Origin of the sequence: Sphingomonas rosea, assembly GCF_039538065.1 — a bacterium.
Taxonomy (GTDB): Bacteria; Pseudomonadota; Alphaproteobacteria; order Sphingomonadales; family Sphingomonadaceae; genus Sphingomicrobium; species Sphingomicrobium rosea.
In genome coordinates this window covers 891,164-1,112,298 of the sequence record NZ_BAABBR010000001.1, presented here as the reverse complement: position 1 = coordinate 1,112,298, position 221,135 = coordinate 891,164, and the positions used below count along the sequence as shown (strand labels likewise).

229 protein-coding genes, 3 tRNA genes, 1 pseudogene and 1 riboswitch (2 of these 234 running past the window's edge) are annotated in these 221,135 nt (G+C 67.9%); of the genes and pseudogenes, 115 read left to right on the top strand and 118 right to left on the bottom strand.

Features of this window, described 5'->3' with window-relative positions; all coding sequences use genetic code 11:
- The 5 genes and pseudogenes from ABD693_RS05520 to ABD693_RS05500 form a co-directional block, all read right to left on the bottom strand.
- Positions 1-723, bottom strand: the 5' portion of a protein-coding gene (locus ABD693_RS05520; protein ID WP_344696020.1) for an alpha/beta hydrolase. The gene continues 9 nt to the left of window position 1, outside the view; the window shows 723 of its 732 coding nt (coding positions 1-723); it begins with the start codon at positions 721-723; the stop codon falls past the left edge of the window.
- A 21-nt stretch (positions 724-744) separates the two neighbouring features.
- Positions 745-1,044, bottom strand: a complete 300-nt coding sequence (locus ABD693_RS05515; RefSeq protein WP_344696019.1) for a UrcA family protein — start codon at positions 1,042-1,044, stop codon at positions 745-747.
- A gap of 105 nt (positions 1,045-1,149) precedes the next feature.
- Positions 1,150-1,398 carry a hypothetical protein gene (locus ABD693_RS05510; RefSeq protein ID WP_344696018.1) on the bottom strand — a complete coding sequence of 83 codons (249 nt, stop codon included), beginning with the start codon at positions 1,396-1,398 and terminating at the stop codon, positions 1,150-1,152.
- 155 nt (positions 1,399-1,553) lie between these two features.
- Positions 1,554-1,985: a hypothetical protein gene (locus ABD693_RS05505; protein ID WP_344696017.1), complete on the bottom strand. Its 432-nt coding sequence runs from the start codon at positions 1,983-1,985 to the stop codon at positions 1,554-1,556.
- A 106-nt stretch (positions 1,986-2,091) separates the two neighbouring features.
- A pseudogene (locus tag ABD693_RS05500) lies at positions 2,092-2,262 on the bottom strand (flagellin); the annotation flags it as partial.
- 54 nt (positions 2,263-2,316) lie between these two features.
- Between ABD693_RS05500 and ABD693_RS05495 the strand changes: the two are divergent.
- Positions 2,317-2,763 (top strand): flagellar hook assembly protein FlgD, encoded by a 447-nt coding sequence (locus ABD693_RS05495; protein WP_344696016.1) that lies wholly within the window; start codon positions 2,317-2,319, stop codon positions 2,761-2,763.
- A 41-nt stretch (positions 2,764-2,804) separates the two neighbouring features.
- Here ABD693_RS05495 and ABD693_RS05490 read toward each other — a convergent pair whose 3' ends face one another.
- The 6 genes from ABD693_RS05490 to ABD693_RS05465 all read right to left on the bottom strand — a co-directional run bounded on the left by ABD693_RS05490 (position 2,805) and on the right by ABD693_RS05465 (position 9,172).
- A complete protein-coding gene (locus tag ABD693_RS05490) occupies positions 2,805-4,631 on the bottom strand; it encodes an autotransporter outer membrane beta-barrel domain-containing protein (protein WP_344696015.1) in 1,827 nt (608 codons plus the stop codon).
- Positions 4,632-4,745: 114 nt separating this feature from the next.
- Positions 4,746-5,024 (bottom strand): GNAT family N-acetyltransferase, encoded by a 279-nt coding sequence (locus ABD693_RS05485; RefSeq protein WP_344696014.1) that lies wholly within the window; start codon positions 5,022-5,024, stop codon positions 4,746-4,748.
- Positions 5,024-6,322, bottom strand: coding sequence for a M20/M25/M40 family metallo-hydrolase (locus tag ABD693_RS05480; protein WP_425567256.1), 1,299 nt, complete (start codon positions 6,320-6,322; stop codon positions 5,024-5,026). The genes ABD693_RS05485 and ABD693_RS05480 overlap by 1 nt, the downstream gene beginning before the upstream one ends.
- Positions 6,319-7,596, bottom strand: a complete 1,278-nt coding sequence (gene fahA, locus ABD693_RS05475) for a fumarylacetoacetase (protein WP_344696013.1) — start codon at positions 7,594-7,596, stop codon at positions 6,319-6,321. Before fahA ends, ABD693_RS05480 begins: the two co-directional genes overlap by 4 nt.
- Positions 7,593-8,885: a homogentisate 1,2-dioxygenase gene (gene hmgA, locus ABD693_RS05470; protein WP_344696012.1), complete on the bottom strand. Its 1,293-nt coding sequence runs from the start codon at positions 8,883-8,885 to the stop codon at positions 7,593-7,595. Before hmgA ends, fahA begins: the two co-directional genes overlap by 4 nt.
- Positions 8,886-8,959: 74 nt before the next feature.
- Complete coding sequence (locus ABD693_RS05465) at positions 8,960-9,172, bottom strand: hypothetical protein (protein ID WP_344696011.1); 213 nt, start codon at positions 9,170-9,172, stop codon at positions 8,960-8,962.
- A 160-nt stretch (positions 9,173-9,332) separates the two neighbouring features.
- Here ABD693_RS05465 and ABD693_RS05460 point away from each other — a divergent pair, with 160 nt between their 5' ends.
- The 3 genes from ABD693_RS05460 (at position 9,333) to ABD693_RS05450 (ending at position 16,095) form a co-directional block, all read left to right on the top strand.
- The gene (locus ABD693_RS05460; protein WP_344696010.1) at positions 9,333-10,526 is read left to right on the top strand and encodes a PAS domain-containing protein; all 1,194 of its coding nucleotides are present in this window, start codon (positions 9,333-9,335) and stop codon (positions 10,524-10,526) included.
- A gap of 75 nt (positions 10,527-10,601) precedes the next feature.
- The gene (locus tag ABD693_RS05455; protein ID WP_344696009.1) at positions 10,602-15,230 is read left to right on the top strand and encodes an NAD-glutamate dehydrogenase; all 4,629 of its coding nucleotides are present in this window, start codon (positions 10,602-10,604) and stop codon (positions 15,228-15,230) included.
- 10 nt (positions 15,231-15,240) lie between these two features.
- A complete protein-coding gene (locus ABD693_RS05450) occupies positions 15,241-16,095 on the top strand; it encodes an ATP-grasp domain-containing protein (protein WP_344696008.1) in 855 nt (284 codons plus the stop codon).
- On the opposite strand, the gene ABD693_RS05445 is transcribed toward ABD693_RS05450, so the two are convergent.
- From ABD693_RS05445 to ABD693_RS05425, 5 genes are read right to left on the bottom strand one after another with little or no spacing between them, the layout of a single operon-like run.
- Positions 16,084-16,323 (bottom strand): ribbon-helix-helix domain-containing protein, encoded by a 240-nt coding sequence (locus ABD693_RS05445; RefSeq protein WP_344696007.1) that lies wholly within the window; start codon positions 16,321-16,323, stop codon positions 16,084-16,086. The genes ABD693_RS05450 and ABD693_RS05445 overlap by 12 nt on opposite strands.
- A 2-nt stretch (positions 16,324-16,325) precedes the next feature.
- Positions 16,326-17,048: an acetoacetyl-CoA reductase gene (gene phbB, locus ABD693_RS05440; protein WP_344696006.1), complete on the bottom strand. Its 723-nt coding sequence runs from the start codon at positions 17,046-17,048 to the stop codon at positions 16,326-16,328.
- A gap of 31 nt (positions 17,049-17,079) precedes the next feature.
- Positions 17,080-18,087, bottom strand: coding sequence for a ferrochelatase (hemH, locus tag ABD693_RS05435; RefSeq protein ID WP_344696005.1), 1,008 nt, complete (start codon positions 18,085-18,087; stop codon positions 17,080-17,082).
- A 3-nt stretch (positions 18,088-18,090) separates the two neighbouring features.
- Positions 18,091-20,208, bottom strand: coding sequence for a molybdopterin cofactor-binding domain-containing protein (locus ABD693_RS05430; RefSeq protein ID WP_344696004.1), 2,118 nt, complete (start codon positions 20,206-20,208; stop codon positions 18,091-18,093).
- Positions 20,205-21,872, bottom strand: a complete 1,668-nt coding sequence (locus ABD693_RS05425; protein ID WP_344696002.1) for a class I adenylate-forming enzyme family protein — start codon at positions 21,870-21,872, stop codon at positions 20,205-20,207. Before ABD693_RS05425 ends, ABD693_RS05430 begins: the two co-directional genes overlap by 4 nt.
- Before the next feature lie 70 nt (positions 21,873-21,942).
- On the opposite strand from ABD693_RS05425, the gene lgt reads away from it, so the two are divergent.
- From lgt to ABD693_RS05390, 7 genes are all read left to right on the top strand, one after another.
- Positions 21,943-22,818, top strand: coding sequence for a prolipoprotein diacylglyceryl transferase (gene lgt / locus ABD693_RS05420; protein ID WP_344696001.1), 876 nt, complete (start codon positions 21,943-21,945; stop codon positions 22,816-22,818).
- Positions 22,819-22,865: 47 nt separating this feature from the next.
- Entirely contained in the window at positions 22,866-23,792 is a 927-nt protein-coding gene (locus ABD693_RS05415; protein ID WP_344696000.1) for a class I SAM-dependent methyltransferase, read from the top strand.
- Positions 23,768-24,289, top strand: coding sequence for a GNAT family N-acetyltransferase (locus ABD693_RS05410; RefSeq protein ID WP_344695999.1), 522 nt, complete (start codon positions 23,768-23,770; stop codon positions 24,287-24,289). Before ABD693_RS05415 ends, ABD693_RS05410 begins: the two co-directional genes overlap by 25 nt.
- On the top strand, positions 24,286-25,047 hold the full coding sequence (gene pgeF, locus ABD693_RS05405; protein WP_344695998.1) for a peptidoglycan editing factor PgeF: 762 nt from the start codon (positions 24,286-24,288) through the stop codon (positions 25,045-25,047). The genes ABD693_RS05410 and pgeF overlap by 4 nt, the downstream gene beginning before the upstream one ends.
- Before the next feature lie 35 nt (positions 25,048-25,082).
- Positions 25,083-25,331: a hypothetical protein gene (locus tag ABD693_RS05400; protein WP_344695997.1), complete on the top strand. Its 249-nt coding sequence runs from the start codon at positions 25,083-25,085 to the stop codon at positions 25,329-25,331.
- A 73-nt stretch (positions 25,332-25,404) separates the two neighbouring features.
- Positions 25,405-25,665, top strand: a complete 261-nt coding sequence (locus ABD693_RS05395; protein WP_344695996.1) for a DUF2171 domain-containing protein — start codon at positions 25,405-25,407, stop codon at positions 25,663-25,665.
- A 176-nt stretch (positions 25,666-25,841) separates the two neighbouring features.
- Complete coding sequence (locus ABD693_RS05390) at positions 25,842-26,036, top strand: hypothetical protein (RefSeq protein ID WP_344695995.1); 195 nt, start codon at positions 25,842-25,844, stop codon at positions 26,034-26,036.
- 15 nt (positions 26,037-26,051) lie between these two features.
- On the opposite strand, the gene ABD693_RS05385 is transcribed toward ABD693_RS05390, so the two are convergent.
- The 5 genes from ABD693_RS05385 to ABD693_RS05365 form a co-directional block, all read right to left on the bottom strand.
- Entirely contained in the window at positions 26,052-26,318 is a 267-nt protein-coding gene (locus ABD693_RS05385) for an excalibur calcium-binding domain-containing protein (RefSeq protein ID WP_344695994.1), read from the bottom strand.
- Between the two features lie 56 nt (positions 26,319-26,374).
- Positions 26,375-26,947, bottom strand: coding sequence for a DUF1993 domain-containing protein (locus ABD693_RS05380; protein WP_344695993.1), 573 nt, complete (start codon positions 26,945-26,947; stop codon positions 26,375-26,377).
- A gap of 280 nt (positions 26,948-27,227) precedes the next feature.
- Complete coding sequence (locus tag ABD693_RS05375; protein WP_344695992.1) at positions 27,228-27,452, bottom strand: hypothetical protein; 225 nt, start codon at positions 27,450-27,452, stop codon at positions 27,228-27,230.
- On the bottom strand, positions 27,449-27,613 hold the full coding sequence (locus tag ABD693_RS05370; RefSeq protein ID WP_344695991.1) for a hypothetical protein: 165 nt from the start codon (positions 27,611-27,613) through the stop codon (positions 27,449-27,451). Before ABD693_RS05370 ends, ABD693_RS05375 begins: the two co-directional genes overlap by 4 nt.
- Positions 27,614-27,734: 121 nt before the next feature.
- Positions 27,735-28,226, bottom strand: a complete 492-nt coding sequence (locus ABD693_RS05365) for a hypothetical protein (RefSeq protein ID WP_344695990.1) — start codon at positions 28,224-28,226, stop codon at positions 27,735-27,737.
- A gap of 163 nt (positions 28,227-28,389) precedes the next feature.
- On the opposite strand from ABD693_RS05365, the gene ABD693_RS05360 reads away from it, so the two are divergent.
- Positions 28,390-28,560 (top strand): hypothetical protein, encoded by a 171-nt coding sequence (locus tag ABD693_RS05360; protein ID WP_344695989.1) that lies wholly within the window; start codon positions 28,390-28,392, stop codon positions 28,558-28,560.
- A 47-nt stretch (positions 28,561-28,607) separates the two neighbouring features.
- On the opposite strand, the gene ABD693_RS05355 is transcribed toward ABD693_RS05360, so the two are convergent.
- The 7 genes from ABD693_RS05355 to ABD693_RS05325 all read right to left on the bottom strand — a co-directional run bounded on the left by ABD693_RS05355 (position 28,608) and on the right by ABD693_RS05325 (position 34,222).
- A complete protein-coding gene (locus tag ABD693_RS05355) occupies positions 28,608-29,930 on the bottom strand; it encodes a hypothetical protein (protein WP_344695988.1) in 1,323 nt (440 codons plus the stop codon).
- The gene (locus ABD693_RS05350) at positions 29,927-30,979 is read right to left on the bottom strand and encodes a ribonucleotide-diphosphate reductase subunit beta (RefSeq protein ID WP_344695987.1); all 1,053 of its coding nucleotides are present in this window, start codon (positions 30,977-30,979) and stop codon (positions 29,927-29,929) included. The genes ABD693_RS05355 and ABD693_RS05350 overlap by 4 nt, the downstream gene beginning before the upstream one ends.
- 4 nt (positions 30,980-30,983) lie before the next feature.
- Positions 30,984-31,118, bottom strand: a complete 135-nt coding sequence (locus ABD693_RS05345) for a hypothetical protein (protein WP_344695986.1) — start codon at positions 31,116-31,118, stop codon at positions 30,984-30,986.
- The gene (locus ABD693_RS05340; protein WP_344695985.1) at positions 31,115-31,495 is read right to left on the bottom strand and encodes a PepSY domain-containing protein; all 381 of its coding nucleotides are present in this window, start codon (positions 31,493-31,495) and stop codon (positions 31,115-31,117) included. The genes ABD693_RS05345 and ABD693_RS05340 overlap by 4 nt, the downstream gene beginning before the upstream one ends.
- A 78-nt stretch (positions 31,496-31,573) precedes the next feature.
- On the bottom strand, positions 31,574-31,924 hold the full coding sequence (locus ABD693_RS05335; protein ID WP_344695984.1) for a hypothetical protein: 351 nt from the start codon (positions 31,922-31,924) through the stop codon (positions 31,574-31,576).
- On the bottom strand, positions 31,921-32,142 hold the full coding sequence (locus tag ABD693_RS05330; RefSeq protein WP_344695983.1) for a hypothetical protein: 222 nt from the start codon (positions 32,140-32,142) through the stop codon (positions 31,921-31,923). The genes ABD693_RS05335 and ABD693_RS05330 overlap by 4 nt, the downstream gene beginning before the upstream one ends.
- 196 nt (positions 32,143-32,338) lie before the next feature.
- Entirely contained in the window at positions 32,339-34,222 is a 1,884-nt protein-coding gene (locus tag ABD693_RS05325) for a ribonucleoside-diphosphate reductase subunit alpha (protein ID WP_344695982.1), read from the bottom strand.
- A 410-nt stretch (positions 34,223-34,632) separates the two neighbouring features.
- Between ABD693_RS05325 and ABD693_RS05320 the strand changes: the two genes are divergently transcribed.
- From ABD693_RS05320 to ABD693_RS05305, 4 genes are all read left to right on the top strand, one after another.
- A complete protein-coding gene (locus ABD693_RS05320; protein WP_344695981.1) occupies positions 34,633-35,415 on the top strand; it encodes a hypothetical protein in 783 nt (260 codons plus the stop codon).
- Positions 35,416-35,758: 343 nt separating this feature from the next.
- Complete coding sequence (locus ABD693_RS05315) at positions 35,759-36,409, top strand: DUF2490 domain-containing protein (RefSeq protein ID WP_344695980.1); 651 nt, start codon at positions 35,759-35,761, stop codon at positions 36,407-36,409.
- Positions 36,410-36,459: 50 nt separating this feature from the next.
- Positions 36,460-37,533: a TerC family protein gene (locus ABD693_RS05310; protein WP_344695979.1), complete on the top strand. Its 1,074-nt coding sequence runs from the start codon at positions 36,460-36,462 to the stop codon at positions 37,531-37,533.
- Between the two features lie 87 nt (positions 37,534-37,620).
- A complete protein-coding gene (locus tag ABD693_RS05305) occupies positions 37,621-38,112 on the top strand; it encodes an SgcJ/EcaC family oxidoreductase (protein WP_344695978.1) in 492 nt (163 codons plus the stop codon).
- A 98-nt stretch (positions 38,113-38,210) separates the two neighbouring features.
- On the opposite strand, the gene ABD693_RS05300 is transcribed toward ABD693_RS05305, so the two are convergent.
- Positions 38,211-38,714, bottom strand: a complete 504-nt coding sequence (locus ABD693_RS05300) for a DUF3617 domain-containing protein (protein ID WP_344695977.1) — start codon at positions 38,712-38,714, stop codon at positions 38,211-38,213.
- Positions 38,715-38,880: 166 nt separating this feature from the next.
- Between ABD693_RS05300 and ABD693_RS05295 the strand changes: the two genes are divergently transcribed.
- The gene (locus ABD693_RS05295; protein WP_344695976.1) at positions 38,881-40,653 is read left to right on the top strand and encodes a histidine kinase famiy protein; all 1,773 of its coding nucleotides are present in this window, start codon (positions 38,881-38,883) and stop codon (positions 40,651-40,653) included.
- On the opposite strand, the gene ABD693_RS05290 is transcribed toward ABD693_RS05295, so the two are convergent.
- Entirely contained in the window at positions 40,650-40,919 is a 270-nt protein-coding gene (locus tag ABD693_RS05290; RefSeq protein ID WP_344695975.1) for an HNH endonuclease, read from the bottom strand. The genes ABD693_RS05295 and ABD693_RS05290 overlap by 4 nt on opposite strands.
- 75 nt (positions 40,920-40,994) lie before the next feature.
- On the opposite strand from ABD693_RS05290, the gene ABD693_RS05285 reads away from it, so the two are divergent.
- The 7 genes from ABD693_RS05285 to ABD693_RS05255 all read left to right on the top strand — a co-directional run bounded on the left by ABD693_RS05285 (position 40,995) and on the right by ABD693_RS05255 (position 48,762).
- Positions 40,995-41,855, top strand: coding sequence for an alpha/beta hydrolase (locus tag ABD693_RS05285; RefSeq protein WP_344695974.1), 861 nt, complete (start codon positions 40,995-40,997; stop codon positions 41,853-41,855).
- A gap of 161 nt (positions 41,856-42,016) precedes the next feature.
- Entirely contained in the window at positions 42,017-42,421 is a 405-nt protein-coding gene (locus tag ABD693_RS05280) for a DUF2147 domain-containing protein (protein ID WP_344695973.1), read from the top strand.
- Positions 42,422-42,444: 23 nt separating this feature from the next.
- A complete protein-coding gene (locus ABD693_RS05275) occupies positions 42,445-43,746 on the top strand; it encodes an OmpP1/FadL family transporter (protein WP_344695972.1) in 1,302 nt (433 codons plus the stop codon).
- A gap of 57 nt (positions 43,747-43,803) precedes the next feature.
- Positions 43,804-46,005, top strand: a complete 2,202-nt coding sequence (gene uvrB / locus ABD693_RS05270; protein ID WP_344695971.1) for an excinuclease ABC subunit UvrB — start codon at positions 43,804-43,806, stop codon at positions 46,003-46,005.
- A 68-nt stretch (positions 46,006-46,073) separates the two neighbouring features.
- Positions 46,074-46,835: a class I SAM-dependent methyltransferase gene (locus ABD693_RS05265; RefSeq protein WP_344695970.1), complete on the top strand. Its 762-nt coding sequence runs from the start codon at positions 46,074-46,076 to the stop codon at positions 46,833-46,835.
- Between the two features lie 45 nt (positions 46,836-46,880).
- Positions 46,881-48,377: a S10 family peptidase gene (locus tag ABD693_RS05260; protein WP_344695969.1), complete on the top strand. Its 1,497-nt coding sequence runs from the start codon at positions 46,881-46,883 to the stop codon at positions 48,375-48,377.
- Between the two features lies 1 nt (position 48,378).
- Positions 48,379-48,762 (top strand): reverse transcriptase-like protein, encoded by a 384-nt coding sequence (locus ABD693_RS05255; RefSeq protein ID WP_344695968.1) that lies wholly within the window; start codon positions 48,379-48,381, stop codon positions 48,760-48,762.
- A gap of 52 nt (positions 48,763-48,814) precedes the next feature.
- On the opposite strand, the gene ABD693_RS05250 is transcribed toward ABD693_RS05255, so the two are convergent.
- Positions 48,815-48,891 (bottom strand) — tRNA-Pro (locus ABD693_RS05250).
- Between the two features lie 150 nt (positions 48,892-49,041).
- Here ABD693_RS05250 and ABD693_RS05245 point away from each other — a divergent pair.
- The gene (locus ABD693_RS05245; RefSeq protein WP_344695967.1) at positions 49,042-49,746 is read left to right on the top strand and encodes a type 1 glutamine amidotransferase domain-containing protein; all 705 of its coding nucleotides are present in this window, start codon (positions 49,042-49,044) and stop codon (positions 49,744-49,746) included.
- Here ABD693_RS05245 and ABD693_RS05240 read toward each other — a convergent pair.
- Complete coding sequence (locus ABD693_RS05240; RefSeq protein WP_344695966.1) at positions 49,743-51,041, bottom strand: FAD-dependent oxidoreductase; 1,299 nt, start codon at positions 51,039-51,041, stop codon at positions 49,743-49,745. The two genes, ABD693_RS05245 and ABD693_RS05240, sit on opposite strands and share 4 nt — an antisense overlap.
- Before the next feature lie 54 nt (positions 51,042-51,095).
- Positions 51,096-51,419: a polyhydroxyalkanoic acid system family protein gene (locus ABD693_RS05235; protein WP_344695965.1), complete on the bottom strand. Its 324-nt coding sequence runs from the start codon at positions 51,417-51,419 to the stop codon at positions 51,096-51,098.
- A gap of 61 nt (positions 51,420-51,480) precedes the next feature.
- Between ABD693_RS05235 and ABD693_RS05230 the strand changes: the two genes are divergently transcribed.
- Both ABD693_RS05230 and clpB read left to right on the top strand, forming a co-directional pair.
- Positions 51,481-52,314, top strand: a complete 834-nt coding sequence (locus ABD693_RS05230) for a hypothetical protein (protein WP_344695964.1) — start codon at positions 51,481-51,483, stop codon at positions 52,312-52,314.
- 70 nt (positions 52,315-52,384) lie between these two features.
- A complete protein-coding gene (clpB, locus tag ABD693_RS05225) occupies positions 52,385-54,988 on the top strand; it encodes an ATP-dependent chaperone ClpB (RefSeq protein WP_344695963.1) in 2,604 nt (867 codons plus the stop codon).
- Positions 54,989-55,098: 110 nt separating this feature from the next.
- On the opposite strand, the gene ABD693_RS05220 is transcribed toward clpB, so the two are convergent.
- Together ABD693_RS05220 and ABD693_RS05215 are read right to left on the bottom strand one after the other, a co-directional pair.
- Positions 55,099-58,455 (bottom strand): TonB-dependent receptor, encoded by a 3,357-nt coding sequence (locus tag ABD693_RS05220; RefSeq protein WP_344695962.1) that lies wholly within the window; start codon positions 58,453-58,455, stop codon positions 55,099-55,101.
- 399 nt (positions 58,456-58,854) lie between these two features.
- The gene (locus tag ABD693_RS05215; protein ID WP_344695961.1) at positions 58,855-61,920 is read right to left on the bottom strand and encodes a TonB-dependent receptor domain-containing protein; all 3,066 of its coding nucleotides are present in this window, start codon (positions 61,918-61,920) and stop codon (positions 58,855-58,857) included.
- A gap of 170 nt (positions 61,921-62,090) precedes the next feature.
- Between ABD693_RS05215 and ABD693_RS05210 the strand changes: the two genes are divergently transcribed.
- Positions 62,091-62,606 (top strand): hypothetical protein, encoded by a 516-nt coding sequence (locus tag ABD693_RS05210; protein ID WP_344695960.1) that lies wholly within the window; start codon positions 62,091-62,093, stop codon positions 62,604-62,606.
- Positions 62,607-62,609: 3 nt separating this feature from the next.
- Here ABD693_RS05210 and ABD693_RS05205 read toward each other — a convergent pair whose 3' ends face one another.
- Together ABD693_RS05205 and xseA are read right to left on the bottom strand one after the other, a co-directional pair.
- Entirely contained in the window at positions 62,610-62,819 is a 210-nt protein-coding gene (locus ABD693_RS05205; RefSeq protein WP_344695959.1) for a DUF2093 domain-containing protein, read from the bottom strand.
- A gap of 30 nt (positions 62,820-62,849) precedes the next feature.
- Positions 62,850-64,220 (bottom strand): exodeoxyribonuclease VII large subunit, encoded by a 1,371-nt coding sequence (xseA, locus tag ABD693_RS05200; protein ID WP_344695958.1) that lies wholly within the window; start codon positions 64,218-64,220, stop codon positions 62,850-62,852.
- Between xseA and purD the strand changes: the two genes are divergently transcribed.
- From purD to ABD693_RS05170, 6 genes are all read left to right on the top strand, one after another.
- Positions 64,219-65,475, top strand: coding sequence for a phosphoribosylamine--glycine ligase (gene purD / locus ABD693_RS05195; RefSeq protein ID WP_344697576.1), 1,257 nt, complete (start codon positions 64,219-64,221; stop codon positions 65,473-65,475). The genes xseA and purD overlap by 2 nt on opposite strands.
- Positions 65,472-65,810 carry a hypothetical protein gene (locus ABD693_RS05190; RefSeq protein ID WP_344695957.1) on the top strand — a complete coding sequence of 113 codons (339 nt, stop codon included), beginning with the start codon at positions 65,472-65,474 and terminating at the stop codon, positions 65,808-65,810. Before purD ends, ABD693_RS05190 begins: the two co-directional genes overlap by 4 nt.
- Complete coding sequence (locus tag ABD693_RS05185; RefSeq protein WP_344695956.1) at positions 65,807-65,941, top strand: hypothetical protein; 135 nt, start codon at positions 65,807-65,809, stop codon at positions 65,939-65,941. Before ABD693_RS05190 ends, ABD693_RS05185 begins: the two co-directional genes overlap by 4 nt.
- Positions 65,938-66,498 carry a hypothetical protein gene (locus ABD693_RS05180; protein WP_344695955.1) on the top strand — a complete coding sequence of 187 codons (561 nt, stop codon included), beginning with the start codon at positions 65,938-65,940 and terminating at the stop codon, positions 66,496-66,498. Before ABD693_RS05185 ends, ABD693_RS05180 begins: the two co-directional genes overlap by 4 nt.
- A gap of 53 nt (positions 66,499-66,551) precedes the next feature.
- A complete protein-coding gene (locus tag ABD693_RS05175; protein ID WP_344695954.1) occupies positions 66,552-67,700 on the top strand; it encodes an aspartyl protease family protein in 1,149 nt (382 codons plus the stop codon).
- A 229-nt stretch (positions 67,701-67,929) separates the two neighbouring features.
- Positions 67,930-69,075, top strand: a complete 1,146-nt coding sequence (locus ABD693_RS05170) for a bifunctional chorismate mutase/prephenate dehydratase (protein WP_344695953.1) — start codon at positions 67,930-67,932, stop codon at positions 69,073-69,075.
- Between the two features lie 70 nt (positions 69,076-69,145).
- On the opposite strand, the gene ABD693_RS05165 is transcribed toward ABD693_RS05170, so the two are convergent.
- From ABD693_RS05165 to ABD693_RS05145, 5 genes are all read right to left on the bottom strand, one after another.
- Positions 69,146-71,281 (bottom strand): sodium-translocating pyrophosphatase, encoded by a 2,136-nt coding sequence (locus ABD693_RS05165; protein WP_344695952.1) that lies wholly within the window; start codon positions 71,279-71,281, stop codon positions 69,146-69,148.
- Positions 71,282-71,408: 127 nt separating this feature from the next.
- Positions 71,409-72,344 carry a thiamine-phosphate kinase gene (thiL, locus tag ABD693_RS05160; protein WP_344697575.1) on the bottom strand — a complete coding sequence of 312 codons (936 nt, stop codon included), beginning with the start codon at positions 72,342-72,344 and terminating at the stop codon, positions 71,409-71,411.
- Entirely contained in the window at positions 72,341-72,793 is a 453-nt protein-coding gene (gene nusB, locus ABD693_RS05155; RefSeq protein ID WP_344695951.1) for a transcription antitermination factor NusB, read from the bottom strand. The genes thiL and nusB overlap by 4 nt, the downstream gene beginning before the upstream one ends.
- A 10-nt stretch (positions 72,794-72,803) precedes the next feature.
- Positions 72,804-73,709 carry an alpha/beta fold hydrolase gene (locus ABD693_RS05150; protein ID WP_344695950.1) on the bottom strand — a complete coding sequence of 302 codons (906 nt, stop codon included), beginning with the start codon at positions 73,707-73,709 and terminating at the stop codon, positions 72,804-72,806.
- A 108-nt stretch (positions 73,710-73,817) separates the two neighbouring features.
- On the bottom strand, positions 73,818-74,672 hold the full coding sequence (locus ABD693_RS05145; RefSeq protein ID WP_344695949.1) for a DUF4349 domain-containing protein: 855 nt from the start codon (positions 74,670-74,672) through the stop codon (positions 73,818-73,820).
- Positions 74,673-74,784: 112 nt separating this feature from the next.
- Between ABD693_RS05145 and ppk2 the strand changes: the two genes are divergently transcribed.
- Both ppk2 and ABD693_RS05135 read left to right on the top strand, forming a co-directional pair.
- Positions 74,785-75,555: a polyphosphate kinase 2 gene (gene ppk2 / locus ABD693_RS05140; RefSeq protein ID WP_344695948.1), complete on the top strand. Its 771-nt coding sequence runs from the start codon at positions 74,785-74,787 to the stop codon at positions 75,553-75,555.
- An 11-nt stretch (positions 75,556-75,566) separates the two neighbouring features.
- Positions 75,567-75,902 carry an excalibur calcium-binding domain-containing protein gene (locus tag ABD693_RS05135; RefSeq protein WP_344695947.1) on the top strand — a complete coding sequence of 112 codons (336 nt, stop codon included), beginning with the start codon at positions 75,567-75,569 and terminating at the stop codon, positions 75,900-75,902.
- Here ABD693_RS05135 and ABD693_RS05130 read toward each other — a convergent pair.
- From ABD693_RS05130 to ABD693_RS05120, 3 genes are read right to left on the bottom strand one after another with little or no spacing between them, the layout of a single operon-like run.
- Positions 75,889-76,791, bottom strand: coding sequence for a pirin family protein (locus tag ABD693_RS05130; RefSeq protein WP_344695946.1), 903 nt, complete (start codon positions 76,789-76,791; stop codon positions 75,889-75,891). The genes ABD693_RS05135 and ABD693_RS05130 overlap by 14 nt on opposite strands.
- Positions 76,788-77,465, bottom strand: coding sequence for a CPBP family intramembrane glutamic endopeptidase (locus ABD693_RS05125; protein WP_344695945.1), 678 nt, complete (start codon positions 77,463-77,465; stop codon positions 76,788-76,790). The genes ABD693_RS05130 and ABD693_RS05125 overlap by 4 nt, the downstream gene beginning before the upstream one ends.
- On the bottom strand, positions 77,462-77,749 hold the full coding sequence (locus tag ABD693_RS05120; RefSeq protein ID WP_344695944.1) for a BolA family protein: 288 nt from the start codon (positions 77,747-77,749) through the stop codon (positions 77,462-77,464). The genes ABD693_RS05125 and ABD693_RS05120 overlap by 4 nt, the downstream gene beginning before the upstream one ends.
- Positions 77,750-77,786: 37 nt before the next feature.
- Here ABD693_RS05120 and ABD693_RS05115 point away from each other — a divergent pair, with 37 nt between their 5' ends.
- A complete protein-coding gene (locus tag ABD693_RS05115; RefSeq protein ID WP_344695943.1) occupies positions 77,787-78,368 on the top strand; it encodes a J domain-containing protein in 582 nt (193 codons plus the stop codon).
- Here ABD693_RS05115 and ABD693_RS05110 read toward each other — a convergent pair.
- From ABD693_RS05110 to ABD693_RS05075, 8 genes are read right to left on the bottom strand one after another with little or no spacing between them, the layout of a single operon-like run.
- Positions 78,365-79,009, bottom strand: a complete 645-nt coding sequence (locus tag ABD693_RS05110; RefSeq protein WP_344695942.1) for a glutathione S-transferase family protein — start codon at positions 79,007-79,009, stop codon at positions 78,365-78,367. The two genes, ABD693_RS05115 and ABD693_RS05110, sit on opposite strands and share 4 nt — an antisense overlap.
- Positions 79,006-79,728 carry a dihydrofolate reductase family protein gene (locus ABD693_RS05105; RefSeq protein ID WP_344695941.1) on the bottom strand — a complete coding sequence of 241 codons (723 nt, stop codon included), beginning with the start codon at positions 79,726-79,728 and terminating at the stop codon, positions 79,006-79,008. The genes ABD693_RS05110 and ABD693_RS05105 overlap by 4 nt, the downstream gene beginning before the upstream one ends.
- Positions 79,721-80,218 carry a VOC family protein gene (locus ABD693_RS05100; protein WP_344695940.1) on the bottom strand — a complete coding sequence of 166 codons (498 nt, stop codon included), beginning with the start codon at positions 80,216-80,218 and terminating at the stop codon, positions 79,721-79,723. Before ABD693_RS05100 ends, ABD693_RS05105 begins: the two co-directional genes overlap by 8 nt.
- Entirely contained in the window at positions 80,215-81,018 is an 804-nt protein-coding gene (locus ABD693_RS05095; protein WP_344695939.1) for a VOC family protein, read from the bottom strand. Before ABD693_RS05095 ends, ABD693_RS05100 begins: the two co-directional genes overlap by 4 nt.
- Positions 81,011-81,373: a DUF1428 domain-containing protein gene (locus tag ABD693_RS05090; RefSeq protein ID WP_344695938.1), complete on the bottom strand. Its 363-nt coding sequence runs from the start codon at positions 81,371-81,373 to the stop codon at positions 81,011-81,013. The genes ABD693_RS05095 and ABD693_RS05090 overlap by 8 nt, the downstream gene beginning before the upstream one ends.
- Positions 81,374-81,376: 3 nt before the next feature.
- On the bottom strand, positions 81,377-81,766 hold the full coding sequence (locus tag ABD693_RS05085) for a DUF1428 domain-containing protein (RefSeq protein ID WP_344695937.1): 390 nt from the start codon (positions 81,764-81,766) through the stop codon (positions 81,377-81,379).
- Entirely contained in the window at positions 81,763-82,437 is a 675-nt protein-coding gene (locus ABD693_RS05080) for a glutathione S-transferase family protein (protein ID WP_344695936.1), read from the bottom strand. The genes ABD693_RS05085 and ABD693_RS05080 overlap by 4 nt, the downstream gene beginning before the upstream one ends.
- A gap of 3 nt (positions 82,438-82,440) precedes the next feature.
- Complete coding sequence (locus ABD693_RS05075) at positions 82,441-82,872, bottom strand: VOC family protein (protein WP_344697574.1); 432 nt, start codon at positions 82,870-82,872, stop codon at positions 82,441-82,443.
- Positions 82,873-82,962: 90 nt separating this feature from the next.
- On the opposite strand from ABD693_RS05075, the gene ABD693_RS05070 reads away from it, so the two are divergent.
- The 4 genes from ABD693_RS05070 (at position 82,963) to ABD693_RS05055 (ending at position 87,607) form a co-directional block, all read left to right on the top strand.
- Positions 82,963-83,634, top strand: coding sequence for a winged helix-turn-helix transcriptional regulator (locus ABD693_RS05070; RefSeq protein WP_344695935.1), 672 nt, complete (start codon positions 82,963-82,965; stop codon positions 83,632-83,634).
- 31 nt (positions 83,635-83,665) lie between these two features.
- A complete protein-coding gene (gene cobS, locus ABD693_RS05065) occupies positions 83,666-84,670 on the top strand; it encodes a cobaltochelatase subunit CobS (protein WP_344695934.1) in 1,005 nt (334 codons plus the stop codon).
- Positions 84,670-86,490 carry a cobaltochelatase subunit CobT gene (gene cobT, locus ABD693_RS05060; protein ID WP_344695933.1) on the top strand — a complete coding sequence of 607 codons (1,821 nt, stop codon included), beginning with the start codon at positions 84,670-84,672 and terminating at the stop codon, positions 86,488-86,490. The genes cobS and cobT overlap by 1 nt, the downstream gene beginning before the upstream one ends.
- 121 nt (positions 86,491-86,611) lie before the next feature.
- Positions 86,612-87,607, top strand: a complete 996-nt coding sequence (locus tag ABD693_RS05055) for an esterase-like activity of phytase family protein (RefSeq protein WP_344695932.1) — start codon at positions 86,612-86,614, stop codon at positions 87,605-87,607.
- Between the two features lie 26 nt (positions 87,608-87,633).
- Here the strand turns inward: ABD693_RS05055 and rpmB are convergent, their stop codons facing one another.
- Positions 87,634-87,924, bottom strand: coding sequence for a 50S ribosomal protein L28 (gene rpmB, locus ABD693_RS05050; RefSeq protein ID WP_344695931.1), 291 nt, complete (start codon positions 87,922-87,924; stop codon positions 87,634-87,636).
- A gap of 148 nt (positions 87,925-88,072) precedes the next feature.
- Between rpmB and ABD693_RS05045 the strand changes: the two genes are divergently transcribed.
- Together ABD693_RS05045 and ABD693_RS05040 are read left to right on the top strand one after the other, a co-directional pair.
- On the top strand, positions 88,073-88,369 hold the full coding sequence (locus ABD693_RS05045) for a hypothetical protein (RefSeq protein ID WP_344695930.1): 297 nt from the start codon (positions 88,073-88,075) through the stop codon (positions 88,367-88,369).
- A gap of 21 nt (positions 88,370-88,390) precedes the next feature.
- Positions 88,391-88,843, top strand: a complete 453-nt coding sequence (locus tag ABD693_RS05040) for a nucleoside deaminase (RefSeq protein ID WP_344695929.1) — start codon at positions 88,391-88,393, stop codon at positions 88,841-88,843.
- 46 nt (positions 88,844-88,889) lie between these two features.
- Here the strand turns inward: ABD693_RS05040 and ABD693_RS05035 are convergent, their stop codons facing one another.
- Positions 88,890-89,558: a YiaD family glycine zipper/OmpA-like lipoprotein gene (locus ABD693_RS05035; protein WP_344695928.1), complete on the bottom strand. Its 669-nt coding sequence runs from the start codon at positions 89,556-89,558 to the stop codon at positions 88,890-88,892.
- Positions 89,559-89,685: 127 nt separating this feature from the next.
- Between ABD693_RS05035 and ABD693_RS05030 the strand changes: the two genes are divergently transcribed.
- The 8 genes from ABD693_RS05030 to ABD693_RS04995 all read left to right on the top strand — a co-directional run bounded on the left by ABD693_RS05030 (position 89,686) and on the right by ABD693_RS04995 (position 94,966).
- A complete protein-coding gene (locus ABD693_RS05030; RefSeq protein ID WP_344695927.1) occupies positions 89,686-91,014 on the top strand; it encodes a hemolysin family protein in 1,329 nt (442 codons plus the stop codon).
- Between the two features lie 73 nt (positions 91,015-91,087).
- Positions 91,088-91,339 carry a translation initiation factor IF-1 gene (gene infA, locus ABD693_RS05025; RefSeq protein WP_114227326.1) on the top strand — a complete coding sequence of 84 codons (252 nt, stop codon included), beginning with the start codon at positions 91,088-91,090 and terminating at the stop codon, positions 91,337-91,339.
- Positions 91,340-91,348: 9 nt separating this feature from the next.
- On the top strand, positions 91,349-91,921 hold the full coding sequence (locus ABD693_RS05020; RefSeq protein WP_344695926.1) for a Maf family protein: 573 nt from the start codon (positions 91,349-91,351) through the stop codon (positions 91,919-91,921).
- Entirely contained in the window at positions 91,914-92,867 is a 954-nt protein-coding gene (locus ABD693_RS05015; RefSeq protein ID WP_344695925.1) for a ribonuclease, read from the top strand. Before ABD693_RS05020 ends, ABD693_RS05015 begins: the two co-directional genes overlap by 8 nt.
- Entirely contained in the window at positions 92,851-93,027 is a 177-nt protein-coding gene (locus tag ABD693_RS05010; RefSeq protein ID WP_344695924.1) for a DNA gyrase inhibitor YacG, read from the top strand. The genes ABD693_RS05015 and ABD693_RS05010 overlap by 17 nt, the downstream gene beginning before the upstream one ends.
- Before the next feature lie 44 nt (positions 93,028-93,071).
- Positions 93,072-93,147, top strand: a tRNA-Phe gene (locus ABD693_RS05005).
- Between the two features lie 71 nt (positions 93,148-93,218).
- Positions 93,219-94,301 carry a sensor histidine kinase gene (locus tag ABD693_RS05000; RefSeq protein WP_344695923.1) on the top strand — a complete coding sequence of 361 codons (1,083 nt, stop codon included), beginning with the start codon at positions 93,219-93,221 and terminating at the stop codon, positions 94,299-94,301.
- Between the two features lie 182 nt (positions 94,302-94,483).
- Positions 94,484-94,966 carry an EF-hand domain-containing protein gene (locus ABD693_RS04995; protein ID WP_344695922.1) on the top strand — a complete coding sequence of 161 codons (483 nt, stop codon included), beginning with the start codon at positions 94,484-94,486 and terminating at the stop codon, positions 94,964-94,966.
- 45 nt (positions 94,967-95,011) lie between these two features.
- On the opposite strand, the gene uvsE is transcribed toward ABD693_RS04995, so the two are convergent.
- Both uvsE and ABD693_RS04985 read right to left on the bottom strand, forming a co-directional pair.
- Complete coding sequence (uvsE, locus tag ABD693_RS04990) at positions 95,012-96,190, bottom strand: UV DNA damage repair endonuclease UvsE (protein ID WP_344695921.1); 1,179 nt, start codon at positions 96,188-96,190, stop codon at positions 95,012-95,014.
- Positions 96,187-97,206, bottom strand: a complete 1,020-nt coding sequence (locus ABD693_RS04985) for a phosphoesterase (protein WP_344695920.1) — start codon at positions 97,204-97,206, stop codon at positions 96,187-96,189. Before ABD693_RS04985 ends, uvsE begins: the two co-directional genes overlap by 4 nt.
- Before the next feature lie 89 nt (positions 97,207-97,295).
- On the opposite strand from ABD693_RS04985, the gene ABD693_RS04980 reads away from it, so the two are divergent.
- Genes ABD693_RS04980 through lysA form a run of 4 tightly spaced genes read left to right on the top strand, consistent with a single transcriptional unit; the run spans position 97,296 to position 101,249 of the window.
- Entirely contained in the window at positions 97,296-97,736 is a 441-nt protein-coding gene (locus ABD693_RS04980; protein ID WP_344695918.1) for an OsmC family protein, read from the top strand.
- A gap of 37 nt (positions 97,737-97,773) precedes the next feature.
- Positions 97,774-98,994, top strand: coding sequence for a Na+/H+ antiporter NhaA (gene nhaA, locus ABD693_RS04975; RefSeq protein WP_344695917.1), 1,221 nt, complete (start codon positions 97,774-97,776; stop codon positions 98,992-98,994).
- Entirely contained in the window at positions 98,995-99,978 is a 984-nt protein-coding gene (locus ABD693_RS04970; protein WP_344695916.1) for an arginase family protein, read from the top strand.
- Between the two features lie 11 nt (positions 99,979-99,989).
- Entirely contained in the window at positions 99,990-101,249 is a 1,260-nt protein-coding gene (lysA, locus tag ABD693_RS04965; protein ID WP_344695915.1) for a diaminopimelate decarboxylase, read from the top strand.
- Here the strand turns inward: lysA and ABD693_RS04960 are convergent.
- The 3 genes from ABD693_RS04960 to sucC all read right to left on the bottom strand — a co-directional run bounded on the left by ABD693_RS04960 (position 101,246) and on the right by sucC (position 104,238).
- The gene (locus tag ABD693_RS04960; RefSeq protein ID WP_344695914.1) at positions 101,246-102,178 is read right to left on the bottom strand and encodes an electron transfer flavoprotein subunit alpha/FixB family protein; all 933 of its coding nucleotides are present in this window, start codon (positions 102,176-102,178) and stop codon (positions 101,246-101,248) included. The genes lysA and ABD693_RS04960 overlap by 4 nt on opposite strands.
- Entirely contained in the window at positions 102,175-102,924 is a 750-nt protein-coding gene (locus tag ABD693_RS04955; protein WP_344697573.1) for an electron transfer flavoprotein subunit beta/FixA family protein, read from the bottom strand. Before ABD693_RS04955 ends, ABD693_RS04960 begins: the two co-directional genes overlap by 4 nt.
- A gap of 114 nt (positions 102,925-103,038) precedes the next feature.
- Positions 103,039-104,238 carry an ADP-forming succinate--CoA ligase subunit beta gene (gene sucC, locus ABD693_RS04950; protein WP_344695913.1) on the bottom strand — a complete coding sequence of 400 codons (1,200 nt, stop codon included), beginning with the start codon at positions 104,236-104,238 and terminating at the stop codon, positions 103,039-103,041.
- A gap of 74 nt (positions 104,239-104,312) precedes the next feature.
- Here sucC and dinB point away from each other — a divergent pair, with 74 nt between their 5' ends.
- The 4 genes from dinB to ABD693_RS04930 all read left to right on the top strand — a co-directional run bounded on the left by dinB (position 104,313) and on the right by ABD693_RS04930 (position 107,727).
- Positions 104,313-105,422 (top strand): DNA polymerase IV, encoded by a 1,110-nt coding sequence (dinB, locus tag ABD693_RS04945; RefSeq protein ID WP_425567250.1) that lies wholly within the window; start codon positions 104,313-104,315, stop codon positions 105,420-105,422.
- A 180-nt stretch (positions 105,423-105,602) separates the two neighbouring features.
- Positions 105,603-106,142 carry a CarD family transcriptional regulator gene (locus ABD693_RS04940; RefSeq protein WP_344695912.1) on the top strand — a complete coding sequence of 180 codons (540 nt, stop codon included), beginning with the start codon at positions 105,603-105,605 and terminating at the stop codon, positions 106,140-106,142.
- A gap of 122 nt (positions 106,143-106,264) precedes the next feature.
- A complete protein-coding gene (locus tag ABD693_RS04935) occupies positions 106,265-106,987 on the top strand; it encodes a head GIN domain-containing protein (protein WP_344695911.1) in 723 nt (240 codons plus the stop codon).
- A gap of 44 nt (positions 106,988-107,031) precedes the next feature.
- On the top strand, positions 107,032-107,727 hold the full coding sequence (locus tag ABD693_RS04930; protein WP_344695910.1) for a GIN domain-containing protein: 696 nt from the start codon (positions 107,032-107,034) through the stop codon (positions 107,725-107,727).
- Here the strand turns inward: ABD693_RS04930 and ABD693_RS04925 are convergent.
- Together ABD693_RS04925 and mgtE are read right to left on the bottom strand one after the other, a co-directional pair.
- Positions 107,724-108,128, bottom strand: coding sequence for a DUF1489 family protein (locus ABD693_RS04925; RefSeq protein WP_344695909.1), 405 nt, complete (start codon positions 108,126-108,128; stop codon positions 107,724-107,726). The two genes, ABD693_RS04930 and ABD693_RS04925, sit on opposite strands and share 4 nt — an antisense overlap.
- Positions 108,129-108,168: 40 nt before the next feature.
- On the bottom strand, positions 108,169-109,593 hold the full coding sequence (gene mgtE / locus ABD693_RS04920) for a magnesium transporter (RefSeq protein ID WP_344695908.1): 1,425 nt from the start codon (positions 109,591-109,593) through the stop codon (positions 108,169-108,171).
- Positions 109,594-109,732: 139 nt separating this feature from the next.
- Between mgtE and ABD693_RS04915 the strand changes: the two genes are divergently transcribed.
- The 3 genes from ABD693_RS04915 (at position 109,733) to ABD693_RS04905 (ending at position 113,361) form a co-directional block, all read left to right on the top strand.
- Positions 109,733-110,191 (top strand): peptidylprolyl isomerase, encoded by a 459-nt coding sequence (locus tag ABD693_RS04915; protein ID WP_344695907.1) that lies wholly within the window; start codon positions 109,733-109,735, stop codon positions 110,189-110,191.
- Positions 110,192-110,214: 23 nt separating this feature from the next.
- On the top strand, positions 110,215-110,976 hold the full coding sequence (locus ABD693_RS04910) for an SDR family NAD(P)-dependent oxidoreductase (RefSeq protein WP_344695906.1): 762 nt from the start codon (positions 110,215-110,217) through the stop codon (positions 110,974-110,976).
- 81 nt (positions 110,977-111,057) lie between these two features.
- A complete protein-coding gene (locus ABD693_RS04905) occupies positions 111,058-113,361 on the top strand; it encodes a CDC48 family AAA ATPase (protein WP_344695905.1) in 2,304 nt (767 codons plus the stop codon).
- Here the strand turns inward: ABD693_RS04905 and ABD693_RS04900 are convergent.
- Positions 113,358-114,653 carry an MFS transporter gene (locus tag ABD693_RS04900; RefSeq protein WP_344695904.1) on the bottom strand — a complete coding sequence of 432 codons (1,296 nt, stop codon included), beginning with the start codon at positions 114,651-114,653 and terminating at the stop codon, positions 113,358-113,360. The genes ABD693_RS04905 and ABD693_RS04900 overlap by 4 nt on opposite strands.
- 104 nt (positions 114,654-114,757) lie before the next feature.
- Between ABD693_RS04900 and ABD693_RS04895 the strand changes: the two genes are divergently transcribed.
- A complete protein-coding gene (locus tag ABD693_RS04895) occupies positions 114,758-115,384 on the top strand; it encodes a class I SAM-dependent methyltransferase (protein WP_344695903.1) in 627 nt (208 codons plus the stop codon).
- Here the strand turns inward: ABD693_RS04895 and ABD693_RS04890 are convergent.
- Entirely contained in the window at positions 115,381-116,556 is a 1,176-nt protein-coding gene (locus ABD693_RS04890; protein ID WP_344695902.1) for a phospholipase D-like domain-containing protein, read from the bottom strand. The genes ABD693_RS04895 and ABD693_RS04890 overlap by 4 nt on opposite strands.
- Before the next feature lie 124 nt (positions 116,557-116,680).
- On the opposite strand from ABD693_RS04890, the gene rpoZ reads away from it, so the two are divergent.
- Positions 116,681-117,022, top strand: a complete 342-nt coding sequence (rpoZ, locus tag ABD693_RS04885) for a DNA-directed RNA polymerase subunit omega (protein ID WP_344695901.1) — start codon at positions 116,681-116,683, stop codon at positions 117,020-117,022.
- A gap of 20 nt (positions 117,023-117,042) precedes the next feature.
- Here rpoZ and ABD693_RS04880 read toward each other — a convergent pair whose 3' ends face one another.
- Entirely contained in the window at positions 117,043-117,483 is a 441-nt protein-coding gene (locus tag ABD693_RS04880; RefSeq protein WP_344695900.1) for a winged helix-turn-helix transcriptional regulator, read from the bottom strand.
- A 224-nt stretch (positions 117,484-117,707) separates the two neighbouring features.
- On the opposite strand from ABD693_RS04880, the gene ABD693_RS04875 reads away from it, so the two are divergent.
- Positions 117,708-119,798, top strand: coding sequence for a RelA/SpoT family protein (locus ABD693_RS04875; RefSeq protein ID WP_344695899.1), 2,091 nt, complete (start codon positions 117,708-117,710; stop codon positions 119,796-119,798).
- On the opposite strand, the gene ABD693_RS04870 is transcribed toward ABD693_RS04875, so the two are convergent.
- Entirely contained in the window at positions 119,795-122,068 is a 2,274-nt protein-coding gene (locus tag ABD693_RS04870) for an NADP-dependent malic enzyme (protein ID WP_344695898.1), read from the bottom strand. The two genes, ABD693_RS04875 and ABD693_RS04870, sit on opposite strands and share 4 nt — an antisense overlap.
- Before the next feature lie 147 nt (positions 122,069-122,215).
- Here ABD693_RS04870 and mutS point away from each other — a divergent pair, with 147 nt between their 5' ends.
- On the top strand, positions 122,216-124,804 hold the full coding sequence (gene mutS / locus ABD693_RS04865) for a DNA mismatch repair protein MutS (RefSeq protein WP_344695897.1): 2,589 nt from the start codon (positions 122,216-122,218) through the stop codon (positions 124,802-124,804).
- Positions 124,801-127,410, top strand: coding sequence for a [protein-PII] uridylyltransferase (locus tag ABD693_RS04860; protein WP_344695896.1), 2,610 nt, complete (start codon positions 124,801-124,803; stop codon positions 127,408-127,410). Before mutS ends, ABD693_RS04860 begins: the two co-directional genes overlap by 4 nt.
- A gap of 64 nt (positions 127,411-127,474) precedes the next feature.
- On the opposite strand, the gene ABD693_RS04855 is transcribed toward ABD693_RS04860, so the two are convergent.
- Both ABD693_RS04855 and infC read right to left on the bottom strand, forming a co-directional pair.
- A complete protein-coding gene (locus ABD693_RS04855; protein WP_344695895.1) occupies positions 127,475-130,456 on the bottom strand; it encodes a TonB-dependent receptor in 2,982 nt (993 codons plus the stop codon).
- Between the two features lie 209 nt (positions 130,457-130,665).
- Positions 130,666-131,199, bottom strand: a complete 534-nt coding sequence (infC, locus tag ABD693_RS04850; protein WP_344695894.1) for a translation initiation factor IF-3 — start codon at positions 131,197-131,199, stop codon at positions 130,666-130,668.
- Between the two features lie 189 nt (positions 131,200-131,388).
- On the opposite strand from infC, the gene ABD693_RS04845 reads away from it, so the two are divergent.
- Complete coding sequence (locus ABD693_RS04845) at positions 131,389-131,907, top strand: hypothetical protein (RefSeq protein ID WP_344695893.1); 519 nt, start codon at positions 131,389-131,391, stop codon at positions 131,905-131,907.
- 10 nt (positions 131,908-131,917) lie between these two features.
- On the opposite strand, the gene thrS is transcribed toward ABD693_RS04845, so the two are convergent.
- The gene (thrS, locus tag ABD693_RS04840; RefSeq protein WP_344695892.1) at positions 131,918-133,930 is read right to left on the bottom strand and encodes a threonine--tRNA ligase; all 2,013 of its coding nucleotides are present in this window, start codon (positions 133,928-133,930) and stop codon (positions 131,918-131,920) included.
- A gap of 133 nt (positions 133,931-134,063) precedes the next feature.
- Between thrS and ABD693_RS04835 the strand changes: the two genes are divergently transcribed.
- From ABD693_RS04835 to ABD693_RS04825, 3 genes are read left to right on the top strand one after another with little or no spacing between them, the layout of a single operon-like run.
- On the top strand, positions 134,064-134,654 hold the full coding sequence (locus ABD693_RS04835; RefSeq protein ID WP_344695891.1) for a hypothetical protein: 591 nt from the start codon (positions 134,064-134,066) through the stop codon (positions 134,652-134,654).
- Positions 134,648-134,848 (top strand): helix-turn-helix transcriptional regulator, encoded by a 201-nt coding sequence (locus tag ABD693_RS04830; RefSeq protein WP_344695890.1) that lies wholly within the window; start codon positions 134,648-134,650, stop codon positions 134,846-134,848. Before ABD693_RS04835 ends, ABD693_RS04830 begins: the two co-directional genes overlap by 7 nt.
- 4 nt (positions 134,849-134,852) lie before the next feature.
- Positions 134,853-135,755, top strand: a complete 903-nt coding sequence (locus ABD693_RS04825) for an alpha/beta fold hydrolase (protein ID WP_344695889.1) — start codon at positions 134,853-134,855, stop codon at positions 135,753-135,755.
- Here ABD693_RS04825 and ABD693_RS04820 read toward each other — a convergent pair.
- The 10 genes from ABD693_RS04820 to ABD693_RS04775 are packed head-to-tail and all read right to left on the bottom strand — an operon-like array spanning position 135,745 to position 143,846.
- Entirely contained in the window at positions 135,745-136,101 is a 357-nt protein-coding gene (locus ABD693_RS04820) for a HesB/IscA family protein (protein WP_344695888.1), read from the bottom strand. The two genes, ABD693_RS04825 and ABD693_RS04820, sit on opposite strands and share 11 nt — an antisense overlap.
- The gene (locus tag ABD693_RS04815; protein WP_344695887.1) at positions 136,101-136,571 is read right to left on the bottom strand and encodes an SUF system Fe-S cluster assembly protein; all 471 of its coding nucleotides are present in this window, start codon (positions 136,569-136,571) and stop codon (positions 136,101-136,103) included. Before ABD693_RS04815 ends, ABD693_RS04820 begins: the two co-directional genes overlap by 1 nt.
- Positions 136,568-137,758: a cysteine desulfurase gene (locus ABD693_RS04810; RefSeq protein WP_344695886.1), complete on the bottom strand. Its 1,191-nt coding sequence runs from the start codon at positions 137,756-137,758 to the stop codon at positions 136,568-136,570. The genes ABD693_RS04815 and ABD693_RS04810 overlap by 4 nt, the downstream gene beginning before the upstream one ends.
- Positions 137,755-138,507, bottom strand: coding sequence for a SufD family Fe-S cluster assembly protein (locus ABD693_RS04805; protein WP_344695885.1), 753 nt, complete (start codon positions 138,505-138,507; stop codon positions 137,755-137,757). The genes ABD693_RS04810 and ABD693_RS04805 overlap by 4 nt, the downstream gene beginning before the upstream one ends.
- On the bottom strand, positions 138,504-139,244 hold the full coding sequence (sufC, locus tag ABD693_RS04800; RefSeq protein ID WP_344695884.1) for a Fe-S cluster assembly ATPase SufC: 741 nt from the start codon (positions 139,242-139,244) through the stop codon (positions 138,504-138,506). Before sufC ends, ABD693_RS04805 begins: the two co-directional genes overlap by 4 nt.
- The gene (locus ABD693_RS04795; RefSeq protein ID WP_344695883.1) at positions 139,244-139,624 is read right to left on the bottom strand and encodes a hypothetical protein; all 381 of its coding nucleotides are present in this window, start codon (positions 139,622-139,624) and stop codon (positions 139,244-139,246) included. The genes sufC and ABD693_RS04795 overlap by 1 nt, the downstream gene beginning before the upstream one ends.
- The gene (locus ABD693_RS04790) at positions 139,621-140,013 is read right to left on the bottom strand and encodes a hypothetical protein (protein ID WP_344695882.1); all 393 of its coding nucleotides are present in this window, start codon (positions 140,011-140,013) and stop codon (positions 139,621-139,623) included. Before ABD693_RS04790 ends, ABD693_RS04795 begins: the two co-directional genes overlap by 4 nt.
- Positions 140,013-141,494 (bottom strand): Fe-S cluster assembly protein SufB, encoded by a 1,482-nt coding sequence (gene sufB, locus ABD693_RS04785; RefSeq protein WP_344695881.1) that lies wholly within the window; start codon positions 141,492-141,494, stop codon positions 140,013-140,015. Before sufB ends, ABD693_RS04790 begins: the two co-directional genes overlap by 1 nt.
- Positions 141,491-141,916, bottom strand: a complete 426-nt coding sequence (locus ABD693_RS04780; RefSeq protein WP_344695880.1) for an SUF system Fe-S cluster assembly regulator — start codon at positions 141,914-141,916, stop codon at positions 141,491-141,493. The genes sufB and ABD693_RS04780 overlap by 4 nt, the downstream gene beginning before the upstream one ends.
- A 58-nt stretch (positions 141,917-141,974) precedes the next feature.
- On the bottom strand, positions 141,975-143,846 hold the full coding sequence (locus ABD693_RS04775; protein ID WP_344695879.1) for a DUF885 domain-containing protein: 1,872 nt from the start codon (positions 143,844-143,846) through the stop codon (positions 141,975-141,977).
- A 92-nt stretch (positions 143,847-143,938) separates the two neighbouring features.
- Between ABD693_RS04775 and ABD693_RS04770 the strand changes: the two genes are divergently transcribed.
- Positions 143,939-144,994, top strand: a complete 1,056-nt coding sequence (locus ABD693_RS04770; RefSeq protein WP_344695878.1) for a quinone-dependent dihydroorotate dehydrogenase — start codon at positions 143,939-143,941, stop codon at positions 144,992-144,994.
- On the opposite strand, the gene ABD693_RS04765 is transcribed toward ABD693_RS04770, so the two are convergent.
- On the bottom strand, positions 144,984-146,720 hold the full coding sequence (locus ABD693_RS04765) for a gamma-glutamyltransferase family protein (RefSeq protein WP_344695877.1): 1,737 nt from the start codon (positions 146,718-146,720) through the stop codon (positions 144,984-144,986). The genes ABD693_RS04770 and ABD693_RS04765 overlap by 11 nt on opposite strands.
- 103 nt (positions 146,721-146,823) lie before the next feature.
- On the opposite strand from ABD693_RS04765, the gene ABD693_RS04760 reads away from it, so the two are divergent.
- The 3 genes from ABD693_RS04760 (at position 146,824) to ABD693_RS04750 (ending at position 150,260) form a co-directional block, all read left to right on the top strand.
- The gene (locus ABD693_RS04760) at positions 146,824-147,735 is read left to right on the top strand and encodes a sulfite exporter TauE/SafE family protein (protein ID WP_344695876.1); all 912 of its coding nucleotides are present in this window, start codon (positions 146,824-146,826) and stop codon (positions 147,733-147,735) included.
- Positions 147,728-148,501, top strand: coding sequence for a TIGR02186 family protein (locus ABD693_RS04755; RefSeq protein WP_344695875.1), 774 nt, complete (start codon positions 147,728-147,730; stop codon positions 148,499-148,501). Before ABD693_RS04760 ends, ABD693_RS04755 begins: the two co-directional genes overlap by 8 nt.
- Positions 148,502-148,574: 73 nt before the next feature.
- Positions 148,575-150,260 carry an ATP-binding protein gene (locus ABD693_RS04750; protein ID WP_344697571.1) on the top strand — a complete coding sequence of 562 codons (1,686 nt, stop codon included), beginning with the start codon at positions 148,575-148,577 and terminating at the stop codon, positions 150,258-150,260.
- 52 nt (positions 150,261-150,312) lie between these two features.
- Here the strand turns inward: ABD693_RS04750 and ABD693_RS04745 are convergent, their stop codons facing one another.
- Together ABD693_RS04745 and ABD693_RS04740 are read right to left on the bottom strand one after the other, a co-directional pair.
- Positions 150,313-150,705, bottom strand: a complete 393-nt coding sequence (locus ABD693_RS04745) for a UrcA family protein (RefSeq protein WP_344695874.1) — start codon at positions 150,703-150,705, stop codon at positions 150,313-150,315.
- A gap of 56 nt (positions 150,706-150,761) precedes the next feature.
- Complete coding sequence (locus ABD693_RS04740; RefSeq protein ID WP_344695873.1) at positions 150,762-151,457, bottom strand: LytTR family transcriptional regulator DNA-binding domain-containing protein; 696 nt, start codon at positions 151,455-151,457, stop codon at positions 150,762-150,764.
- A gap of 106 nt (positions 151,458-151,563) precedes the next feature.
- Between ABD693_RS04740 and ABD693_RS04735 the strand changes: the two genes are divergently transcribed.
- Complete coding sequence (locus tag ABD693_RS04735; protein ID WP_344695872.1) at positions 151,564-152,331, top strand: alpha/beta fold hydrolase; 768 nt, start codon at positions 151,564-151,566, stop codon at positions 152,329-152,331.
- 4 nt (positions 152,332-152,335) lie between these two features.
- On the opposite strand, the gene ABD693_RS04730 is transcribed toward ABD693_RS04735, so the two are convergent.
- Together ABD693_RS04730 and ABD693_RS04725 are read right to left on the bottom strand one after the other, a co-directional pair.
- Positions 152,336-153,373: a rod shape-determining protein gene (locus tag ABD693_RS04730; RefSeq protein WP_344695871.1), complete on the bottom strand. Its 1,038-nt coding sequence runs from the start codon at positions 153,371-153,373 to the stop codon at positions 152,336-152,338.
- 124 nt (positions 153,374-153,497) lie between these two features.
- Complete coding sequence (locus tag ABD693_RS04725) at positions 153,498-154,916, bottom strand: peptidoglycan DD-metalloendopeptidase family protein (protein ID WP_344695870.1); 1,419 nt, start codon at positions 154,914-154,916, stop codon at positions 153,498-153,500.
- Positions 154,917-155,014: 98 nt separating this feature from the next.
- On the opposite strand from ABD693_RS04725, the gene ABD693_RS04720 reads away from it, so the two are divergent.
- Genes ABD693_RS04720 through fdxA form a run of 3 tightly spaced genes read left to right on the top strand, consistent with a single transcriptional unit; the run spans position 155,015 to position 158,171 of the window.
- Complete coding sequence (locus ABD693_RS04720) at positions 155,015-157,522, top strand: helicase-related protein (protein WP_344695869.1); 2,508 nt, start codon at positions 155,015-155,017, stop codon at positions 157,520-157,522.
- A 5-nt stretch (positions 157,523-157,527) separates the two neighbouring features.
- On the top strand, positions 157,528-157,800 hold the full coding sequence (locus ABD693_RS04715; RefSeq protein ID WP_344695868.1) for an RNA-binding S4 domain-containing protein: 273 nt from the start codon (positions 157,528-157,530) through the stop codon (positions 157,798-157,800).
- A 32-nt stretch (positions 157,801-157,832) separates the two neighbouring features.
- Positions 157,833-158,171 (top strand): ferredoxin FdxA, encoded by a 339-nt coding sequence (gene fdxA / locus ABD693_RS04710; protein ID WP_344695867.1) that lies wholly within the window; start codon positions 157,833-157,835, stop codon positions 158,169-158,171.
- A 22-nt stretch (positions 158,172-158,193) separates the two neighbouring features.
- Here fdxA and ABD693_RS04705 read toward each other — a convergent pair whose 3' ends face one another.
- Together ABD693_RS04705 and ABD693_RS04700 are read right to left on the bottom strand one after the other, a co-directional pair.
- Positions 158,194-158,991, bottom strand: coding sequence for a MipA/OmpV family protein (locus tag ABD693_RS04705; RefSeq protein ID WP_344695866.1), 798 nt, complete (start codon positions 158,989-158,991; stop codon positions 158,194-158,196).
- 136 nt (positions 158,992-159,127) lie between these two features.
- A complete protein-coding gene (locus ABD693_RS04700) occupies positions 159,128-159,406 on the bottom strand; it encodes a putative periplasmic lipoprotein (protein WP_344695865.1) in 279 nt (92 codons plus the stop codon).
- Between the two features lie 108 nt (positions 159,407-159,514).
- A riboswitch (TPP riboswitch) is annotated at positions 159,515-159,622 on the top strand.
- A gap of 27 nt (positions 159,623-159,649) precedes the next feature.
- Between ABD693_RS04700 and thiC the strand changes: the two genes are divergently transcribed.
- The 5 genes from thiC to ABD693_RS04675 all read left to right on the top strand — a co-directional run bounded on the left by thiC (position 159,650) and on the right by ABD693_RS04675 (position 164,246).
- Positions 159,650-161,527: a phosphomethylpyrimidine synthase ThiC gene (gene thiC / locus ABD693_RS04695; RefSeq protein ID WP_344695864.1), complete on the top strand. Its 1,878-nt coding sequence runs from the start codon at positions 159,650-159,652 to the stop codon at positions 161,525-161,527.
- A gap of 203 nt (positions 161,528-161,730) precedes the next feature.
- On the top strand, positions 161,731-162,264 hold the full coding sequence (locus ABD693_RS04690; protein ID WP_344695863.1) for a hypothetical protein: 534 nt from the start codon (positions 161,731-161,733) through the stop codon (positions 162,262-162,264).
- Between the two features lie 146 nt (positions 162,265-162,410).
- Positions 162,411-162,923, top strand: coding sequence for a hypothetical protein (locus ABD693_RS04685; protein ID WP_344695862.1), 513 nt, complete (start codon positions 162,411-162,413; stop codon positions 162,921-162,923).
- Between the two features lie 458 nt (positions 162,924-163,381).
- Complete coding sequence (locus tag ABD693_RS04680; protein WP_344695861.1) at positions 163,382-163,720, top strand: hypothetical protein; 339 nt, start codon at positions 163,382-163,384, stop codon at positions 163,718-163,720.
- Positions 163,721-163,838: 118 nt separating this feature from the next.
- The gene (locus ABD693_RS04675; protein WP_344695860.1) at positions 163,839-164,246 is read left to right on the top strand and encodes a hypothetical protein; all 408 of its coding nucleotides are present in this window, start codon (positions 163,839-163,841) and stop codon (positions 164,244-164,246) included.
- 44 nt (positions 164,247-164,290) lie between these two features.
- Here ABD693_RS04675 and ABD693_RS04670 read toward each other — a convergent pair whose 3' ends face one another.
- The 3 genes from ABD693_RS04670 to ABD693_RS04660 form a co-directional block, all read right to left on the bottom strand.
- A complete protein-coding gene (locus tag ABD693_RS04670; protein WP_344695859.1) occupies positions 164,291-164,575 on the bottom strand; it encodes a DUF427 domain-containing protein in 285 nt (94 codons plus the stop codon).
- A 415-nt stretch (positions 164,576-164,990) separates the two neighbouring features.
- Positions 164,991-165,344, bottom strand: coding sequence for a PilZ domain-containing protein (locus tag ABD693_RS04665; RefSeq protein WP_344695858.1), 354 nt, complete (start codon positions 165,342-165,344; stop codon positions 164,991-164,993).
- A 133-nt stretch (positions 165,345-165,477) separates the two neighbouring features.
- Positions 165,478-165,870 carry a hypothetical protein gene (locus tag ABD693_RS04660; protein WP_344695857.1) on the bottom strand — a complete coding sequence of 131 codons (393 nt, stop codon included), beginning with the start codon at positions 165,868-165,870 and terminating at the stop codon, positions 165,478-165,480.
- Positions 165,871-166,097: 227 nt separating this feature from the next.
- On the opposite strand from ABD693_RS04660, the gene ABD693_RS04655 reads away from it, so the two are divergent.
- Positions 166,098-166,988 (top strand): hypothetical protein, encoded by an 891-nt coding sequence (locus ABD693_RS04655; protein ID WP_344695856.1) that lies wholly within the window; start codon positions 166,098-166,100, stop codon positions 166,986-166,988.
- A gap of 3 nt (positions 166,989-166,991) precedes the next feature.
- On the opposite strand, the gene ABD693_RS04650 is transcribed toward ABD693_RS04655, so the two are convergent.
- The 4 genes from ABD693_RS04650 to ABD693_RS04635 all read right to left on the bottom strand — a co-directional run bounded on the left by ABD693_RS04650 (position 166,992) and on the right by ABD693_RS04635 (position 169,200).
- Positions 166,992-167,519: a peroxiredoxin gene (locus ABD693_RS04650; RefSeq protein ID WP_344695855.1), complete on the bottom strand. Its 528-nt coding sequence runs from the start codon at positions 167,517-167,519 to the stop codon at positions 166,992-166,994.
- 38 nt (positions 167,520-167,557) lie between these two features.
- Positions 167,558-168,181 carry a 1-acyl-sn-glycerol-3-phosphate acyltransferase gene (locus ABD693_RS04645; protein WP_344695854.1) on the bottom strand — a complete coding sequence of 208 codons (624 nt, stop codon included), beginning with the start codon at positions 168,179-168,181 and terminating at the stop codon, positions 167,558-167,560.
- 99 nt (positions 168,182-168,280) lie between these two features.
- Entirely contained in the window at positions 168,281-168,580 is a 300-nt protein-coding gene (locus tag ABD693_RS04640; protein WP_344695853.1) for a hypothetical protein, read from the bottom strand.
- Positions 168,581-168,711: 131 nt separating this feature from the next.
- Positions 168,712-169,200 (bottom strand): DUF1810 domain-containing protein, encoded by a 489-nt coding sequence (locus ABD693_RS04635; RefSeq protein WP_344695852.1) that lies wholly within the window; start codon positions 169,198-169,200, stop codon positions 168,712-168,714.
- 219 nt (positions 169,201-169,419) lie between these two features.
- On the opposite strand from ABD693_RS04635, the gene ABD693_RS04630 reads away from it, so the two are divergent.
- The gene (locus ABD693_RS04630) at positions 169,420-170,073 is read left to right on the top strand and encodes an SDR family oxidoreductase (RefSeq protein ID WP_344695851.1); all 654 of its coding nucleotides are present in this window, start codon (positions 169,420-169,422) and stop codon (positions 170,071-170,073) included.
- Positions 170,074-170,098: 25 nt separating this feature from the next.
- On the opposite strand, the gene ABD693_RS04625 is transcribed toward ABD693_RS04630, so the two are convergent.
- Positions 170,099-170,296 (bottom strand): hypothetical protein, encoded by a 198-nt coding sequence (locus ABD693_RS04625; RefSeq protein ID WP_344695850.1) that lies wholly within the window; start codon positions 170,294-170,296, stop codon positions 170,099-170,101.
- 232 nt (positions 170,297-170,528) lie between these two features.
- Here ABD693_RS04625 and rpmI point away from each other — a divergent pair, with 232 nt between their 5' ends.
- From rpmI to ABD693_RS04610, 3 genes are all read left to right on the top strand, one after another.
- On the top strand, positions 170,529-170,732 hold the full coding sequence (gene rpmI, locus ABD693_RS04620; protein ID WP_344695849.1) for a 50S ribosomal protein L35: 204 nt from the start codon (positions 170,529-170,531) through the stop codon (positions 170,730-170,732).
- Positions 170,733-170,745: 13 nt separating this feature from the next.
- Positions 170,746-171,135, top strand: coding sequence for a 50S ribosomal protein L20 (gene rplT, locus ABD693_RS04615; RefSeq protein ID WP_344695847.1), 390 nt, complete (start codon positions 170,746-170,748; stop codon positions 171,133-171,135).
- Positions 171,136-171,222: 87 nt separating this feature from the next.
- The gene (locus ABD693_RS04610) at positions 171,223-171,885 is read left to right on the top strand and encodes a hypothetical protein (RefSeq protein WP_344695846.1); all 663 of its coding nucleotides are present in this window, start codon (positions 171,223-171,225) and stop codon (positions 171,883-171,885) included.
- A gap of 13 nt (positions 171,886-171,898) precedes the next feature.
- On the opposite strand, the gene ABD693_RS04605 is transcribed toward ABD693_RS04610, so the two are convergent.
- The 4 genes from ABD693_RS04605 to ABD693_RS04590 all read right to left on the bottom strand — a co-directional run bounded on the left by ABD693_RS04605 (position 171,899) and on the right by ABD693_RS04590 (position 176,804).
- Entirely contained in the window at positions 171,899-172,804 is a 906-nt protein-coding gene (locus tag ABD693_RS04605) for a DUF5996 family protein (protein ID WP_344695845.1), read from the bottom strand.
- Positions 172,801-174,873, bottom strand: coding sequence for a malate synthase G (locus ABD693_RS04600; RefSeq protein WP_344695844.1), 2,073 nt, complete (start codon positions 174,871-174,873; stop codon positions 172,801-172,803). Before ABD693_RS04600 ends, ABD693_RS04605 begins: the two co-directional genes overlap by 4 nt.
- Before the next feature lie 96 nt (positions 174,874-174,969).
- A complete protein-coding gene (locus ABD693_RS04595) occupies positions 174,970-176,565 on the bottom strand; it encodes an isocitrate lyase (protein ID WP_344695843.1) in 1,596 nt (531 codons plus the stop codon).
- A gap of 35 nt (positions 176,566-176,600) precedes the next feature.
- Positions 176,601-176,804 (bottom strand): DUF4170 domain-containing protein, encoded by a 204-nt coding sequence (locus ABD693_RS04590; RefSeq protein WP_344695842.1) that lies wholly within the window; start codon positions 176,802-176,804, stop codon positions 176,601-176,603.
- Positions 176,805-176,963: 159 nt separating this feature from the next.
- On the opposite strand from ABD693_RS04590, the gene ABD693_RS04585 reads away from it, so the two are divergent.
- Genes ABD693_RS04585 through pheT form a run of 3 tightly spaced genes read left to right on the top strand, consistent with a single transcriptional unit; the run spans position 176,964 to position 181,844 of the window.
- Positions 176,964-178,370: a helix-turn-helix domain-containing protein gene (locus ABD693_RS04585; protein WP_344695841.1), complete on the top strand. Its 1,407-nt coding sequence runs from the start codon at positions 176,964-176,966 to the stop codon at positions 178,368-178,370.
- A gap of 49 nt (positions 178,371-178,419) precedes the next feature.
- The gene (pheS, locus tag ABD693_RS04580; RefSeq protein WP_344695840.1) at positions 178,420-179,484 is read left to right on the top strand and encodes a phenylalanine--tRNA ligase subunit alpha; all 1,065 of its coding nucleotides are present in this window, start codon (positions 178,420-178,422) and stop codon (positions 179,482-179,484) included.
- On the top strand, positions 179,481-181,844 hold the full coding sequence (gene pheT, locus ABD693_RS04575) for a phenylalanine--tRNA ligase subunit beta (protein WP_344695839.1): 2,364 nt from the start codon (positions 179,481-179,483) through the stop codon (positions 181,842-181,844). The genes pheS and pheT overlap by 4 nt, the downstream gene beginning before the upstream one ends.
- On the opposite strand, the gene ABD693_RS04570 is transcribed toward pheT, so the two are convergent.
- Genes ABD693_RS04570 through ftsE form a run of 4 tightly spaced genes read right to left on the bottom strand, consistent with a single transcriptional unit; the run spans position 181,841 to position 184,647 of the window.
- Complete coding sequence (locus tag ABD693_RS04570; RefSeq protein WP_344695838.1) at positions 181,841-182,524, bottom strand: lysophospholipid acyltransferase family protein; 684 nt, start codon at positions 182,522-182,524, stop codon at positions 181,841-181,843. The two genes, pheT and ABD693_RS04570, sit on opposite strands and share 4 nt — an antisense overlap.
- Positions 182,525-182,537: 13 nt before the next feature.
- Positions 182,538-183,068: a YdcF family protein gene (locus ABD693_RS04565; protein WP_344695837.1), complete on the bottom strand. Its 531-nt coding sequence runs from the start codon at positions 183,066-183,068 to the stop codon at positions 182,538-182,540.
- Entirely contained in the window at positions 183,065-183,934 is an 870-nt protein-coding gene (locus ABD693_RS04560) for a cell division FtsX domain-containing protein (protein WP_344695836.1), read from the bottom strand. Before ABD693_RS04560 ends, ABD693_RS04565 begins: the two co-directional genes overlap by 4 nt.
- Positions 183,931-184,647: a cell division ATP-binding protein FtsE gene (gene ftsE, locus ABD693_RS04555; protein ID WP_344697570.1), complete on the bottom strand. Its 717-nt coding sequence runs from the start codon at positions 184,645-184,647 to the stop codon at positions 183,931-183,933. Before ftsE ends, ABD693_RS04560 begins: the two co-directional genes overlap by 4 nt.
- Positions 184,648-184,751: 104 nt before the next feature.
- Between ftsE and ABD693_RS04550 the strand changes: the two genes are divergently transcribed.
- Positions 184,752-185,771 carry a zinc-ribbon domain-containing protein gene (locus ABD693_RS04550; RefSeq protein ID WP_344695835.1) on the top strand — a complete coding sequence of 340 codons (1,020 nt, stop codon included), beginning with the start codon at positions 184,752-184,754 and terminating at the stop codon, positions 185,769-185,771.
- Position 185,772: 1 nt separating this feature from the next.
- On the opposite strand, the gene ABD693_RS04545 is transcribed toward ABD693_RS04550, so the two are convergent.
- Positions 185,773-185,982, bottom strand: a complete 210-nt coding sequence (locus tag ABD693_RS04545) for a hypothetical protein (protein WP_344695833.1) — start codon at positions 185,980-185,982, stop codon at positions 185,773-185,775.
- A gap of 154 nt (positions 185,983-186,136) precedes the next feature.
- On the opposite strand from ABD693_RS04545, the gene ABD693_RS04540 reads away from it, so the two are divergent.
- Positions 186,137-186,223 (top strand) — tRNA-Leu (locus ABD693_RS04540).
- A gap of 38 nt (positions 186,224-186,261) precedes the next feature.
- Here ABD693_RS04540 and ABD693_RS04535 read toward each other — a convergent pair.
- The 3 genes from ABD693_RS04535 to ABD693_RS04525 all read right to left on the bottom strand — a co-directional run bounded on the left by ABD693_RS04535 (position 186,262) and on the right by ABD693_RS04525 (position 190,504).
- The gene (locus tag ABD693_RS04535; RefSeq protein WP_344695832.1) at positions 186,262-188,976 is read right to left on the bottom strand and encodes an MSCRAMM family protein; all 2,715 of its coding nucleotides are present in this window, start codon (positions 188,974-188,976) and stop codon (positions 186,262-186,264) included.
- A 31-nt stretch (positions 188,977-189,007) separates the two neighbouring features.
- On the bottom strand, positions 189,008-189,817 hold the full coding sequence (locus ABD693_RS04530; protein WP_344695831.1) for a fimbrial biogenesis chaperone: 810 nt from the start codon (positions 189,815-189,817) through the stop codon (positions 189,008-189,010).
- Between the two features lie 165 nt (positions 189,818-189,982).
- Complete coding sequence (locus ABD693_RS04525) at positions 189,983-190,504, bottom strand: DUF4402 domain-containing protein (protein ID WP_344695830.1); 522 nt, start codon at positions 190,502-190,504, stop codon at positions 189,983-189,985.
- Between the two features lie 433 nt (positions 190,505-190,937).
- Here ABD693_RS04525 and ABD693_RS04520 point away from each other — a divergent pair, with 433 nt between their 5' ends.
- Both ABD693_RS04520 and ABD693_RS04515 read left to right on the top strand, forming a co-directional pair.
- On the top strand, positions 190,938-191,123 hold the full coding sequence (locus tag ABD693_RS04520; protein WP_344695829.1) for a PspC domain-containing protein: 186 nt from the start codon (positions 190,938-190,940) through the stop codon (positions 191,121-191,123).
- 277 nt (positions 191,124-191,400) lie between these two features.
- Positions 191,401-192,081: a transglutaminase-like cysteine peptidase gene (locus ABD693_RS04515; RefSeq protein WP_344695828.1), complete on the top strand. Its 681-nt coding sequence runs from the start codon at positions 191,401-191,403 to the stop codon at positions 192,079-192,081.
- Here ABD693_RS04515 and ABD693_RS04510 read toward each other — a convergent pair.
- Positions 192,078-193,013 carry a ribose-phosphate pyrophosphokinase gene (locus tag ABD693_RS04510; RefSeq protein ID WP_344695827.1) on the bottom strand — a complete coding sequence of 312 codons (936 nt, stop codon included), beginning with the start codon at positions 193,011-193,013 and terminating at the stop codon, positions 192,078-192,080. The two genes, ABD693_RS04515 and ABD693_RS04510, sit on opposite strands and share 4 nt — an antisense overlap.
- Before the next feature lie 86 nt (positions 193,014-193,099).
- Between ABD693_RS04510 and ABD693_RS04505 the strand changes: the two genes are divergently transcribed.
- The 11 genes from ABD693_RS04505 (at position 193,100) to ribA (ending at position 203,315) form a co-directional block, all read left to right on the top strand.
- Positions 193,100-194,761 carry an NAD+ synthase gene (locus ABD693_RS04505; protein WP_344695826.1) on the top strand — a complete coding sequence of 554 codons (1,662 nt, stop codon included), beginning with the start codon at positions 193,100-193,102 and terminating at the stop codon, positions 194,759-194,761.
- Positions 194,758-196,080, top strand: coding sequence for a glutamate--tRNA ligase (gene gltX / locus ABD693_RS04500; RefSeq protein ID WP_344695825.1), 1,323 nt, complete (start codon positions 194,758-194,760; stop codon positions 196,078-196,080). The genes ABD693_RS04505 and gltX overlap by 4 nt, the downstream gene beginning before the upstream one ends.
- An 82-nt stretch (positions 196,081-196,162) precedes the next feature.
- A complete protein-coding gene (locus ABD693_RS04495) occupies positions 196,163-196,849 on the top strand; it encodes an energy transducer TonB (protein WP_344695823.1) in 687 nt (228 codons plus the stop codon).
- A 52-nt stretch (positions 196,850-196,901) separates the two neighbouring features.
- Positions 196,902-197,225 (top strand): hypothetical protein, encoded by a 324-nt coding sequence (locus tag ABD693_RS04490; RefSeq protein WP_344695822.1) that lies wholly within the window; start codon positions 196,902-196,904, stop codon positions 197,223-197,225.
- 13 nt (positions 197,226-197,238) lie between these two features.
- Positions 197,239-198,207, top strand: a complete 969-nt coding sequence (ribD, locus tag ABD693_RS04485; protein ID WP_344695821.1) for a bifunctional diaminohydroxyphosphoribosylaminopyrimidine deaminase/5-amino-6-(5-phosphoribosylamino)uracil reductase RibD — start codon at positions 197,239-197,241, stop codon at positions 198,205-198,207.
- 3 nt (positions 198,208-198,210) lie between these two features.
- Complete coding sequence (locus tag ABD693_RS04480; protein ID WP_344695820.1) at positions 198,211-198,810, top strand: riboflavin synthase; 600 nt, start codon at positions 198,211-198,213, stop codon at positions 198,808-198,810.
- Positions 198,811-198,872: 62 nt separating this feature from the next.
- Positions 198,873-200,156, top strand: coding sequence for a 3,4-dihydroxy-2-butanone-4-phosphate synthase (gene ribB, locus ABD693_RS04475; RefSeq protein WP_344695819.1), 1,284 nt, complete (start codon positions 198,873-198,875; stop codon positions 200,154-200,156).
- A gap of 3 nt (positions 200,157-200,159) precedes the next feature.
- Positions 200,160-200,582, top strand: a complete 423-nt coding sequence (gene ribH, locus ABD693_RS04470; RefSeq protein WP_344695818.1) for a 6,7-dimethyl-8-ribityllumazine synthase — start codon at positions 200,160-200,162, stop codon at positions 200,580-200,582.
- 80 nt (positions 200,583-200,662) lie between these two features.
- On the top strand, positions 200,663-201,283 hold the full coding sequence (locus ABD693_RS04465; protein WP_344695817.1) for a LolA family protein: 621 nt from the start codon (positions 200,663-200,665) through the stop codon (positions 201,281-201,283).
- A 206-nt stretch (positions 201,284-201,489) separates the two neighbouring features.
- The gene (locus ABD693_RS04460; protein ID WP_344695816.1) at positions 201,490-202,281 is read left to right on the top strand and encodes an exodeoxyribonuclease III; all 792 of its coding nucleotides are present in this window, start codon (positions 201,490-201,492) and stop codon (positions 202,279-202,281) included.
- A complete protein-coding gene (gene ribA, locus ABD693_RS04455; RefSeq protein WP_344695815.1) occupies positions 202,278-203,315 on the top strand; it encodes a GTP cyclohydrolase II in 1,038 nt (345 codons plus the stop codon). Before ABD693_RS04460 ends, ribA begins: the two co-directional genes overlap by 4 nt.
- Here ribA and ABD693_RS04450 read toward each other — a convergent pair.
- Positions 203,312-203,956, bottom strand: coding sequence for a YggS family pyridoxal phosphate-dependent enzyme (locus ABD693_RS04450; protein ID WP_344695814.1), 645 nt, complete (start codon positions 203,954-203,956; stop codon positions 203,312-203,314). The genes ribA and ABD693_RS04450 overlap by 4 nt on opposite strands.
- Positions 203,957-203,980: 24 nt before the next feature.
- Here ABD693_RS04450 and ABD693_RS04445 point away from each other — a divergent pair, with 24 nt between their 5' ends.
- A complete protein-coding gene (locus ABD693_RS04445) occupies positions 203,981-204,508 on the top strand; it encodes a thiamine phosphate synthase (RefSeq protein ID WP_344695813.1) in 528 nt (175 codons plus the stop codon).
- Here ABD693_RS04445 and ABD693_RS04440 read toward each other — a convergent pair.
- Positions 204,498-205,226 (bottom strand): porin, encoded by a 729-nt coding sequence (locus ABD693_RS04440; RefSeq protein ID WP_344695812.1) that lies wholly within the window; start codon positions 205,224-205,226, stop codon positions 204,498-204,500. The two genes, ABD693_RS04445 and ABD693_RS04440, sit on opposite strands and share 11 nt — an antisense overlap.
- A 186-nt stretch (positions 205,227-205,412) precedes the next feature.
- Between ABD693_RS04440 and ABD693_RS04435 the strand changes: the two genes are divergently transcribed.
- The 4 genes from ABD693_RS04435 to holA are packed head-to-tail and all read left to right on the top strand — an operon-like array spanning position 205,413 to position 209,862.
- Entirely contained in the window at positions 205,413-205,841 is a 429-nt protein-coding gene (locus ABD693_RS04435; protein WP_344695811.1) for a DUF3576 domain-containing protein, read from the top strand.
- Positions 205,842-205,865: 24 nt separating this feature from the next.
- A complete protein-coding gene (leuS, locus tag ABD693_RS04430; protein WP_344695810.1) occupies positions 205,866-208,373 on the top strand; it encodes a leucine--tRNA ligase in 2,508 nt (835 codons plus the stop codon).
- Positions 208,370-208,864 carry an LPS assembly lipoprotein LptE gene (gene lptE / locus ABD693_RS04425; protein ID WP_344695809.1) on the top strand — a complete coding sequence of 165 codons (495 nt, stop codon included), beginning with the start codon at positions 208,370-208,372 and terminating at the stop codon, positions 208,862-208,864. The genes leuS and lptE overlap by 4 nt, the downstream gene beginning before the upstream one ends.
- Positions 208,861-209,862, top strand: a complete 1,002-nt coding sequence (holA, locus tag ABD693_RS04420) for a DNA polymerase III subunit delta (RefSeq protein WP_344695808.1) — start codon at positions 208,861-208,863, stop codon at positions 209,860-209,862. Before lptE ends, holA begins: the two co-directional genes overlap by 4 nt.
- Here the strand turns inward: holA and ABD693_RS04415 are convergent.
- The 9 genes from ABD693_RS04415 to hemE form a co-directional block, all read right to left on the bottom strand.
- Entirely contained in the window at positions 209,859-210,740 is an 882-nt protein-coding gene (locus ABD693_RS04415) for a ParB/RepB/Spo0J family partition protein (RefSeq protein WP_344695807.1), read from the bottom strand. The genes holA and ABD693_RS04415 overlap by 4 nt on opposite strands.
- Positions 210,737-211,516, bottom strand: coding sequence for a ParA family protein (locus tag ABD693_RS04410; protein WP_344695806.1), 780 nt, complete (start codon positions 211,514-211,516; stop codon positions 210,737-210,739). Before ABD693_RS04410 ends, ABD693_RS04415 begins: the two co-directional genes overlap by 4 nt.
- Positions 211,513-212,130, bottom strand: a complete 618-nt coding sequence (gene rsmG, locus ABD693_RS04405; RefSeq protein ID WP_344695805.1) for a 16S rRNA (guanine(527)-N(7))-methyltransferase RsmG — start codon at positions 212,128-212,130, stop codon at positions 211,513-211,515. Before rsmG ends, ABD693_RS04410 begins: the two co-directional genes overlap by 4 nt.
- Positions 212,127-213,809, bottom strand: coding sequence for a tRNA uridine-5-carboxymethylaminomethyl(34) synthesis enzyme MnmG (mnmG, locus tag ABD693_RS04400; protein WP_344695804.1), 1,683 nt, complete (start codon positions 213,807-213,809; stop codon positions 212,127-212,129). Before mnmG ends, rsmG begins: the two co-directional genes overlap by 4 nt.
- 56 nt (positions 213,810-213,865) lie before the next feature.
- Positions 213,866-215,140 (bottom strand): tRNA uridine-5-carboxymethylaminomethyl(34) synthesis GTPase MnmE, encoded by a 1,275-nt coding sequence (mnmE, locus tag ABD693_RS04395; RefSeq protein WP_344695803.1) that lies wholly within the window; start codon positions 215,138-215,140, stop codon positions 213,866-213,868.
- A gap of 38 nt (positions 215,141-215,178) precedes the next feature.
- Entirely contained in the window at positions 215,179-215,859 is a 681-nt protein-coding gene (locus tag ABD693_RS04390; protein WP_344697569.1) for a YjbE family putative metal transport protein, read from the bottom strand.
- Between the two features lie 113 nt (positions 215,860-215,972).
- Complete coding sequence (gene rho / locus ABD693_RS04385) at positions 215,973-217,229, bottom strand: transcription termination factor Rho (RefSeq protein WP_344695802.1); 1,257 nt, start codon at positions 217,227-217,229, stop codon at positions 215,973-215,975.
- 172 nt (positions 217,230-217,401) lie between these two features.
- Positions 217,402-217,857 (bottom strand): CopD family protein, encoded by a 456-nt coding sequence (locus tag ABD693_RS04380; protein ID WP_344695801.1) that lies wholly within the window; start codon positions 217,855-217,857, stop codon positions 217,402-217,404.
- A gap of 2 nt (positions 217,858-217,859) precedes the next feature.
- Positions 217,860-218,909, bottom strand: coding sequence for a uroporphyrinogen decarboxylase (gene hemE / locus ABD693_RS04375; protein WP_344695800.1), 1,050 nt, complete (start codon positions 218,907-218,909; stop codon positions 217,860-217,862).
- A gap of 307 nt (positions 218,910-219,216) precedes the next feature.
- Here hemE and ABD693_RS04370 point away from each other — a divergent pair, with 307 nt between their 5' ends.
- The 3 genes in view from ABD693_RS04370 to coaE are tightly spaced (at most 8 nt apart) and all read left to right on the top strand, a layout consistent with a single transcriptional unit that may run on beyond the window.
- A complete protein-coding gene (locus ABD693_RS04370) occupies positions 219,217-219,801 on the top strand; it encodes a Maf family protein (RefSeq protein ID WP_344695799.1) in 585 nt (194 codons plus the stop codon).
- 8 nt (positions 219,802-219,809) lie between these two features.
- Entirely contained in the window at positions 219,810-220,625 is an 816-nt protein-coding gene (locus ABD693_RS04365; protein WP_344695797.1) for a shikimate dehydrogenase family protein, read from the top strand.
- Positions 220,622-221,135: the 5' portion of a dephospho-CoA kinase gene (gene coaE / locus ABD693_RS04360; protein ID WP_344695795.1), read on the top strand. The gene runs 80 nt beyond the window's last position; 514 of the gene's 594 nt are visible here — the first part of the coding sequence; it begins with the start codon at positions 220,622-220,624; its stop codon lies off the right edge, out of view. Before ABD693_RS04365 ends, coaE begins: the two co-directional genes overlap by 4 nt.

The following is a 221,135-nucleotide window of genomic DNA, read 5'->3' as shown; positions in this document are numbered from 1 at the left end:
GAGCAAGTCGATCACGGTCCGTTCGAGCAGCGCCAGTTCGCCTGGGCCGGAAAGCCGGTGGTTCCCGCCCTTCACGATGATCAGCTGGACGTCTTCGGAGGCCAGCGCGTCTTTCAGGCGGAAGGCGATGTCGAGCGGTACCTCCGCATCGCGGTCGCCATGAAGGAGGCGTACCGGGCCGGCGAAGTCGATCGTTCGATCGAGCAGCTTCAGCGCCTCGCCCGATCGCCAGAATGACAGGGTGGTGAGTTCCGCGTCACCGCCATAGGGGTTGTCGCGCCGCAACTCGCCCTCGGCTTCGAGCGTCCTTTTGTCCTCGTCGCCATATCCCCAGTCGGTGAAGTCGGGCGCGGCCGCGATCCCGACGAGGCCCACCACCCTTCCGGCCAGCCGCTCGGCAAGGTGGAGCATGAGCCATCCGCCCATCGAGGAGCCGACGAGGACGAGCGGACCATCGGTTCGTCCGGCGACCGCCTCGGCCTCGTCGAGCCAGGAGGCAAGCGTGCCATCCTCGAACCGGCCCGAGGATTCGCCGGTTCCGCTATAGTCGAAGCGCAGGAGGCTGATCCCGTGCCGCGTGGCCAAGTCGGCGAGATGGAGCGCCTTCGATCCCATCATGTCGGAGGCATAGCCCGGCAGGAACAGAAGGGTGGGCTCGCGCCCACGCTGATGGCGCAGCGCAATATCGCGCCCGTCGGGGAGGAGGAGCCGATCTGTCTTCACGGCCCTCCCCTATCCGATCGGTCAGCGCTGCGCGAGGCGGGAGGCGGACTGGCGTGCCACCAGTTCCTGCAGCGCGGCGGCGACGACCTCGTTGCGACAGGTCCGGATCGCACGTCGACCCGCCGGATCGCTCGCGCTCGCATCGCCACAGACTTCCGCGGCCGCGATCTCGAGCCGCCTCTGGAGCTTCGCCTTTCCACCACTGGAGCGAAGGTCGAGGTCATGGGTGACGACGGTCATCTGCACCGGGCCCACCTGTGCGAGGGCGCCGCCGCTAGCGAGCAACGATAGTGCGGCAAAGGCGATTGCGACATTCTTCATGATCATTCTCCCTGTCCGGATGCCGGAAACAGGAAGTCATATGAGCCACGATACGGCACCGCGGGAGCAACGATGTCGCGCGTCCGTTCTGCAAAAATGCAGAGCCTATCGGGCTGGTACGGTGCTCCGTCGCGCCGTCTCGCCTTCGACCTTTTCGGTCGCGGTACGCGTCTGATCGGAGAAAGCTTCGCTCTTCGGCCACGTCACCATGATGATGGCGATCGACAAGACCGCCATGCTCAGCATCAGCAGCAGATAAGGCGCCGATGCGGGAAACGGGCGCGAATGGCCGAGCGGTTCGCCCCCAGCAACCGGCTCCCCTGGTTTGGCCGCCTGACGCTTGAGCCGCGTCATCCTGCGGGGTGGCCAATAGTCTTCTGGGCGAGTCCAGGACCGTGATTTTTCGTCGGGAATCGGCATGGCTGGGAAGCTAACGCACCACATCGGCCTTGGCTTCGCGACACGGCGCAAAGTCCGGGGTGGCGTGACGCGTTTGCGCCAAGCCGTTTCTAATGGAGGAGACGAGGACGAGGCCGGCCTTCGAGCAGCTGGAATCGCGCCGGAGCGGCGAGGTGGCGGCCATGCGCGAGAACTAGCAGAAGCTCGGCGTAGAGGCGGTCCCACAGCGGCTGTACGACCGCCAGCTTTTCGGCTCCCTGGACGATCTCGATCACGCCCTCCTCCCCTGCCCGGGTGAGCCGGAGCGAGAAAGGATAGTCACCGAGACCTTCCTCAGGCGCGACCAGACCGGCCCCCGCGACGCGGGCGCTCAGCAGGAAGCCGGACAGCAATTCGGCGCCGTAGAGATCGAGCAGGACCGACGGACCGCCTACCTCGGCCGGAAGCCCGAGGCGCACAAGGGGCGGCTCGCCGGTCGCAGTGGCTTCGAGCGCGAGCCGAAGCCGGTGACGGATGCCGCAGGATAATTCGCGAAGACGCATGCGCGTCACTCCTCGCCAGATGGAAACGCCGCCGCCACGATGGAAAAAGGGGCCGGAGCGATGATGTCGCCCGGCCCCTCTCCAACCGTTGCCGGCGAGCCCGCGGTTAGCGGAACAGCGACATGATGGCCTGCGGCGCCTGGTTGGCGATCGACAGGGCCTGGATGCCGAGCTGCTGCTTGACCTGCAGAGCCTGCAGCTTCGCGCTTTCCTTGGCGAGATCGGCGTCGACGAGGTTGCCGACCGAGGATTCGATCACGTCGCTGAGCTTGCTCGAGCGCAGCAACTCGTCCAATATTCGCAAGTCGAGCAATCGCTGCAGCAGACCGGCGTGCTCAAGGAAATCCTTGCGCGCCTGTCCGGTGACGACCTCACGCGGGCGGGGCAGCTGATCGGCCGGACCGCCGAATTCGACAGCTCGGTCTCGGGCTTGAGCGGCAGCCGGCCCGCCGAATGGCGATGGACCTTTCCGTCCACGCCGGACTCGCTCAACGCCGAGATCCTCGACAGCAGCGGCCGCGTGGTCGCGAGCCCGCCCGTCAGCGCCGCGGCTGGCGGAACGCTGGCGTGGGACGGCAGGCTTGCCGACGGCAGCCGCGCCCCCGACGGCGCCTATGTGCTTCGCCTGACTGCCAAGGATCGCACGGGCGCGGCGATGGCCGCCACCATGAGCAGCCTCGGGCAGGTCAGCGAGATCATGAGCCGTGACGGCGAATTGTGGGCGGGGATCGGCAGCGTCGCGCTACCGCTCTCCAAGCTCGTCAGGATCGCTGCCTGACGTTGGTGCCGGCGGCGCATCGCCACCGGCACCTTCGTTCGTCAGAAGCCGACGCGCAGGCCTGCCTGAAGGCTCATCTCATTGCCTTCGTCACGGCCGGCAGTGGTGCTCGCCGCAACGTCGATCTGGATGCGGCTCGACAGCTCGGCCGACGCACCACCCCCGAAGCGGGTGTAGACGCCCTTGTCGCGGCGGCCGAGGTCGAAGCGATTGACGATGGTCGGCGTGGCGGTCTGCGAGAAGGTCAGCACGCGGCCATTGCCCTTGAGGTCCTTCTCGAGCATCGCCGTGGCGAACGGCTTCACCGCCGCGCCCGCCGCGCCGAACGACCCGCGAAGCTCGAGACCCGCGCCACCGACCAGCGCTTCGTAGCGCTGGCTGCCGACGTTGAGGCTGAGCGCCCCGTCGCCGCTCTCGGTATAGCCGTCGACCTTCGCGCGCGCATAATCGAGGCTGACGACCGGCCCGACGCGAACCGCGCTGACCGGCATCAGATAGCCCGCCTTGAGGCCGGCGAGCTGGTGGCTGCCGTTGGGGCTGGCCCGGAGGCTGTCGATCACCGCCGCGCGGCGGATGTCATAATCGGTGCGGCCGACGCCAGCGTGAGCCTGCACGAAGGCGGGTCCGATCGCGTACGCGCCGTAGATGCCCGCCTGCCAGGTCTTGCCCGTCACGCGCGCGCTGTCGTTGTCGAACTTGGCGCGGCCACGGCTGTAATTACCGGCGAGGCCGACGAGGCCGTTGCCGCCAAAGCCGAATTCGACGCCGGCGGTGGCGCCGACCTGGTCGACCTCGAACGCGTCGGTAACGTCGCTGCGGCGATAGTCGTGATTGAGGCTGTCACCGGTCACGAACACGCGGGCACCCTGCAGAACCTCGCCGTCGCGCGGGCTGCCGAGATCCATGCGGCTGTTCAGCGTGCGGCCGAAGTGGCGCGCATTGTCGAGACCCAGGTCGCTGGTCGCGCCGATGTTGAGCGGGGCCTGGAGCTGGCGATAGACATATTGCGCGACGACGCGGAAGCCGTCCGAGCTCAGGTGCAGCTGGTCGACGTAGAACAGATAGCCCTGGCAGCCGCTCTGAACGTTGGTCGAGGTCGGCGCGCAGACTACCCCATTGGGGAGGCCGAACGCCGCGCCGTTGGCCTGCACTGCCTGCAGGACCTTGGTCAGGTCGAGATAGTGGACCACCACGCCGCGGCTGGCATAACCGGCGAGCGTCGTCTGGAGCGCATTGTTGTAGGTAGTCGAGAAGGTGTTGCGGATCGCCTGGGCACCGGGGTTGGTCGCAACCTCCGGGAGCAGCGCGGTATTGCCCGCGAGGAAGCTGATGGTCGGCGCGCCGGCGGCGACCAGACGGTCGAGCTGGGTGCGCGAGGCCGCGATCGCGTCATTCACGGTCAGCGAGCCGTAGGAGCCCTGCTGGAAATAGCGCGCGTCATTGCCGCCGATCGACACGGTGACGAGATCGCCCTTGCCAAAGCTCGCCGGGCCATTCGGGAACACCGACGACTGGGTGCCGACGTTGAGGAAGTTATCGACCTGCAGCTGCAGGTCGAAGGCGGTCGCCGGCGCGCCGCGCACGGCGGTCGCACCGCCGATGGCGAAGTTCTCGACCGGCGCCTGAAGCAACGTCGAAAGCGTGTCGATGTAGTTTGTCCCGCCCGAGAAGCGACCGCTGGCGTAGATGCCGTTCTGGAAGGTGACGCGGTTGATCCCCGCGAGGTTGAACAGGTTGCCGGTGTCGGCATAGCTGTCACCGAAGGTCACGATGCGGTCGATGCGCTGCGCGCTCGCCGGCGTGGCGGTGGTCAGCGCGGCAAGAGCGGTCGCGCCAAGCAGCGCACGAGCACCCACAAACTTCAACATATTCAAGTCCTCCCCTCCGGCGAACGCCGGGTACGAAGGCGATATGCCGCCTGTTGCCAAGACAAGACAAGTGGCGCGGCGGCCACAGTCAGCGGCGAGATGCCGAGGCAACCATCAGTCGTTGTGAAGTAGGTCCTGATACTCGGGATGGCGCTGGAGATAGGTCCGGTAGAAACTGCACGCGGGGATGACCTTCAACCCCTCGGACCGTGCCCAGTCGAGTGACGCCCTGGCGATCTTAGAGGCCAAGCCCTGCCCCTCATGCGCCGGCGGAACGACCGTGTGCGGGAACATCACCCTGCCGTCCATCCGCCGATAATCGGCAAAGGCGACCGCACCGTCGGGAAGCTCGATCTCGAAGCGATGCATCTCGGCATTGTTGACGACGTCCATTAGCGGCGCTCCCGGCTCAATCGGCTCATGAGAATGGCGGCGCGGGTCGCCTGCCGCCACATCGACGGAATATCGACCCGTTCGGCCGGCGTGTGATCGCCCGTCGAGGATGGCCCCAGGCCGACGAGACCATCGACATCGGCGGCGACGAAACTGATGTCGCCCGCGCCGCGCTTCAGCGGATCGAGCGGGGCCATCAAGGACAGGCCGAGGTCACGGTTCACGACGTTCAATCGATCGAGCAGCGCCCGGTTGCCAGCGGACGGCGCCATCGGCGGATAGCCATCCTCGAACTCGATCCTGGCCTCGGTGACGCCGCCGAGCGACTGGGCCACGATGGCCTTCATCTTCGCCTTGGCGCGGTCGATCTGCTCCTGGCTGAGCGCGCGCAGGTCGCCGCGGGCCACCGCGTCGGCAGCGATGATGTTGGTCTTGCCGGTCGCCTCGGCCCGGATTCCGCCGGCATCGAGTTGCGCCTTGGTCCCGCCGGCGATCAGCCCGACATTGAAGGTCAGGCTCGGTTCGGCAACTTCGCGTCGGAAGGCGTCGATGATCCGCGCAAGCTCGTAATTCGCGCCGAAGCCGCTGCCCGCGGAGAAGACACCGCTCGAATGCGCACCCCGGGCACGGATAGTGAGCGTCCAGTCGTTGACCGATCGGCGCGCGACCGAACCCATGTCGCGCCCGCCTTCCTGAGCCAGACCCTCGAAGTCGAGCGCCGCGTCGGCCTCCTTGCCCGCCGCAATGAGGTCGGCGCGGGCGACGCGCTGGGGCGAGCCCGGATCTTCCTCGTCTCCAGTCAGGAAGACCGTGACATTGGCGGGCTTCAGCGTCCCCGCCGCGTGCATCGCGCGCAACGACGCGATCATCACCGCAACCCCGCCCTTGTTGTCGGACGCTCCCGGCCCGAACCCCTTGTCGCCCTCGCGCACCCAGCGCTGGAAGGGCGAGTCGGGCTCGAATACCGTGTCCAGATGGCCGATCAGCAGCAATCTCTTGGTCCCGCGCTTGCCCGAATGGGTCGCAGTGAGATGCCCCGCACGACCGGTCTGCGGCAGCGGAATCCAGCGGACCCGGAAGCCGAGTGGCTCGAGCTCGGCACGGACCATCGCCGCGACCTTCTCGACCCCTGCCGGATTCTGGCTTCCGCTATTCTGGTTCACCATCCGCTCGAGCAGGCCGAGCGTCCGTCCCTGCTCGGCGTCGACGGTCGTCTTCATCCGCTGCTCGGACGAACTCAATTGCGCGGCGGCAGGGACGGCCGCAAGCAACGCCGCCAGTCCGAGCCACCGCATCATCCGACGACCAGTCCCCGGCACTCGCCGAGCCCGATGCCGACATAGCCATCCGCCGAGGCACGACCCGTGAAGACGAGTTCGTCGCCTTCCTCGAGAAAGCTGCGCTGCTCGCCGCTCGGAAGCACAATCGGCATCTTGCCGCCCTGACTGATCTCCAGCAGCGACCCCAGCCCGTCGGCGCTGGCGGTCGACAAGGTGCCGGTTCCGATCAGGTCGCCGGGCTGGAGATTGCAGCCGTTGCAGGCGTGATGGGTGACGATCTGCTCGGCGGTCCAGTACATGGCATCGGCCGCGATGCCGCTACTCAGGCGATGCGGCGCAATGCCCGCGTCGCGCATCCTGGCGGTCGTCATTGAGGCTTCGACGCGGATGCCGAGTCCCGGCCGTTCCGAGCCACCGGCAAGATAGTCGAGCGGCGCCGGATCGCCGTTGGGCCGCGCGAAGGCCGCGGTCATGAAGGGCGCTAGCGCTTCGGGGGTAACGACGAACGGCGACACGCTGGTCAGGAAGTTTTTGGCGAGGAAGGGCCCTAGCGGCTGATATTCCCAAGCCTGCAGGTCACGCGCCGACCAGTCGTTAAGCAGGCAGTAGCCCGCCACATGCTGCTCGGCCTCGTCGATCGCGATCGGCTCACCCAGCCGGTTGCCCGGACCGACCCAGATGCCGAGCTCGAGCTCGTAATCGAGCCGCCGCGACGCGCCGAACACCGGCACCTCCGCTTCCGGCGGCTTGCGCTGCCCGCTTGGCCGATGCACCGGCTCGCCCGAAACCCGAACGCTCGACGCCCGGCCGTGATAGCCGATCGGCACATATTTGTAGTTTGGCAGGAGCGGATTGGCCGGCCGGAACTGCTTGCCGACGTTGGTCGCGTGGTGGATACCGACGTAGAAGTCGGTGTAGTCGCCGACGAGGCACGGCAGGTGCATCACCGCTTCCGACTGCCCGATCAGCGCAGGCTCGATCGCATCGCGCGCGGTTTCGTCGCTCAGCAGCCGGCTGAGCGCATGGCGAAGCATCACTCGCGCACCGGCACCCAGCGCCAGAAAGCCGTTCAGAACCGGCTGTGCCAGCTCCGCCACCCAGGCATCGCCAAGGAGGTCGCTGACGGCGCCGAGGTCGAGCAGAAAGTCGCCGATCGCCACGCCCGCGCGGCGCTCGGCCCCGTCGGTCGAGAAGATGCAGAGCGGCAAGTTCTGGATCGGGAAATCGGTGTGCCCATTCGCGCTTTCGACCCAGGAGACGAGTGCCGGATCGTGCGTGTGATCGATCCTCATGGCAGGCGCGCCTTGGGGAAGTCGGCCCAGGCAAGGTCGTAATCGGGTTGCGCGCGGCCGAGCGCTTCGGCGGCAACCTCGAACGGCCAGCAGCTTTCGACCATGAAAGCCATGGTCCCGTCGATCTTCACCGGTTTCAATTCCGCCTCGCTTGCCTTGCGCCAGGTTTCGACGTCGGGCCCGTGCCCGCTCATCATGTTGTGGAGCGACAATCCGCCCGGCTGAAAACCCTCCGCCTTGGCGTCATAGGCGCCGGTCAGCAGCCCCATGCATTCGCTCATCACGTTGCGGTGGAACCAGGGCGGGCGGAACGTATCCTCGCCGACCATCCACCGCGGCGGGAAGATGACGAAATCGACGTTCGCGCGGCCGGCAACGGTCGACGGCGAGGTCAGCACGGTGAAGATGGAGGGATCGGGATGATCGAAACTGACGGTCCCGATCGTGTTGAAATGCGACAGGTCGTAGCGGCACGGCGCGAGGTTACCGTGCCAGGCGACGACATCGAGCGGGCTGTGGTCGAGCGTCGTCGTCCACAGCTTCCCGCCATATTTCTGGATGACCTCGGTCGGCTCGTCGCGATCTTCGAACCAGGCGACCGGCGTTTCGAAGTCCCGCGGATTCGCCAGCCCGTTGGCGCCGATCGGCCCGAGGTCGGGCAGGCGGAACGGGGCGCCGTAATTTTCGGTGAGATAGCCGCGCGCCGCGCCGTCGGGGAGCAGCACCTTGAACCGCACCCCGCGCGGCACGACCGTGATCTGGCCCGGCGACAGGTCGATCCGGCCAAGCTCGGTCAGCAGCACCAGCCGGCCTTCCTGTGGCAGTACCAGCAGCTCCCCGTCCGCCGACACGAACACGCGGTCAGCGCGCTCGCTGTTCGCCGCGTAGAGATGAACCGCGACACCCTCGAGCTCGGCCGGGGCGCGGTTGAAGACCATGGTGCTCAGGCCGTCGATGAAGTCGGTGCCGGGCGCCGGCGCCGCCAGCGGATCCCAGCGCAGGCGATTGGGGGCGAGCGGAGCGCCGTCGGTCTCTAGGCGCAGTCGCGGCGCACCGTCATAGGCGACAAACGGCCGATGGTCGGCGCTCGGCCGCAAGCGATACAGCCACGAGCGACGATTCTCGTGCCGCGGCATGGTAAAGGCGGTGCCGGACAGTTGCTCTGTGTAGAGACCGAATGCCGGACGCTGCGGGGAATTCCTGCCCTTTGGCAGGGCGCCCGGCACGGCTTCGGTCGCGACGTGGCCGCCGAACCCCGGCAGATAGGCGGGAGAAGAGGTGGTCAGCATGAAGCTGGCTTTAGGCTCGCCCGCGTCAAACGAAAAGCGCCGCCCGGACCCGTGCCTGGGCGGCGCCTCGATACTTAGTTCACGTTGACGTTGATCTTGTCCGGAACCTTGATTTCGGTCTTCGAACCGAAGGTGCCGTTCGTGTACAGCACATAGCCGACGACAATGATTGCGAGCAGGAGGACGACCGCAATCAGTCCGCCGCTTCCACCACCACCGGTGTTGACCACCGTGGTCCGCTCGACCGTGGGGCCGTCGTCATATCCGTCGCGATTGAGGTCAGCCATGAAATCTTCCTCCTGTTTCAATGGCGTTACGAACGCGGAACGAAGCGCTCCGTTCCCGCGCGCAGCCGAGGGATTCACATCGCTGCGGGAAGTCTATACTTAACGGGTTGGTAACCGAAGCTGAGGCAATTGCATCCGGACTGGGGGTGAGTTTCGCAGCATGGACGGTTCGTTTTCCTCTTCCAGCCTGAGTGCCGACGTCGAATCGACTCCGGCGGATCTGGGCATCGGCAACGACGAGCGGCGCATGCATGTGCGCGCCTACAACTATTGGGCGTCGCTGCTCGGCGGCCGCGAATTTCCCTCGATCGAGGATCTCGACGGCCGCGACGTGCAGGATTTTGCCGACCATAGCGTGCTGCTCGACTTCACCGTCTCGCCCGACAATCCGGCGACAAGCTACATCGGCGCAGCCATCCGGGCGGAATGCGAGATCGAGGACGAGGTCCGCTCGATCGCCGACGTGCCCTCGCGGTCGCTTCTGAGCCGCCTGACCGACCATTATCTGCAGATTATCGCCAATCGCGCGCCGATCGGCTTCGAGGCCGAATTCACCAACCAACGCGGCCACGACATCTGCTATCGCGGAATCCTCATGCCCTTCTCGTCCGACGGGCAGACGATCGACTTCATCTACGGCGTCATCAACTGGAAGGATGGCGCTGGCCTCGCTCCGAGCATCGTGCCTGCATTGGCCGGCGAGGACGATGTGCTCGATCTCGTCGAGGCGATCGATCCGCTCGACGACGAGGTCGCGCCTACCCTCGACGCCGATGCCGGCCTCGCCGATCGCCTGTCGGCCGCGCGCGAGACGGTGGAAGTGCTCAAGGCGGCCGACGGCCGCACCCGCGCGGCGCTCTATCGCGCCCTTTCGCTCGCCTATGATTTCTCGGTCGCGGCGCGCCGTGTTCCCGAGGACTATGCCGAACTGCTCGAGGATGCCGGCGTCAAGGCGCAGGCCCGGGCACCCATGACTCCGATCGTGAAGCTCGTCTTCGGAGTCGATTATGACAAGGCGCGCCTGACCGAATTCGCCGCCGCTTTGGCCTTCGCCGAGCGCTCGGACGTGCCCTTCGAAGGCTTTCTCGATTTCATCGAACAGCACAGCGGCGGGCTCAAGGGCCTGGTCGCGGCGGAACGCGAGGCGCGTCGTCCCGACAATCGGGTCGACAATCGAGCAGATCAGGCCCGGACCAAGCTTCGGACCGCCCACGCCCAGTCGCTCAGCGCGCTTGCGGGGAACGACGAATTCACCCTCGTTCTCGTCCGCCGCGATGCGCAGGGGCGGGTTGAGCCGGTCTCGGCCGTCGCCGACCTCGGCCTCCTCGAGAAGGCCCTTCGCAAGATCGCTTGAGCCGCCGCGGGGTTGTTCCCCCCGCCCACGAGGTCTAGACGCCCGCTCATCTTCACGGCGGAGCGAAATCACATCATGGCGGCTGATCCCCGCGTATCCGGGACGTTGACGGACGCGTTTACCGAGGCCCTTCTGGACGGCGCGTTACCCGGCGAAACCGAGGGCTTTTCTCCCGAAGAGCAGGCCGAGGCCGCCGCCTTCATCGCCGAGACCGCTGCGGTTCGCGCGCCCGGCAAGCTGGTTCTCAAGCTGCAGTCCGCCGGCGGTGAAGCCGCCAAGCGCGTGATGCGCCTCGGCATCGTCAACGACGACATGCCCTTCCTCGTCGACAGCGTCGCCGCCGTCATCGCGGGGCACGGCCTGACCGTTCACCGGCTGCTCCACCCCATCGTCCCTGCCACCCGCGACCATGACGGCCGCCTGATCAGCCTGGGCGAGGGCGCTCCCGAATCCGTGATCTACGTCGAACTCGATCGCGCCGATGCGCGTGGCCGCCAGGACCTTGTCCAGGAACTCGAAAGCGTGCTCGCCTGCGTGCGCGCCGCGGTCGGCGACTGGCGCACGATGCTGTCGCTGATGCAGCGCGATGCCACCGATGTCGCCGCCACCGACTCGGAAAGCGCGGCGCTGCTCGAATGGCTCGCCGACAATCACTTCACCCTCCTGGGCCATAAGGAAATTGCGGCCGACGGCAGCAGCGGCGAAGGCCTCGGCATCCTGTCGACCAGCGGCATTGACCTGTGGAGTCTCGAAGACACGCGCGGCGTGCTCGAAGCCATCGCCAACGACCCCCGGCCGGTCCTCACCCTCAAGGCTGACCGGCTCTCGCCCGTGCACCGCCGCGTGCCGCTTGACGTCGTCATCGTCCGCCGCGCCAATGGCAGCCTGTCGCTCCACGCCGGCCTCTGGACCAGCGCCGCGCTTCGTTCGCCGCCGGCCGAAATCCCCGTGATCCGCCAGCGTCTTCAGGCGCTCGACTCCGAGCTCGGCTTCGCTCCCGCGAGTCACGGCGCCAAGGCGCTCGCGCACGCCATCTCGACACTGCCGCACGACCTGCTGGTCTCCTTCGACGAGGCTGAGGTGCGCGCTGCGGCGCTGATGGCGATGAGCCTTGCGGACCGCCCGCGCCCGGCGCTGCTGCTCCTTACCGGCGCCCTCAAGCGCCACCTTTTCGCCTTCGTCTGGCTTCCCCGCGACGAACTCACAACCTCGCGTCGCCATGCGATCGTCCGCCTGATCGAGGAAGCCGTGCTGTCCTCGGTCACCAACTGGGCGGTCGAACTCGGCGACGGCGGCCTGGCACTCATCCGCCTCACCCTCGGCTATGCGGCCTCGCGCCCGCTCCCCGACGTGGTCGAACTCGACCACCGGCTCGTCGACATGGTCCGCGGGTGGGCGCCGGCGGTCGAATCCGAACTCACCGACCGGGTCGGCAGCGGACGCGCCACACGCCTCGCGCTGACCTACCTGCCGGGCATGCCCGACGACTATCGCGCGCACGCCGGCGCGGCGGAAGCGGCAGCCGACATCATCCGCCTGAGCTCGCTCGAAAGCCAGGAAGACCGCGACGTCCGCCTCTTCCGCTGCGACGATGATCGTCCGGGCCAGCTCCGCCTCAAGCTGTATCGCGCCGGTGGCCTCGTGCCGCTTTCCGAAGCCGTCCCGGTGCTCGAGAACTTCGGTTTCCGCGTGATCGAGGAACGCCCCACCGGCATCGGCGAGGATGGTCGCCTCGGGCACATTCACGACTTCCGCCTCGAGCTTGCGGGCGCCGACATCGACACGGTGCTCGCGCGCACCGACGTCATCGAAGGCGCGATCGCCGCCGTCCTCCAGCGTCATGCCGAAGACGACGAATTCAACCAGCTCCTGCTCTTCGCGGGGCTCGATCCCCAGCCGGTTGTCTGGCTCCGCGCTTGGTTCCGCTACCTGCGGCAGACCGGCGTCGCCTACGGCCTCCTCACCATGGTCGAGGCGCTGAAGCGCACGCCCGCCGCGACCCGCGCGCTCATCGCCTGGTTCGCCGCCGCGCACGATCCCGCGCGCGACAACCGAAACGACACCGTCGCCGCTCAAAAGGCGGCGTTCGAGGACGCGCTCCAGACGATCAGCTCGATCGACGACGACCGCATCCTGCGCCTCTTCCGCAGTGTCGTCGAAGCCACGCTCCGCACCAACGCCTTCCATCCGCAGCCCGGCGAAGCGCTGGCCTTCAAGCTGGATCCCAAGCGCATTCCGGGTCTCCCCGCACCGATCCCCTATCGCGAGATCTGGGTCTACAGCCCGCGTGTCGAGGGCATCCACCTGCGCGGTGGGCCGGTCGCGCGTGGCGGCCTTCGCTGGTCCGACCGCCGTGACGACTTCCGCACCGAGATCCTTGGCCTGATGAAGGCGCAGCTGGTCAAGAATGCGGTGATCGTGCCGACCGGCGCCAAGGGCGGCTTCTATCCCAAGCAGCTCCCTTCGCCCGCCGCGAACCGCGAGGCGTGGCTGGCCGAAGGCACCGAAAGCTACCGCATCTTCATCCGTTCGCTGCTGTCGGTCACCGACAACATCGTCGAGGGCAAGGTCGTCCACCCGGCCGGCGTCGTCGTCCATGACGGCAACGATCCCTATTTCGTCGTCGCCGCCGACAAGGGCACTGCGACCTTCTCCGACGTCGCCAACGCCATCGCGCTCGAGCGCGGCTTCTGGCTCGGCGACGCCTTCGCGAGCGGCGGGTCGAACGGCTACGATCACAAGGCGATGGGCATCACCGCCAAGGGCGCGTGGATCAGCGTCCAGCGCCACTTCCTCGAAATGGGCATCGACGTGCAGACGCAGCCCGTCACCGTGGTCGGTTGCGGCGACATGTCGGGGGACGTGTTCGGCAACGGCATGCTCTTGTCGAAGGCGATCAAGCTGGTTGCGGCCTTCGATCACCGTCACATCTTCATCGATCCCGATCCCGATCCGCAGGACAGCTGGGAAGAGCGCGAGTGCCTCTTCGCCATGGCCCGCTCGAGCTGGGACGATTATGATCGCAAGAAGCTGAGCAAGGGCGGAATGATCATTCCGCGCAGCCAGAAGCAGATCGAGCTGACGCCCGAAGCGAAGGCGGCACTCGGCATCGACGTCGACACCATCGATCCGACGAGCCTCATCTCGGCGATCCTCAAGGCGCCCGTCGGCCTGATCTGGTTCGGCGGCATCGGCACCTATGTGAAGGCGTCGAGCCAGCCCAACATCAGCGTCGGCGATCCCGCCAACGACATCCTCCGGGTGAACGCCAACGAACTGCGCGCCAAGGTCATCGGCGAAGGCGCCAACCTTGCGATCACGCAGGCGGCCCGGATCGAGTTCAGCGAACATGGCGGGCGCTGCAACACCGACTTCATCGACAATTCGGCCGGCGTCGATTGCTCGGACAACGAGGTCAACATCAAGATCGCGCTCAACGAGGAGATGCTCGAAGGGCGGCTGACGCTCGAGGATCGCAATCGCCTGCTGGCGGTGATGACCGACGAGGTGTCCAAGCTGGTTCTCGCCGACAACCGGTTGCAGACGCTCGCTTTGTCGATCGCCGAACGCGGCGGGGCCGCGGCCATTCCGGCGCAGGTCCGCACGCTCGAACTGCTCGAAGCTGCCGGTCGCCTCGACCGCGCGGTCGAGGGGCTCGACAGCAGCGAGGAACTGCTCCGCCGCGCCGCCGACAACCGCGGCCTCACCCGGCCCGAGTTGGCGGTCCTCCTGAGCCTTGCCAAGCTCAACCTGCAGGACGCGGCCGAGGATCTGAATCTCACCGAAGACCCGTTGCTCCACGAGCAACTGCTGGCCGCCTTCCCCGCGCCGCTTCGCAAGGCGCATCGTGAAGCGCTGCTTCGCCACCGCCTCGGCAACGAAATCCTCGCGACCAAGATTGCCAACCGCTTCGTCAATCGGATGGGTCCGAGCGTCGCGCTCGACATCGTCGAGGAGGAAGGCTGCTCGCTTGGCCAGGTCGTCGCGGCATTCCTGACTGCCGAGCGCCTGCTCCAGCTCGACCGTCTGTGGGACCGGATCGACCATGCCGAGGTCACCGAGACCGCCCGTCTCGCTTTATTCGACATGGCTGCTCATAGCATCCGTGCGCATCTTTCCGACATCGTGCGCGCTGCTGGTGGCGAAACCCGCGTGTCCGAACTCGTCGCCTTGTTCGAGCCGGGCCTCAACCGGGTGAATGCCGAGGCGCGTTCGATCATTCGCGAAGAGGTCAAGGCGCAGGCCCTGGCGCGTCACGACACGATCGCCGCGATGGGCGCGAGCCCCGACATCACGCGGGGCCTCGTCAAGCTCTACGAGCTCGACGGTGCCTTCGGACTCGCCGGCCTTGCCGCGCGCAAGGAGCAGGACGTCATTGCGCTCACCGAGGCCTATGTCCGTCTCGGGGAGGTGCTCGGACTCGACTGGGCGCAGAGCCAGGCCTTCCGGCTCGCTCCGACCGACCAGTGGGAGCGCCTGCTCGTCGCGGGCCTGTCGAACGAGTTCGAGCAGCTTCGCCTCGAGTGGCTCTCGCGCCTGCGCGGCGACGATCCCGCGGGCTCGGTCGAGCGCTGGAACGAGCGCCATGCGCAGCGGATCAAGCAGTTCCGCTCGCTCATCGCCCGCGCCCGGGCGAGCGGCGGCGTGACGGTCCCGATGCTCGCGCAGATCGCTGGCCAGGCCCGTATCCTCCTCGCGCGCTGACGCGGGACCGATGCGCCTCGCACTGCTGACCCCGGCGCGCGACTATGCGGCGGAATGGGCCTGGGCGTTCGACGTCGAGGCCGCCGCCCTGCGCGAGGCCGGCGCCGAGGTCGTGTCGGGGCCCTGGACCGAGCTCGACGGCGCCGACGGCTTCGACCTCGTTCTGCCGCTGGTCACCTGGGGCTATCATCTCCGCCATGCCGAGTGGCTCGCCTTCCTCGACCGCGCCGAAGCGGAAGGGTGGCCAATGATCAATCCGCCCGCGCTGCTGCGCTGGAACAGCGACAAATGCTATCTCGCCGAGCTTGGTCGCAAGGGCATCGCCAGTGTTCCGACGCTCGAAGTCGATCACCTCAACGAGGCCGCGCTGACCGCCGCGCACGGCGTCCTCGGCACCGACGAGCTGGTGATCAAGCCGCCGGTGTCGGCCGCGGCCTTCGGCACCTATCGGCTCGGCAAGGGCGACCCCGTCCCCGCCGACGTGCATGGCCGACGCATGCTGATCCAGCCATGGCTCGGGCAGGTCGTCGACGAGGGCGAATACAGCCTGATCCTGTTTGGCGGCGAATATTCGCACACCTTGGTCAAGCGCCCGCAGGCCGGCGATTTCCGGGTCCAGCCGGACCATGGCGGCTCGACCGAACGGACCGATTGCCCCGACGGCGCGCTCGACCTCGCCAAGGCCGCGCTCGCGGCCGCGCCGGCACCGGCGACCTATGCCCGCGTCGATCTCGTTCGCGGCAACGACGGTGCACTGCAGCTCATGGAGCTCGAACTGATCGAGCCCGCACTGTTTCTCCACTGCGTGCCCGAGGCGACGAGCAGCTTCGCCGCCGCGATCCTCGCCGCCGCGTCAGCCGCCTAGGGCGCGCCCGAACAGCCACTGGCGCAGCGCGCTGGTGAGATTGGGCGGCCGCGCGACCTTCAAACGCGCTTCATCGACCTCGGCCACCAGCGCGTTGATCGGCAGCGCCGAATCGCGTGCCGCCACCTCGAGCGCACGCCAGAAGACGGGTTCGAGACTGATGCTCGTTTGGTGGCCGCGAATGAGGACGCTTCGCTTGACCGGCGGCGAATAGGTGAGGACTTCCACCCTCAGTACATGTGCTGGCCGCCGTTGATGGACAAGGTCGAGCCCGTCACGAACCCGGCATTCTCGTCGACCAGGAAAGTGACCCCGCGGGCGATCTCGTCGGCACGGCCGAGGCGACCGACGGGAATTCGGGCGACGATCTTGCCGAGCACGTCCTCGGGCACCGCGGCGACCATGTCGGTGTCGATATAGCCCGGTGCGATCGCATTGACCGTGATCCCGCTCCGCGCGCCTTCCTGTGCCAACGCCTTGGTGAAGCCATGAATGCCCGATTTGGCGGCGGCATAATTGACCTGTCCGTACTGGCCGGCCTGTCCGTTGATCGAGCCAATGTTGACGATGCGCCCGTAGCCACGGCTGACCATGCCGTCCCAGGCCGCCTTGGCCATGTTGAAGCAGCCACCGAGATTCGTGTCGATGACCTCCTGCCACTTGGCATGGTCCATCCGCTTCATCGTCGTGTCGCGCGTGATGCCGGCATTGTTGACGAGCACGTCGACCGGCCCGAGCGCCGCTTCGACATCCTTGACGCCGGCGACGCAGGCCTCGTGGTCGCTGACGTCCCACTTGAACGCCTTGATGCCCGTCCGGTCGGTGAAGGCTCGCGCGCGCTCATCGTTACCGGCGTAATTGGCGGCGACCGTCATTCCTGCGTCGCGCAGCGCGATGCTGATCGCTTCGCCGATCCCGCGTGTGCCGCCCGTTACGATCGCTACCCGTGCCATTTGTCCGCTCTCCTCCAACCGAGAGCCGAGCCTAGGCAGGCGCAATCCACCCCGCAAGTTCGCGGCGGATGATCGTTTCGAGCATATCCATCCCGATCTCGCCATCGTTGAGGCAGTCGAGCCGCGCAAAATGCGTACCGCCCGCCTCGGTAAATTCCTCCTTGCCGCGAATGCCGAGCTCCTCGACCGTCTCGAGGCAATCCGCCGAGAAGCCCGGCGCCGCGATGGCGATCTTGGTCACCCCGCGCGCCGGATAGGCCTTGAGCACCTCGTCGGTCGCCGGCTCGAGCCACTTGTCGCGCCCGAACCGCGACTGGAAGCTCGTGTCGGTCGGGATGCTGAGCCGCTCGCCGAGCAGCCGCGTGGTCTTGCGGCAGTGACAATGATAGGGGTCACCCTTGCGCAGCGTCCGCTCTGGCATGCCGTGATAGGAGAGGAGCAAGCGCTCGGGCGTAAAGTCGAGCGCCGCGATCTGTCGTTCGAGATCACGCTGGAGCGCGTCGATATAGTCGTCGGCGTCGTGATAGGGCGGCAGCGTCCGGAGCGCAGGCTGCCAGCGCATGCCGGCGAGCGTCGCGAACGCCACGTCGTTGGCCGTCGCGGTCGTCGCGGCACAATATTGCGGATAGAGCGGCGCGACGAGGATGCGCTGGCACCCTGCTTCCTTCAACCGCTCGACCCCCTTCGGAATCGCTGGCGCGCCGTAACGCATTGCCCAGTCGACGAGGACGTCGCCGCCGAGGCGCTGCTGGAGTTTGTCCGACTGGCGCCGGGTGATGGCGGCCAGCGGCGAGCCGTCCTCGGTCCACACCTGCTGATAGGCATGCGCGGACTTGGCCGGGCGGCTGCGCAAGATGATCCCGTGAAGGATCGGCTTCCAGATCGCCCGAGGAATCTCGATCACGCGCGGATCGGACAGGAATTCGGCGAGGTAGCGCCGCACGGCCGCGACCGTCGGGGCCTCGGGGGTGCCGAGATTGATCAGCAGCACGCCGATCTTGGGCGGCAGGATCGGCGGATGGTCGGGAGGAGGCTGCATGGTTCAGGCTATCGGGTTCAAGGGAAGACTGCGCAAGCGGCGACCGGTCGCGGCGGCAAGGGCGTTGGCGACCGCCGCGGGCGCCGCGATCGCGCCGAGGCCGTTGACCCCACCGGGCGCCTCGTCGCTAGCCAGTATTTCGACCAGTACCTCCGGCGTGCCGGCCATCGCTCCAACCGATGGCGCGATGGGCCCGGTGACGCGGCCATGGGCAAAGCTCGGCGCCGGCGCAGTGGCCTGCTGGATCGCCGAAAGCATCCCGCCCTCGACCTGTTGCCGGACCAGCGCAGGGTTCACCGCCCGGCCGCAATCCACCACCGCGACCAATCGGCTTACCGCCACTTGTCCCCCCGTTCCCACCGAAGCGTTCGCAACCACCGCGATGCGGCTGCCATAGGCGCTTATCGTGGAAAGTCCCATCTGGCTTCCGGCGCCGCCGCCATCCCACCCGCCGAGCGCGGTCGCCCGGACGAGGCAACGCGCGAGCCTCGGGTTACCGGTGAGCAGGGCCACGCGCTGGCTTAGCGGATCGCGCCCGGCGATCCGCGCCAGCTCGTCGATGAAGCTCTCGACGAAGAACGCCACGGCTCCGTGCACCTCGCCGCGGTGATAGCCGGTCCGGACCGGTAGAACGGTCGGCGCGACCTCGAGCGAGACGTTCGGAATCGCGTAGGGCAGCGGGTTGAGCGCCGAGGCCCGGAAGGTGCCGCGGTCCTTTCCCGACAGGCGACCCAGCGCCTTTGCCAATCCGTCGGTGCCGGCAAGCCGCAGGCGGAGACCCGCGACGCTGCCGTCGGGAAGGGTCCGCGCATAAAGCCGTGCCTTGAGCGGCGAGCGCACCGCATCCGAGCGGACCTGCTCGGCTCGGCCGACCATCGCCTGCACCGGTCGCCCGGTGTCCCGCGTCAGCTTCGCTGCGATCGGCACGAGGTCGTTCTCGAGCGCGGCGCCGCCCTGCCCGCCGACCGGCATGGCGTAGAGCAGCGTCCTCGCCGGATCGACCCCGCCCGCCCTTGCCGCCGCTGCCCGGGCGAGTTCCGGCGCCTGCGTCCCGGCCCAGAGCTCCAGCAGCCCGTCGGTGATCCGCGCGGTGGCGCTCGGCGGTTCGAGATCATGGTGCAATGCCGCCGACGCGCCGTACGTCGCGGCGAGTGGGCGAACGCCCTCGAACACGCCGTCGATGTCGCCGACGCTATGCAGGACCTCGCTGGCGCCGCTTGCGAGCGCGCGGTCGAGCGCGTCGGTCACCGCCGCATCGTCGCCGCCGGCCGGACCGAAGCTTCGCACTCGGGCTTCCCCAAGCGCGCGATCGGCCGTCCACCAGCTATCGGCCAGCGCCGCGACCCACTGGTCGCCGCTCGCGAAGCGCACGCCTGCCGGTGGATTGCCCTCGATCCTGATCCCGTTGCCGGCCGACGTCCGCACCGAGGCGAACAGCATGTCCGGCAATCGCACGTCACCGGCAAAGCGAAGCTGACCGTTCGCCTTGGGGATCGCATCGAGCCGCGGAAGGGGCTGCCCGATCAAGCTGGGCCGTCCGACCGCGGCCGGCGCATCGCCGAGCGACCGGCGCGACGCCGCCTCGGCCAGTTCCCCGAACGAAAGTCGCCGGTCCTGGTGAACGACGAATCCGCGGCTCGTCTCGCAGCCGGCAGCCGGCACGTTCCACCGCTCGGCGGCCTCGGCGACCAGCAGCGCGCGCGCGGCCGCTCCAATTTGCTGCATCGGCTGTTCGAAGGCGCGCAGCGAAGTCGAGCCGGCCGTGATCCGGAGGCCTTCGTCACCCCCGACGAGCGGCCGCCAGCCCTCGCCCTCGGCGAGGCCGTTCACCCATTCCGCACCCGAGCGCACCGGTGCGATCCCGACGCTCTCCCAGGCGGCGCCCAGCGCGTCGGCCGCCACTTGCGCAAGCCCGGTCCAGATGCCCTGCCCGGTCTCGACCTGCGGAATGGCGATCCGCACCTTGCCCGCCTTGTCGATTGCAATGGCCGACCCGAGCAGGCGTTCTCCCGCGCTTGGCAGCAGGCTCGGCCGGCCCGCGCGGGGCCAAGCCAGATAAGCGACGACCAGCGCCCCCGCCGCGCCGGTGCCCACCAGAAGGGTCCGGCGGTCGAGCCTCAAGCGGCGTACTGGGCCTTGAGCGCCACGCGGTCGATCTTGCCGGTGCCGAGACGCGGCAGATTGTCCTGCGCGAAGATGAAGCGCGCCGGAACCTTGAAGGCGGCGAGCCGCGGCTCAAGGAAGGCCCGCAGTTCCTGTTCGGTGAGGTCGCTTCCCTCGGCCGGCACGACCACGGCGACAGGCACTTCGCCGAGCCGCTCGTCGGGTGCCCCGAACACCGCGGCCTCGGCCACCGCCTCGCACGAATAGACCGCCGCTTCGACCTCGGCCGAACTGATGTTCTCGCCGCCGCGGATGATGATGTCCTTCTTCCGGTCGACGATGAACAGATAGCCGTCGGGGTCGAGGAAGCCGATGTCGCCCGTCTTGACGAACCCGTCCTGGGTGAAGGCGGCCTTCGTCGCCGCGTCGTTGCGCCAGTATCCCTTGATGTTGGCAGCGGCCTTGATCCCGATCTCGCCCCGCTCGCCCTGCGGCAGCTTGGCGTCGCCCGGACCCAGGATCGCGAGATCGACGAACGGCAGCGCCCGCCCGGTCGAGGCCGGCTTGGCGATGTAATTGCCCCAGTAATTGCCGCAGCCGACCGCATTGGTCTCGGTCAGCCCATAGCCGAGCGCCGGCTGGGCGGTTTCGAAGGTCTCCTTCAACCGCTCGACATGCGCGACCGGCCGCGGCGCGCCGCCGGCGGCGATGTCAGTGAGGCTCGACAGATCGAACCGCTCCCGATCGGGATGATTCATCATCTCTAGGCTCATCGTCGGCACCCCGACGAAATAGGTCACCTTTTCCTTCTCGATGAGGCGCAGCGCCTCGCCCGCGTCCCACTTGGGCATCAGCACCATGCCGCGACCGATGACGAAGCTGTTCAGCAGCACCGGCACTTCGCCCGTGACGTGGAACAGCGGTACGTTGAGCAGCGTCTTGGGCGGGTTCTTCGGCCCCTCGCCCTGACTTTCCATGACTCCGAGCAGGGTCATGATGCTGGTCGCATAACTGTAGACGCCCATCGTCACCGCGCGATGGGTGGAAAGCGCGCCCTTGGCCTCGCCGGTCGATCCCGAGGTGAAGAGGATGGTCGCATCGTCCTCGGGCGTGATTTCGGGCAGTTCGGCTTCGATCGCCTCACCGCCGGTCAGCGGCGCCAGGGCCTCGGCGATCGGCTTTTCGATCGGCAGCGACACGAGGGCAATCTGGCCGCAGCCGGCCTGCAGCCGCTTGAAGCGCGGCTCGTCGGCGATGATGAGCTTGGGCGCGGTCAGTTCGAGCGCGTGCCGCGCCTCTTCCGTCTGCCACCAGCCATTGAGCAACGTCGAGATTCCGCCCGCCTTGAGGATCGCCATGTGGCTGACGATCCACGCCGGGCAATTGCGCATCGCGATCCCGACCCGGTCGCCCTTCCGGATTCCGTGCCGCGCCACCAGCGCTCTTGCGAGCGCGTCCGACTGGCGATCGAGGTCGCCGAAGGTCAGCCGCTCCTCGCCCGAGATCACGGCCTCGACCGCGCCGTTCAGCGCGCAGAATATCTTGAAAAAGACCGGCATGGTCTGCGGAAAATTGGTGACGACGCGGCACCCCGCATCGTCCGTCCCGACGATGATACGACCGCCCGGCCCTGTGACGGCCGCGAGTACGGCGTCATAGCGTTGGTCGAGCTCACTCGGCATCGTCGCGGATCTCCTTGGCCATCGGCGGTGTCCCTCTTATGAGACGCACGGGCCACGAGGGAAGTGCCGAATGATCGAGAATGTTCTTGCCGCGATTTCATATACGGATTTGGGTCTCGATCCGGTCGCGGTGGATCTCGGCTTCTTCCAGCTGCGCTGGTACAGCCTCGCCTATCTGGTCGGGATCTTCCTCGGCTACTGGTATGAGCTCAAGCTGATCGCCCAGCCCGGCGCGCCCATGGCCCGGCGCCACGCCGACGACCTCGTCTTCTACGTCTCGCTCGGCGTGATCCTCGGCGGACGGCTCGGCTACGTCCTCTTCTACCGGCCGGGCTTCTACTTCGAGAATCCGCTCGAGATCGTGAAGATGTGGGACGGGGGCATGAGCTTCCACGGCGGCGCGATCGGCACCGGCCTCGCGATCATCTATCTCAGCTGGAAGGAGAAGCTGAACTGGCTGCGCATCCACGACTATGTCGTGTGCGTCGTGCCGATCGGCCTCTTCACCGGTCGCCTCGCCAATTTCGTCAACGGCGAGCTGTGGGGCGCGCCGACCAATGTGCCGTGGGCGGTCCGCTTCCCGGAAGTCATCGCGGGCGTCCAGACGCTTGGCCCCCCGCGCCATCCGAGCCAGCTCTACGAAGCCATTCTCGAAGGGCTGGTCCTGTTCGCGATCCTCGCCTTCATGTTCTGGCGCACCAACGCGCGCTACATGCCCGGCCGGCTCATGGGTGCCTTCCTCTTTTTCTATGGCATCTTCCGCTTCGGCATCGAGTTCATCCGCGAGCCCGACGAACAATTGCGCGCCTTCGCCGAGGCGACCGGCCTTCATATGGGCCAGTGGCTGTGCGTACCGATGATCCTCGTCGGCCTTTACCTGATGGTCACCGCGCCCCGCCGCCGCCAGCGGATCGAGCCCACTGCCGGACTGGAGAGCGTCGCCTGACCCCCTTCGAGCGGGCACTGCGCGAGCGGCTGCGGGCCGACGGGCCGATGAGCGTCGAGGCCTATATGGAGGCCTGCAACGCTTATTATTATGCGACCCGCGACCCGCTCGGGACCGCCGGCGACTTCACCACCGCGCCCGAGATCAGCCAGATGTTCGGCGAGCTGGTCGGCGCCGCGCTGGCCGACGCCTGGCGCCGTGCAGGCGCGCCGGGAAGCGCGCATTATGTCGAGTTGGGCCCCGGCCGCGGGACACTCGCCGCCGATGCACTGAGGGTCATGCGGCCGGCGGGCCTCACTCCTTCCGTCCATCTGGTCGAGACCAGCCCCATTCTCCGCGCGGCGCAGGAAGCCGCGGTGCCTGGCGCGCGGCACTACGATGATCTTTCGACCCTCCCCGATGACGGCCCCCTGCTGCTCGTCGCCAACGAATTCCTCGATGCCCTCCCGATCCGCCAGCATGTCGCGGGCGCCGAGCGGCACGTCACCCTGACGCCCGCCGGCCTCGCCTTCGACCGCGACGGCCCGATCCTCGAGACGAGTCCCGTCCGCGACGAGGCCGTGAAGGAACTTGCCGAGCGCCTGGTCCGCCAGGGCGGAACCGCGCTACTCGTCGACTATGGCCATGAGCGGTCCGCCCCCGGCGACACGCTGCAGGCGGTGAAGGGCCATCGCTTTGCCGCCGTGCTTGATCGGCCGGGCGAGCACGACCTCACCAGCCACGTCGACTTTCAGCGTGTCGCCGAAGTCGCGGCCGACGCCGGCGCATCGGTCGCCGGCCCCGTCGAACAGGGCTCGTGGCTCGAGCGTCTCGGCATCCAGATGCGCGCGCGGGCCCTCGCCAATGCCGCGCCGCACCGCGCCGCCGACATCGAGGAAGCGCGCGCGCGCCTCTGCCGGCCCGACGCCATGGGAAGCCTGTTCAAGGTGCTTGCCATTCACGCGCCCGGATGGCCAAGACCCGCCGGGCTATGACCGTCCGCCCCGCCACCGCCGCCGACCTGTCCCGGATCGACCACATCTTCCGGACCAGCTTCTGCGACACCTTCGCGCATCTCTACGATCCCGCCGATCTCGAGGCGTTCCTGGGCACCCTGACCCGCGAGGCCTGGGAAGCCGAGTTCGCCCGCGATGACTACGCCTTTGCGGTGGGCGGCGGGGAGCCCGTGCTGGGCTATGCCAAGCTCGGTCCCAACAAGCTGCCGCATGTCGCAGACGAAGGCACGATCGAGCTCAAGCAATTCTATCTCCTCAAGGAGGCCCATGGCACCGGGCTCGCCGGCGAGCTTATGGCCTGGGTCTTGGAGGAGGCCGCCCGGCGCGGAGCGGCGCGCATCGCCCTCTCGGTCTTTACCGAGAACCATCGCGCCCAGGCCTTTTACCGTCGCTACGGCTTTGGGGATCAGGGGCCCGTCACCTTCATGGTCGGCAACCATCCCGACGAGGACCGCGTCTGGATGCGCGAACTGTGACGCCGCCCGTCTGGACCAGCGGCGCACTTGTCGTGCCCCATGGCTTCCTCGGTCGCCGCGGCGGGGTCAGCGAGGGGGCGATGGCAAGTCTCAACTGCGGCTGGGGCAGCGGCGACGACGTGAGCCTGATCGTCGAGAACCGGCATCGGGCGGCCGAGGCGGTGCTCCCCGGGGCCCGAATCGCCTCGCCCTACCAGGTCCACGGAGCCGTGGTGCTCGAGGCCGGGGACTGGGGCGAGGATGCGCGGCCGCATGCCGATGGCCTCGTCACCGACCGCCCGGGCCTTCTCCTCGGAATCCTCACCGCCGACTGCGCCCCCGTTCTCTTCGCCGACGCACAGGCCGGGGTCGTGGGGGCAGCGCATGCGGGATGGCGCGGGGCGCTCGGCGGAGTCACCGACGCGACCATCGCCGCGATGGAGAAGCTCGGCGCGGACCGTGGCCGGATCGCGGCGGCGATCGGGCCGACGATCGCGCAGGCCTCCTACGAGGTCGACCCGGCCTTCCCCGATCCCTTCCTCGCAGCCGACGAAGGGGCCGAGCGCTTCTTCCGCGACGGACCGGCGGGGAAGCCCCATTTCGACCTCCCCGCCTACCTTGTCGCCCGCCTAGCGAACGCGGGGATCCGCCGGGTCGAGGCGCTCGGGCTCGACACCTATACGATGGACGCCGACTTCTATTCATTTCGTCGCTCAACCCACCGCAGCGAGCCGAGCTACGGCCGCCAGATCAGCCTCATCGGACTTTCCGCCCGCTAAGAATTCGGCAAGGCTTGGCCGCCTAAGATGCAATCATGGGCAGGCTCAAGAAAGCAGTAGACCTTGTCGGCGGACCGCGTCCTGTCGGCTCGCGCATCCGCCGCGATCCGCCGCCCCCGCCCGAGAAGAAGCTATCGCCCAGCGAATTGCGCGAGCGCGAGGCCTGGATCATCGGCACGGGAATCACCGTCTTCGCCATCGCCATGCTCGTGATCTTCATCTCGATCGGCCGCTGGACCGAGCATTCTCCGAGCGAAACCAACATCCTGATCGAAGGCTTCTGAACCCAGGGAACCCGCGCCCACCCTCGGAGCGTTGAGGTGCCGGAATAACCCCAGGGCATAAGGAGCATTCGCCATGGCCGATCTCAGCCAGATCAACGAGCATATGGAAGTCATTGGCGCCGATGGCGTTCACCTCGGCACCGTCGACAAGGTCGAGGGCGAGCGGATCAAGCTGACCAAGAAGGACAGCGGCGCGACCCACGGCGACCATCACCATTACATCCCGGGCGGCCTGGTCGCCGGCGTCGAGGGCGACAAGGTCCGCCTCAGCGCCAATGCCGACGTCGCCGCTGGCCTGTTCGAGCAGGAAGAATCGGGCGAACCGATCGGCTGATCGCAGCGCGACCGGATCGAGACGTCCTCATCGGGCGGGGGTGCGACATCGTGTCGCACTCCCGCCTTTCTTGTGCGCGAGACCGTGTATCTCGGTCGCGGGTCAAAAATGGCCGGAACCTTCGACGCGCTTCCCTCGCTGAAAACGGTGAGTGGGCATGGAATTGGAAGCGTCCGATGATCAAGAACACTTACAGCAAGCCGGCCGACGTCGTCGCAGAGGATGGCCGGGTGTTGATCGACGGCCCCGACGGGGTCGACGTGGCGCTGACGCCCGACGCGGCGCGGATCACGGGCGAGCGGCTGATCATGGGTGCCGACGATGCCGACGCGCGGCAGCGGCGCCGTGAGGCGCTGGACCGGGACACCTAGGCGCCCCGACGTCGATCAGCGGCGGACCGGCTCACAGGCAAGGCCGTCGTTGTCGCCGTCCATCCACGGGCGATAGCCGGGCTCCCCGCGCCGCAGCGGGGCGAGCCCCAGCCGGCGGACCTCGCGGCACCCCGCATAGGAGACGCTCTTCTCGCGCGCGGTGAGGGCGCGGGCCTGCTGGGCGCGCGGGGGATAGTCCCACGGCCGGGCATCCTGCGCCGCATGGGCAATGCCGGCGAGGGTCGGCAGGAACACGAGCGCGGGAATGACGAGGTTACGCATCCGCGCCTTATCGGCCGCGATAGTTGACGAGGGGTAAAGGCGCCCGCCCCTCGCCCTTACGCCCCCGGCATCGTCCCGGGGCGGAGGTAGGCGAACATGTGAGGGACGAAGTCCTGCTTGCCGAGCGCGACGCCCGCGCTGCGCAGGAGCGCATAGGCCATGTCGGTGTGGAAGGCGGTCTGCGGCAGCGCCCAGTCGCGGACATAGGTGAAGCCGGTCATGTCGAACACCATGCCCATCGGGAGCGCGTGGCTGAGCGGGCGGTCGGCGGCGGGATCGAGCTCGGTCGCCCCGACCGCGCCGAGGAATTCGAGCGTCCGGTCGAGGATCGCGCGGAGGTCGGCGAGCGTGCCGGGCTCGGCCTGCCGGGTGGCGGCGTGGGTGCGCCAGTCGACGACCTCGGCCGGGGTCTCGGTCCCGCGGAGCCGGTGGATCGCCTCCTGCGCGAGGAAGGCGGCAACGCGGACCTGGCTGTGAAGCGGGAACATGTCGACCGCGAGCCGGACACCGAGCAGCTCGGCCTCGGTCATCCCCTGGGCGGCGGCATGGGCCTCGCCCTTGTCGAGCCAGGCGCGCAGCGCGCCGAGCTGGTGGACGAGGGTCGGGACGAGCATGGCGGTTAGGGTCATGACCGCGTTCCTAGCAGCTTTGGTCGCCGCGCGAACGGGTCGACGGTGCCATCGTGCGCGGGTCGTGCGGCGATCGGAGGCCCAGTCCTTTCCTGAACAAGGTCTCCAATGTCATAGGGTCCGCGAGTCGCTCGCGGCGCGACGGCTGCCGGATGCGCGCGCGGGGGCCTTGCCGAGGCGAAATGCCCTCCCGTCAAAACCTTCGAAACGTGCCATTTGGGTTAGGGTATCGGAGGATATCCTACACCGCAAGCCGCGCCCCCCCCCCCTTCCCGGGCGATCAGTGCCGCGAGAAGGCCGGGCGGAAGCGCTCGCGCCGCGCGGTGTCGGCGATCAGGCTGCGCTTGAACTTGACCGACATGGTCGCCGCGCCCGCGCTGCTCATGCAGACGAGGCGGGTGCCGCCGTCGGGAAGGCGCTCGAGCGCGGAAATGCCGACTTCGGCCTTGTCGCAGCTGGCGATGACTTCCTGCTCGGGCAGGCTGAGGAACAGGACGCGGCTCATGAATTGATGGCCCGGCGGCGGGCGACGATGCGATGGCCATAGGCTTCGAACAGGTCGAGGTGCGCGGTGCGCGAGGCATCGCAGGCGGCCGCGCCGGCGCGGGCGAGCGAGACGCCGCGGCGCCAGTAGAGATAGTTCATGTCCATGAGGTGCAGCTCCATTGCCGGTAAGCAAGAGCGCGTAAGATCTCTCAGCCGCACGGGCTTACGAAGGCCGATCCGTGCGATGGGGAGGATGTAGCACGGATGGGGTGGTTTGGCTAATCGCCGGGGCGGGCCGTTCTCAGCAGCATTGCGGGACGTCGGCCTTGCGCAGCTGCGAGCGCAGCGCATTCACGGCCTTTGAAAGCCTGCTTTCGAGCTCCTCCCCGTCGCCCCGAGTGATCGCGCCACTATCGTCGATCTTCCCCCCGGACCGGGGCATGCTGAAGTGCCAGATCCAGTCCCGCGCCTGATCGAGGTGAACCGTCGACGTGGCATGCGCCAGGCGGTCGCGCCATTCGGAGCGAAGCTCCTGAAGTTGGTCGATGGTCGACACCAGGCTCTTGTTCGCGTGAGGTCCGTCGGCCGCCGCAAGGCGGGCAAGGGCCTTCAGCCGGTCAGCGAACTTCTGCGGGAGCGGACATTCCGGTTGCCAGTGACGCAGCGCCGCATTGACGGCGCGTTCGAGGCGGGCGTGCAGTTCGAGGCAATGGCCGCGCCAGCGATTCACCTCGGCAACGGCTTGGTGCAGCGACTGTTCGAAGGTCAGCGCGATGACTGGCTGGTGCGTCATCGCGCCTGCTTAGGCGGATCATCTTGCCAAGTCGTAAGGACTGGTCGGGACTGCGCCGGCGCGGCCCGACTCCCGACGGGGGCGGCCCGTCGCATTCGGGCGAGGTGCGGGAATCCCTGTCGCGCGCGGGACGTTGGCGGCGGGTGCAGAGGGAGTAGGCGTCATGACCAACGAGCGCGAGCTGATCGACACGGGCACCGACAAACGCTTCGTCCGCCGCCGCGAGGACGGGACGTTCAAGGAGAGCGTCGACGTGTCGCGGTCGCTCAGCCAGGACGCCCGGAAGCACGCGGCAACGAAGAAGCCGCGTAACCAGGGGGATCGTGGGGACTAAGGAGATGCAGTAGTAATAGCTAAAAAGTGGCTAGCCGTTCCGGCTTTTCACTCCGCAGCGGCAGACGTACTCTCGGGCTTCCCTTGGCTTAATCGATCACCGCTCAGCATGTTGGCCCACCAACTTGCTGGTTCCCCATTGTCGTCACCGCTGACAAGTCTAACGGGATGTTCGCCGAACCTCTGGATGAGGTAAGCCTTAAGTGCGTTGGTTAGCTTCGGATCACCTTTGAGTTCGTCTTTGTAACCAATGTACGCCTTGGCGGCCGCAGCCTTCGCCGCGTAGTCAATCCGGAGAAGATCAATTCTTCGATATTGTACAGAAGCAAACCAAGCCAAAAACACAAAGGGCGCAAGCAAGGCCGTGCGAATCAGCAGGCTAATTCCGAGAGCCTCAATGCCCTGACCCGACTTAACCGATTCAGAGAACGCACTGACCGCTGGAAGAACCTCCTTAACTGCAAAAAGAACGGCGCCAATTACACCCACTACAATTAAGCTTCCAAAGATTGCCAACCCTTTAAGCTTGCTATCCCTCTCGGCAATGAATGATTCCGCTAATCCGGCTTGGGTAGAGCCACGCAACGCCTTGCGAGCGTCCTCGATAACGCTTTGAGCGTTCTTTCTCACGATTTCAGCAGAGTTTTTGCTCTGCTCGGCATTTTGCGCAGACTTGCTGGCCCTACTTTGAGCTTCCGTAGCCTTCTTCGCCGAAGCTTCAGCCTGTTTAACAATTTCCGCCGCCCTAGCAGACAGACCTTCTAGACCGGTACTTGTCCCCTCGTCAGTGTCCCCATTTAATAAGGAAATTGCTTTGCTCCGGCTCGCCTCTATTTCGGCTACCTTAAGGTTGAAGTCTTCAATTGATGTACCGAGTTCGTCCGCCTTCGAGCGTAGATCGTTTATTTGCGCCTCTAACGCCTGCTGCAATTCTTCCGCAGCGGCCTGTTTGCTTTGAGCCTCCCCGAAGGCTCGTTCGACGGCTGCAAGTCGACGACGCAGAGGTGTTGAGCTTGCAGAGTCGGTTGCCACAACTCCTGTAGCTAACTCCAACCTATTCCGCAGATCTACAAATGTCGGCATGTAGTTTTGTAAGGCATAATCTATCGCATTCCCCCTTGCGCCAATCAGATTTGCCGAAGTATTTATCACTGTTTGGGGGACATTAGTGTTGGAGTAGAGCAGATGCGGCCAATCTATTCCAGTACCGGCATCAACTCTGTCCAAAAGCAACTTGAAGGAACGAAAGAATACTTTGAGACTATCTTTTGTGAGGCCAGGAACAATAGCGCTCGGGTCTCCCGGCATCGAGTCTAGGGCATCCTCGATATCTTCGAGGAGTTCCCCGTACTGATCCCCGTATGCGGTCATTCCGCCGCCACCGTAGCCGCATCGAACAGCCCGCCTTCGGCCTCGGCTTCCGGCGCGTCGTTGGCGACCTTGGCTTTCTGGCGGCGGTCGAAGTTGTCCCAGACGTCGTTCCAGTTTCCGCGCGTCGCGGCCTTCGAATATTCGGTGGCGCGCTGCTCGAAGAAGTTGGCGTGCTCGACGCCGTTCAGCAGCGGTGCGAGCCAGGGGAGCGGGTGCTCGTCGACCATGTAGATCGGCTGGAAGCCCAATTGCCCGAGGCGCCAGTCGGCGATGTAGCGGACATACTTCTTGATCGACTTGGCGGTCATGCCCTCGACCGGGCCCTGCTCGAAGGCGAGGTCGATGAAGGCGTCTTCCAGGCGCACCGTCTTCTGGCACTGGTCGATGATCGAATCGCGCACGTCGGCGGTGAGGCAGTCGCGCTCCTTCACGAAGGCGTGGAAGAGCTTGATGATGCCCTCGCAGTGGAGCGATTCGTCGCGGACCGACCAGCTGACGATCTGCCCCATGCCCTTCATCTTGTTGAAGCGCGGGAAGTTCATCAGCATCGCGAAGCTGGCGAACAGCTGCAGCCCCTCGGTGAAGGCGCCGAACATGGCGAGCGTCTTGGCGATGTCGGCGTCGGTGTCGACCCCGAAGGTGTTCAGATAGTCGTGCTTGTCCTTCATCTCCTTGTACTGGAGGAAGGCGCTGTATTCGCTCTCGGGCATGCCGATCGTGTCGAGCAGGTGCGAGTACGCAGCGATGTGCACCGTCTCCATGTTGGAGAAGGCGGTGAGCATCATCTTGATCTCGGTCGGCTTGAACACCGAGCCGTACTTGTCGTGGTAGCAGTCCTGCACCTCGACGTCGGCCTGGGTGAAGAAGCGGAAGATCTGGGTGAGGAGGTTGCGCTCGTGCGGCGTCAGCTTCTGCGCCCAGTCGCGGCAGTCCTCGCCCAGGGGCACTTCCTCGGGCATCCAGTGGATCTGCTGCTGGCGCTTCCAGAACTCGAACGCCCAAGGATATTCGAAGGGCTTGTAGGCCTTGTTGGCTTGCAGGAGGGGCATGGGATCAGTCCTTGGGCTGGGTGATGGGGTCGGACGCGGCCGCGGCGAGGCGGCGGCGGCGGGTGAAGACGACGAGGGTGTAGAGGCCCGCGAAGAGCGCGATCAGCGCCGACAATGTGACGATCGTTGCTTGGGTCACCAGAACAGCCTCCGATTGGGGTTGGACGTCTTGGACGCGCGGGCGCGGAACATCTGGATATACATCCAAAGCCCTGAAAAAGCGAAGAAAAGCAGCGCGAAACCACTGAGAATCGAGAGCGCGACGCCGACCGGTCCGAACTCCTCGCCCGAGTGGAGGTGATGGAGCAGGCCGAGGTTCCAGCCGCCCGGCTGGGGCTTGGGCCGGCAATTCATGGTCTCGGGGCAGACGAAGCCCGCGGGGACGACCGGCGGCGGCGCGGCGGCGGCGCGGCTGTCGTTCACCAGGCTGCCGATCTGGCTGAGGATGCCGGTGGTGGCGACGAACAGGATGAGGATCCCGAAGAAGACCGAGAGCCAGCGGTGCCACTTACGCATGCGAAGTTCCTTTGTTGCGAATCATTCGCAACGCGTGGCGTTGTTGCGAGCGGTTCGCAAGAGCGGAGTGGCGGCGGGTCATTTGTAAATATCGATGATGATCGCGAGGAGCGCGAGCGTGGCGACCACGCCCAGCGTCCACGCCAGCCACCGCGCGTTGCGGCGACGCTGCGGCTCGTCCTCGGCTGCGAGTGGCTGGGTGCGCGAGTTGATGAGCGTCATGCCGATGATTGCGGTGGCCGTACTGTAGATCGGCGAGACCGGCTTCGCCCCGGTCCAGCCAAGCACGCCCGAAAAATGCCATAGGAGGATCGCGATCGCCCCCGCCTCGCAGGCGACGCCGAGCCACTGCACCCAGTTGAACGGGCGCCGGGGGCCGACGGGCGCCGACGGCGCGAGGGGATCGAAGCTCGACTGGCGATAGCTCATGACGCCGCCTCGTTGCGGAACTCTGGATAGGGCTTGGTGGTGGCGTAGGCGATGGCGAAGCCGGCGAGGACCAGGCCGAAGGCGAGGATCATCATGCCGCCGATGAGCTGGGCTGTGGACTTGCGCGATTCCCCGACGCGGCCGCGCAGCGCGGTGACGAGGAGGAGCAGGCCGATCAGGGCGGCGAGGCCGCCGACGATGACGAAGAGCATGTTCATGGCCGCTCAACGCCCCCCGCGCTGCTTGCGTCCCACCCACGCGCCGAAGGCGATGACGCCCACGGCGAGAAGGAAGAAAAGGACGGGGTTGGCGAGCATGGCGTGGTTCCGCTGATCCTTGAGGACAGGCCCTCACCCTTCCGCCCGCCAAGGCGGGCTCCCTCCCTCTCCCGCGAGCGGAAGAGGGAATGAAGGATCACTGGCAGGCGAGGCACTCGTCGTAGTCGGTCGAGGCGGCAAGTTCGTATTTGGGCGCTTCGGCGGTGTTGTCGGCCTCGACCCCGCCCGCGAAGCCGGCGCGCTGCACCGACTTGGAACGCAGGTAGTAGAGCGACTTGATGCCCAGCTCCCAGGCGCGGAAGTGGAGCATCATCAGGTCCCACTTGTCGACGTCGGCCGGGATGAACAGGTTCAGCGAGGTGGCCTGGTCGATGTAAGGCGTGCGGTCGGCGGCAAGCTCGATCAGCCAGCGCTGGTCGATCTCGAAGCTGGTCTTGTAGGTGTCCTTTTCCTCCTGGCTGAGGAAGTCGAGGTGCTGGACGCTGCCGCCCTGCTCGAGGATCGAATTCCAGACCTGCTCGGAATTCTTGCTCTTCTCGATCAGTAGCTTCTCCAGATACGGATTGCGGATCGAGAAGGAGCCCGACAGCGTCTTGTGGGTGTAGACGTTGGCCGGGATCGGCTCGATGCAGGCCGAGGTGCCGCCGCAGATGATCGAGATCGACGCGGTCGGCGCGATCGCCATCTTGCAGGAAAAGCGCTCCATCACGCCCATGTCGGCGGCGTCGGGGCACGGCCCCCGCTCGACCGCGAGCTGGAGCGAAGCCTCGTCGACCTGCGCCTTGATGTGCTTGAAGATGCGCAGGTTCCAGCTCTTGGCCATGGCGCCCTCGAAGGGGAGGTTGCGGGCCTGGAGGAAGGAGTGGAAGCCCATCACGCCGAGGCCGACCGAGCGCTCGCGCTCGGCGCTGTACTTGGCGCGCGCCATCTCGTCGGGGGCGCGGTCGATATAGTCGGTCAGCACGTTGTCGAGGAAGCGCATGACGTCCTCGATGAACTGCTTGTCGCCGTTCCACTCGTCCCAGGTCTCGAGGTTCAGGGACGACAGGCAGCAGACCGCGGTGCGGTCGGCGCCCAGATGGTCCTTGCCGGTCGGAAGGGTGATTTCCGAGCAGAGGTTCGAGGTCGAGACCTTGAGCCCGAGGTCGCGGTGATGCTTGGGCATCGACCGGTTCACCTGGTCGATGAAGATGATGTAGGGCTCGCCGGTCGCGAGGCGGGTCTCGACCAGCTTCTGGAACAAGGAGCGGGCGTCGACCTTGCCGCGCTCGGACTGGTCCTTCGGGCTGCGGAGCGTGAACTCGCCGCCTTCACGGACGCATTCCATGAACTCGTCGGTGACGAGCACGCCGTGGTGGAGGTTGAGCGCCTTGCGGTTGAAGTCGCCGCTCGGCTTCCGGATCTCGAGGAACTCCTCGATCTCGGGGTGCGAGATGTCGAGATAGCAGGCGGCCGAGCCACGGCGGAGCGAGCCCTGCGAGATCGCGAGGGTCAACGAGTCCATCACGCGGACGAAGGGGATGATGCCGCTGGTCTTGCCGTTGAGGCCGACCGGCTCGCCGATCCCGCGGACATTGCCCCAATAGGTGCCGATGCCGCCGCCCTTGGAGGCGAGCCAGACATTCTCGTTCCAGGTGTTGACGATGCCGTCGAGGCTGTCGCTGACCGAATTGAGGTAGCAGCTGATCGGCAGGCCGCGGCCGGTGCCGCCGTTCGACAGCACGGGGGTCGCGGGCATGAACCACAGGCGGCTGATGTAATCGTACACGCGCTGCGCATGCCCGGCATCGTCGGCATAGGCCGAGGCGACGCGGGCGAAGAGGTCCTGATAACCCTCGCCGGGCAGGAGGTAGCGGTCGCGCAGCGTTTCCTTGCCGAATTCGGTCAGGAGCGCGTCGCGGCTCGAGTCGGTGACGACGTCGAAGCGACGCACGTCAACGGTCTTGCTGTCCTTCTTCGCCGCGGTTGCGGTGGGGGTGACGTCGGCGGTGCCGACCTCGCTGCCACTCGAGAAGTCCATGACTGCTTCCTCCTGGCGGCCTTGAGCGCCGCGCGTTGTTCCCGTTTCGTTCACGGAGCCGGGATACGCCCAAGCCCCGCGATTCGCTAGGGGCCGAGTGGCCTTGGAGAAGCTTTCCCCGCTTTCCACAGGGACGCGCTTCTCCCTCGCTGGGAATATAGTTATCCCCAGCGCCAACCACAATGATGTGCGTTGGTGCCCTCGATCCGCTACAACATCTTGTGCTTTGCGCCGCTTTCGGACGCAAGACGGAAAATGATGGTTAACCGAAGATTGCGGTGGATAATGTGTTTTCCGCGCCGCACTCCGGGGGGCGGCGAGCCTGCCTCATTCATGCCGCCAAGCGGCGCCAGTGGCGGTTCATCAAGGGCTTGCCACAGGCGGCGACACGAACGGCGAAGGCAGGCGGGTTGAGCGAAGCGACGTGGGGACGGCGGCGGCAGGCCGAAGCGGTGCGCGGATCGCGGCGCCGGCGGCTGCTCGGGCTCGGCGCGGCGCTGGCGTTCGAGGCGCTGGTGGTGCTGATCCTGCTGACGATCGGCGCCCGGACCTTCGTTCCGATGAGCGGCGAGGCGCCCTTGAAGACCTTCGACGTGTCCGAGGAGCCGGCGGACGAACCGCAGCCCGAGCAGAAGACCAGCGAACAGGAAAAAGCGCAGCCGCGCGAGACCCAGCCGGTGAGCGAGCCGCGCCCCGAGGTGCGGCCACCGGTCGCGACTCCGCTAAGCGTCGTCCCGCCGCCCGCGGTCAAGCTCCCCTCCCCGCTGGTCGAGATGTCGTCCGAGCAGATGGCGAGCGCGGACCTGCGCAATTTCCCGGCAACGCCCAAGCGCGCGCCGGCCGGGCCGCCCGCGCCCAAGGGCGAGGCCGACAGCGAGGTGGTGGGGCGCGCACCCAATGGCGAGACGCTCTACGCCGCGGCCTGGCTGCGCGAACCCTATGACAGCGAGCTTCGCGGCTATCTCTCGACCGCCGATCCGGGCTGGGCGCTGATCGCCTGCAAGACCGTGCCGGGCTTCAAGGTCGACGACTGCGTCGGGCTCGACGAATGGCCCAAGGGCTCGCGGCTCGAGCGGGCGGTGCTGGCCGCCGCCTGGCAGTTCAAGGTCCGGCCGCCGCGGGTCGGCGGGGACTACAAGGTCGGCGAATGGGTGCAGATCCGGATCGATTATTCGGTCGGCCGGCGGCGCTAATCGGCGATAATTTGAACTTTTCGTCCGGTCAGGATATATAGTCTCCGCGGACCGGGCCCCTCTGGCGCGTTCGCGGCCGAATCATTCGGCCGGGAGCACGTGATGTCGGACCGCATCGGATCATCCGATGTGACCTGGCCCGGCGTCCTCGCCCCCATCTTCACTGACGATGCTCCGATCGGCTGAACCACGAGCCTGATTGAGGAGCTTATGACGACCAAGGACTGGCCGCCGGGAGATCGCGCGACTTCGAACTTGCACGCGAATGACACGATAGTGTCATGCGCCTGTGATGATGGGGCGGCGGCGGGCGGCCTGGCCCCGCAAGGACGGGGACACCATCATGAAAACGACCATCTTCGCGGGCGCGCTCGCGCTGCTGACCGCAACCCCGGCGCTGGCCGCGGACGACCAGCTCGAATGGTGGTCGGACCTGACGCTCAGCCACGACCTCGACAAGAAGACCTTTGTCGAATTCCAGACCCAGCAGCGCTTCCGCGAGAGCCCTGCGGGCGACAGCCACATCTATCGCATCTGGCTGGGGCGGAAGATCAGCAAGGCGACCTCGCTGTCGCTCGGGCTGCATCGCTCCAAGGAAGGCGCGGACCTCGAGACGCGGATCATCGAGCAGGCCAGCTACACGCTGGATTCGAAGCTCGGGCTCAAGGGCCGTACGCGGCTCGAGCAACGGATGATCGACGGGCGCGACCGGACCGGCTGGCGGCTCCGGCAACGCATCGGCGTGGCCATTCCGCTGACCGACAAGCCCAAGGACTGGGCGCTGGCCGCCAATGCGGAAGGCTTCTTCACGCTGCGCGCGACCTCGGCGACCGGCGATACCGGGCTGACCGGCCTGCGCACCTTCGTCGGCTTCCAGAAGACCTTCGGGAAGATGGATCTCGGCGTCGGCTACACGCGCCAGCAGAGCATCCGCAAGAACCGGCCCGACGTGGTCGGCCACGCGCCGACGCTCAACCTCACCTTCAAGCTCTAGCCCCGCGGCCCGCCTCCCGGCGTGCGGCCGCGCGCTGAGGAGACGACCCCATGGAATTCCTGTTTGCCGACTGGCTCGGCACCCCCGTCTGGTTCTGGCTGTCCTTCATCGGGGTGGTCGCGGGCCTGACCGCGCTCGATCTCGGGATCCTCCACAAGGAGGATCGCGAAATGGGCATCGCCGAAAGCCTCAAGCTGTCGGCCTTCTACATCGGCCTCGCCCTGCTGTTCGGCGTCTGGGTCTATTTCCAGAAAACGGCTTCGCTCGGCGCGGAGGCGGGCGCGGACCTCGCGCTCAAATATTACACCGCCTTCTTCATCGAAAAGGCGCTGTCGATCGACAACGTCTTCGTGATCAGCCTGATCTTCACCTATTTCGCGATTCCCGCGAAATATCAGTATCGCGCGCTCCTGTGGGGCATCGTCGCGGTGATCATCCTGCGCGGCATCATGATCGGCGTCGGCGCGGCGGTGGTCCAGCAGTATCACTGGGTGCTCTACATCTTCGCCGCCTTCCTGGTGGTGACGGGCATCAAGATGCTGTTCGCGGGCGACAAGCCGATGGACATCGAGGGCAATCCGGTGATCCGCTTCATCAGCCGCCACATGCGGGTCACGAAGGAGCTTCACGACCAGCACTTCTTCGTGAAGGTGCCTGACGAGAAGACCGGCAAGCTGGTCCGCGCGGCGACGCCCTTGTTCCTGGCGCTGGTGGTGATCAACCTCGCCGACCTCGTGTTCGCGGTCGACAGCGTGCCGGCGGTGTTCGCGATCACCACCGACACCTTCATCGTCTACACCTCGAACATCATGGCGATCCTCGGCCTTCGCGCGCTCTACTTCGCGCTGGCCGCGATGGTGCACCGCTTCCACTATCTGAAATATGCGCTGGCGCTGGTGCTGGTGTTCATCGGCGCCAAGATCTTCGTCGCCGATTTCCTCTTGGATGGCGGCAAGTTCCCACCGCTGCTCAGCCTCGGCGTGACCGCGGGCCTGATCGCGGGCGGCGTCTTCTATTCGCTGTGGAAGACGCGCGGCCAGCCCGAGCCGAACTGGCCGGCCGACAAGGGTCCCGAGCCCGCCGGGGCCAGGCTCGACCAGCTGCCGGGGGACCGGGCGCACTAGACCTCCCCCCGCTGCGGGCCGGCCGGGGGTGGCCGGCCGGCCCGGCTTTTCCCTGTCTCCACCACGACCAACCGAAGGAGAGATTGCGTGAATTTCGTGAAGCCTGCCGTCATGATCGCCGCCGGGTCGCTGGCCGCCCTCGCCGTCCCCGCCGGGGCCTCGGCCACGAGCCAGACGGCCCGCTGCGTCCCCGTCGGCGCCACCACCGCGGATGACCAGTTCGCCCGCTTCAACGCGGCCTGGGCGTCGGGCAATCCCGACACGGTGACCGACCTGTTCAGCCGCGACGCGGTGCTGCTGGCGACCGTGTCGAACGTGCCGCGCACCGACCGCGCGGGCATCCGCGACTATTTCGTCTCGTTCCTCAAGGGCAAGCCGGTCGGAACCATCACCACGAGCAACGTCCGCCAGGGCTGCGACATGCTGGTCCGGACCGGCACGTGGACGGTGGCGCTGACCAACCAGAACAGTGGCGTGCGCAACAACGTCAAGGCGCGCTACACCTTCATCTACAAGATGGAGGACGGAGCGTGGAAGATCGCCCATCTCCACAGCTCGATGATGCCGATCAGCGAATAAGGATGGCTGCCGCGGGACCGTCCGGCCGGACGGGTTCCGCGGCGAGCCAGCATCGGTAGCGGGGCGGCTGGACCAGTCCGCCGCCCCTTTTTCGTTCGTCAGGCCTTCTTCGCCGCGGGAGCGGTGCACTGGTCCGAGGTCTTCTTCGCGACAATCTCCTCGACCAGCTTGAAGTCGCCGTCGCCGGGGAAGCTGCTCGTTCCTTCGAGCGTGCCGGTGAAGCCGTCGGCGGTGTAGCTGCCGTCGACCATGGTCATCACGCTGCCTTTGCCCGGGCGGTTGCAATTGTAGGTGAGGTTCATCCGGCCCGACCGCGCATAGGGGTTCTCCAGCCGGCAGGTGTCGCCCTTGGTGGCAAAGAGCTCGGGCGCCGGGAGCCCGTCGTCGCCGACGCAGCCGGTGGTCTTGATGACGTCGCCAGCCTTGGCGAAGGTCGGGACCGGTGTCTTGTCGGCCGAGACGAGGCTCTTGACCGTGGCGGTCACCTCATAGGTGCCGGCCGGGATCTTGGCCGGTGCGGCGGCCGCCTTGGGCTTGGCTGTCTCGCTGCCGCACGACGCCAGCGCGAGTGCCCCGACGAGGCACAAAAATTTAACCTGCATTACTTCCCCCTGCTTGACGCGGACGGCGGGAAGCTTAGCCCCTGCGTCGCGTGACGCAATGCGTTCGGAATCGGAACCATTTGTTCGCCAAGGGATTCTGTAATGTCGCTCACGTTAGGGGGAACCGTGTACGCGCGCCCCAAACGAGCCGGAGTAGTAGAATAACGTGGACGACGAAGTGCGCATCACGAAGTCCGACCCAAGCAAGGCCACCGACATCGAGGGTGACGGCCAGTCGCGCGGACGCCCGGCCAAGGGAGAACTCGACACCGGCTCCAGCACCAGCACCTTCGGTTCGAGCCCGGGCATGAACCACTGGCGCGAAAGCGTCATCTCGCGCCCCGGCCTCGACGAGCGCGGCAATGTCTTCTTCGCGGCGATCGAGATGACTCGAATGCCGATGATCCTCACCGATCCCAACCAGCCCGACAATCCGATCGCGTTCGCCAACAAGGCCTTTCTCGACCTCACCGGTTATGAGGAAAGCGAAATCCTGGGGCGAAACTGCCGCTTCCTGCAGGGCGCCAACACCGACCGCGAGACGGTCGCCGCGCTGCGCGATGCGGTCAACAGCGGCGGCTCGATCGCCTGCGAGATCCTCAACTACAAGCGCGACGGCACGCCATTCTGGAACGCGGTCTTCATCGGGCCGGTGTTCGACGAAAGCGGCAAGCTCGCCTATCAGTTCGCCAGCCAGCTCGACGTCACGCGCCGCCGGAACAGCGAGCAGAGCTTCCGCCAGGCGCAGAAGATGGAGTCGATCGGCCAGCTCACCGCCGGGCTCGCGCACGATTTCAACAACCTGCTGCAGGTGGTGAACGGCAATCTCGAACTCCTGGCGTCCTGCATCGATGGCGACCGCGCGAAGCGCTACATCACCAACGCCCGCAGCGCCGCCGACCGCGGGGCCAAGCTCACCCGCCAGCTGCTGGCCTTCGCCCGCAAGACCCGGCTGACGCCCAAGCCGACCGACCTCAGCCATCTCGTCACCGACTTCATCGACGTGATCGAGAGCTCGCTCGGGAGCCAGGTGCAGCTCCAGCTCAATCTTCGCCGACGCCTGCCGCGGGTGATGATCGATCCCGAGCAGCTCGAAATGGCGTTGCTCAACATCCTCATGAACGCGCGCGATGCCATGCCCGGCGGCGGCGTGGTGACGATCACGACCAAGGCGATCCACCTCAACGGTGACGCCTTCGCGCGCCAGCTCCCCGAGGGCGAATATGTCGCGCTCGAGGTGTCGGACGAAGGCTCGGGCATGAGCGACGATGTGATCGAACGTGCGACCGAACCCTTCTTCACGACCAAGAGCCAGGGCAAGGGCACCGGCCTCGGCCTCGCCATGGCCTCGGGCTTCGTCCAGCAGTCGCGTGGCCGGCTCGAAATCGAGAGCGAGCTTGGCAAGGGCGCGCTGTTGCGGATGATGTTCCCGGTCTCGCTCGACCAGGACGACGATGTCACCGAGCGCAAGCCCGACCGCCAGGTTCCGATCATCGAGAATCGCGGCAAGCCGGTCGAGCATCTGCTGGTCGTCGAGGACAGCGCCGAAGTGCTCGAACTGGCGATCGAGATCCTCGAGGCGGCCGGCTATCGCGTCACCACCGCCGACAGCGGCGAAGCGGCGCTGCGATTGTTCGAGAAAGCCGAGCCCGGCACGTTCGACCTTCTCTTCACCGATCTCGTCATGCCGGGCGGGATCAATGGCCTGATGCTGGCCGACGAGGTCCGTGCGCGCGATCCCGACATCGGAATCCTGCTCACCACCGGCTACAATGAGGAGCTGGTGATCGCGGGCCCCGACCGGCACCACAAGGATGTGCTGGGCAAGCCGTATCGCCGCGCCGAGCTGCTGGACCGCGTGCGGCAGGCGCTCAACAATCGCGAAGACCAGCATGACGCGCGGCGCAAGCCGTCGGACTTCGGAGCGGTCGAAGCCTAGGCTTTCCGGCGCCGGGTCGGCGCGTGGAAGTCGGCGGGCTTGTTCATGACCCAGGCGAGGAAGCGCGCAAGCTCGGGATTGCGGCCGAGTGCCGCAGGATCGTCGCCGATCCGGGCCAGTTCCTTGTTGCTGAAGGTCGCGTGGAGCGCGCGGTGGCAGATCGGGTGCACCGGCCGGGTCTCGCGCCCGCCGCGGCTCTTGGGCACCGGATGATGATATTCGACGCGCCGGCCGAGCGGCCGGGCGCAGAGCCAGCAAGCGTCCATTCCCAAGCGAACGCCCGATCGCCGTGCCGGTGCCCCGAGGCTTGTCGCCGGGGGCCGGGATTGGGAGAAGGGCCGATGCTCCGCCTGTTCCTGCTGCCTTTGTGCGCTTTCGCCCTCGTCGCCGCCAGGACTGCGCCCGCGCCGATCGCGACGCCGATCCGCCTGGGGACGAGCTTCGCCGTGCGCTCGCCCGAACTGGGGGACGTGCGCGCGGTCAATGTCGTGCTTCCGGCGAGCTATGCGAAGGAGCGCACACGACGGTACCCGGTGCTCTATCTCATCGACGGCGGGGTCGAGCAGGACCTGCTGCATATCGCCGGCGTGGTGCAGCTCGGCGGGATCTGGGGCCGCTCGGACGAGGCTATCGTGGTCGGGATCGAGACCCGCGACCGGCGGCGCGAACTGGTCGGCGCGACGGCAGACGCCGCGCTCATCAAGAAATATCCGACCGCCGGCGACAGCGCGCGCTTCCGCGCCTTCCTGCGCGAACGGGTGAAGCCGCTGGTCGAGCGGCATTATCGAACCAACGGGCAGTCGGTCTTGCTCGGGGAGTCGCTCGCCGGGCTGTTCGCGGTCGAGACCTATCTTGCCGAGCCGGCGCTGTTCACCGGTTACGGCGCCATCGATCCCAGCCTGTGGTGGGACAAGGAAGCGCTGTCGCTGACCGCGAAGGCGCGGCTCGGCGACGCCCAGCGCGGCCGCAGGCTGTTCCTCGCCTTCGCCAGGGAGCAATCGGAAGAGCCGGCGGCGATGCGACGACTGGTGGAGGGGCTGAAGGCGCGCGGCCTCCCCTTCTGCCTCGCTGCCCGGCCGCAACTGGCCCACGCCACCATCTACCAGCAGTCATCGCCCGAGGCGTTGCAATATCTGTTGCCGGCCAAGGAAGCGCCGGCGCCCGAATTTGGCTTCACCGTCCGGTGCGCGCCCGGCATGTGAGCGCTCACATGCCGGATGGCGGCGCCTCAACCCGCCATTCGTCGCTTTCATCGCCGGTTGGTCGCTTCGGCGCTTGACCGTCGCCTTGCGGACTTTCAGGCGCGGAGAAGCACTGGGGAACGCCCCCTCTCCTTCGCAACTTGTTCGAAAGACCTGTAAAAATGTCGCTTCTCCTGTTCGCCGCCGCGCTTGCGGCCGCGCCCGCCGGATCCGATGGCGTCCTTGGCCTCTGGAAGACCCAGACCCGCAACGGGATCGTCGAGATCAGCCGCTGCGGTGCCTCGGTCTGCGGCCGGCTGGTGACGTCGGATGGCCTCAAGGCCGATCCTAATCTCAAGGACGTCAACAACGCCAATCCGGGGCTGCGCGGTCGGCCCCTGAAGGGGCTCCCGATCCTCAGCGGCTTCAAGGCCGATGGCGCGGTGTGGAACGGCGGCAAGATCTACAATGCCGAGGACGGCAAGACCTACAGCGCGCGGCTGACCCCGTCGGGCAACCAGCTGCAGGTTCGCGGCTGCATCTTCGTCCCGCTCTGCAAGACGCAGACCTGGACCCGAATTCGCTAATCCCAACGAAAGTCTGACACTCCATGATTTCGCGTAATTTCGCGGCTTTTGCCGCCACGACGACCCTCGCCCTCGCGTTCGGCGCGACCCCGGCCTTCGCCCAGGCCTTTTATCTCCAGGAGCAGTCGGTGCGCGGCGCCGGCCGGGCCTTTTCGGGCGAGGCGGCCGACACCGGTTCGCAGAGCCTGTGGTGGAACCCCGCCGCCATCGGTGGCCAGACCCAGGCGAGCGGCGCGCTGGGCGTCGCGGTGATCCTGCCGCACGGCAAAGTGGTCGACACCGGCACGCGGATCGTGCGCCCGGGCCAGCTCCCCGCGCCGGTGGGCGGCAATGCGGTCGCGCGCAACCCGATCAACAATGGCGCGCTCCCCTCGGGTTCGATCGCGGTCCCGCTCAACGACCGGGTGGCGGTCGGCCTCGCGATCAGTTCGCCCTTCAGCTTCACCACCGACTACGACGCCGACAGCTGGACCCGCTACAGCGCCGATCGCACCAGCCTGCGGACGATCGACGTCCAGCCCTCGATCGGCGTCGCGGTAACCGACAACTTCCGCGTCGGCGGCGCGCTCAACATCGAATATGCCAAGGCGACGCTCAGCAACGCGCTTCCCAACCTGTCGCCGCTGCTGGCCGACGGCAGCCAGCAGCTGAAGGGCGACGGCTGGGACTTCGGCTGGACCGCGGGCGTCCAGCTCCACAACGAGCGCGCGACGCTCGGGCTTTCCTACAAGTCCTCGGTCCGTCACAAGCTGACCGGTGACCTGCGCGTGAGCGGGCTCGTGGATCCGCTGGCCGCCAACAACCTCACGCTGAGCGACGTGACCGCGACCTTCCGCACGCCGGACCAGATCATCGTCGCGGGCCGCCTCAAGGCGACCGAGCAGCTGACGGTGAACGCGCAGTTCGTCCGCTTCGGCTGGAAGAAGTTCGACGACATCACGCTCGGTGCGCCGGTCAATCAGGCGCTGCCGCAGAACTATCGCAACAGCTGGAGCCTGGCCGGCGGCGTCGACTATGCCGTCTCGCCCGAGTTGACGCTGCGCGCCGGCGTGCAGCGCGCGCTCACCCCGACCCGCGACGGCCAACGCGACGCCCGGGTGCCCGACAGCAACCGCTGGAACCTCGGCGTCGGCGGAAGCTATGCGCTGACCAAGGCGATCACGCTCGACGCTGCGGCCAATTACGTCGACTTCGCCAAGGCGCGGATCGACCGCCCGACCGCGGCCTATGTCGGCACGCCGGCGCAGACCGTGGTGCTGACCTCGGGCCAGCTCGAGCAGGCCCGCGCGGTCGTGCTGTCGTTCGGCGGCGCGATCCACTTCTAGTCAGGCGAGAGGCCTCGGGCGATTGCCGCCCGGGGCCTCCATCCCCATATTCGCGGGATGGAAATCCAGATCCGCACCAGCCTCGCCGAACCGGATACGAGCGAGGAGTTCGTCCCGCACCGGCCTGCGCGGCCCGCCAAGGCGGAAGGTGGACGCCCCTTCGTCCTCAAGAGCGATTACGCGCCCGCGGGCGACCAGCCGACCGCCATCCGCGAGCTGGTCGACGGGATCCGTGACCAGAACGAGAGGAGCCAGGTGCTCCTCGGCGTCACCGGTTCGGGCAAGACCTTCACCATGGCGCAGATCATCCAGGAGACGCAGCGCCCGGCGCTGATCCTCGCGCCCAACAAAATCCTCGCGGCCCAGCTCTACGGCGAGTTCCGCAGCTTCTTCCCCGACAATGCGGTCGAATATTTCGTCAGCTATTACGATTACTATCAGCCCGAGGCCTACGTGCCGCGGTCGGACACCTACATCGAGAAGGAAAGCTCGGTGAACGAGGCGATTGACCGGATGCGCCACTCGGCCACCCGCTCGCTGCTCGAGCGCGACGACGTGATCATCGTGGCGTCGGTCAGCTGCCTCTACGGCATCGGCTCGGTCGAGACCTATTCGGCGATGACCTTCAGCCTCAAGAAGGGCGAGACCGCCGACCAGCGCGAGATCGTGCGCAAGCTCGTCGCACTCCAGTACAAGCGCAACGACCAGGCGTTTGCGCGGGGCAACTTCCGGGTCCGCGGCGACAGTCTCGAGGTGTTCCCGTCGCACTATGAGGACAGCGCCTGGCGCATCTCCTTCTTCGGCGACGAGATCGAGGACATTGTCGAATTCGATCCGCTGACGGGCAAGAAGGTCGCGAGCCTGCCGAGCATCAAGCTCTACGCCAATTCGCACTATGTGACGCCGGGACCGACGCTCAAGCAGGCAAGTCATGCGATCCGGCACGAGCTCGAGGAGCGGCTCAAGGAACTGGAGGCGGAAGGCAAGCTGATCGAGCATCAACGGCTCGAGCAGCGGACCAATTTCGACCTCGAGATGATCGCCGCGACGGGCTCTTGCGCGGGGATCGAGAATTATTCCCGCTTCCTGACCGGCCGCCTGCCGGGTGAGCCGCCGCCCACCCTGTTCGAATATCTGCCCGACAACGCGCTGCTGTTCATCGACGAGAGCCACCAGACGGTGCCGCAGATCGGCGCGATGGCGCGTGGCGACCATCGGCGGAAGATCACGCTCGCTGAATATGGCTTCCGCCTGCCGAGCTGCATCGACAATCGCCCGCTGCGCTTCAACGAGTGGGACGCGATGCGCCCGCAGTCGGTGTTCGTCTCGGCGACCCCGGGACCGTGGGAGATCAACGAGACCGGCGGCGTCTTTTCCGAGCAGGTCATCCGGCCGACGGGGCTCATCGACCCGCCGGTCGAGATCAAGCCGGTCGAGGACCAGGTCGACGATCTCGTCGCCGAGGCCAAGGCGACCGCGAAGAAGGGCTATCGGACGCTCGTCACCACGCTCACCAAGCGGATGGCCGAGGACCTGACCGAATATCTCCACGAGGCGGGCCTGCGGGTCCGCTACATGCACTCGGACGTCGAGACGCTCGAGCGCATCGAGCTGATCCGCGACCTCAGGCTCGGGGTCTATGACGTGCTGGTCGGCATCAACCTCCTGCGCGAAGGCCTCGACATTCCCGAGTGCGGGCTGGTCGCGATCCTCGACGCCGACAAGGAAGGCTTCCTGCGCTCGGAGACGAGCCTCATCCAGACCATCGGCCGCGCGGCGCGCAACGTCGATGGCAAGGTCATCCTCTATGCCGACCGGGTCACCGGCTCGATGGAGCGCGCGCTCAACGAGACCAACCGGCGCCGCGAGAAGCAGGAGGAATATAACCGGATCCACGGCATCACCCCGGCGACGATCAAGCGCGACATCAGCGACATCATTGCCCACGTCTCGACCCGCGATGGCGTCGTCGTCGATACCGGCGATCCAGAGACGCCGCACTTGGTCGGGCACAACCTGCGCGCCTACATCAAGGATCTCGAAGAGCGGATGCGCAAGGCCGCGGCCGATCTCGAGTTCGAGGAAGCCGGCCGGCTTCGCGACGAGATCCGCAAGCTCGAGGAAGACGAGCTGGGGATTCCGGACCACGAGCGGGCGGCTCCGCGGGTCGGTCATTCGACCGAGGGCAAACCCGGCACGCGCAAGACGCGCTACGGCAAGCAGCAGCAGATGCGGATGAACAAGCGCGCCCGCCGCTGATCGAATGGCGCTGGCGTCGGCCGCGGCGCGGGCATAGCCTCGGTCCCGACCACCAAGGGGAGCCTGCCATGAAGCCCGTGATGCTTGTCGCTTTCTCGAGTCTCGCGCTTGTCGCCGCCGCGCCTTCCGCCGCGCCCATGGGCATGGCCGGGGTCCGGGCGGCCCTCGCCGATCCGGCGCGCGAGGCGAAGCTCAGGGAGATGGACGCGAGCCGCAAGCCCGCCGAGGTGCTGGCCTTCCTCGGGGTCCGGCCCGGCATGGCGGTCGCCGACATGTTCGCGGGCTCGGGCTACTGGACCCCGCTCTTCGCCAGGGCGGTCGGCCCCAGGGGGAGCGTCACCGCCTGGCAGCCGCTCCAGATGTACAAGGACAAGGGCAAGGCCGAGATCGACGCGCTGGTGGCCAGGACGCCGGGCGCGACCTTGCGGACCTTCCCGTTCGAGGCGTGGCAGGGTCCGGCGCGCGCCTATGACGTCGCGCTGGTCAATCTCGACTATCACGACATGTACTGGGAATCGGCCAAATACGGGATCGGCCGTGCCGAGCCGGGTGCCTTCGCCCGTGCGATGTATGCGTCGCTCAAGCCCGGCGGCGTGGTCGGGATCATCGACCATGTCGGGCCCGCCGGCGACACGCGCGCGATCGTCGACAAGCTTCACCGCATCGATCCGGCGGTGGTGAAGGCGGACTTCCTCAAGGCCGGCTTCAAACTCGATGGCGAGAGCAAGATCCTCGCCAACCCTGCAGACGACCACAGCAAGAACGTGTTCGACCCCGCGATCCGGGGAAAGACCGACCGCTTCTTCTTCCGCTTCCGCAAGCCGCGCTGAGAAGCACTGTTTGACGCGCGGAAGGCGGGGCGCTTAGCTTTGGCCATGCGCTTCGCCTTCCTCGCCGCCGCCCTCCTCGCCACCGTCTCCGCCGGCGCCGCCGCGCAGGACAAGGACAGAGCGGAGGCCGAAGCCCGCGCTTACGTGCCGCAGGTCGTCACGACCCGGCACCAGGGCGTCTTCGGCGGGCAGCGGCTCGGCTATTCGGCGACGGTCGGCGAGACGATCCTCAAGACGAAGGACGGCGTGCCCGAGGCGGCGATCGTCACCACGGCCTATGTGAAGGAACCGCGCGATCCCGCGCGGCCGGTGACCTTCCTGTTCAACGGCGGGCCGGGGTCGGGCTCGGTGTGGCTGCAGATGGGCGCCTTTGGGCCCAAGCGCGTGGCCATCCCGAGCGACGCGCGCGACGACGGCGCTCCGCCTTATCCCCTGCTCGACAACCCCGACAGCCTGCTCGACGTCACCGACCTCGTCTTCATCGATCCGCCGGGCACGGGCTTTTCGGTGATCCTGCCGGGCGGCGATCCCAAGAATTATTATGGCGTGACGCAGGACGCGAAGGCGGTCGCGCAGGTCATCCGCCGCTGGCTCAACGACAATGGCCGGTGGAACAGCCCCAAGTTCCTCGGGGGCGAGAGCTATGGCACGACCCGCTCGGCGGCGGTGGTGAACCAGCTCGAAGGCCAGACCTACAACGACGTCGGGCTGAACGGCATCCTGCTCATCTCGAGCATCCTCGACTTCGCGGCCGGCTCGCCGACCCCGGGGAACGAGCTCGGCTACATCACCAACCTGCCCTCGATGGCGACCACCGCCGCCTATCATGGCAAGGGTCTGGCGGGCACGGCCGCGGCCGAGGTCGCCGAGCAGGCGCGGCAGTTCGCCATCGGGCCTTATGCCGCCTTCCTGCTCAAGGGTGCGCGGGCGAGCGCCGAGGAGCGGGCGAGCGTGCGCGCCAGGCTCGCCCAGCTGACCGGGCTCAGCCAGACCTATCTCGACCAGGCCGACCTTCGGGTGACCCCCGACCGCTTCTACAAGGAACTGCTGCGCGATCGCGGCGTGACGATCGGCCGGCTCGACACGCGCTACACCGGCAAGGATTATGATGCGGCGGGTGAAAGCCCCGACAATGATCCCAGCTTCTACGGGATCGACGCGGGCTATACCGCGGCGGTGAACAGCTGGATGCGCGGGCCGCTCGGGTTCAGGACTGACCGCGAATATCAGTCGATCGGGAGCGTCGGCCCGTGGGACTGGTCACTGGGCGGCGGTGGCGGCGGGCGCCAGACCTATCTCAACGTCGCGCCCTACATCGGCACCGCGCTCAGGGAGAACAGCGGGCTGCGCGTGTTCGTGGGCCAGGGCTGGTACGATTTCGCGACGCCCTTCTTCGGCGCCGAGTACAGCCTCCAGCGCACCGGCATCCCCCAGGACCGCATCAGCTGGCATTATTATGATGCGGGCCACATGATGTACGTCCGCGACGAGGACCGCGCGAAGCTTTCCCGCGACATCCGCGCCTTCATCCGCGCGCGCTGAAGTGGGCCTCGACCGGCCGCTCAAGGTCTATGTCGACGGCGGTTGCCGGCCCAACCCCGGCAGGATCGAAGTCGCGGTCGTCGCGCGGGGCGAGATCCGCTTCTTCGACGATCTCGGCGAAGGCGGAAACGGTGAGGCCGAGTGGCTGGCGCTGTGCCTCGGGCTCGAGGTCGCGCAATCGCTGGCGGTGCCGCTGTTCGATCTGCTGGGCGACAATCGCGGCGTGATCGCGCAGGCAAGCGGGGTGTGGCCCTGCCGAAGCGCGCTGGATCGCCGCTATCGCGACCGGTTTTGCGCGTTGGCGAAAGCGGCGCCACCGCGGCGCCTGCGCTGGATCGGTCGCCACCAGAATCTCGCGGGAATCGCGCTCGACCGCCGCCGCTGACCGGCGCGCCCCGCGCGATGCAGGTCGCGCCATGTCAGCATGCGAAGAAAAGTGGTCGGGGAGAGAGGATTCGAACCTCCGGCCCCTGCCTCCCGAAGACAGTGCTCTACCAGGCTGAGCTACTCCCCGACCGGAACCCGCTCACGCGGGAACCAAGGCGGGGCGGTCTTTAGGCGGCGGTTCGGCGCGATGCAACCTCTTGTGCGCTGCGGCTTTGAAAGGATTGCGGCGCGTTGCTGATCCGGCCGTCCCATCCCCATCCCAGAAGGCACGATTTCGATGAACATCCTGATGATCCTCACCAGCCACGACCAGCTTGGCGACACCGGCAAGAAGACCGGCTTCTGGCTCGAGGAATTCGCCGCCCCTTATTATGTCCTCAAGGACGCGGGCCACACCATCACGCTCGCCAGCCCCAAGGGCGGCCAGCCGCCGCTCGATCCCAAGAGCGACGAGCCCGACGCGCAGACCGAGGCGACCGAGCGGTTCAAGAAGGACGAGGCGGCCAAGGCCCAGCTCGCCGCGACCGAGGTCCTTTCCACGATCGACCCTTCGCGCTTCGACGCGGTCTTCTATCCGGGCGGCCACGGCCCGATGTGGGATCTCGCCAACGACACCGACTCCAAGCGCGTGATCGAGACCACGCTGGCCGACGGCAAGCCCGTCGCGCTGGTCTGCCACGCCCCCGCCGCCCTGAAGAACGTCACCGCCCCCGACGGCAGCCCGCTGGTCAAGGGCCGCAAGGTCACCGGCTTCACCAACGAGGAAGAGGAGTCGGTCAAGCTCACCGACGTCGTCCCCTTCCTTCTCGAGGACGAACTGAAGCGCCTCGGCGGCAATTATTCGAAGGGTGAGACCTTCAAGCCCTATGTCGTCACCGACGGACTGCTCATCACCGGCCAAAACCCGCCGTCGAGCGAGCCGGCCGCCGAAGCGCTCCTCGAGGTGCTGAGCAAGGCGAAGGAGCCCGCGCCCGCGGCCTAAGGGCGACCGGCTTTCAGGAGATCGGGGACCCGGACGAGCTTTTCGCGGGCAAAGCCGAGGCGCGCGGCCGCGACCTCGGCCGCCTCGATCTTCTGCCAGTCGGCGAACAGGATCGGCTCGCACCCGCGTGAAGCGAGCAGCCGGTCGAGCCCGGCGGCGCCGGCGCGGGTCGAGCCTGGCGGGATGTCGGCGGCGATGATGTCGGCGACTTCGAAGCCGTCGGGCCGATTGGTGCCGATCGTCCCGGTCGGCCCGCGCCGTGCCCAGCCGACGGCGTAGAGCCGCTCGGCAATCTTGCCCGAGGCGTTGGGATAGCGCCCGAGCCCCTCGTCATAGGGGACGCCGGGGATCGGCGGCGAGGCATAGCCAATGCAGCTGACCACGAGGGATGCGGGAATGGCATAGGTCTCGCCGGTGCCGCGCGCCTGCCCGTCGGGACCGAGCGCGGTGCGTTCGACGATGATCCGCTCGGCCCGCCCGTCGCCTTCGATCGCGAGCGGCTTGGCGAAGAAATCGAAGCGGATGCGCTTGGGTTTCGCCGGGTCGGGCTCGGTGGCAGCAAAGCCGCGCAACAGCTCGACCGACTTGCGCTGTCCGGGTTCGAGCATGGCGTCGGTCCCGGCGGGCGGAAAATCATCGTCATCGACTTCGGGTGCGGCGTCGGCGAGATGACCGAGCTCGCCCAGTTCCTTTGGCGTCATCGCGATCTGGTGCGGCCCGCGCCGGCCGAGGATGGTGATGTCCTGCACGCGGCTGTTGCCGAGCGCCTCGAAGGCGTGGGCGACGATGTCCGAGCCGGTGAATTCTCCCGGCGTCTTGGACAGGATGCGCGCGACGTCGAGCGCGACATTGCCGTTGCCGACGATGACCGCGTGTCGCTGGTCGAGCGGCGGGGCGAGGTCGGCGAAGTCGGGATGGCCGTTGTACCAGCCGACGAAGGCCGCCGAGCCGATCACGCCCGGCAGGTCGTCGCCCGGGATGCCTAAGCGGCGGTCGTAGGGCGCCCCGGTCGCGAGCACGACCGCGTCATAATAATGGAGCAGCTCCTCGATCGACACATCGGCGCCGAGGTGGACGTTGCCGAGAAACCGCACGCCCGGGGTCAGCGCGACCTTCTCGTAGCGCTTGGCGACGGCCTTGATCGACTGGTGGTCGGGGGCGACCCCGAAGCGGATCAGGCCATAGGGGACCGGCAGGCGGTCGAGGATGTCGACCGCGACGTCACCGCCCTTCACCAAGGCTTCGGCGGTGTAGAAACCGGCGGGGCCGGAGCCGACGATGGCGACGTGGCGCATGGGTGAGACCTCCTTGGCGGCCCGAGTGTAACCCTGTCCGCGCCGCGGTCCAGTTCACTTCGTCGAGCGGTCTTCCAGCAGGAGCTCGCTGCCCTTGGACCGAAGCGCCGCCTCGATCGGGCGGGCCATCATGCCGAGCAGGCCCGGCAGCGCGACCTGGACTCGGACGACCTTGTCCTCGACGTCGAGCCGCGCATCGACCGTCTGGCCCATGGCGGTAATCCCGAGGCTGAGCTGGTCGGCCTGCCACTCGTGGGTGACGGTCGCGCCGCCGGGGATGAACCCGGCGAGCTTGCCGACATTGGCCTCGATCCGGCGGCGGGCTTCGGTGCGGCCGAGCTGATGGGGCAGGTCGACGTGGATGGGCTGAGTGCTCATGGTCGCCGAGGTGAGCGCCGTTCAGTGTCTTTTCAACCGGCGATGCGTTATTATCGGCGTCATGCGGTTCGTCGCGTTCACCCTCGCAGCCAGCCTGCTCGCCGTGCCCGCCACCGCGCAGGCCCCGGTCGCCCCTGCCCTGTCGCTGTGGAATCCGGCGGCCGATTATGTCGAGGCGGGCCAGGACGAGCCCGGCTACCGGCGGTGGATCGCGCAAGGGCCGTGGCGCGCGGGCGCGGTGACGCAATTCCATCAGTATCTGACGAACAGCGGCGTCGCCTTCATCGCGCCGACCTGGCAATTGCTGCGGACCGCGAGCGACTGGCGGCGATGCGGGGCCGAGCCGTTCGAGATCCCGCCGACCGATGAATGGCCCAACATCGTCAACACGCTCCGCTACGTTCGCGACCATGTGGTGCCCAGGGTCGGCCCGGTCGAACCGGTGAGCGTCTTCCGCAACGCCGGGCTCAACCGCTGCGCCGGCGGCGCGCCGGAAAGCGTCCACCGAAGCATGAGCGCGATCGATTTCGTGCCGCTCGCTCCGATCGGGCGCGAAGACATGATCCACCGGCTTTGCGCCGAGCACCAGGTCGAGGGTCCGCGCTACAATGCGGGGCTCGGCTTCTACACCAAGATGCGGTTCCACATCGACAGCTGGAAGTATCGCACCTGGGGGCGCGACGATTCCGGGCACATCGCCTGTCCGAAGGTCGAGCAGCCGGTCCCCGTTCTGGCGAAAGCGCCGCAACCGGCGACCTCGGGCGCGGCGTCGGCGCTGGTGTTCCGGACGCCGCCGGCCGCGACCGCCGCGACACCGGTGAGCACCGCCACGACGGTATCCACCGGGACCGGCGACCCGCTCGCACCGCTGCCCGACGGAAGCGCCGGACGGTAGGTCGAAGCGGGCTTGTGTTGCGTAAGGGCAACACTATCTTCCCCTGCAACATAAGGGGAATCTGACACTCATGGATTTCGAGAAATTCACCGACCGGTCGAAGGGCTTCGTCCAGGCCGCCCAGACCATTGCGGTGCGCGAGCATCATCAGCGGATCGCGCCCGCCCACCTACTGAAGGCGCTGCTCGACGACGAACAGGGGATGGCCGCGGGCCTCATCCAGGCCGCCGGGGGTGATCCCAAGGCCGCCAAGCGCGAAGCCGATGCGCTGGTCGCGAAGCAGCCGGCGGTGACCGGCTCGGGCGCAACCTCGGCGCCGGCGCTCGACGGGGACACGATCCGGCTGCTCGACCAGGCCGAACAGGTCGCGGCCAAGGCGGGCGACAGTTTCGTCACGGTCGAGCGGATGCTGCTCGCCATGGCGCTGGCCAAGGGCTCGGCGGTGGCCGATGCACTCGTCCGCGCCGGGGTCCAGCCGCAGGGCCTCAATGCCGCGATCGAAAAGCTGCGCGGCGGTCGCACCGCCGACACGCAGGGCGCCGAGGACCGCTATGATGCGCTCAAGAAGTTCGCCCGCGACCTCACCGCCGCGGCGCGCGAGGGCAAGCTTGATCCGGTGATCGGCCGCGACGAGGAAATCCGCCGCACGATCCAGGTGCTCGCCCGCCGGACCAAGAACAATCCGGTGCTGATCGGTGAGCCGGGCGTGGGCAAGACCGCCATCGCCGAAGGCTTGGCGCTCCGCATCGCCAATGGCGACGTGCCCGACGGGATCAAGGACCGCCGGCTGCTCAGCCTCGACATGGGCTCGCTGATCGCGGGTGCGAAGTATCGCGGCGAGTTCGAGGAGCGGCTCAAGGGCGTGCTCGACGAGGTCAAAAGCGCCGCGGGCGAGATCATCCTCTTCATCGACGAGATGCACACGCTGGTGGGTGCGGGGAAGAGCGAGGGCGCGATGGACGCGTCCAACCTCCTCAAGCCGGCGCTTGCCCGCGGCGAACTCCACTGCATCGGCGCGACGACGCTCGATGAATATCGCAAGCACGTCGAGAAGGACCCCGCGCTCCAGCGGCGGTTCCAGCCGGTGTTCGTGGGCGAGCCGACGGTCGAGGACACCATCTCGATCCTCCGCGGGCTCAAGGACAAGTACGCGCTGCACCACGGGATCAACATCACCGATGGCGCGCTGGTCGCCGCGGCGACGCTGTCGAACCGCTACATCACCGACCGCTTCCTGCCCGACAAGGCGATCGACCTGATGGACGAGGCCGCTTCGCGGTTGCGGATGGAGGTGGAGAGCAAGCCCGAGGAGATCGAGAACCTCGACCGGCGGATTATCCAGCTCAAGATCGAGCGCGAAGCCCTGCGCAAGGAAACCGACAAGGGGTCGAAGGACCGCCTCGTCACGCTCGAGCGCGAGCTTGCCAATCTCGAGCAGCAGTCGAGCGAACTGACCACGCGCTGGCAGGGCGACAAGGAGAAGATCGCTGCCGAGGGCAAGCTGAAGGAAGAGCTCGACGGCTACCGGATCGAGCTCGAGCAGGCGCAGCGCAACGGCGATCTCGGCCGCGCGGGCGAACTCCAGTACGGCCTCATCCCCGAGCTCGAGAAGAAGCTCGCCGAAGCGAACGACAGTCAGGCCAATGCCATGCTGCGCGAGGAAGTGACCGCCGATGACATCGCGTCCGTGGTCTCGCGCTGGACCGGGGTGCCGGTCGAGCGGATGCTTGAGGGCGAGCGCGACAAGCTGCTCAAGATGGAGGAGATCATCGGCAAAAGGGTGATCGGCCAGGCCGATGCGGTGAAGGCCGTCTCGACCGCGGTGCGCCGAGCGCGCGCCGGGCTCCAGGATCCCAATCGCCCGATCGGCTCCTTCATGTTCCTCGGGCCGACCGGCGTCGGCAAGACCGAGCTCACCAAGGCGCTGGCCGAATTCCTGTTCGACGATCCGAGCGCGATGGTCCGCATCGACATGAGCGAGTTCATGGAGAAGCACAGCGTCGCCCGGCTGGTTGGCGCGCCCCCGGGCTATGTCGGCTACGAGGAAGGCGGGACGCTGACCGAGGCGGTTCGGCGCCGGCCCTATCAGGTGGTGCTGTTCGACGAGGTCGAGAAGGCGCATGCCGACGTCTTCAACATCCTGCTCCAGGTGCTCGACGACGGGCGGCTGACCGACGGGCAGGGACGGACGGTGGACTTCACGAACACGCTCATCATCCTGACCTCGAACCTCGGCTCGCAATATCTGGCGAACCTCGGCGAGGACGAGCCTGCCGAGAAGGTCGAGGCGCAGGTGATGGACGTCGTCCGCGGCCACTTCCGGCCCGAGTTCCTCAACCGCCTCGACGATATCATCCTCTTCCATCGCCTGTCGGCCAGCCACATGGCGCCGATCGTCGACATCCAGGTGCGCCGCCTCGGCAAGCTTCTGGAAGAGCGCGGGATCGCGCTCGACCTCACCGAGGCGGCCAAGGCATGGCTCGGTCGGGTCGGCTACGATCCGGTCTACGGCGCGCGGCCCTTGAAGCGGGCGGTCCAGCGCTACCTGCAGGATCCGCTCGCCGACGCGATCCTCGCGGGGCGGATCAAGGATGGCGAGCAGGTGCGGGTCGACGAGGGCGACGGGGCCCTGCTTCTGACGCCGATGGAGCGGGCCGAGACCGTCGCCGCCTGACGACGGAGGACCGGCCTCTCCCGGCCGGTCCGTCCTCCCCAGAAGCAGCGCAGCAAAAAAGGGGCGGTCCTCACGGACCGCCCCTCCTTTGTTTTGGCCTAGGCTAAGCCTTAGCCACGCTCGGGCGCAGCAGCCGGCGGCGGCGGCGGCGGCGGCGGAACCGGGCAGCTGTCGGTCGCCAGGATCACCGAACCGTCGGCGCAGGTCTGCGTCGCGGGCGGCGGGGGCGGCGGAGCAACCGGCTCGACCACCGGAGCCACCGGCTCCGGAGCCGGCATCGCGCGACGAGCACCGCCGAAGGCGATGTCGAGGCCGAGACGGACGAAGCGCGGCGCCTGGTAGGCGGTCACGAGACCGTAGTCCGGATCCGGAATGTACGCGGTCGGCAGACCGTTCGCACCGGTGTCGACGTCGAGATCGCCGAACTCGTACCGGCGGGTCACGCTCTTCCAGTTGAAGACGTTGTTCACGTCCGCACGGAGGGTGATGACCTGCTTGTCGTCGTCGCCGTAGTGGATGTTGTAGCGAGCGCCGAGGTTCACGTTCTTGAACCAGTCGGTCTTCTGCGCCGTACCACGCGGGCTCAGCTTGCCGCCGCAATAGTGCGACGCCGCGCCGTAGCCGTTGGCGAACAGGTCGGTCGGGTTGTAGCCGATGCAGCTCAACGGACGCGGCGAGTAGAGCTGCGCGTTGAGGCCGAGCACCAGGTTCCGGCCGATGTTCAGGTCACCATAGACCTTGAACTGGTGACGGCGATCGTTCGGCAGGTAGCCGTACGAACCCGGGATGAAGCCCGGCTGGTCGAAGTCCTGCGTGATGCCGGTGTCGTCCTGGCCGAAGTCCGACTGGACGCCGCCTTCGATGTTACCCTTGCTCTTCGAGTAGGTGTAGCTGCCGCCGATTCCGAAGAGACCGGTGTTGCGACGATCGAAGGTAAAGGTCAGCGCGTCATAGGTACGCTTGGCCTTCGGATAACCCAGCTGCTGCGGGGTGAACGTGACGGTCCGGTTGTTAACGTCGAAACCGTTGGCCAGCAGGTTGACCGTGATCGGCGAACCCGGATTGTTGATCACGTACTGGTGGAAGCCAGTCCAGATCTCCGCGCACGTGGCCGTGCCCCCAACCGGAACGCCCAGGTCGTTCGGGCCGGTCGCCCGCGGCGTGATGCCGTTGGCGGCGCAGTAGGCGTTCACGGCCGCGTCGATCGCCGAGTCTTCCGACGTGCGGTCGAGGTTGCGGTGCGTGTAGCTGAGGCCGAAGCGCCAGTTGCCGTACTTCTGCGCGTAACCCAGGATCCACTCGGTCTCCTTGGTGGCCTTGAGGTTCGACGAGATCGCCTGACCAAGCGCGATGTCCGCGCCGTCGCCGGTCACGTTGCAATTCGTGGTTGCACCGCCCGGAATGAGGGCAAACGGGCAGGCCGTCTGGAAGTTACCGTCGTCGGTCACGAGCGCGCCGAGGATCGGCAGGCCGGTCGCGGCATTCACGCCCGTCAGCTGATACTGCTGGCGGAAGAAGAACGACGGAGCGCCCTGACGGAAGGCGGTGTTGCTGGCGACCGGCAGGTAATACCAGCCGTACGAACCGAAGATGCGGCCCGACTTGTCGCCGAACAGCGAATATTCCGCACCGAGACGCGGCGCGTAGTTCTTCTTGAGGTCGACCAGCGGCAAGCCGCTCGGCTTGTTGACGCGGAAGTCGTCGCGACGGACGCCGAGGTTCAGCGTCAGGCGGTCAGTGGGCTTCCACTCGTCCTGCAGATAGTAGGCCTTGTTGATGCCTTCGAACGTACCACCGGTGTTGAAGTAGTTCAGTTCGACCACCGGGCCGATCGCGTTCGGGGCGTTCACGATGTACGTGATACCGCCGTTGCCGAGCACGGCGTTGAACGCCGCGGGCGTGATCGCGCCGTTGGCGAGCTGGTAGGCACCACCGTTACGCACGGTCACGCGGCTGAGCGTATTCTTTTCGCGGTCGAAGCCGAAGCGGAAGTGGTGCGAACCGAGCAGGGTGACGAGGACGTCACCGTCGGCGCGGTAGAACTTGCGCTCGGTGTTGTACGGCGAGTCGGTGCTGGTGATGCGCTGGCCGTTGTAATAGCCGCGGTTCGGCACGCCGAAGACATTGACGCCCGAGAGGTTGCGGAAGCGCGGCAGGTTGCCGGCACCAGCGACGCTCAGCGAGTCGAAACGGTCGCGAACACGGCCATAGGCCGCCGACAGGGTCAGCCAGTCGGTGAAGCGACCGGTGTACTTGCCGACGTAGTTGAGACCACCGCCCGGGAAGTCGGTCACGCCGGTGGCGGTACCGAAGAGGTCCTTGCCGCCGACCTGGCTGTACGGGAGATCGAAACGCGTCTGGGTGTTGCGCGTGTCGAAAATGGTGAATTCGAGGTGCTGGCTATCGATCGGATAGGCATCGAGCTTCACGCCCCAGAACGGGTCGCTCTGCTTGAAGCGGGTCGCCGTGCCGGCGCTCGGGTTCACATTGATCAGCTGATCCGAACGCTGGAACTGCACGAGGCCGTAAGCGAACAGGCGATCCTTGATGATCGGGCCGCCGAGTTCGACGACGCCGGTCAGCGTGTCGATCTTGTTCGCCTTGTTGTTCTGGTTCGGAACATAGGCATTGCCGTCGAAGGTCCGCGTGTTCGGCGAGACCGAACGCAGGAAGTCGGGCGACCAGTCGATATGGACGGCGCCCGTCCAGTCGTTGGTGCCGGCCTTGGTGACGGCGTTGACGATACCACCGGTGGCGCGACCGAACTCGGCCGGGTAGCCGCCGTTCTTGGTGTCGACGCTGCGGTAGAAGTAGAACGGCACTTCGGCGCTTCCGAGGAAGTTGTCGAAGTTCGTCAGGTTCAGGCCGTTGAGGTAGTAGGCGTTCTCGGCGACCGAGCCACCGCCGATCGACGGCAGGTTGCCGAAGGCCGCGTCACCGACCGTCGTGCCCGGCGCGAGCAGGACGACCGAGGTGAGGTCGCGGTTGAGCGGCTTGGTCGAGATGAAGTCCGCGACGTCGACGTTGAGGCCGGTCGTGGTGCCGGTGAAGGCGCGAACGGCGCGCGAACCGGTGACGACGATCGGCGAACCGCTGGCACCGCCGACGAGGTCGACGTTGAGCTGCGCGGTCTGCGACGAGAGGATCGGAATGTTGGTCGCGCTGTACGCCGGCTTGCCGGCGGCAGTGACGTTCACGTCATAGTTGCCGACCGGAAGCGAGTTCACCTGGAACTGGCCCTGGGCGTTGGTCGTGACCGTCTGGGTCTGGCCCTGACCGACCGAGGTGATGGCGACGGTGGCGCCCTGGACGGGCGCGCCGGCCTCGTCACGAACCACACCGGAGATGGAGCCGGACGTATAGTCCTGCGCAGCCGCCGGGGTGGCGGCGATAAAGGCCATCGGCAGGCCCGCGCCGACGAGCGCGAGCGCTTGCCATGCGGCCGAGGCGCGAAGGTAAGACTTCATTCGAATATTCTCCCGCTAGGCGCCGACGCCGGCCCCTAATTCACGCATGCCCCAAAAAGAGGCACTGCGACCCTTAGGATGGCGGAGGGAGCGAGAGAGAGTAAAGTCCAACCGCTCCGCTTTGGAAACGCTTGTCGCAGTGCGTGGCAAAAATGTTACGGGGCCAAGACGCTCGACGAACGGTCGCCCCGTACGGACCGACGGTCAAAACGCTGAATTTCCGCGATTAACCCTCCGCGGTCACCGTCGAAATATTCAACGAGGTTAGCAAAACGCCACCTGTCGCCAGAAAAAAATTCGGAGCTTCCGTGGCCTGTGATGCCCGCGCCACGCCGGCCCCACAACGAAAACGGGGGCGGACACATGGTCCACCCCCGCCTCTGGTCACTGAACCGGGAACTAGAACTTGAGGTTCACGCCCACGCGATAGTTGCGGCCGACCACGTCGTAGTTCGACGGGAAGGTGTTGCCGCCGTTGAAGGCCGTTGCACCGACCGTGTTACCGACGAACGGCGGCTGCTTGTCGAGCAGGTTCTGCACGGTGAAGGTGAAGGTCATGTGGTCGGTCGCCTGGAACCGGTTCGACAGGTCGAAATAGTCGTAGGCCGGGATCCGCTCGTAGGCATCGAAGATGGTCGAGGCGAGCGGGCCGCACGACAGGGCCGGATCGTTGATGCAGGTCCGCGGCTCGATCCGGGCCTTGCTGATGTGGCGCCAGTTGAGCGACGTGTCGAGGCCGTTCAGCCACGACAGCGTGGTCCGCAGCGACCAGCTGATCTTCGGCTGGATCGGCTGGCAGCTCGCGCTGTAGAAGCCGGTGCACTCGCGCAGCGGGCTCAGCGGCGACGGGATCGCCTTGAAGGTCGACCGGAAGGTCCGGTTGCCCTGGAAGGCGAACGACAGGCGGCCGAAGCTGCCGAGGTCCTGGCGGTAGTTGGCCGTGACGTCGACACCGCGGGTCTGCAGGAAGCCCTGATTGCTGAGCGCGAGCTGGAGGCCCGGGGTGGTGGTCGCCTCGCCGTCGAGGCGGCCGGTCGCCGTGTTGCGCTTGACCAGGGTGCAGAACAGGTTGGTGGCGCTGAAGTTCGGGTTACCCGCGCCGTAGCAGCCGCTGATGATGTCGTTCACCGTCGGGTTGGTGATCGCCCGCTCGACGTCGATGTTGTAGTAGTCGACCGTCAGCGCGAAGTTCGGAACGAACCGCGGCTGGAGCACTGCACCGACCGTGAAGGTCTTGGCGATTTCCGGCTCGAGCAGCGGGTTGCCGCCCTGCGTCGTCTGGATCTGGCCCGACGACGGCGCCGGGATCGCGCCCGTCCCGATGATCGACTGCGGAACGCCGGTCGCGACGCAGAGCTGCTGGAGCGCGGTGCTCCCGGCGAGCGTGGCGTTGTAGTTGGTGCCGGCGGCGTTGGTGATCTGGCCCTGGCACGGATCGGTCGTCAGGTTCGACAGCGCGACGACCTGCGGCTGGTAGAGCTCCGACAGGTTCGCGGCGCGCGCCGCCCGGGTGTACATCGCCCGGATCTTGAGGTCGCGCACCGGCGACCAGCTGCCGCCGATCTTGTAGGTGTAGTTCTTGCCGGTGAGGTTGTAGTCCGCGACGCGGCCACCGAATTCGAGCGTCAGGTTGTTGAAGAAGGGACGGTTCTCGATCAGCGGGACGATCGCTTCGGCATAGGCTTCCTTGGTGTAGTAGGTGCCCTGCTGCGGGAGCGCCGCCGCACCGGCACCGAGCACCGCGCCCGGGACCGCCGAGATGGCGTCGCCGCGGCTGAAGCCGAAATACTTGCGATATTCGAGGCCGGCCGAGATGCCGACCGGCTGCGTCGCCCACGGCAGCGCGAAGCCGAGGTCACCCGAGATCGAGGCCTGCGCCTGGGTCAGGTTGGTGTCGACGAAGTTGTAGGTCGTCGCCTTGATGAAGGCGAGCTGCGCCTGCGTGATCGAGCCCTGCGGACCGAAGATGTTGAGCGGGACGCACGAGTTGGTGGTCACGGTGCAGGTGGTGGTGTTGGTCGCCCGCAGCGCCTGCTGGACGTTGGCGAGGAGGCCGCTCGTCGCCGAGGTAGTGCGGTTCGATTCGCCGTAACCGACCCAGACGTCCCAGTTGAGGGTCGAGGTCAGCGGACCGCGCGCGCCGCCGGTGAACTGGAAGGTGTTGAAGTTGTAGGTCGTGACGCGCGGGCCGTCCTCGACGAACCGGCGGTCGGCGGTGAGCAGCAACTCGCGGTAGGCGGCGCTGGTCGGGCTGGTCGCGGCCGCGGCGGCATCGCACTCGGCCTGGGTCAGCGTCTGGACGCCGTTCACGTTCGGGTTGCTGTCGACGAGGCCGCACAGCTGGTTCCGCAGCGGGATGTTCTGCGCGAGGTAGCCGTTCGACACCGGAACGAAGACGTTGTTGCCGAAGATGCCGGTCGGGGCCGCGTTGAAGACGACCTTCGACTTGGTCCACATGCCGGTCATGTAGACTTCGAGCTTGTCGCTGAACTCGTAGCGGGCCTTGCCGAACACGTTGTAGCGGGTCAGCGGGGTCTGCAGCAGGTTGAGCGGGTTGGTGTTGTAGGTGCTCGCGCGCGGCCCGAGGAGGCCGGTGGTGGTGTTGAGCTGGGTGAAGGCCGCGCCGCCGTTACGGATCGACAGCGGAACCGCCGTGTCCGAGCCCTGCGGAAGGCCGGTGGCCGAGCTGGTCGCGACGCGCGAATAGTCGCGATAGTCGTAATAGATCGGCTTGGTGTCGGTGTAGCCCGAGCTCAGCACCACGTTGCCGCGATTGTCGGCGAAGTTGGTGCCGAACGTCAGCGCGCCGCGGATGAAGCGGCCGTCGCCACGCTCGGAGATGCCCGAGCCCAGATCGAGGTCCACGCCCGAGAAGTTGCGCTTGGTGACGAAGTTGACGACGCCGGAGACAGCGTCGGCGCCGTAGACGGTCGAGGCGCCGCCGGTGAACACGTCGACGCGCTCGATCAGCGCGAGCGGGATCTGGTTGAGGTCGGTGCGGGCGACGAGGTCGACCGGAACGATGCGCTGGCCGTCGAGCAGCACGAGGTTGCGGTTCGAACCGAGACCGCGAAGGTTGATGAAGGCCGCGCCGCTGCCGCCGTTGTTGACGTTCTGGTTGAGGCTCGGGACCTGGCCCGGAAGGTCGTGCAGCAGCTCTTCGGCCGAGGTGACCTGCTGGAGCTGGATCTCGCCCTCGCCGATCACCTGGACCGGGCTCGACTGGACAAGATTGGGATTGGTGATGCGGGTACCGGTGACGACCAGTTCCTGCTCGGGAGTGGCGTCGGTCGCCTGCTCGGCCTTGGCCTTGTCGACCGCTTCCGAATTCTCCTTCGGCGCGACGCCGGGCTCGGGCGCGGGCGCCGGCGCGGTCTGCGCGAACGCCTGGGTCGAAATGAGCAGCGAACCCGCGAGCACCGCCGAGGTTGTCAGCAGCTTGCTACGAAAATCAGTGACCTTCATGATTGCCTCCCCGCGGGCCCCCCGCGTGACGTGTTACCGGATGGGAAAGTCGATTGCCGGTCGTTTCGGGGGCGAGCAAGGGCCGCTCTTTTCGGATCAAGTGATTGTCCGCTATCGTCACTCAATTAGCACAACCTAGTTTAATAATTGTCACACTGGGGAGACGAGGCTTGTCGATAGTCGCTTTTCACGCTGCCACCGCCGTTGCGCTGGCGAGTGCTCCGGCTGTTGCCGATTCGCCGCAGCCGCAGGCGATCGCGGCCATCGCCGCCTGCCGCGGCATCGCCGACGCCAATGCCCGGCTCGCCTGCTTCGACAAGGCCGCGCTGCAATTGCAGTCGGCGCTCAGCGACCAGAAGGTGGTGGTGATCGATCGCGAGGAAGTGCGCCGCACGCGCCGCTCGCTGTTCGGGATCAGCATGCCCGACCTCAACTTCCTCAAAGGCAAGGGCGAGGATGCGAAGGATGTCGACGCGATCACCGCGACGATCACGCAGGTCGCGGCGACGGGTGACCGCTACGTGTTCACGCTCGACACGGGCGCGCGCTGGCAGACGCTCGAGGACAGCTCACGGCAACTGACGCCCAAGCCCGGCCAGTCGATCACGATCAGGAAGGGCGTGCTCGGCTCCTACCGGCTGTCGGTGGCGAACCGGCCGGCGCTGCGGGCGATGCGGCTGCCCTGAGGCTCAGGCCTTGCGCGCGCGCTCTTCGGCAATGAGGCTGGCGGCGGCGTCGACGTAGGGCTCCTGCCGGGCGACGCTCCAGTAGCGCAGCTGGTCGAGCGGGATCGGGACGCCGGTCGCGGCGCAGCGGACGTGGTCGCCGTCGCTGAGCAGCCGGAAGGTCCCGGCCATGTAGTGGATCCGCGCTTCGCGGCCGCTGCCCTGCATCAACATGCTTGCGTCTCTCGTTCTAGTGACCCGCCTCTATTCGAACAGGTTCGGCTGGGGCGCGACATAGGACCGCCTGGCGCTTCGCTCAACCTTGGCGGGCTTGTCGCCGGTCGTGGCCGCCACCTCGCCGTCGCCGAAGTGGAGCAGCAGGCGGCCCGCGGCGGTGGCATCGGCCGCCTTGGTCAGGGTGCGGCCGTCGTCGGCGGCGGTGACCCGGACGAAGCCGCGCGCAAGCGGCCGGTCGGGGTGAACGAGCGGCAGCATCTTGGCGGCGGCGCCGAGCTGGTCGGTCAGGCGCGCGAGCTTCTGGGTGAGGAGTTCGGGTCGGAGCCTGGCGGCAGTGAGGTTCATGGTCGCCTCGGCCTTGTGGGCACGCGCGGACAGGCCGCGCGGCAGGCGGTCGCCGATCTCGTCGAGGCGCTGGCGCTTGGGGCCGAGCAAGGTCTCGGTCGAAGGCCAGCGGCAGGAGGTGAGCGCGAGCCGCTCGCGGGCGTCGCTCGACCGCTTGGTCAGGCAACGGCGGGTGCGGGCGTTGAGCTCGTCGAGGTAGCCGAGCAGCTCGGCGCGGACGGGGACGGCCATTTCGGCGGCGGCGGTCGGGGTCGGCGCGCGGCGGTCGGCGGCGTGGTCGATGAGCGTGGTGTCGGTCTCGTGGCCGACGGCGCTGATCAGCGGGATCGGCGATTCGGCGGCGGCGCGGACGACCTCTTCCTCGTTGAAGGCCCACAGATCCTCGATCGAACCGCCGCCGCGGGCGACGATGATGAGGTCCGGAACTTCTGGAAGGTCACGCATACCGCGGATGGCGGCTGTGACCTTCGCCGCGGCGCCTTCCCCTTGGACGGGGACCGGCCACAGGATCACATTGGTCGGGCACCGGTCATTCAGGCGGTGGAGGATGTCGCGGATCACCGCGCCGGTGGGCGAGGTGATGACGCCGATCAGCCGCGGGAGAAAGGGAAGCGGACGCTTGCGGGCGGCGTCGAACAGCCCTTCGGCGGCGAGCGCCTTCCGCCGGCGTTCGAGCAGCGCCATCAGCGCGCCCTCGCCCGCCAGCTCCATCCGCTCGACCACGATCTGGTATTTGGAGCGGCCCGGATAGGTGGTCATCTTGCCGGTCGCGATGACCTCGGCCCCGTCCTCGGGGCGGAAGGCGAGATTGCCCGCACCGCTGCGCCAGATGACCGCGTCGACGCAGGCGCCGTCGTCCTTGAGGGTGAAATAGCAATGGCCCGAGCTGTGCCGCTTCCAGCCCGAGATCTCGCCGCGCACCCGGACCCGGCCGAAGCGGTCCTCGACCGTCCGCTTCACCGCACCCGCCAGTTCGGTGACGCTCATCGGCGGCGAATTGTCGCCTTGGCTTCGCTCGGCTAGGAGACCGCCGGGAATGTCGAGATCGTCCATCAATATCCTGCTGCTGGGCTCTGGCGGGCGCGAGGATGCGCTGGCCTGGGGCCTGAGGCAATCGCCGCGCTGCGGTACCCTTTTGGCCGCGCCGGGCAACCCGGGAATCGCGCGCTGGGCGACATGCCTCGCGATCGATCCCGCCGATCCCGAGAAGGTGGTGGCGACGGCGCGCGAGCGCAACATCGACCTCGTCGTGGTCGGACCCGAGGCCCCGCTGGTGGCGGGCGTCGCCGATGCCTGCCGCGCGGCGGGGATCGCGGTGTTCGGCCCCTCGGCCGCCGCGGCGATGCTCGAAGGATCAAAGGGCTTCACCAAGGACCTGTGCCTCGCCGAAGGCATTCCGACCGCGCGCTTCGTCCGGGTCGAGGAGACCGAGGCGTCGCTCGCGGCGCTCGACGGCTTCGGCATTCCGGTCGTGATCAAGGCCGATGGCCTCGCGGCGGGCAAGGGCGTCACCGTCGCCATGACCCGCGACGAGGCCGAGGAGGCGATCCGCGCGGCGAACGGCGGGCCGCTGGTGATCGAGGAATTTCTCGAGGGCGAGGAAGCGAGCCTGTTCGCGCTGGTCGATGGCGGCAAGGCGATTCCGCTGGCGTCGGCGCAGGACCACAAGCGCGTCGGCGAGGGCGACACCGGGCCCAACACCGGGGGCATGGGCGCCTACTCCCCTGCCCCGGTCCTGACTCCCGAGCTCGAGGCCCGGGCGATGGCCGAGATCGTCACTCCGACCGCGCTCGCGATGGCGCGCGCCGGAACCCCCTTTTCGGGGCTGCTTTATGCAGGGCTGATGCTGACCGCCGAGGGCCCCAAGCTGATCGAATATAACGTCCGGTTCGGCGATCCCGAATGCGAGGCGATCGTGCCGCGCCTCAAGGGCGATCTCGCCGAGCTTCTGCTGAGCGTCGCTGAAGGCCGGCTGGGCGAAGTGCCGCCCGAACTGTCGGACCAGCACAGCATGACGGTGATCCTCGCCGCCGAGGGCTATCCGGGCACGCCCAGGAAGGGCGGGACGATCGACGGGATCGAGGCGGCCGAGCGGGTGCCCGGAGTCACGGTCTTCCATGCCGGCACCGCGCGGCACGGGTCGGGCGCCCTGCTGTCGGCCGGGGGCCGCGTGCTGGCAGTGACGGCGCTGGGCGACACGCTCGCCGAGGCCAAGGCGCGCGCCTATCAGGGCGTCGACGCGATCGACTTCGCCGACGGCTTCCACCGCCGCGACATCGGCTGGCGCGAACTGGAGCGGCAGTCATGAAGAGGAGTCTCGGACTGACGCTCGGCGCGCTGGCCGCGATCGGCGCGGCGGAGCTTTATCATGGACCGCTCGGCGCGTCGGGCGACCTCAAGGCGCGGGTCGAGACGCATGCCCGCAACCTTCTCGATTATTACGAGCTGCCGCAGATAAGCGCGCGGATGGAAGAGGGTCCGCTGCGCCGCCGGCTGGTGCTCAAGGGCCCGGCCGACGATTTCCAGCGCCGAGCGCTGGTCGAGAAGATGGGCGAGCTTCCGGGCGTGAACGAGGTCCGCTGGGACCCGTCGAGCCCGATCGTGGATTACTGGACGCAGAAGAGGCGGGCGCAGCAACGATGATCCCGACCGTGCCCGTCTTCGTCGAAGCCGCCGTGCTGGCCCTGATCGGCTACACGATCGGCCTGTTCATCGCCTATCTCGCCGAGCTTCACCGCCGGCGCGCCTCCAGAGGATGGAATGAGTGGGAATGAGTGAATTGTGGAACGCTTACTGGCCGATGATCCTGATCGCGGTCGCCATCGGCCTGATCACCGGCCTGATCGTCTTCCGGAAGCCCAAGCAGCGCGTCACCCTGAGCAAGACCGAGACCCCGGTCCGCCCGCACATGACCGCGAGCGCGGCGCCCAAGCTGACCGAGGAGCGCGCCGTGCCGACGCCGGTGTCGCGCGACCGTGACGGCGGCGGCGAGGGCAATGGCCTCGGCGACGAGATTGCGGCGGCGGCGAGCGACCTGGTCGGCGCGGGGATCGGCGCCGACGTCCATTCGCACCTGCCCGGCAGCGCCGGCGTCCCCGACAATCTCCAGCGGATGAAGGGCGTCGGCCCCAAGCTTGCGGGCATGCTCGCCGAGCGCGGCCTGACCCGCTTCGAGCGGATCGCCGAGCTCAGCCCGGCCGAAGTCACCGCGCTCGACGCGGACCTCGGTGCGTTCAAGGGGCGGCTCGTGCGCGACCGGGTGATCGAGCAGGCGCGCTATCTCGCCCGCGGCGACGAGGCCGGTTACGAGCGCGAATTCGGCAAGCTTTGATCGCACGCAAAATTCGCTAGGCTTCGCTTCTCTGCGTGTTTGAGGGGTGAAGCATGGAGCGGCGTGAATTCCTTGGCCTGGCGGCGATGGCGGGGCTCGGCTTTGCCATCCCGGTGCGGGGGTCGGCGGCGACCCCGCGCGTGCTGGTCAGCCCGATCATGCTGGCCCAGCGCCGCCTCGTGACCCTGGTCGCCATCAACGGCGCGGAGCCGGCGCCGTTCGCGATCGACACCGGCGGATCGGTCAGCTTCATCAACACCGACTATGCGCGGGCGCTCAGGCTCGACGATCGCGGGCTGGCGAGAATGCGCGGGGTCGGCGGGATCGCCGACCTCCCGGTATATTTGGCCAAGAACGTCATCATCGGCGCCGGCCTCAGGCAGGAGCAGGTCGCGTTTACCGGCGTGAGCAGCTTCAACGGCGAGATCCGCGGCACGCTGGCGGCGGGGGTGCTGACCGCGATGGACAGCGACCTCGACATCGAGAAGGGCGAGTGGCGCCTCTATCCCGACGGCCGCCCGTCGCGCGAAGGGTTCGTCCGGATGGCGAACGGGATCGTCGGAATCGGCCTCAGGCAGTCGGCGCGGCTCTATGCGGACGCAACGGTCAACGGGCGCAAGCTGCGCTTCCTGGTCGACACGGGCGCACCGAGCGGCCTGTCGCTGCACCTCGCCACCGCGCGCGCGCTCGGCCTGTGGGACGATTCCCGCCCTTATTCGCCGCTGAGAAACTACGGGATCGCGGGCGAGACCGGCCTCGCGCGGGTGGTCCGGACGGACATGCTCGAGTTCGGCGGGCGGCGGTTCGAGCGGCCGCTGGTTCTGCTGCGACAGGACGGGGTCAACAAGTCCGAGGACGGGGTGATCGGGCTCGAGCTCATCCGCCGCTTCAACCTGTCGACCGATGTCCGGCGCAAGGAATTGTGGGTCAAGCCGCATCCGTCGGGCGAGGGGCTGTCCGAGACCTATGGCATGTCGGGCCTGTGGCTCGACCAGAAGGGCAGCGAGATCCGGATCGCCGATGTCGGGACCGGGAGCCCGGCGAAGGCGGCGGGCCTCAAGGCCGGCGACCGGGTGGTGGGCACGAGCTTTGCCGCGCTGGTGCGGCAGCTCGGCGGGCGGCCTGGCGACACGGTGCGGCTGTCGGTCGATCGTGGCGGCGCCGCGCAGGCGGTGAGCTTCGTGCTGGCGGAATATCTGTAGCGGCTGTGGCGCGGGCGCCACTTGTGCGGCGGCGGCGGGTTTGACATCCTGCGGCCACGCCGGGGGAATGTCCGCGGCGCATGGGACCTTCGAACCGATGCTTCGATTTCGGGTCATGGTGAAGTTTACCGGCCGGCATTCCTGCGGGGTGCCGGACAGCGAGTTCATCCACCTGAATTGAGCGCTTGGCCTCCCGCTGCTGCGAGGCGAGCGCGGCGAGGCAAGACCCATGACCATCCAGCTTTCACCGACCGTCACCCCCATCGCGCACGGGGTCGATCTCCTGCGCGCCGACATCGACCGGATCGACGACCAGATCCTGGCGCTGCTCGAACAGCGCTATCCGCTCGTCCAGCGGCTGGCGGGCGCGAAGAACGTCACCGGCGAGCGCAGGCTCGCGCTCCGGCCGGCGCGCGAACGCGGGATCGTCGAGCGGCTGGCCGCCCGCGCGGTGGGCGTGCCCGAGGCCGACATCCGGCAGATCTGGCGCTCGATCTTCGCGCTCTCCGCGCGGCACCAGCGGCCCTATCGCGTGATCCTGTGGGGCCCGGAGGAGGCTCGCCTCACCCTCACCGCGCTGGCCGCGACCCGCCACGGGGCGGCGGTGCCGGTCGAATGGGCGGACAGCGCCGAGGAGGCATGGCGCGCCGCGGCCGGGGGTGACGCGATCCTGATGCTCCCCGAGGGCGCCGCGCCGGCGGACGCGCACGGGCTCGACCTCATCGAACGGCATGCGACCGACCGCGCGGACCATCCGTGGGTGCTCGAGCTGGGGCGGCTGGCCGAAGCCGAAGCCGAGCCGGGCGCGTGGATCGCGCCGACGACGGGCGTGGTCGCCTATCTCGGCGGGCATGGGAGTTACTCGGAAGAGGCATGCCTGCGGGTCGCGCCGGCGCTGCGCCTGCTTCCGCTCGGCGATTTCGCGGACGTGCTCCGCGCGGTGCGCGAAGGGTCGGCGGACCTGGCGCTGGTGCCGGTCGAGAACAGCCTCGTCGGGCCGATCGAGGGGGTGCGGGACCTGCTTGGCCATCCCGAGCTTCGGGTCGTCGGCGAGGAGGAGGTTGCGGTGCGGCTGCACCTTCTGGGGGTCGAGGGCGCATCGCTCGAGACGGTGCGCAAAGTGGCGAGCCATCCGGCGGCGCTCGGGCAGTGCGCGGACTGGCTTGGCCAGCGCTCGTGGAAAGAAATGCCGGTGGCGAGCACGGCCGAGGCGGCGCGGGCGGTGGCGGTCGGCGGGGATGTCACGCGCGCCGCGATCGGGTCCGAGGCGGCGGCGATCTGGCACGGGCTGACGATCCTCGCCCGCGACCTTCAGGGAAGCGACCGGAACGTCACCCGCTTCGCCATCGTCGAGCGGCGGCGCGAATTCGCCTGAGCGCATGAAGAAGGCCCCGCCGGATGGTGTCCGACGGGGCCTTCCTCGTGGTCCGTGATGATGCGTGGGATCAGCCCGCCGCGAGGGCCGCGAGGAGCAGCAGCGCGACGATGTTGGTGATCTTGATCATCGGATTGACGGCCGGGCCGGCGGTGTCCTTGTAGGGATCGCCGACGGTGTCGCCGGTCACCGCGGCCTTGTGGGCTTCCGAGCCCTTGCCGCCGTGATTGCCGTCTTCGATATACTTCTTTGCATTGTCCCACGCGCCGCCGCCGCTGGTCATCGAGATGGCGACGAACAGGCCCGAGACGATCACGCCGAGCAGCATGGCGCCAAGCGCCGCAAAGCCCTGGGCCTGACCGGCGACCGCGGCCACGATGAAGTAGACCGCGACCGGCGAGAGCACCGGCAGCAGGCTGGGCACGATCATCTCCTTGATCGCGGCGCGGGTGACGATGTCGACCGTGCGGGCATAGTTGGGGCGGCTGGTGCCCGCCATGATGCCCGGATTGGAGCGGAACTGCTCGCGGACGTCCTCGACCACGCTGCCCGCCGCGCGGCCGACCGCGGTCATGCCGAAGGCGCCGAACAGATAGGGCAGGAGCGCGCCCAGCAGCAGGCCGACGATCACGAACGGATTGGAAAGCGTGAAGTCGACGGTGAGGTTCGGGAAGTAGCGCGACAGGTCGGTGGTGTAGGCGCCGAACAGCACCAGCGCGGCCAGCGCGGCGGAGCCGATGGCGTAGCCCTTGGTCACCGCCTTGGTGGTGTTGCCGACCGCATCCAGCGCATCGGTGCGGGCGCGGACGTCGTCAGGGAGACCGGCCATTTCGGCGATGCCGCCGGCATTGTCGGTGACCGGGCCGTAGGCGTCGAGCGCGACCACCATGCCGGCGAGCGCGAGCAGGCTGGTGGCGGCGAAGGCGACCCCGATGATGCCCGCGATCTGGAAGGTCGCGACCACGGCGACGACGATCACGAGCGTCGGCAGCGCGGTCGATTCAAGGCTGATCGCGAGGCCCTGGATGACATTGGTGCCGTGGCCCGTCTCCGAGGCCTTGGCGATGGATTTCACCGGGCGATAGTTGGTGCCGGTGTAATATTCGGTGATCCAGACGAGGAGGCCGGTCAGCACCAGCCCGATCAGCATGCACCAGAAGAGGTCCATGCCGGTGATCGCGTCGGCGACACTCGCCGCCGCATCGGTGCCGGTGACCCCGCCGCCGAAGGCCGTGCTCATGTCGCCCAGCGCATAGTTGGTGGCGAAGTAGATCGCCGGCGCCGAGAGGATCGCGGTGGTCCAGAAGCCCTTGTAGAGCGCGCCCATGATCGAGCCCGAGGCGCCGAGGCGGACCATGTAGGTGCCGATGATCGAGGTGATGATGCAGACGCCGCCGACGAGCAGCGGCAGGACCATCAGTTGCGGCAGGAGCGCCGAGTTCGGAAGCAGGAGCGCGATCGAGACCATGGTGAGGCCGATGGTCACGACGTAGGTCTCGAACAGGTCGGCGGCCATGCCGGCGCAGTCGCCGACATTGTCGCCCACGTTGTCGGCGATCACCGCCGGGTTGCGAGGGTCGTCCTCGGGGATTCCCGCCTCGACCTTGCCGACGAGGTCGGCGCCGACGTCGGCGGCCTTGGTGAAGATGCCGCCGCCCAGACGCGCGAAGATCGAGATGAGGCTGGCACCGAAGGCGAGCGCGGTGAGCGCCTGCGTGATCGTGTGGCGATCGTCCTCGACCGTGAGGTTGAGGCCGCCGGGACCGGTCAGGTACCAGTAGAGGCCGGCGATCGAGAGCAGGCCGAGACCCGCAACGAGCATGCCGGTGATGGCGCCCGAACGGAAGGCCATGGTGAGGCCGCCCTGGAGCGAGGTGCGCGCGGCCTCCGCGGTGCGGACATTGGCCCGGACCGAGATGTTCATGCCGACATAGCCGGCCGCGCCCGAAAGGATGGCGCCGATGAGGAAGGCGGCGGTGCTGAGCCCGCCGAGGGTGAAGAAGATGATGACGGCGACGACGACACCGACGATGCCGATGGCGCTGTACTGGCGGCCGAGATAGGCCTGCGCGCCCTCCTGGATGGCGCTGGCGATGTCGACCATCTTCTGGTCCCCGGCCGGGGCGCGAAGCACCTGGCCGCTGGTCACGATACCGTAGAGAACTGCCAGCAGCCCGCAGCCGATGGCAATGAGCACAAGTGTCATCGCGTTGAAGTCCCCATCCTGTTGTGGAGGGGAGTGTAAGGGGCGATTCGGGTCTGTCTAGGCCAGCAGGAGCGCGGTGATGCCGCCGGTCACGAGACCGATCAGCGCGATGCTCAGCCGCCGCAGGTCAGGATGGATGATGCTCATAGCCGAGGCGTCCTGGAAGCGGCACGGGGCCGAGGTCGTCGGCGAGCTGGAAGACCCCGTTCTTCGTCAGCTCGCCGACGCGGGCGATCCTGACGGGGTTTCCTTGAAGAAGCGTTAAGGGTTCGACGCCGGGCGGCAGCGCGGCGAGGAGGGCATAGTCGTCGCCTGCCGTCGCGGCGAACAGGCGCGCGGCGCGGTCGGTGCCCCGGGCGGCGGCGAAGGCGGGCGACAAGGGGATTGCGGAAAGGTCGATCGACAGGCCGCAGCCGCTCGCTTGGGCGAGGCGGTGGGCGTCGAGGAGGAGGCCGTCCGACACGTCCATCATCGCGGTGGCGTGGGGGGCGAGCGCGCGGCCGGCTTCGAGGAGCGGCTGCGGGCGGCGATAGGCCTCGACCAGCGGGCCGGCGGCGGCGGGATCGGCCTCGAGGAGGGAAAGGCCGGCGGCGGCGTCGCCGAGGGTTCCGACCAGCCAGAGCGCGTCCCCTGCCCGCCCGCCGCCGCGGCTCGGTGGCGGGACGGTCGCACGGCCGATGGCGGTGAGGCCGAGGACGCGCGGGGCGCCCGCGGGCAGCGCGACGGTGTCGCCGCCCAGCAGCGGCAGGGCGAAGGCGCGGCAGGCTTCGTCGAGACCGCGCAAGAAGCGCTCTTCCCATTCGCCATTGCCGGTCATGGCGAGGGACAGCAGCGCGCCGGCCGGCTCGGCGCCCTTGGCGGCGAGGTCGGAAAGGTTCACCGCGGCGAGCTTCCAGCCGACGCTCTCGGGCGGGTCGTGGGGCAGATAGTGGACGCCCTCGACGATGGTGTCGTGGGTGAGGACGAGGTCACCGAGGACCGCGACGTCGTCGGCGAGGCCGCGCGCGGCGGGATGGCTGGCGAGTCGGCGCAGCCGGTCGAGGATGGCCGCTTCGCCGCTCAGCGGCGGACGTCCTTGGCGACCTTGTCGAGCAGGCCGTTGACGAACTTGACGTCCTTTTCCTCGAAGAAGGCGTGGGCGACGTCGAGATATTCGTCGATCACCGTGCCGACGGTGACGTCGGGCCGGGCGAGGAGCTCGTAGGTGCCGGCGCGCAGGATGGCGCGCATCGCGCGGTCGAGGCGCTCGAGCTTCCAGCCCTCGGCGAGGCGCTCGGTAATGGTGCGGTCGATCTCTTCCGAGCGGGCGGTGACGCCGCGGACAATGTCGTCGAAGAAGTCCATCTCTGCGTCGATCAGCGTGGATTCGTCGATCGTCGCGCCGAAGCGGTGCTGGTGGAACTCGTGGAGCAGCAGCGGGGTCGGCGTGCCCTCCATCTCCTGCTGGTAGAGCGCCTGGACGGCGTTGAGGCGCGCGGCGGAGCGGGCGCGGGATTTCTTCGGGGGAGCCATGATGCGGGCGCTATGCCCCCGTATGGGCTTCGAGGAAAGTCCGCAGGGGCCCGGCGACGGCTTGCGGCTTCTCCCACGGGAGGAAGTGACCGGCATCCTCGACCCGCACGAGGGTGAGGTCGTCGATGAGCGCGTCGAGGCCGTCGAGCTGGAGCGGAAGCAGCGCCTTGTCGCGCATCCCCCAGACGACCAGGGTCGGGACCGTCACGCTCGGGAAGGGGCGATGGAGGTAGTCGGGGAGCGGCAGGTCGGCCCCCGGCGGGGGCACGACGATCGGAGCGCCGCGATACCAGTTGAGCATCGCGTTGAAGATGCCGGGCCGCGACCATTCGGCGAGATATTCCGCCTTTTCGTGCGCCGGTATGGCGGCAAGGTCGACATGGCCCTGGAAGCTCTTGTCGAAGAAGGCCTCCCAGCCGATCGTCGCGGGAAACTGCTCGAAGCCGGGGGCGCGGAAGGCGGTGATATACTGGCTGGCGGCGCGCTGGTCGGCGTCCTCGAACAGGCTCCGCTGGAAGACGAGCGGGTGCGGCGCGTTGACGATGACGAGGCGCTTGAGGCGCGGGTCGCCACGCAATGCCGCGGCCCAGCTCACCGCCCCGCCCCAGTCGTGGCCGACAAGCGTGAAGTCATCGAGGCCGAGCGAGTCGACCAGCGCGAACAGGTCGGCGACGATCCGGTCGGTCACATAGTCGGCGGGGTCCTGCGGCGCGTCCGAGCCCGCGAACCCGCGCTGGTCGGGCATGATCAGGCGATAACGGTCGGCGAGCAACGGCACGAGCCCGCGCCAGGTGCGATGCGATTCGGGAAAGCCGTGAAGAAGGACGATCGCGGGGCCGTCCTCGGGGCCGGCGGTGGCGACATTCAAGGTGACGCCGGTCGACAGCGAATGCTCGGTGAAGGTGACGTCGGTCATGCGCGGCCCTTTGCGATCAGGCCGGGCGAGGCAACGCCAGTTTGTGGCTTCGCCCGGAACGAACGCCAAGCCTTAGCGGCTGGTTCGTCCCGAGCGAAGCCGGAGGAATCAGACCTGCGGGTCCTCCCCGCCGCTGCGATAGCTCGCCGGTGCGGATTGGCCGTCCCACCAGCGCCGCAGCGCGCGGCCCGGGCGCGACCGCCAGAGCAGCACGAAGAGGCCGAGAAGCAGCAGCCACGGCAGCACGACGGCAAGGCCCTGGAGGACGAAGCTGACCATGGTCACGAAGCTCGACACCAGCAGCCGGAAGCTTTCCTTGAGCGGGTTCTGGCGGAAACCAGGGATTCCGCCTTCGCCATAATAGTTGATGGTAACGGGCGTGAAGGAGAGGCGCTGCTCGCCCGCGCGGACCACGTCCTTCTGCTCGGCGGCCGAGGTCAGCATGGTGTCGAGCTGGCGGAGCAGCTCGGCCTTTTCGGGGCTGTTCGCGGGCGCGGCCTCGATCCGCCGGCGAAGCTCGGCCTCGCGGCTGTCGATCTCCTGCCCGGCGGTGCGGGCGTTGGTGACCCCGGTTCCGACGTCCTCGCCGGTGAACTCGCTGCGGACGAGCTTGCCGTCGGCGCCGCGCACGTCCTCCAGCGCCGCCTTGCCGAACTGGCGTGCGATGGCCGGCTGGAGGCGGACCTGAAGCATACCGCTGATCTCGTCATTGTCGCCGACGCTGTAGCGAAGGCCGGTGATCCGGCAGCGGTCGGGACCGAGCTGCTCGCAGCGTGCGGCATGCTTCTCCTGGACAGCTTCGATCCGATCGTTGCCGAGGAGATAATCGTAGGTGAACGCCCAGGCGACGCCCGGTGAGGCAGCGGTGAGGCTGTCGGAGGATCCGGATGACGATTGTTCGCCCTGCTGTCCGCAGGAGGCGAGCAGAACGGCGGCGAATGCCGCCACGATGATGCGACGCATGCACTTCCCCTTATTCGTGGCCTGGCTCTGTCGGCCGGCTCTGGGGGGGAGGATGTCATGGCTTCGCGCCGGGCGGAAGGGCCGATAGGATGCTCCTCGTGGAGGTGGCCGAATGGATCGTCTGAAGCGCAAGGAATATGAGGCGCTCGCCGAGCCGCTGCAGATCGAGCTGGTGGCGATGGCGCGGTGGGTGGCGGCGACCGGGCAGCGGGTCCTCGTCATCTTCGAGGGCCGCGACACCGCGGGCAAGGGCGGGGCGATCAAGGCGGTCGCCGAGAACCTCAATCCCAGGCAGTGCCGGATCGTCGCCTTGCCCAAGCCGACCGAGCAGGAAGCCGGGCAATGGTATTTCCAGCGCTATGTCGCGCACCTGCCGGGCAAGGGCGAGATCGCGCTGTTCGACCGCAGCTGGTACAATCGCGCGGGCGTCGAAAAGGTGATGGGCTTCGCGACCGAGGCCCAGGTCGAGGCCTTCCTCGAGGCGGTGCCGAAGTTCGAGAAGATGCTCGTGGCTGACGGCATCCTCCTCTTCAAATACTGGCTGACCTGCGACCAGGCCGAGCAGGAGCAGCGCTTCGCCGAGCGCCAGACCGATCCCTTGAAGCAGTGGAAACTGTCGCCGATCGACGAGGCCGCGCGGCAGAAATATGCCGAGTACACCGAAGCGCGCGAGGCGATGCTCAAGGCGTCGCACACCAAGTCGGCGCCGTGGACCCTGGTCGATTTCAACGACCAGCGGCGCGGCCGGCTGACGCTGATCCGCGACCTGCTCGACCGACTGCCGGATACGAGGATCGCGGAGAAGCCGGCGGCGATGGCCCCGCTCGGGCATGACCCGCTCGAGGAGAAGTTCGGGAAGTTGAAGCCGATCAAGCTTCGCTGATATCGTCGGCCATGGGCTTCAAGAAGGAGTTTCGCGCGCAGCCAGTGAAGCTCGGGCCATATTGGCGGGCCGAGGAGCGAGCAAAACGCCGGCGACAAAGAATCTCCTTTGTCGCGCGAACCAGTCTGCTGGCGCTCGGTATCTTCAGTGTGGGAATGTTGGCGACAAACTGGTCGGCAGTTCGGGAGCGTTTGCCGACCTTTTATCCGTCGTGCTCATGGGCACGAGGTGCGGGTGCGGCGCCTATTCTTCGGGGCTCCCCGGGCTACCGCGCCCAGCTTGATGCCGACGGCGACGGTATCGCTTGCGAGGCCATTCCGCAGCGAGAAAGACTCACGGATAGCTGACCGTCAGCGGCACTTCCGGCAGCGGAATCCATTCGTGGTCGTCTTGCGGGGGCAAAGCGAACTCGCCGGCCTTCCACGCGCGCTTGGCTTCCTGGATGCGGTCGCGGCGGCTGGAGACAAAATTCCACCAGACGTGCCGTTCGCCGTCCATCGGGGCGCCGCCGGCGAGCATCAGGCGGGCGCCGCGCGCCGAGCGGAGGACGGGCTTCGTGCCCGGGCGGAGCAGGACGAGGTGCATCTGCTCGAGGTCGAAGCCGTCGACGTTGGCATCGCCGTCGAGGAGATAGAGCGCGCGCTCGTCGGCCTCGCGGTCGAGCTCGAGCGCCGCGCCGGGGGCGAGGTGGATGGCGGCGTAGATGGTCGGGTGGTGCTGCGTGACGGGCGAGACCGCGCCGAATGCCTCACCCATGATGAGGTTGATCCTGGCGCCCTCGCCCTCGATCCACGGCATGGCGCTGGCCGGGGTGTGCTCGAAGCCGGGGTCGAGTTCTTCCTTGGCTTGCGGGAGCGCGAGCCAGGTCTGGATGCCGTCGAGCCTGGGACCGGCCGCGCGCTCGTCGGCGGGCGAGCGCTCCGAATGGCTGATGCCCTTGCCGGCGGTCATGAGGTTGACCGCGCCCGGCTCGATGCGCTGGACCGAGCCGACGCTGTCGCGGTGGTCGATCGCGCCCTCGAACAGATAGGTGACGGTGGCGAGGTTGATGTGCGGGTGCGGGCGGACGTCGAGGCCCTCGTCGACGCCGAGCCGCGCGGGGCCCATCTGGTCGAAGAAGATGAAGGGGCCGACCATGGTCCGCTGCTTGTGCGGAAGGGTGCGGTGGACCTTGAAGCCGCCGAGGTCGTGGGTGACCGGGGCGAGGCTCAGCAGGCGGGGGTCGTCGTTGGTCATGCAAGGGCCTCGATTGGGGTGGCGGGGGCGGCCGCGCGGAGCCGCCGCCAGCCGAGATAGCCGATCAGCGGCAGGCCGAGATGGATCAGGATCAGCCACCACAGGCTCCCGGTCAGCGCATAGCCGGCGGTGAACAGCAGCGCCGAGACGAGGCTGGCGGCGAAGCGCTTGCCCGAATGCCAGCCGTGGGCGAGCCCGTAGGCCAGCGCGGCGACGAGGACGGCGGGCCACAGTCCGATGAGTGGCGGCAGGAACCAGAGGAGGAAGCCGCGGTAGAGCAGCTCCCAGCCGATCCCTGCGACGAGGATCATCAGGACGAAGGCGGGGACTTCGTCGCGCTGGTGGGGGAACATGGCGGCGGCGCTGTCGTCGGGCCGCTCCTTGCGGGCGCGGTTCGAGCGCAGGCCGAGCGCGAGGAGGCCGAGGAGCACGGCGGCGGCGGCGAGCGCCCAGGCACCGGTGGTCCCGAGCGGACCGAGGCCGAGATCGGCGAGCGAAAGGCCCTCGCTCCGCTTCACCAGCGCGAGCGCGACCAGCAGCACGGTGCCGAGCGCGATGGTCGACCAGTAGCGCGCTTTGCGGTCCTGTGCGGGGCGGCCGGGGCGGCTGCGCCACAGGCCCCAGAGCGGAACGGGGACCAGCAGCGCGAGCGCGAGCAGGGCCGCGGCGGTCATTCGCCCGGTGCCCTTGTCTCCATCGCCAGCGCGTGGACCTTGTCGGTCATGAGGTCGCCGAGCGCCTTGTAGACGAGGCGCTGGCGCTGGACGCGGCCGAGACCGGTGAAGGCCGCGCTCTCGATGCGGAGGGTGAAATGCGACTCGCCGCCCTCCCCGCGATAGCCGCCGTGGCCGCGATGCTGTTCGCTGTCGTCGATCAGCTCGAGCTGCGACGGATGGAGGGCGGCGGCAAGCCGGGCGAGCATTTCGCTGGCGACGGGGCCCTTCGAAGCGGCGTTCATCGGCCCTATATAGTCAGGCTGAGACACGAAGAGAAACATGGCTTCCCGCAATCCCAGATTTCACGGCCGGGTCGAAGGCGCCGCCGCCCATTGCGCGGTCCCGGGCTGCCCCGAGCCGGGCGAATTCAAGGCACCGCTCAGCGCTCCCACCTTCGACGGGCCGGGGGCATGGCAATGGCTGTGCCTCGATCACGTGCGTGCGCACAATGCGCGCTACAATTTCTTCGAAGGCATGAGCCCCGACGAGATCGAACAGGCGCAATCGCCGATCGCGGGCTGGGACCGCTCGACGCGCGCCTTCGCGACCGCGGCGGGGGCCGATCCCGCGCCGGCCTGGGCCGACTTCAAGGATCCGCTCGATGCGATCAGCGGCCGATTCAATGGCCGGATGCGGCGCGAATCGCCGGTCCGGAGCCGTTTCTCAGGCGAGGAACGGCAGGCATTGGGCGTGCTCGGCCTCGGTGAGGACAGCGATCTTCACGGGGTGCGCAAGCGCTATTCGGAGCTGGTCCGGCGCTATCACCCCGATCGCAACGGCGGCGACCGGGCGCATGAGAAGAAGCTCGCCGCGGTGCTCGACGCCTGGGCGACGCTGCGCGCGGCGAGCGCCTTCGCCTAGTCCCGGTCGGGCGCGCCCAGAGGAAAATAGTGCCGGAAGGAGCGGGCTTGCTCGACCGCGCGCGAAACTGCCGGATGGGCGAGGAGCCGGGCGCGATAGGCCGCGAGCTTGGGACGGGCGGGGCCGATCGGCTCGACCCAGTCGGCGTAGAACAGTGCCGGCGCCGCGGCGCAATCGGCAATCGTGAACGGCGCGCCGACGGCCCAGCCGTCGTCGGGCAATGCGCCCTCGAGCCAGTCGTAGGTACGGCGAAGCCTCGTCATGGCCTGCTCGATCCCGAACGGATCGCGCTGCCCTTCGGGCCGCAGCGAATCGGTGACGGGAACGGCGGCGTTGTTCATCACGCGCAGATCGAAGATCCGGTCGAAGAAGCGGGCGCGCAAGCCGGCGTCGCCGTCCGGAATCCAGCGATTGGGACCGGGATGACGTCGGTCGAGATGCTCGATGATGATCGAGCTTTCGGCGACGACTTCGCCATCATCGACCAGCAGCGGGAACTGGCCGAAGGGGGTCAGTCCGGCAAATTCCTCGCCATGCTGCTCGACCGAGCGAAACTCGAACGGCGTGTCGTTCGCCCAGAGCGGGATCAGCGCCTTCCAGGTGTAGCTGCTGAATTCGTGGCCGTAGAGGACGAGGCTCACCAGCGATTCTCCTGCATCGCCTGGCGGCGGGCGACCTCGCGGTCACTGACAATCTCGGGTCCGGCCCAGTTGGCGCCGATGTCGCCGGCGGGCTCGTAGGTCGCGACGATTGCCCCCGAGCTTGTCGTCTTCTGGTCGACGAGGCGCATCGCCCGGGCGGCGGGGCCGTCGCCGAGGAGGCGCTTGCCCTGCCCGAGGATCGCCGGGAAGATCATCAGGGTGAGGCGGTCGAGGAGGCCGGCGGCGATCAGCTGGGGATAGAGCGTGCTGCTGCCCTGGATGAGAAGGTCGGGGCCCTCGCCGGCCCGAATCGCGGCGAGCTCGTCGATGCTGGCGACGCGGATGCTGTTCGACCAGGGGAGGTCCTGGCTTCCGCGAGTCAGGACATATTTGGTCGCGGCGGTGAAGTCCGAACCCATCTGCATGGCGGCGGCTTCGCCTTCGTCCTTGCCGGTCATTTCGAACAGCTCGCCATGTCCGGTCGGGTCCTGCCCGACATAGGGCCAGTAGGCGGCGAAGATGTCGTAGGTCCGGCGGCCGAGCAGCAGGTCGTAAGGAGGCGCGAAGAAGGCATCGATCGCCTTGCCCACCCCTTCGTCGAAGAATTGCGGCAGCCAGCCGCCGTGGGCGAAGCCGCCGGTCGGATCCTCGGTCGGGCCGCCGGGGGCCTGACAGACGCCGTCGAGGCTGACGAAGGCACAGCCGCGGATCCTACGCATCGACGGAGTCCCCGCGCCGCGCGGCCTCGATGGCGGCGACGTCGATCTTCTGCATGGTCATCATCGCAGCGAACACCCGGGCCGCGACGGCGGGATCGGGGTCGTTGTTGCCGTCCATCAGCGCGCGCGGCGTGATCTGCCACGAATAGCCCCAGCGATCTTGGCACCACCCGCAGTCGCTCGCCTGCCCCCCGCCCCCGACGATCGCGTCCCAGTAACGGTCGGTCTCCGCCTGGTCTTCGGTCAGCACCATGAAACTGACCGACAGGTTGGGCTTGAAGTCGGGCCCGCCGTTCAGGCCGAGGAACTGACGGCCAAGGACGGTGAACTCGACCGTCAGCTCGTCGCCCCTGGCCCCGCCCGGAAAGTCGGTCGGCGCGCCCATGGCCGGTCCGACGTGGCTGTCGGGAAAGGTGGCGGCGTAGAATTCGGCGGCCTTGCGGGCTTCGCCGCGGTCGAACCACAGGCAGGTGCGCAGCTTGTCGGTCATGCGGCGTCTCCGCGGCGGGGGCCGACAAGGCCGAAGGCGGCGCCCTGGGGATCGATTCCCGTCAGGCTATATTCGCCGCCGGGGATCTGGTGCGGGCCGTTCAGGACCTGCCCGCCCCCGGCTTTCACCGCGGCCATCGCGCGGTCGATGTCGTCGACCCCGAGGTAATAGGTCCAGCGCGGCGTCGCCTGCGGGTGCATGAAGGGCATGATCGCGCCGATCCCCACCCCGCCGTGCTGAAGGAAGAGATAGTCGCCCGCGGGCCCCATCGGCATCGAGCCCTGCTGGGTCCAGCCGAAGTGGCGGGTGTAGAAATCGGTGGCACGGGCGGGGTCGGCCGCGGTGAGTTCGTTCCAGCGGACGTGCCCGGGCCGGTCGACCGAGAAGACGTCGCTGGTGGCGTCGGGCTGTCCGGCCGGGGGCTCGGGCTTCATCAGGTAGACGATCCCGCCGGTCGGATCGGCGATCATCGCCATCCGGCCGACTCCCGGCACCGACCAGGGCGGCATGAGCGCTGTGGCGCCATCGGCCTTCGCAGCCTCGACCGAGGCGTCGACGTCGTCGACGGCGAGATAACCGATCCACATCGGGCGGGCGCCATGCTCCGCCATGGCGGGATCGAGCCGGAGGATTCCGCCGGCATTGCCGCCGTCGGGGCGGCGGATCATGCGATAGTCGAGCTCGCCCGCGGGTTTGGGCTCGATGTCCCAGCCGACGACCGCGTCGTAAAAGGCCTTCGAACCCTCCGGATCGGGGCTCATCAGCTCGTACCAGATGAAGCTGCCTGCAGGGTTAGCCATTGCCTTTCTCCAGCACGACGACGGGCATGAAGCCGCCGAAGATCATGCGCTTGCCGTCGAACGGCATGGGCGTCCCCATCATCTCCTCGTTCTGCATCATCCTGGCAAAGGCGGCGTCGCGGGTTTCCTTGTCGGGCCATTCGATCCACGAGAAGCAGACGGTCTCTCCCTCCTGCCGGTCGACCGCGCGGAAGAAGTCGGTCTGCTTGCCCTCGGAAACGTCGTCGGCCCAGCATTCGACGATGCGGAGCGCACCCTCCTCGATCATGACCGCGTCCATGTGGCGGGCGTGATCGATGAAGGCCTGACGGTCGGTGAGCTTCACGGGGATGGCGAATCCATCGACATAGTTCATGGCTCAGGCCTCCACCTTGTGCGACGCGAGCACGGCGTCGAGCGCGTCGTGCCCGACCAAGGGATTGAAGCCGCCCCAGAACATGCGCTTGCCATCGAACGGCATTTCGCCCTGCGGCTGAAGCTCCGGCATGCCCATGATCTTTTCCCAACCGGCATCGCGGGTCGCCTTGTCGGGCCAGATGACGAAGGAGAAGACGACATTCTCGCCTTCCTCGGCATGGACCGATTGCGGAAAGCTGGTGAGCTTGCCCGGTTCGAGGCCGTCTCCGAGCGTTTCGATCGAGATCCCGCCGAGCTTGGCGGCTTCCCGCGCGAAGGTCTCGGCCATCGCCTTGTACGCGTCGTGCTTGTCCGGGTGCAGGGGCAGGACGAACCCATCGATGTAGGTCATGCGGCTTCTCCCTTGGGCTTGTCGGTATAAAGCGCGAGCTGGTCGGCCAGCGCGCGGGTCAAGGCCGGGCGGGCGATGCCCCGCGCGCGATAGGCGTCGAGGGTGGGATGCTCGGCGACGGGGCCGCCTTCGTCACCAGTGATGCGGAGGACCGCGATCATCATCAGGTCGCCGATGGTGAAACGGTCGCCTTCGAGCCACTCGCGGTCACCGAGCCAGTCGGCGACCCGGGCGAGGCGCCTGGTCAGTTCCTCGCGGGCGGAGGGCTTGCGGAGCTTCGCCCATTCCTCGTTCGGGTAGAAAGCGCCGAGCGCGGCATAGCCCATGACGTAGGGCTCGACGCTGTTGAGCGCGGCATAGGTCCACTGGATGGCGCGGGCGCGGGCGGCAGGTTCGCGCGGCAGGAGGCGCTCGTCCTTCTCGCCGATGTGCTGGACGATGGCGCCGCTCTCGAACAGCTGAAGGTCGCCCTCGCGATAGGCGGGGACCTGGCCGAAGGGCTGCTCGCGGAAATATTCGGGCGGGACCGGGCCGACCGTTCGGACGCAATAGTCGGACCCGGTCTCCTCGAGCGCCCAGCGGACCCGAAGGTCACGGACCTGGCCGCGGGCGAAGGGCGGGACCCAGCCGAAGGTGGTGATCACGATCGGCGCTTCCTCGACGAGAGGCATGGCTCAGGCCTCCTCGACGATCGGCTGGTGCGGGACCTCTCCCATCGCCGCGAGGTTCATCCAGCCCACCTCCCAATGGTGCCCGTCGAGGTCCTCGAAGCTTCGGCCGTACATCATCTCGCCCATTTCCTGGGTCGGGCCGGGGTCGGGCAGGCCGCCCGCCGCCTCGGCGGTGGCGACGAGTTGGTCGACGCCGTCGCGGCTATCGGCCGAGACGCAGAGCAAGACCTGGCTGGTGGCATGGGCGTCGGCGACGGGCTTCTTGGTGAAGGTCGAATAGAAGGGATGCGCGAGGAGCATTACTTTGATCTCGTCGCTCCACGCCATCATGCTCGCCTGCTCGTTCGAGAATTTGGGATCCCTGGTAAAACCGAGCTTCTCGTAGAAGGCGGTCGATCGCGCGACGTCCGTCACGGGCAGGTTGATGAAGATCATCTTGGGCACTGGCTTCCCCTCCATGTGCGACTCGGAACGCTTGAAGGCTGCGCCAATTCGTCATACGTTGCAACCGTGCAGTTAGAAAAAGTGACCTCCCGACGCGAAAACGAGACCAAGCGCGTCTATGACGACGCCTGTGGGACCGCCCATGGGCTCGAACTGGTGGGGGACCGCTGGACTTTGCTGATCATGCGCGAGCTCATGTACGGCCCGCGCCGCTTCTCCGACCTGCGCCGCGACCTCGGCGGGATCAGTGCCAATGTGCTGAGCCAGCGGCTCGAAGAGCTCGAGCGGCGCGGCCTCCTCGGCAAGGTCCGACTGCCGCCGCCGGCCGCGCGCGACGCCTATCAGGCGACCGAATGGGGGCTCGAGGTCAAGACGGTGATCATGGAGCTCGGCCGCTTCGCCGCGCGCTCTCCCGGGCACGATCCCACGCTGCCGCTCAGCCCGGTCTCGATCATGATGAGTTTCGAGACGATGATCGACGAGAAGAAGGCGCGCGGATTCGAGGCGAGGGTCGGCTTCGTCCTCAACGGCGAGCCCTTCACCGCCCGGGTCCGCAAGGGCCGGGTCCGGGTCGTCCGCGGCCTGTCGGACGAGCGCGCGGCGCTGATCACCGCCCCGCCCGAATCCGTCGCCGGAGTGGTCTATGGCGGGGCACCGGCCGAAATGCTGGGTATCGAGGGAGACGAAGCGGTGGCACGGCGTTTCCTCACCCTGTTCACCTTGCCGCCCAAGGCTGACACGCGCGCCAGTTGAGGCCGCGGGCGGCGCCAGCTAGAGCGCGCGCATGGCCGACCTATCCAACGACACCCCGCTGCCCACCGGCGAGACGCTGCTGAGCGCGCCCGACAAGATGGTGAAGGTGCGCGACGCCTTCGGCATCGACAGCGACATGGAAGTGCCGGCCTTTTCGGACGCGGACGAGCGGGTCCCCGACCTCGACCCCGCTTATGTGTTCGACCCCGATACGACACTGGCGATCTGCGCCGGCTTCGCGCGCAACCGCCGGGTGATGGTCCAGGGCTATCACGGCACCGGCAAGTCGACCCACATCGAGCAGGTCGCGGCGCGGCTGAAGTGGCCGTGCATCCGGATCAACCTCGACGCGCACATCAGCCGCATCGACCTCATCGGCCGCGACGCCATCGTGCTTCGCGGCGGCCAGCAGGTGACCGAATTCCGCGAGGGCCTGCTGCCGTGGGCGCTGCAGCACCCGGTCGCGCTGGTGTTCGACGAATATGATGCCGGTCGCCCCGACGTCATGTTCGTGATCCAGCGCGTGCTCGAAGTCGAGGGCAAGCTGACCCTGCTCGACCAGAATCGCGTGATCCGGCCGAATCCCTTCTTCCGGATGTTCGCCACCACCAACACGATCGGGCTGGGCGACACCACCGGGCTCTATCACGGGACGCAGGCGCTCAATCAGGGCCAGCTCGATCGCTGGAACATCGTCACGACGCTCAACTATCTTCCCGCCGCGACCGAGGCGCAGATCGTGCTCGCCAAGTCGGGCGAATATGACAAGCCCGACGGCCGCAAGACGGTCGAGCAGATGGTCAAGGTCGCCGACCTCACCCGCAATGCCTTCATCAACGGCGACATCTCGACCGTGATGAGCCCGCGCACCGTGATCAGCTGGGCGCAGAACGCGCTGATCTTCGGCGACGTCGGCTTCGCCTTCCGCGTGTCGTTCCTCAACAAGTGCGACGAAAGCGAGCGCTCGCTGATCGCCGAAATGTACCAGCGCGTGTTCGGCAAGGACCTCCCCGAGAGCGTGGCCGGCAAGGCCTGATGGCCGAGCAGTCGCCGCTCGATCGCTTCCGCGGAGTGCTGGCCGGCACCGCGCGGGCGATCGCGCGCGATCCCGAGGTCGAGGTCGCCTTCGCGTCCGAGAGCGGCGCGCAGGGAGGCAAGCTCGCCCGCGTCGTCTCGCCGGGGGCGGGACTGGCGCCGAAACTCGTGGCCGAGGCGCGCGGGGCGGCCGACGCGGTGGCGCTGCGGCTTCGGTTCCACGATGCCAAGCTGCACAGCGGACTGTCCCCGGTCGAGCCCGATGCCCGCGCCGTGTTCGACGCGCTCGAGGGCGCGCGGGTCGAGGCGCTCGGCGCCCGCTCCATGGCGGGGGTAAGGGGCAACCTTGCCGAATTGGCCGAGGCGCGGGTCCGGAGCGATGCGATCACGCGCGCGCGGACCGCGGAGGAAGTGCCGCTGGCGACCGCGCTCGGGCTTCTGGCGCGCGAACGGCTGACGGGCGAGGCACCTCCGGATGCCGCGCTGCGCGGGCTCGACCTTGTGCGCGAGTGGATCGAGAGCAGGGCCGGCGGCGACCTCGACGGGCTTGCGCTGACGCTCGACGACCAGGGCGCCTTTGCCGCGCTCGCGCGCAAGCTGCTCGAGGACCTCGAACTGTCGGCGTCGGAGGACCGGCCCGAGGACGAGCCCGATGAGGGCGGCGACGAGGACGAAGGCGAGGACCAGGGCGAAGACGAGAGCGAGGACCAAGACCAGGACGCCGGCGCCTCGGGCGGCGACATGGAGCAGCGCGCCCAGGAAGAACAGACCGACGAGCAGGACCAGGACGCCGAAAGCGAGGAGCAGGACGACGAACCTGCCGAAGCCGGCGAGCAGGGTGAGACGAGCGCCGCCGCGCGGCCCAACCGTCGCCCGAACGAGCCCGAGCTCAGCGGCGACTATCGCGCCTTCACCACCCGCTTCGACGAGGTGGTCGAGGCCTCGGACCTCACCGACGAGGAGGAACTGAACCGCCTCCGCGCCTATCTCGACACGCAGATGAGCGCGCTGGGCGGCGTGGTGACGCGGCTCGCCAACCGCCTGCAGCGGCGGCTGATGGCGCAGCAGGCGCGCTCGTGGGACTTCGATCAGGAGGAAGGGATCCTCGACGCGGCCCGGCTGGCGCGCGTGATCGTCTCGCCCGGGCATAGCCTCAGCTACAAGATCGAGCGCGAGACCGAGTTCAAGGACACGGTGGTCAGCCTGCTGATCGACAATTCGGGCTCGATGCGCGGGCGGCCGATCTCGATCGCGGCGATCAGCGCCGACATCCTCGCCCGCACGCTCGAGCGATGCGGGGTGGCGACCGAGATCCTCGGCTTCACCACGCGGGCGTGGAAGGGCGGGCAGAGCCGCGAGGCCTGGCTCGGCGAAGGCCGGCCGCCCTCGCCCGGCCGCCTCAACGACCTGCGCCACATCATCTACAAGCGGGCGGACGAGCCCTACCGGCATGCGCGGCGCAACCTCGGGCTGATGATGCGCGAGGGTCTGCTCAAGGAGAATATCGACGGGGAGGCGCTGCTGTGGGCGCACAACCGGCTGGTCGCGCGGCCCGAGGAGCGGCGGATCCTGATGGTGATCAGCGACGGCGCGCCGGTGGACGATTCGACCGCGAGCGCCAATGGCGGCGCCTATCTCGAAAAGCATCTGCGGCAGGTGATCGGATGGATCGAAACGCGCTCGCCGGTCGAACTGGCGGCGATTGGGATCGGTCACGACGTGACCCGCTATTACGAGCGGGCGGTGACGATCATGGATGCCGAACAGCTCGGCGGAGCGCTCGTGGAGCAGCTCGCCGGCTTGTTCGAATTACGCAGTTGAAGGCCCATGAGTGGGCCCGGCGGTTATACGCTACTGACCGCCGGGCCCCCCTCGTTACGCGACACGAGGGATCTGGGCGGACGGGCCGACAGGGGGAAAAAGCCCGTCCGTTGAAGGGCTTATGCGCGATTCGCAGTTGAACGAGCCTGAACGCAGGCCACAGCATCTGTTCAGGTTGCTGCGTTTGCCTGCAGCGCTCGCGACCTTGCTGATGGTCGCGATTCTCCATGGCGATGGAATCGATTCGTCGCCTGACCGTGTGCCGGCGCCGCCGAGCATGGCCGCAATCCACTACACCCCCATTCCGCTTCCCGCGCTCGGCGGTCCCACCGGGTGGCGCGTGACGGGGGCATGGAAGGTCTCGGGCACGGAGCCGCGGCTCGCGGGGCTGTCGGGACTGCTGATCGGCGATTCCGGCCATCTGCTCGCGATCAGCGATTCGGGCGTGCTCGTCACCTTGCCCAAGCCGGGCAGCAAGGGCCCGGGCCGGTTCGCGGATCTGCCCGATGGCCCGGGCGTCCCGACCTTCCGTCGGTTCCGCGACTCCGAAGCGATCGCACGACAGGGCGCGCAAACCTGGGTGACCTTCGAGAACCGCCACAGCCTGTGGATCTATGGCGGTGGCCCGCCGCGCCGGCTGGCGCTCCCGGCGCAGGGCTGGAAGCGCAATGCGGGGGTGGAGGCGATGGTCTTCACCCGCGCGGGCCTGCTGATGCTGCCCGAAGAGAGCGATTCGGCGCTGCTCTATCGCGGCGGCAGGCGATTCGCCTCGCTGTCGCTGGCGGGACGGACGGGCGGGATCGCCGATGCGACGCGCCTGCCCGACGGACGCGTAATCGTCGCTGTTCGCGAGGTGACGGCACTCGGGCTGCGAAACCGGCTGGCCCTGCTGGAACGGGACGGGGCCGGGTTGAGGCTGCGGCGCATCGCGCGGCTGTCGCTCGGGCCGTTCGACAATGTGGAGGGACTGGCGGCCGAGCGGCTGGCCGACGGCGCAACGCGGCTCTGGGCGGTCACCGACAATGACGGCTGGCGGCGGACGCTGCTGCTGCGAATCGACATAAGCGAAGGCGCCGCGGCCAACGCCCCGGCGCCTCGTGCTGTTTCAGGACAATAGGGCCCGGCCGAAACCGGGCACCAGGCTCAGGCGGCCGCCTTGGCCTTCTTGGCGAGCTCGCGCTTCAGCTTGCGGGCTTCGGTGCCGAGCTTCTCTTCGCTGGTCTTGGTGAGCCAGTTGTCGAGGCCGCCGACATGCTCGACCGAACGCAGGCCGTGGGTCGAGACGCGCAGCTTGACGCTCTTGCCCAGCGAATCGCTGATCAGGGTCACGTTCTGCAGGTTCGGCAGAAACGTCCGCTTGGTCTTGTTGTTCGCGTGGGAAACATTGTTACCCACCTGCCGGCCCTTGCCGGTCAGCTCGCAGACGCGCGCCATTGGTTCTATCCCGTGATTGATCGAGGGCGCACTCTTGTGAGTGCTCCCGGAAAGCGCTGCCCCCTAACTGCTCGGGCCCATGTCGTCAACCGCAACCGGCTCGCCGCTGGTGCGTTGCCGAGGCGAAACGAACAGGAGAACAAGACCCGTGCGCGCGATCATCCTCTTACTCATCCTGGTGGTAGTCGCCGGCATCGCCGCGGTCGCGACGGGCTTCGTCAACATCAACCAGACTCAGCCGGCGCAGGTGCCGTCGGTTTCCACCACCGGCAATGGCGTTGTCGCCAAGGGCGGGCAGGCGCCCAAGTTCGACGTGTCCACCGGCAAGGTCGAGATCGGCACCGGCGAGCGCACCGTGAAGGTTCCTGAAATCCGCATCGCGCCGAGCGGCAACCAGGCCGTGCCGGCCAACACGGCCGAGACGACCGACTCGACGCAGCGCTGATCAGGCGGCAAGCGGGAGGCCATGGGCTTCCCGCTTCCCTCCCCCATGCGCCGCGCGCTCGACCTTGCCGCCGAAGCGGCCGAGGCGGGCGAAGTGCCGGTCGGCGCGGTGGTGACCTTGGGTGACCGGATCGTCGGCGAAGGCCGCAATGCGATGCGCGCCGGCCAAGACCCCACGGCCCACGCCGAGATGGTCGCCATGCGCGCGGCCGCGGCAGCGCTCGGCACCAGCCGGCTCGACAAATGTACCTTATGGGTCAGCCTCGAGCCCTGCGCGATGTGCGCGGGGGCGATCGCGCTCGCCCGGATCGCCGAACTTCGCTTTGCCGCCGAGGACCCCAAGGGCGGCGCGGTGCTTCACGGGCCGCGATTGTTCGGGCAGCCGACCTGCCATCACCGGCCCGACGTCATCGGCGGGATCGGCGAGGAGGAAGCGGCCGCGCAGTTGCGGACCTTCTTCACGCAACGGCGTTAAAAAACCCCGGCCGCGCTCGTGGCGCGACCGGGGCGAATGACGGTTGTTAGCCGCGGAAGGGAACGACCTTGATCTCGACGCGGCGGTTGGCGGCGCGGTCGGCCTCGGTGCGCTCCGGGTTCACCAGCAGCTGGGTCTCGCCGAAGCCGCGGGTCGCCATGCGGGCGCGGGCGACGCCGCGGGCCGAGAGATAGCTGGCGACCGAATCGGCGCGGCGCTCGGACAGCGTCTGGTTGTACGAGTTCGACCCGCTCGAATCGGTGTGACCGTAGATGTCGATGTAGGTCTGGTTGTACTGCGACAGCGTGCTCGCGACCTCGTTCAGGGTCGACTGGAACTGCGGCTGGATGTCGTAGCGGTTGTAGGCGAAGGTGATCCCGCTCGGCATGCGCAGGACGAGGTCGTCGCCCTGGCGGATGACGTCGACGCCGGTGCCGGCGGTCTCGCGGCGAAGCTCGGCTTCCTGCTGGTCCATGTAGCGACCGACGGCAGCGCCACCGAGGGCACCGATGCCCGCGCCGATGATCTGCTCGGTGCGGCTGTTGCGGCCGCCGATGATGTCGCCGAGGATATAGCCAGCGCCGGTGCCGAGGATCGCGCCGAGGCCAGTGTTGCTGAGGCGGCGGTTGCCGGTCTCGGGGTTGGTCGTGCAGGCGCTGGTCGCCATCAGCGAGGCGGCCATCAGGCCGATCGTCAGCTTCTTGCCATTGGTCATCGTGTTACTCTCCCGTTCGTGAATTTATTTCGGCGAGGAAACCGGCGGCGGTTGCGGATGGTTCCGTCTCCATAACGACCGGCACCTTGCCGCTGACGACGAATGAAGGCTAATAGCTGACCCCTCGATGAGCGGCACCCTGCTCCCCTTTCCCTGGTTCGACCTGGTCCTGATCCTCGCGTTGATCGCGTTGAACGGCGTCTTCGCGATGAGCGAACTGGCGATCGTTTCGGCGCGCGAGGCGCGGCTGAAGGCGCTCGCCAAGAGCGGCAGCGGCGGGGCCAAGGTGGCGCTCCATCTCGCCTCGGACCCCGGCCGCTTCCTTTCGACCGTGCAGATCGGGATCACGCTGATCGGGATTCTCGCCGGCGCCTACTCGGGCGCGAGCCTCGGCGATCCGGTGGCGCAGCGGCTCCAATTCCTGGGCCTCGATCCCGACCTCGCCAAGCAGGTCGGCTTCGGGCTGGTCATCGCGGTGACGACCTATCTCTCGCTGATCGTCGGCGAGCTCGTCCCCAAGCAGTTCGCGCTGCGCAATCCCGAGCGGATCGCGACGCTCGTCGCGCGGCCGATGCTCCTGCTGAGCAAGGTGACGTCGCCGTTGGTGTGGGTGCTCGACAAGAGCAGCATGCTGATCTTCCGCGTGCTCGGGCTCAACCGGACCAACGAGAACCAGGTCACTGCCGAGGAGCTTCACCTGGTGGTTGCCGAGGCGCAGACCGCCGGCGTCCTCGAGGAATCGGAGCGGGCGATCATTTCGGGAATCGTCCGGCTCGCCGACCGCCCGGTGCGCGAGGTGATGACCCCGCGGACCGAGGTCGACTGGATCGACATCGACAGCACGCCCGACCAGCTTCGCGCCGCGCTGGCCGAGACCCCGCACAGCCGTCTTCCGGTTGCCGAGGGTACGGTCGAGAAGATCGTCGGCGTGATCCAGACCCGCGACATGCTCGACGCGATGCTCGACGGCCGCCCACTCGACCTGCGCGCGCTGGCCCGCAAGGCGCAGGTCATTCCCGACGTCATGGACGCGATGGACGCGCTGACCGTGCTGCGCTCGGCCGAAGTGCCGCTGGCGCTGGTTCACGACGAATATGGCCATCTCGACGGGATCGTGACCCCGGGCTCGATCCTCGCCGCGCTTGCCGGCACCTTCGCCAACGATGCCGACGACGACGACGATCCTCCGCTGGTCGAGCGCGAGGACGGCAGTTTCCTTGTCTCGGGCTCGGCCAATGCCGACTGTCTCGAGGACCGGCTGGGGATCAATCTCACCGCCGACCGCGACTATTCCACCGTCGCCGGTTTCGCGCTGGCGGTGCTCAAGCACCTGCCGGTGACGGGCGAATGCTTCGACCATGACGGCTGGCGCTTCGAGGTCGTCGATCTCGACGGGCGCAAGATCGACAAGCTGCTGGTCCGACGACGGCACCGGCGCGAGAAGGTCGAGGACTAGTCCCCACCTTCCCTTTTGCCCCCTTCCCCGCTAAGGGCGCGCCCAAGAAAAGCACCAGACACGAAGGATTTGCATGGCCAAGGAAGAACTTCTCGAGATGCGTGGGCGGGTGGTCGAACTCCTCCCCAACGCGATGTTTCGCGTCGAACTCGAGAATGGCCACGAGATCCTGGGCCACACGGCCGGCAAGATGCGCAAGAACCGCATCCGCGTGCTCACCGGCGACGAAGTGCTGGTCGAACTGACCCCTTACGACCTGACCAAGGGCCGCATCACCTATCGCTTCATGCCCGGCCGCGCGGGTCCTCCCGGCTACAACGGCTAAGCCGAGTCCATGCGCCTGGTCCTCGCCTCGGCGAGTCCGCGCCGGGTCGACCTGCTCGCGCGCATCGGCGTGACCCCGGACGCGGTCCGGCCGGCCGACATCGACGAGGAACCGGGCAAGGACGAACTCCCGCGCCCCCATGCGCTCCGGCTGGCGAGCGAGAAGGCGGCGGCGATCGCCGCGGTCGAACCGCAAGCGCTGGTGCTCGCGGCTGACACGGTGGTCGCGGTCGGGCGCCGGATCCTGCCCAAGGTCGAGGACGAGGAAACGCTGCGCCGCTGCATGGCGCTGCTGAGCGGCCGGCGGCACAAGGTGCTGACCGGCGTCGCGCTCGCCGCTCCGGGGCAAAAGCTCCGGACCAAGCTCGTCGAGACGGTGATCGCGATGAAGCGGCTCTCGGCCGAAGAAATCGACTATTATGCCAGCCATGGCGAATGGCGCGGCAAGGCCGGCGGTTATGCGCTTCAGGGCTATGGCGAAGTCTATGTCCGCTTCATGGCCGGGAGCTGGTCGAACGTCGTCGGCCTGCCGCTGGCCGAGACCCGATTGCTCCTGAAGAGCGCGGGCTATCCGCTTGCCTGAATGGCTCCGCGAGGAGGGGATCGGGGAGACCCGATACGCCCTCGTCGACGGCGACCGGATCCTTGCCGCGCGGATCGCGCCCGAAGGCATGCGCCGGGCGGGCGAGGTGGTGCGCGGGCGGCTGGCCGCAGTGCGGCCGCGGGCGCTGGCAAAGCTCGAGGACGGGACGGAAGTGCTGCTGGCGGCGCGGCCGGCGGGGGTAAGCGAGGGTGCCCGCATCACCATCGAGATCACGCGGCCTGCGCTGCCCGGACCCGAACCGTGGAAGCGGGCGCTTGGCCGTGCGGTGAGCGCCGATGTCGCGCCCGTTTCCGACGCGGTCGAAGCGACTGACCTTCCCTTTCCGCCGGCGGGGCGTGATCGATTGAGCGAGGCTGGGTGGGACGACCTTCTCGCCGAGGCCGACACCGGACGGATCGCCTTCGTCGGGGGCGAATTGCTGGTGGCGCTCACCCCGGCGATGACGGTGATCGACGTCGATGGCTGGCTCAAGCCCGGCGAGCTCGCGGTGGCCGGCGCGGCAGCGGCAGGGGCGGCGATCCGGCGGCTCGACCTCCAGGGCAGTATCGGCATCGATCTGCCGAGCACGCCCGGCAAGGACGCGCGCCAGGCGGCCGCCGCCGCGCTCGATGCGACGCTCGCGGGCGAAGCGTTCGAGCGGACCGCAGTCAACGGCTTCGGCTTCCTGCAAGTGGTCCGGCCGCGGCGCCGCCCGTCGCTGCTCGAACTCGCGCATGATGCCTCAGCCTTTGCGGCGCGGGCGCTGCTCCGGCGGGCGGCGAGGGATCACGGGCCAGCGCGGCTCGCCGTGAATCCCCGCGTCGCGGCGGTGTTCGAGCGGCATTCCGGCTGGCTGGCGGCACTGGGTCGGCAGCGCGGCGGCGCGATCACCTTGCGGTCCGATCCCGCGCTCGCCATCTCTGGCGGCCATGCCGAACCCGTCTAAGCCCTGTCCCTTGTGCAAGAAACCGGCCAGCCCGGATCACGCGCCCTTCTGCTCGCGCGGGTGCAAGGACCGCGATCTCCTGCAGTGGCTCGGTGAAGGCTATCGTATTCCGGGGCCGCCGGCCGATCCCGGGCTGGACAGCGACGGGGACCCTCGTTAGGGGAACCGCTCGCAAGGCCGTTCGGCCTGCCCGCGTGACCGTGGGCCCAGATAGCTCAGTTGGTAGAGCATGCGACTGAAAATCGCAGTGTCGCTGGTTCGATCCCGGCTCTGGGCACCACCCCTTCCCCATTAGCGCCACAATCGATGGCAACCGGTTGAAGGGGTCTGACAGGAAGGGGTTTGGCGTACGTGTCGTCTGACGATCTGCTCGATCCCCGCCTTGGCGTGCTTCGGTCCTACAATATTCTCGATACCCCGCGGGAACGGGACTTTGACGACATCGTGACCCTGGCGGCGCGCCTGTGCGACGTCCCGGTAAGCCTCGTGTCGCTGGTCGACGCCGACCGGCAGTGGTTCAAGGCCGAGGTCGGGCTCGGCTGCAGCGAGACGCCGCTCGAAAGCTCGATCTGCGCGCATGTGATCCGCGAGAATGACTTCGTCGAAATCCCCGATACGCACGCCGACGAGCGGACCCGCGACAATCCGCTTTGCGCCGGCGAGGACGGCATGCGCTTCTATGCGGGCGCGCTGCTCCGCACGGCTGCGGGTGTTCCCTTGGGCACGCTCTGCGTGCTCGACCGGAAGCCACGCACCCTGACGCCGCTGCAGCGCGACGCGCTCGAAGTCCTCGCCCGGCAGGTCATGACTCAGATCGAACTGCGCCAGGTCATCGCGTCCGAGGCCGTGCTGCGCAACGAAATGGATCACCGGATCAAGAACTCGCTGAGCACCGTGGCCGCCTTCGTCCGGCTCGAGCGCCGGTCTGAGGAGGATCCGCACGCCGGCCAGGTGCTCGACCGCGTGGCGCAGCAGATCGACACCGTGTCGCTGCTCCACCGCCACCTCAGCGACGGCAGTCAGCGGCGGGTCGACCTCGCCGCTTATCTGGGCGAGGTGGTCAAGCTGATCGACCAGTCGCAGCCGCCGGCAGTGTCAGTGACGGGTCAGTTCGATCCGCTCGACGTGGAAGCGCGTGAGGCCGCCAATCTTGGCACGATCGTGAACGAGCTTGCCGCCAATGCGGTCAAGCATTCGGTCGGCGACGGCAAGGGCGCGATCATTTTCCGCGGCGAAGCGCTCGAGGGCGGTCGCTACCGGCTGACCTGCCAGGACACTGGATCGCGGCCCGCGACCACCGAGCCGCGCAGCCGGACCGGCATCGGGCTGCGGCTCATCGCCCATTCGGCGCAGCAGCTCAGCGGGACCGTGACGAGCGGGCACGATGGCGAGGGCTACCGAACCGAGATCATCGTCACCCCACGACCGGTCTGAACAGCCCGCTGCAGCATCCACCCGAAGCGGGCGCCTCGCTAACCATTTGCAACTTAACGCAAGTTTGACAGGCGGGGTGTGCCTGTCGCCGGATGCGCGGAGGCACCGGAGGAGCGGAACATGGTTGATAGGGACGTGTCGGCCGCGGGCTGACCTTCCCTTTTCAATCCTGGAGACACTCCATGCTCAAGACCCTTCTTGCCGCCTCGACGTTGCTTGCCGGTTCGGCCGCCATGGCGCAGACCGCGCCCCCGGCCGAGAACGGCCAGCCGGTCGCCGGTCCGGTGACCCCGGCCACCCCCGCGAGCCCCGCGACCCCGGCTACGCCGCCGAGCGATCCGCTGTCGCCCGCGGTTCCGGACACGTCGTCGACCGCCGCGACGCCCGCGACGCCCGCGACGCCGGCAACCCCCGCCTCGCCCGTCAGTGCGAGCAACCAGACGCAGGCCGGAAGCGTGATCGATTCGGAATGGGCCAGCTATGACAAGAACAGCAACGACGCGTTGAGCAAGACCGAGTTCAACAGCTGGATCAGCGCGCTGCAGACGGCGAGCGGCGGGAAGAAGCCGACCAGCGGCTATCTCGCGGCCTCGTTCAAGAAGGCCGATGCCGACAAGAGCGGCAGCGTCAGCAAGGCCGAGCTGACCGCCTACCTCGGCCAGTAAGGGTGCAAGCGCCGCTCCGGGACCACCGGGGCGGCGTTTTGCCGCTCAGGCCAGTTCCTCTTCCGGCGCCGCGACCAAGTCGCCTTCGTCGACATCGGGCTCGTCCTCGGCGCTGACTCCCTTCTCCAGCGCGCGGTCCTGCGCGGCCAGCTCCTCCGCATCGTCGGGATAGATGCCGAAGCGGGCGGCGACGTCGGGCGCGAAGCGGAGGAGATCGGGCCGCAGCTTGATGATCGACACGTCCTTCGCCTTGCCCTCCATCATCACGTCGAATTCGAGTCCTTTGGCATGGCGCATGAAGGTCGCGAATTCGAACGGGTTGGTGAAGTCGCTGTGGCCGGTCCAGATCGGCGGCAGGAGGACGGTCTTCACGCGCGCGGTCGGCTTGACGGGGGCGCGGGTCAGTTCCTTCACCTTGGCTTTCTTGCCCGCCATCGCGGCTTCGCGCTGCTTGGGCGTGATCTTGCGCTTCACTTCGCGCAGCTCGGTGCGCGGCGAGGAGAAGTGGATCTTGGGCCGCACGCCTGTCGGCCAGGTGGCGAGGATCTTCTCGAGCGTGTCGCGCATGTCGAGCCGCTCGGGGTTGAGGCACCAGAAGTGCTGGTAGTCGAAGACGCAGGGCACGCCGCAGCGCTCGGTGATCCACAGGACGTCGGCAGCCGAGAAGCGGATGTCGTCATTTTCGAGGACGAGGCGGCGCTTCACATGCTCGGGGCAGCGGTTGTAGCCCTCGATCCAGCGGGCGCGCGATGCCTCGCGGTCGCCATAGACTCCGCCGACATGGGTGACGAGCACCGCCTCGGGCCCGCAGCCCATGCGGTCGAGCATCTCGGCCTGGCTCGACAGGTCCCAGATCGACTTGGCGGTGAGGTCGGGGTCGGGGCTGTTCAGCAGCACATATTGCGAGGGGTGAAAGGAGAGGCGGATGTCGAGTTCGCGCGCCTTCTTGCCGAACGCCGCCAGCTCGGCGTCGCTTTCGGCCACCATATTGTGGAATTGCGGCATGTCGGGGTGGGTCGCGTAGGGCGCGATGTCCGAGCTCAGCCGGTACATGTCGATCTCGACCTTCTTGAGATAGTCGAGCACGCCGTCGAGCAGCTCGAGGCTGCATTTCAGGTGCGGGTCCTTCTGCCAGCGGCGGCTGTCGCCTGATTTGAGGCCCGGGACGCCCATCACTTTCACCGGAAAGCCGAGGCGCAGGGGACGGTTGGGGTCGATGGTCACGCGATCTGTTCCTCCGGAAAGCCGAGGTCCGCGACGAAGCGGTTCCAGTCGGGAATCTTGAGTGCGCCGCCGCTCGCCGCGCGATGGCCGCTGCCATATTCGCTGCCAGCGCCTTGCGGCCGGCGGTCGGCGAAGAAGCGGATGAGGTCGTGGCCGGCGGCGGTGCGCGCGGCAAAGTGGACCCAGCCGGGGCGATAGGCCTTGTTGGCGGCGATCACGACCTTGTCCTTGAGGCGCGTCCGCCACTGCTGGGCGATCAGGGGATGGATCTGGCACGGGCTGTCGACCGGGATGAGCGCGACATCGCCGCGCACCTTGGGCGCGATCCTCTTCGCGACCTCCATCGCGCCCTTCACCTCTTCCTTGGCAGCGAGGAGAAGCGCGGTCTCGGGATGCTCGCCCGAAAGCAGTTCCTTCGGGTTGTCGCACTTCATCAGGAGGGCGAGCGCGGGCGCGGCATCGGCCGCGGCGGTGCGGCGAGGCGCGTTGATCAGGCTGACGGCCTGGCGAAGCGCGGTCTTGCCGTAGCGACGCTGGGCCGCGGCCATTTCGGCAAAGCCCTTCTCCTCGGCCATGTCGCCGATCAAGCCGATCGCGGCGAGCCAGAGGAGAGGATCGGGGCTGCCGCACGCCCAGTAAGCGAGCAGCGCCGACGTGGGTTCTGGAGTGCAGCCGTTGCCGCTGATGACCAGCGCGTCACCCGGCATGCCGGTGGGGACGTGGTGGTCGAGGAGGCAGGTCGGCGTGCCCGGCAGGATGTCGCCCTCGCGCACGCCGAGGTCGGTGGCGACGATGGCGGACGGGCGTCGGGCCTCGAGTTCGGCGCGGACATGGTCGCTCCACGGCGTCTCGCCCTTGCCGACGAGGCGCACCTCGGCGCCGAGCAGCGAGCGGGCGAGGATCGCGACCGCGCCGAGGCCGTCGGCATCGAAATGGCCGAGAATCAGCGGGCGCGGGCCGGCCTTTCCAAGCCAGTCGCCGAAGGCCGCCGCGGCCGTGGGAGCATCGCATGCCATGACCATTGAACGGCCTTGGCCCCCGACCGTTGCGTCAGGCGTGACGTACCCCACCTGTCTTATGGTCCATCAGATCCAGGAGAATTAGCATGATTACCCGTTCGGCCACCGCGCGCTACGAAGGCCTCGGCAAGACCGGCAAGGGCTGGGTCTCAACCCAGTCGAAGGTCCTCGACCAGAGCCGCTACGGCTTCAACACCCGTTTCGAGGGTGAGCCCGGGACCAATCCCGAGGAGCTGATCGCCGCCGCGCACGCGAGCTGCTTCACCATGGCGCTGAGCTTCGCGCTCGCCGGTGCGGGCCACTCGGAAGGGACGCTCGAAACCGAAGCCAAGGTCAAGCTCGACCAGGATGGCGCGGGCTTCAAGGTGAGTCGTTCGGACCTGAAGCTGGTCGCCAGCGTGCCGGGCATCGAGGAAGCCGAGCTTCGCCGCCTCGCCGAGGAAGCCAAGGCCAATTGCCCGATCTCGAAGCTGCTGAATGCCGAGATGGAGCTCGAGGTCGAGGTGAAGGCCGCCGCGACCGCCTGACCTTGCGCGCCCCTGCCGCACGGGGCAAAGCCATTCCATGGCGGCAGGGGCGAACAGCGGCGACCGGACGGCGGGATTGCTCCTCATGGGAGCGGCGGCGCTGGCGCTGGCCATCGCCAACAGCCCGCTCGCCCACGCCTATCACGCGCTTCTCGAGGCGAAGGTCGGGCCGCTCTCGGTCCATTACTGGATCGCCGACGCGCTGATGGCCTTGTTCTTCCTGCTCGTCGGGCTGGAGGTGAAGCGCGAATGGTATGACGGACAGCTCGCGACCGCCGAGGCCCGGCGGCTGCCGATCATCGCCGCGGCGGTCGGCATGGCGGCACCGGCGCTGGTCTACAAGCTCGTCACGGGCTTCGACCCCGTCTTGTCGCCAGGCTGGGCGATCCCGGCCGCGACCGACATCGCCTTCGCGCTCGGCCTGCTGGCGCTGCTGGGCTCCCGCGCGCCGGCGGGGATCAAGCTGCTGCTCGTCACGATCGCGATCATCGACGACATCGGCGCGGTCGCGATCATCGCGCTCTTCTACACGGCCGACATCGACCTCACCGCGCTGGGCACCGCGCTCGGGCTGGTCGGCGCCATGGCGGCGCTCAACATGTTCGGCGTCCGAAAGCTTTGGCCCTATCTGCTGCTGTTCCCCACGCTTTGGCTGGCGGTGTTCCTGTCGGGCGTGCACGCGACCATCGCCGGGGTGGTGGCCGCGCTGACCATCCCGCTCGGCCGCGGCGAAGCGCGCTCGCCGCTCAAGCTCCTCGAGCACAAGCTCCACCCGGTGGTGATGTTCGGGATCGTGCCGGTCTTCGGCCTCGCCAGCGCGGGCGTGACGATCGGCGGCCTCGACCAATTGTTCGACACCCTGCCGATCGCGATCGCGGCGGGCCTGTTCGTCGGCAAGCAGGTCGGCGTGTTCGGTGCCATCTGGCTGGCCGACCGGGTCGGCCTCGCGCGCAAGCCCGCGTCGCTGCGCTGGACCCACGTCTACGGCGCGGCCTTGCTGTGCGGGGTCGGCTTCACCATGAGCCTGTTCATCGGCGAACTGGCCTTCACCGAGCGGCTGCTGATTGACGAGGCGAAGATCGGGACTTTGCTCGGGTCGCTGCTGTCGGGGATCGTCGGCACGGTGCTGTTGCTGATGACCAAGCCGACGCCCGACGACGCGATCGAGCGCGACGAATGCGACGAGATCTTCGGCGAAGATGCGGACCGCGACCCGACCGTCTGCAACGACCCCCAGGCCGCACCGGTCCATCGCTAGATGCGGTGCTTCTGGGACGAGCGGCAGCGGGCGCACGATCCGGCCCATGAATTCTTCAATGGCGCGCTGCATCCGGCCGCCGACGTGCCGGGGCGGATCGATTCGATCCTCGCTGCCCTGCCCCCGACCGAAGCACCGGATCGCCGCAGCGCGGAGGAGCTTCGCGCGGCGATGCGGTTGGCACATGACGGGGAGTATCTCGACCTCCTCGCCTGCGCGCATGACGAGTGGCTGGCCGAGGGGCGCACCGGCGACGTCCTGCCCTATGCCTTTCCGGTCCAGCGGCGGCCGCTCGACCTCCAGCGGATCGACGCGCGGGTCGGGGCCTATGCCTATGACACCTGCGCGCCGATCGCGGCGGGGACATGGGGCGCGCTCGAGGCGGGGACGGACACGTTGCTTGCCGCTTTGGATGCGGTGCAGGGTGGGGAGCATGCCTTCGCGCTGACCCGCCCACCCGGCCATCATGCCGGCGCGGCGTTCATGGGCGGCTATTCCTATGTCAACTGGGCGGCGGTGGCTGCGCTGGCGAGTGGCCGGCAGACCGCCATCCTCGATCTCGACTATCATCACGGCAACGGGACGCAGGACATCGTTGTCTGGCACGAGGGGGTTCGCTTCGCCTCGCTCCACGCCGATCCGCGAACCGACTACCCGTTTTTCTGGGGCCATGCCGAAGAAAGCGGCGGCAATGTCCTCAATCTCCCGCTTCCGCGCGGTACGGGCGTCGCGGCCTATGACGCAGCCTTGGCGCAGGCGTGCGAGTGGCTCGGCGAGGACGCACCCGACCTCCTCGTGGTGAGCTTCGGCGCGGACACCTTCGAGGGCGATCCGATCAGCCATTTCGCGATCCGCACCGGCGATTATGCGAAGCTCGGCCGACGCTGTGCGGCGCTCGGCTTGCCGACCCTGGTGGTGCTCGAGGGCGGATATGCGGTGGACGCGCTCGGCCACAATGTTGCGGGGTTCCTGTCGGGCTTCTAGGCCGCGAAGCCATGGACCATTTCGCCAACCGCAGCGGCAGCCTTCACGCCGAGGACGTGCCGCTCACCGCCATCGCCGAGGCGGTCGGCACCCCTGTCTACGTCTATTCGGTGGCGACGATGAAGCGTCACGCCGAGGTGATGCTCGATGCGGTCGCGGGCTGCGGATCGGGCGAGCCGCTCGTGGCCTATGCGGTCAAGGCCAATCCCAATGGCGCGGTGCTGCGGGTGCTGCAGGGCTGCGGGCTCGGGGCGGACGTGGTCTCGATCGGGGAATATCGCCGGGCGCGGGCGGCGGGCATCGCGCCCGAGCGGATCGTCTTCTCGGGCGTCGGCAAGACCGCCGAGGAAATGGCCGAGGCGCTGGCCGGCGGCGTGCTCCAGTTCAACGCGGAGAGCATCGAGGAAGCGCGGATGCTGTCGGCCATCGCCGACGCGCAGGGGAAGAGTGCGCCGATCGGCTTCCGGATCAATCCCGATGTCGAGGCGGGCACCCACGCCAAGATCACCACCGGCACCGCCGACAACAAGTTCGGCATCCCCGCCGCCGAGGCGCTTGGCGCCTATGCCGAGGCCGAGCGGCTGCCGGGCCTGAAGGTGCAGGGGATCACCGTCCACATCGGCAGCCAGCTTGTCAGCATCGCGCCGCTCGAGGCCGCGTTCCGGCGGCTCGGCGAGCTGATCGGCGCGCTTCGCGCCCAAGGGAGCGACATCCGCCTCGCCGACCTTGGCGGAGGCCTCGGTGTGCCCCACGGCGCCGACCAGCCCCAGCCCGCGCTTCCCGAAGCTTATGGCGCGATGGTCCGGCGGGTGACGGCCGACTGGAACTGCCGGCTGGTGTTCGAGCCCGGGCGGCTGATCGTCGGCAACGCCGGGGTGCTGCTGACCCGCGTGGTGCGGGTCAAGCCGGGCGCAAGCCATCCCTGGCTGATCGTCGATGCGGGGATGAACGACCTGATGCGCCCCGCGCTCTACGATGCCTGGCACGGGATCGAGGCGGTCACGCCCCGCGGCGCAAAAGCGACGGTCAACGTCGTGGGTCCCGTCTGCGAAAGCGGCGACACTTTCGCCATGGCCCGCGAGATGGACGCGGTCGAGGCGGGCGACCTCGTCCTCTTCCGCACCGCGGGCGCCTACGGAGCGACCATGGCCAATGGCTACAACAGCCGTCCGCTGACGCCCGAGGTGCTGGTCGACGGCGACCGGTGGGCGCTGGTCCGCAAGCGGATCGACCTCAGCGACTGCGCCGAGGTCGATCCCGACTGGCGTTAAAGCTTTTCGGTCAGTTCGGGGACCAGCTTGAACAGGTCGCCGACGAGGCCGACGTCGGCGATCTGGAAGATCGGCGCTTCCTCGTCCTTGTTGATCGCGACGATGACCTTCGAATCCTTCATCCCCGCAAGGTGCTGGATCGCACCCGAAATGCCGACCGCGACATAGAGCTCCGGCGCGACGATCTTGCCGGTCTGCCCGACCTGATAGTCGTTCGGCGCATAGCCCGCGTCGACCGCCGCGCGGCTGGCACCGACCGCGGCGCCGAGCTTGTCGGCGAGCGGATCGATCAGCGCGTGGAACTGGTCCGAGGAGCCGAGCGCACGACCGCCCGAGACGATGATCTTGGCGCTGGTCAGCTCGGGCCGCTCGGACTCGGACGCCTCGGCCGAGACGAACGTCGACACCGCGTTGGAAACAGCCGCGTCGACGCTTTCGACCGACGCCGAACCTGCGCCGCGCTCGGCCTTGGTGAAGGCGGTGCCGCGGACGGTGATCACCTTCTTGGCGTCTTTCGAGCGGACGGTGGCGATGGCGTTGCCGGCGTAGATCGGGCGCTGGAACGTGTCCGGACCCTCGACCGCGATGATGTCGCTGACCTGCGCGACGTCGAGCAAGGCGGCGACGCGCGGCGCGATGTTGCGACCGGTGGTGGTCGAGCTGGCGAGGAGGACGTCATAGCCCTCCATCAGCGTGTGGAGCATCGGAGCGACGCTTTCGGCAAGCTCGTGATCGAGGCCCGCGTCGGCGGCCACCAGCACCTTGGCCACACCGCCGATGCTCTTCGCATCGTCCGCCGCGCCCTGCGCATCCGAACCGATCAGCAACAGGTCGGTCTCGCCGCCCAGCTTGGCCGCGGCACCGAGTGTGGCGAGGGTCGAATCCTTGACCTTGCCGTGGGCGTGTTCGCCGAGAACCAGGATCTTCATGCGACAACTCCGAGAGACTTGAGCTTGGCAACCAGTTCGTCGACCGACCCGACCTTGGCGCCGCCCTGACGCTTGGCGGGTTCGACGACCTTGAGGGTCTCGAGCCGCGGCGCGGTGTCGACGCCGTAATCGGCGGGCGACTTGGTCGCCATCGGCTTGGCCTTGGCCTTCATGATGTTGGGCAGCGAGGGATAACGCGGATCGTTCAGGCGAAGGTCGGTGGTGACGATCGCCGGCAGCTTGATCGCCACGGTCTCGAGGCCGCCGTCGACTTCGCGCGTGACGTGCGCGCTGTCGCCATTGATCTCGACCTTCGAGGCGAAGGTGCCCTGGCCGTAGCCGGTGAGCGCGCCGAGCATCTGCCCGACCTGGCTCGAATCGTCGTCGATCGCCTGCTTGCCGAGGAGCACGACCTGCGGCTGCTCTTCCTCGACGATCTTGGCGAGGATCTTGGCGACGCCGAGCGGCTCGATCTCGTCGTCGGTCTGGACGAGGATGCCGCGGTCGGCGCCCATGGCGAGCGCGGTGCGGATCGTCTCCTGCGCCTTCTGCGGGCCGACCGAGACGACCACGATCTCGGTCGCGCCGGCCTTTTCTTTGAGTCGGATGGCTTCCTCGACGGCAATTTCGTCGAAGGGGTTCATGCTCATCTTGACGTTGGCGAGATCGACGCCGGTGCCGTCCATCTTCACCCGGGGCTTCACGTTATAATCGATCACGCGCTTGACCGCGACGAGTACCTTCATGTCCATCCCTTTTCGTCATGCCGGTCTGGAACCGACATCAACATGACTTCCTTCCTAAATGCGTGGGAAGGAAGATGGACCCCGGCTCAAGGCCGGGGTGACGTCATCCGCGGCTCAGGCCGCCTTCTTCACTTCCGCGACGATCTTCGCGGCCGCATCGCCGAGGTCGTTGGCGGCGACGATCGGCAGGCCGGAGTTCGCGAGGATGTCCTTGCCCTGCTGGACGTTGGTGCCCTCGAGACGAACCACCAGCGGGACCTTGAGGTCCACCTCGCGCGCGGCGGCGACGATGCCGTCGGCGATGATGTCGCACTTCATGATGCCGCCGAAGATGTTGACCAGGATTCCCTTCACGGCCGGATCGGCGAGGATGATCTTGAACGCCGCGGTGACCTTTTCCTTGTTGGCGCCGCCGCCGACGTCGAGGAAGTTGGCCGGGAAGGCGCCGTTCAGCTTGATGATGTCCATCGTCGCCATGGCGAGGCCCGCGCCGTTGACCATGCAGCCGATGTCGCCGTCGAGCTTGATGTAGGCGAGGTCGTACTTGGACGCCTCGACCTCCATCGGATCCTCTTCGGTCAGGTCGCGAAGCTCGGCGATGTCCTTGTGGCGGAACATGGCGTTGCCGTCGAAGCCGACCTTGGCATCGAGGACCATGAGCTGGCCGCCGTCGGTGACCGCGAGCGGGTTGATCTCGATCTGCTCGGCGTCGCTGCCGAGGAAAGCGGCGTAGAGGCCGGCGAGCACCTTGGCGGCCTGCTTGGCGAGATCGCCGGTGAGGCCGAGCGCGGCGGCCACGGCGCGGCCGTGGTGCGGCATCAGTCCGGTCGCGGGATCGATGGTGATGGTGTGGATCTTCTCGGGCGTGTCGTGCGCCACGGTCTCGATGTCCATGCCGCCCTCGGTCGAGGCGACCACCGCGATCCGGCCGGTCTCGCGATCGACGAGGAGCGCGAGATAATATTCCTTCGCGATGTCGACGCCGTCAGTGATGTAGAGGCGCTGGACCTGCTTGCCGTGCTCGCCGGTCTGGATGGTGACCAGCGTCTTGCCGAGCATTTCCTCGGCCGCCGCGCGGACTTCCTCGATCGACTTCGCAAGGCGGACGCCGCCCTTGGCGTCGGGGCCCAGCTCCTTGAACTTGCCCTTGCCGCGGCCGCCGGCGTGGATCTGCGCCTTGACGACCCACAGGGGTCCGGGGAGTCGCTTGGCGGCTTCGACCGCTTCCTCGACGCTCATGGCAGCATGGCCGGCGGGGACGGCGACGCCGTACTTCGCGAGCAATTCCTTGGCCTGATATTCGTGGATGTTCATGAATCTTCCCGGGAGATGAGGTTTGCCGGCCCTAAAGCATGACTCTTCGCCCAAGCCAAGTTAGGGAACGGGGCGTGAACGCGTCGCCGGCCGAGAAGATCATCGCGGATGCACCGCCTCCGGTGCGCAAGATCATTCACGTCGACATGGATGCGTTTTTCGCCAGCGTCGAGCAGCGCGACAACCCCGAGCTGCGCGGCAAGCCGGTCGCGGTGGGCGGCGGACATCGCGGGGTGGTCGCGGCGGCGAGCTACGAGGCGCGGGTATTCGGGGTGCGCTCGGCCATGCCGTCGGTCACCGCCAGGCGCAAATGCCCCGATCTCGTGTTCGTGAAGCCCCGGTTCGAGGCCTATCGCGCGGTCTCCACTCAGATTCGCGCGATCTTCGCCGACTACACCGACCATATCGAGCCCTTGAGCCTCGACGAGGCCTATCTCGACGTCAGCGAGGATCGCCACGGCCTGGGCTCGGCGCGGGCGATCGCCGAGGCGATCCGGCGGCGCATCCGCGAGGAAACCGGCCTCACTGCTTCGGCCGGCGTGTCCTATTGCAAGTTCATCGCCAAGCTTGCGAGCGATCAGAACAAGCCCGACGGATTGTGCGTCATCCGGCCCGAGCAGGCCCAGCGCTACATCGCCTCGCTGCCGGTCGGGCGCTTCCACGGGATCGGCCCCAAGACCGCCGAGCGGCTCGAGCGGATGGGGATCCTGACCGGCGCCGACCTCCAGCAATTGAGCCTCGACGAATTGAAAGGCCGGTTCGGTTCGTCGGGCGATTGGTACTGGCGGATCGCGCGCGGGCTCGACGAGCGGCCGGTCCGCAGCCACCGCATCGCCAAGTCGGTCAGCGCCGAACGCACCTTCGACCAGGATTATCGCTTGGCCGAGGACCTCCATGCCCAGCTCGAGCGGGTGGCGGGTCTCGCCTGGGACCGGATCGCGCGGCACCAGACGCAGGGGCGGACGGTGACCCTCAAGGTCAAGTACAGCGATTTCGAATTGATCAGCCGGGCCAGGAGCTTCGTCGATCCGGTCAGCGATCCCGCGACCTTCGCGGCGGCCGGGCACCTCCTTCTCGACCAGCTCCTGCCGGTGCCCAAGGGCGTCCGGCTGCTCGGGCTTGGCCTTTCCAACCTAATCGAGGTTAACGACGCGGTACCCCGCCAACTGGGGCTAGCGATTTGAATGCACTTGTGTTATAAGCTTGTGACAGAGGGGCCGTATCGCTGATCCAAGCGTGCGGCCTTGTTCGCAACCACTGTTTTAAGACAGGCACTGTCCGCACAGAGATGTCGATGGCCGCGGGGCGACTTGGGGGCGCCGTACCGAGCCATTATCCGCATCTCGCATCTGGAAAGGTGAAGAATGGCAGCGAAGGCCCTTAGCTTCGACGTTGGCGATTATGTGGTTTACCCCAAGCATGGTGTTGGTCGCGTAGTTGAATTGCAGAGCACTGAAATCGCGGGCACCAGCCTGCAGCTCTACGTTCTCCGTTTCGAAAAAGAGAAGATGACGCTCCGCGTGCCGGTCAACAAGGCCGACTCGGTGGGAATGCGCAAGCTCAGCAGCGACAAGACCATGCTGGCCGCGCTCGAGACCCTCAAGGGCAAGCCCAAGGTCAAGCGCACCATGTGGTCGCGCCGCGCCCAGGAATATGAAGCCAAGATCAACTCGGGCGACCTGTCGTCGATCGCCGAGGTGACCCGCGACCTGTTCCGTCCGGACGATGCCCCCGAGCAGAGCTATTCGGAGCGGCAGATCTTCGAGGCCGCCGCCTCGCGCCTGGCGCGCGAACTCGGTGCGATGGAGCAGACCGACGAGAAGTCGGCGCTGGCCAAGATCCACGAGATCCTTAACAAGGCCGCGGTCATCCACCAGAAGACCAAGGAAGTGGTCGAGGACTAAAATCCTCGCCATGACCGGCCGTGAAAGAGGCGCTGCCCGCGAGGGTGGCGCCTTTTTCGTTTGTGCCATTTCCGCTTCTTGTGTATTGGTTACATAATACAGCCAAGCACAGGGGAGTGCCCATGCGTTGCCATCACATCGCCATCGTCTCGACCGCCGCGCTCCTTGCCGGGGCCTGCTCGGTCGGGAGCGCCGAGGACGCCGGCCCGTCGGCCAGTCGCAGCTTCACGGTCGGGGACTTCGACGGGATCGCGGTGTCCGGACCGTTCGACGTCAATGTCGCGACGGGCAAGGCACCGTCGGTGTCGGTCCAGGGGCCGCAGAAGCTGGTCGACACCATGGAAGTGGTGGTCGAGAACGGCACGCTACGGATCCGAACCAAGCAGAAGACGATGCTGAGCTTCTTCAGCCGGGGGAGTGGCCATGCAACCGTCACCGTCAGCGCCCGGCAAATCAACGACGCCGCGATCGCGGGCTCGGGCGGGATCAACCTCGACCGCGTGTCGGGCGAGCGCTTCGCCGGCCAGATCTCGGGCAGCGGGGACCTCAGGGTCGGCGACGTGCAGGTCCGTGACGTGGCCATGAAGATCGCCGGCTCGGGCTCGGCGACCCTTGCCGGCAAGGCTGAGAATGCGACCTATTCGATCAGCGGCTCGGGCGACCTCGACGGCTCGAAGCTGGTCGCGACCAATGCCAGGGCCTCGATCGCGGGGAGCGGCGACCTCAAGGCGCAGGCGACCGGCACGGCGCAGGCGAGCATCGCGGGGTCGGGCGACATCGAGATCACCGGCGGCGCCAAGTGCCAGTCGAGCAAACAGGGCAGCGGCGACATCCGCTGCTCGTGAGCGGCCTTTGACCCGCCATTAACCATTCGGGGCGAGGATGCGGCATGACCCGCTTTCTCGCCCTCTTCCTCCTGGCCGCGACCACGCCGGTCGGCGCCGCCGGCCTCCCCCGCAATTTCTCGGTAACGAGCTTCGACCGGATCCGCGTCGAGGGACCCTATGCCGTCACGCTGGCGACCGGCCGCGCGCCCTCGGCACGCGCGGAGGGCAGCGCGGCCTCGCTCGACGCGATCGACCTTCGCGTCGAGGGGACCACCTTGATCCTTCGCCAGCGGAGCGGCAGCGGCTGGAGCGGATCGGCGACGCCGGTGTCGATCCGGCTTTCGACGCCGTCGCTGCGAACCGCCTTGCTGGTTGGCGCAGGCAGCCTCGCCATCGACCGGATGGACGGGCTTTCGGTCGACGTCGCCATGCAGGGGTCGGGCGTGCTCAGCGTCGGCAACGTCTCCGCCGACCGGATCAATGCATCGGCGCAAGGCAGCGGCGCGCTACGCCTCGCGGGCCGGGGCAAGGTCGGCAGCTATGTCGGCCGCGGCACCGCGGCGCTCCAGGCCGACCAGCTCGCCGTGGATGAAGTGACGCTCGCCGCCGACGGTGCGGGCGACGTCGCGCTGACCGCGAAAAGTCGCGCGACCCTCAACATCGCAGGGCCGGTGACGGTGAAGGTGCTCGGCAATCCCGCCTGCACGGTCCGCGCCAGCGGCTCGGTCGCGATCAGCGGCTGCAGGGACTCGCGCTAAAGCAGCGCCAGCGCGGCAAGCTTGGCATACATGGTCGGCGGGATGAGGCTCAGCCCGCTGTCGTCATTGTCGCCCGGATGCGGGGCATCCTCGGGCGCGAGATAGCGCCATCCCTGATGCGCGCGCTTGGGCACGGTCGGAATCGACAGCAACTCCTCGCTGCACACGATGTCGAGCCGCCCGTCGGGCCGGTCGTCGAAGCGGAGGATCTTCTGGCAGGCGACGAGCCGGTGCTGGACGATCCAGAACAACGCGCCCCCTTCGAGGATTTCGGCCATGCGCTTGGGTCGCATCCGCGTGACCACGCGCACCTCCCCGCCGCTGGCGCGGCTGGCGATTCGCTTTTCGAGCGCCGGAATGGTCCGGCACCCGACGGCGACTTTGGTGAGGTGAAGCGGCACGCGGCCGATATGCGGTGCGGGCCCCGCCGAAATCAAGCGCTTAGCCGTGAAGACCGACCGCCGCCGCAAGTCCGAGGAAGCTGAAGAAGCCCATGACGTCGGTCGCGGTGGTGACGAACACCGCGGAGGAGACGGCGGGGTCGATCCGGAGCCGCTCGAGCGTCACCGGCACCATGATCCCGACGATCCCGGCGACGAGATTGTTTATGATCATCGCCGCCGCGATCACCATTCCGAGCATCGGATTGTGGAACAGGAAGGCGACGCCGCAACCGATCAGCACGCCCAGCGACAGGCCGTTCGCCAGAGCGATCTTGAACTCGCGGCCGAACATCCGGACCGTGTTCGAGCTGGTCAGCTGGTTGGTCGCGAGCGCGCGGACGGTCACCGCCAGCGTCTGCGTGCCGGCATTGCCGCCCATGCCCGAGACGATCGGCATCAGTACCGCGAGCAGGGCGAAGGCCGCGATTTCGCTTTGGAAGAAACCGACGACGCTCGCCGCGAGGATCGCCGTGCCGAGATTGATCACCAGCCAGGTCAGCCGCCGCCGGATGGTCGGGGCGAGCGGCTCGTTGATGTCGCCATCGCCCGCGCCTGACAGCAGCAGCACGTCCTCGCCGGCTTCCTGCTGGATGATGTGGACGATGTCGTCGACGGTGATCATGCCGACCAGCCGGCCGCTCGGATCGACCACGGCGGCCGAAACAAGCGCATATTTCTGGAAGCGGAGCGCGACGTCTTCCTGGTCCATGCCGACCGGAATGAGCGTCTGCTCCTCGACCATGATGTCGGCGATCCGGGTCGCACGGGGCGAGCGCAGGATGGTCGAGAGCTTGCAGGTTCCGACCGGGTGGTGCGCGGGCGAGACCACGAACACTTCCCAGAAATCGTCCGCGAGGTCGGGCTCGGAGCGGAGATAGTCGATCACCTGGCCTACGTTCCAGTGCGTCGGGACCGCGATGAGGTCCCTCTGCATCAGGCGACCGGCGGTCTCCTCGGCGTAGGTGAGGGCTTCCTCGATCGCGGCCCGGTCGTCGGGCTCCATCGCGCGCAGGACGGCCCGCTGCTCGTCCTCCTCGAGATCCTCGATGATCGCGACCGCGTCGTCGGTATCGAGTTCACCCGCGAGCTCGGCGACGCGCTCGGGCGCCATTTCCGAGACGAGGATCTCGCGCACGTGCTCGTTGAGTTCGGCCAGCACCTCGGCGTCGACCAGCTCGGCCAGCGCGGCGACCAGTCCCTCGCGCTCGTCGGCGCGGGCAAGTTCGATGAGGTCGGCGACGTCGGCGGGGTGAAGCGGCTCGACCAGCGTGCGGGCAGTCTCGGCGTCGCCTTCGTGGACCGCGTCGAGGACCTCCGCGACGAAGTCCGGGCGGAGGCGATCCTCCGAATCCATGACGTCGCGCTCGGCTTCGTCGGCCGTGGGCTCGAGCAGTTCGTCATCGAGGGTGTTGCGCTCGCTCATGCTCCTGCCCTCCCTCGGCTTCGGTCGCGTGGGCGCCTCCTGTCATGCCGCCCCCGCTTTGTCACCCCTTGGGACAGGGTAGCGCTTCGCTGTTGCCGCGCCTAAGTGGCCGACAACCCACATTCTTGAAGGAGCCATCATGGCCGATCAGCCGCAGACCCTGACCCTGACCCTTTCGAGCGGCGGCGACGTCGTCATCAAGCTCCGTCCCGACCTCGCCCCCGGCCATGTCGAGCGGATCGCCGGCCTCGCCAAGGATGGATTCTACGACGGGGTGAAATTCCATCGCGTGATCCCGGGCTTCATGGCGCAGGGCGGCGATCCCACCGGCACCGGCATGGGCGGGAGCGAGCTTCCCGACCTCAAGGCCGAGTTCAACGCCGAGCCGCACGTCCGCGGCACCTGCTCGATGGCGCGCACCAACCAGCCGAACACCGCCAACAGCCAATTCTTCATCTGCTTCGACGACGCCCGCTTCCTCGACCGCCAGTATACGGTCTGGGGCAATGTCGAGAGCGGCATGGAATATGTCGACGCGCTGCCGGTCGGCGAGCCGCCGCGCGAGCCGGGCACCATCGTCAAGGCGACCGTCGCCTGATCTCGTTGAAGGAGGAGACGTCGATGACCAAGCCCATCGTCCTCATCACCGGTGCCTCGGCCGGTCTCGGCGTCGACTTCGCGCGGCAGATGTCCGCGCAAGGCTCGCGCGTCGTGCTGGTCGCGCGGCGCAAGGACCGGCTCGAGGCGCTGGCGGCCGAACTCGGCCAGGCCCGCGCGGTCGAGATGGATCTCGCCGAAGATGGCGCGGCCGAGCGGCTTCTCGCCGACATCGCGGCGCATGACGAGCATGTCGACTGCCTCGTCAACAATGCGGGCTTCGGGCTCCGCGGGCGAGTCGCCGAGCAGGAGTCCAAGCGCCTGCGGCAGATGATCGACCTCAATTGCGGGCTGCTGACCGAGCTTGCCCGCGCCGTCCTGCCCGGAATGATCGAGCGCGGGCGCGGCGGCATCCTCAACGTCGCTTCGACCGCCGCCTTCCAGCCGGGTCCCGGCATGGCGGTCTACTTCGCCACCAAGGCCTATGTGCTGAGCTTCACCGAGGCACTTCACGAGGAAGTGCGCGGGACCGGCGTTCACGTGACCGCGCTCTGCCCTGGCCCCACCAGCACCGAATTCGGCGCGGTGGCCGGGTTCGAGCCCGCCGCCGGCAGCACCTTCGACAAGCTTTCCGCGCAGTCGGGGTCCGTGGTCGCGGCCGGCCTCGCGGGATTGTCGGACAACAAGGCGATCGTCATTCCGGGCGCTGCCAACAAGGTCGGAGCCCAAGGCGCGCGCTTCCTGCCGCGCGCGGTCATCCGCCGCATCGCCGGCGTGCTCAAGTAGGTCCCTCTTTATTTACCCGTGGCCTCGCCCACATTGAACCGACTGGCGCGCCTCGTGTTGGGCCGCTTCAAGGAGCAATGAATGGCCGATACCGAGACCGACACCCGACGCCTGCAGGTGGCGAACCTGCCCCCGGCCGACAGCGGCCGCGGCCTTGCACGGGTCCCCGCGTCGATCATGAATGCGCTGGGACTGTCGGACGGCGACGTGATCGAAATCGTCGGCAAGCGCTCGACCCCGGCCCGCGCGATCCGCCCCTATGGCGATGACGAGGGCCTCGACATCATCCGCCTCGACGGTCTTCAGCGCGCCAATGCCGGCGTCGGCTCGGGCGATTTCGTCGAGGTCAATCGGGCGGTTTCCCGGCCGGCGACCCGCGTGGTCTTCGCGCCGGCCCAGAACAATGTCCGGCTGCAGGGCTCGTCCGAAGCGCTGAAACGCAGCTTCGCCGAGCGCCCGCTGACCGCCGGCGACACGGTCGCGACCGCGGGTCACCAGCGGGTCAATGCCGACATGCCCGAGCATGTCCGTCAGCTACTCAACGCGCCGGCCTTCGCCATGCAGGAAGTTCGCCTCGCCGTGGTCTCGACCGCGCCGCGGGGTATCGTCCACATCGATCGCGACACGGTGGTCGAGCTCCTCCCCGAATATACCGAGCAGCATGGCGAGCGCCGCGCCGACGTCACCTATGACGACCTCGGCGGCATGCGCGACACGATCGACGCGCTGCGCGAGATGGTCGAGCTCCCGCTGCGCCATCCCGAGCTGTTTCAGCGCCTCGGTGTCGATCCGCCCAAGGGCGTGCTGCTCCATGGCCCGCCCGGCACCGGCAAGACCCGGCTCGCGCGCGCCGTCGCCAACGAGAGCGACGCGCAATTCTTCCACATCGCAGGGCCCGAGATCATGGGCTCGGCCTATGGCGAATCGGAAAAGCGCCTGCGCGAGATCTTCGAGGAAGCGAGCCAGGCCGCGCCCTCGATCATCTTCATCGACGAGATCGATTCGATCGCGCCCAAGCGCGACCAGGTGTCGGGCGAGGCCGAGAAGCGCCTCGTCGCGCAGCTCCTGACGCTCATGGACGGGCTTGAGCCGCGTCAGAATCTCGTCGTCATCGCCGCGACCAACCGGCCCGAAGCGATCGACGAAGCGCTTCGCCGCCCGGGCCGGTTCGACCGCGAGATCGTGGTCGGCGTTCCCGATGAATCGGGCCGCCGCGAAATCCTCGGGATCCACACCCGCGGCATGCCGCTGGCCGACGGCGTCGATCTCGACGACCTGGCGCGCCGGACCTACGGCTTCGTCGGCGCCGACCTCGGCGCCCTGACCCGCGAGGCCGCGCTCGAGGCGGTCCGCCGGATCATGCCTGAGATCAATCTCGCCGACGGGACCATCCCGACCGAGATTCTCGACCGCCTGAGCGTGCTCGCATCCGACTTCGACAATGCCCTGAAGCGCGTCCAGCCATCGGCGATGCGCGAAGTCATGGTCCAGGTCCCGACCATCGGCTGGGACGATGTCGGCGGGCTCGACGCGGCCGCGGCCAAGCTCAAGGAAGGCGTCGAGCTTCCCCTGAAGCATCCCGAGGCCTTCAAGCGGCTCGGCATCCGTCCGGCCAAGGGCTTCCTGCTCTATGGTCCCCCGGGCACGGGCAAGACCCTGCTCGCCAAGGCCGCCGCGCGCGAGAGCCAGGCCAATTTCATCTCGATCAAGAGCTCGGACCTCCTTTCCAAATGGTATGGCGAGAGCGAGCAACAGATCGCCCGCCTGTTCGCCCGCGCCCGCCAGGTCGCGCCGACGGTGATCTTCATCGACGAACTCGACAGCCTCGTGCCCGCGCGCGGCGGCGGGTTCGGCGAGCCGCAGGTGACCGAGCGGGTGGTCAACACCATCCTCGCAGAGATGGACGGGCTCGAGGAACTGCAGAGCGTGGTGCTGATCGGCGCGACCAACCGGCCGAACCTGATCGATCCCGCGCTGCTCCGCCCGGGCCGCCTCGACGAACTGGTCTATGTCGGCCCGCCCGATGTCGCCGGCCGGCGCCGCATCCTCGCGATCCACGCCAAGTCGATGCCGCTCGCCAAGGACGTCGATCTCGAGACGCTCGCGCGGCGGACCGAGCGGTTCACGGGCGCCGACCTCGAGGACCTGACGCGCCGCGCAGGCCTCACCGCGCTTCGCCGCGACCTTCACGGCGGCGAGGTGACCATGGCCGATTTCGAGCTCGCGCTCACCGACACGCGGGCGTCGGTCACGCCCGAGATGCTCGCCGAATATGAGCGGATCCAGGACACGCTGAAGAGCGATGCCGTGCGGCCCGACCGCGGCGGGATCGGCTTCATCAGCCCGGGGATGCTCACGCCGCGCGAGGGCGGCAAGCCATCCTAGGCTAGCCGCCGTCCCCACCAGGCGAGGCCCAGCACCACCGCGACGGCAATGCCGAATGGGAGGTGCGGGTCGGCCGCGTAAAGCGCCATGCCGAGCCCGGGGGCGGCGACATAGCTGATGCCATTGGCCGAGGTGATCACCCCGGCCACCCCGCCCTGCTCGGCGAGCGGAACGGCGAGGCTCGCGCCGGCGGTGAAGCCTGGGCGGGTGAACCCGAAACCGATCGAGGCCAGCCCGAATCCGAGGACAAGGCCGTAAAGGTCGTTCGCCACGGCGGTGATTCCGAGCCCGACCGCGGCGATCAGCGAACCCCAGACGATCAGCGCGCGGGGCGAGAGGTTGAGCTTCGGGATGAGCCCCCATTGCGCGGCGAGCGTGCCCCCGGCGCCGGCCATCATGACGATGGCGATCGGCTGCTCGGCGCCGAGTGGCGCGAGCTTCAGCGTGTCGATGATGAAGAAGCCGAGGCAGGTCAGCGTCGCGGCCTGCGCATGGCCCGCGACGATTCCCGCGACGATCCAGTCGCGGATCCGCGGGTCGCGCCACGACAGGCGCTTCTGGCGGGTCGGGGCGGTCGCCGCGCGGACGCTGGCGCCGGTGATCATCGAGGCGAGGCTCGGATAGCTCATCGCCGCGCCGCGTCCGCGCCCGAGCCGTCCGCGGTCGTCGGGGAGCCCGATCTGGATCGCGACGAAGACACCGAGCGCGATGAGGGCGAAGGCGAACAACGGCCCCGGAAGCCCGATAAACGGCAGCACGAAGAGAGGAGCAAGCGCCGGGCCGACGATGGTCCCGAGCCCGAAGGACGAGGACAGGGCCGACAACTGGCTGGTGCGCGCGCTTCGCCGGGTGCGCGAGGCGAGATAGGCCTGTGTCGCGCTGGGGGTCGCGCAGCCGAGCGCACCGTAGATCGCGCGGAACAGGCCGAAGAGGACGAAGGTCAGGAGCGGCCCGATCCAGCCCTTGAGCCCCGCGATCAGCGCGAAGCCGCAGAGCGTCATCGAGACGATGAAGCCGCCGAGCCCGAGCAGGGTCAGCGCCTTGCGGCCATGGGTGTCGCTCCGCTCGGCCCACAAGGGCGCGAGCCACACCCACAAGACCGCGCTCCAGGTGTAAGCGATGGCGACCCAGAAATCGGCAACCCCGATCGCGCGGCCGATCGCGGGCATGACCGACTGGAGCGCGGTATTGCCCGCTGCGGCCACCAGCATCGCCGAGAAGAGCAGCACGAAGTGGGTCGTGGTGAGCGCCGATCCGCCCACTTTCCGTCGCTTCGCCGATCCTTCCGCCATGCGCCAAGCTCCTAGCGCCTCACCGGAACTTGCCAAGGCGGCCCGCATTTGCTCTTGCAGCGGTTTATACCCAGCCGTCTGCCGACGTTTTAGCCGGAGCCTTCATGCAAGCCACTTCTGCCCGCGCCCTCAAGGAACGGCGTCGCCTTGCCCGTCGCCGCGGGGGCTCCGAGCGGCTCGCCTTCCTGCGCGGCTTCTTCAAGCATCCGGTGATGGTCGGCTCGGTCATCCCCTCGTCGCGGCGCCTGATCGACAAGATGCTCGGCCCGGTCGACTGGCCGAACACCAAGCTGTTCGTCGAATATGGCCCCGGCGTCGGCACCTTCACCCGGATCATCCTCGAGCGCCTGCCCGAGGACGCCAAGCTGGTGACGATCGACACCAATCCCGAATTCACCGCTTTCCTTAAGGAAAGCATCGACGACCCCCGCCTGGTCGCAGTCACCGCGAGTGCGGCCGACGTCGAGAAGGTGCTCGCCGACCGCGGGCTCGGCAAGGCGGATTACGTCCTTTCCGGCCTGCCGTTCTCGACCTTGCCGCCGGGCGTGGGTGACGAGATCGGCGCCGCGACTTCGCGTGCGATCCGTCCGGGCGGCGCGTTCCTCGTCTATCAGTTCAGCCCCAAGGTCCGCGACTTCATCGCGCCCGTCTTCGACCGGCTCGATCGCGGGTTCGAATGGGTCAACGTGCCCCCGGCGACGCTCTTCTGGGCCTGGAAGAACGAGGCCTAGCGTTCCGGTCCGAAATTGAGCCGCCGGGTGACGGTATAGTCGACCGCGGTCACGAGGAAATTGCTGAACGCCCACTTGATCCGCCGCCACCAGTGCGCGCGTTCGCGGTGCAGCGCGGGCGTGATCTCCTGGCAGTCGGCGAGTTGCCGCTCGAAGTAACCGCGCACCTGCTCGGCGAAGGCGGCGTCCTCGATCCGAAGCATGATCTCGAGGTTGAGATACAGGCTGCGGAAGTCGAAATTGGCCGACCCGATGTGGACCGCATCGTCGACGATCAGCAACTTGGTGTGCAACTTCTCGGGCTGGAATTCGAACATCCGGACGCGGTGGCGCAGCAGGCGACGATAGGTGAAGCGCGCGGCCGCGATGGTCGCGTTATTGTCCGACTTGGCTGCGGTCACGATCCGCACCTCGCCGCGATCGCCCAGCCGCCACAGCCGCCGGAGCATGGCGAAGGGCGGGGAGAAATAGGCCGAGATCATGTCCAGCCGCTGCGCTGCGATCAGCTCGCGCGCGATGCCGACGGTCCAGGGGTGGAAGCGGCGCACGGGCCCCGAATATTGCCATTGCAGCGGCCCCTTGTGCTGCGAGAAGCGGTGGAGCAGCCGGCGCAGGTCGCGCAGCCGGGGCTTGGGCGTGGTCGTCCAGTGATGGATGGCGTCGAAATAGCGCGCCGCCGGCCGGATCGCCGGCCCTTCGACATGGATCCACAGGTCGCGCCAGCGGCTCTCGGCATGGTCGCTCATATAGTCGACGGTGAGATTGGCGCCGCCCGTCAGTCCCTCGCGATCGTCGACCACCACCAGCTTCTGGTGGTTGCGCAGGAGATAGCGGGCGCTGAGGCGCGGGTGAAACAGGCAGGAATGCCCTCCCGCCGCATGAAGCGGGTCGAGAAACCCGTCGGGAATGTCGGAGCCGAAGCCGTCGAGGATCACCCGCACGTCGCAGCCGCGTTCGGCCGCCCGGACCAGCGCGTCGCGCACCGCTTCGCCGACCGCATCGCCGTCCATCATGTAGAAGATCATCCGGAGCGAGACTTGCGCCCGGTCGATCATCGCGAGGAGCGTCCGGAGCCGCTCGCTCCCGCTTTCCACCAGCGTCAGCCGGGTCCCCGCGATCTCGGCCGTGATCGGGCTGACGGAGGCGACAGGACGGTCGGTGACGGTAGCCATGCGGGCTTGTGCCTAGCCCCTAGAGCGGCCCGCGCAAACCGGCTTCCTTGACTTCGAAGCCCATAATCCTTAGTTCCGCGACCTTCTCTTTACAGCGCCAGCTCCATCGAAAAGGCCCAGCCGAATGGCACGCGTCACCGTCGAAGATTGCGTCGACAAGATTCCGAACCGCTTCGACCTCGTTCTCCTGGCCGCGCAGCGCGCCCGCCAGATTTCGGGCGGTGCGGACCTCACCATCGATCGCGACCGCGACAAGAACCCGGTCGTCGCCCTGCGCGAGATCGCCGAGGAAACCGTTCGTCCGCGCGACCTCAACGAGGCGGTCGTCTCGAGCCTGCAGCGCGTTCAGATCGACGAGGAAGATGCGACCGACGAGCTCGCCTCGCTGGCCGAATCGGCCGAAGCGCTGCGTCTCACCGCCGCCGCGCCGCCGCGTCCGACCCCGTCGGGCGGCGACTACGAATAAGCCTGCTCAAGGCCGCTGCCTCAGGCGGCGGCCGACTGGCTTCGCCTGAGCGTCCTCGGGAGAAATAATTCCTCCCCGTCCGGACCGACCCACGCCAGATCCTGAAGCTTGAGCGGTCGCCCGTCGTGCGACTGCAATTCCATGCGCGCCACCGGCTTGCGATCGCGCCGGTCGGCGAGATGCGGATAGGACGGATCACCATAGCCCCCGTCGAGCGCCCATTGCCGAAGCGCGGCCATGACGGGCAGCAGCGCGGCGCCACGCTCGGTCAGCGCATAGATCACCTTCCGGCGATCGTCGGGATCGGGCGAGCGGGCGAGAATCTCATTCTCGACCAGATGCGCGAGGCGGTCCGAAAGGATGTTCCGGGCAATGCCGAGGCAAGCCTGGAATTCCTCGAAATGCCGCAGTCCGAACATCGACGCGCGCAGGATCAGGCACGTCCAGCGTTCGCCGATCATCGAGACGGCATGAGGGATGGGACAAGCATCCGAGGACGCGCGAAAGGCCTTCACCAGGTCGGCATCAAGTGCCACACGCAACTCCCCTGAGATGAGCTAAGCCGAGCTTGAGCATCTTTAGCTGCGCCGTGCCAGCGGGCAATGACTAACTTGCATCAATGTTGCATCCGCGCCGCACCAGTTCGCACTTGCAACCAAGCGCCTGTCAGGCCCAAATAGATAAGGTGCTTCGACAATATGAGCTGGTTGAGCGTGTCCGCTCCTACGATCCCGATGCCGATGAGGGATTGATCAATCGCGCCTACGTCTTTTCGATGAAGGCACATGGGTCGCAGACGCGGGCGTCGGGCGACCCCTATTTCAGCCATCCGATCGAAGTCGCCGGCATCCTCACCGACCTCAAGCTCGACGACGAGACGATCGTCACGGGCATCCTCCACGACACGATCGAGGATACGGTCGCGACCCCCGAGGAAGTGGAGCGCTTGTTCGGTGCCAGCGTCGCGCGGCTGGTCGACGGGGTCACCAAGCTCAGCAAGATCGAAGCGCAGTCGGAGAATGAGCGCGCCGCCGAGAACCTGCGCAAGTTCCTCCTCGCACTCTCCGGCGACATCCGCGTCCTCCTCGTGAAGCTCGCCGACCGGCTGCACAACATGCGCACGCTTCACCACATCAAGAGCGAAGAGAAGCGCCGCCGGATCGCGCGCGAGACGATGGATATCTATGCCCCGCTCGCCGAGCGGATCGGCATGTACGAGATCATGAACGAGATGCAGACGCTGGCGTTTCGGCAGATCGAACCGGACGCCTATGCCTCGATCACGCGGCGGCTGTCACAGCTTCACGCCGAGGGCGGCGATATCGTCAGCCGGATCGGGCTTGGACTCAAGCTCCACCTCGCCGACAACGGGCTCGAAGCCGAGGTCACGGGGCGCGAGAAGCATCCCTATTCGATCTGGCGCAAGATGGCCGAGCGCCACATCAGCTTCGAGCAATTGTCCGACGTCATGGCCTTTCGCGTGATCGTCGAGGACGTCGCCGACTGCTATCGCGCGCTCGGACACATCCATCGCCGCTGGCCGATGGTACCGGGCCGGTTCAAGGACTTCATCTCGACACCCAAGCGCAACGGCTATCGTTCGCTCCACACGTCGGTGATCCACGACAGCAAGATGCGGATCGAGGTCCAGATCCGGACCCGCGAGATGCACCTCCAGGCCGAGAAGGGCCTCGCCTCGCACTGGGCCTACAAGGAGGGCAAGCCGGTTGCCGACATCCACGTGCCGTGGATCGACGACCTGGTCGAGATCCTGGAGCATGCCGAAAGCCCCGAGGAGCTGCTCGAGCATACCCGGATGGCGATGTACCAAGACCGGATCTTCGCCTTCACGCCGAAGGGCGAGCTGATCCAGCTGCCCAAGGGCGCGACCCCGGTCGACTTCGCTTATGCGGTTCACACCCGGCTTGGCGACAAGACCGTCGGGGCCAAGGTCAACGGCCGTGTGGTGCCGCTGCGAACGCTCCTCGACAATGGCGACCAGGTCGAGATCCTGATCAGCGACGCGCAGACCCCGCAGCCCTCGTGGCTGCGCTTCGTCGCGACCGGCAAGGCCCGCTCGGCGATCCGCCGCTTCGTCCGTTTGAAGGAGCGCGACGAGACGGTCGAACTCGGCCGCAAGATCTACGACGAGATCGTCGCGCGGATGCCGATGCCGCTTCCCAAGGAAGCGCTGCCACGGGCGATGAAGAAACTGAAGCTCGAGGACGAGGACGCGCTGATGATCGCCATCGCGCGCAAGCGGGTCGGCGACGAAGCGCTGATGGAAGCGCTGATGCCGGGATCGACCGGCGGCGACGTCGCACCACGCCCGGCCGCACAACGCCGCGCCATCTCGATCCGCGGCCTGACGCCGGGCGTCGCCTTCCACCTCGCCCCCTGCTGCCACCCGATCCCGGGTGACCGCATCGTCGGGCTTCGCCGCGAGGACGAGGAAATCGAGGTCCACGCCATCGGCTGCGACCTGCTCGCGAGCGGGATCGACGCCGACTGGCTCGACCTCAGCTGGAGCGACGATTCGGACGGCGCGGCCGCGCGCCTCTGCATCATCCTGCGCGACGTCGCGGGCGCGCTCGGCACGATGGCGACCACGCTTGGCGCCAAGGGCGCGAACATCGTCAACTTGGCGCAAGTCCACCGCGACGGCAGCTTCCACACCTTCCACGTCGACGTGGAGGTGCACGACCTCGCCCACCTCCACTCGATCATGGCCGCGCTGCGCGCGACCGACGCCGTGTCGAGCGTCGAGCGGGTCTAGCCCCGCCCGACCCGGTCGACCGCGCCCGCCGCCAGTACCGCCAGCGTCACGAGATCGCTCGCGCCTGCGGTCATCGGCGCGATCTGCACCGGCAGCTTCATGCCGAGCAGGAACGGCCCGATGACGCTCTCCCCGCCAAGCGCGCGGAGGAGCTTGGCCGAAAGGCTGGCCGACTGCAGGCCGGGCATGATCAGGATGTTGGCCGGGCCCGACAGGCGGCTGAAGGGATAATAGCGCCGCTGCATCTCATGGTTGAGCGCAAGCTCGGGCGACATCTCCCCTTCATATTCGAAGTCGACCTGGCGGCCGTCGAGCAGGGTCACCGCGTCGCGCAGATTGCTGACGTAAGCGCCGGGCGGATTGCCGAAGGTCGTGTAGCTGACGAACGCGACCCGCGGTTCCTGGCCCATGCGGCGGGCGAAGGCGGCCGAGCGGACGGCGATCGCGGCAAGGTCCTCGGCGGTCGGGCGCTCGGTGACCGCCGTGTCGGCGATCAGCACCGTCTGGTTCTGTCCGACGACGATGTTAATCCCGAACGGGGGCGCGTCGGCCTCGTGGTCGATGACCATCTCGACCTGGCGAAGCGACTGGCTGAAGGGCCGCGTCACACCGGTGATCATCGCGTCGGCCTCGCCCAGCGCGAGCATGGCGGCGGCGAAGTAATTGCGGTCCTGATTGACCATCCGCTCGATCTCGCGGCGCAGGAAGCCCTTGCGCTGCAGGCGGGCGTAGAGATGGTCGACCGCACGGCCCACCAAGGGCGAGTTGCGGCTGTTGAGCACTTCATAGCCCGACGGGTCGTCGACCCCGAGGTCGCGCAGCCGATCGTGGACGTCCTCGCGCCCGACCAGCACCGGGGTGCCATAGCCGCCATCCTTGAAGGCGATGGCGGCGCGCAGCACGACGCTTTCCTCGCCCTCGGCGAACAGCACGCGCTTCGGGTTCGACTTGGCGGCCTGATAAGCGAGGCTGAGAACGCTGACGGTCGGATTGAGGCGCGCGCGAAGCTGCTGGCGATAGGCCGCAAAATCCTCGATCGGCCGCTGCGCGACGCCCGAGCGCATCGCCGCTTCGGCGACTGCGGCAGGGACCACTTCCATCAGGCGCGGATCGAAGGGCGCAGGGATGATGTAGTCGGCACCGAACTTGTGGTTGATCCCGCCATAGGCCGCCGCCACTTCCTCGGGCACCGCTTCCCGCGCCAGCCGGGCGAGGGCGTCGGCGGCGGCGATCTTCATCTCGTCGTTGATCGCAGTCGCGCGGACATCGAGCGCGCCGCGGAAGATGAAGGGGAAGCCGAGGACGTTGTTGACCTGGTTGGGATAGTCCGAGCGCCCGGTCGCCACGATCGCGTCGGGGCGCGCCGTCTTGGCTTCGGGCGGAGTGATCTCGGGATCGGGATTGGCCATGGCGAAGATGATCGGCCGCGGCGCCATCGTCAGCACCCACTCGGCCTTGAGCGCCTTCGCGGCACTGAGCCCGAGGAACACGTCGGCGCCCTCGAGCGCCTCGGCGAGCGTGCGGCGGTCCGTGTCGGCGGCGTGCGCGCTCTTCCACTGGTCGAGGTCGTCGCGGTCCTTGTGGATGACGCCCGTGCGGTCGCACATCAGGACATTGTCGCCGCGCACGCCCATCGCCTTGATGAGCTCGGTGCAGGCGATCGCCGCCGCGCCCGCGCCATTGACCACGACCTTGACGTCCTTGAGCTCGCGCCCGGTCAGCAGGCAGGCATTGATGAGGCCCGCCGCCGTGATGATCGCGGTGCCGTGCTGGTCGTCGTGGAAGACCGGGATGTTCATCCGCTCGCGCAGCGTCTGCTCGATGACGAAGCAGTCGGGCGCGGCAATGTCCTCGAGATTGATGCCGCCGAAGCTCGGCCCCATCAGCGCGACCGCATCGATGAAGGCCTGCGGATCGCGGGTGTCGAGTTCGAGGTCGATCGAATCGACGTCGGCGAAGCGCTTGAACAGCACCGCCTTGCCTTCCATCACCGGCTTCGAGGCCAGCGCACCGAGGTCGCCGAGACCGAGGATCGCGGTGCCGTTCGAGATCACCGCCACGAGATTGCCCTTGGCGGTATAATCATAGGCCTTGGACGGATCCTCGGCGATCGCGCGCACGGGCACGGCGACACCGGGGGAATAAGCGAGGCTGAGGTCGCGCTGGGTCGCCATCGGCTTGGAGGCGACGATCTCGATCTTCCCCGGCCGGCCGCGCGAGTGGAAATGCAGCGCTTCGGCTTCGGAGAACTTCACATTGCTTTCGGACATGGGGGAGCCCCTAGCCGATTTGCCCATGTTTCCCAACGATCGTTCGCCCTGAGCGACGTCGAAGGGCTTTGGCTCGAATGTGCTTCGACGTCGCTCGGCACGAACGAAGTGGTTACGCGCGGCGCGATGAGCAGCTAGGACAATGACATGGCCCGGGCCGATGCCGACACCCCGATGATGCAGCAATATCACCGCCTCAAGGCCGAGGCCGGTGACTCCTTGCTGTTCTACCGGATGGGCGACTTCTTTGAACTGTTCTTCGACGACGCCAAGGTGGCCGCGGCCTGCCTCGACATCGCGCTGACCAAGCGCGGCGACGGCGTTCCGATGTGCGGCGTGCCGGTCCATGCCGCCGAAAGCTATCTCGCCCGGCTGATCCGCGCCGGGCATCGCGTCGCGATCGCCGAACAGATCGAGAGCCCCGCCGAGGCCCGCCGCCTGCGCGGCTCGAAGGCGCTGGTCGAGCGGGCCATCGTCCGGCTCGTCACCCCCGGCACGCTGACTGAGGAGACGCTGCTCGAGAGCGGCTCGGCCAACTGGCTCGCCGCGATCGGCCATGCGGGCGAGGACTGGGCGATCGCCGCCTGCGACATCTCGACCGGCCGCTTCGAGCTGATCGGCTGCGCTGCAACCGACCTGTCCGCCGAACTCGCGCGGCTGGGACCGGCCGAGATCATCGGCGCGGAGCCGGTGCCGAACATCGACGGTCGCTGGGGTCATGAGGGCTTCGACAGCCTCGCGGGCGAGCGCCTCCTCAAGCGGCGCTTCGGGCTTGCCGACCTCGACGGTCTTGGCGCGCCGGGCCGGGCCGAGCTTGCCGCTGCCGGCGGGCTCCTCGCCTATCTCGATGCGACCCAGCGCGAGGCGACCGCCTTCCTCGGCCTTCCCCGCCGGGTCCAGCGTTCGGCGCACATGGCGATCGATGCCGCGACGCGCGCGAGCCTCGAAATCTGCCGCACGCAGGAAGGCGCGATTGCCGGCTCGCTGCTCGGCGAGGTCGACCGCTGCGTCACCGCCGCCGGTCGCCGGCTGCTCGGCCAAGACCTTGCCGCGCCGCTGACCGACCGCGACGCGATCGAGGCGCGGCTCGACCTCGTCGCCTGGTTCACCGAGGAGCCGATCCGGCGCGAACGGGTCCGCGCTGCGCTCCGCAGCCTGCCCGACCTTGGCCGTGCGCTCGGTCGGCTGGTCGCGGGCCGTGGCAGCCCGCGCGATCTTGCTTCGCTGCGTGACGGGCTAAGCGGCGCGGCCGATCTCGGGCGGGCGCTCGGTGGACAGGCGCTCCGGCCCCTGCTCCTCGATTCGCTGCTCCCCTATCTCGGCGGCCACGACGCCCTGCTCGACCAATTGTCGCGCGCGCTCGTCGCCTCGCCACCGCTGGATGCGGCCAAGGGCGGGTTCATCGCCGAGGGTCACGACCCCGAACTCGACCGGCTTCGCGCCGCCTCGACCGACGGCCGCAAAGCAATCGCCGAGCTCGAGCAACGCTACCGCGACACGACCGGCGTCGCCGCGCTCAAGATCCGGCACAATGCGGTCCTCGGCTATCATGTCGAGGTGCCCGCCAAGCACGCCGAGAAATTGCTCGCGCCCGACAGCGGCTTCACCCATCGCCAGACCATGGCCGGCGCGGTCCGCTTCAACAGCCCGGCGCTCCACGAGGAAGCGAGCCGCGTGCTCGAAGCGGGCGGGCACGCGCTGAGCCTCGAGCAAGCCCATTTCGCGCGGCTCACCGAGCAGGCGATTGGCACCGCAGAGGAAATTGCGGTCACGGCCGACGCACTGGCCCGGATCGACGTCGCCGCCGGCCTTGCCGAGCGCGCGCAGGAAGGCGGCTGGACCCGGCCCGCCCTCGATACCGCGCCCTGCCTCGAGATCGAGGGCGGCCGCCACCCCGTCGTCGAGCGCGCGCTGGCGAAAGCCGGCGAGCGGTTCGTCGCGAACGATTGCTGCCTCGGGCCTGCCGACCGACTGTGGCTCATCACCGGCCCCAACATGGGCGGCAAGTCGACCTTCCTGCGCCAGGTCGCGCTCGTCACCCTGCTTGCCCAGGCCGGCAGCTTCGTCCCTGCGAGCCGGGCGCGAGTCGGGCTCGTCGACCGCCTGTTCAGCCGGGTCGGCGCGTCGGACAATCTCGCGCGCGGCCGCTCGACCTTCATGGTCGAAATGGTCGAGACCGCCGCCATCCTCGCTCAGGCGACCGACCGGAGCCTCGTCATCCTCGACGAGATCGGGCGCGGAACATCGACCTACGACGGGCTCGCCATCGCCTGGGCGGTCGTCGAGGCGATGCACGACGAGGTCCGCGCCCGTACTCTGTTCGCGACCCACTATCACGAGCTCACCCGGCTTGCTGGCCGGCTGCCCTGCCTGTCGCTCCACCATGTCCGCGCGCGCGAGTGGAAGGGCGATCTCGTCCTACTTCACGAGGTTGCCGAGGGCGCCGCCGATCGCAGCTACGGGATCGCGGTCGCGCGCCTTGCGGGCCTGTCGCCAGCAGTGGTCGCCCGCGCCAAGTCGGTGCTCGCCAAGCTCGAGGCAGGCCGCGACGCGACCGGCGGGATCGCCGCGGGGCTCGACGACCTGCCGCTGTTCGCCGCGGCGGCCGAGCAGGCGCCCCCCGCCGATCCGCTGGCGGAGGCGCTGGCCGCGCTCGACCCCGATGCGCTGACCCCCCGCGAAGCGCTGGAAGCACTTTACGCGATCAAGCGGCTGGCGGCGGAGCGGCCCGCGTGAGCCAGCTCGCCGGGCGCCTCGACGCAGCTCGCGCGACGCTCTTTGCGGCCATCGACGCCGCCCCGTCCGAGGGTCGCCGCCACGCCGCCGACTTCGCTCGCGCCATCGACGACCTCGTGCGCAGCGCCTTCGCCGAGGCGCTCGCCGCTTACCCCAACCACAATCCGTCTTCGGGCGAGAAGGTCAGCCTGGTCGCGCTCGGCGGCTATGGCCGCGAGGAGATGGCGCCGTTCAGCGACGTCGACCTCATGTTCCTCGTCCCCCAGCCGCGGACCCCCTGGTGCGAGCAGGTGATCGAGGCCACGCTCTATGCGCTCTGGGACGCCAAGCTGAAGGTCGGCCAGGCGATCCGCACCCCGTCCGAGCTGATCGGCCTCGCCAGGTCCGACCTCACCGTCCGCACCGCCATGCTCGAAGGCCGCTTCCTCGCCGGTGACCGCGCGCTCTACGACGAGGCCGACGGGCGCTTCCGGCGCGAGGTGGTGGTGGGGACCGCCGCCGACTTCGTCTCCGCCAAGCTCGCCGAGCGCGACGAGCGACACGAGAAATTCGGCGACAGCCGCTACCTGGTCGAGCCCAACGTCAAGAACGGCAAGGGCGGGCTTCGCGACCTCCACACCCTGCTATGGGTCGGGCGCTACGTCCACGGCATCCACGACGCGTCCGAGCTGGTCACTGCCGGACTACTCACGCCCAGCGAATATGCGCGGTTCGATCGCGCGATGCGCTTCTTCTGGTCGGTGCGCTGCCTGCTTCACCGCCTCGCCGGGCGGGCCGAGGAGCGGCTGAGCTTCGCTCACCAGCGCGAGCTCGCCACCGCGCTTTCCTATGCCGACCGGCCCGGCAAGAGCGCGGTCGAGCGCTTCATGCACATGTATTTCCTGCAGGCGCGGACGGTCGGCGACCTCACCGGCCAGTTCCTCGCCCAGCTCGACGCGCAACTCGGCGAGCAGGGTCGCCGCTTCGCGCTGCCGACCTTTCTCCGTCGCCCGCGCCGCCTCGGCGGCTTCGTCATCGACCGCGGCCGGCTCGCCATTCCGCACGAGCGCTTCTTCCGCGAGGATCCGCGCCGCCTGCTCAGCCTGTTCGCGCTAGCCGCCCGCGAGAAGATGGAAATTCACCCGAGCGCGATGCGCGCGGCGACCCGCGATTCGCACCTCGCCGAGCAGGTCCGCGACGATCCGCAGGCCAATGCCTGCTTTCTCGAGGTGCTCACCACCCGCGATCATCCCGAGCTCGTGCTGCGCTGGATGAACGAGGCCAATGTCTTCGGGCGTTTCGTCCCCGACTTCCGCCGTGTCGTCGGACAGATGCAGTTCGACATGTATCATCACTATACCGTCGACGAGCACACCATCCGCGCGGTCGGGCTGCTGGCGGCGCTCGAACGCGGCGAACTCGGTAACGACCATCCGGTCGCCACCGCCCTGTTCAAGCAGATCGCCTCGCGCCGCGTGCTCTACGTCGCCGTGCTGCTCCACGACATCGCCAAGGGCCGCAAGGGCGACCACAGCATCCTCGGCGCGGAAGTCGCGCGGGAGCTCTGCCCGCGTTTTGGGCTCGACGCGGGCGAGACCGATACCGTCGCCTGGCTCGTCCGCCAGCACCTCCTCCTCAGCCGCACCGCCTTCAAGCGCGACCTCGCCGATCCGCAGACGATCGACGACCTCGCCGCCGAAGTGCAGAGCCCCGAACGCCTGCGCCTGCTCCTCCTCCTGACCGTGGTCGACATCCGCGCGGTCGGGCCGGGGGTGTGGACCGAATGGAAGCGCAAGCTCCTCGTCAGTCTCTACGAACTGGCCGAGGAACGCCTCCGGCCGGGCTACCGCCAGCGCGGCCGGACCGAGGAAGTCGCGGCACGGCAGGAAGCGCTGACCAAGGCGCTTGGCTGGAGCGACGCGGCCGCGCGCCAGCACGCCGACCGCCTCACCGACAGTTACTGGCTCGCCGAACCGGCCGACTGGATCCTCGACAATGCCCGCCAGATTGCGGCGGCCGAGAGCGGCCCAGAGGCGCCCTCGGTCCGCATCGAGGGCGAAAGCGACACCGCGACCCGAGTCAGCATCTTCGCGCGCGACCGGCCCGGCCTCTTCTATCGCATCTGCGCGGGGCTGGCCGCGGGCGGGGCGAGCATCATCGGCGCCCGTATCCACACCACCCGTGACGGCAAGGCCCTCGACAACCTCCTCATCCAGGACGCGCAGGGGCGCCCCTATGTCGACCGGCGCCGGCGCACGCGGCTGGTCAAGGCGGTGCTCGGCGCGCTCGAGGGAAGCGAGCTTCCGGTACTGCCCCCCGTCGTCGCCGACCATGCCTTCACGCTCGTCCCGTCGGTCACCATCGCCGACAATGCGTCACGCCGCTTCACCGTGGTCGAGGTCCGCGCCTTCGATCGCGCCGGCCTGCTGGCCGCGCTGGCCCTGGCGATCCACCGGGCGGACATGATCGTCCACTCTGCCCATATCGCCACCTACGGCGAGAAAGCGGTCGACGTTTTCTATCTCACCGACGGGGACGGCCGGAAGCTCGGCCCCGCGCAGGTCGCGGCGCTTCGTCCGGCGCTCCTCGCCGCCGCCGCCGACCGTCCCGTCTCCGCCGCCGCCTGACCCATACGAGAAAGGGCCCCGCGGTCGCCCGCGAAGCCCTCCCTGTCTCGAAGCGGCGCGCGGCTTAGAAGCGCGTGCGCAGCGTCAGGCCGTAGGTGCGCGGCTCGGCGAGGAACGAACCGAACAGCTGGCTCGACGAGGGGATGAAGCCCCGCTGCACCGCCGCCTGGTTGCCCGAACCCTGCAGCGTCGCGTTGAAGGCGACCTGCTGATATTCCTCGTTGAACAGGTTCTGCGCCCACAGTTCGACGCCCCACAGGCCCTTCGGACCCTGCAGGCCGACACGGGCATTCACCACAGTGTAGGCCGGCTGGATCTTCTCCTTGAAGAGGTCCGACCCGGTGTTGAACGTCGCCGAGTGGCGGGCGTCGGCGTAGAACAGAGCGCGGATGCCGCTGTCGGTGATCCGCGGGTTGAAGCTGACCGAGCCCGTGAACGCCGCCGCGGCGCTGTTCGACAGGCGGCCGCCCGGGAGCAGGAACAGCAGCGCCGGGAGCGGACGACCGTCGGCACCGACCAGGTTCTTGCGATACTTGGTGTCGGCGAAGGTCGCGCCCACGTTCACCGCCACGTCGGGCGCCGGACGGGTGAAGACCTCGATTTCGACGCCCTTGCTGACGACGCCGGCCTTGAGGTTGCCCTTGGCGCAGCTGCCGTTGCCGATGATGTTGTCGGTGTCGGCGCCGTTGAGGCTCGTCTTGCAGCTGTTGATGTTCTCCACGAAGAAGAACAGGCCGTTGAAGGTGTTCAGCTGGAAGTCGCGGAACGCCTGGTGGAAGGCAGCGACGTTCACGTCGAACCCGCGACCGTTATACTTCGCGCCGATTTCGAACGCGTTGTTGATCTCGGGATTGAACTCGAGCGCCTTGAGCGAGGCGTTCGGGATCACGCCGCCCGGCGAACCGCCGCTGGTGGCGGTGTTGCCGAACAGGGTGCGCGGCAGGCCCGAGCGGTCGAGGTTGAAGCCGCCCGCCTTGTAGCCACGCGAGTAGCTCGCATAGGTGAGCAGGTTGTCGGTCGGCTTGAAGCTGATGACCGCGGTGCCCGACAGCTTGGACTCGGTCCGCTTGATCGCGCTGGGGTTGTAGGAACCGCCCGGAACGCTCGGGATGACGCACGGCAGCTGCTGCAGCGCCTGCAGGCCATAGCGCGGATCGGTCGTCGGCAGCGCGGCGAACGAGGTCAGCGTCTGGCACAGCAGGTTGTTGTCGCGGAAGCTCGCGTCGAGCGTCTTGCGCTCGTGCGTGTAGCGCGCGCCGATTGTCAGCTTCAGCCGGTCGGTGATGCTGAAGATGTTGTGCGTGAAGAGCGCGAAGTTGGTGCTCTTCTGGTTGTAGTCGTCACGCAGGCCGACGCCGTTGAAGCCGAGGTTGCCCGAGGGAACGCCGAAGGCGGCCTGGAGCGAGGCGAAGCCCGGACGGGTCGGGATGGTGTTGAGCAGCCCGACGATCGCCGTGGTCGACGAGGTCTGGAGGCCGGTCAGCTGCGTCTGGAGCGCGGCGCGCTGTGCCGTCAGCTGGGTGACGAGCGCGGTGTTGCCAGCCGTCTGAGCGGCAGCGATCGCCGCGGTCAGGTTGGCGATGCCGGCCTGGAGCTGCGCGATGCCGCCCTGGATCTGCGCCTGCGCACCCGTGAAGATGGTGTTGCAGGTGCCGCCCGAGACCAGCGGGGCCGGCGACGGCGAGGCCGCCAGCGACTGCGCGAGCAGGCAGTTGGCGAAGCGCTCGTAGTCGGCGCCGTAGCTGAGGTTGTCGACGACGCGCAGCTGCTCCTTGGCGAAGTAGCCGCCAACCAACCAGTCGAGCTTGTCGTTCAGCGTCGAGCCCTGCAGTCGCAGTTCCTGCGTGAAGGTCTTGAAGCGGTTGAAGGCACCACCGTCCGACGCACGATAAAGGATGTCGAGGTTGTTGAAATCCGCGTCCTGGCCGCGGTTGTAGTTGTTGTAGCGATAGGCCGTGATGCTGGTCAGTTCGGCGCCGCCGAAGTCCATCACCGCTTCACCGGACAGGCCGTAGTCCTTGACCTTCGAGCCGAAGTCGCGGCCCGGGGTGATCGACACCTTGCGGGCATATTGGTCGTCGTTGATGATTCCGCCCAGCGCACGCTCGAAGGCGGCGATGGTCGACGGACCCTCGAGCGCGACGCCCGCGCCATTGTAGTTGCGGGCGCGGATGTAGGTCGCCGCGCAGCACTCTTCGTCGCGCTTCGAATAGTCGCCGATCAGGCGGAAGCTGAACTTGTCGTTCGGCTTGTACAGGCCCTGGAGGCGGATGAGGTAGCGATCGCGGTTATTGACGTCGCGGCCGCTGACCACGTCGGTGAGGAAGCCGTCGCGCTTCAGGTAGACAAGGTCGCCGCGCACCGCGAGCGAATCGCTGATCGGGCCGGTGGCGCCGACTTCGACACGGCGCAGGTCGTAGTTGCCGACGGTCAGTTCGCCGTTGACCGAGGTCTTGAACGACGGCTTGGCGGTGATGACCGAGATGAGGCCGGCCGAGGCATTGCGACCGAACAGGGTGCCCTGCGGGCCGCGCAGCACTTCGATGCGGTCGACCTGGCCGAGTTCGGTGAGGCCGACGCCGACGCGCGAGCGATAGACGCCATCGACGAACACCGCGACCGAGCTTTCGAGGCCGGGGTTGTCACCGACGGTACCGACGCCGCGGATACGGGCGCCGCCCGCGCCGGCTTCGGACGAGGTCGAGGAGACGAGGAGCGAGGGGCTGACCTGGGTCAGCTGGCGGATGTCGACGACGCCGCTGTTCTCGAGGGTCTGGGCGGTGACGGCGCTGACCGCGAGCGGCACGTCCGACAGCGCTTCGTTACGGCGGGTCGCGGTGACGACGATGTCGCCGTTGTCGGCGGTGTTCGCCTGGTCCGCGCTCTGCTGTGTCGGCTGGACGTCGGTCTTGGCGACCGCGCCCGCTTCGGCGGTGGCGCCGTCGGTCGGCTGCGCGCCCTTGCCGTCGGTGTCGGTGGACTGGGCAAACGCCGGCGTCGCCATGGCGAACAGACCCGCGGAAAGCAGCCAGATGGACTTGCGCATTTGAAACGACCCCTCCTGAAACTCGATACAGAGAGGGCGTAGAGCAGCGCCGCGCCTCTTGGGAAGCGCGGCGCCGTCGGGATTTAAGGTAATGTCTACAGAGTGTGTCAGTGTCGCAACATGCTGCAGCGCAGCAACGCAACCGCACTCAACCTGCGTTAGGTCAACGGGCCGCGGCGATCGCCGCGGCCCCTTGTCCCGACCCTCGCTTACTTGGGCGAGAGCACCATCAGCATCTGGCGGCCTTCCATCCGGGGATGGGCCTCGACCTTGGCAATCTCGCCCGTCTCGGCGGCGACGCGCTGGAGCACGGCCATGCCGAGCTGCCCGTGCGCCATTTCGCGGCCGCGGAAGCGCATCGTCACCTTCACCTTGTCACCGTCGCCCAGGAACTCGACGACCTTCTTCATTTTGGTCTCGTAGTCATGGTCGTCGATGTTCGGACGCATCTTGATCTCCTTGATCTCCTGCGTCTTCTGGCGCTTGCGCTGCTCGTTGGCCTTCTTCTGGGCTTCGTACTTGAAGCGGCCGATATCGAGGAACTTGGCGACGGGCGGATCGGCGTTGGGGCTGATCTCGACCAGGTCGAGGCCGACTTCCGCCGCCTGCTCGATCGCTTCACGTGTATACATCACGCCAAGGTTCTCGCCATTCTCGTCGATCACCCGCACCTTCTGGCTCTGGATGAACTCGTTGTAGCGAGGACCGGATAGTTGGGGCGGCGCCAGCGGGCGGCGCATCATGGGCGGACGTATAACGCAATCTCCTGAGGTAATTCGACGAGCATGCGAGCTAGGCGCTGAAAACCGCGCTGAAAAGAGGCAGCCGGTCGCGCCCGCTCATTTTTGCGCTCCGCTGTGGCGGCGCGGCGTCAGACGCCCCTCGTCGGGCGCCGGCGCCCTTCCTACATAGGCGCTCGGAGTGGATCGACAATGCTTGAAGTCCTCGGTGCCATATTGCTGATGTTCCTGGTGGTGACGCTCGGCCTGCTGTGGCTCGGCATCCGGATCGCCCGGCGCGTGATTCGCAACGTCCGCGCCTTCGCCGGCGGTTTCAGCGGCGCAGCCGGCGGCATGCTTCCGCCCGATCCGCGCTGGATGAAGCTCTCGAGCCATCTCGACCGGCGCCAGCGCGAGGCCGCGCGTCTTGCACGCGAACGCATCCGCGCCTTCCTCGCCGAACGCGGCTCGGCCGCACTGACCCCCGAGGAAGCCCAGCTCATGATCAGTTGCGAGCGCCGGGTGCCCGAGCTCATCGACACCTGCCTCGAGCGCTGCGCTTCGGCGCGGCCGAACGAGCGCTGCGACTATGCCGCGCCGACGCTCGAGCGGCTGGTCCGGATCGGCGAGGAAGCCGAGGCCGCCCGGGCCGCCATCCGCAGCCGCGACGACCAGCGCCTCGCCACGATGCACCGCTACTTCGACGCGGTCGCGACCCGCGACCCCGCCTAGGGCTTGATCCCTAGCGCAGGTCGGGCGGGGTGGCTTCGGTGCGGAGCATCGCCAGCGCCTCGTCGAGACTGATCACCCGCTGCCGCTCCTCGCTGCCGAGACGACGGACCGCGACGGTGCCTTCCTCGGCCTCGCGCTTGCCGACGACGAACAGCAGCGGGACCTTGGCAAGGCTGTGCTCGCGCACCTTGTAGTTGATCTTCTCGTTGCGCGTGTCGGCCTCGGCGCGGAAGCCCGCCGCCTGCAGCTTGGCCGCGACTTCCTTGGCATAGTCGTCGGCGTCCGAGACGATCGTCGCGACCACCGCCTGCACGGGCGCCAGCCACAGCGGAAGGTTGCCCGCGAAATGCTCGATCAGGATGCCGATGAAGCGCTCGAACGTGCCGAGGATCGCGCGGTGGAGCATGACCGGCCGGTGGCGCTCGCCGTCCTCGCCGACATAGCTGGCGTCGAGGCGCTCGGGCAGCACGCGGTCCGACTGGATGGTCCCGACCTGCCAGGTCCGTCCGATCGCATCGGTCAGGTGGAACTCCAGCTTCGGCGCGTAGAAAGCGCCCTCGCCCGGCAGTTCCTCCCAGCCATATTCCTCAGTCGCGCGGCCGCTGGCGATCACCGCCTCGCGCAGCTCCGACTCGGCCTTGTCCCACATCTCGTCGCTGCCGAAGCGCTTGTCGGGACGAAGCGCGAGCTTCACTGCATATTGGTCGAAGCCGAGGTCCTTGTAGATGCCGTCGAGCAGGTCGCAGAAGTCGCGCACTTCCTGGACGAGCTGGTCCTCGCGGCAGAAGATGTGCGCGTCGTCCTGCGTGAACTGGCGCACGCGCATGATGCCGTGGAGCGCGCCGTGCGGCTCGTTGCGGTGGCAGCAGCCGAACTCGGCCATGCGCAGCGGCAACTCGCGATAGCTGGTGATGCCCTGCTTGAAGATCAGCACGTGCGCCGGGCAGTTCATCGGCTTCAGCGCCATCCACTCGGCGTCGTCCGAGACGAGTGGGCCCTCGTCCTCGGTGTTCGGCACCTCGTCGGGAATGACGAACATGTTCTCGCGATACTTGCCCCAGTGGCCCGACTTCTCCCACTGGCGCGCGTCCATCACCTGCGGCGTCTTGACCTCGAGATAGCCCGCCGCGTCGAGCTTGCGGCGCATATAGGCCTCGAGCTGGCGCCAGATGAGGAAGCCCTTGGGGTGCCAGAAGACGCTGCCGTGCGCCTCGGCCTGGAGGTGGAACAGGTCCATCGCCTGGCCGATCTTGCGATGGTCGCGCTTGGCCGCTTCCTCCAGCCGCGTCAGATGCTCGGCGAGCTGCTTCTTGTTCAGCCACGCCGTCCCGTAGATGCGGCTGAGCATCGGGTTCTTGGGATCGCCGCGCCAGTAGGCACCCGACACGCGGGTCAGCTTGAACGCCTGCGGATCGAGCTTGCCGGTCGAGGCGAGGTGCGGGCCCCGGCACAGGTCCATCCAGGCGTCCTCGCCCTTGCCCGACCGATACATGGTGATCGTCTGGTCCGCGGGGAGCTCCATCACCCACTCGGCCTTGAAGCTCTCCCCGGTGCGGGCAAAATAGTCGCGCACGTCCTCACGGGTCCACACTTCGCGGATCAGCGGTTCGTCGGCGGCAATCACCTCGCGCATCGCCTGCTCGATTCCCGGCAGGTCCTCCTCGGTGAAGGGACCGCGGTCGGCGGCGGGCGCAAAGTCGTAGTAGAAACCGTCGTCGGTCGCCGGGCCGAAGGTGATCTGCGTGCCCGGATAGAGCTTCTGCACCGCCTCGGCGAGCACGTGGGCGAAATCGTGCCGGACGAGCTCAAGCGCGTCCTTCTCGTCGCGCGCGGTGATCAGCGCGAGTTCGCTGTCGCCATCGAACGGGCGCATGATGTCGCGCACCTCTCCGTTGACGCGCGCGGCGAGCGCCGCCTTGGCGAGACCCGGCCCGATCGCGGCGGCGACGTCCGCCGGGGTCGATCCCTCCGCCATCTCCCGAACGGAGCCATCGGGAAGCGAGATTCGAAACATCTTGGACATGGGGCCGCTCTCTAGCGGAGGCGCCCCTTCCTGTGCACCCCCCGCCACCGCGGATGAGGCACTGGAAAGGACGCTTGACATCGGGCAATTAATGGTGGAAAGCTTCCTTTACTGAATGAAAAGGGTGCTTGCCATGACCGACGACGTGTTGAAGCCTTCGCCAAGCAATCGCCGGTGGGTCGCTGCCTTTCTCGCAGCGACCTTCGGTACCGGGGCGCTCAAGGTCGCCGGAGTCATCGACGGCCCCTTCTCGTGGGTGCTATTCCTTGCCTCGTTCCTGCTGATCATCCCCATGGCCCGAGCGACCCGCCGTTCGATGGCGGAAAAGGGCATCAAGTCGGCCGCGATGGACCGCTATTCGCGGCGCTTCATGGTCGCGAGCCTGGCCTACGTCGCCTTGTTCTTCGCCGCGATGTGGATCGCCCGGACCTACGCGCCCGGCATGGCAGTGCGGGTGATGCTCGCCTTCACCGCCGCGCTTCCGGTGATCTTCATGATCCGGGCGATGGCGCTGCTGCTGCGCGAGGAGGACGATGAATATCTGCGCAGCCGTTTCGTCGAGCAGTCGCTGATCGCCACCGGCGTGCTGCTGACCGTCGCGACGCTCTACGGCTTCCTGAACGCCTTCGACGTCGCGCCGCGGGTCGATGCCTGGGCCGCGTTCCCGGTGTGGGCGGTCGGGCTCGGGATCGCGCGCCTCGTCCAGGGAGAGAGCGCGTGCTGAACCAGCTCAAGGTTCTCCGCGCCCAGCGGGATTGGAACCAGCAGGACCTGGCCGATCGGCTCGGCGTCTCCCGCCAGAGCGTCAACGCGATCGAGACCGGCCGCTACGATCCCTCGCTCCCGCTCGCCTTCCGCATCGCCGACATCTTCGGCCTGCCGATCGAAGCCATCTTCACCCCTCCCGCCAAGGATTGATCCGATGATCCGCCATCTCCTCGCCGCTGCCGTGCTGTCGGTTGCGCTCCCCGCAGTCCCGGCCTTTGCCCAGGCCAGCGCAACGGCAGCCAGGACCATGCCTTCCCGGACCAGCCTCAAGTGGGTCGGGAGCCGCGGCCCGGTGGTAGTGCTGATCCCCGGCCTCTCGTCACCCGCGGCCGTGTGGGACCGGGTCGTGCCGACCCTCGCCGCCGATCACCGCGTCCTGCTGGTCGAGGTCAATGGTTTCGCCACCCCCCGCGCGCCCGAGGGAGCGGCGAAGCCGGGCCTCCTCGACGGCGTGCTGGCGGACATCTCGGCCGAGCTGAAGGCCGCTAGGAACCCCGGCAAGGCGGCCATCGTCGGCCACAGCCTCGGCGGCCTGCTCGCCATGCGCATGGGGATCGAGCACCCCGAACAGGTCGACCGGCTGATGGTGGTCGACGCTTTGCCCTTCTTCGGCGTGCTGATGGATCCCGAGGGCACCGCCGCCAGCGTCGAGCCCCGCGCGGCGATGATGCGCGACATGATGGCGCGCAACGCCGAGGCGATGCGCGCCCGCGCGGGCCAGCCGGTCACCGGCGATCCGCAGAACGGCATGTCGAACACCCCCGAGGGCCGCCGCAAGGTCGCCGCCTGGTCACTCAACGCCGATCCGCTGGTGGTCGGCCAGGCGATGTACGAGGACGTGGTGACGGACCTGCGCAAGGACATCGCGAAGATCGCGGTGCCGATGACCGTCCTCCACCAGAGCGACCCCGCGAGCACGACCGACGAGGTCTATATTCGCGATTATGCCGCGCAGCCCAGGGCGAAGCTGGTGCCGATCACGGACAGCGCCCACTTCATCATGCTCGACCAGCCCGACCGCTTCGCTGCCGAGCTTGCCGCTTTCCTCAGACGGTGAAGCTCTCGCCGCAGCCGCAGCTGCCCTTGGCGTTGGGGTTCTCGAACACGAAGCCGGCGGTGAAGTCGTCCTCGCGCCAGTCCATCACCGAGCCGATGAGATAGAGGATCGAGCCGCCATCGACGTAGAAGGTCCCGCCCGGGGTCTCGATCTTCTCGTCGAATTTGTCCTCGCTGGTCACATAGTCGACCGAATAGGCCAGCCCCGAGCAGCCGCGCCGCGGGGTCGAGAGCTTGACGCCGATCGCGTCGGAAGGCGCCTTCGCCATCAGGTCGGCGACGCGGCGCTCGGCAGCCGGGGTCAGGGTAATCGCGGCGGGGCGCACGCGCAGCTTGGTCTCGCTCATCACAGCATTCCCAATTCGAGCCGCGCTTCGTCGCTCATCTTCGACGGGTCCCACGGCGGATCCCAGACGAGCTTCACCTCGGCGTCGCGGACCCCCGGGACCGACAGGACGCGGATCTCGACCTCGCCGGGCATCGATTCGGCGACCGGACAATGCGGCGTGGTCAGCGTCATCAGCACGGTCGCGTCGCCCTCGTCGGTGACGCTGACGTCGTAGATGAGGCCGAGCTCGTAGATGTCGACCGGGATCTCCGGATCGTAGATGGTCTTGAGCGTCTCGACGATCGCGGCCTGCAGGTCGCCGCCCGCACCGCCGACCGGCGCCTCGGGCGGCGTTTCGCTGAGGAAGCCGGCGAGATAGTCGCGCTTGCGCTCGAACGTCTCGGCCGCGCTTTCCTGCTCGACCCGCGCCTTGGGCGGCGGCGCCACGGCGTCCACCTCTTCGATTGCGATCTTGCGTTCCTCGTTCATCCGAAGATCCGTTTCACTTGTTTGAGCCCATCGACGAGGGCGTCGATGTCGCTGCTGTCCGAATGCGCCGCAAAGCTCGCGCGGCAGGTGGCCGGGACCCCGAGCAGCGCCATCAGGGGCTGCGCGCAATGATGGCCCGCGCGGATCGCGACGCCCGCATCGTCCAATATGGTGCCGACGTCGTGCGGATGCACCCCGTCGAGCGTGAAACTGACGATGCCCGCGCTGTCCTCGGGCCCGTAGAGGGTGACGCCGTCAAGCGACGTCAGACGCTCGCGGGTCTCGGCGACGAGCGCGGCTTCGTGGGCATGGATCCGCTCGACCCCAATGCCTTCCACCCAGTCGATCGCGGACGCGAGGCCGATCCCGCCGACGATGTGCGGGGTGCCGGCCTCGAAGCGCTGCGGCGGGGGCATGAAGGTGGTGCCTTCGAAGGTTACCCGGTCGATCATCGCCCCGCCGCCCTGCCACGGCGGCATGCTTTCGAGGAGGTCGCGGCGGCCCCAGAGCACGCCGATGCCGGTCGGGCCGTACAGCTTGTGGCCCGAATAGGCATAGAAGTCGGCGCCGATCTTATCGATCATCACGCTTATGCGGGGTGAGGCCTGGCAGCCGTCGAGGAGCAGGAGCGCGCCCTTCGAGTGCGCGATCTCGGCCGTTCGGGGGGCTTCGAGGACCGAGCCCAAGACGTTGGAAACATGGGCAAAAGCGACGACGCGATGGTCTTCGCTGATCATCGCCTCGGCCGCGTCGAGGTCGATCCGGCCGTCCGGCGTCAGCGGCACGACGTCGATGGCATAGCCCGCGAGCTGCCACGGCACGATGTTCGAGTGATGTTCGAGCGCGGACAGGAGGACCCGGGTGCGGCCGTTCTTCGGCAAGCGCTGCGCCACGAGGTTGATCGCCTCGGTCGCGCCGCGGGTGAAGATCGTCTCCTCCGCCGCGCCGCCGATGAAATTGCCGGCGCGGGCCCGCGCCGCCTCATAGGCGAGCGTCATGTCGGCCGAGCGCTGGTAGACCCCGCGATGCACGCTCGCATAATCCTGCGCATAGGCGCGGGTGATGGCGTCGATCACCGCCTGCGGCTTCTGCGCGGAGACGGCGCTGTCGAGGTAATGCCAGCCGGCGATCGCCGGAAACTGGTCGCGAACGTCGAGCGGCGCGGCGAGGGACGACTGGATGTTCATGCGGACACCGTCCGGAGCAGGCGGCGGGTCTGCTCGACCAGCTCCTCGCGCCGGTCGTCGGGCGCCTCGTCCCACAATTGGAGGACGAAGCCCTCAAGCAGCAGCGCCTTGGCGCTGGCGGGATCGAGCCCGCGCGACAAGGCGTAGAACAGCTGGTCGGGATCGAGCTCGCCGACGCTGGCGCCGTGCGCGCATTTGACGTCGTCGGCGTAGATTTCGAGCTCGGGCTTGCAGTTGGCGGTGGCGCCGCGGTCGAGGAGCATCGCCTTGACCGACTGTTCGCCATCGACCTTCTGGGCGTGGCGCGCGACCGCGACCTTGCCGAGGTAGGAGCCGGTCGCCTTGCCCGCGAGCACGCTGCGGACGACCTGGTTGGAGGTGCCTTCGGGCTCGACGTGACGGACGACCGTGACGATCTCCTGGGTCGCCGACCCGCCCGCGATATTGGCCGCCTGGAGCGTGAAGTGCCCGCCCTCGCGAACGGTCACGTCGACTTCGATCCGGCCATATTCGGTGCAGCCATTGAGCGCGAACAGTGCCAGCGACGCGCCGGCCTCGACGATCACCGTCGCGCGGTGGATCTCGACCGGTTCGGCCCCGGCGACGAGCACATGGCTGTGGCTTTCGCCCGCCGGGATGACGATCTCGCGCGGTGGCGCAAGCTCGTGCCAGACGCGGTCGAGCGCGGCGAAGTCGGCGTAGCGATACGCCTCGTCCTTGCGGGTCGGAAGGGTGGCGATGGCGCTCATGCGACCTCGGCGTAGCCCCCGCGCTCGAGTTCGTGGGCCAGCTCCGGCCCGCCCGAGCGGGTGATCCGGCCGGCGGTCAGCACGTGGACGCGGTCGGGCTGCACATAGTCGAGCAGCCGCTGATAGTGGGTGATGAGCAGCACGCCGCGGTCGGGCGCGCGCATGATCCGGTTGATGCCCGCGCCGACGATCCGAAGCGCGTCGATGTCGAGCCCGCTGTCGGTCTCGTCGAGGACGGCGAACCTCGGCCGCATGATCCCCATTTGCACCATCTCGGCGCGCTTCTTCTCGCCGCCCGAGAAGCCGACGTTGACCGGGCGCTTGAGCATGTCGACGTCCATGCCGAGCTCGGCCGCTTCGGCCTTGGCGAGGCGGATGAATTCGGCGCCGCTGAGCTCGGGCTCGCCGCGCGCGCGACGCTGGGCGTTCAGGCTCTCGCGGATGAACTGCATCGAGGAGACGCCGGGGATTTCGACCGGATACTGGAAGCCGAGGAAAAGCCCCGCGGCGGCGCGCTCGTGCGGCTCCATCGCGAGCAGGTCCTGCCCGTCGAGGCTGACGGAGCCCCCGGTCACCTCATAGCCCGGGCGACCGCCGAGCGTGTAGGCGAGGGTCGACTTGCCCGCGCCATTGGGGCCCATGATCGCATGGACTTCGCCGGCGGGCACGGTGAGCGACAGGCCGTTCAGGATCGGCTTGTCGGCGACGGTCGCGTGAAGGTCGGTAATCGTGAGCATCAATTCTTTCCGGGTGCGCAATTCTGGAGGAAGAGTCGGCGGAGCTGGTCCATCGACTCCTGCCGAAGGTTTTCGAGGAGGCGCTGGTCGTTCAATGCGCGCTGGCGGTCTTCGATGATCGCCCCCTCGGTATCGAGCGCGGCGAGGCCGGGCGCCTGTGCGCCGACGTTGCTGCGCAGCGCGAGGCGGCGCTGGGCAAGGTCGCGGCGCGCGGCGACGATCGCCTCCTGCTCGCGGAATGCCTGCCGGAGGAAGTCGCTGCGGCGACCCATCTCGGCCGACATGGTGGTGTTGACCACCGGCCGATCGCACTTCGCCACCGCCGTGCCGAGCGTGTCGATGTCGTCCGAGATGGACGCGAGGAGGGCGAGCGCGATCACCGCCGGGCGCCCTGCCGCGCCTGGTACCGGCGCTCGGCCAGCGCTGCGAGGCCGGTATCGTGATTGGTCTTCACGCAGGCGGTCAGATCGCGGTTCAGCGACTGGTTGTTCGCCTCGCGCTCTGCCGCGGAAAGGCTCTTGTCGATGGTGGAGGGAAGACGCGGCCGCATCTGCGCCATGCAGGTCGTCATGGCCTGACAGCCGACGGCGTCGATTTCCTTGTCGCCGGACGACACCTTGACCTTGCAGTCGACCCTGCCGTTCCGGTCGCGGACCGACGCGCGCCAGTTCTTGAGCTTCTGGCCCATCACGACCACTTCGGACGCCGGTCCGGGGGCCGGCGCGGCGACCTGCATCGACGCGGCAAGTGCTACGAACGCCAGCACCATCACCCGACGCTCCCTTCCAGACTGATCCCCAGCAGCTTCTGTGCTTCGACCGCGAACTCCATCGGCAGCTGCTTCAGCACCTCGCGGGCGAAGCCGTTGACGATGAGGGCGACCGCCGCCTCCTGGTCGAGGCCGCGCGCCATGGCGTAGAACAGCTGGTCCTCGCTGATCTTGGACGTGGTCGCCTCATGCTCGATGGTCGCGGTCGGGTTCTTGACCTCGATATAGGGCACGGTGTGCGCGCCGCACTGGTCGCCCAGGAGCAGGCTGTCGCACTGGGTGAAGTTGCGGACGTTTTCGGCGCCCGGCAGCACGCGGACGAGGCCGCGATAGGTGTTGTCGCTGCGGCCCGCCGAAATCCCCTTCGACACGATGGTCGAGCGGGTGTTCTTGCCGATGTGCACCATCTTGGTGCCGGTGTCGGCCTGCTGGCGATTGTTGGTCAGCGCGACCGAGTAGAATTCGCCGACCGAGCCGTCGCCCTTGAGGATGCAGCTCGGATACTTCCAGGTGATCGCCGAGCCGGTCTCGACCTGGGTCCACGACACCTTCGAGCGCGCGCCCGAGCACATCGCCCGCTTGGTCACGAAATTGTAGATGCCGCCGACGCCCTCGGCATTGCCCGGATACCAGTTCTGGACGGTGGAATATTTCACCTCCGCATCCTCGTGGGCGAAGATCTCGACCACCGCGGCGTGGAGCTGGTTCTCGTCGCGCATCGGGGCGGTGCAGCCCTCGAGATAGGAGACGTAGCTCCCCTTGTCGGCGACGATCAGGGTGCGCTCGAACTGGCCGGTATTCTCGGCGTTGATGCGGAAATAGGTCGACAGCTCCATCGGGCAGCGGACGCCCTCGGGGATGTAGACGAAGGTGCCGTCGGAGAAGACCGCGCTGTTGAGGCAGGCGAAGAAATTGTCGCGCTGCGGGACGACACTGCCGAGATACTTGCGGACGAGGTCGGGGAATTCCTTCACCGCCTCCGAGATCGAGCGGAAGATGACGCCCGCGCGATCGAGTTCCTCGCGAAAGGTGGTGGCGACCGAGACGCTGTCGAACACCGCATCGACCGCCACTTTGCGCGCGCCCTCGACCCCGGCGAGCACCTTCTGCTCCTCGATCGGGATTCCGAGCTTCTCGTAGGTGCGGCGGATCTCGGGGTCGAGCTCGTCGAGCGACGCGATCGTCGGCCGCTGCTTGGGCTCGGCGTAATAATAAGCGTCCTGGTAGTCGATCGGCGGGATCGAGAGCTTGGCCCAGTCGACCTCCTCCATCTCAAGCCAGGCGCGATAGGCCTTGAGGCGCCACTCGAGGAGCCACTCGGGCTCGCCCTTCTTGGCCGAGATGAAGCGTACCGTGTCCTCGGACAGGCCCTTGGGCGCGAAATCCGATTCGATATCGCTGACGAAGCCCCATTCGTAGGTGGCGAGCTTGTCGGCCGCCTCGTGGGCTTCGCGGTTCCGGATGGTGGTCTCTTCGTTCATGCGATTTCCATGCGGCGCTCAGACGCCAAATGCTCGAGGGTCACGCCGGCGAGCGCGTCGCGCACCGTCCGGCTGACGATGTTCATGTGCGGCTTCAACCGGCAGCGGGCATCGAGGGCGCAGTCGCTGGCCTCGTCCGAGCCGCTGCACTGGGTCATCGCGATCGGTCCCTCGACCGCCTCGATGATGTCGGCGAGCGTGATCGCGTCCGGCGCGCGGGCGAAGGCTATTCCGCCCCCGACCCCGCGGTGCGACTGGAGGAGACCGGCCGCGGCGAGCTTGCCGAGCAGCTTCTGCGCAGTGGGCAGCGGGACCCCCGTCTCGGCCGACAGCGCGGACGCGTTGAGGCGCTCCTCGCCCGAGTGCTGGGCGGCAGCGGTCAGGATCACGACCGCATAGTCGGCAAGGTGGGTCAGTCGCATAGTGGAGTGTTCCGGTCCTATTTAGGCCGGAACACTCCGATTCACAACCGGGCGGGGCCTAGGCCTTGGTCCGGGCGATCCAGTCGTCGACGCGCTTTTCGAGCATGCTGAGCGGCATCGAGCCGGCGAGCAGGATCGTGTCGTGGAACTGGCGGTCGTCGTAGCGCGCGCCGAGCTGCGCCTTGGCCCTGGCGCGCAGTTCCTCGATCTTCAGCTTGCCGATCATGTAGGCCGTCGCCTGGCCCGGATAGACGATGTAGCGCTCGATCGCCTTGACAATCCCGCCCTTGGCGTCGGCGCTGTTGTCCTCGACATATTTGATCGCCTGCGCGCGGGTCCAGCGCTTGTGGTGGATGCCGCTGTCGACCACCAGCCGGATCGCCCGGTGAAGCTCGAGCTGCAAGCGCCCGAAGTCGCGATAGGGATCCTGGTAGAGCCCCATCTCCTTGCACAATTTCTCGGCGTAGAGGCCCCAGCCCTCGTCGGTCGCGGTATAGCCCGAGAACTGGCGGAAGGGCGGCACCTCGCCTTCGCCGAGCTCGCTCAGCAGCGCGCCCTGGAGGTGGTGGCCGGGGATGCCCTCGTGGCAGAACAGCGCCTCGACCTCGATCGAAGGCATGTCGTTCATGTTGTAGAGGTTGACGTAATAGGTGCCCGGGCGCGAACCATCGGGCGGCGGGTCCTGGTAGAAGGCCTTGCCCGCGCTCTTCTCGCGGAACGCCTCGACCGGCTTGATCAGGAGCGCGGTCTTGGGCAGCCGGCCAAAGAAGCGCGGAAGCGCCGCCTGGACCTGCTGCTGCGCCTTCAGGCTCTCGTCGAGATAGGTCTGCTTTCCGGCCGCCGTGTTGGGATAATAGAAGCGCTTGTCCTCGCGCATGAACTTGAAGAAGTCCTGCAGCGAGCCCTTGAAGCCCACCTTGTCCTTGAGCGCGGTCATCTCCCCGTGAATCCGCGCGACCTGCGCGAGGCCGAGCTCGTGGACCTGGTCGGGAGTGAAGTCGGTCGTCGTGTAAAATTTCAGCCGGGCCTGATATTCCGCCGCGCCATTGGGGAAGCGCCAGATGCCGTCGTCGGTCCCGGCCTTGGCCATTTGCGCCTGCATCGCCGTGATGACACGGCTGTAGGCGGGCTTGAGGTCGCGAACCATCGCCGTTCGCCCCGCCTCGAGCAGCCGCGCCTTGGTCGCGGCATCGGCGTCGAGCTTGCCGACCTTGGCCTTGAAGTCGGCCCACAGGTCGTTGTCGGCGCCCTTGTCGAAGGGCGCGCCGCGAATGAGGTTGCGGCTGTCGGCGATAACGTAGGGATAGACCCACCGGGGCGCGAGCACGCCGTTGGCCGCACGCGCGTTCGCCTCGGCCACCGACTGGTCGAGATAGGTGGCGATGGCCGAGATGCGGCTGACATAGGCCTCGGCGTCCGCGACGCTGGCGACCTTGTGGATGTTGATGAGGAAGGCCGGCCCGTCGCTCTGCGCGCCGTTCATCTGGTCGAAGACGAGCCCGTTCTTGCGATAGGGATAAAGCGATTCGCTGCGTGCGATGCGATATTCGAACAGGTCGTAGCTCAGCTGGTCGTCGGGGCTGAGCGAGGCGCGCGGAAAGCGCTGGCGAAGATCTGCGAGATAACGCCGGTCGAGGGCCCGGTCGCGCTCCTCGGCGGCGTCGCTCAGCTCGTCCCACTTGCCGTAATCGGCGTCCTTGATCCCGCGATAGGCCTTCGACAGCGGCGACAGGGCGAGGCTGGCCTTGTCATATTCCTCGAAGAAGGCGGCGAGCTGCGCATTACGCGCCGGAACCGGCGCCGGGGCGGTTGCGGCGGGCGCCGCCTCGGCAGCAGCGGTTTCGGGCGGTGGGACCACCAGCGGATCGGGCGTGGTGGTCGCGCATCCCGCCAGCAGGGCGGTGGAGGCGAGAAGAAGGAGCTGCTTCAAGTCGGGCCTTTCCGGTTGGTCGCCGGGCTTGACCCGGCCAGCGGCTTGCTTCTTGCAGGCGGCGGCACCCCGGCTCAAGGCCGGCCCGACGAATGTTCGACCAACAGCGGATGCGCATGGCCCTCTATTCCCTCCTTCGCCCGCTCGTCTTCACGCTCGACGCGGAGCGGGCGCACAAATTGAGCATCGCGGGCCTGAAGGCGCTGCCGGCCGGCGCGCCGCCGGTCTTCGACCCGGCGCTGGCGATGGAGGTGGCGGGCCTGCGCTTCCACTCGCCGGTCGGCCTCGCCGCGGGCTATGACAAGGATGCCGAAGTCTTCGGACCGATGCTGGGCATGGGCTTCGGCTTCGTCGAGGTGGGCACGCTGACCCCCAGGCCCCAGGCGGGCAATCCGAAGCCCCGCATGTTCCGGCTGGTCGAGGACGCGGCGGTGATCAACCGGCTCGGCTTCAACAACCGCGGGCAGGAGGCGGCGCTCGCCCGGCTCAAGGGACCGCGCCGCGGCATCGTGGGCGTCAATATCGGCGCCAACAAGGACAGCGCGGACCGGATCCGCGATTATGCCGAGGGCGTGCGGCGGATGGCGCCCGTCGCCGACTATCTGACGGTCAATATCAGCTCGCCCAACACGCCGGGCCTCCGCAACCTCCAGGCGGGCGGCGAACTCGCCGAGCTGCTGGCGGCGGTGCGCGAGGCGCGGGGCGCGGGAGGCCCGCCGGTGTTCCTCAAGGTGGCGCCCGACCTCGATGAGGGCGATCCGATCCGGATCGTGCGGGCGGTCAGCGATCACGGGATCGACGGGATCATCGTTTCCAACACCACGATTACCCGCCCGCCCCTCGGCTCACGCCACCGCGACGAGACCGGCGGACTTTCGGGCAAGCCGCTGGCGAGCCTTGCCATGCACCAGTTGCAGGCGTTTCACGCGGTGACGGGCGGCGAGGTGCCGCTCATCTCGGCCGGCGGGATCACCGATGGGGGCGATGCGTGGCGGCGGATCTGCGCGGGGGCGAGCCTCGTCCAGCTCTATTCGGCGATGGTCTACCGGGGGCCGGGGATCGCCCGCGCCATCGCCGACGACCTGCTCCGGCGCCTCCGTCAGACGCGCTTTGCGACGCTCGCGGAGGCGGTCGGCTCTAGCGCCTGACCGCGGTCCGCTTGTCGTCGATCAGGACCACGCCCTCGCGGCGGGGATCGAAGCCGGCGTCGAACTGGCCATCGGGGCGGATCAGCACGGCGTGGATTCCGCTGTCCTCGCCCTGCCCCGGCTTCACCTCGATCCCGCGCGCCTTTAGCCCGGCGAGGACGCCCGGCGCGAACTTGCCCGCCTCGCCGTTGAAGTTGGGACCCCGCGCAATGAGGTTGGGAAGCGCGATCGCATCCTGCATCGGCAGCTTCCACAGCACCGAGCCGACCATCGCCTTGCCGACATAGGCGAGAATCGCGCTCCCGCCGGGCGAGCCGAAGGCGCCGGCGAAGCTGCGGTCGGGGTTGAGCAGGATGAGCGGGGTCATCGACGAGCGCGGGCGCTTGCCAGGCGCGACGGCATTGGCGGCCGGCCGCCCCGCCTCGTCCACCGGCGAGAAGTTGAAGTCGGTCATCTGGTTGTTGAGGAAGAAGCCATCGACCATCCTGCCCGAGCCGAAGATGCTCTCGACCGTGGTGGTCATGCTGACGACGTTGCCGCTGGAATCGCCGACGATGAAGTGGCTGGTGCCCGAAGGTTCGGCGGTGCGGTCGAGCCCAGCGGTGACGACTCCGCGCGGCGTGCCCGCGGCCGGCGGCGGGCCGGCGGTGGCGCCGATCAGGCGGGCGCGCTCGGCGACATAGTCGGGCGCGAGCAGGCCCTCGACCGGCACATCGACGAAGGCGGGATCGCCGACGAAGCGGTCGCGGTCGGCGTACATCAGCCGCGAGGCCTGCGCGAATTGCGACCAGGCGACCGGGTCGGTCGGCCCCCGCTGCGCGATGTCGGTGCGGTCGAGAAGCGCGAGCAATTGTAGCGTCGCGACCCCGCTCGAGGGTGGCGGCGGGACGCACACCTGATAGCTCTGCCACGCACGGCACAGGGCTTCCTTCTTGAGCGGCTTGTAGCGGGCGAGGTCGGCGGTGCTCATCGATCCCGGATTGGTCCCTTCGCGCACCCTGGCGACGATCCGCGCCGCGGTCTCGCCGCGATAAAGGACGTCTGGGCCGCCCCGCGCCAGCCGACGGAGGAAGATGGCATAGGCCGGGTTCTGGAGAAGGTCGCCGGCCACGAGCTTCGAGCCGTCGCGCTTGCTGAAATATTTGACCACGTCGGGCGCGGTGAGTTCGGGGTAATTGCCCGCGAGCAGCTTGCCGAGACGGGGCGAGATGGTGAAGCCCGTGTCGGCCAATCGCGCGGTGCTTTCGAACAGGCTGTTCCAGGGAAGCGCGCCATGCTCGCGCTGGATCTGGCCGAGCATCCTGACCGCGCCCGGAACGCCGGTCGCCCGGCCGCTCAATACCGCCACCGCGAAGGGCAAGGGCTTGCCGTCGGGACCGAGGAACATGGTCGGGGTCGCGCCCGCGGGCGCCGTCTCGCGCCCGTCATAGGCGGTCACCGTGCCCGTCCTGCCATCGTAGAAGGTCATGAAGGCGCCACCGCCGATCCCGCTCGACTGGGGTTCGACGAGCCCGAGCGCCGCCTGCACCGCGACGGCCGCATCGGCCGCGCTGCCGCCGCGCTGGAGGACCTCCATGCCGGCCTTGGCCGCGAGCGGATTGGCCGCGATCACGAAGCCGGCGCGGGCCGAAGCGGGCGCCATCGTGGGGGCGCTCGGCCGCTCCATGGTGGTGCAGGCCGAGGCGGCGAGAAGGAGGATGGGGGCGAAGCGGAGGGTCGGGTTCATGGTCATGGGCTAGAGGCGCAACGCCGCCGCGCCAAGCTGGTGCCGTGATCGATGCTTCGCGGGGTGACGGGAGGGGGCGGCTTCGCTACTCCTAGGCGCTCGCATGGATATCTACCTCCCCATCGCCAACATGAGCGTCAACGCGCTGCTCATCGTGGCGCTCGGCGGGCTGGTCGGCATCCTATCCGGGCTGTTCGGGGTCGGCGGCGGCTTCCTGACAACCCCGCTGCTGATCTTCTACGGAATCCCGCCGAGCGTCGCGGTCGCCTCGGCCACCACCCAGATCATCGGCGCGAGCGTGTCGGGCGTGATGGCGCACACCCGGCGCGGCGGGGTCGATTTCCGCATGGGGCTGGTGATGATCGTCGGCGGCCTGTTCGGGAGCCTCGCCGGCGCATTCCTGTTCCGGCTCGCGCAGGCGAGCGGCCAGATCGACGTGCTGATTGGCCTTCTCTACGTGCTCCTCCTCGGCAGCATCGGCGGACTGATGCTCAAGGACGCCGCCCAGGCGCTCGGCTGGCTGCCCAAGAAGGAGCTCGCCCAGCCGCGCCCCCGTCACCGCCGCTTCATCGCCGCCTTGCCGATGCGCTGGCGCTTCTATGCGAGCGGGCTCTACGTCTCGCCCCTCGCCCCCCTCGCGCTCGGCTTCGCCGCAGGCATCCTCACCGTCCTGCTCGGCGTCGGCGGCGGCTTCGTGCTGGTGCCCGCGATGATCTACATCCTCGGCATGGCCCCGCGCGTGGTGGTCGGCACCAGCCTCGTCATGATCATCGCGGTCAGCGCGGGCACGACCATGATCCACTCGCTGACCACCCATTCGGTCGACATCGTGCTTGCCGCCCTGCTGCTCGTCGGCGGCGTGGTCGGGGCGCAATATGGCGCGCGGATGACGACCAAGATCAAGCCCGACCTCCTGCGCTTCGCGCTCGCCATCATCATCCTGCTCGTCGCGCTGCGCATGGCGCTCGGCCTCACTTACCGGCCCGACGAGATCTTCTCGATCGAGTATGTCTAAGGTGCGCGTCCGGCGCCTCCTCCCCCTCGTCGCGAGCCTGCCGCTGCTGCTCGGCCAGGCGGGGCCGCGGCTGGTGCCCGACATTTCGGCGCGCAACATCGAGATTCGCTACAGTTTCAGCGGCGCGCAGCTCCTGCTGTTCGGCGCGATCCTCTATCCCGGCGGGCGCACCCCGACCCGTCAGCTCGACGTGGCGGTGGTGCTCAAGGGCCCGGTCCAGCCCTTGCTGGTGCGCGAGAAGCAGAAGATCGCGGGCATCTGGATGAACGCGGACAGCCACCGCTTCTCCTCGGCGCCATCCTATTATGCGGTCGCCTCCAATCGCCCGCTCCGCCAGATCCTCGATGAGCGCACCGCCGCGGTCTACGAGCTCGGCGTCGGCGACCTCCAGCTTTCGCCCGGCGGCGGCGCGCAGCCCGACAAGGAGCGGCGCTTCGAGACCGGCCTCCTCGAGCTTCGCACCCGGCAGGGCCTCTATGCCGAGGACGCCCACGGCGTGACGATCAGCGACGGCGTGCTCTATCGCGCGCGCATCTCCATCCCCTCCCAGGTCCCGGTCGGCACCTACGAGACCGAGACCTTCCTCATCGACCGCGGCAAGGTGATCGCCGCCTCGACCAAGGAAGTTGAGGTCCGCAAGGCCGGCTTCGAGCGGTTCGTCGCCACCGCCGCCCGGCGCCACGGCTTCCTCTACGGCCTGACCGCCGTGCTCCTGAGCCTGCTGCTCGGCTGGAGCGCTGCCGCGGTGCTCGGCCGACGAGGCTAGAAACTTCTTAACCACGGGCAGGCTAAGCGGGAGCTCGAACGACTAACCCCGCTTGAAGGACCAGGCCCGCGTGATGGACGAAAACGTCAACCTGAGGCAGCTCATCGACGAGCTTTCGATCGTCGCCGAGGACGACAACGGCAATACCGCGGTCCCGCTCAACCCGGAGAAGCTTCCGGCGCTGGGCGAAGTCATGGATATCGCGGGGTCGGGCAGCCAGGTGCGGTTCGACACCGCGCGGCTCCAGAACCTGTCGGGCCACCCCGATCCCTCGGTCGCCATGTCGGGCCAGGTCGGCAGCCAGGTAAAGATGGCGGTCGGCTCGTCGTGGCTGATCGCCAACGTCCGCACCATGAAGATGGACGATAGCGGCGCGGTGGTGGCGGCCATCGACTTCCTCGGCGAGGGCAGCCGCGGCAAGGACGGCGGCATGTCGGGCTTCCGGCGCGGCGTCACCCGCTACCCGATCCCGGGCTGCGAGGTGCATGCGGTCACCACCGCCGACCTCCGCCAGGTCTTCGCGGCCTCGGACAGCGCCCACGTCGAGATCGGCACCGTCTATCCGACCGACGACATCCGCGGCGCGCTCTACATCGACCCGATGCTCTCGAAGCATTTCGCGATCCTCGGCAGCACCGGCACCGGTAAGTCGACCTCGGTCGCGCTGATCCTGCACCGGATCTCCAACTATTCGCCCGAGGGTCACATCGTGATGATCGACCCGCACGGCGAATATTCGGCGGCGTTCAAGAATTGCGGCGAATTGTTCAACGTCGACAATCTGCAGCTGCCCTACTGGCTGCTCAACTTCGAGGAGCATTGCGAGGTGCTGCTCACCACCGAGGGGGCCGAGCGCAACCGCGACGCGGACATCCTCGCCAAGTGCCTGCTCGCCGCGCGCACCAAGAACAAATTCTCCGAGCAGTTCGGCAAGGTGACGGTGGATTCGCCGATCCCCTATCTGCTGACCGACCTCAACGCGATCATCGTCGCGGAGATGGGCAAGCTCGATCGCGCCGGCGACACCACGCCCTACCAGCGCCTCAAGACCAAGCTCGATGAATTGAAGGCCGACCCGCGCTACACCTTCATGTTCTCGGGCATGAACATCACCGATTCGATGGGCAGCTTCATCGCGCGGCTGTTCCGCCTGCCCGCCAACGGCAAGCCGATCAGCATCGTCGACGTGTCGGGCGTACCGTCGGACATCACCAGCGTCGTCGTCTCGGTGCTCGCGCGCATGGTCTTCGACTATGCGATCTGGAGCCGGACCGAGGCGCAGCGCCCGATCCTCCTCGTCTGCGAGGAAGCCCACCGCTACGTCCCCAAGGACGAGAACAACGGTGTCCAGGCCGTCCGCAAGATCCTCGAGCGGATCGCCAAGGAAGGCCGTAAATATGGCGTCAGCCTCGGCCTCATCACGCAGCGCCCGTCCGACCTTGCCGAAGGCGTGCTGTCGCAGTGCGGCACGATCATCTCGATGCGCCTCAACAACGACCGCGACCAGGCCTGCGTCCGCGCCGCCATGCCCGAAGGCGCGCGCGGCTTCCTCGACGCCATTCCGGCGCTTCGCAACCGCGAGTGCATCGTCTGCGGCGAAGGCGTCGCGATTCCGATCCGCGTCCGCTTCGACGACCTCGAGCCCGAGAAGCGCCCGGCCTCGAGCGACCCGAGCTTCGCCTCCTTGTGGCGCGAGACCGGCGGCGAAGCCGAGATCATCGCCCGCACCGTCAAGCGCTGGCGCGGCCACGGCCGGTAATTCGCACTGAGCCGGGGGGAGCAGGCGAGTGCCGCTCCCCCCATGCCCCCACTCAGCGAGCGCCGATCACCATCGAAATGGCGACGGCGGGTCCCACCGGCAGCCCGGCCATCTGCCGCTGCGCGCGGGTGACGGCCGCGGCGAACTGCTCGTCGGTGCTGCGGACCGCGTCGTCGGTGCACTGGCGCAGATAATAATCGCCGTTGAGATCCCAGCAGAGGCCGTCGGCTGTCTTGCGGATCCGCGACGACAGCTCCCGCTGCCCCGGCGCGAACGCGATGTTGAGATCGTCGTAGGACACCGTGCGCTGCAACGCGGGGTCGATCTTCTGGCCGCGGACGACGACGTCCTGCAGCGGGTCGGCCGCCGCCATCGCCGTGGCCCCGACAAGGCTGATCCCCATCGCAATGGCGGTGGTCAGGCAAACGAGTTTCCGGCGGTCCATGAGAGCCTCCCTGCATCCGGCGCACCAGTGCGCCGGTGAAGCCGACAGGTGCCGCCTTACTGAAGCAGCGTCAGGTCGTTTTCGGTGATCGCGGCCGGTGTTTCGCCGATCGGCGCGGCCATCGCCGAACCGGCCCCGCCGTTCGACGACTCGCCGCCCATGATCCGCAGCACGTCGTGGGTGTGGCTCTTGGCGACGGGGATGGCCGTGCCGTCGGCGAGCCGCGCGGTCCAGCGTCGCCCGTCGTGGACCAGCCGTTCGATGAACGCGATCCGCACGAGGCATGAGCGATGGAGCTGGACGAAACCCGCGCCGAGCATCTGTCCGGCGAGATGACCGAGCGTCTGGTGGAGCAGCCCGCTCCAGTCGCCGACGTGGACCCGCATATAGTCGCCCTCGGCCACGATCCGGTCGATCCGCGCCAGCGGCACGCGGCGGCGGCCGCCGCGGCACGGGATCCACAGGGCCTGCGTCTCGTCGCGCGGCGACGAACGTTCGATCACGTTGGCGACGAAGCTCGTCTCGATCCGGCTCACCAGCCGCGCAAGCGTGGTTCGGAGGCGATCGAGGCCGGCGTTGAACTCGACCATGTCGGCGCAGCGGCCCTCGACGATCAGGTCGAATGGCCCGCAGACTTCCATCGTCCGCACGACCTGCGGACATTGAACGATGCATGCCTTGAATCGCTGCAGCTCCTCGGCGGATGCGCGATGATCGAAGGCAAGGCATGCAATGACGGCGAGGTCGGTCATTGCCCTGCTCCCTTGTGAGCAGCCCGCCAATACTCCTCCGCGCCGGTCGCGACAATGAATCCGGGGCAAGGGCAGTCCGATTGCCGGTGCCGTTCGTTGCCGCCCCATGACCATCACCTTCGAGCGCCGCGGGAGCGGCAAACCGCTTCTCCTCGTCCACGGCTTGGGCAGCTCACGCGCGGCCTGGAACCCGATCCTGTCGCTGGTTCCGGACCGCGAGCTCATCCTCATCGACCTGCCCGGTCATGGTGCGAGCCAGGCCGAGCCCGACTCGGGGACCTTCGCGGGGCTTGCGCGGAGCCTGGACGCGTGGCTCGGCGAGAGCGACCTCAAGGGCGTCGCGATGGTCGGCAGTTCGCTCGGCGCACGGCTGGTCCTCGAGATGGCGCGGCGCGGCGTGAGCGGGCCCGTGGTCGCGCTCGATCCCGGCGGTTTCTGGGAGGGCTGGGAGCGAACGCTCGTCAAGACGACCCTGCTCGGCTCGGTGAAGCTGCTTCGCGCGCTCGGCAGCAACGTCCGCCCGCTCGCCCGCAATCCCGTCGGCCGAAGCGCGCTCCTCGCGCAATTGTCGGCCCGGCCATGGGCGCTCGACGGCGGGTTCGTCGCGCATGAACTCGTCGGCCTCGCCCGGACGAAGACCGCCGAGCCCCTGATCCGCGATCTTGCCGACGGTGCCGCCCAGACCGGTCCCGCCGCGTCGGGGCCGGTGACGATCGGCTGGGGACGCCACGATCGCCTCTGCCTGCCGGTTCAGGCGAACCGTGCGCTCGCGGCCTTTCCGGGCGCGCGACTCCACTGGTTCGACCACAGCGGCCACTTCCCGATGTGGGACGAGCCCGACAAGGCCGCCGCGCTGATCCTCGCCGCGACCTGACGGCTCAGGCCGTCATCAGCGCGCCGCGAAGCACCTGGTTCTCCAGCGTCTGGCCTGCGCCCAGTGCGACGCAGTTCATCGGCTCGTTGGCGATGTGCACGGGCAGGCCGGTCGCCTCGTGAAGCAGGGTCGAGATTCCCGTCAGCAGCGAGCCGCCGCCGGTCATGGTGATGCCGTGGTCGATGACGTCGGCCGCGATTTCGGGCTGGGTATGCTCGAGCGCGGTGCGCACCACCTCGACGATCTGGTTGACCGGCTCGGACAAGGCTTCGGCGACATGCGCCTGGTTGAGTTCGATCTCGGCCGGCACGCCGCGGCTGACGTCGAGCCCGCGCACGATGGTGGTACGGCCGATCCCGTCGCCCGGGCGCAGCGAGGTGCCGATCTCGAGCTTGACCCGCTCGGCCGTCCCCTCGCCGATGAGAAGGTTGAACTTGCGCCGGACGTGGCTCGCGATCGCATCGTCCATCCGGTCGCCCCCGACCCGCGCCGAGCGGCAATAAGCGAGGCCCTGGAGCGAGATGACGCCGACCTCGGTCGTGCCGCCGCCGATGTCGACCACCATCGAGCCGATCGGATCGGTCACCGGCAGCCCCGCCCCGATCGCGGCCGCCATCGGCTCCTCGATCAGCGACACCGAATCGGCGCCGGCATTGGTGACCGCGTCGCGGATCGCGCGCCGCTCGACGCTGGTCGCGCCCGAGGGAATGCAGATGACGACTTCGGGCCCGCGCCCGAAGCGGCTCGGCCCGCCCCCGGCACGGCGGATGAAATGCTTGATCATCTCCTCGGCGGTCTCGAGATCGGCGATCACCCCGTTGCGCAAGGGGCGCACGGTCCGGACGCCCCGCGGGGTCTTGCCGAGCATCAGCTTGGCGTCGTTGCCGACCGCGCGAACCTTCTGGATTCCGTCGACCATCTCGAGCGCGACGACCGACGGCTCACTGCTGACGATGCCCACCCCGCGCACATAGACGACGGTATTGGCCGTCCCGAGATCGATGGCGATGTCGCGCGACGACAGGCCGAACAGGCTACGCATGAAACTGGTCCCCACCCCGGAGCAATAATGGAAGGGGACGACGTTGGCCCCTGCGCGCAGGCGAGGCTAGTGGTTAACTGCGATTAAGCGTGATGCGTTCGACACTTGCGCCAGGCCGTGGCATTCAGACGCCGCGCAGCGCCCTCACCCGTGCCCGCAGGGCCGCCATCAGCCCCGCGTCGACGATCGGACGGGTGACGAAGGTCACGCCGAGCGGATTGACCGGCACCCCGTCCTTGAGGACTTCGTAGTGAAGATGCGGGCCGGTCGAGAGTCCGCTCGAGCCGACATAGCCGATCAACTGGCCCCGGTGGACGACGCTGCCCTCGGACGCGACCATGCCGCTCATGTGGTTGTAGGTGGTGACCAGCCCGCCCGCATGCGCGATCCGGATTTGGCGGCCATAGCCCCCGGCCCAGCCAGCACGGATCACCTGGCCGTCGGCGGCGGCGACGATCGGGGCCCCCATCGGCGCGCCGAAATCGATCCCCTTGTGCATCCGCAGGAAGTGCAGGATCGGGTGCATGCGCGACCCGAAGCCCGAGGTGATCGGCCCATCGACCGGGCGCAGCAGCCCGCTCCGGGTCGGCTCGGGCGCGGTCGCCTCGTCGAGCCAGGCGAGCTGGCCCCTCACGGGCCAGCGCACGAGGCTGATCGGCGCACCGCCCGAGCGGTCGAGCCGCGCATAGAGCAGCGGACCGGCATTGGCCTCGCCGCTGGCGGTCCGGGCCTGCGCGATGACGAGTTCGAAGCGGTCGGTCGCGGCGACCTCGCTCCCGACGTCGAGCCGGTCGCCGATCGCCTGGAGATAGTCCGCTGCCTGTTGCGGGCTCGCCCCCGCCGAGCGCAGCGCCCAGTAGAGCCCCCCGCCCGCGCTGCCGCGGATGCGCAAGGGCGTGCGGTCGATCGCCAGCGCCTTGCGGCTGGCGGCGAGACCATCGCCGGCGCGGAGGATCGTCAGCTCGAGATCGAGCCGGGCGCGGAAATGCAGTTCGTCGAGCGGCCGCCGTCCCGCCGCGTCGGGGGTCCCGAGCCGCAGCGACAAGGTGGTCCCGGCGGGCGGCACCGCGCCCTCGGCCCGGACCAGGCTCGCGGCCCGGACCGCATCGGACTGGCTGACGCCGTTGCGGGTCAGCAGCGCAACCATGTCGTCGCCGGCCGCGAAGACGAGGTCGAGGCTGCGGCTCTGGCGCAGCGGCGCGCTGGCGATCGGGCGCGCGAGCGGGCCTTCGCCCATCGTCATGCCGGTACGCGAGCCCGCGCCGAGCGGGGCGAGGCCGAGCGCCGCCTCCTGCCGCGCCTGGTCGGCCCCGGCGGCTTCGGGAATGCCCGCGGGGAGCGGCTCGATCGTCGGCGCGAGCTGGATCACCCCCGCGATCAGCGCAAGGAGCGTCGCCGCCCCGCGCCACCAGGTCCGGCTGAACGGCGCCTGCGTGAGATCCACCACCAGCCGGAACGGCGGCCGCGGCGGCTTCAGCGCAGCCGCCCGTCCGAACGCCGGAAGCGGCGCGGCGGCAACCAGGGGACGAGGCGACTGAAACATCCCCGCCCTTCTCGCCCAACAAGGTTAACGCGGGGCTAAGCGACGAAACGATGACGCGCCGACTTGCGCGCCGCGGCGTTGCTGCCAACATGGGACCCATGGCCGCGCGTAATGACGGCATCATCCGGGCCGTCCTCGGGCCCACCAACACCGGCAAGACCCACTTGGCGATCGAGCGGATGTGCGCCCATTCGTCGGGGGTCATCGGCTTCCCGCTGCGGCTGCTCGCCCGCGAGGTCTACGACCGGGTCGTCACGCTGAAGGGCGAGGCCTCGGTCGCGCTGCTGACCGGAGAGGAGCGGATCGTGCCGCCCAAGGCGCGCTACTGGCTGTCGACCGTCGAGAGCATGCCGACCGACCAGGACCATGCCTTCTGCGCGATCGACGAGGCGCAGCTCGGCACCGATCCCGAGCGCGGCCACGTCTTCACCGACCGGATGCTCCGCGCCCGCGGCCGCGAGGAGACTTTGATCCTCGGCTCGGCGACCTTGAAGCCGATGGTGCGCGAGCTCATCCCCGAGGCCGAGATCGTCAGCCGGCCGCGCTTCTCGACCCTGCGCTACGCCGGGTCGGTCAAGCTGTCGCGGCTCCCCCCGCGCTCGGCCATCGTCGCCTTCTCGGCCGAGCAGGTCTACGCGCTCGCCGAGATGCTTCGTCGCTTCAAGGGCGGGGCGGCGGTGGTGATGGGCGCGCTTTCGCCCGCCACCCGCAACGCGCAGGTCGCGATGTTCCAGCGCGGGGAGGTCGATTATCTCGTCGCCACCGATGCGGTCGGCATGGGCCTCAACATGGACGTCGCCCATGTCGCCTTCGCCGGCCTCGAGAAGTTCGACGGCCGCCGCGAGCGCCGCCTCACCATCCCCGAGATGGCGCAGATCGCCGGCCGCGCGGGCCGCCACCAGCGCGACGGCACCTTCGGGACGCTGGGGCTCGGCGGCGACAACGGTCCGGCCTTCACCGACGAGGAGATCAACGCGATCGAGGAGCATCGCTTCCGCCCCCTCGATCACCTCTACTGGCGCAACAGCGACCTCGACTTCACCGACGTCACCGCGCTGATCCGGAGCCTCGAGATGCGTAGCGAAGATCCCGTCCTGCGCTCCGCGCCGCTCGCGATCGATCTCGCGGTGCTGAAGCTCATCGCCGAGGATCCCGCCATCGCCGACCGCAAGGGGATCGCCGCGCGGCGGCTGTGGGCAGCGTGCGGCCTGCCCGATTTCCGGAAGGTCGGTCCGATGCACCACGCCCGGATGGTCCGGCGGGTGTTCGGCTACATCGCCGACGGCGGGCATCTCGCGCAGGACTGGTTCGCGGCCGAAGTCTCGCGGCTCGACAATGTCTCGGGCGACATCGAGGCGCTCGCCGACCGCCTCGCGGGGGTGCGCAGCTGGGCCTATATCGCGCACCGCTCGGACTGGCTCGCCGACCCCGCCAAATGGGCCGAGCGCACCCGCCAGGTCGAGGCGCGCCTGTCCGATGCGCTCCACGAGCGGCTGACCCAGCGCTTCGTCGACCGCCGCACCGCCGTCCTCGTCCGCGACATCGGCGCGCGCGGGGCCGATGCGCTGCCCGTCACCGTCGCCGCCGACGGCGAAGTCAGCGTTGGCCCCGAGCCGATCGGCCACCTCACCGGCTTCGAGTTCAAGGTCGATCCCGCCGCCCGGCTTGCCGACAAGCGCCTGCTCCTCGCCGCGGCCGAGCGCCGGCTGGGCGACGAACTCGACCGCCGCGCCCGCGCGCTCTGCGCCGACGAGGACCAGCGCTTCACCCTGTTCGCGCCGGCGGGCGGCGACATCGGGATCGCCGCCGACGGTCATCTCCTCGCGCGCCTCGCGCCCGGCCGGAGCCTGACCGAGCCCGCGCTGCGCACTGCCCGCGCGCTCGACCGGCTGTCCGCTCCCGCTCGCGCCGAGCTCCGCGCGCGGATGGAAGCCTGGCTCGAGCGGCAGGTCCAGCGCCATTGCGGCGACCTTGTCCGCCTCGGCGCCGCGTCCACCGACCGCCACCTCGGCGCCCCGGTCCGCGCGCTCACCGCCATGCTCTACGACGCCGGCGGCCTCATGCCCCGCCGCGCCTTGGCCGAGCCGATCGGCCAGCTCGACCGGCCGATGCGCGCCGCGCTGCACAAGCTCCGGGTCCGGCTCGGCGCGCTCGACGTCTTCGCGACCTCGCTGATGAAGCCCGAGGCGCAGCGCTGGCGGGCGGCCCTCCTCGCGGTCCGCGCCGGCCGGCCGATGCCCGCGCTCCCCCGGCCCGGCGCCGCGACGCTCGACGGCGCTTCCGATCGCAACGGTGCGGCGCTCGCCTATCGCCGGCTGGGCGAGACCTGGCTCCGGGTCGACCTCGCCGACCGCCTCGCCGCCTTCGCCCACCAGGCCCGCGCCGCCGAGCGTCCCGCCGGCACCCCGCTCGAGCCGGTCGACCGCGACCTCGTCACTTCGCTCGGCCTGTCGGAGACGGCGCTCGCCGCGCTGATGGCCGAGGTCGGCTTCCGCCAGACCGACAGCGCCTGGCACTGGCGCGGCACCCGCCCGCGCACCCGCGCCCGGCCGGCTCCCGCCCGCCCCGGCAACGCCTTCGCCGCCCTCGCCGGTCTCAAGCGCTAGGGCCCATGCGCCTCGACAAATATCTGTTCTGCATCCGCCTGTTGAAGTCGCGCACCATGGCGCAGGCGCTGATCGCGGAAGGCCGCACCCGGATCGACGGCCGCCGGGTCGAGAAGACCTCCGAAATCGTCCGCGTCGGCTCGACCATCACCCTGCCGCTGAGGGGCGCGATCCGGGTCATCCGGGTGCTCGGCTTGCCCGAGCGGCGCGGACCCGCGCCCGAAGCCCGGTCGCATTATGCCGAGCTCGGCGTTGACGACGGCAGCGGCCCGCAATAGCGCTTGCCTCAACAACAGGAGCGAGAAGACCCATGACCTACGTCGTCACCGACGCCTGCATCCGCTGCAAGTATATGGACTGCGTCGAGGTCTGTCCGGTCGATTGCTTCTACGAGGGCGAGAACATGCTCGTCATCAACCCCAACGAGTGCATCGACTGCGGCGTGTGCGAGCCTGAGTGCCCGGCCGAGGCGATCCTGCCCGACACCGAGAGCGGCAACGAGAAGTGGCTCGAACTCAATTCGACCTTCTCGGCGCAGTGGCCGAACATCACCCGCAAGAAGGACAGCCCGGCCGACGCTGACGAGTTCAAGGGCAAGGACGGCAAGTACGACGCCTATTTCTCGCCCGAACCCGGCGAGGGCGACTGAGGCCTAGGCGAGGGCGCCGCCCTCAGCGCTTCACCCGGAAGGTGTAGCTGAGGGCGAGGCCGCCCGCGATCTGGTCGCGCGAGCCGTAGCCGCGGATGAAGGGCGACTTGCCCGCATCGCCGACCAGCCGGTCGTAGCGCGCATAGCCGACGATGCCCCAAGGGCCGTTGCCGATCTGGCCGGCGAGCCCGCTGACGAGGCCGACGCCATACACCCCCGAGCTCGGGCGATAGACCGGAAGCCCGGTCCGGACCGCCGCCTCGGGCGAGACGCCGAAATAGGCGCGCTGGTAGCGGCCGTCCGACAGCAGCAGGCGCGGGCCGACCGACAGCGTGTAATGGTCGCCCTGCCGGACGATCGCGTCGGCGCCGACCTGGCCGACGAGGCCGTCGTGACCGCCGAGACCCTTGCGCAGCTCGGCGCGGAGCCGGAAACTGTCGGAGAATTGATAGTCGGCGAAGCCGCCGAGCTCGACCGTCCGGTCGACCTTGCCGATCGCGATCCCGGCATCCTTGTCCTTGCGCGCCGACTGGAGATTGCCGGCGACGCCGAGCGCGAGATCGCCGAACCGCACGAGATTGACGCCGAAGCCGTCGTCGGGCGCCGAGAAGCGGAAATCGGCGTCGCCGCGCGCGACGGCCACCCGGATCAGCGGCGCGAGGTCGACCTCGTCCGAGCCGATGAACTTGGGCTTCACCTGCCCGCCGAGCCCGATCCGCACGCGGATGTCGGGCTTGCCCTCGTCGACATAGGCCTGCGCATGGGCGGCGGCGGGGAGGAGCAGGGCCGAGGCGGCGGCGGCAAGGATGAGCTTGGTCATGGCCAACCGAACCCGCGACGATAAGGTTGGTTGCAGCGCCGTAAGGATGACCGCCGACGATGGCGCCGAGGCCACGAAAAAGCGCCCGCCCCCTTGCGAGGCGAGCGCTCTTCGAAACCATTGTTCCCGCGCGGCCTTACATGCCGTTGGCGAGGTTCGTGTCGCGGTCGTTGGTGTTCATGTCGTTCGCCATCATGTTGGCCTCGGTCGAGCCGTTGGTCATCGCGTTGCCGTCGGCACCGCCCATCATGTTCGCGTCCATCATGTTCGCATCCATCGGTGTCGCCATGTTGGCGTCCATGCCGGTGTTGTCGATCGTCATGAGGTTGGCGTCGGCATTGTCGACGGCATCCTTGTTCGAGCCGCAGGCCGCGAGCGACAGCGCCGCACCGGCGACCAGGATCAGAGCACGCATGTTGATTCTCCCTTTGTTGTCCGCCCCAAACGCGGCACGCCGCCGATCGGGTCCCGCTCGCGAACGGCCAGAAACTTGCTGCGCGGCGGCGCGATTGCGCCTAAGACGCCTCCATCCCCGGGGAGCCTGCATGGGCTGAGAGGGAGGCTTTGCATCCTCCGACCCGTCGAACCTGATCCGGCTCACACCGGCGTAGGGAGGGCCGGCCGCTACGTCGACCCTCCGCATGGAGAGGAATGACGCATGGCCGACATCAACGCCCGCACCGAACTCAAGGTCACCACCGGCCCGATCCGCGGCTCGAAGAAGATCCACGTCGAGGGCCGTGACGGCCTGCGCGTCGCGATGCGCGCCGTCGAGCTCGAGCCGACCAGCCTCGAGCCCCCCGTCACGCTCTACGACACCAGCGGCCCCTACACCGACGACGCGCACCGCGTGGACATCATGGCCGGCCTCCCCGAGCTCCGGTCGACCTGGATCCGCGCCCGCGGAGACGTCGAGGAAGTCCTGCAGCGCGAGGTCCGTCCCGAGGACAATGGCCAGCTCGGCCCCGACCGCTCGGGCGGCGTCCCGCCCTTCCCCAACGTCCGCAAGAAGGTGCTGCGCGCCAGGGCGGGCCACAACGTCACCCAGATGCACTATGCCCGCAAGGGCATCATCACCCCCGAGATGGAATATGTCGCGATCCGCGAGAATCTCGGCCGCCGCCAGGCCAAGGAAGCGCTGAAGCGCGACGGCGAATCGTTCGGCGCCGCCATTCCCGACTATGTCACCCCGGAGTTCGTCCGCGACGAGGTGGCGCGGGGCCGCGCGATCATCCCCAACAACATCAACCACCCCGAAACCGAGCCGATGGCGATCGGCCGCAACTTCCTGGTCAAGATCAACGCCAACATCGGCAACTCGGCCGTCGCCTCCGACGTCGCGAGCGAAGTCGACAAGATGGTCTGGGCGATCCGCTGGGGCGCCGACACGGTCATGGACCTCTCGACCGGCCGCAACATCCACGACACGCGCGAGTGGATCCTGCGCAACTCGCCCGTGCCGATCGGCACCGTCCCCATCTACCAGGCGCTCGAAAAGGTCGGCGGCATCGCCGAGGACCTCAATTGGGAGATCTTCCGCGACACGCTGATCGAGCAGGCCGAGCAGGGCGTCGACTATTTCACCATCCACGCCGGCGTCCGCCTGCCCTACGTGCCCCTGACCGCCAAGCGCGTCACCGGGATCGTCAGCCGCGGCGGCTCGATCATGGCCAAGTGGTGCCTCGCCCATCACCGCGAAAGCTTCCTCTACGAGCGCTTCGACGAGATCTGCGAGATCATGAAGGCCTATGACGTCGCCTTTTCCCTCGGCGATGGCCTGCGCCCCGGCTCGATCGCCGACGCCAATGACGAAGCCCAGTTCGCCGAATTGTACACGCTGGGCGAACTCACCAAGAAGGCGTGGGAGCACGACTGCCAGGTGATGATCGAGGGCCCCGGCCACGTGCCGATGCACAAGATCAAGGAGAATATGGACAAGCAGCTGGAAAGCTGCGGCGAGGCGCCCTTCTATACGCTCGGGCCGCTCACCACCGACATCGCGCCCGGCTACGACCATATCACCAGCGGCATCGGCGCCGCGATGATCGGCTGGTTCGGGACCGCGATGCTCTGCTACGTCACGCCCAAGGAGCATCTCGGCCTCCCCGACCGCGACGACGTCAAGACCGGCGTGGTCACCTACAAGCTCGCCGCCCACGCCGCCGACCTCGCCAAGGGCCACCCCGCCGCCAAGGTCCGCGACGATGCGCTGAGCCGCGCCCGCTTCGAGTTCCGCTGGCGCGACCAGTTCCACCTGAGCCTCGATCCCGACACGGCCGAGCGCTACCACGACCAGACGCTCCCGGCCGAAGGCGCCAAGACCGCGCACTTCTGCTCGATGTGCGGGCCGAAATTCTGCTCGATGAAGATCACGCAGGAAGTCCGCGACTTCGCCGCCAAGCAGGAGGCCGGCCTCCTCAACAGCGCCCCGGTCGAGGGGGAGGCCGCCGAAGCCGGCATGGCCGAGATGAGCCGCGTCTATAACGAGACCGGGCGCGAGCTCTACATCGGCGCCGGCGACCGCGAGCACGACTGACAAGCTTCCCTCCCCGCCGCGAAAGTCGCGGGGAGGGCACTCGTTCGTCCTGAGCGAAGTCGAAGGACGGGACACGCCCACCCCGCTGGTCCCAAGCGAAGTCGAGGGACGTTCGGTCGCCGGCCCGACCCGGCCCTCGAGCCGCGCTGGACTCCGCCCCCACCGCGCCTAGGCTCGCTCCCACCTTGTCCGGGAGACGCCGAATGATCCTCCTCCTCGCCGCCGCCGCCGCCCTCGCGCAAGCCGCGCCCCTTACCGTCGCCGAGGCCCGCGCCAGCATGGTCGGCCGCTGGGAGGGCAAGCTCGAATATCGCGACTATCAGGCGGACGCCTGGTTCGGCCTGCCGATGAAGGTCGACATCCGCGACGCGGGCGACGGCGTGACGCAGATCCGCACCGCCGACTTCGACGACGGCCCCAGGACCGGCATCGTCCGCATCACCGGCGTTGCGATGCTGGCGAAGGACGGGGTCACCGAGACCGGCGCGAGCTTCCGCAAGGGCAAGGACGTCAGCCTCGACACCGCCCGCCTCGCCCTCAAGCCCGGTCCCGCCTCGGCCACGAACTGGACCCTGGTCGCCGAGCAGACCGCCACCGACGACAACCGCCCCGCCCGCCTCCGCGAAACCACGACGCGCACCGGCGACACGATGGTCACGCTCAAGGAAGTCGACTTTATCGACGATCAGGGAGAGGCGTGGCTGGTGCGCAACCGGACGACGTTGAAGCGGATGTGATAGCTCATGAACCGAGCCAAACCGTTCCGCTAACCCGCCCAATCCGACTCGAAAGAATCCTGTTAACTCACTAACTTAGTCTTCTTTTTTCTGTTCGGACTCCGATGGCCTTGCGCACTCATGCAAGTCGGACTACATACTTCGCTATGGCGCAACTTCGGTCATATCTGGACGACCTTGAAAAGGAGCTCGTCAGAGCGATCGAACAGCTTCGCATGAAGCTTGCGCCATTGGAGCGCGAGCTCTTTGAAGTCCGTGTCGCGCGTCGCGCCGTAACAAAGCAGAGCAGCGAACCGCTCCAAGAACGGCTCTTCGCGACCGATTCCGAAGCGCCGCTCAGGAGTGCCGAAGCTGGCGAGGTCTGGCGGCAATACAAGGAGCTTGAGGCGCAACGTGCATCCTCGCCCTATGCCCACCTCACCATCAAAGCATTGGTACTTAAGGCGCTAGAGGAGCAATTTTCTTCCGGCGCGACGGCACAGCAACTCCTTGATCTCTTCGGGAATGCTTGGGGCCGACCAGAAATTGTTCGTACAAGTCTGAGCCCGCAACTCTCGCGGTTACGCGCCGAGCACAAAATCGACCGGAATGGCTCGATTTGGTTTCGTCGGTTTCGCGAGGACACAAATTCCACTGATGAGGCGGTGGCTGATCCATGATCAACCACCGCCCCTATCTCCAGCAGAGCACGTATGCCCCTAGGAAGGTTCGTGCCCTGCCTCTCCCGAAGGAAGGAGGTGCGCCATGTGGTACATGGCCCGGGCCATAACGTAAGCTACGGCTCGTGAGGCCTTGAACGATCTCGGCCTCGCGCAGCCGTAGGTATCTTTCGATAGACGTTTAGTCAAAAGATGGAGCTTACAGTGGCGAAGCGATCAGCTTGGCATTCGGTGAAGGCCTACGTTCACCACAACGATACGAACTGCAACACCGGAAACAACATCGAACGTGAGAACCTTCGGGCAGGTACGGGCGGGAAGCCGCTCTGCCTCGAATGCCGTCGATTGTAGTTCGAGTTTCGCGCTGGACCCGCAACAGCGGGTCCGGCGCCCTCCGCGGCAATTTCGTAAACAATTCCCCCTTCACTAGTAGGATTTCGCATGATCTACGCTGGTGGATGAGCGACTCCTCTTCCGCCACGCCGCCGCCCGCAAAGCTCCACAAGCGCTGGACGCCGCAGCGGCAGTTCCTCTTTCTCGCGACCCTCGACCGGACGCGCTGCGCAACGATGGCGGCGAAGGCGGCCGGCCTCTCGCGCGAAAGCGCCTATCGCTGTCGCAAGCGCGATCCGGGCGGGTTGTTCGCCCTGATGTGGGACGAGATCATGGCGCGCAAGGCGATCAACGGGGTCACAGTACGGGACCTTCGCCGTGACCCGCTCGACCCCTGGTTCGCCCTCCGCATGACCCGCGCGGGCGGGTCACTGGCGCACCTGCGGACCCTTGGACCTTCGTGACCCTTCGCCGCCCGCCCTCGGACGCCGCAAACCTGACCCTCGCCCAACGAGGCGTTCAGGCGAGGGACCGTTCGACGGGCGCAGGGTGCCCGGCATCCGCAACGAAGGAGACATGGTCATGAACAAGCGTCTGATCCTCGGCCTCGCCGGCGCCGCCGCCGCGCTCACCGCCGTCACCCCGGCCGCCGCCCAGCAGTGGCGCTGGAACGAGGGCAATTGGCGGACCATCGGCACTACAAGGGTCGACGGCCGCGACCGCGACGTGGTCCAGCTCCCCGGGTTCACCCGCCAGCGCGAGATCCGCGTCTGCGCGCTGAACGCCCCGCTGCGCCTGCGCGCCTTCGACATCCGCTTCGCCAATGGCGGGCGCCAGGACGTGAATACGCGCTCGGTGCTCGAGGCCGGGACCTGCACCCGGGCGGTTGACCTGCGCGGCAACCGCCGCGACGTCGCGAGCGTCAGCCTGCGCTACGAGCCGGTCGCCTACCGCGCCAACCGTCCGCTGGTCCGGATCCAGGTCCGCTAGAGCGTCGTGATGTCATGGGTCCCCGCCGGTTCGCCGGCGGGGGCTCAGGCCCGGACCTCGACGCCCTTCCAGAAGGCGACGCGCCCCGCGATCTCCTTCGCGGCGGGCTTGGGGTCGGGATAATACCAGACGGCGTCGCGGTTCTCGGCGCCGTTGGCATGGATCGAATGATAATGCGCCGTGCCCTTCCACGGGCATAAGCTCGTGGTGGCGCTGTCCTTGAGGACGCCCGGGGTCACCGAGTCGGCCGGGAAGTAGGCATTGCCCTCGACCGTGACGATGTCGTCGCTCTTGGCAATCAGCGTGTCGTTCCACCAGGCTTCGGCCATGTTCAATCCTCGCGCTTCGGGGTGCCCTTGGTGGACGGGTTGGCGGCGATTGTCTTTTCCTTCTTCGCCTTGGGCTTGCGTGCTTCCTTGTTCGATTTCACCTGGCCCTTGGCCATCGCCTGTTCCCTTTTCTGCGTCGCTTCGGATGGGCCGTCGGCCCCGGGCGTCAGACTTCCGGCACCGCTTCCGGCTTCTTCACGAACTGCTTCTTGAGGTCGGCCTTGATCCGCGCGCCCGAAAGGTGCGCGTCGACGTTGGAGAAGCCTTCGCGCCGGAGCTTCAGGCGGACCTCGTCGAGGTTTCCGGTTTCCGCGGCCAGTTCATAGGCGCGGACGATGATGTCGGTGGTGCGGATGGGACTTCTCGCAGGATCGTTGCACGTACGACATGAACGGTCCGGCGGCGTAGTCGTTCCCTAGCCTTGCGCGCGCATCCGTTTGACGAGCGCGGCCGAGCGGTCGGCGAGCGCCGCGACCTCGCGCGGGCTCATCTCGCGGGTGAAGCTGACGCCGACATAGGGCCCGTCCTGCCAGCGCACCGTCGCCTCGCTCGGGGCACCGCCGCAATCGAGGACGACCTTTGACCCCGCGACCGGCGGCAAGGCGCCGTGGAGCTTGGCGCCGCCGCCCGACAGGTCGACGATCTGCACCTTGTGCCGCTCTCCCCCGATGCCGAGGAACGCCGGCAGCGCCACCGCGACCCGCGGATGAACCCGGCGGTCGGCGAAGGGGTCGGCCGCGACGGCAGAGGCGGGGGCGGCTGGGGTCATGCCTCGCTTCTAGCCGCAACCTGCTGCCAAAAGGTGAAGCGAAGCACCGCCTTCGGTGATTTTCGCTTTGTGGCGGCGAAAGAAAGGGCGCCCCCACCGGGAGGACGCCCTCGCAAACCGTTGCCGGCGGAGCTTACTGCTGGGTGACGCCGGCGCCCGTACCGAAGGCGCTGTTGCCGGTGGTGTTGGTCGTGGTGGTCGAGCCGTTGCTTAAGCCCGTCCCCGTGCCGGCGCCCATGCTGGTGTTGCCGGTCATCGTTCCGTTGCTCATGGCGCCATTGCCCATCGCTCCGTTGCTCATCGAACCGCTGCTGCCCATCGAGCCATTCATGTCCGCGGTGCCGCCGTTCATGGTGCCGCCCATGCTGCCGTTCATGTCGGCGCCCATCATGTTGGCGTCCATGGTGTTCATGTCGCTGGTCATCATGTTCGCATCGGCCATGTTGTTGGCCTCGTTGCCGTTGCTGCCACAGGCTGCAAGGGCGGTGACGCCGGCGGCGACGAGCAGTGTCTTGGTGAAACGCATCGGTTGAACCCCTTTTTGGATCGTTTGTGTCGGCCAACAGCGTCCGGGACCGGGCGAGGGTTCAATTAAATTCGCGGGCACAACGACTTGGGCGGGACTTTGCCGAAGCGGAGCGACGCTTGGTCGAGCAAAGGGGGGCGCGTTCATCCGGGCGCTGCTAGGAGCGTCGCAACCCGTCGGTCCCGGCGGGAATGAAGGGGTGAGCCGTGCGTCTGGGGTCGAGGTCGTTGCTGTTATTTGCCGGGCTGTCGCTGGCCGCTCCGGCGCTCGCCCAATCGGCTCCCGCGCCTGCTCCCGCGGCCACCGACCCCGGCGCCATCGTGGTGCGCGGCAAGCGCGAGCGCGAGGCGCAGATCCGGACCTTCATCGACCAGCTCGCGCCCGGCCGGTTCAACAAGCGGCTGGTGCGCTTTTCGGCGGACGTCTGCCCCGGCGCGCTCGGCTTCGAGGCGGCGCAGGGCAAGGCGATCGCCGCGCGGCTGCGCGACGTCGGGCGCGCGGTCGGGGTGCCGCTCGCCAAGCCGGGGTGCAAGCCCAACCTCTGGGTCGTGCTCACCGACGACCGCGACGCCTTGGCCGAGAAGATCCGCGGCGCCTGGGAGAATGGCCTCGGCAAGCGGCCCGAGCGCGGCGCCAAGACCGATTTTGCGACCGTTCTCCATCAGGAGGGCGAAGTCGACGCCAATGGCCAGCAGCTCGGTGCCAAGAAGGACATCGGCGACGGGGACGGCGGCTATTACCAGTCGGAAATCTACACGTCCGATCGCATCCGGCCGCAGGCGAGCCGGACCTTCACCGCCTCGGCGATGCTGGTCGAACCCAAGGCGGTGACCGGCCTCACCGCGCTGCAACTGGCCGACTATGCGGCGATGCGGCTGTTCGCGCGGGCCGATCCGGCGCGGCTCGGCCCCGATTCGCCGGGCTCGATCCTGTCGGCGCTGGCGGCGCCGATGGGAAGCGAGGTCCCCCAGTCAGTGACCGAGTGGGACGTCGCCTTCCTCAAGGCGCTCTACCGAAGCGACATCCGCAGCTACGCCGGCCGGCAGAAGCAGGAGATGCAGGGGATCGTCCGCAAGGAGATCACCGGGCAGGACCAGGCGCCGAAGCCTCGGCGCTGACCCTTAGCGCTTGGCCTTGAGCGCCTGAACGGCGGCCAGGGTCTGCGCGACATGGTCCTTCCAGCTGAGGTCGGAGTGGACGAACACGACCTTTCCGCTCTGATCGATGACATAGCTGGTGCGATTGCTCATCGGCACGATCGGCAGCTTGACGTCGTAGGCCTTGATGATCGCCGAGGAGGCGGTGGCGACGGGGAACTGGCCGCGGCACGCCTCGACGCTGAACTTCTTGAGCTTGTCGAGCCCGTCGGCACTGAGCCCGACCACGCGCGCACCCGCCGCGCGGAACTGGGGCATGGCATCGCTGAACGCCTTGGCCTCGAGCGTGCAGCCCTCGGTGAAGGCCTTGGGATAGAAATAGAGGACCAGCGGGCCGCTCTTGAGCTGCTCGGCGAGGTGCAGCCGGAACTCGCGTCCGTTAAGCGCACCTTGGGTGGTGAAGTCCGGGGCCTTCGAACCGACCGGCAGCGCCGCGGTAGCGGGCGCGCAGGAGGTGAGGACGAGAAGGGCGGCGAGCAGGCGGCGGCGCATGGGACTGGCTCCTGGCAGAGGATGATCTGAAGGCGAGGCTAGGCCCCTCTTTGCCGCCCGTCCATGCCGGTACCATCCGGGAAAAGGACCTTGTCGGGAAAGCGGGGTTTCAAGGTCCGGAAAAATGCCCACGCAGGCTGAAGATCGCGCTCCATGTCGCCCGTGGGGACGATCGGCTCGCTGAAGATCGCGACCTTGCGGGTGTAGTCGGGACCGGCACAGACGATCGGCACGCCGGCGGCAAGCGCGATCCGGTAGAAGCCCATGCGCCACTGGGTCGTGGGATCGCGCGTGCCCTCGGGCGCAATGACGAGGAGCATGTGATCGCTCTTGCCGAATTCGGCCGCGGCCTGCGCCACGAGGTCGTTCTTGACGGTGCGGTCGACCGGGATGCCGCCCACCGCGCGCATGAACCGGGCCATTGGCGGCCAGCGGAACAGGCTTGCCTTGCCGATGTAGCGACCCTCGACGCGGAGTTTCTCCATCGCGCCGAGGAAGATCAGGAAGTCGTAGTTGCTGGTGTGCGGCGCGCCCATGATCACGGCCTTGGGCGGAAGCGGCAGGGCACCTTCGACATCCCACCGGCCGCGCTCGAACCAGCCGAGCAGGGCGCGCTTCACCAAGGTGGCAGGGCGAGAGAGCGGAAGGGCGGTATTCGTCACGCCCACCTTACAGCCGCGCGGGGCGGGGCTGGCAAGGGTGCGGAGCGCAGGCGCAAAAAAGGGCCGCCCGCCGGCTGGCGAACGACCCTCTTCTGAGACTTACTTGGTCGCGCTGTTGCCGCTGACCGTGTCGTCGGCGCTGTTGCCGTCGATGTCGGCGCTGGTGCGGGTCGCGTCAGCCTTCTCTTCGCCCTGCTCGCGGACCTTGTCGGCCTGGTTCTCGAGGGCGTCCTCGCGAGCCTCGGTGGTCGCGTTATCGGCGGCTTCCTCGAGGTTGTCCGCGGTCATCTCGGCATTGGCCTCGATGTTGTCGGCCTTCTGCTCCTGCGGGGTGTTGTTGTTGCAGGCGGCCAGCGCCGCGATGCCGGCGGCGACCATGGTCAGCTTGAAACGGTTCATGAGGTGCGTTCCCTGTATCGTGTAATGGCGAACGGGCGCCGGGTCCTGGACCTCGGCGCCCGGGATGCGTGCTCATCCGAAGGTCACAAAAGAACGACTCACCTTTTCGTTCCCGCAACGACCAACATTTGTCAGCCCTCGAGAAGCTGCAGGGTCCGGCGGTCGCGTTCGCCGTGGAAGAAGGCGTCGAGCGCCCGACCGAACAGGGCGCCGCCGCCGGCGACGTCGAACAGGGTCAGGCAGGAATGGAGCTTGATTCCGTCGACCACGCCGAGGATTTCGCCCGCCTTCCGCTCTTCGGCATGGGTGAGCAAGGCCTCCACGCATTCGCGCAGGCGGGCGCCGAGGACCGGATGCGCGAGATAGGCGCGGGCTTCGTCGAGGTCTTCGAGGCCATAGCGATCGGCCATGATGCTGAAGCCGAGCCCGCGCAATTGGGGCAGGACGAACCACATCCAGTGCGTGCGCTTCTGGCCGGCCCGAAGCTCGGCCAGCGCCAGCTCATAGACCCCGCCCTGCGCCGCGACGAAGCGGGCGAGACTCAGTCGATGAGGGCTGGAAGGATCCAGATGACCGACATGGCCACCACGATCAGCAGGAGCGATATTCCCAAAATCCACCGTACCACCCCCTCCTGGCGTGCTCCGGTCACCTGCTCCGCGCTGTAGTGACGCTCTTCCGCACTCATGTCGGTTCTCCCTCGTGATAAAACGAAGACAGTTCCCAGTGTATAGCAAACCAACCACCGAGGCGAGCGGGCCCGAACCCCCGCCCTAAGGACAGGCTTGGCCGCTCGTGCGTTGGGGCGGATGTCCCACACAGGAAGGAACCAAGAAGCCATGCCCACTCTCCTCGTCACTGGCGCGAACCGCGGCCTCGGGCTCGAATTCGTCCGGCAGTATCGGGCCGCGGGCTGGGACGTGATCGCGACCGTGCGCACCGAGGCACCCGAGGAACTGACCGCGCTCGGCGCCGAGGTCCGACAACTCGACATGGGCGATGCCGCGGCAGTGAGCCGCTTCGCGGCCGGCCGGCCGCTCGACCTCCTCATCGCCAATGCCGGGACCTATGGCCCGCGCGATGCCGACGACGCGGCGAGTGCCAGGGAATGGCTCGACACCTTCGCGGTCAACACCGTCGCGCCCTATCTGCTCGCCAAGGCGGTGCTGGCGGAGGTGCGCGCGGCGGGCGGCAAGCTCGTGGTGGTGAGCACGCGGATGGGCTCGCTGGCCGACAACGACAGCGGCGGCTTCCTTGCCTATCGGAGCAGCAAGACCGCGCTCAACATGGCGTGGAAGACGCTGGCGCTGGCCAATCCCGACCTGGCGGTCGCCATGCTCCATCCGGGCTGGGTGCAGACCCGGATGGGCGGGGCGAGCGCGCCGGTCACGCCCGACGACAGCATCGCGGGCATGCGCAAGGTGATCGAGGGACTGCGCCCCACCGCCGGCGGCGCTTTCCTCGACTATCAGGGAAAGACGGTCCCCTGGTGACCCGGAAGGTGCTGCGGGTGCGTCGCTAGCCTCGGTGCTTTGCGCGGTGGTGGGCGACGGCGCAGCCGACCGCCGCACCGGCGAGCGCATGACCCTTGCCGACCATGTGGCCGCCGACCGCGCCGACGGCGGCGCCCTTGAGGCAGCCCTTGGCTTCGGCGGTCCCGGGAAGGGCCAAGGCGGCGAGCGCCAGCGCGGCCGCGGCTAATGTGCGATTGGTCATAGGTGAACTCCTTTGTCGGACAGAGGAGAAAACGGTTTCCGAGGAGCTTCGCCCAACATGACGGGAATTTCACCTGCCGGTCGGGCAAGGCCCGCGACCCTTGCCAATCTCCCCCTCGCCCGCTAGGGGGCCCGTCTTTCCAGATCGTTGGAAAAACCACCCGGCCGGCCAGTGAGGGCTGCCGTGTCAGGTGAGAAACGTCGCTCCTTCGGGGGCTACACAGGAGACGAAAATGCCCAAGCTCAAGACGAAGAGCGGCGTCAAGAAGCGCTTCAAGCTCACCGCCACTGGCAAGGTGAAGCACGGAGTCGCCGGCAAGCGCCACCGGCTGATCAGCCACAACGCCAAGTACATCCGCCAGAACCGCGGCACCGATGTTCTCGCCGACGCCGATACGGCGCGCGTGAAGCTCTGGGCCCCCTACGGTCTCAAGTAAGGAGTTCTGACAGATGGCACGCGTCAAGAGGGGTGTAACCACCCGCGCCAAGCACAAGCGCATCCTTGAACAGGCGAAGGGCTATTATGGCCGTCGCAAGAACACGATCCGCATCGCCCGCCAGGCGGTCGAAAAGGCCGGGCAGTACGCCTACCGCGACCGCAAGGTGAAGAAGCGGAGCTTCCGCGCTCTCTGGATCCAGCGCATCAACGCCGCGGTCCGCGCCGAGAACCTGACCTACGGTCAGTTCATGCACGCGCTCAAGCTCAGCGGCATCGACCTCGACCGCAAGGTCCTCGCCGACATGGCGATGCACGAGGGTGCGGCTTTCTCCGCGCTCATCGCGCAGGCGAAGAAGGCGCTTCCGAACGACGGCGACCGCTCGGCGCAGGCCGCAGCCTAAGCTTTTCGCTTCGGTGACGAACAAGGGCGCTCCGGGAAACCGGGGCGCCCTTTTCATTTCGGCCGCCCTTTGGTGCTAGACGGGCCCATGGTTCTGTTTGCGCGTTTCCGGGCTCGTCCGCCGGTGATCGAGGATCAAGACGTCGAGGCGGCCCTCGCCACCACGCGCCTCTCCCTCTTCCTCGTCGCGGGCGGCCATCGCGGACTGTCGGACGCACATTCGATCTTCGAATGGGGATTCGCGACGGACTGGACGGCGCCGCTGGCGAGGCCGGTCGAGCAGCCGGCGGATCTGATGGCGAAGGGCTCGATCAGCGCGGCCTCGCTCCGGCTGCGCTACGCCTCCACCGTCCTGCCCGCCGCTAGGGCCACGCTGTCCGAGGCCCCCATTTACGACGCCTATCTCCGCAGCTCTCTCCAGTGGACGGGCATCGAACTCGCCCTCACGCTTCATGAGCGCGTCCGCACGATCCTCGATGATCTCAATCGCCGCAATGAGCCACCGTCCCTCGATCATCCACTGCTCCTGATCCGACTCCCGACGGAGCCGTTCGACTTTCCGCAGCCACGCGGCAATGCCGACCCGTGGAGCGGCCGACCGGAGGACCTCGCCCCGCTGCTCAGCTTTGCCCGCTTCGACTGCAACGACATCGCGCTGGCGGTGGTGGGACTAAGCGAGGGTAATGGCCCGAGCCTCGCCGAGCGCTACGGGCGCAAGGTGCAGGCGGTCATCCGGGTGTGCGCGGGCTGACGAGCCGGGGCGGTCAGGGGGCGACCGGGTCGCGCTCCAGGCTCGACCGGTCCCAGCCTGCAAGGTCCGCGACGGCGCCATAGGTCGATTGGAGAAATCCGAGGAGAAGGCCCTCGGGGTCGTCCGCCTGGCGCACCTCGTCGTAGCGGAGCACAAATTCGCCGAGCGACGGGTCGAAGCGGCCGGCCGTCACCGGCTCGTCGGCGAAGCCCGCCGGCGAGGGATAAGCGTAGCTGTAGAAGATGGGGTCGGCCCCCGCGACCCCGCCGGGCCAGAAGCCAGCACTCGACACCTCGTGGCTATAGGCTTCGCGGGTCACCCGGTCGGGCAGGCCGGGAATGCCCCCGGGATGTGCCGGCGCCGGGCGGCCCGAGAAGCGGGTCACGGCGAGATCGAAGCTGCCCCACCAGAAATGGACCGGGCTGACCTTGCCCGCGAAGCCCGCGCGGAAGCGTTCGAACACCGGGACGATGAGGGCGAGCGCATCGCGCAGGCGTTCGGCGCTCTCCGGGCGATAGTCGACCGGGCGCTCGTCTGCCGCGAAGGGCAGCGCATCCTCGACCTCGTTCGGGCGGCCGTGGAAGTTGCTCGGCAGCCGGTGGCGGTCGAGCAGCGCGACAAATTCGCGGTGGAGGCTTGCGATCGACGGCTGGGCGAGCGGGATCGCATCGGTCACCCCTTCGCTGGTGGTGAGGTGGAGGCGGTGGTCGCACAGATCGATCGACAGCGAGAAACGACGCTTACCCGCCGCGATCGGAGCCGTGGCGAGGCCGTTGGCGCTTGGCTGCAGCGCGGCGTGCCAACCGTGGTTGACCCAGTCGGCATGCGCGATCCGGAGCTTGCCGAGCATCTGGCTGGCGAGATGAAGGTGCCGCCAGGTGCCGGCGTCGCGCGTCGGATCGAGCGCTGGCCAACTCACGCGGCGGCCTTCACCCGCTGGCGGAAGCGGTGGAGGAGCGGCTCGGTATAGCCGTTGGGCTGTTCGAGACCCTCGAAGACGAGGGCGCGGGCGGCCTGGAAGGCGATGCTTCCCTCGGGATCTGGCGCCATCGGCCGATAAAGGGGGTCGCCCGCATTCTGCGCGTCGACCTTCGCAGCCATGCGCCGAAGCGCGGCCTCGACCTCGGCGGGCCTGCAGACGCCGTGGAGCAGCCAGTTGGCGATGTGCTGCGAACTGATGCGAAGCGTCGCGCGGTCCTCCATCATGCCAATGTCGTGGATGTCGGGGACCTTGGAGCAGCCGACGCCCTGGTCGACCCAGCGCACGACATAGCCAAGGATGCCCTGGCAATTGTTGTCGAGCTCCTGGCGCACCTCTTCTTCCGACCAGTTCGTGCCGGGCGACAGCGGCACGGTCAGGAGATCGGAGAGGGGCGGGATTGCGCCATCGGCGAGTTCCGCCTGGCGGGCGAAGACGTCGAGCTGGTGGTAGTGCATCGCGTGCAGCGTAGCGGCGGTCGGGCTCGGCACCCAGGCGGTGTTGGCGCCCGATTGGGGGTGGCCGATCTTCTGCGCGATCATGTCGGCCATCCGGTCGGGCGCGGCCCACATGCCCTTGCCGATCTGTGCCTTTCCGCCCAGCCCGCAGGCGAGCCCGATGGCGACGTTGCGCGCTTCATAGGCCTTGATCCAGGCGCTCTCCTTCATGCCCGCCTTGCGAACCATCGGGCCGGCCTGCATCGCGGTGTGGATTTCGTCGCCGGTACGGTCGAGGAATCCGGTATTGATGAAGAAGATCCGGTCGCGGACCGCATGGATGGTCGCGGCGAGATTGGCCGAGGTCCGGCGCTCCTCGTCCATCACCCCGACCTTGAGCGTGTTGCGGGCCATGCCGAGCAAATCCTCGACCGCATCGAACAGGTCGTTGGTGAAGGCCGCTTCCTCGGGACCGTGCATCTTGGGTTTGACGATATAGACCGACCCCGCCCGGCTGTTTCGGAAGCGGCCGAGCCCGCGCAGGTCGTAGAGCGCGATCAGGCTGGTCAGGATGGCGTCGAGGATGCCTTCGGGCGCTTCGCTCCCGCGCAACTGGACCGCGGGGTTGGTCATGAGGTGGCCGACGTTGCGGACGAGGAGCAGGCTGCGGCCGGGCAAGGTGAAGGCGCTGCCGTCGGGCGCGGTCCAAGCGCGATCGGCGTCGAGGGTGCGGGTCCGGGTCTTGCCGCCCTTGTCGAAGCTGGCGGCAAGGTCGCCGCGCATCAGGCCGAGCCAGTTGCGATAGGCCGCGACCTTGTCCTCGGCATCGACCGCCGCGACGCTGTCCTCAAGGTCGCAGATCGTGCTGAGCGCGCTTTCGAGAATGACGTCGGCAAGGCCGAGTGGGTCGTCGCGGCCGATCGGATGATCGGGATCGATGCCGAGTTCGATGTGAAGCCCGTGATGGCGGAAGAGGAGCCCGCCTTCGCGCCGGCCGACAAGGTGCTCGGACGTGCCGCCCTGGACTGCCGCTTCCCAGCCGGGGATGGCCTCGTCGAGAAAGCGTCGGGCGTGGGCAACGACTTCGGCCCCGCGTTCGCGGTCGTAGGGACCGGTGGGCGGCAAGGTCCCCATCGCATCCGTGCCGTAAAGCGCGTCGTAAAGGCTTCCCCAGCGGGCATTGGCGGCGTTGAGGAGGAAGCGCGCGTTGAGGATCGGGACCACGAGCTGCGGCCCGGCAAGGTTGGCAATTTCGGGATCGATGTTCGTCGAGCCGATGGCGAAGGGGGCGGGCTCGTCGACGAGGTAGCCGATGTCACGAAGAAAGCGCTCGGTCGCATCGGCATCGGGCGCCTGGCCCCGCCGCTCGCTATAAAAACCGTCGATCTCGGCCTGCAGACGGTCCCTTTTCTGAAGAAGCTCGGCGTTGCGCGGGGCGAAGCGCTCGAAGATGGCCTCGGCGCCGTGCCAGAATTCGTGGCCGTCGATGCCGAGGCCCGGAAGCACCTCGTTGTCGACGAAGGCGCGAAGGACGGGATCGACGAGAATCGCGGAACGGGTCGAAGCTTCCATGAACGCTGGCACTTTCTCAGATGTCGGAGTGAGCAACGGCGAAGGCGGCCCGGACGCTAGCCCGGACCGCCTCCGCTTGTGAACCAGGCGGTGGGGTCAGGCCGCGAACTGGTTCATCGTATTGTTGGCGCCGCCCGCCTTGAGCGCCGCCTCGCCGGCGAAATATTCCTTGTGGTCGTCACCGATGTCGGAGCCCGACATGTTCTGGTGCTTCACGCAGGCGATCTGCTGGCGGATCTCCTCGCGCTGCACGTTCTTGACGTAGCCGAGCATGCCCGCGTCACCGAAATATTCGCGGGCGAGATTGTCGGTCGACAGCGCGGCCGTGTGATAGGTCGGCAGCGTGATCAGGTGATGGAAGATGCCCGCGCGTGCGGCGGCGTCGCGCTGGAAGGTGCGGATCCGCTCGTCGGCCTCGCGGCCAAGTTCGGTGTCGTCATAGTCGACACTCATCAGCTTCGCGCGATCGTAAGTGGACAGGTCGCGGCCCTCCGCACCCCAGGCATCGTACACCTGCTGGCGGAAGTTGAGCGTCCAGTTGAACGACGGGCTGTTGTTGTAGGCGAGCTTGGCGTCCGGAACGACTTCGCGGATCCGGTCGACCATGCCCGCGATCTGCGCGATGTGCGGCTTCTCGGTCTCGATCCAGATGAGGTCCGCGCCGTTCTGGAGCGAGCTGATGCAGTCGAGGACGCAGCGGTCCTCCCCCGTGCCGGGACGGAACTGGTAGAGGCCCGAAGGCAGGCGCTTGGGCCGCATGAGCTTGCCGTCGCGATTGATCAGGACGTCGCCATTGGCCTGGCTGATGTCGTCCAGCTCCTCGCAATCGAGGAAGGCGTTATACTGGTCGCCGAGATCGCCCGGCTCCTTGCTGACGGCGAACTGCTTGGTGAGGCCCGCGCCGAGGCTGTCGGTGCGCGCGACGATGATGCCATCGTCGACGCCGAGCTCGAGGAAGGCATAGCGGACCGCGCGGAGCTTCGCGAGGAAGTCCTCGTGCGGAACGGTGACCTTGCCATCCTGGTGGCCGCACTGCTTCTCGTCCGAAACCTGGTTCTCGATCTGGATCGCGCAGGCCCCTGCCTCGATCATCTTCTTGGCGAGGAGATAGGTCGCCTCGGCATTGCCGAAGCCCGCGTCGATGTCGGCGATGATCGGAACCACGTGGGTCTCGTGATTGTCGATCGCCTTGAGGAGGCGCTGCTCCTCGAGCTCGTTGCCGGCCGACCGGGCCTTGTCGAGCTCGCGGAACAGGCCGCCGAGCTCGCGCGCGTCGGCCTGACGGAGGAAGGTATAGATCTCCTCGATCAGCGCGGGGACGCTCGTCTTCTCGTGCATCGACTGGTCGGGCAGCGGGCCGAATTCGCTGCGCAGCGCGGCGATCATCCAGCCCGAGAGGTAGAGGTAGCGGCCCTTGGTCGTGCCGAAATGCTTCTTGATCGCAATCATCTTCTGCTGCGCGATGAAGCCGTGCCAGCAGCCGAGCGACTGGGTGTAGGCCGCGGGATCCGCATCATAGGCCGCCATGTCGCGGCGCATGATCCCGGCCGTGTAGCGGGCGATGTCGATTCCGCACCGGAAGCGGTTCTGCAAACGCATCCGCGCCACTGCCTCGGCATCGATCCCGCTCCAGGTAGCGCCATTGCCGCCGATCAGTTGCGCGGCACTCGAAATCGCAGATTGATACGTCAAACCCTTACCCCTTGAACTCGTCGGTCGTGATCTGATCAGGCGCGGCCGAGGCGCGGCTCGACGGCGATGGTGTAGCGCTCGGTGGCGGCGCAATTGTCGCGGAAGGTCAGGCGCTGCCATTCCATCCGCGCCTTGAGCTCGTCGCCGAAGGGGCCGCTGACCCGCTCGGTGCCCGGCTCGATCTCGTTGAAGGCGCAGTCGCGATATTCGCCGCCGATGACCCAGTAACGATGACCCATGATCTTGCTCCCGGCTTTCCTGGGCGGGGCACGAAGAAGCGCCGCCGCGTGATTGCTGAGCGGGTTCAAACATCGAGCGGAAAGAAAAGGAGCGACGAAAAAGGCTGACACGTCAAAGCGTGACTTGTCATCTTGTGAATTTCGCGACAATGTACAGGGGTGGCGAAGAAGCTCTTCCTCGGCGCAAGGCTGAAGCGGCTGCGGCGCGATCGCGGTCTGCAGCAAAGCGCCATGGCGGCCGAACTCGGGATCAGCCCAAGCTACCTCAACCACCTCGAGCGCAACCAGCGGCCGGTGACGGCGGGGATCCTGCTCAAGCTGGCCGAGGCGTTCGAAATCGACATCCGGCAGTTCGCGGCGGAGAGCGGCGACCAGGGGTCGGCCGAGCAGCTCGCCGAGGTCTTCGCCGATCCAATGTTCTCCGACCTCCAGATCGGGCGGCAGGAGATTCTCGACCTCAGCGACAACAGCCCGAGCATCGCCGAAGGCGTGAGCCGCCTTTACACCGCGCTGCGCGAACGGCGGCTGGCGCCGGCGGAGATCGGCGACTCGGAAGGCAATGAGCGCGCGCTGATTACGCCCGAAACATGGGTGCGCGACTTCATCGGCGCGCGCTTCAACCACTTCCCCGACCTCGAGGAGGGCGCCGAGACATTGGGCGGCGCGCTCGGCGATCCGCTGTCGGTGGCCGAACCGCTCCGCCGCCGGCTGAAGGAAGCCTATGGGGTGGAAGTGCGGGTCGCCAGCCCCGAGGAACTGGAAGGCGCGAGCCAGGTCTATGACCCGCAGCGGCGCCTGCTGCTCCTGTCGTCGCTGCTACGGCCCGAGAACAAGACGTTTGGTATCGCCTACCAGCTGTCGCTGCTCGAATTTCACCCGATCATCGCCCGGCTGGTCGACCAGGCGCGTCCGCCCGATGCCGGGTCGCGCCACCTGCTCCACATGAGCTTCGCCAACTATGCGGCGGGCGCGATCATGATGCCCTATGGCAAGTTCCTCGCGGCCTGTGAGCAATATCGCTGGTCGATCGACCGGCTGTGCGCCGAGTTCGGGGCGAACGTCGAGCAGGTTTCGCACCGCTTCACCACGCTCGGCCGGCAAGGGGCGCGCGGCATTCCGTTCTTCATGCTTCGGATCGATCCCGCCGGGAATGTGTCGAAGCGCTATGCCGGCGAGCGTTTCCCCTTCTCGCGATTCGGCGGGACCTGCCCGCGCTGGAACCTCCACGCCGCCTTCCAGGCCGCCGGGCAGGCGGTGACCCAGCTGATCGAGACCCCTGACGGCCATCGCTATTTCACCGTGGCGCGGACGATCGAGCGGCCGATCAAGACCGAGCTGTCGGGGGGCCTCCTCGCAATCGGCCTCGGCTGCAGCATCGAACATGCCCACAAGCTGCATTGCGCGACCGGCATCGACCTCGAGAAGGCGCCGGTGACCCCGGTCGGGCCAGCCTGCTCGATCTGTCCGCGTCTGGACTGTGCCTATCGCGCGACGCCGCCCGCGGGCCGCCCGCTCGCGGTGCACGAGCACCGCAAGACCATCTCCCCCTTCCCCTTCGTGTCCTGACCCGCGCGAGAGGGTGACGCGCAAAGCGGCGCCCGCTACAGGCGCGGCCATGCACGACCTCGACGCGACCTTGCAGCGGATCGCCGCCGCCTCGGACCTCACGACCCTCGACGCCGAGCGCGTCGCCGCGCTGGGCAAGAGCGGCTGGGTGACCGCGCTCCTGAAGACGCTCGGCCAGATGAGCCCCGAGGAGCGTCAGGTGCGGGGCCCCGAGATCCAGGGGCAGCGGGCGGCGGTCGCCGACGCGATCGAGGCGCGCAAGACCGCGCTCGAAACGGCCGAGCTCGAGCGCAAGCTCGCCACCGAGCGGGTCGACCTGTCGCTTCCCGCAGCCGAGACCCCGCGCGGCTCGATCCACCCGGTCAGCCAAGTGATGGACGAGCTGGCGGAAATCTTCGCCGATCTCGGCTTCGCGGTCGCCGAAGGGCCCGAAATCGAAAGCGACTGGTATAATTTCACCGCGCTCAACATGCCCGAGACCCATCCGGCGCGGGCGATGCACGACACCTTCTACCTCGAGCCCGACGGCAGCGGCGAGACCCGCGTCCTTCGCACCCACACCTCGCCGGTGCAGATCCGCGCGATGCAGAAGCATGGCGCGCCGATCCGGGTGATCGCGCCCGGCCGGGTCTATCGCTCGGACAGCGACGCCACCCACACCCCGATGTTCCACCAGGTGGAGGGACTGGTCATCGACCGGAACATCACCATGGGCCACCTCAAGTGGACGCTCGAGACCTTCCTCAAGGCCTTCTTCGAGCGCGACGACATCGCGATCCGGCTGCGTCCGTCCTACTTCCCCTTCACCGAGCCTTCGGCCGAGGTCGATGTGGGCTGGTCGATGGAGAACGGCCGGCGCGTGGTCGGCGGCAGCGAAGGCTGGATGGAAGTGCTGGGCTCCGGAATGGTCCATCCCAAGGTGATCGCCGCCGCCGGTCTCGACCCCGATGAATGGCAGGGCTTCGCCTTCGGCACCGGGATCGATCGCCTCGCCATGCTCAAATATGGAATGAACGACTTGCGGCAGTTCTTCGACGGCGACCTGCGCTGGCTCAAGCATTATGGCTTCAACGCACTGTCGGTGCCGACGCTGAGCGCGGGAGTGGGCGCATGAAGTTCACCCTTTCCTGGCTGAAGGATTTCCTCGCCACCGACGCCTCGGTGGAGGCGATCGCCGACAAGCTCACCTCGCTCGGGCTCGAGGTCGAGGGTGTCGACAATCCCGCCGAGAAGCTTGCGCCCTTCGTAGTCGCCGAGGTGGTCTCGGCCGAGCGCCACCCGCAGGCCGACAAGCTGCAGGTCCTGCAGGTCGATGCCGGGAACGGGCCGATGCAGGTGGTGTGCGGTGCGCCCAATGCCCGCGCCGGCATGAAGGGCGTGTTCGGGCCGCCGGGCGCCTATGTCCCGGGAAGCGACTTCACGCTGAAGGTCGCCGCGATCCGCGGGGTCGAGAGCAATGGCATGATGTGCTCGGAACGCGAGCTCGAGCTTGGCCAGGGTCATGACGGGATCATCGAGCTCCCGGCCGACGCGCCGGTCGGGCAGAGCTTCGCGACCTATGCGGGGCTCGAGGACCCGGTCTTCGACATCGCCGTCACGCCGAACCGGCCCGACTGCTTCGGGATCGATGGCATTGCCCGCGACCTCGCGGCCGGCGGGATCGGGTCTCTCACCGAGCAGCGCCACGCGCCCGTCGCCGCCAGCGGCGCCAACCCCGTCGCGATCGCCGTCGAGGACGGCAGCGGCTGCGAAGCCTTCGCCGGCCGGCTGATCCGCGGCGTTCGCAATGGTCCCTCGCCCACATGGCTCCAGCAGCGGCTGATCGCGGTCGGGCTGCGGCCAATCTCGGCGCTGGTCGACGTCACCAACTTCTTCTCGCTCGCTTATGCCCGTCCGCTTCACGTCTATGACGCTGCGAAGCTCCAAGGCGGGATCGTCGCGCGCCGGGGCCACGAGGGCGAGCGCTTCCTCGCGCTCAACGACAAGGAATATGCCGTCAGCGCGGACGACTGCGTGATCGCGGACGAGTCGGGCGTACTCGGGCTCGGCGGCGTCATCGGCGGCGAGAGCAGCGGCGTCTCGGACGCGACGACCGACGTGCTTCTCGAATGCGCGTGGTTCGATCCCGTCAGCATCGCCCGCACCGGCCAGCGGCACCAGGTCAATACCGATGCGCGCGCCCGCTTCGAGCGCGGGGTCGACCCCACGCGCCTCGAGGCGATGATCGATGCAGCGACGGCGATGATTGTCGACCTTTGCGGCGGCGAGGCGAGCGAGATCACGCTGGCGTCGAGCGCCCGTTGGTCCGACATCACTGCGCCGAAGATCGTCACCCTTCGCCCCGAGCGCGTCGCCAGCCTCGCGGGGGTCGAGGTCGCCGCGGACGAGCAGGCTGCGATCCTCACCTCGCTTGGCTTCCGGCAGGAAGGGCAGGGTTGGGTCGTCCCCGGCTGGCGCCCCGACATCGACGGCGAGGCCGACCTTGTCGAGGAAATCGCCCGCGTCGCCGGTTACGAGCGCCTACCCTCGACTCCGCTTCCGCGTGATCCGGGCGTTGCCAGCGCGGTCGCGCTTCCCGCGCAAAAGCTCGAGCGCCGCGCTCGCCGCGCCGCGGCGGCGCGCGGGCTGCACGAGGCGGTCACTTGGAGCTTCATTTCGGACACCGACGCGGAGGCGTTTGGCGGGGCCCCGCACCGGCTCGCCAATCCGATCAGCGAAGACATGAAGGTGATGCGCGCTTCGCTGCTGCCGGGCCTCGCCAGGGCAGCGGCGCGCAATCTCGCGCGCGGCGCCACCAGTGTCCGGCTGTTCGAGGTCGGACGGCGTTATCTGGCGGAGGGTGAACGTCCGACGCTGGCGCTGGTCCTCGCCGGTCAGGCACGGCCGCGCCACTGGCAGAGCGGCAAGGCCGAGCCGTTCGGGCCATTTGACGTCAAGGCGGCAGTTTCCGACCTTCTCGCCGAGGCCGGCGCACCGGTCGCCAACCTCCAGCTCTCGGCGGGTGCCGGTGACAGTTATCATCCCGGACGCTCGGCCGCCTTCCGGCTCGGCAAGGCGGAGCTGGCACGCTTCGGCGAGCTGCATCCGACATTGGCCAAGGCCTTCGACCTGCCGCTGACGACGCAGGTCGCCGAGATCTTCCTCGACGCCATTCCGGCCGCGCGAGACAAGGGCCGGGCCCGCAGCGCTTTCAGCCCACCGACGCTTCAGCCGGTAACCCGCGACTTCGCTTTCGTCCTCCCCGACACGATCGCGGCGGGCGACCTCGTGCGGGCCGTGCGCGGCGCCGACAAGGGCCTCATTGCCGACGTGCGTCTGTTCGATCGCTACCAGCCCGACGGCGGCGACCTCAGCCTCGCGCTGGAAGTGGTGCTCCAGCCGCTCGAGCGGACACTCACCGAGGCTGACCTGCTGGCTGTGTCGGAGAAGGTCGTTGCGGCCGCGGCCAAGCTGGGCGCGACGCTGCGGAGCTAGATCCTGAGGTCGTTGATCGCGGCGTGGACGCGCGCTTCGATCTCGTCACGCTTGAGGCCGGCGGGAATGATCTCGCCGACGCGCAGGTTGATGACCCCCGGGCGCTTGACGAAGCCCTTCGGCCAGAGCCGGCCGCTGTCGTGCGCGACGGGCACGACCGGCAGGCCGAGCGCCCGGTACAGACCAGCGAACCCGGGGCGAAGCGGCGGCGTCTCGCCGGTCGGAACGCGGGTCCCTTCGGGAAAGATCACCACCGGACGGCCGTCGGCCTTGGCCTGCTTGCCGCGCGCCATCATTTCGCGCAGCGCACTCGCCCCCGCCTCGCGGTCGACCCCGATGACGCCATAGTGTCGCATCACGGGCCCCAGCAGCGGCGTGCTGACATATTGCTGCTTCATCACGACCACGGGCGTGTCGACGAAGCGCAGGACCTCGATCGTCTCGACCATCGCCTGGTGCTTGACCGCGACCAGATAGGGTCCGGGCGGCACCTCCCCTTCGAAGTTGAAGCGGATCCGGAGCAGCCGGGTGACGAGGAAGTGATGGAAATCCGCCCAGCCGTGAATCACCCGCCGGATCGGGCCGCTGCCGAAGGGCGCGACGGCGAGCGTGGCGAGGCAGTAGACCACCGTGCCGGGATAGAAGATCAGGAAATAAAGCAGCGAACGCAGCGCGGACACGGAAACGAGCTCCCTAGAGATCGAGCCACAGCGCGGCGCGCCGGAGCAGATACTTGTTATATTCGGCGAACAGGATGAACAGGCTCGGCCGGGTCTGCACCGCGTCGATCACGATCCGCGCTTCGGGCAGGTCCTGCCGGAATTCATAGGCCGCGCGGTGCATGTGCCAGTCGCTCGTCACGAGGCGGAGCGAGCTGTAGCCGCGCTTCGTCATCCAGCGGCGCGCTTCTTCGGCATTGCTGCGGGTGTCGACCGATTCCGACCCGAGGTCGACGCAGCAGCGCAGGAGCTTGCCGCTTCCCTTGCCGAGGCGTCGGGCGAGATCGGCGCGGGTGACGCTGGGGTCGGCGCCTGCGACGAGCATCCGCCTCGCCTGTCCGTCGGCGAGCACCGCCATTCCGCGCTCGAGCCGGCCCTTGCCGCCGGTGAGAACAACGATCGCATCGGTCTTCCCGCGCGGCGCGGGATCGGGAAGCGAGACCGAGAAGAACGCGAAGCCGAGCGCGTAGAGCAGGACCGCCAAGGCGGAGAGGCGGAGGATCATAGCGTCCCCGCCAGCGACTGGCGCAGCGCGCGGCGGGCGACGGCGGTGGCGAGCAGCGCCTGTGCGAGCGGCAAGAGGGCGAGAAGCGCGATCCCGCCCAGCGGCAGAGCGGCGCCGCCCGACCATCCGGCGAGGAGGCCGCGAGCGGGGATGAGGGCGAGGAGGAGTATTAAGGTCGCCGCGGCGGCCCCGGCGAGGCTGCCGATCAGCGCGTCGAGCGCGATCCGGCGCTGGACGATGGCGAGCAGTTGCTGGTCGGTCGCACCGACCCCGTGGAGCACTTCGAGAGTGGCACGATTGGTATCGAGGCTCGAGCGCGCGGCCAGAGTCACGGCTGCGGCGAGCGCGCCGGCGAGCACGAGGAGCAGGCCCGCGGCAAGCGCGGCGAGGCCCTGCAGCGTCGCGAGCAGCGGGCGCAATTCAGCGCCATAAGAGGTCAGTCGCGCCGACGGCACCACGCTCTCGACGCGCGTCGCCAGGGCGGCACCCGCCGCGCCGTCGCGTAGCGTGACGTCGGCGAGCGAGGGCAGCGGGAGGTCGAGGGCGTCGGCCGCGGGCCCGAGCCATTGCCGCAGCGTTCGCCGCAGATCGGCTTCGGGCACGGGTGTCAGGCTCGCCACGGCGGGATCGCCACGCAAGAGCGCCTGGGCACGGAGCGCGTCCGAGGGGGTACCCGTCACCTGGAGCGACCAGCGATTGGCGGCATCGGCGCGAAGGTCCGACACGCCGGCGATGACGGCGACTCCTGCGGCGCCGACGATCAGGCTGACGAAGGTCATCAGTCCCACGATCCACGGAGCCGAACGACGACGTTGCTCGGGCAGCAGGCGGCGCATCGCCGGCGGGGGCATGAACCAGTGCCTCATGCGCCGGCCTCGCGCGAAAGCGAGGGCGGATGGCGAAGCTCGCCGGTGGGATCGGCGAGCCGCCCGTTCTCGAGGCGCATGAGGCGCGCGCCCTTGACCGCCGCGATCAGCGACATGTCGTGGGTCGCGACCACGACCGTCGTGCCGAGCCGGTTCATCGCCTCGAACAGGTTGATGAGTCGGTTGGCCATGGCCGCGTCGACGTTGCCGGTCGGTTCGTCCGCGACGAGAAGCTCCGGCCGGGCGATCACCGCGCGGGCGATCGCGACCCGCTGCTGTTCACCGCCCGACAGCGTCGGCGGCCGCGCGCTCGCCCGGTCGGCGAGGCCCACCCAGGCGAGCATCTCGCGCACCGGCCCCTCGATCTCACGGTCGCTCTGCCCGGCGATCCGCAGCGGAAGCGCGACATTGTCGAATGCGGAAAGGTGGCGGATCAGGCGGAAGTCCTGGAACACCACCCCGATCCGGCGGCGGAAGGCCGGCAGATCCTCGCGCGGGGCGTCGGTCAGATCTTCGCCGAACAGGCGCAGGCGGCCACGGGTCGGGCGCTGGGCAAGGTACAAAAGCTTCAGCAATGACGTCTTGCCGGCGCCGGACGGCCCCGTCAGGAAATAAAAGCCGCCGGGCGCCAAGCGGAAGTCGAGCCCGGCCAATACCTCGGCTTCGGTCCCGTAACGCAGCCCAACGCCTTCGAATTCGACCAGCGCAGCCAGTCTCGCCCCCCAATTCGCCTCTTCTTGCCGCTCTAGCTTGCCAATGGATTCACGAAAAGGTTACGCACCAATTTCGTTGACGGTTTTAGGGAAAGCGGCCGAACATGATCCTGACCTGCCCGTCTTGCGGTACGCGTTACGTCGTCAAGGACGGCGCCATCCCGCCCGAGGGTCGCACGGTGCGCTGCGCGCAGTGCAAGCATAGCTGGCATCAGGAGCCCGAGGCGCTGGTCGACGGCGCGTCGGTCGACGAACCCGTGCAGCAGGTTCCCGAGGCAGGACAGCCGAACCTCGGCGAGGCGCCGGCATCAGATTATCCGACCCGCGACGAGCGTGGCGTCGCGGAAACCGACGCGAGCAGCGATCATTCGCATCCCGACCTTTCCGCCTCGAGCGATCCGGTCGACAGTGATCCGCTTTCCGGCTCCACGCCAACGCATCAGGAATCGGCGGGCGCGCTTGCCGAAGACACCGATGCGGCCGAGCCCGAGGCGGCGACCATGCCGGCCGAGGCGGTGGCGGCATCCGAGCCCTACCCTGAGGAAGTGGTGCCGGTCGACGCACCAGAGGCCGAGCCGGTACGCGCCACGCATCCGCTGCGCGCCGGCCGGGTCGAGGCCGACGACCTCTACAGCCCGTTCGCCGCGCAGGAGGACGAGGTCTCGCCGCGTCGCAAGTGGCCGATGGTGATCCTCGCCGTGCTGCTGGTGATCGCCGCGGTCGCCGCGGGTATCTGGTTCCTGGCCCCGGCCGAGGTCAAGAATCGGCTCGGGCTCGCACAGGCGAGCGGAAGCGTGAATTTGCTTCTCCAGGTCCAGAACAACAGCCGGCAGGAACTGGCGAGCGGGAACAGCCTGCTCGAGGTCAGCGGCACGATAAGCAATCCGACCGAGGAAACCGTGCCGGTGCCGGCGATAAACGCCCAGCTCCGCAACCTCGACCAGAAGATCGTCTACAAGTGGACGATCCCGCCGCCCGCGCCGCGTCTCGGCCCCGGCGGAAGCGCCAGCTTCAACAGCGCGAACCTGAACGTGCCGTCGGAAGAACTCTGCCTCGAGATCATGCTCGCGGGTGACGAGCGCCGCCCCGGCCCGTGCCGCAAGAGCGACACGGTCGGCACCTAAGTCATTCAAATTCGATCAGAATCCGTCGCGTCCCGTCCGTGTCGATCGCGATACGGCGGCGATGCGGCACGTCCGTATGCCCGTCCCTGATCTCGGCCGCCTGGATGATCCGGACGAACGCCGCGACCTGCGCGCGCGCCACGCGCGGGGGCTCCCTGGTGGCATTGGCACCGAGGGCTGCTGCGGCCGCGAGGATCGTCGGAACGAGCATGACAAGCAGGCTACGTTTGAGACGGCAAAAGGTAAATTCGGGCTTTACCTTTGTTTCATATCGGAGCGATCCACGTGGCTGTTGCGCTCGCCAAAAGGCGCTGCTAGGGGCACACGCCTTGCCAAGGGCGCTCGCTCCAGAGCGTCGATCACGTGCGGTCGTGGCGGAATTGGTAGACGCGCAGCGTTGAGGTCGCTGTGGCCGAAAGGCCGTGGAAGTTCGAGTCTTCTCGACCGCACCACTTCATCCGGAGGATGAAGTATCCGATCTGTCCCTGAGCTAGTTGCTCAGGGCCAAGTCGCCTAAGACGACTTGTTGGTTAACGGCCATCTTCGGGGCCGCCCTCACCACCAGCGACCCGAGCCGCAGCACCGCCTGGTCGTGCTTGAGCTCGAGCGTCGCCTGGACGACCGGCGACAATGCCTTGGCGTCCACGCGGCTGACTTCGCTCAGCCGGAGCTGGTAGCTTCCCGGCACGACGCGATCGAACAGGAAGTATCCGTCATAGTCGCTGCGGACCGAGGCGACGACCTTGCCCGCCGCGTCGACCAGTTCGAGGTCGAGCCCCTGGAAGGCGCCGCCGCCGTCCTTGAGAAGCACACCCTCGATCGCTCCGCCGCCGCTGAGCGGAATGAGCAATTCGGCCGACACGCCCGGCCGCGGCACGATCAGCTGCGCCGGACGGGTGGGCACGAGGTTGGGATCGCTCAGCGACGAGGTGTCGACACCGATCGCGACCGGGCGGTAATTGTCGAGCCCCGCGACCGAGGCCCAGCCGTCCTTGCCGGTCGGCTTGTCGGCCGGTCGCATGCCGGCCGTCAGAAGCGCCCCTGCTTCCGCTTCCTCGCCGTCGTCACGAAGCCCGTTGCCGTTGGTGTCGCGGAAGACTTGCGCGCGAACGCTGCCGGTGCCGGCGAGCGACTGGCGGCTGAAACGCCACCCGCCGTGTCCCCGGTCGAGCGAGAAGGTGAGGTTGAGGCCGGCCGCGACCGAGCCGTCGCTCGCCGCCTCGAGCGTGCCCGCAACGGCGAGCTGGTCGAAGCGGCGGACATGGGTCAGGCGCGCGCGAACGCGCCGTTCCTGACCCTCATAGGCGACCGCGCCCTCCCAGTCGGCGTCGCCGCCGCGGCTCCAATAGCCCGACAGCTCGGCGCGCTTCAGCCGTGAGTGCGGAGCGACTTCCCAGTCGGTCGAGCCGCGCAGTCGGACGGGGCCGATTCGGCCGCTGCCGATCAGCCCCACTTCCGCATCGCGCCGCGCGACCGGATCGCCCAGCGAGCGATCCTCGCGGTACCGGACCAGCGCGGCGAGATTGAAGCGGCTGAGCATGATGCTGGTGCGTCCGCTGGCCTCGATCGACCGGCCACCGTCGCGTCGTTCGGACAGGCGAACGTCGCCATGCAGTGGCACGGCGAAATCCTTGCTCAACTTGATCGGCAGGTCGACGCCGAGGCGATGTTCGGCGGTGGCGCCGATGCCGTCGGGGCGGGCGGCGAAATTCCTCGCGAGGAAGCTGCTCCAGGAAATGTTGGCCGCGCCGATCCTGGCGAGCGCCTGGCCGCGATAGGCCATGCCGCCCTTGTCGTCGCGCGCGACGCCGACCTCGACGATCGCCGGACCGATCGAGCGCCGGAGCGTGCCCTCGACATAGGTGACGCGGGAGTCGTTGACGCTCAAGGTCTGCACCAGCGCGGCCACGGAGGTGCGCTGGTCGAGGCCATGTTCGACGGCGGCAGTGGCGCGCAGACCCGCTTCGCGATCGGGCGGGGCGCGGCTGCGGGTGAAGTCGAGCAGGTCGCGGCCGGGATCGACGACACCGGCCCAGTAGGTGGTCTCGCCAGGCGGAACGGCGTCGGGGCCGACGGTCACGGTCTCGATCCGGCTCTTCACCTGCCCTTGCGGGCCGTAGGTCAAAATCTCGAAGCGATTGTCGCCGTAGGACAGCGCGATGTCGGCGAAATTGTAGCGGCCGTCGGATTGGCCGGCAGCGAAGGCGACGAGCTCGCCGTTGCGATAGAGCTCGGCATCCCAGCCGGGTGGAAGCTCGCCGCTGAATTGCGTGCGGTCGAAGGCGACGGCCTTGAACAGCGGGCGATTGGTGACGACGGCGCCGCGCCCCGTGCCGGCGATCGCGGCGAGCGGCGAGCCGATGCTTTCGACATCGCCGACCGCGACATGCGTCGCCTTGAGCGGGCCGAGCAGGCCGCCCTCGGGATCGGAGCGATAGGCCTGGAAGCGGATGTTCGTCGGAAGGCCGCGCCGGTCGGTACCGATCCGCGCCTCATAACTCATCTGCAGCGCTTCGCCGGCAGCAAGGATGCTGGCGCGATGGTCGATCCGGGCGCCGCTCGCGGCGGAATAGGTGAGCCCGGCGTCCATCATGACGTCGACGCTCGGCGTGCGCCACATGCGATAGGGCAGGCGAATCTTGGGCAGGCTCGACAGGTCGAGCGTCGCCCGGCTCAGTCGCGCGGCCCGCTCCCGCCGTTCGACCGCCAATTCGACCGGCAGCTTCTTCTCGCTGTCGAGGAGGAGGAGCGCGGAATCGGTTCGCGGCTCGATTTTGAGATTGAGCCAGCGCGCCAGCGCGCCGCTTTCGACGCACCAGCCCTCCGGCGCGTCCCGGATGACGTCGGGCGCGAGCTTCTCGGCCTTGCCGGCGAAGCGAACCTCGCCGCCCGCGCGGTCGATGAAGAGCTTGTTCTGTTCCTGGAAGGCCCAGCCGGCGGCTTGGCGTGCGCCGAGGTCGATCTTGATCGGCAGGTCGAGTGCGGTGACCATGTCACCGAAGATGAGGCACGTCCCGCCCGGCACCGGATAGGCGCGGATTCCGTCCCCGAGCGTATGCTGACGGATCTGGAGGTCGAGCAGGAACTGGCTGTCGGAATCGGCGCTCCACGGCGTGGCTGCGGGCGGAGCCGAAGCCGGCGCGGCGAGGCCGAGACCGGCAGCGACGAGCGCTCCCAGCGTCAGCCTGCACCAGCGCGCCAGCATCATTATGTCCTGCCCGCCCCCGTCCCGAGCTCTAGCGCAGGACCGCGCTGGTCTCGGCGAGCGTCGTGGTGGCGCCGTCGGCGGCCTCGAGATACTGGACGGTGACCGGGCCCGAGGCCTGGGCGGCGAAGCGCTCGTCGATCGGCACGGTGACGGTGCGATGACCAAGCTCGGTGTAGACCGCGATGCCACGCTGGACCGCGATCGGCTCCTTGATCCCGGCCTTCATCACGCGGACTTCGCCGAAGGTCGAGCGCGAGCCGTTGCGGCTGAGCTCGAGGCTGACGGCGGGACGGCCGCCGGCATCGACCTTGGTCACTTTGGCGATCCCGGCGGTGGCAGAAAGGTTGCCGAGGCGGACGATGATCGGGATGGTGACGCCATAGACCGGGGTCAGCGCGAAGCCGATGCCCTTGAAGTCGGCCGGGGTCTGCACCGGCGGCTGGGGCGGCGGAACGGCGCGGAAGAGCATGTGGACGCGATATTCACCGTCCGGGAGGCCGGCTGGCGCACGCGCCGCGATGCGGATCGTCTGGGGTTGTTTGGGCGGCAGGGTGACGCGGCGCGGCGCATAGACGATCATGTCGCGGGCGGCGGTCTCGGATGCCGACGGCGTCGCGACGTCCTCGAAGCTGCCATCCTCGCGCATCCGCTTCAGTTCGACCGAGATCCGATAGACCGCGGTCTCGTCACCGATGTTGTTGAGGATGACCTCGGTGCCCTTGCCGCCGTCGAGAATGATCCGCGTCGGCGCGACCAGAAGGTCACCGACGCCCGCCTGCGCGGGCAGCGCAAGCGTCAGCAGCGAAGCGGCGAGAGCGAAACGAGCGATTGTCTTCATGGGTCGAGCGGCTCCAACGGTGACGGCCCAATCGCCGCCATTTCGGAGCTTTCTCGCAGCCAATGGTTGATGAAGCGCTAACCATGGCGGCGCCAAGGGCTCATGAAGAAGGGCGGCCTCCTCGCGGAAGCCGCCCTCGACAGGTCCGGTCAGAAGACCGGACGCTTATTGATAGGCAACCTGGATATCGATGTCGCCCTTGTAGACGCCGTCCGGGGTGGTCGCACCGATGACCACCGAGCCGCCGACGCTGAAGTCATTGGCCGCGCTGCCGACCGCGCCCAGGGTGACGGTCGCCGGGAAGCTCGGCACGAAGCTCAATGTGCCACCGTTACTGCCCGTGAGCGGGAAGCTCGGGGCGGCCGACGAAACGACGACGACCTGACCCTGCGTGCCGGTGATGCGATAGCCCGCCGAGGTCGGCGTCCCCGCACAGGTGAGGTTGCCCGACGCGCCGCAGCTGACGACGCCCGCGCCGCTGATGCTGACCGTATCGTTGCCGGTCAGGTTGCCCATGACGATGGTGCCGAAGTTAAGGTCGCGCAGCGCAGTGAGCGTCAGCGGCTTGATCAGTCGAGCATTGGCGGTCGCCTTGGTCAGCGCGCTGACCGGCGCATTCTGTGCCGCGGCCGGCGCGGCAGCGGCGAACGCAGCCATGGCGGCTGCAGCAACGAGAATCTTCTTCATAAGTCTTCAGTCCCCACACCGAGCGATCGAGGGCGAGATGCCCCGAACGCGGTAAGCCGGTCATTAACCTTGGGGCCTTGCAGCTTTGCTCGCGAGAATGGTTAACCGCGCGTTGGGAATTCTGGCGGACGCCCAAGGCGTGGCGGATTTCACCAACATCCGCCTGCTCTTCAGCGACGGCTATTAGCCACTGTTTCAGATCAACTCTCTGAATAATGGTCCAAATCGCGGTTCTGGCACGCCCTCTGCTTACCAAGGTCATCGGCAGCTTCGCCGGACCAGACAGAGGGAATTCATCATGACCAAGACCATCGACCACCGCCAGTTCGCCGTCAGTCTCGCGGGCGCTTTCATCACCGCCATGCTGTTCGTCAGCGCCGCCGTCGGCCCGCTGCAGATCGCCTGACCGCCTCAGTCTCGAAAGGAATAAACCGTGGAACGCCGTTTCTCGCTGAACAAGTCTGACGCCAAGGTGATGGGTGTGGCCGCCGGGCTCGCCGACATGACCGGCGTCGACCCGCTGATCGTCCGTCTCGCCATCATTCTCGCGGTCATGGTCACGGGACCGATCGCTCTCGTGCTCTACATCGCCGCCGGCTTGCTCGCACCCGACGCATGATTCGGCACCGAAGCATCGGTTCGAACGGGAGAAATCCGCCACCTACGCGATTTAGCCGGTACCACCAGGTTAACCTCAATCAGTATAGCAATAGCTCTTCGCTCAACTTGCCGCACCGTTGCCTCGGTTCGGCGAAAGTTTTGATCTTCCTGTTAACCATGCGCTTCCGTGACGCATTCCCGCATGAACTACTTCCGCCTTCGGCTCGCCGTGGGGGCCCGAGCCAGGAGGGTGGATGCCGGATTTGCACCGTCACAGGACCGCGAGGGTCGGGCTCATGCTCGTCCTCGTCAGTCTCGCCGTTCCCGTCTCCGCCGATGTCGCGGCGTCGGCCTCCGCGCCCGACGCCGAAAGCGTGACGGTGACGGCGCCGACCCGGCCCAACCTGTTCGGAACCGTGGCCATTCCCGGACCGCAGGGGCGCTGGGCAGACAAGTGGCGCAAGGTCATGGGCGACCTCGCCGGTGATCGCGCGCTGGCCGCGCTGGTCGCGCCGGCCCGCAGCATGGGCCGTCTCGAGCAGCTTCGCTATCTCCAGGCGCAAGTCGATCATCGCGTCGGCTGGCGTTCGGACGCGACCCAATATGGCGCGCGAAGCTACTGGGCGAGTTCGTCGGAGACCCTGGCGTCGGGACGCGGCGATGACGACGACCGCGCGATCCTCAAGTTCCAGGCGCTTCGCGAGCTCGGTTATCCGCGGAACGACTATTATCTGATGATGGGCCGCGACCGGGTGCGCGGCGACTATGTCATGCTCGTCGCCAAGGCCGAGGGCCGCTGGTGGCTCCTCGAAGAGCAGGGAGACCAGCCTGTCCTGGCCGAACGGCGCTCGGGTTTCGAACCGGCCGCAAGCTTCGGTGCGGGCCGTGCATGGATCCATGGCCGGCCGCTGCGCCTCGGCTCGGCGACCGCGACTGCAACCGGCGCGGCGTCGATCGCCAGCCGCGCCCGCCCTTAGTCGAACAGGCTCGACACGCTCGATTCGTCGGCGGTGCGCCGGATCGCCTCGGCGAGCAGCGGGGCGATCGTCAGGCGGCGGATCTTGGTTCCCGGCAGGTCGGCCTCACCCGCATAGATGCTGTCGGTCACCACCAGCTCGGTAAGCTCGCTCGCCGCCACGCGCGCGGCCGCGCCGCCCGAAAGCACGCCGTGGGTGACGTAGGCGACCACCCCGATCGCGCCTTGCGCCTTCAGCGCGGCGGCGGCGTTGCACAGGGTGCCGGCCGAATCGACGATATCGTCGATCAGGATGCAGAAGCGCCCCTCGACGTCACCGATGATGTTCATCACTTCCGATTCGCCGGCCTTCTCACGGCGCTTGTCGACGATCGCGAGCGGGGCGTTGGCGAGGCGCTTGGCAAGGCTGCGCGCGCGAACCACACCGCCGACGTCGGGCGACACGACCGTGATCGGCTGGTCGCCGAAGCGCGCCTGGATGTCCGCGCTCATGACCGGTGCACCGAACAGATTGTCGGTCGGGATGTCGAAGAACCCCTGGATCTGCCCGGCGTGGAGATCGACCGAGAGCACGCGATTGGCGCCGGCGGTGGTGATGAGGTTGGCGACGAGCTTGGCCGAAATGGGCGTTCGGGGTCCCGGCTTCCGGTCCTGCCGAGCATAGCCGAAATAAGGGAGTACCGCGGTGATCCGGCGGGCCGAAGCGCGGCGCAGCGCATCGACGCAGATCAGCAGCTCCATCAGATTGTCGTTCGCCGGATAGCTGGTCGACTGGATGAGAAACACGTCCTCGCCGCGGACATTCTCGTGGATTTCGACGAAGATCTCCTCGTCGGCGAAACGGCGAACGCTGGCCTTGGTCAGCGGCAGCTCGAGATAATCGCTGATGGCGCGCGCCAGGGGCGCATTCGAATTGCCGGCCAAAAGCTTCATCGTGCGCATTCCCCGTGTGGCTGCCTGGCGCGTTCCTAGCGGCGGCCTGCGTTGGACGAAAGCCCGACAGTCGCTAGGGACATGTCATGACCGACCGCCTGACAATCGCGCTTGCCCAGATGAACCAGCGGGTCGGCGACCTCGCGGCCAATGCAGCGGCGATCCTCGACATGCGCGCTCGGGCCGAGGGCGCCGATCTGCTGCTCGTGCCCGAGCTCCAGCTCACTGGCTATCCGCCCGAGGATCTCGTCCTCAAGCCCGCCTTCCTGCGCGAGACCGAGGCGGCCGCGGGCCGGCTGGTCGAGGCCACGAGCGCGCCGGGGCCGGCAATTGCCTTCGGGTCGATCCGCGTGGTCGACGGCAAGGCGTACAATGTCATGATCCTCGCCGACGAGGGCCGCGAACTGTTCGTCACCCGCAAGCGCGAACTTCCGAACTACGGCACGTTCGACGAGAAACGCGTCTTCTCGGCCGGGCCGCTGCCCGAGCCGTTCACCTTCAAGGGCGTCCGGATCGGCTTTCCGATCTGCGAGGACATGTGGCTTCGCGACGTTCCGCACCACCTCGCGGCCGCTGGCGCCGAAATGCTGCTGAGTCCGAACGGCAGTCCCTATGAGATCGACAAGGACGACCTGCGCCGGCGCCTGTTCAGCGAACGCGCCACCGCGACCGGTCTTCCCATTGCCTACCTCAATCGCGTCGGCGGGCAGGACGAGCTCGCCTTTGACGGCAGCTCGATGGTGATCAACGCCGACGGGGAGCGGGTCGTGCAGATGCGCGACTGGCAGGAACAGTTGCTCATGACCCGGTGGCAACGGGGCACCAACGGCCGGTGGCGCTGCGAGACCAGCGAGGTCGCCACGCTCGCGCCCTATCCCGAGGACGTCTATCGCGCGATGGTCGTGGCGCTGCGCGATTATGTGCAGCGCAACGGCTTTCCGGGCGTCCTTCTCGGTCTGTCGGGCGGGATCGACAGCGCGCTCTCGGCCGCGGTCGCGGTCGATGCGCTGGGCCCCGACAAGGTGTGGGGCGTGATGATGCCCTCGGTCTTCACCTCGGAGACGAGCCTCGGCGACGCCGCCGAAAACGCGCGCCTGCTCGGTATCCGCCATGACGTCATTCCGATCGGCGGCGCGGTCGACGCCCTGGCAGCGATGCTCAAGGAGCCGTTCGCCGGTCGCAAGCCTGACCTCGCCGAGGAGAATATCCAGGCCCGCCTGCGGATGGTCACCCTGATGGCTCTGTCGAACAAGTTCGGCCACATGCTGCTCACCACCGGCAACAAGAGCGAGATGAGCGTCGGCTATGCCACCCTCTATGGCGACATGGCGGGCGGCTATTCGGTGCTCAAGGACGCCTACAAGACGACCGTGTTCAAGCTGTCGCGCTGGCGCAACGAGCAATGTCCCGCCGGTCTTCTCGGCCCCGAGGGCAAGGTGATGCCCGATTCGATCATCACCAAGCCGCCCACGGCCGAATTGCGCGCCAACCAGAAGGACGAGGACAGCCTGCCGCCGTACGACCGGCTCGATCCGATCCTGCACGGCCTCATCGATCGCGAATTGTCGGTCAGCGAGGTCGTCGCGGAAACCGGCGAGCAACGCGCGATCGTCGCCGAGATGGAGAAACTGGTCCTTCGCGCCGAGTACAAGCGGCGCCAGGCCCCGCCCGGCGTCAAGCTCGGCGGCCGCAACTTCGGGCGTGACCGCCGCTATCCGATCACCAACGCCTTCAGGACCGGCGCATGACCGTCGTCACCCGCTTCGCCCCCTCCCCGACCGGCCGGCTCCACGTCGGCAACATCCGGACGGCGCTGCACAATTTCCTTTTCGCAGCGAAGCACGGCGGGCGGTTCCTGCTGCGGATCGACGATACCGATCGCGAGCGGTCGACGGCCGAGGCCGAAGCGGCGATTCACGCCGATCTTGCCTGGCTCGGCCTCGCACCCGATGCCGTCTTCCGCCAGTCGGACCGCTTCGACCTCTACGAGCGCGAGTTCGAGCGGCTACGCGCCGCCGGCCGGATCTATGCCTGCTACGAGACGCCGGAAGAGCTCGACCTGCGACGCAAGGTGTTGCTGGGGCGCGGCCTGCCCCCGGTCTATGAGCGGCCGGCGCAGGAGAATGCGCCCGTCGAGGGCCGCAGCCCGCACTGGCGCTTCCGCCTCGACCATGATTCACCGATCGGCTGGGACGACCTCATCCGCGGTGAGCAGAAGTTCGATCCGCGGCTCATCTCCGATCCGGTGATCCGCCGCGCCGACGGCAGCTGGCTCTATCTCCTGCCAAGCGTGATCGACGACATCGATCTTGGCGTCACCCACGTGGTGCGCGGCGAGGACCATGTTTCGAACAGCGCAGTCCAGCTGCAGATGTTCGCGGCACTCGGCGCCGACCCGCCGCAATTCGCCCATGAGGCATTGCTGGTTGCCGCCGAGGGCAAATTGTCGAAGCGGCTCGGTGCTGTCGGGGTCGGCGAGATGCAGGAGGAAGGGCTCGAGCCGATGGCCCTGCTGAGCCTGCTCGCGCGTCTCGGGACGAGCCAGCCGGTCGAGCCGATCGGTCACCTTCCGGAACTCGCCGCCACGTTCGACTTCGACCACTTCGGCCGCGCGCCCGCGCATTTCGACATGGAGCAGGTCGGCCAGCTCAATGCGCGACTGCTTCATCAGCACGACTATGCGGGAGTCGCGACCCGCCTGCCGGACTGGGTCGACGCGGATCGCTGGCTTGCCTTGCGCTCGGCGCTCACCCGCCTGTCCGACATCGACCAATGGCATGAAGTCGTCGCAGGCGACATTCCGGTACCTTCTTTATCGGAGGAGGACCGAACCTTCGTCGCCGCCGCCGCCGGCGCCGCCAATTCGACCGACTGGACAGCCGATCCCTGGCACGCGCTGACCAATGCGCTGAAGGCCGAAACCGGTCGCAAGGGCCGGGCGCTGTTCCATCCGCTGCGCAAGGCGATCACGGGGCAGGATTCGGGGCCCGAAATGGGTCCGCTGGTGCGGCTGCTCGGCAAGGAGCGCGTGGTTCGGCGCCTCGAGGTCGCCGCCCAATCCACCTGAGTTCTTGACGCTCGGCAAGCTGACTTGCGCGGTAAATGATATGATGTAACATTCTCCCATCGACTCGGATGAGGAGACTGTCATGCTGGCCTACACCGCGCATCGTCGAACCCATCGTCAGCTGAGCCCCGCGACGCTCGTCGGGATCGTCGGCGTCCACGCCGTCGCCCTGACCCTCGTCGCCATGGCCAAGATGGGGGTGCCGATCCTCCCGAAAGGGCCGGACACCCAGATTTACAACGTTCCTCTCAAGCCGCCCCCACCTCCGACGCCGCCCCCTCCGCAGCCCCAAGTCGAAACCCAGACAACGAAGCCGCCGCCGCCCGACAGTCACATCGAGGTCGTGCCGCCGGTCCTGCCGCTGCAGGGAAGCGGCCCGTCGGTGGATTTCGGCCCGAGCAGCGCCAGCAACCCGCCCGACATCGGACCGTCGCTCGTGACGCCGCTCGATCCAGGCCCCATCGATCCGCCCAAGCCTGCCGTCGTGCACCAAGCCGCGCGTTTCGCCACCCCGGCCGACCTCGTTCGCCCGCCCTATCCCGAATCGAAGCGGCGCTCGGAAGAGGAAGCGACGCTCCGGCTGAGCCTCTCGGTCGACGAGCGCGGGCGGGTGACGGCGGTCAATCCGGTCGGCGCGGCCGATCCCGCCTTCGTCGCCGCGGCCCGGGCGCATCTTCTCCGCTACTGGCGCTACAAGCCCGCGACCGACGACGGCCGGCCGGTCACCACCAATCTCGTCGTGACGCTCAAGTTCGAGCTCGAGGAATAAGGGAGGGCGGGCGCCGTTTGCCGAGCGGCGCCCGCCACCCTACATCGCATCCATGTCCGTTCTTCCGCCGCTGCAAAACCCCAAGGTCGTCTATCGCGACCTCAAGGCGTTCCTCTCGCGCCGGAGCCGGGAGAACATGATCGCGCTCGGCCTCGCGCTGCTGTTCACGGTCGTGATCATCTTCATCTTCTTCATCGACGCCAAGGTGAACACGGCCCCGCCGCCGACCATCACCTATGTCGAAAGTTATTCGGCCAATCGCACCGATGCCGACATCAAGGCCGACCAGGTCAAGGACCAGAAGAAAGCCGAGGCGCGCGCCAAGGAGCGGCAGGCGCAGTTCCAGGAGATCGCCAATACCTTCGGCATCAAGTAGCGATCGCGCGCTGATGGCCGCGGCGGTCGCGCTCGGCCGCGACGCGCAGGGAACGAGCGCGCCCAATCCCAATGTCGGCTGTATCGTGGTCGATGCTGACGGCACGATCGTCGGACGCGGCGCGACGGCGCCCGGAGGGCGGCCGCATGCCGAGGCGCTCGCCTTGGCAGAAGCGGGGACGCGCGCGCGCGGCGGCACGCTCTTCACCACGCTCGAGCCGTGCAATCACCGCAGCCCGCGCGGCCCAGCCTGCTCGGCACTGATCGTCGAGGCCGGCCTTGCCCGTGTCGTCGTCGGTATCGTCGACCCCGATCCGCGGACGGCGGGCGCGGGCCTTAAGCGGCTCGAGGACGCCGGCATCGCGGTGACGACCGACGTGTGCGCCGACGAGGCGCGCGACAGCATGGCGGGCTGGCTCACCCGCCAGCGGCTCGGACGTCCGCGCATCACGCTCAAGCTCGCGTTGTCGATCGACGGCAAGATCGCCCTTCCCTCGGGCGAATCGAAGTGGATCACCGGCGAGGACGCTCGCGCCCACGTCCACTTCGAACGCGCGCACCATGACATGATCCTCGTCGGTCGGGGCACGCTTCAGGCCGACACGCCGCGGCTCGACGTCCGCCTCCCGGGACTCGAGGAACGCTCGCCCCGCCGTGCCCTGCTCAGCCGCGGCGAAGCGGTGACCGGCTGGGAGATGCTGCGCTCGCCGCAGGACGTGTTCCGGCTTCATGACGTCAACGACCTGCTGGTCGAGGGTGGCTCGGCCACCGCCACCGCCTTCCTTGCCGCCGACCTCGTCGACCGGATCCTCCTCTATCGCGCGCCGATCATCATCGGCGAGGGTCGGCAGAGCGTCGGCTACATCGGGCTCGACGCCATTGGTGACGCGCACGGCCGCTGGGAAGCGCGCGACGGCCGCAGCCTTGGCATCGACCGGCTCGAAGTCTACGAGCGCGTTCGCTCCAACCAGGCAGAAGGCTGACCCATGTTCACCGGGATCATCACCGATATCGGCCGCGTTCGCAGCGCCGAACAGCGGGGCGACCTCCGGCTGGTTATCGAGACCGCCTACGAGATGGACGGGGTCGCGCTCGGTGCCTCGATCGCCTGTTCGGGCGCCTGCCTGACGGTGGTCGACAAGGGGCCGGGCTGGTTCGCGGTCGACCTGAGCGGTGAGACGGTGTCGCGCACCGCGCCGGGACTGTGGAACGAGGGCGCACGCCTCAACCTCGAGCGCGCGCTTCGCCTCGGTGACGAACTTGGGGGACACCTCGTGACCGGCCATGTCGACGGCCTTGCCGAAGTCATCGGCATCTGCCCCGAGGGCGACAGCCGCCGGATCGGCCTTGCCGTCCCCAAAGAGCTTGGCCCGATGCTGGCCGCCAAGGGATCGGTGACCCTCGACGGCGTGTCGCTGACCGTGAACGACGTCCGCGATCAGGACGATGCCACCCACTTCAGCGTCAACATCATCCCGCACACCTGGGAGCAGACGACGCTTGGTGATCTTGCCGTCGGGCAGCGCGTCAACGTCGAGATCGATGTCCTTGCCCGCTACCTCCAGCGGATGGTCGCGGCTCGCTAATTCACATTGCAGGGCACATTGCGGTGCTAGCGCGTCACATTGCGATGTGATATTGGACGGTTATGTCCACTTCCCTCATCGATCGCCTCAACGCGATCATCGAGACCGGCGAGATCAGCCGGTCCGGCCTGGCCCGCGCCGCCGGCCTCCATCCCAATTCGCTGAGGAAGCTCGGCTCGGCGGACTGGAATCCGACCGCCGACACGCTGGTCCGCCTCGAGAAGCTGCTCCAGCGGGGCACCGCCGAGGTGCTGGTCGGTCCCGAGGCGATCATCGATGAGGCGCGCAACGGGCGCATGTACATCCTCGTCGACGACGACGACCGCGAGAATGAGGGCGACCTCATCATTCCCGCGCAGATGGCGACGCCCGACGCGATCAACTTCATGGCCCGCCATGGCCGCGGCCTCATCTGCCTTGCGCTGACCAAGGACCGGGTCGACCAGCTCGGCCTGCCAATGATGACCCGGACCAACGGCACCCGTCACGAAACCGCTTTCACCGTGTCGATCGAGGCGCGCACCGGCGTCTCGACGGGGATCAGCGCGGGAGACCGCGCGCGGACCATCGCGGTCGCGATTGACGCGTCCAACGGCCCCGACGACATCGTCTCGCCCGGGCATGTCTTCCCGCTGGTCGCAAGGCCGGGCGGCGTGCTGGTCCGCGCGGGCCACACCGAGGCGGCGGTCGACGTGTCGCGTCTCGCCGGCCTCAACCCGTCCGGCGTCATCTGCGAGATCATGCGCGAGGACGGGACCATGGCCCGACTCGACGATCTGATCGACTTCGCCCGGACCCACGGCCTCAAGATCGGGACTATCCGCGACCTCATCGCCTACCGCCTCCGCCGCGACCACCTGGTCGAGCGCGTCGCCGCCAGCCCGTTCCTCTCGGCCAGCGGCACCGAATGGCAGGCGCAGGTCTTCCGCGACAAGGCGACCGGCGCCGAGCAGCTCGCGCTCATCCTCGGGCCGCTCGATCCCGAGCAGCCGGTGATGGTCCGGATGCACAGCCTCGATCTCTTCGCCGACGTGCTTGGCGAGAAATCGGATCGCGGCGGGCTCCTCGCCGGCGCGATGCGGATGATCGAACAACAAGGCTCGGGCGTAGTCGTCGCGCTTCACGCCGCGAGCCCGGGCTCGCTGTCGCGCGCCGCCGACCGCCGCGCGGGCAAGGACGTCGAGGAAGGCGAAGCGCTCCGCAGCTACGGCATCGGCGCGCAGATCCTCGCCGCGCTCGGCATCCACGACATGATCCTGCTGTCGAACACCCGTCATGCGCCCGTGGGACTCAGCGGTTACGGCCTCGCGATCGTCGAGGAACGCTGCATCGGACAGGAGGCCTGAACCATGGCGAAGATCCTCATTGTCGAGGCCCGCTTCTACGCCCACCTCAACGACATGCTGCTTGCCGGGGCGCGTGCCGCGATCGAGCGTGCGGGTCACGAGCATGAGATCCTTACCGTCCCCGGGGCGCTCGAGGTGCCGGCCGCGATCGCCATCGCCGACGAGAGCGGCGACTATGACGCCTTCGTTGCCCTCGGCGTCATCATCCGCGGCGAAACCTATCATTTCGAGGTGGTCTCCAACGAAAGCGCGCGCGGGATCATGGACCTGACCTTGACCGGGCTCGCCATCGGCAACGGCATCCTGACGGTCGAGAATGAGGCGCAGGCGCTGGTCCGCGCCGACCCGGGCGAACTCGACAAGGGCGGCGGTGCGGCCGAGGCGGCGCTGTCGCTTCTGGCGCTGCGCGAACGCTTCCTCGCCTGAACGGCGGGGAACCGCCAAGTTCAGAGGGCATTCAAGGGTCGAACCCTAGGCCAAGCGCCAACGAACTTTCAGGAGAACCCATGTCTTTCCTCCGTCTCTCGGCCCGCCTGCTCGCGCCCGCCACGGCGCTCGCGCTGGTTGCCCCGGCCGCGCTCGCCCAGCCCGCCGACCCGCTTCGCCAGGTCGAGCAGAGCCTCGGCGCGACCCAGTCGATGAGTGCCCGCTTCACTCAGACGGACGGGCGCGGCCGAAGCCAGTCGGGCACGCTCAGCCTCAAGCGTCCCGGCAAGATCCGCTTCGAATATGGGGCGGGCGCCAACATCCTGCTGGTCGGCGACGGCAAGAACCTCACGTTCCTCGACTACGAGGTCGGGCAGAAGTCGGCGTGGCCGATCGCCAAGTCGCCGCTCTCGGTGCTTCTGTCGCCGCAACCCAATCTGTCGCGTATCGCGCGGATCGAGAAGCAGGCCAATCCGAACATCGTGATCGTCCGTGCCCGGGACGCCCGTCGTCCGGAATTCGGAACCTTGCTGCTCGCCTTCTCGCGGCAGGCTGGCGCGCCGGGCGGCCTGATGCTCGAGGGCTGGACCGCGATCGACGCACAGAACAAGAAGACGACCGTCAAGCTCGATGGGCAGCGCTACAACGTGGCCCTCCCCGACAGCGCCTTCACCTACGCCGAACCGCGCAAGCGTCGGTAAATACGTATGCATTTCGCTACTGTTCATTGGAGCTTCAGGCTTCATGAGATAGTAGCGCATTTGACCGGCGGCGTGGCTTGGGTTTCCCCCTGTTACCAAGGCCCCCGTCAGGTCCCTCGCGTGACGAACGCTTGGTCGGCCCTCGCTCCATGCCCCCGGAGCGGGGGCCTTTGCCTATGGGGCGCCGCCCGCGCTAGGGGAGCCGAGTGACCCGTCTCAAGATCGCCAGCTGGAACATCAACTCGGTCCGCGCCCGCGTGCCGATCGTCTCGCGCTTCCTCGACGAGGAGCAGCCCGACGTCCTCTGCCTTCAGGAAACCAAGGCCGAGGACAAGGACTTCCCCGCCGCGCTCTTCACCGATCGCGGCTATGTCCATCAGGCGCTCAATGGCCAGCGCATGCATCATGGCGTCGCGATCCTCAGCAAGATTCCGCTCGAGGCGCACGGCCGGCATGATTGGCAGGACAATGGCGAGGCGCGCCACGTCGGAGTCCAGCTCCCGCACGGCCTCCGCCTCGAGAATGTCTATGTGCCCGCGGGCGGCGACGTTCCCGATCGCAAGCTCAATCCCAAGTTCGGGCAGAAGCTCGACTTCATCGAGCGGATGACCCGCTGGTCCGAGGATCTGAAGGAGCCGACGCTGATCGTCGGCGATTTCAACGTCGCGCCGCTCGAATGCGACGTGTGGAGCCACAAGGCGCTGCTCGATGTCGTCAGCCACACGCCGATCGAGGTTGAGGCGCTGTCGCGGCTTCAGCAGGCGCACGACTGGGTCGATCTCGGCCGCAAGTTCGTCCCCGCGCCCGAGCGCAATTACACCTGGTGGAGCTACCGCTCGCCCGACTGGACCAAGAACGATCGCGGCCGGCGGCTCGACCACATGTGGGCGAGCCCGAGCGTCTCCGCGCAGGCGGTGGCGCACCGCGTCCACGAACCCTGCCGTGCGTGGGAACGGCCGTCGGACCACGTGCCCCTGGTGATCGAGCTCGATCTTTGAGCAAGGCGGCCCAGGCCATTGCCGCGCTGCGGGCCGGCCGGGCGGTGACGGTCGGAACACTGACCGTCGCCGCGGTCGAGACCGCCACCGACGACCTGCTCGCCATGCTCGATCCCGAAGGGTCCGCCCCGATCCTGCTCAGCGGCGAGCGGGCGTCGGCGATCGGCCTGGGCAACCAGCGCGAGGCCGCGAACAGCCATGCCCCGGTGGTGATCGCGCGGCGCGACTGGCTCGACGCGCGCGCGGTCCGCGCCTTGGTCGATCCCGCGCAGGACTTTGGCCGCTTCTCGGCCGGGCCACTGGCTTCCGAAGCGCCGGGCGACCTTGAGGCGGCACGCGGCGCGCTGGTCCTCGCGCGCCTCGCCGGGCTGATGCCCGCGCTATGGGTGCTGCCGGCTCAGGCGGCGCTGGCCGTGGAGTCGTCCGAGGCGACAAAAGCGGCCTCGCGGTCGCACGTCTCGATCGTCTCGCGCGCGCAGCTCCCCGTAAATGGCCTCGAGGTGCCGACCCAGATCGTCGTGATGCGCGCGGAGGAAGACGGCTCCGAGCATGTCGCGCTGCTGGTCGGCGCGCCGGGCGGGCGGCCGCCGCTGGTCCGCCTCCACAGCGAATGCCTGACCGGCGACGTCTTCGGCAGCCTCAAATGCGATTGCGGGCCGCAGCTTCGCGCCGCGATGCAACTGATGGAACAGGAAGGTGCCGGGATCCTGCTCTACCTCCGGCAGGAAGGCCGCGGGATCGGGCTCGCCAACAAGATCCGTGCCTATGCCCTCCAGGATCGCGGGCTCGACACCGTCGAGGCGAATCTCCGTCTCGGATTCGGCGATGACGAGCGCGATTTCGGTCTCGCCGCGGCCATGCTCCGCGCGCTCGGCGTGTCGGAGGTGCGCCTCATGACAAACAATCCGGCGAAGCTCGAGGGTCTCGCCCAGGCGGGGATCGTCGCGACACGCGTGCCGCATCATCTCCCGACCAATCCGCACAATGCCCACTATCTCGCGACCAAGAAGGCCAAGAGCGGGCATCTCGATTAGTCTTCGAACAACGCTGTCCCGACGCGAATAACGGTCGCCCCGAGCATCACCGCAGCGCTGAAATCGCTGCTCATGCCCATCGACAGGCGAGTGACGTCATGGCGCCGCGCGAGCTTCGCCAGCAGGGCGAAATAAGGGCTCGCCTCCACCCCGGCCGGGGGGATGGCCATCAGTCCGGCAAGATTCAGCGGGGTTTCCCGAAGCTCGCTCAGGAATGCCGGCAGCTCGGCGATCGCCACTCCGCCCTTCTGCTCCTCCTCGCCGATGTTGACCTGCACGTAGGTCGGCCCGGCCCATCCCGCCTGCACCAGCGCGTCGCGCAGGCTCTTCCGGTCGAGCGAATGGATGACGTCGAACAGCGTGGCGGCCTCGCGCGCCTTGTTCGACTGGAGCTGCCCGATCATGTGCAGCCGGACGTCGGGATAGCGCGCGCGCAGGGCCGGCCACTTGTCCGCCACTTCCTGCACGCGATTCTCGCCGAAGTCGCGCTGGCCGGCCTCGATCAGCGCTTCGATCTCCTCCGCCGAGCGACCCTTGCTGACCGCGACGAGCGTCACCGCCGAGGGTTCGCGCCGGGCGGCGCGCGCGGCTTGCGCAATGCGATCGTGGATGGCGGCGAGGCGGGCGGCTGCATGCGACATGCGGGCCTGCTAGGGGGCTAGGGGATGGAAAGGCAAGACTGGCCGACGGCCTGGCTCTTCACCGACGAGCGGATCGACCGCGAGCTCGACGACGCGATGCGACGGGCAGCCGCGGCCGGCGCGGGGATTGTCGTGCGGCACCACCGCAGTTCCCCCGAGCGCCGGCGTGGCCTCGCCGAGCAGGTGAAGGGGCTTGGTGCGGTTCTCGCCGTGGCAAGGGACGTGGAGCTTGCCGCCCAAGTCGGCGCTGCGCTCATCCATAATCCGCTGGCTTGCGCGACGGAGCTTCCCTTCAGCCTTTCGGTCCATGACGACGCGGAGGCACGCCTCGCTGCCGAACGCCGTCCGGCCCTTGTCTTCATCTCACCCGTTCACGAGACCCGTTCGCACGAAGGGGCGAGGCCGCTCGGCGAAGAACGGGCGATCGAGCTGATGCTCATGGCCGGCCGCCCCGCCATCGCGCTCGGCGGCATGGATGATCGGCGTGGACGCACCCTCATGGAGCGCGGTTTCCACGGCTGGGCGGGAATCGACTGTTGGCTCAGAACTTGAACGCCGTGCCGATGTAGACGGCCTGGCTGTCACGGCGCTGGTCGCGCAGGGTCGCGACCTGCTCGCGCTCGATCTTGTACTTGACGCCGCCGGTCACCGCCACGTTGCGGCTGATGTTGTAGGCACCGCCCACGTCGAGAGCGTAAGAGGTCGGGTCCACGATCGCCGAGGTCCGTTCGCGCGCGGCGCGATCGGCGCTGGCCGACACGCTGCCGGTGAAGCGCTTCAAGCTATAGCTCACGCCCACCGCCGCACCCTCGCGGGCGCTGAGCGCGGGCGTCGCTCCCTGCGACTTGCTGACGTCGGCGGCCACGGCAAACCGCTTCCAGCCCACGGCCGCACCGAGGTTGTACGAGGCGGGGGTCAGCGTCATCGTGCCGCCCATCGGCGCCGCGGCGGCCGCGCGATCACGCAGCGCGACCTGCGCCGGAGTCGTCGCCCGCGCGCGCACCGCGATCCGGATCTGCGACGGCCGCTGACTGCTCGCTGCTGGCGTGAATCGAAGATCGGACCCGAGCGAGGGCCGGCTGGCAAGAGCCGCGGCGAGACGCGGATCGGCCTGCGCCGGGGTGAAACCGCTGTCGAAGCTAAGGGACACGGCCGGCGGGCGCTTGGCGCTCGACTTCGGCGCGGCAATGACGACCGACGCAGGCAACAGAAGGCTGGCCGCGGCAAACGCCACGCTCCACTTCGCCTTCATGTCGCGCTGGCGACTCATCGATTTCGCGTCCTTTCAGTCGATACATAGATTGGCGCAGATGAATGTTCCACGACCCATCCCCATTCATCCCGCGATGTGACATCGAATCCACAGCCGAGCGATGGCCGGGGACGGGTTGCGAGTGAAGACGCGACCACTATAACGCTCCTCAAGCAATCCGCCTCCTTCAATCGGGAATTGACCATGCGCCGACCGCTTAGCCTTCTTCTCCTGTCAGCCGTCGCGCTGACGGCCGCGGGCTGCAGCCGCAATCGCAACATTCCGGTCGAACTCGCGCCGTCGCGGACGACCGCGATCGGCGTGAACACCTATCTGTGGCGCGCCGCGATCGACACGCTGAGCTTCGCGCCGCTGCTTACCGCCGACAGCAACGGCGGCGTGATCGTCACCGACTGGTACGCCAACCCGAGCGCGCCGGGCGAGCGAGTCAAGCTAACCGTCTCGATCCTCGACCAGGACCTGCGCGCCGACGCCCTGCGCGTCGCCGCCTCGCGCCAGGTCAACCAGAACGGCCAGTGGGTCGATGCGCCGGTCACGGCCGCGACCGTCCAGAAGCTCGAGGACATCATCCTCACCCGCGCCCGCGACATCCGCCGCGCCGCCGTCGGCTAAGAGCCGCAACGTACAGGAGTTACCATGACCACCGACCGCTTCGTGCCCGCGGCGAGTGATTCCCGCTGGCAGGAGCGGTGGGAGTCGGAGGGCTGCTTCCGCGCCGACAGCGCGAGCGCCAAGCCCAAGGCCTATGTCCTCGAGATGTTCCCCTATCCCTCGGGGCGCATCCACATGGGGCACGTGCGCAACTACACCATGGGCGACGTCCTCGCCCGCTTCCGCCGCGCGCAAGGCTATGAAGTGCTCCATCCGATGGGCTGGGACGCCTTCGGCATGCCGGCCGAAAATGCGGCAATGGAGAAGAAGGTCCATCCGGGCCACTGGACGCGCCAGAACATCGCCCAGATGCGCGCCCAGCTGAAGCGCCTCGGCTTCGCGCTCGACTGGAGCCGCGAACTCGCGACCTGCGAACCCGACTATTACGGACACGAGCAGGCGCTGTTCCTCGATCTCTTTGCCGCCGGGCTCGTCTTCCGCCGCGAATCGGAGGTGAACTGGGATCCGGTCGACATGACCGTGCTCGCCAACGAGCAGGTGATCGACGGACGCGGCTGGCGGTCGGGCGCACTGGTGGAGCGGCGCAAGCTGAACCAATGGTTCCTGCGGATCACCGACTTCGCCGAAGAGCTCCTGGACGGCCTCGGCTCGCTCGACCAGTGGCCCGACAAGGTCCGGCTGATGCAGGAGAACTGGATCGGCAAGAGCCGTGGCCTGCAGTTCCGTTTCGCCCGTCCCGAAGGCGGCGAGGTGGACGTCTTCACCACCCGTCCCGACACGATCTTCGGCGCGAGTTTCGTCGCCATCTCGCCCGGCCACCCGATTGCCGAGGCGCTCGCCGCCGAGCGGCAGGACGTCGCCGACTTCATCGCGCGCTGCAAGCAGGGCGGGACCACCGCGGCCGAGATCGAGACCGCCGAGAAGCTCGGGTTCGATACCGGGCTCACCGTCACGCATCCGCTCGATTCCTCATGGCAGCTGCCGGTCTGGATCGCGAACTTCGTATTGATGGACTATGGCACCGGCGCGCTGTTCGGCGTGCCCGGCCATGACGCGCGCGACTTCGAATTCGCGACCAAATACGGCCTGCCGATCACCCGCGTGGTCGCGTCCAGAGCCGACGAGGCCGATGCCCCGCTCGCCGAGGCCGAGACCATCGCCGGCGTCGCGGTCAACAGCCGCTTTCTCGACGGCCTCACCACCGACGCGGCCAAGGCCGAGATCATCCGCCGCGCCGAGGCCGATGGCTGGGGCGAGGGCAAGACCCAGTATCGCCTGCGCGACTGGGGCGTCAGCCGCCAGCGCTACTGGGGCACGCCGATCCCGATCATCCATTGCGACGCGTGCGGCGCGGTCCCGGTGCCGAAGGACCAGCTCCCGGTGGTCCTTCCCGAAGACGTCAGCTTCGACATTCCCGGCAACCCGCTCGACCGGCACCCGACGTGGAGCAAGGTCGACTGCCCGTCCTGCGGCAGCCCCGCGCGGCGTGAAACCGACACGCTCGACACCTTTGTCGACAGCAGCTGGTATTTCATCCGCTTCGCATCACAGCCCGACGACAAGCCGTTCGACGCGGCCGAAGCGCAGGCCTGGCTTCCGGTCGGCCAGTATATCGGCGGGGTAGAGCATGCGATCCTCCATCTCCTCTACGCCCGCTTCTGGACCCGCGCGCTCGAGCGGATCGGCAAGCTCTCGGTGAAGGAGCCGTTCAAGGGCCTCTTCACCCAGGGCATGGTCACGCACGAGACCTACAAGGCGGGCGACGGCAGCTGGCTCAGCCCCGACGAGGTCCGCCGTGAGGGCGACGACTGGATTCACGTCGAGAGCGGCCATCCGGTCACCAGCGGCCGCGTCGAGAAGATGTCCAAGTCGAAGAAGAATGTCGTCGACCCCGACTTCATCATCGATCGCTACGGCGCCGACGCCGTGCGCTGGTTTATGCTCTCCGACAGCCCGCCCGAGCGCGACCTCGAATGGTCGATCGGCGGGATCGAGGGCGCGGCCCGCTTCGTCCAGCGTGTGTGGCGCCTCGCCACCGCCGAGCGGCAGAGCGCGGGCGAGGACATGGCGCTCCGCCGTAAGCTCCACCGCGCGATCGCCGCGGTCGGCAGCGCGGTCGAGGGCCTGCAATTCAACAAGGCCGTCGCGGCGGTCTACGAATTGACCAGCGCGATTGAGAAGGCCGCCCCGTCGGCCGACCGCAGCGCCGCCATTTCGAGCCTCGTCATCCTCGTCGCGCCGATGGCGCCGCACCTCGCCGAAGAAGCATGGGTGGCGCTTGGCGGCAGCGGGATGGCGGTGGACCAGCCCTGGCCCGCCCATGATCCCGCGCTGCTGGTCGACGACGAGGTGACGATCGCGGTGCAGGTCAACGGCAAGCTTCGCCACACGATGAATGCGCCGCGTGGCCTGTCCCGCGAAGACCTTCAGGCGATGGCGCTGTCGGCCGAGAAGATCGCCGCGCAGATCGCCGAAGCCACGCCCAAGAAGATCGTGGTCGTCCCCGATCGCCTCGTGAACATCGTCCTGTGAAACGGTTCGCCCCCCTCCTCCTGATCGCCGCGCTCGGCGGCTGCGGATTGCGTCCGGTCTATGGCGGTGGCGCGAGCGGCCAGACGGCCACCTTCCTGTCGTCGATCGCGGTCCAGCCCATCGCCGGTGGGCGCACCGGCTGGCTCCTCCGCTCCGCGCTCGCCGAGCGCCTCGGCGAGCCCAAGGGATCGCAGCCCTATCGGCTCGAGGTCGAGGTCGACGACGACGTCACCGGCTTCGGTATCCGCGGCGACACCGCCGTGACCCGGGAGCGGCGCACCATCCGCGCCCGCTATCGCCTGGTCGAAAGCGCCACGGGACGAGTCGTTCTGGACGCGACCGCGGGCTCCGACGCCGGCCTCGATGTCGTCAGCTCCGACGTTGCGACCCTCGCGGCCGAGCAGACGGCCGCCGAACGCCTCGCTCAGGTCGTGGCGGACCAGATCGTCGGTCGGCTTGGCCTCTACGCCAACGCGGGCCGCCCGAAGTGAAGCTGGCGGCCGGCCGCGTCGCCGCCACGCTGGACCGGCCCGACCCCTCGGTTCGTTTCTATCTTTTTTCGGGCTCGGATTCCTCGACGAGCCGGCTGCATGCCCAGCGCCTCCTTGGCGCGCTCAAGGCCGAAAAGGTCGCCACCAGCGTCGCGCAATTGAAAAGCGATCCCGCCTGGCTCGCCGACGAGGCTGCGAGCATCTCGATGTTCGGCGGCCAGCGGCTGCTGTGGATCGAGCCCGCCGGCGAGGACATTCTCCCCGCCGTCACCGCCTTGCTCGACCTTCCCTCGGCCGAAGCCCCCGCGATCGCGATCATCGCCTCGACCCTGCGCAAGGACAGCAAGATCGCGAAATTCGCCGACAGCCGGCCGGGTGCGATCCACGTCGCGAGCGAGCCGCTCGCCGCCCGCGATCTCGTGGCCGCGATCCTCGAACTCGGGCGCGGCGAAGGATTGCGGCTGACCCCGCAGCTCGCCGAACGCGTCGCCGAAGAGGCCGCCGGCGACCTCATGCTCGCCCGGCTCGAGCTCCAGAAATTCGCGCTCTACGCTGATGCCGCGCCCGACCGCCCCTGTGACCTCGACGAGAGCGTCGTCGATGCGCTCGGGATCGACCAGGCGGAGACCGACCACAGCCGCCCCGGTGACCTTGCACTGGCCGGAGACCTCCACCAGCTGGGCGCCGAACTGGTGCTGCTCGAAGCTTCGGCGATCGACGCCATTCCCGTCGTCCGTGCGCTCCAGCGCCGCCTGCTGATGCTCGTGCCGCTGCGCGCGCGGGTCGACAGCGGTCAATCGATCGGCACCGTTCTCGGCTCGGTCTGGCGCGACAAGGCAGCCGTGACCAGGATCCTCCCGCGCTGGACGAGCGCGCGCCTCGCCGAAGTCATGGTCCGGGTCCAGAAGCTCGAGCGCGAGCTCATGCTGCGCCCTGTCCCACCCTCGGCGGCGCTCGGCGAATTGCTGATGCAGCTCGCCCGCGCAGCCGGACGCTAGATCGGCTCGCCGCTCAGGCGCTGGCAGATGAGGTCGAGCTGGTCGAGGCTCGAGAAATGCACCGCGACCTGACCAGCCCCGCCCTGGTGCTGGATCGAGACCTTCAGTCCGAGGAGATCGCCGAGCTGCCGCTCAAGCGCGAGCAGGTCGGCATCGCGCGCCGCGGCAGTGAGGCGAGCGCTGCCACGGCCAATGTCGCTTCCGGCCCCCGGCCGACGCTTTCGTGCGAGCGCTTCGGTCTGCCGAACCGACAGGCCGCGCTTCACAATCTCTTCCGCCAGCGCTTCCGCATCGTCCGAAGACGCAATGGCGCGGGCGTGCCCCATCGTCAGCGTTCCCGCATCGAGATGGGCGCGCACACTCTCCGGAAGATCTCGTAATCTCAACAAGTTAGCGACATGGCTGCGGCTCTTGCCGACGAGCTTGCCGACTTCCTCAGGCTTGTGGCCGAAACGCTCGACAAGCGCCGCATAGGCGTCAGCTTCCTCGAGCGGCCCGAGGTCGGCGCGCTGCACGTTCTCGATCAGCGCGACTTCGGCGGTCCCGGCTTCGTCGAAGGTCCGGACGATCGCCGGAATCTTGTGCAGCTGCGCGCGCTGAGCGGCGCGCCAGCGACGCTCGCCCGCGACGATCTCATATTGTCCCGCGTCGCCCGCCGGGCGGACGAGGATCGGCTGAAGCACACCGCGCGCGCCGATCGATTCCGCGAGCTCGGCCAGCGCGTCCTCGTTGAAGACCCGGCGCGGCTGACGTGGATTGGGGCGGATCGCCGCGACGTCGAGTTCGCGGACGCCGTCGGCGCTGCCGGGCGCGGCCACGGGCGCATCGCCAAGCAAGGCGGAAAGGCCGCGGCCAAGGCCGCGCGCAGGCTGATTCATGCGGCTTCCTTCAGGGCCGGGAGGCGGGCCATCAGCTCGCGCGCCAGACCGACATAAGCGGTCGAGCCCGAGCAGCGAAGATCGTAGATGAGCGCCGGTAGTCCGTGGCTCGGGGCTTCGGACAGGCGGACATTGCGAGGAACGACGGTGTCGAACACCGCGGCGCCGAGGCAGGCACGAACGTCCTCGGCGACCTGCGCCGAAAGGCGGTTGCGGCGGTCGAACATGGTCAGGGCGACCCCAAGGATCGACAGCTCGGGGTTGAAGCGGGTGCGAATGCGCTCGACCGTCTGCAGGAGTTGGCTGAGGCCCTCGAGCGCGAAGAACTCGCACTGCAGGGGGACGAGCAGGTGACGGGCGGCCACAAGCGCATTGACGGTGAGCAGGCCGAGCGAGGGCGGGCAATCGATCAGGCAGATGTCCCACCGCGGCGGCGCGGCGTCGAGTGCGTCGGCGAGGCGATGCGTACGGCGATCGAGGTCGACCATCTCCACCTCGGCGCCCGACAGGTCCTGTGTCGCGGGGAGCAGGTCGAGGCGCGGCACGCGCGTCGCCTGGACGCTGTCGGTCACGGTTTCGGTGCCGATCAGCACTTCGTAGGAGGAGCGTTCACGCGCCGACGGGCCGATGCCGAGCCCGGTCGAGGCATTGCCTTGGGGATCGAGGTCGATCAGCAGCACGCGCCACCCCATGGCGGCGAGGCCGGTGGCGAGATTGATGGCGGTGGTGGTCTTCCCCACCCCGCCCTTCTGATTGGCAATCGCGACCTTGATCATCCCCGTCCCGCTTTCCGACGGACCGCCTCTGCCACGAGGATCCGGCTTTCCGGATCGGTTACGCTGGGCTCCAGTCGGAAGTTACCTTGCCACGTGCGGCGGGCTTCTTCCAGTTCCTTTGCCGCGCTTCGGCCTTTTGGCAGCACCCACCGGCTCTCGGGATGGGACAATGGCAAGGATATGGCGAACAGCCTGTCGATCGAGGCGACCGCGCGGGCGGTGATGACGTCATATCGGCCGGAAAGCTGGTCGGTCTTGCCCGTGACGATCGTGACGTTCTTCAGGTCGAGTTCGTCGCGACACCGCTCGAGAAAGGCAGTGCGCAAGCGGCGGGGTTCGACCATCGTAACTTCTCTAACATCGCGCATAGCGAGCACCATGCCGGGGAGGCCCGGGCCGCTCCCGATATCGAGCCAGGACGCGTCGGTGGGAGCGTGTCGGAGGAGTTGGGCGGAGTCGATGATGTGCCGTTGCCAAACGTCCTCGACGCTGCCGCGGCTGATGAGATTCTGGCGGCTGTTTTCGTCGAGGAGAAGCGACACATAGCGCTCGATCTTCGCGGCCGTTTCACGTGAAACAGGCCCTCCGAATGCTTCTCCCAGCGATTCGATCATGCGGCAGTCCGTGAGACGGCGACATAAAGTGCCGTCAGCGCCGCAGGCGTGATCCCAGGAATGCGCGAAGCCTGATCGAGGTTTTCGGGCCGCGCGAGCTCAAGCCGTTCGGCCATCTCGGCAGAAAGGCCCGGGATGGAGGCAAAGGCTAGCGACGCCGGAAGGCGCGTCGCGCGGCTGCGATCGACGTCGGCCCATTCCTTCTGCTGCCGCGCGACATAAGGCGCATAGAGGGCGTCTGCCTGCCCTTGCTCCGTCGCGGCGAATTCCGATGTCGCCCGTGCCTCGAAGTGGCGAACGATCGCCGAGCGCCGCGCGTTCGACAGGCAATCGGTGTCGAGCGCCATCGCCCCTAGCCGCGAAACCGCATTATCGGCGCGCAGCAGCAGGCGATATTCGGCCCGCGCGGTCATCATGCGATAAGGTTCGGTCACGCCCTGGAGCGTCAGATCGTCGATCATCACCCCGATGTAGCTCGACTGGCGGGTGAAGGTGACCGGGGCCTCTTCGCGAACGAACGCCGCAGCGTTGAGACCCGCGACCAGGCCCTGCGCAGCCGCTTCCTCGTAACCGGTGGTGCCGTTGATCTGCCCCGCGAGGAACAGGCCGGGCAGGTCGCGGACCTGGAGATCGGTGCCGAGTCGGCGCGGATCGACATGCTCATATTCGACCGCATAGCCAGGCCGGACGATGTCGGCCCGCTCGAGTCCCACGATCGAGCGGATGAAACGGGTCTGCACCTCGACCGGCATCGAGGTCGAGATGCCATTAGGGTAGACCAGCGGATCGTCGAGCCCCTCGGGCTCGAGAAAGATCTGGTGCCCGTCGCGATCGCCGAAACGGCGAATCTTGTCCTCGATCGACGGGCAATAGCGCGGCCCCCTCCCCTCGATCGCCCCCGAATAGAGCGGGGAGCGGTCTTCGGCTTCGCGCAATATGGCGTGGGTCGCGTCATTGGTGCGCGTAATGGCGCAGCGGAGCTGGGGAACGGGCTTCCAGCTCTCAGGATGCGCGGAAAAGCGCCACGGCTCGGAATCGCTCGGCTGCTCACCGAGGCGCGCCCAGTCGATGGTACGACCATCGAGCCGTGGCGGGGTCCCTGTCTTGAGCCGCCGCTCGGCGAGCCCGACGTCACGGAGCTGCGCGGCGAGCGGAACACTGGCTTGCTCGCCCTCTCGGCCTGCGGGGCGAGACTCCTCGCCCATGAATATCCGGGCGTCGAGGAAGGTGCCGGTCGCAACGACCACCGCGGGGGCGTGAAGGCGGGTGCCGTCGGCGAGCTCGACCCCGGCGATGCGGTCGTAATCGATCAGCAAGGCGATGGCCTCGCCGGTCAGGCGCGCGATCGGGAGCTCGGCCAGAAGGTCTTCGATTGCCCGCCGATAAAGCTTGCGGTCGGCCTGGATGCGGGGACCCCATACCGCCGGTCCCTTGCTCCGGTTGAGCATGCGCCGGTGAATCGACGCGCGATCGGCGGCGCGCGCCATCAGGCCGTCGAAGACATCGAGTTCACGGACGAGATGGCCCTTGCCGACCCCGCCGATCGACGGGTTGCAGCTCATCTGACCCGCGTTCGAGGGGTCGAAGCTCAGCAACGCGACCTTGGAGCCGCGACGCGCTGCCGCAGCCGCCGCCTCGCAACCAGCGTGCCCTGCTCCAATCACGATGACGTCGAACATCAGCGCGCCCTAGCGCCGGCGAGCCGCTTTTACGAGTTGTTCCACGTGAAACAGGGTCATTTGCCGAGGCAGAAGCGCCCAAATAGCGCGTCGAGCACGTCTTCGGTACTTGAGCGACCGGACAGATGGTCCAGCGCGAGGAGCGCTCGGCGAAGCGCATCGGCAGTGATGACGATGTCGTTCGCCGTCACATCGGTCAGTGCATCACATGCGATCTCGAGCGATGTCGCCTGGCGGCGATTGAGTGCCGTCCGGTCCGGTGGTGGAAGAATATTCTTCGCACGCTCCGCGATGGCGCTCGTCAGGGTGTCGAGCCCCTCACCGCCGATGACCGACGTCGCGATGCTGGCCAAGGGCGCGGGATCGCTCCGCTCGTCGGCGCGGGCATGGACGAGGATGGTCGACCTTCCAGTCGGTGCCGCGCGAGGGTCGCCGAGCCAGAGCAGGAGATCGGCCTCTTCCTGCGCTGCCCTCGCACGCGAAACACCGATGCGTTCGACCTCGTCCTCGCTGTCGCGAAGGCCGGCCGTGTCGACGAGAGTGATCGGAATACCGCCAAGATCGAGCCGCGTTTCGATGACGTCGCGGGTTGTGCCGGCAATCGGCGTGACGATGGCCTTGTCCGAACCGCTCAAAGCGTTGAAGAGACTGGATTTTCCGCTGTTCGGTGGTCCTGCGAGCACCACCCGCAGTCCGTCGGCCAGCAACTCGGCACGCGGCGAAGCCAGCCAGCGCTCCCATTCGGCGCGAAGGTCGTCCGCGGCGGCGGCGAGCAAGCCCATCGACGGCTCGGTCTCGTCCTCGTCGACATAGTCGATCGCGGCTTCCGCTTGCGCCGAGAGCATGACGAGCCGCGTGCGCCAGGCTTCGACCTGGTGGCGGAGCGCCCCGCCCGCGGTGGCGACGGCGGCGCGGCGTTGCCATTCGGTCTCGGCACCGAGGAGTTCGCCGAGGCCCTCGGCCTGGGTCAGGTCGAGCCGGCCGTTGCCGAGCGCACGGCGCGTGAACTCCCCCGGCTCGGCGTGCCGCAGCCCTTCCATGCTGGCGAGCTCGGCGAGAAGGCGCGCGACGACGGCCCGGCCACCGTGACAGTGGAATTCGACCAGCGGCTCCCCCGTGACGGTCGCGGGCGCGGCAAAGCGGACGACCAGCGCGCGGTCGATGGTGGTGCCGTCCCCTGCCCGCAACGTCCGCAGCGCGAGCTCGCGCGGCGGTGGCAGCGGGCCGGCAAGGCGCTCAAGCGCTTCTTCAGCCAGCGGACCGCTGCAACGGACGATGGCGACGGCCGCGGGCAGCGCGCCGCTCGAGAGGGCGAAGATGGTGTCGGTCACCCGCGCTGTTTGCCCCGTCTCCGCGAGGCGTTTCAAGCTCAGCCGAAGAGGCGGCCGAGACCGACCTGCGGATCGATCCAGCCTTCGTACATCATCTTGACCGCGACATAGAGGATCACGGCGAGGCCGACGTAGGCGATCCAGCGATAGCGCTCGATGTAGCGGGCGATGATGTTGGCCGCGAGGCCCATCAGGGCGACCGCGAAGATCAGGCCGACGATGAGGATGCCGGGATGCTCGCGGGCCGCGCCGGCGACCGCCAGGACGTTGTCGAGGCTCATGCTGACATCGGCCACCGCGACGGCCCAGGCAGCGCTGGCGAAGCTCTTGGCGGGCTTGAGGCCGCTATGCTCGTCGCCCTCGATCTCGGGGCTGCCGGCATTGTCGGCGGCGTGGCGCAGTTCGCGCCACATCTTCCATGCGACCCACAGGAGAAGAAGCCCGCCGACGAGGATCAGGCCGACGATCTGGAGTAATTGGGTGACGATCAGCGCGAACAGGATGCGCAGCACCAGGGCCGCGGCGACGCCGATCAGGATGACCTTCTTGCGCTGCTCGGCGGGAAGGCCCGCGGCGAGCGCGCCGACGACGATCGCATTGTCGCCCGCAAGGACGAGGTCGATCATCAGCACCTGGAGGAAGGCCGCAAAGGCCGCCGGCTCGGTGATGTTGCTGAAATCCTTGATGATCGATGCCCAGATGTCGGCAGGGCCGCCCATCGAGGAAGCGGCGGCGATCAGAAGGTCAAGCAAGTCAGGCTCCGGCGTGTACGAGCGGTGAAGGGGAACGCGGCACCGGCGCTGTCATCGCACCAGTGCCGCCTTCGTTCCGGTTACTGGTTCATCGAGGCGAAGAAATCCTCGTTCGACTTGGCGTCGCGCATCTTGTCGAGGAGGAACTGCATCGCGTCGACGGTGCCCATCTGCATGAGGATCCGGCGCAGCACCCACATCTTGGTGAGGGTGTTCTGCGGGACCAGCAGCTCTTCCTTGCGGGTGCCGCTCTTGCCGACGTCGAGCGCCGGGAAGATGCGCTTGTCGGCGACCTTGCGGTCGAGCACGATTTCGCTGTTACCGGTGCCCTTGAACTCTTCGAAGATGACCTCGTCCATCTTGGAGCCGGTGTCGATCAGCGCGGTGGCGATGATCGAGAGCGAGCCGCCCTCCTCGATGTTGCGGGCGGCACCGAAGAAGCGCTTCGGACGCTGGAGCGCGTTGGCGTCGACACCGCCGGTCAGCACCTTGCCCGAGCTCGGCACGACGGTGTTGTAGGCGCGGCCAAGACGCGTGATCGAGTCGAGGAGGATGACGACATCCTTCTTGTGCTCGACGAGGCGCTTGGCCTTCTCGATCACCATTTCCGCGACCTGGACGTGGCGCTGCGCGGGTTCGTCGAAGGTCGAGGAGACGACCTCGCCCTTCACCGAGCGCTGCATGTCGGTGACTTCCTCGGGCCGCTCGTCGATCAGCAGGACGATCAGGAAGACTTCCGGATTGTTGTCGGTGATCGCGCGGGCGATGTTCTGGAGGAGTACGGTCTTGCCGGTCCGCGGCGGCGCCACGATCAGCGCGCGCTGGCCCTTGCCGAGCGGCGAGACGATGTCGATGACGCGTGCCGACTTGTCCTTGATCGTGGGATCGAGAGTGTCGAGCTTGAGCTTCGAATCCGGATAGAGCGGCGTCAGATTGTCGAAATTGACGCGATGGCGGACGGCGTCGGGCTCGTCGAAATTGATCAGCGTGACGCGGCTCAGCGCAAAATAGCGCTCGCCGTCCTTGGGCGCGCGAATCTCGCCCTCGACGGTGTCGCCGGTGCGGAGGCCGAAGCGGCGGACGAGCTGCGGGGTGACGTAGATGTCGTCGGGGCCGGCGAGATAATTGGCTTCCGCGCTGCGCAGGAAGCCGAAGCCGTCGTTGAGCACTTCGATGGTGCCCGAGCCCATGATCTCGGCGCCGGTCTCGGCGCGGACCTTGAGAATGGAGAACAGCAGATCCTGCTTGCGCAGGGTGGAAGCCCCTTCGATGCCCATTTCCTCGGCCTGAGCGACGAGTTGGGCGGGGGTCTTCTGCTTGAGATCCTTGAGGTGCATTTACCTGTCTTTTGTCTGGAAAGTTTGCAGTCGAATGACTGAAAGGCCGCGTCGAGAACCGAGCGGACACACCGGCAAAGGGGGAATACGGGCCGGTGCGGCCGTATTGATGACGGCCTATGCCCCGGTGGGGCTCAAGTCAACATGGGGGTCCTGCCGCCCCCTCGCAAGATCAGAAAGGCTTGACGATCACCAGCACGACGATGAGCGCGGTCATGATGCCGGGCACCTCGTTCATGATGCGGAGCGTGCGATTCTCGAGCGGGCGATCGCCGCGCGCGAGCTTGCGGCCGTAGGCACCAAGCCAGCCCTGATAGCCCGAGAGCATTATCACGAGCAGCAGCTTGCCGTGGAACCAGCCTTGGCTCCACGCGCCGATGTTGAAGGCGAGCGCGAGGCCGAGCACCCAGACGATGATCAGCGCGGGCGTCAGGATGATCGAGCGGGTGCGGCGCTCGCGCTCGATCCAGGCGCGATCCTCGGCCGAGCCGGGCGCGGTCGCGTGATGGTAGACGTAGAAGCGCGGGAGCAGGAACAGCCCCGCGATCCAGAAGATGACGAAGGTCAGGTGCGCGGCCTTCACCCACGGATAGGCGTTGCCGAGGAAGCCGTTGTAGGCGTCGAGCATCGTCAAAGGGTCTTTCCGAGCAGGCGGAGAAATTGTTCGACGTGGGCGATCGGCGTCGTCTGCTGAATGCCGTGGCCGAGGTTGAAGACGTGCGGACGCTCCTCGAGCGCGGCGAGGATCTTGCCCACGGCCTTCTCCAGCGCGGCGCCGCCGGCGATCAGCGCGAGCGGATCGAGATTGCCCTGGACCGGCATGCCGTCGGGCAGGCTCGCATGCGCCCAGACCGGATCGACCGTCTCGTCGAGTCCGACCGCGTCGATTCCCGTCTCGCGGGCATAAGCCGGAAGCTTGCCGCCAGCGCCCTTGGGAAAGCCGATGATGGTGAGGTTCGGACGCGCTTTCCGCAGGCGATCGACGATCCGCGCGGTGGGAGCGATCACCCAGCGCTCGAACTCGGCCGGGGCGAGGCTGCCCGACCAGCTGTCGAACAATTGCACCGCATCGACGCCGGCATCGGCCTGGCCGACCAGATAGTCGACGCTGGCGTCCTCGATCGCGGTGATGATCGCACCGAACTTGCCGGGGTCGAGATAGGCGAGCTGGCGCGCCTCGGCCTGCTCGCGGCTGCCTTCGCCTGCGACCATGTAGGTCGCCACGGTCCAGGGAGAGCCCGCAAAGCCGAGGAAAGTCGTTTCAGGCGACAACTGCGCCTTCACCTGGCGAACGGTCTCGTAGATGGCCTCGAAACGCTCCGGCGCGGGCACGAAGGCGCTCATCTCGGCGCCCGACAGCGGCGGTGCGAGGCGCGGCCCCTCGCCGGCGACGAAGCTGAGCTGCTGGCCGAGCGCATGCGGCACGATCAGGATGTCGGAAAAGAGGATCGCGGCGTCGAGCGGGAATCGGCGCAGCGGCTGGAGCGTGATCTCGGCCGCGGCGGCCGGATCGTAGACCATGTCGAGGAAGCCGCCCTTGTCGGCCCGGAGCGCACGATATTCGGGAAGATAGCGGCCGGCCTGGCGCATCATCCAGACCGGGGGTGGATCCCGGCGCTCGCCGCGCAGGACGGCAAGGAGGGGCTTGTCGGTCGTCAAACTCGAAGGCTGATCCGCCACCCTTATCTCTTTCTCTCTTAGATTCTTAAAAGGTAGTTGGAGTCTGTTGGTCGCCCCATGAGGGGGATTAAGTGGACCTCACACGGTTGCCAACAGGTGGCCGGAAACCGTTCTTCTCGCAAGACCGCCGATTCGCGGCGCGGGACTCCCGATATCCACAGCCTTGTGGATGGCTTCGTCCCCCGTGGATAAACGAGTCGGGGAATCGATGGCGAGCGGCCCGGACGCGCTCCGATTGGTCCATCCCCCGATCCGCGCTAGGGGCTGAGGGGCATTTCTCCACAGGAACGAACATGGAACTGGCGGCGTGACCCTGATCCTGGCCTCGACTTCGCCCATTCGGGGCACCCTGATCGCCAATGCGGGCGTCGCTTATGCGGCGCAGGCGCCCGGGGTCGACGAAGCGGCGGTGAAGGCGGGCTTCGCGGGCGACGATGCCGCGCTCGCGACCCGGCTGGCCGAGGCCAAGGCTTTGGCGGTGAGCGGCATGCAAGGCGACGCGCTGGTGATCGGCAGCGACAGCCTGGTCAGTGTCGAGGGCCGCCGCTTTGACAAGCCCGCGGGGCGCGAGAGCGCGGCCGAGCATCTGCGCTTCTTTTCGGGCAAGACGATGCGGCTCACCAGCGCGGTGGTGCTGGCGCAGGGCGGAGAGATCGTCTGGCGCCATGCGAGCGAGGCGCGGCTCCAGGTCCGGCCGCTGAGCGAGGCGTTCATCGAAGACTATCTCGAGGCGGACTGGCCCGAGGTCAGCTATTGCGTCGGCGTGTTCCGGCTCGAAGGGCCGGGCATCCAATTGTTCGAGACGATCGAGGGCGACCATTTCACGATCCTCGGCCTTCCGCTGCTGCCGCTGCTGGGCGCGCTGCGGGAACGGGGCAAGCTGCCGTCATGACGTCTGGCGTGCCTTATGCCGAAGTGATCGGCGATCCGGTCGGCCATTCGAAGTCGCCGCTGATCCACAATTTCTGGCTGGCGAAGCTCGGGATCACGGGTGTTTATCGGACGTGTCACGTCGCTCCCGAAGAGTTGCAGGCTTATCTGGAGCATCGGCGCGAGGACCCCGTCTGGACGGGTTGCAACCTCACTATTCCTCACAAGATTGCAGCGCTCGCCCTCGTCGATGAGATTGACCAGTCAGCCGCTGACATTGGAGCGGCGAACTGCATTGTTCCGAAGAATGGCAAACTGGTGGCCTTCAACACCGATGGCAGCGGTGTCGATGCAGCGATTCCCGGTGTTCACAACTCGGTCTGCATCATTGGCGCTGGGGGTGCTGCAAGGGCCGCCATTCCGACATTGGATGTCATGTGCGCGCTCGACATCAGGGTCGTAGCTCGCGATCCGATCAAGGCCCGGCACGCGCTATCTTCCCTACCTTATGATCTTGCTTTTTATCCGTTCGCCGAAGCTGCTGAGGCAATGCGCAATGTCGACGGCATCATCAATGCAAGTCCTCTCGGCATGACAGGACAATGGCCCATGCCAGACAATATTCTGGCAGCGCTGGAGACGGTGGCTCCCGACGCCTACGTCTTCGATATGGTCTATTCACCATTAAAGACCGGACTTCTCCAAAAGGCCGAAGCGATTGGACTTACTGCGGTCGACGGCCTGATCATGTTGGTCGGACAAGCAGGCGGAGCCTTCAAGCTCTTCTTCGGCGAGCCCGCCCCGCGCGAGCATGACGCCGAGTTGCGCGGGTTGCTGACGGCATGAGGACGATCGCGCTCACCGGCTCGATCGGCATGGGCAAATCGACCGTCGCGGCGATGTTCGCGGCGCGGGGCATTCCGGTGTTCGACGCCGATGCGGCGGTGCGGCGCTTGCAGGGGCCGGGCGGCAAACTCGTGCCGGTGATCGAACAGCGGTTTCCCGGCACGACGCGCGACGGCGCGGTCGACCGCGAGGCGCTGTCGGCGGCGGTGCTCGGCCGGCCCGACGAACTGAAGGCGCTGGAGGCGATCATGCATCCGGCGGTCCACCACGAACGCACGCGCTTCATCGTCGCGCATGGCGACGCCCCCGCCCTGCTGTTCGACATCCCGCTCCTGTTCGAGACCGGCGGCGACCGAGTGTTCGACGTGATCATCGTCGTTTCCGCTCCGGCGGACGTGCAGCGCGAGCGGGTGCTGGCGCGGCCGGGAATGACGCCGGAGAAGCTCGATCACATCCTCGCCCGGCAGATGCCCGACGCCGAGAAACGGGCGCGTGCCACCCATGTCATCG

Bases quoted from the DNA above. Each gene is read 5' to 3' on its own strand.
- ABD693_RS05515 (WP_344696019.1), bottom strand. From the start codon at position 1,044: ATGAAGAATGTCGCAATCGCCTTTGCCGCACTATCGTTGCTCGCTAGC.
- ABD693_RS05510 (WP_344696018.1), bottom strand. From the start codon at position 1,398: ATGACGCGGCTCAAGCGTCAGGCGGCCAAACCAGGGGAGCCGGTTGCT.
- ABD693_RS05505 (WP_344696017.1), bottom strand. From the start codon at position 1,985: ATGCGTCTTCGCGAATTATCCTGCGGCATCCGTCACCGGCTTCGGCTC.
- ABD693_RS05490 (WP_344696015.1), bottom strand. From the start codon at position 4,631: ATGTTGAAGTTTGTGGGTGCTCGTGCGCTGCTTGGCGCGACCGCTCTT.
- ABD693_RS05485 (WP_344696014.1), bottom strand. From the start codon at position 5,024: ATGGACGTCGTCAACAATGCCGAGATGCATCGCTTCGAGATCGAGCTT.
- ABD693_RS05480 (WP_425567256.1), bottom strand. From the start codon at position 6,322: ATGATGCGGTGGCTCGGACTGGCGGCGTTGCTTGCGGCCGTCCCTGCC.
- fahA (WP_344696013.1), bottom strand. From the start codon at position 7,596: ATGAGGATCGATCACACGCACGATCCGGCACTCGTCTCCTGGGTCGAA.
- hmgA (WP_344696012.1), bottom strand. From the start codon at position 8,885: ATGCTGACCACCTCTTCTCCCGCCTATCTGCCGGGGTTCGGCGGCCAC.
- ABD693_RS05465 (WP_344696011.1), bottom strand. From the start codon at position 9,172: ATGGCTGACCTCAATCGCGACGGATATGACGACGGCCCCACGGTCGAG.
- ABD693_RS05460 (WP_344696010.1), top strand. From the start codon at position 9,333: ATGGACGGTTCGTTTTCCTCTTCCAGCCTGAGTGCCGACGTCGAATCG.
- ABD693_RS05455 (WP_344696009.1), top strand. From the start codon at position 10,602: ATGGCGGCTGATCCCCGCGTATCCGGGACGTTGACGGACGCGTTTACC.
- ABD693_RS05450 (WP_344696008.1), top strand. From the start codon at position 15,241: ATGCGCCTCGCACTGCTGACCCCGGCGCGCGACTATGCGGCGGAATGG.
- phbB (WP_344696006.1), bottom strand. From the start codon at position 17,048: ATGGCACGGGTAGCGATCGTAACGGGCGGCACACGCGGGATCGGCGAA.
- hemH (WP_344696005.1), bottom strand. From the start codon at position 18,087: ATGCAGCCTCCTCCCGACCATCCGCCGATCCTGCCGCCCAAGATCGGC.
- ABD693_RS05425 (WP_344696002.1), bottom strand. From the start codon at position 21,872: ATGCCGAGTGAGCTCGACCAACGCTATGACGCCGTACTCGCGGCCGTC.
- lgt (WP_344696001.1), top strand. From the start codon at position 21,943: ATGATCGAGAATGTTCTTGCCGCGATTTCATATACGGATTTGGGTCTC.
- ABD693_RS05415 (WP_344696000.1), top strand. From the start codon at position 22,866: ATGAGCGTCGAGGCCTATATGGAGGCCTGCAACGCTTATTATTATGCG.
- ABD693_RS05410 (WP_344695999.1), top strand. From the start codon at position 23,768: ATGGCCAAGACCCGCCGGGCTATGACCGTCCGCCCCGCCACCGCCGCC.
- ABD693_RS05400 (WP_344695997.1), top strand. From the start codon at position 25,083: ATGGGCAGGCTCAAGAAAGCAGTAGACCTTGTCGGCGGACCGCGTCCT.
- ABD693_RS05395 (WP_344695996.1), top strand. From the start codon at position 25,405: ATGGCCGATCTCAGCCAGATCAACGAGCATATGGAAGTCATTGGCGCC.
- ABD693_RS05390 (WP_344695995.1), top strand. From the start codon at position 25,842: ATGATCAAGAACACTTACAGCAAGCCGGCCGACGTCGTCGCAGAGGAT.
- ABD693_RS05385 (WP_344695994.1), bottom strand. From the start codon at position 26,318: ATGCGTAACCTCGTCATTCCCGCGCTCGTGTTCCTGCCGACCCTCGCC.
- ABD693_RS05380 (WP_344695993.1), bottom strand. From the start codon at position 26,947: ATGACCCTAACCGCCATGCTCGTCCCGACCCTCGTCCACCAGCTCGGC.
- ABD693_RS05375 (WP_344695992.1), bottom strand. From the start codon at position 27,452: ATGAGCCGCGTCCTGTTCCTCAGCCTGCCCGAGCAGGAAGTCATCGCC.
- ABD693_RS05370 (WP_344695991.1), bottom strand. From the start codon at position 27,613: ATGGAGCTGCACCTCATGGACATGAACTATCTCTACTGGCGCCGCGGC.
- ABD693_RS05365 (WP_344695990.1), bottom strand. From the start codon at position 28,226: ATGACGCACCAGCCAGTCATCGCGCTGACCTTCGAACAGTCGCTGCAC.
- ABD693_RS05360 (WP_344695989.1), top strand. From the start codon at position 28,390: ATGACCAACGAGCGCGAGCTGATCGACACGGGCACCGACAAACGCTTC.
- ABD693_RS05355 (WP_344695988.1), bottom strand. From the start codon at position 29,930: ATGACCGCATACGGGGATCAGTACGGGGAACTCCTCGAAGATATCGAG.
- ABD693_RS05350 (WP_344695987.1), bottom strand. From the start codon at position 30,979: ATGCCCCTCCTGCAAGCCAACAAGGCCTACAAGCCCTTCGAATATCCT.
- ABD693_RS05340 (WP_344695985.1), bottom strand. From the start codon at position 31,495: ATGCGTAAGTGGCACCGCTGGCTCTCGGTCTTCTTCGGGATCCTCATC.
- ABD693_RS05335 (WP_344695984.1), bottom strand. From the start codon at position 31,924: ATGAGCTATCGCCAGTCGAGCTTCGATCCCCTCGCGCCGTCGGCGCCC.
- ABD693_RS05330 (WP_344695983.1), bottom strand. From the start codon at position 32,142: ATGAACATGCTCTTCGTCATCGTCGGCGGCCTCGCCGCCCTGATCGGC.
- ABD693_RS05325 (WP_344695982.1), bottom strand. From the start codon at position 34,222: ATGGACTTCTCGAGTGGCAGCGAGGTCGGCACCGCCGACGTCACCCCC.
- ABD693_RS05315 (WP_344695980.1), top strand. From the start codon at position 35,759: ATGAAAACGACCATCTTCGCGGGCGCGCTCGCGCTGCTGACCGCAACC.
- ABD693_RS05310 (WP_344695979.1), top strand. From the start codon at position 36,460: ATGGAATTCCTGTTTGCCGACTGGCTCGGCACCCCCGTCTGGTTCTGG.
- ABD693_RS05300 (WP_344695977.1), bottom strand. From the start codon at position 38,714: ATGCAGGTTAAATTTTTGTGCCTCGTCGGGGCACTCGCGCTGGCGTCG.
- ABD693_RS05290 (WP_344695975.1), bottom strand. From the start codon at position 40,919: ATGGACGCTTGCTGGCTCTGCGCCCGGCCGCTCGGCCGGCGCGTCGAA.
- ABD693_RS05285 (WP_344695974.1), top strand. From the start codon at position 40,995: ATGCTCCGCCTGTTCCTGCTGCCTTTGTGCGCTTTCGCCCTCGTCGCC.
- ABD693_RS05280 (WP_344695973.1), top strand. From the start codon at position 42,017: ATGTCGCTTCTCCTGTTCGCCGCCGCGCTTGCGGCCGCGCCCGCCGGA.
- ABD693_RS05275 (WP_344695972.1), top strand. From the start codon at position 42,445: ATGATTTCGCGTAATTTCGCGGCTTTTGCCGCCACGACGACCCTCGCC.
- uvrB (WP_344695971.1), top strand. From the start codon at position 43,804: ATGGAAATCCAGATCCGCACCAGCCTCGCCGAACCGGATACGAGCGAG.
- ABD693_RS05265 (WP_344695970.1), top strand. From the start codon at position 46,074: ATGAAGCCCGTGATGCTTGTCGCTTTCTCGAGTCTCGCGCTTGTCGCC.
- ABD693_RS05260 (WP_344695969.1), top strand. From the start codon at position 46,881: ATGCGCTTCGCCTTCCTCGCCGCCGCCCTCCTCGCCACCGTCTCCGCC.
- ABD693_RS05245 (WP_344695967.1), top strand. From the start codon at position 49,042: ATGAACATCCTGATGATCCTCACCAGCCACGACCAGCTTGGCGACACC.
- ABD693_RS05240 (WP_344695966.1), bottom strand. From the start codon at position 51,041: ATGCGCCACGTCGCCATCGTCGGCTCCGGCCCCGCCGGTTTCTACACC.
- ABD693_RS05235 (WP_344695965.1), bottom strand. From the start codon at position 51,419: ATGAGCACTCAGCCCATCCACGTCGACCTGCCCCATCAGCTCGGCCGC.
- ABD693_RS05230 (WP_344695964.1), top strand. From the start codon at position 51,481: ATGCGGTTCGTCGCGTTCACCCTCGCAGCCAGCCTGCTCGCCGTGCCC.
- clpB (WP_344695963.1), top strand. From the start codon at position 52,385: ATGGATTTCGAGAAATTCACCGACCGGTCGAAGGGCTTCGTCCAGGCC.
- ABD693_RS05220 (WP_344695962.1), bottom strand. From the start codon at position 58,455: ATGAAGTCTTACCTTCGCGCCTCGGCCGCATGGCAAGCGCTCGCGCTC.
- ABD693_RS05215 (WP_344695961.1), bottom strand. From the start codon at position 61,920: ATGAAGGTCACTGATTTTCGTAGCAAGCTGCTGACAACCTCGGCGGTG.
- ABD693_RS05205 (WP_344695959.1), bottom strand. From the start codon at position 62,819: ATGTTGATGCAGGGCAGCGGCCGCGAAGCGCGGATCCACTACATGGCC.
- xseA (WP_344695958.1), bottom strand. From the start codon at position 64,220: ATGGACGATCTCGACATTCCCGGCGGTCTCCTAGCCGAGCGAAGCCAA.
- ABD693_RS05190 (WP_344695957.1), top strand. From the start codon at position 65,472: ATGAAGAGGAGTCTCGGACTGACGCTCGGCGCGCTGGCCGCGATCGGC.
- ABD693_RS05185 (WP_344695956.1), top strand. From the start codon at position 65,807: ATGATCCCGACCGTGCCCGTCTTCGTCGAAGCCGCCGTGCTGGCCCTG.
- ABD693_RS05180 (WP_344695955.1), top strand. From the start codon at position 65,938: ATGAGTGAATTGTGGAACGCTTACTGGCCGATGATCCTGATCGCGGTC.
- ABD693_RS05175 (WP_344695954.1), top strand. From the start codon at position 66,552: ATGGAGCGGCGTGAATTCCTTGGCCTGGCGGCGATGGCGGGGCTCGGC.
- ABD693_RS05170 (WP_344695953.1), top strand. From the start codon at position 67,930: ATGACCATCCAGCTTTCACCGACCGTCACCCCCATCGCGCACGGGGTC.
- ABD693_RS05165 (WP_344695952.1), bottom strand. From the start codon at position 71,281: ATGACACTTGTGCTCATTGCCATCGGCTGCGGGCTGCTGGCAGTTCTC.
- nusB (WP_344695951.1), bottom strand. From the start codon at position 72,793: ATGGCTCCCCCGAAGAAATCCCGCGCCCGCTCCGCCGCGCGCCTCAAC.
- ABD693_RS05150 (WP_344695950.1), bottom strand. From the start codon at position 73,709: ATGACCGACGTCACCTTCACCGAGCATTCGCTGTCGACCGGCGTCACC.
- ABD693_RS05145 (WP_344695949.1), bottom strand. From the start codon at position 74,672: ATGCGTCGCATCATCGTGGCGGCATTCGCCGCCGTTCTGCTCGCCTCC.
- ppk2 (WP_344695948.1), top strand. From the start codon at position 74,785: ATGGATCGTCTGAAGCGCAAGGAATATGAGGCGCTCGCCGAGCCGCTG.
- ABD693_RS05135 (WP_344695947.1), top strand. From the start codon at position 75,567: ATGGGCTTCAAGAAGGAGTTTCGCGCGCAGCCAGTGAAGCTCGGGCCA.
- ABD693_RS05130 (WP_344695946.1), bottom strand. From the start codon at position 76,791: ATGACCAACGACGACCCCCGCCTGCTGAGCCTCGCCCCGGTCACCCAC.
- ABD693_RS05125 (WP_344695945.1), bottom strand. From the start codon at position 77,465: ATGACCGCCGCGGCCCTGCTCGCGCTCGCGCTGCTGGTCCCCGTTCCG.
- ABD693_RS05120 (WP_344695944.1), bottom strand. From the start codon at position 77,749: ATGAACGCCGCTTCGAAGGGCCCCGTCGCCAGCGAAATGCTCGCCCGG.
- ABD693_RS05115 (WP_344695943.1), top strand. From the start codon at position 77,787: ATGGCTTCCCGCAATCCCAGATTTCACGGCCGGGTCGAAGGCGCCGCC.
- ABD693_RS05105 (WP_344695941.1), bottom strand. From the start codon at position 79,728: ATGCGTAGGATCCGCGGCTGTGCCTTCGTCAGCCTCGACGGCGTCTGT.
- ABD693_RS05100 (WP_344695940.1), bottom strand. From the start codon at position 80,218: ATGACCGACAAGCTGCGCACCTGCCTGTGGTTCGACCGCGGCGAAGCC.
- ABD693_RS05095 (WP_344695939.1), bottom strand. From the start codon at position 81,018: ATGGCTAACCCTGCAGGCAGCTTCATCTGGTACGAGCTGATGAGCCCC.
- ABD693_RS05090 (WP_344695938.1), bottom strand. From the start codon at position 81,373: ATGAACTATGTCGATGGATTCGCCATCCCCGTGAAGCTCACCGACCGT.
- ABD693_RS05085 (WP_344695937.1), bottom strand. From the start codon at position 81,766: ATGACCTACATCGATGGGTTCGTCCTGCCCCTGCACCCGGACAAGCAC.
- ABD693_RS05080 (WP_344695936.1), bottom strand. From the start codon at position 82,437: ATGCCTCTCGTCGAGGAAGCGCCGATCGTGATCACCACCTTCGGCTGG.
- ABD693_RS05075 (WP_344697574.1), bottom strand. From the start codon at position 82,872: ATGATCTTCATCAACCTGCCCGTGACGGACGTCGCGCGATCGACCGCC.
- cobS (WP_344695934.1), top strand. From the start codon at position 83,666: ATGGCCGACCTATCCAACGACACCCCGCTGCCCACCGGCGAGACGCTG.
- cobT (WP_344695933.1), top strand. From the start codon at position 84,670: ATGGCCGAGCAGTCGCCGCTCGATCGCTTCCGCGGAGTGCTGGCCGGC.
- ABD693_RS05055 (WP_344695932.1), top strand. From the start codon at position 86,612: ATGCGCGATTCGCAGTTGAACGAGCCTGAACGCAGGCCACAGCATCTG.
- rpmB (WP_344695931.1), bottom strand. From the start codon at position 87,924: ATGGCGCGCGTCTGCGAGCTGACCGGCAAGGGCCGGCAGGTGGGTAAC.
- ABD693_RS05040 (WP_344695929.1), top strand. From the start codon at position 88,391: ATGGGCTTCCCGCTTCCCTCCCCCATGCGCCGCGCGCTCGACCTTGCC.
- ABD693_RS05035 (WP_344695928.1), bottom strand. From the start codon at position 89,558: ATGACCAATGGCAAGAAGCTGACGATCGGCCTGATGGCCGCCTCGCTG.
- ABD693_RS05030 (WP_344695927.1), top strand. From the start codon at position 89,686: ATGAGCGGCACCCTGCTCCCCTTTCCCTGGTTCGACCTGGTCCTGATC.
- infA (WP_114227326.1), top strand. From the start codon at position 91,088: ATGGCCAAGGAAGAACTTCTCGAGATGCGTGGGCGGGTGGTCGAACTC.
- ABD693_RS05020 (WP_344695926.1), top strand. From the start codon at position 91,349: ATGCGCCTGGTCCTCGCCTCGGCGAGTCCGCGCCGGGTCGACCTGCTC.
- ABD693_RS05010 (WP_344695924.1), top strand. From the start codon at position 92,851: ATGCCGAACCCGTCTAAGCCCTGTCCCTTGTGCAAGAAACCGGCCAGC.
- ABD693_RS04995 (WP_344695922.1), top strand. From the start codon at position 94,484: ATGCTCAAGACCCTTCTTGCCGCCTCGACGTTGCTTGCCGGTTCGGCC.
- ABD693_RS04985 (WP_344695920.1), bottom strand. From the start codon at position 97,206: ATGGCATGCGATGCTCCCACGGCCGCGGCGGCCTTCGGCGACTGGCTT.
- ABD693_RS04980 (WP_344695918.1), top strand. From the start codon at position 97,296: ATGATTACCCGTTCGGCCACCGCGCGCTACGAAGGCCTCGGCAAGACC.
- nhaA (WP_344695917.1), top strand. From the start codon at position 97,774: ATGGCGGCAGGGGCGAACAGCGGCGACCGGACGGCGGGATTGCTCCTC.
- ABD693_RS04970 (WP_344695916.1), top strand. From the start codon at position 98,995: ATGCGGTGCTTCTGGGACGAGCGGCAGCGGGCGCACGATCCGGCCCAT.
- lysA (WP_344695915.1), top strand. From the start codon at position 99,990: ATGGACCATTTCGCCAACCGCAGCGGCAGCCTTCACGCCGAGGACGTG.
- ABD693_RS04960 (WP_344695914.1), bottom strand. From the start codon at position 102,178: ATGAAGATCCTGGTTCTCGGCGAACACGCCCACGGCAAGGTCAAGGAT.
- ABD693_RS04955 (WP_344697573.1), bottom strand. From the start codon at position 102,924: ATGAAGGTACTCGTCGCGGTCAAGCGCGTGATCGATTATAACGTGAAG.
- sucC (WP_344695913.1), bottom strand. From the start codon at position 104,238: ATGAACATCCACGAATATCAGGCCAAGGAATTGCTCGCGAAGTACGGC.
- ABD693_RS04940 (WP_344695912.1), top strand. From the start codon at position 105,603: ATGGCAGCGAAGGCCCTTAGCTTCGACGTTGGCGATTATGTGGTTTAC.
- ABD693_RS04935 (WP_344695911.1), top strand. From the start codon at position 106,265: ATGCGTTGCCATCACATCGCCATCGTCTCGACCGCCGCGCTCCTTGCC.
- ABD693_RS04930 (WP_344695910.1), top strand. From the start codon at position 107,032: ATGACCCGCTTTCTCGCCCTCTTCCTCCTGGCCGCGACCACGCCGGTC.
- mgtE (WP_344695908.1), bottom strand. From the start codon at position 109,593: ATGAGCGAGCGCAACACCCTCGATGACGAACTGCTCGAGCCCACGGCC.
- ABD693_RS04915 (WP_344695907.1), top strand. From the start codon at position 109,733: ATGGCCGATCAGCCGCAGACCCTGACCCTGACCCTTTCGAGCGGCGGC.
- ABD693_RS04910 (WP_344695906.1), top strand. From the start codon at position 110,215: ATGACCAAGCCCATCGTCCTCATCACCGGTGCCTCGGCCGGTCTCGGC.
- ABD693_RS04905 (WP_344695905.1), top strand. From the start codon at position 111,058: ATGGCCGATACCGAGACCGACACCCGACGCCTGCAGGTGGCGAACCTG.
- ABD693_RS04900 (WP_344695904.1), bottom strand. From the start codon at position 114,653: ATGGCGGAAGGATCGGCGAAGCGACGGAAAGTGGGCGGATCGGCGCTC.
- ABD693_RS04895 (WP_344695903.1), top strand. From the start codon at position 114,758: ATGCAAGCCACTTCTGCCCGCGCCCTCAAGGAACGGCGTCGCCTTGCC.
- ABD693_RS04890 (WP_344695902.1), bottom strand. From the start codon at position 116,556: ATGGCTACCGTCACCGACCGTCCTGTCGCCTCCGTCAGCCCGATCACG.
- rpoZ (WP_344695901.1), top strand. From the start codon at position 116,681: ATGGCACGCGTCACCGTCGAAGATTGCGTCGACAAGATTCCGAACCGC.
- ABD693_RS04880 (WP_344695900.1), bottom strand. From the start codon at position 117,483: ATGATCGGCGAACGCTGGACGTGCCTGATCCTGCGCGCGTCGATGTTC.
- ABD693_RS04870 (WP_344695898.1), bottom strand. From the start codon at position 122,068: ATGTCCGAAAGCAATGTGAAGTTCTCCGAAGCCGAAGCGCTGCATTTC.
- mutS (WP_344695897.1), top strand. From the start codon at position 122,216: ATGGCCCGGGCCGATGCCGACACCCCGATGATGCAGCAATATCACCGC.
- ABD693_RS04855 (WP_344695895.1), bottom strand. From the start codon at position 130,456: ATGCGCAAGTCCATCTGGCTGCTTTCCGCGGGTCTGTTCGCCATGGCG.
- infC (WP_344695894.1), bottom strand. From the start codon at position 131,199: ATGATGCGCCGCCCGCTGGCGCCGCCCCAACTATCCGGTCCTCGCTAC.
- ABD693_RS04845 (WP_344695893.1), top strand. From the start codon at position 131,389: ATGCTTGAAGTCCTCGGTGCCATATTGCTGATGTTCCTGGTGGTGACG.
- thrS (WP_344695892.1), bottom strand. From the start codon at position 133,930: ATGTCCAAGATGTTTCGAATCTCGCTTCCCGATGGCTCCGTTCGGGAG.
- ABD693_RS04835 (WP_344695891.1), top strand. From the start codon at position 134,064: ATGACCGACGACGTGTTGAAGCCTTCGCCAAGCAATCGCCGGTGGGTC.
- ABD693_RS04825 (WP_344695889.1), top strand. From the start codon at position 134,853: ATGATCCGCCATCTCCTCGCCGCTGCCGTGCTGTCGGTTGCGCTCCCC.
- ABD693_RS04820 (WP_344695888.1), bottom strand. From the start codon at position 136,101: ATGAGCGAGACCAAGCTGCGCGTGCGCCCCGCCGCGATTACCCTGACC.
- ABD693_RS04815 (WP_344695887.1), bottom strand. From the start codon at position 136,571: ATGAACGAGGAACGCAAGATCGCAATCGAAGAGGTGGACGCCGTGGCG.
- ABD693_RS04810 (WP_344695886.1), bottom strand. From the start codon at position 137,758: ATGAACATCCAGTCGTCCCTCGCCGCGCCGCTCGACGTTCGCGACCAG.
- ABD693_RS04805 (WP_344695885.1), bottom strand. From the start codon at position 138,507: ATGAGCGCCATCGCCACCCTTCCGACCCGCAAGGACGAGGCGTATCGC.
- sufC (WP_344695884.1), bottom strand. From the start codon at position 139,244: ATGCTCACGATTACCGACCTTCACGCGACCGTCGCCGACAAGCCGATC.
- ABD693_RS04790 (WP_344695882.1), bottom strand. From the start codon at position 140,013: ATGGTGCTGGCGTTCGTAGCACTTGCCGCGTCGATGCAGGTCGCCGCG.
- sufB (WP_344695881.1), bottom strand. From the start codon at position 141,494: ATGAACGAAGAGACCACCATCCGGAACCGCGAAGCCCACGAGGCGGCC.
- ABD693_RS04780 (WP_344695880.1), bottom strand. From the start codon at position 141,916: ATGCGACTGACCCACCTTGCCGACTATGCGGTCGTGATCCTGACCGCT.
- ABD693_RS04770 (WP_344695878.1), top strand. From the start codon at position 143,939: ATGTTCGACCAACAGCGGATGCGCATGGCCCTCTATTCCCTCCTTCGC.
- ABD693_RS04765 (WP_344695877.1), bottom strand. From the start codon at position 146,720: ATGAACCCGACCCTCCGCTTCGCCCCCATCCTCCTTCTCGCCGCCTCG.
- ABD693_RS04760 (WP_344695876.1), top strand. From the start codon at position 146,824: ATGGATATCTACCTCCCCATCGCCAACATGAGCGTCAACGCGCTGCTC.
- ABD693_RS04755 (WP_344695875.1), top strand. From the start codon at position 147,728: ATGTCTAAGGTGCGCGTCCGGCGCCTCCTCCCCCTCGTCGCGAGCCTG.
- ABD693_RS04750 (WP_344697571.1), top strand. From the start codon at position 148,575: ATGGACGAAAACGTCAACCTGAGGCAGCTCATCGACGAGCTTTCGATC.
- ABD693_RS04745 (WP_344695874.1), bottom strand. From the start codon at position 150,705: ATGGACCGCCGGAAACTCGTTTGCCTGACCACCGCCATTGCGATGGGG.
- ABD693_RS04740 (WP_344695873.1), bottom strand. From the start codon at position 151,457: ATGACCGACCTCGCCGTCATTGCATGCCTTGCCTTCGATCATCGCGCA.
- ABD693_RS04735 (WP_344695872.1), top strand. From the start codon at position 151,564: ATGACCATCACCTTCGAGCGCCGCGGGAGCGGCAAACCGCTTCTCCTC.
- ABD693_RS04730 (WP_344695871.1), bottom strand. From the start codon at position 153,373: ATGCGTAGCCTGTTCGGCCTGTCGTCGCGCGACATCGCCATCGATCTC.
- ABD693_RS04725 (WP_344695870.1), bottom strand. From the start codon at position 154,916: ATGTTTCAGTCGCCTCGTCCCCTGGTTGCCGCCGCGCCGCTTCCGGCG.
- ABD693_RS04720 (WP_344695869.1), top strand. From the start codon at position 155,015: ATGGCCGCGCGTAATGACGGCATCATCCGGGCCGTCCTCGGGCCCACC.
- ABD693_RS04715 (WP_344695868.1), top strand. From the start codon at position 157,528: ATGCGCCTCGACAAATATCTGTTCTGCATCCGCCTGTTGAAGTCGCGC.
- fdxA (WP_344695867.1), top strand. From the start codon at position 157,833: ATGACCTACGTCGTCACCGACGCCTGCATCCGCTGCAAGTATATGGAC.
- ABD693_RS04705 (WP_344695866.1), bottom strand. From the start codon at position 158,991: ATGACCAAGCTCATCCTTGCCGCCGCCGCCTCGGCCCTGCTCCTCCCC.
- ABD693_RS04700 (WP_344695865.1), bottom strand. From the start codon at position 159,406: ATGCGTGCTCTGATCCTGGTCGCCGGTGCGGCGCTGTCGCTCGCGGCC.
- thiC (WP_344695864.1), top strand. From the start codon at position 159,650: ATGGCCGACATCAACGCCCGCACCGAACTCAAGGTCACCACCGGCCCG.
- ABD693_RS04690 (WP_344695863.1), top strand. From the start codon at position 161,731: ATGATCCTCCTCCTCGCCGCCGCCGCCGCCCTCGCGCAAGCCGCGCCC.
- ABD693_RS04685 (WP_344695862.1), top strand. From the start codon at position 162,411: ATGGCGCAACTTCGGTCATATCTGGACGACCTTGAAAAGGAGCTCGTC.
- ABD693_RS04680 (WP_344695861.1), top strand. From the start codon at position 163,382: ATGAGCGACTCCTCTTCCGCCACGCCGCCGCCCGCAAAGCTCCACAAG.
- ABD693_RS04675 (WP_344695860.1), top strand. From the start codon at position 163,839: ATGAACAAGCGTCTGATCCTCGGCCTCGCCGGCGCCGCCGCCGCGCTC.
- ABD693_RS04670 (WP_344695859.1), bottom strand. From the start codon at position 164,575: ATGGCCGAAGCCTGGTGGAACGACACGCTGATTGCCAAGAGCGACGAC.
- ABD693_RS04665 (WP_344695858.1), bottom strand. From the start codon at position 165,344: ATGACCCCAGCCGCCCCCGCCTCTGCCGTCGCGGCCGACCCCTTCGCC.
- ABD693_RS04660 (WP_344695857.1), bottom strand. From the start codon at position 165,870: ATGCGTTTCACCAAGACACTGCTCGTCGCCGCCGGCGTCACCGCCCTT.
- ABD693_RS04650 (WP_344695855.1), bottom strand. From the start codon at position 167,519: ATGCGCCGCCGCCTGCTCGCCGCCCTTCTCGTCCTCACCTCCTGCGCG.
- ABD693_RS04640 (WP_344695853.1), bottom strand. From the start codon at position 168,580: ATGAACCGTTTCAAGCTGACCATGGTCGCCGCCGGCATCGCGGCGCTG.
- ABD693_RS04630 (WP_344695851.1), top strand. From the start codon at position 169,420: ATGCCCACTCTCCTCGTCACTGGCGCGAACCGCGGCCTCGGGCTCGAA.
- ABD693_RS04625 (WP_344695850.1), bottom strand. From the start codon at position 170,296: ATGACCAATCGCACATTAGCCGCGGCCGCGCTGGCGCTCGCCGCCTTG.
- rpmI (WP_344695849.1), top strand. From the start codon at position 170,529: ATGCCCAAGCTCAAGACGAAGAGCGGCGTCAAGAAGCGCTTCAAGCTC.
- rplT (WP_344695847.1), top strand. From the start codon at position 170,746: ATGGCACGCGTCAAGAGGGGTGTAACCACCCGCGCCAAGCACAAGCGC.
- ABD693_RS04610 (WP_344695846.1), top strand. From the start codon at position 171,223: ATGGTTCTGTTTGCGCGTTTCCGGGCTCGTCCGCCGGTGATCGAGGAT.
- ABD693_RS04600 (WP_344695844.1), bottom strand. From the start codon at position 174,873: ATGGAAGCTTCGACCCGTTCCGCGATTCTCGTCGATCCCGTCCTTCGC.
- ABD693_RS04590 (WP_344695842.1), bottom strand. From the start codon at position 176,804: ATGGGTCATCGTTACTGGGTCATCGGCGGCGAATATCGCGACTGCGCC.
- pheS (WP_344695840.1), top strand. From the start codon at position 178,420: ATGCACGACCTCGACGCGACCTTGCAGCGGATCGCCGCCGCCTCGGAC.
- pheT (WP_344695839.1), top strand. From the start codon at position 179,481: ATGAAGTTCACCCTTTCCTGGCTGAAGGATTTCCTCGCCACCGACGCC.
- ABD693_RS04565 (WP_344695837.1), bottom strand. From the start codon at position 183,068: ATGATCCTCCGCCTCTCCGCCTTGGCGGTCCTGCTCTACGCGCTCGGC.
- ABD693_RS04560 (WP_344695836.1), bottom strand. From the start codon at position 183,934: ATGAGGCACTGGTTCATGCCCCCGCCGGCGATGCGCCGCCTGCTGCCC.
- ABD693_RS04550 (WP_344695835.1), top strand. From the start codon at position 184,752: ATGATCCTGACCTGCCCGTCTTGCGGTACGCGTTACGTCGTCAAGGAC.
- ABD693_RS04545 (WP_344695833.1), bottom strand. From the start codon at position 185,982: ATGCTCGTTCCGACGATCCTCGCGGCCGCAGCAGCCCTCGGTGCCAAT.
- ABD693_RS04535 (WP_344695832.1), bottom strand. From the start codon at position 188,976: ATGCTGGCGCGCTGGTGCAGGCTGACGCTGGGAGCGCTCGTCGCTGCC.
- ABD693_RS04530 (WP_344695831.1), bottom strand. From the start codon at position 189,817: ATGAAGACAATCGCTCGTTTCGCTCTCGCCGCTTCGCTGCTGACGCTT.
- ABD693_RS04525 (WP_344695830.1), bottom strand. From the start codon at position 190,504: ATGAAGAAGATTCTCGTTGCTGCAGCCGCCATGGCTGCGTTCGCCGCT.
- ABD693_RS04515 (WP_344695828.1), top strand. From the start codon at position 191,401: ATGCTCGTCCTCGTCAGTCTCGCCGTTCCCGTCTCCGCCGATGTCGCG.
- ABD693_RS04510 (WP_344695827.1), bottom strand. From the start codon at position 193,013: ATGAAGCTTTTGGCCGGCAATTCGAATGCGCCCCTGGCGCGCGCCATC.
- ABD693_RS04505 (WP_344695826.1), top strand. From the start codon at position 193,100: ATGACCGACCGCCTGACAATCGCGCTTGCCCAGATGAACCAGCGGGTC.
- gltX (WP_344695825.1), top strand. From the start codon at position 194,758: ATGACCGTCGTCACCCGCTTCGCCCCCTCCCCGACCGGCCGGCTCCAC.
- ABD693_RS04495 (WP_344695823.1), top strand. From the start codon at position 196,163: ATGCTGGCCTACACCGCGCATCGTCGAACCCATCGTCAGCTGAGCCCC.
- ABD693_RS04490 (WP_344695822.1), top strand. From the start codon at position 196,902: ATGTCCGTTCTTCCGCCGCTGCAAAACCCCAAGGTCGTCTATCGCGAC.
- ribD (WP_344695821.1), top strand. From the start codon at position 197,239: ATGGCCGCGGCGGTCGCGCTCGGCCGCGACGCGCAGGGAACGAGCGCG.
- ABD693_RS04480 (WP_344695820.1), top strand. From the start codon at position 198,211: ATGTTCACCGGGATCATCACCGATATCGGCCGCGTTCGCAGCGCCGAA.
- ribB (WP_344695819.1), top strand. From the start codon at position 198,873: ATGTCCACTTCCCTCATCGATCGCCTCAACGCGATCATCGAGACCGGC.
- ribH (WP_344695818.1), top strand. From the start codon at position 200,160: ATGGCGAAGATCCTCATTGTCGAGGCCCGCTTCTACGCCCACCTCAAC.
- ABD693_RS04465 (WP_344695817.1), top strand. From the start codon at position 200,663: ATGTCTTTCCTCCGTCTCTCGGCCCGCCTGCTCGCGCCCGCCACGGCG.
- ABD693_RS04450 (WP_344695814.1), bottom strand. From the start codon at position 203,956: ATGTCGCATGCAGCCGCCCGCCTCGCCGCCATCCACGATCGCATTGCG.
- ABD693_RS04445 (WP_344695813.1), top strand. From the start codon at position 203,981: ATGGAAAGGCAAGACTGGCCGACGGCCTGGCTCTTCACCGACGAGCGG.
- ABD693_RS04440 (WP_344695812.1), bottom strand. From the start codon at position 205,226: ATGAGTCGCCAGCGCGACATGAAGGCGAAGTGGAGCGTGGCGTTTGCC.
- ABD693_RS04435 (WP_344695811.1), top strand. From the start codon at position 205,413: ATGCGCCGACCGCTTAGCCTTCTTCTCCTGTCAGCCGTCGCGCTGACG.
- leuS (WP_344695810.1), top strand. From the start codon at position 205,866: ATGACCACCGACCGCTTCGTGCCCGCGGCGAGTGATTCCCGCTGGCAG.
- ABD693_RS04415 (WP_344695807.1), bottom strand. From the start codon at position 210,740: ATGAATCAGCCTGCGCGCGGCCTTGGCCGCGGCCTTTCCGCCTTGCTT.
- ABD693_RS04410 (WP_344695806.1), bottom strand. From the start codon at position 211,516: ATGATCAAGGTCGCGATTGCCAATCAGAAGGGCGGGGTGGGGAAGACC.
- rsmG (WP_344695805.1), bottom strand. From the start codon at position 212,130: ATGATCGAATCGCTGGGAGAAGCATTCGGAGGGCCTGTTTCACGTGAA.
- mnmG (WP_344695804.1), bottom strand. From the start codon at position 213,809: ATGTTCGACGTCATCGTGATTGGAGCAGGGCACGCTGGTTGCGAGGCG.
- ABD693_RS04390 (WP_344697569.1), bottom strand. From the start codon at position 215,859: ATGGGCGGCCCTGCCGACATCTGGGCATCGATCATCAAGGATTTCAGC.
- rho (WP_344695802.1), bottom strand. From the start codon at position 217,229: ATGCACCTCAAGGATCTCAAGCAGAAGACCCCCGCCCAACTCGTCGCT.
- ABD693_RS04380 (WP_344695801.1), bottom strand. From the start codon at position 217,857: ATGCTCGACGCCTACAACGGCTTCCTCGGCAACGCCTATCCGTGGGTG.